220 protein-coding genes, 9 pseudogenes, 1 riboswitch and 4 other annotated features (1 of these 234 cut by a window edge) are annotated in these 230,686 nt (G+C 33.9%); of the genes and pseudogenes, 51 read left to right on the top strand and 178 right to left on the bottom strand.

Annotated elements, in window-relative coordinates; translation table 11 throughout:
• The 3 genes from AC3EMB_RS12005 to AC3EMB_RS11995 all read right to left on the bottom strand — a co-directional run.
• Positions 1-491, bottom strand: the 5' portion of a protein-coding gene (locus AC3EMB_RS12005; protein ID WP_000447147.1) for a sigma-70 family RNA polymerase sigma factor. 379 nt of this gene lie to the left of the window's left edge; 491 of the gene's 870 nt are visible here — the first part of the coding sequence; its start codon is at positions 489-491; its stop codon lies off the left edge, out of view.
• Positions 469-1,779 carry a phytoene desaturase family protein gene (locus AC3EMB_RS12000; protein WP_488517709.1) on the bottom strand — a complete coding sequence of 437 codons (1,311 nt, stop codon included), beginning with the start codon at positions 1,777-1,779 and terminating at the stop codon, positions 469-471. The genes AC3EMB_RS12005 and AC3EMB_RS12000 overlap by 23 nt, the downstream gene beginning before the upstream one ends.
• A 93-nt stretch (positions 1,780-1,872) precedes the next feature.
• The gene (locus AC3EMB_RS11995; protein WP_423098987.1) at positions 1,873-2,178 is read right to left on the bottom strand and encodes a luciferase domain-containing protein; all 306 of its coding nucleotides are present in this window, start codon (positions 2,176-2,178) and stop codon (positions 1,873-1,875) included.
• A gap of 229 nt (positions 2,179-2,407) precedes the next feature.
• On the opposite strand from AC3EMB_RS11995, the gene AC3EMB_RS11990 reads away from it, so the two are divergent.
• On the top strand, positions 2,408-3,040 hold the full coding sequence (locus tag AC3EMB_RS11990; protein ID WP_000126322.1) for a cupin domain-containing protein: 633 nt from the start codon (positions 2,408-2,410) through the stop codon (positions 3,038-3,040).
• Between the two features lie 565 nt (positions 3,041-3,605).
• Here AC3EMB_RS11990 and AC3EMB_RS11985 read toward each other — a convergent pair.
• On the bottom strand, positions 3,606-4,922 hold the full coding sequence (locus AC3EMB_RS11985; RefSeq protein WP_488517708.1) for an exosporium glycoprotein BclB-related protein: 1,317 nt from the start codon (positions 4,920-4,922) through the stop codon (positions 3,606-3,608).
• Between the two features lie 468 nt (positions 4,923-5,390).
• Here AC3EMB_RS11985 and AC3EMB_RS11980 point away from each other — a divergent pair, with 468 nt between their 5' ends.
• Complete coding sequence (locus AC3EMB_RS11980; RefSeq protein WP_001121647.1) at positions 5,391-5,681, top strand: DUF4183 domain-containing protein; 291 nt, start codon at positions 5,391-5,393, stop codon at positions 5,679-5,681.
• Positions 5,682-5,745: 64 nt separating this feature from the next.
• Here AC3EMB_RS11980 and AC3EMB_RS11975 read toward each other — a convergent pair whose 3' ends face one another.
• On the bottom strand, positions 5,746-6,477 hold the full coding sequence (locus AC3EMB_RS11975) for a DUF4183 domain-containing protein (protein ID WP_488517707.1): 732 nt from the start codon (positions 6,475-6,477) through the stop codon (positions 5,746-5,748).
• 211 nt (positions 6,478-6,688) lie between these two features.
• On the opposite strand from AC3EMB_RS11975, the gene AC3EMB_RS11970 reads away from it, so the two are divergent.
• Complete coding sequence (locus AC3EMB_RS11970) at positions 6,689-7,234, top strand: BclA C-terminal domain-containing protein (protein WP_033667963.1); 546 nt, start codon at positions 6,689-6,691, stop codon at positions 7,232-7,234.
• 338 nt (positions 7,235-7,572) lie between these two features.
• On the opposite strand, the gene AC3EMB_RS11965 is transcribed toward AC3EMB_RS11970, so the two are convergent.
• Positions 7,573-8,187: a helix-turn-helix domain-containing protein gene (locus AC3EMB_RS11965; protein WP_118414491.1), complete on the bottom strand. Its 615-nt coding sequence runs from the start codon at positions 8,185-8,187 to the stop codon at positions 7,573-7,575.
• 57 nt (positions 8,188-8,244) lie between these two features.
• On the opposite strand from AC3EMB_RS11965, the gene AC3EMB_RS11960 reads away from it, so the two are divergent.
• From AC3EMB_RS11960 to AC3EMB_RS11945, 4 genes are all read left to right on the top strand, one after another.
• Positions 8,245-8,829, top strand: a complete 585-nt coding sequence (locus AC3EMB_RS11960; protein ID WP_001121281.1) for a LysE family translocator — start codon at positions 8,245-8,247, stop codon at positions 8,827-8,829.
• A 179-nt stretch (positions 8,830-9,008) separates the two neighbouring features.
• On the top strand, positions 9,009-9,791 hold the full coding sequence (locus tag AC3EMB_RS11955) for a glycosyltransferase family 2 protein (RefSeq protein ID WP_000598288.1): 783 nt from the start codon (positions 9,009-9,011) through the stop codon (positions 9,789-9,791).
• 386 nt (positions 9,792-10,177) lie between these two features.
• Complete coding sequence (locus AC3EMB_RS11950; protein ID WP_001281135.1) at positions 10,178-10,438, top strand: hypothetical protein; 261 nt, start codon at positions 10,178-10,180, stop codon at positions 10,436-10,438.
• A gap of 429 nt (positions 10,439-10,867) precedes the next feature.
• Positions 10,868-11,965 (top strand): collagen-like domain-containing protein, encoded by a 1,098-nt coding sequence (locus AC3EMB_RS11945; RefSeq protein ID WP_488517778.1) that lies wholly within the window; start codon positions 10,868-10,870, stop codon positions 11,963-11,965.
• Between the two features lie 85 nt (positions 11,966-12,050).
• On the opposite strand, the gene AC3EMB_RS11940 is transcribed toward AC3EMB_RS11945, so the two are convergent.
• The 5 genes from AC3EMB_RS11940 to AC3EMB_RS11920 all read right to left on the bottom strand — a co-directional run bounded on the left by AC3EMB_RS11940 (position 12,051) and on the right by AC3EMB_RS11920 (position 18,281).
• The gene (locus AC3EMB_RS11940) at positions 12,051-13,847 is read right to left on the bottom strand and encodes an ABC transporter ATP-binding protein (protein ID WP_098128087.1); all 1,797 of its coding nucleotides are present in this window, start codon (positions 13,845-13,847) and stop codon (positions 12,051-12,053) included.
• The gene (locus AC3EMB_RS11935; protein WP_488517706.1) at positions 13,840-15,594 is read right to left on the bottom strand and encodes an ABC transporter ATP-binding protein; all 1,755 of its coding nucleotides are present in this window, start codon (positions 15,592-15,594) and stop codon (positions 13,840-13,842) included. The genes AC3EMB_RS11940 and AC3EMB_RS11935 overlap by 8 nt, the downstream gene beginning before the upstream one ends.
• Positions 15,595-15,815: 221 nt before the next feature.
• Positions 15,816-16,412: a DUF1349 domain-containing protein gene (locus AC3EMB_RS11930; protein ID WP_001027675.1), complete on the bottom strand. Its 597-nt coding sequence runs from the start codon at positions 16,410-16,412 to the stop codon at positions 15,816-15,818.
• A 33-nt stretch (positions 16,413-16,445) separates the two neighbouring features.
• Positions 16,446-17,333, bottom strand: a complete 888-nt coding sequence (locus tag AC3EMB_RS11925) for a GNAT family N-acetyltransferase (RefSeq protein ID WP_098678989.1) — start codon at positions 17,331-17,333, stop codon at positions 16,446-16,448.
• A gap of 258 nt (positions 17,334-17,591) precedes the next feature.
• On the bottom strand, positions 17,592-18,281 hold the full coding sequence (locus AC3EMB_RS11920) for an MOSC domain-containing protein (RefSeq protein ID WP_098286010.1): 690 nt from the start codon (positions 18,279-18,281) through the stop codon (positions 17,592-17,594).
• 156 nt (positions 18,282-18,437) lie between these two features.
• Between AC3EMB_RS11920 and AC3EMB_RS11915 the strand changes: the two genes are divergently transcribed.
• The gene (locus AC3EMB_RS11915; protein ID WP_488517705.1) at positions 18,438-19,340 is read left to right on the top strand and encodes a LysR family transcriptional regulator; all 903 of its coding nucleotides are present in this window, start codon (positions 18,438-18,440) and stop codon (positions 19,338-19,340) included.
• 96 nt (positions 19,341-19,436) lie between these two features.
• Here AC3EMB_RS11915 and AC3EMB_RS11910 read toward each other — a convergent pair whose 3' ends face one another.
• Positions 19,437-19,700: a hypothetical protein gene (locus AC3EMB_RS11910; RefSeq protein WP_141544852.1), complete on the bottom strand. Its 264-nt coding sequence runs from the start codon at positions 19,698-19,700 to the stop codon at positions 19,437-19,439.
• Positions 19,701-19,751: 51 nt separating this feature from the next.
• On the bottom strand, positions 19,752-20,876 hold the full coding sequence (locus tag AC3EMB_RS11905; RefSeq protein WP_000285230.1) for a C45 family autoproteolytic acyltransferase/hydrolase: 1,125 nt from the start codon (positions 20,874-20,876) through the stop codon (positions 19,752-19,754).
• Positions 20,877-21,162: 286 nt separating this feature from the next.
• On the opposite strand from AC3EMB_RS11905, the gene AC3EMB_RS11900 reads away from it, so the two are divergent.
• Entirely contained in the window at positions 21,163-21,600 is a 438-nt protein-coding gene (locus tag AC3EMB_RS11900; protein ID WP_488517704.1) for a hypothetical protein, read from the top strand.
• Between the two features lie 78 nt (positions 21,601-21,678).
• On the opposite strand, the gene AC3EMB_RS11895 is transcribed toward AC3EMB_RS11900, so the two are convergent.
• Positions 21,679-22,722: an aspartate-semialdehyde dehydrogenase gene (locus AC3EMB_RS11895; protein ID WP_488517703.1), complete on the bottom strand. Its 1,044-nt coding sequence runs from the start codon at positions 22,720-22,722 to the stop codon at positions 21,679-21,681.
• Positions 22,723-22,851: 129 nt separating this feature from the next.
• Here AC3EMB_RS11895 and AC3EMB_RS11890 point away from each other — a divergent pair, with 129 nt between their 5' ends.
• Complete coding sequence (locus AC3EMB_RS11890; protein WP_069355584.1) at positions 22,852-23,718, top strand: LysR family transcriptional regulator; 867 nt, start codon at positions 22,852-22,854, stop codon at positions 23,716-23,718.
• Positions 23,719-23,788: 70 nt separating this feature from the next.
• Here AC3EMB_RS11890 and AC3EMB_RS11885 read toward each other — a convergent pair whose 3' ends face one another.
• The 3 genes from AC3EMB_RS11885 to AC3EMB_RS11875 all read right to left on the bottom strand — a co-directional run bounded on the left by AC3EMB_RS11885 (position 23,789) and on the right by AC3EMB_RS11875 (position 26,207).
• Positions 23,789-24,394 (bottom strand): PRK06770 family protein, encoded by a 606-nt coding sequence (locus AC3EMB_RS11885; RefSeq protein WP_078401666.1) that lies wholly within the window; start codon positions 24,392-24,394, stop codon positions 23,789-23,791.
• A gap of 257 nt (positions 24,395-24,651) precedes the next feature.
• On the bottom strand, positions 24,652-25,311 hold the full coding sequence (locus tag AC3EMB_RS11880) for a nucleoside/nucleotide kinase family protein (RefSeq protein WP_142238912.1): 660 nt from the start codon (positions 25,309-25,311) through the stop codon (positions 24,652-24,654).
• On the bottom strand, positions 25,311-26,207 hold the full coding sequence (locus AC3EMB_RS11875; RefSeq protein ID WP_069355583.1) for a CPBP family intramembrane glutamic endopeptidase: 897 nt from the start codon (positions 26,205-26,207) through the stop codon (positions 25,311-25,313). Before AC3EMB_RS11875 ends, AC3EMB_RS11880 begins: the two co-directional genes overlap by 1 nt.
• A gap of 383 nt (positions 26,208-26,590) precedes the next feature.
• Here AC3EMB_RS11875 and cspD point away from each other — a divergent pair, with 383 nt between their 5' ends.
• Entirely contained in the window at positions 26,591-26,794 is a 204-nt protein-coding gene (gene cspD, locus AC3EMB_RS11870) for a cold-shock protein CspD (RefSeq protein WP_000176366.1), read from the top strand.
• Positions 26,795-26,880: 86 nt separating this feature from the next.
• The gene (locus AC3EMB_RS11865; RefSeq protein ID WP_000286203.1) at positions 26,881-27,066 is read left to right on the top strand and encodes a cold-shock protein; all 186 of its coding nucleotides are present in this window, start codon (positions 26,881-26,883) and stop codon (positions 27,064-27,066) included.
• A gap of 43 nt (positions 27,067-27,109) precedes the next feature.
• Here AC3EMB_RS11865 and AC3EMB_RS11860 read toward each other — a convergent pair whose 3' ends face one another.
• A complete protein-coding gene (locus AC3EMB_RS11860; protein ID WP_098678992.1) occupies positions 27,110-27,661 on the bottom strand; it encodes a GNAT family N-acetyltransferase in 552 nt (183 codons plus the stop codon).
• A gap of 310 nt (positions 27,662-27,971) precedes the next feature.
• On the opposite strand from AC3EMB_RS11860, the gene AC3EMB_RS11855 reads away from it, so the two are divergent.
• Entirely contained in the window at positions 27,972-28,520 is a 549-nt protein-coding gene (locus AC3EMB_RS11855) for a hypothetical protein (RefSeq protein ID WP_000275232.1), read from the top strand.
• A 55-nt stretch (positions 28,521-28,575) separates the two neighbouring features.
• On the opposite strand, the gene AC3EMB_RS11850 is transcribed toward AC3EMB_RS11855, so the two are convergent.
• From AC3EMB_RS11850 to AC3EMB_RS11835, 4 genes are all read right to left on the bottom strand, one after another.
• Complete coding sequence (locus AC3EMB_RS11850; protein WP_098679772.1) at positions 28,576-29,967, bottom strand: protoporphyrinogen oxidase; 1,392 nt, start codon at positions 29,965-29,967, stop codon at positions 28,576-28,578.
• Positions 29,968-30,144: 177 nt separating this feature from the next.
• Positions 30,145-30,294, bottom strand: coding sequence for an aspartyl-phosphate phosphatase Spo0E family protein (locus AC3EMB_RS11845; RefSeq protein WP_000417698.1), 150 nt, complete (start codon positions 30,292-30,294; stop codon positions 30,145-30,147).
• Between the two features lie 170 nt (positions 30,295-30,464).
• Positions 30,465-31,409: a hypothetical protein gene (locus tag AC3EMB_RS11840; RefSeq protein WP_071730188.1), complete on the bottom strand. Its 945-nt coding sequence runs from the start codon at positions 31,407-31,409 to the stop codon at positions 30,465-30,467.
• A gap of 33 nt (positions 31,410-31,442) precedes the next feature.
• Complete coding sequence (locus AC3EMB_RS11835) at positions 31,443-32,003, bottom strand: helix-turn-helix domain-containing protein (protein WP_098127490.1); 561 nt, start codon at positions 32,001-32,003, stop codon at positions 31,443-31,445.
• Between the two features lie 170 nt (positions 32,004-32,173).
• Here AC3EMB_RS11835 and AC3EMB_RS11830 point away from each other — a divergent pair, with 170 nt between their 5' ends.
• The gene (locus AC3EMB_RS11830) at positions 32,174-33,061 is read left to right on the top strand and encodes a DMT family transporter (protein WP_098679774.1); all 888 of its coding nucleotides are present in this window, start codon (positions 32,174-32,176) and stop codon (positions 33,059-33,061) included.
• A gap of 25 nt (positions 33,062-33,086) precedes the next feature.
• Here the strand turns inward: AC3EMB_RS11830 and AC3EMB_RS11825 are convergent, their stop codons facing one another.
• From AC3EMB_RS11825 to catA, 4 genes are all read right to left on the bottom strand, one after another.
• On the bottom strand, positions 33,087-33,596 hold the full coding sequence (locus AC3EMB_RS11825; RefSeq protein WP_063547205.1) for a GNAT family N-acetyltransferase: 510 nt from the start codon (positions 33,594-33,596) through the stop codon (positions 33,087-33,089).
• Positions 33,597-33,750: 154 nt separating this feature from the next.
• Positions 33,751-34,689: a GNAT family N-acetyltransferase gene (locus AC3EMB_RS11820; protein ID WP_098679775.1), complete on the bottom strand. Its 939-nt coding sequence runs from the start codon at positions 34,687-34,689 to the stop codon at positions 33,751-33,753.
• A gap of 37 nt (positions 34,690-34,726) precedes the next feature.
• Positions 34,727-35,251, bottom strand: a complete 525-nt coding sequence (locus tag AC3EMB_RS11815) for a GNAT family N-acetyltransferase (RefSeq protein WP_071730214.1) — start codon at positions 35,249-35,251, stop codon at positions 34,727-34,729.
• Positions 35,252-35,590: 339 nt separating this feature from the next.
• On the bottom strand, positions 35,591-36,241 hold the full coding sequence (catA, locus tag AC3EMB_RS11810) for a type A chloramphenicol O-acetyltransferase (protein WP_000668543.1): 651 nt from the start codon (positions 36,239-36,241) through the stop codon (positions 35,591-35,593).
• Between the two features lie 200 nt (positions 36,242-36,441).
• On the opposite strand from catA, the gene AC3EMB_RS11805 reads away from it, so the two are divergent.
• Positions 36,442-36,624: a DUF4021 domain-containing protein gene (locus AC3EMB_RS11805; RefSeq protein ID WP_001060657.1), complete on the top strand. Its 183-nt coding sequence runs from the start codon at positions 36,442-36,444 to the stop codon at positions 36,622-36,624.
• Between the two features lie 47 nt (positions 36,625-36,671).
• Here the strand turns inward: AC3EMB_RS11805 and AC3EMB_RS11800 are convergent, their stop codons facing one another.
• A complete protein-coding gene (locus tag AC3EMB_RS11800; protein WP_488517702.1) occupies positions 36,672-38,903 on the bottom strand; it encodes an MMPL family transporter in 2,232 nt (743 codons plus the stop codon).
• A 121-nt stretch (positions 38,904-39,024) separates the two neighbouring features.
• Here AC3EMB_RS11800 and AC3EMB_RS11795 point away from each other — a divergent pair, with 121 nt between their 5' ends.
• Positions 39,025-39,648 (top strand): TetR/AcrR family transcriptional regulator, encoded by a 624-nt coding sequence (locus AC3EMB_RS11795; RefSeq protein WP_071730177.1) that lies wholly within the window; start codon positions 39,025-39,027, stop codon positions 39,646-39,648.
• Between the two features lie 124 nt (positions 39,649-39,772).
• Here the strand turns inward: AC3EMB_RS11795 and AC3EMB_RS11790 are convergent, their stop codons facing one another.
• The 6 genes from AC3EMB_RS11790 to AC3EMB_RS11765 form a co-directional block, all read right to left on the bottom strand.
• The gene (locus AC3EMB_RS11790) at positions 39,773-40,426 is read right to left on the bottom strand and encodes an MBL fold metallo-hydrolase (RefSeq protein ID WP_053564539.1); all 654 of its coding nucleotides are present in this window, start codon (positions 40,424-40,426) and stop codon (positions 39,773-39,775) included.
• Between the two features lie 117 nt (positions 40,427-40,543).
• Positions 40,544-40,951 (bottom strand): GNAT family N-acetyltransferase, encoded by a 408-nt coding sequence (locus AC3EMB_RS11785; protein ID WP_071730175.1) that lies wholly within the window; start codon positions 40,949-40,951, stop codon positions 40,544-40,546.
• A 610-nt stretch (positions 40,952-41,561) separates the two neighbouring features.
• Positions 41,562-42,032, bottom strand: a complete 471-nt coding sequence (locus AC3EMB_RS11780) for a DMT family transporter (protein WP_061667012.1) — start codon at positions 42,030-42,032, stop codon at positions 41,562-41,564.
• Positions 42,033-42,048: 16 nt separating this feature from the next.
• Positions 42,049-42,744, bottom strand: a complete 696-nt coding sequence (locus AC3EMB_RS11775) for a Crp/Fnr family transcriptional regulator (RefSeq protein WP_488517701.1) — start codon at positions 42,742-42,744, stop codon at positions 42,049-42,051.
• 19 nt (positions 42,745-42,763) lie between these two features.
• Entirely contained in the window at positions 42,764-43,189 is a 426-nt protein-coding gene (locus AC3EMB_RS11770) for a DMT family transporter (protein ID WP_000676258.1), read from the bottom strand.
• Between the two features lie 170 nt (positions 43,190-43,359).
• The gene (locus AC3EMB_RS11765) at positions 43,360-43,845 is read right to left on the bottom strand and encodes a DUF2798 domain-containing protein (protein WP_454484653.1); all 486 of its coding nucleotides are present in this window, start codon (positions 43,843-43,845) and stop codon (positions 43,360-43,362) included.
• A 212-nt stretch (positions 43,846-44,057) separates the two neighbouring features.
• On the opposite strand from AC3EMB_RS11765, the gene AC3EMB_RS11760 reads away from it, so the two are divergent.
• Positions 44,058-44,660 carry a DUF2441 domain-containing protein gene (locus AC3EMB_RS11760; protein WP_088022123.1) on the top strand — a complete coding sequence of 201 codons (603 nt, stop codon included), beginning with the start codon at positions 44,058-44,060 and terminating at the stop codon, positions 44,658-44,660.
• 21 nt (positions 44,661-44,681) lie between these two features.
• Positions 44,682-45,635 carry a nucleoside hydrolase gene (locus tag AC3EMB_RS11755; protein WP_141544927.1) on the top strand — a complete coding sequence of 318 codons (954 nt, stop codon included), beginning with the start codon at positions 44,682-44,684 and terminating at the stop codon, positions 45,633-45,635.
• 164 nt (positions 45,636-45,799) lie between these two features.
• Here the strand turns inward: AC3EMB_RS11755 and AC3EMB_RS11750 are convergent, their stop codons facing one another.
• Positions 45,800-46,666, bottom strand: a complete 867-nt coding sequence (locus AC3EMB_RS11750) for an MBL fold metallo-hydrolase (protein ID WP_071730165.1) — start codon at positions 46,664-46,666, stop codon at positions 45,800-45,802.
• Positions 46,667-46,821: 155 nt separating this feature from the next.
• Here AC3EMB_RS11750 and AC3EMB_RS11745 point away from each other — a divergent pair, with 155 nt between their 5' ends.
• Positions 46,822-47,559 carry a ZIP family metal transporter gene (locus AC3EMB_RS11745; protein ID WP_000440632.1) on the top strand — a complete coding sequence of 246 codons (738 nt, stop codon included), beginning with the start codon at positions 46,822-46,824 and terminating at the stop codon, positions 47,557-47,559.
• 136 nt (positions 47,560-47,695) lie between these two features.
• The gene (locus AC3EMB_RS11740) at positions 47,696-49,396 is read left to right on the top strand and encodes a pyruvate oxidase (protein ID WP_488517700.1); all 1,701 of its coding nucleotides are present in this window, start codon (positions 47,696-47,698) and stop codon (positions 49,394-49,396) included.
• 45 nt (positions 49,397-49,441) lie between these two features.
• On the opposite strand, the gene AC3EMB_RS11735 is transcribed toward AC3EMB_RS11740, so the two are convergent.
• The 12 genes and pseudogenes from AC3EMB_RS11735 to AC3EMB_RS11680 form a co-directional block, all read right to left on the bottom strand.
• Positions 49,442-50,446 carry an ABC transporter permease subunit gene (locus AC3EMB_RS11735; protein WP_075717859.1) on the bottom strand — a complete coding sequence of 335 codons (1,005 nt, stop codon included), beginning with the start codon at positions 50,444-50,446 and terminating at the stop codon, positions 49,442-49,444.
• 1 nt (position 50,447) lies between these two features.
• Positions 50,448-51,314 carry an ABC transporter permease subunit gene (locus tag AC3EMB_RS11730; RefSeq protein ID WP_141241069.1) on the bottom strand — a complete coding sequence of 289 codons (867 nt, stop codon included), beginning with the start codon at positions 51,312-51,314 and terminating at the stop codon, positions 50,448-50,450.
• A 54-nt stretch (positions 51,315-51,368) separates the two neighbouring features.
• A pseudogene (locus AC3EMB_RS11725) lies at positions 51,369-51,792 on the bottom strand (hypothetical protein); the annotation flags it as partial.
• A 282-nt stretch (positions 51,793-52,074) separates the two neighbouring features.
• Complete coding sequence (locus tag AC3EMB_RS11720; protein ID WP_078400266.1) at positions 52,075-53,430, bottom strand: RNA-guided endonuclease TnpB family protein; 1,356 nt, start codon at positions 53,428-53,430, stop codon at positions 52,075-52,077.
• A 43-nt stretch (positions 53,431-53,473) separates the two neighbouring features.
• Positions 53,474-53,562, bottom strand: a pseudogene (locus AC3EMB_RS11715) (MFS transporter); the annotation flags it as partial.
• Positions 53,563-53,799: 237 nt separating this feature from the next.
• Complete coding sequence (locus AC3EMB_RS11710) at positions 53,800-54,831, bottom strand: alpha/beta fold hydrolase (protein WP_423098945.1); 1,032 nt, start codon at positions 54,829-54,831, stop codon at positions 53,800-53,802.
• Positions 54,832-55,103: 272 nt separating this feature from the next.
• Positions 55,104-56,984 carry an FtsX-like permease family protein gene (locus tag AC3EMB_RS11705; protein WP_488517699.1) on the bottom strand — a complete coding sequence of 627 codons (1,881 nt, stop codon included), beginning with the start codon at positions 56,982-56,984 and terminating at the stop codon, positions 55,104-55,106.
• A gap of 11 nt (positions 56,985-56,995) precedes the next feature.
• Complete coding sequence (locus AC3EMB_RS11700; protein WP_000106426.1) at positions 56,996-57,763, bottom strand: ABC transporter ATP-binding protein; 768 nt, start codon at positions 57,761-57,763, stop codon at positions 56,996-56,998.
• Positions 57,764-58,012: 249 nt separating this feature from the next.
• Positions 58,013-59,935, bottom strand: coding sequence for a threonine--tRNA ligase (gene thrS / locus AC3EMB_RS11695; protein ID WP_423098942.1), 1,923 nt, complete (start codon positions 59,933-59,935; stop codon positions 58,013-58,015).
• Between the two features lie 44 nt (positions 59,936-59,979).
• Positions 59,980-60,201 (bottom strand) — a binding site (T-box leader).
• Between the two features lie 36 nt (positions 60,202-60,237).
• Positions 60,238-60,461, bottom strand: a binding site (T-box leader).
• A 121-nt stretch (positions 60,462-60,582) separates the two neighbouring features.
• Positions 60,583-61,290 carry a 23S rRNA pseudouridine(2604) synthase RluF gene (gene rluF / locus AC3EMB_RS11690; protein WP_001222162.1) on the bottom strand — a complete coding sequence of 236 codons (708 nt, stop codon included), beginning with the start codon at positions 61,288-61,290 and terminating at the stop codon, positions 60,583-60,585.
• Positions 61,291-61,476: 186 nt separating this feature from the next.
• The gene (locus tag AC3EMB_RS11685; protein WP_197241497.1) at positions 61,477-62,097 is read right to left on the bottom strand and encodes a YdbC family protein; all 621 of its coding nucleotides are present in this window, start codon (positions 62,095-62,097) and stop codon (positions 61,477-61,479) included.
• A gap of 377 nt (positions 62,098-62,474) precedes the next feature.
• On the bottom strand, positions 62,475-62,819 hold the full coding sequence (locus AC3EMB_RS11680; RefSeq protein WP_488517698.1) for a hypothetical protein: 345 nt from the start codon (positions 62,817-62,819) through the stop codon (positions 62,475-62,477).
• A 132-nt stretch (positions 62,820-62,951) separates the two neighbouring features.
• Here AC3EMB_RS11680 and AC3EMB_RS11675 point away from each other — a divergent pair, with 132 nt between their 5' ends.
• From AC3EMB_RS11675 to AC3EMB_RS11665, 3 genes are all read left to right on the top strand, one after another.
• Positions 62,952-63,527 (top strand): hypothetical protein, encoded by a 576-nt coding sequence (locus AC3EMB_RS11675; RefSeq protein ID WP_071730147.1) that lies wholly within the window; start codon positions 62,952-62,954, stop codon positions 63,525-63,527.
• A 208-nt stretch (positions 63,528-63,735) separates the two neighbouring features.
• A riboswitch (glycine riboswitch) is annotated at positions 63,736-63,856 on the top strand.
• Between the two features lie 106 nt (positions 63,857-63,962).
• Positions 63,963-65,330, top strand: coding sequence for an alanine/glycine:cation symporter family protein (locus tag AC3EMB_RS11670; RefSeq protein ID WP_071730145.1), 1,368 nt, complete (start codon positions 63,963-63,965; stop codon positions 65,328-65,330).
• Positions 65,331-65,562: 232 nt separating this feature from the next.
• The gene (locus tag AC3EMB_RS11665) at positions 65,563-66,756 is read left to right on the top strand and encodes a S8 family peptidase (RefSeq protein ID WP_488517697.1); all 1,194 of its coding nucleotides are present in this window, start codon (positions 65,563-65,565) and stop codon (positions 66,754-66,756) included.
• 91 nt (positions 66,757-66,847) lie between these two features.
• Here AC3EMB_RS11665 and AC3EMB_RS11660 read toward each other — a convergent pair whose 3' ends face one another.
• Positions 66,848-67,372 (bottom strand): DinB family protein, encoded by a 525-nt coding sequence (locus AC3EMB_RS11660; RefSeq protein WP_078400260.1) that lies wholly within the window; start codon positions 67,370-67,372, stop codon positions 66,848-66,850.
• Positions 67,373-67,386: 14 nt separating this feature from the next.
• A complete protein-coding gene (locus AC3EMB_RS11655; RefSeq protein ID WP_488517696.1) occupies positions 67,387-68,154 on the bottom strand; it encodes a DUF3891 family protein in 768 nt (255 codons plus the stop codon).
• A 204-nt stretch (positions 68,155-68,358) separates the two neighbouring features.
• Between AC3EMB_RS11655 and AC3EMB_RS11650 the strand changes: the two genes are divergently transcribed.
• Positions 68,359-68,631 (top strand): HU family DNA-binding protein, encoded by a 273-nt coding sequence (locus AC3EMB_RS11650; protein WP_001043905.1) that lies wholly within the window; start codon positions 68,359-68,361, stop codon positions 68,629-68,631.
• Between the two features lie 38 nt (positions 68,632-68,669).
• Here the strand turns inward: AC3EMB_RS11650 and AC3EMB_RS11645 are convergent, their stop codons facing one another.
• The 10 genes from AC3EMB_RS11645 to AC3EMB_RS11600 all read right to left on the bottom strand — a co-directional run bounded on the left by AC3EMB_RS11645 (position 68,670) and on the right by AC3EMB_RS11600 (position 85,285).
• A complete protein-coding gene (locus tag AC3EMB_RS11645) occupies positions 68,670-69,212 on the bottom strand; it encodes a hypothetical protein (RefSeq protein WP_053564558.1) in 543 nt (180 codons plus the stop codon).
• 25 nt (positions 69,213-69,237) lie between these two features.
• Positions 69,238-69,987: a 4'-phosphopantetheinyl transferase Sfp gene (gene sfp, locus AC3EMB_RS11640; RefSeq protein ID WP_063547185.1), complete on the bottom strand. Its 750-nt coding sequence runs from the start codon at positions 69,985-69,987 to the stop codon at positions 69,238-69,240.
• Positions 69,988-70,044: 57 nt separating this feature from the next.
• Complete coding sequence (locus AC3EMB_RS11635; RefSeq protein WP_071730141.1) at positions 70,045-71,475, bottom strand: MDR family MFS transporter; 1,431 nt, start codon at positions 71,473-71,475, stop codon at positions 70,045-70,047.
• The gene (locus AC3EMB_RS11630; RefSeq protein WP_000184057.1) at positions 71,475-71,699 is read right to left on the bottom strand and encodes an MbtH family protein; all 225 of its coding nucleotides are present in this window, start codon (positions 71,697-71,699) and stop codon (positions 71,475-71,477) included. Before AC3EMB_RS11630 ends, AC3EMB_RS11635 begins: the two co-directional genes overlap by 1 nt.
• Complete coding sequence (locus AC3EMB_RS11625; RefSeq protein ID WP_488517695.1) at positions 71,696-78,853, bottom strand: amino acid adenylation domain-containing protein; 7,158 nt, start codon at positions 78,851-78,853, stop codon at positions 71,696-71,698. The genes AC3EMB_RS11630 and AC3EMB_RS11625 overlap by 4 nt, the downstream gene beginning before the upstream one ends.
• Before the next feature lie 33 nt (positions 78,854-78,886).
• Entirely contained in the window at positions 78,887-79,780 is an 894-nt protein-coding gene (locus AC3EMB_RS11620) for an isochorismatase family protein (RefSeq protein ID WP_016512869.1), read from the bottom strand.
• A 24-nt stretch (positions 79,781-79,804) separates the two neighbouring features.
• Positions 79,805-81,421: a (2,3-dihydroxybenzoyl)adenylate synthase gene (locus AC3EMB_RS11615; RefSeq protein WP_053564561.1), complete on the bottom strand. Its 1,617-nt coding sequence runs from the start codon at positions 81,419-81,421 to the stop codon at positions 79,805-79,807.
• A 12-nt stretch (positions 81,422-81,433) separates the two neighbouring features.
• A complete protein-coding gene (dhbC, locus tag AC3EMB_RS11610; RefSeq protein ID WP_001002071.1) occupies positions 81,434-82,633 on the bottom strand; it encodes an isochorismate synthase DhbC in 1,200 nt (399 codons plus the stop codon).
• 25 nt (positions 82,634-82,658) lie between these two features.
• Positions 82,659-83,444 (bottom strand): 2,3-dihydro-2,3-dihydroxybenzoate dehydrogenase, encoded by a 786-nt coding sequence (gene dhbA / locus AC3EMB_RS11605; protein WP_423098927.1) that lies wholly within the window; start codon positions 83,442-83,444, stop codon positions 82,659-82,661.
• Positions 83,445-84,082: 638 nt separating this feature from the next.
• Positions 84,083-85,285, bottom strand: coding sequence for an L-lactate MFS transporter (locus AC3EMB_RS11600; protein ID WP_157418121.1), 1,203 nt, complete (start codon positions 85,283-85,285; stop codon positions 84,083-84,085).
• Positions 85,286-85,640: 355 nt separating this feature from the next.
• Here AC3EMB_RS11600 and AC3EMB_RS11595 point away from each other — a divergent pair, with 355 nt between their 5' ends.
• Positions 85,641-85,826, top strand: a complete 186-nt coding sequence (locus AC3EMB_RS11595) for a YkvS family protein (RefSeq protein WP_000646793.1) — start codon at positions 85,641-85,643, stop codon at positions 85,824-85,826.
• A gap of 58 nt (positions 85,827-85,884) precedes the next feature.
• On the opposite strand, the gene AC3EMB_RS11590 is transcribed toward AC3EMB_RS11595, so the two are convergent.
• Entirely contained in the window at positions 85,885-86,184 is a 300-nt protein-coding gene (locus AC3EMB_RS11590) for an ArsR/SmtB family transcription factor (protein WP_000214794.1), read from the bottom strand.
• A 331-nt stretch (positions 86,185-86,515) separates the two neighbouring features.
• Between AC3EMB_RS11590 and AC3EMB_RS11585 the strand changes: the two genes are divergently transcribed.
• Positions 86,516-86,689, top strand: a complete 174-nt coding sequence (locus AC3EMB_RS11585) for a hypothetical protein (protein ID WP_016081721.1) — start codon at positions 86,516-86,518, stop codon at positions 86,687-86,689.
• A 107-nt stretch (positions 86,690-86,796) separates the two neighbouring features.
• On the opposite strand, the gene AC3EMB_RS11580 is transcribed toward AC3EMB_RS11585, so the two are convergent.
• The 4 genes from AC3EMB_RS11580 to AC3EMB_RS11565 all read right to left on the bottom strand — a co-directional run bounded on the left by AC3EMB_RS11580 (position 86,797) and on the right by AC3EMB_RS11565 (position 91,737).
• Complete coding sequence (locus AC3EMB_RS11580) at positions 86,797-89,886, bottom strand: AAA family ATPase (protein ID WP_488517694.1); 3,090 nt, start codon at positions 89,884-89,886, stop codon at positions 86,797-86,799.
• Positions 89,883-91,040 carry an exonuclease SbcCD subunit D gene (locus tag AC3EMB_RS11575; protein ID WP_089170944.1) on the bottom strand — a complete coding sequence of 386 codons (1,158 nt, stop codon included), beginning with the start codon at positions 91,038-91,040 and terminating at the stop codon, positions 89,883-89,885. The genes AC3EMB_RS11580 and AC3EMB_RS11575 overlap by 4 nt, the downstream gene beginning before the upstream one ends.
• Positions 91,041-91,055: 15 nt before the next feature.
• Complete coding sequence (locus AC3EMB_RS11570) at positions 91,056-91,295, bottom strand: DUF2584 family protein (RefSeq protein WP_000667344.1); 240 nt, start codon at positions 91,293-91,295, stop codon at positions 91,056-91,058.
• 184 nt (positions 91,296-91,479) lie between these two features.
• Positions 91,480-91,737: a hypothetical protein gene (locus tag AC3EMB_RS11565; protein ID WP_001119409.1), complete on the bottom strand. Its 258-nt coding sequence runs from the start codon at positions 91,735-91,737 to the stop codon at positions 91,480-91,482.
• 330 nt (positions 91,738-92,067) lie between these two features.
• Between AC3EMB_RS11565 and AC3EMB_RS11560 the strand changes: the two genes are divergently transcribed.
• Together AC3EMB_RS11560 and AC3EMB_RS11555 are read left to right on the top strand one after the other, a co-directional pair.
• Positions 92,068-93,123, top strand: a complete 1,056-nt coding sequence (locus AC3EMB_RS11560) for an enoyl-CoA hydratase/isomerase family protein (RefSeq protein ID WP_074047299.1) — start codon at positions 92,068-92,070, stop codon at positions 93,121-93,123.
• Between the two features lie 253 nt (positions 93,124-93,376).
• A complete protein-coding gene (locus AC3EMB_RS11555) occupies positions 93,377-94,009 on the top strand; it encodes a LysE family translocator (protein WP_000572360.1) in 633 nt (210 codons plus the stop codon).
• Between the two features lie 76 nt (positions 94,010-94,085).
• Here the strand turns inward: AC3EMB_RS11555 and AC3EMB_RS11550 are convergent, their stop codons facing one another.
• The 8 genes from AC3EMB_RS11550 to AC3EMB_RS11515 form a co-directional block, all read right to left on the bottom strand.
• Positions 94,086-95,546 (bottom strand): CoA-acylating methylmalonate-semialdehyde dehydrogenase, encoded by a 1,461-nt coding sequence (locus AC3EMB_RS11550; RefSeq protein WP_000633339.1) that lies wholly within the window; start codon positions 95,544-95,546, stop codon positions 94,086-94,088.
• A 36-nt stretch (positions 95,547-95,582) separates the two neighbouring features.
• Entirely contained in the window at positions 95,583-96,473 is an 891-nt protein-coding gene (locus AC3EMB_RS11545; protein WP_098126133.1) for an NAD(P)-dependent oxidoreductase, read from the bottom strand.
• Between the two features lie 16 nt (positions 96,474-96,489).
• Positions 96,490-98,199 carry an acyl-CoA dehydrogenase family protein gene (locus AC3EMB_RS11540; protein ID WP_098126134.1) on the bottom strand — a complete coding sequence of 570 codons (1,710 nt, stop codon included), beginning with the start codon at positions 98,197-98,199 and terminating at the stop codon, positions 96,490-96,492.
• A gap of 152 nt (positions 98,200-98,351) precedes the next feature.
• Positions 98,352-99,260, bottom strand: a complete 909-nt coding sequence (prpB, locus tag AC3EMB_RS11535) for a methylisocitrate lyase (RefSeq protein WP_000312640.1) — start codon at positions 99,258-99,260, stop codon at positions 98,352-98,354.
• 18 nt (positions 99,261-99,278) lie between these two features.
• Positions 99,279-100,715: a 2-methylcitrate dehydratase gene (gene prpD, locus AC3EMB_RS11530; RefSeq protein WP_098126135.1), complete on the bottom strand. Its 1,437-nt coding sequence runs from the start codon at positions 100,713-100,715 to the stop codon at positions 99,279-99,281.
• Between the two features lie 98 nt (positions 100,716-100,813).
• On the bottom strand, positions 100,814-101,935 hold the full coding sequence (gene mmgD, locus AC3EMB_RS11525; protein ID WP_001987369.1) for a citrate synthase: 1,122 nt from the start codon (positions 101,933-101,935) through the stop codon (positions 100,814-100,816).
• Between the two features lie 395 nt (positions 101,936-102,330).
• Entirely contained in the window at positions 102,331-102,621 is a 291-nt protein-coding gene (locus tag AC3EMB_RS11520; protein ID WP_001222842.1) for a HesB/YadR/YfhF family protein, read from the bottom strand.
• A 15-nt stretch (positions 102,622-102,636) separates the two neighbouring features.
• Positions 102,637-103,782, bottom strand: coding sequence for an MFS transporter (locus AC3EMB_RS11515; protein ID WP_095691566.1), 1,146 nt, complete (start codon positions 103,780-103,782; stop codon positions 102,637-102,639).
• 235 nt (positions 103,783-104,017) lie between these two features.
• Here AC3EMB_RS11515 and AC3EMB_RS11510 point away from each other — a divergent pair, with 235 nt between their 5' ends.
• Positions 104,018-104,302 (top strand): hypothetical protein, encoded by a 285-nt coding sequence (locus tag AC3EMB_RS11510; protein WP_063547175.1) that lies wholly within the window; start codon positions 104,018-104,020, stop codon positions 104,300-104,302.
• 380 nt (positions 104,303-104,682) lie between these two features.
• Here the strand turns inward: AC3EMB_RS11510 and AC3EMB_RS11505 are convergent, their stop codons facing one another.
• A complete protein-coding gene (locus AC3EMB_RS11505; RefSeq protein WP_089170938.1) occupies positions 104,683-107,181 on the bottom strand; it encodes a transglycosylase domain-containing protein in 2,499 nt (832 codons plus the stop codon).
• Positions 107,182-107,647: 466 nt separating this feature from the next.
• On the opposite strand from AC3EMB_RS11505, the gene AC3EMB_RS11500 reads away from it, so the two are divergent.
• Positions 107,648-107,857: a KTSC domain-containing protein gene (locus tag AC3EMB_RS11500; protein WP_000977079.1), complete on the top strand. Its 210-nt coding sequence runs from the start codon at positions 107,648-107,650 to the stop codon at positions 107,855-107,857.
• A gap of 64 nt (positions 107,858-107,921) precedes the next feature.
• Here AC3EMB_RS11500 and AC3EMB_RS11495 read toward each other — a convergent pair whose 3' ends face one another.
• The 5 genes from AC3EMB_RS11495 to AC3EMB_RS11475 all read right to left on the bottom strand — a co-directional run bounded on the left by AC3EMB_RS11495 (position 107,922) and on the right by AC3EMB_RS11475 (position 110,680).
• Entirely contained in the window at positions 107,922-108,134 is a 213-nt protein-coding gene (locus tag AC3EMB_RS11495) for a YqaE/Pmp3 family membrane protein (protein WP_000990219.1), read from the bottom strand.
• A 198-nt stretch (positions 108,135-108,332) separates the two neighbouring features.
• Positions 108,333-109,007, bottom strand: coding sequence for a DUF6944 family repetitive protein (locus AC3EMB_RS11490; protein WP_069355549.1), 675 nt, complete (start codon positions 109,005-109,007; stop codon positions 108,333-108,335).
• Between the two features lie 243 nt (positions 109,008-109,250).
• A complete protein-coding gene (locus AC3EMB_RS11485; protein ID WP_095690964.1) occupies positions 109,251-109,958 on the bottom strand; it encodes an SDR family oxidoreductase in 708 nt (235 codons plus the stop codon).
• Positions 109,959-110,099: 141 nt separating this feature from the next.
• Positions 110,100-110,300: a hypothetical protein gene (locus AC3EMB_RS11480; protein ID WP_095690965.1), complete on the bottom strand. Its 201-nt coding sequence runs from the start codon at positions 110,298-110,300 to the stop codon at positions 110,100-110,102.
• A 44-nt stretch (positions 110,301-110,344) separates the two neighbouring features.
• Positions 110,345-110,680, bottom strand: a complete 336-nt coding sequence (locus tag AC3EMB_RS11475; RefSeq protein WP_000651909.1) for a hypothetical protein — start codon at positions 110,678-110,680, stop codon at positions 110,345-110,347.
• 207 nt (positions 110,681-110,887) lie between these two features.
• Here AC3EMB_RS11475 and gerPF point away from each other — a divergent pair, with 207 nt between their 5' ends.
• Positions 110,888-111,103: a spore germination protein GerPF gene (gene gerPF / locus AC3EMB_RS11470; RefSeq protein ID WP_001141569.1), complete on the top strand. Its 216-nt coding sequence runs from the start codon at positions 110,888-110,890 to the stop codon at positions 111,101-111,103.
• A 208-nt stretch (positions 111,104-111,311) separates the two neighbouring features.
• Here the strand turns inward: gerPF and AC3EMB_RS11465 are convergent, their stop codons facing one another.
• From AC3EMB_RS11465 to AC3EMB_RS11440, 6 genes are all read right to left on the bottom strand, one after another.
• Positions 111,312-111,647, bottom strand: coding sequence for a YolD-like family protein (locus tag AC3EMB_RS11465; protein ID WP_069355547.1), 336 nt, complete (start codon positions 111,645-111,647; stop codon positions 111,312-111,314).
• A gap of 321 nt (positions 111,648-111,968) precedes the next feature.
• Positions 111,969-112,376 carry a hypothetical protein gene (locus AC3EMB_RS11460; protein ID WP_069355546.1) on the bottom strand — a complete coding sequence of 136 codons (408 nt, stop codon included), beginning with the start codon at positions 112,374-112,376 and terminating at the stop codon, positions 111,969-111,971.
• Positions 112,377-112,624: 248 nt separating this feature from the next.
• A complete protein-coding gene (locus AC3EMB_RS11455; RefSeq protein WP_000864277.1) occupies positions 112,625-112,843 on the bottom strand; it encodes a hypothetical protein in 219 nt (72 codons plus the stop codon).
• A 417-nt stretch (positions 112,844-113,260) separates the two neighbouring features.
• Positions 113,261-114,112 (bottom strand): peptidylprolyl isomerase PrsA, encoded by an 852-nt coding sequence (locus tag AC3EMB_RS11450; protein WP_000727352.1) that lies wholly within the window; start codon positions 114,110-114,112, stop codon positions 113,261-113,263.
• Positions 114,113-114,314: 202 nt separating this feature from the next.
• Positions 114,315-115,313, bottom strand: coding sequence for a glycoside hydrolase family 25 protein (locus AC3EMB_RS11445; RefSeq protein WP_095690968.1), 999 nt, complete (start codon positions 115,311-115,313; stop codon positions 114,315-114,317).
• A 500-nt stretch (positions 115,314-115,813) separates the two neighbouring features.
• A complete protein-coding gene (locus tag AC3EMB_RS11440) occupies positions 115,814-116,404 on the bottom strand; it encodes a hypothetical protein (RefSeq protein ID WP_000392281.1) in 591 nt (196 codons plus the stop codon).
• A gap of 265 nt (positions 116,405-116,669) precedes the next feature.
• On the opposite strand from AC3EMB_RS11440, the gene AC3EMB_RS11435 reads away from it, so the two are divergent.
• On the top strand, positions 116,670-116,864 hold the full coding sequence (locus AC3EMB_RS11435; RefSeq protein WP_089170935.1) for a hypothetical protein: 195 nt from the start codon (positions 116,670-116,672) through the stop codon (positions 116,862-116,864).
• A 693-nt stretch (positions 116,865-117,557) separates the two neighbouring features.
• Here the strand turns inward: AC3EMB_RS11435 and AC3EMB_RS11430 are convergent.
• The 5 genes and pseudogenes from AC3EMB_RS11430 to AC3EMB_RS11410 form a co-directional block, all read right to left on the bottom strand.
• Complete coding sequence (locus AC3EMB_RS11430) at positions 117,558-118,133, bottom strand: complement C1q domain-containing protein (protein ID WP_053564576.1); 576 nt, start codon at positions 118,131-118,133, stop codon at positions 117,558-117,560.
• 153 nt (positions 118,134-118,286) lie between these two features.
• The gene (locus AC3EMB_RS11425; protein ID WP_488517693.1) at positions 118,287-118,823 is read right to left on the bottom strand and encodes a C1q-like domain-containing protein; all 537 of its coding nucleotides are present in this window, start codon (positions 118,821-118,823) and stop codon (positions 118,287-118,289) included.
• A 137-nt stretch (positions 118,824-118,960) separates the two neighbouring features.
• On the bottom strand, positions 118,961-119,212 hold the full coding sequence (locus AC3EMB_RS11420; RefSeq protein ID WP_000500098.1) for a DUF3947 family protein: 252 nt from the start codon (positions 119,210-119,212) through the stop codon (positions 118,961-118,963).
• 144 nt (positions 119,213-119,356) lie between these two features.
• Positions 119,357-119,632, bottom strand: coding sequence for a hypothetical protein (locus AC3EMB_RS11415; RefSeq protein ID WP_000355695.1), 276 nt, complete (start codon positions 119,630-119,632; stop codon positions 119,357-119,359).
• Positions 119,633-119,952: 320 nt separating this feature from the next.
• A pseudogene (locus AC3EMB_RS11410) lies at positions 119,953-120,063 on the bottom strand (2TM domain-containing protein); the annotation flags it as partial.
• A gap of 203 nt (positions 120,064-120,266) precedes the next feature.
• Here AC3EMB_RS11410 and AC3EMB_RS11405 point away from each other — a divergent pair.
• From AC3EMB_RS11405 to AC3EMB_RS11395, 3 genes are all read left to right on the top strand, one after another.
• Positions 120,267-120,797: a GNAT family N-acetyltransferase gene (locus AC3EMB_RS11405; RefSeq protein ID WP_000627261.1), complete on the top strand. Its 531-nt coding sequence runs from the start codon at positions 120,267-120,269 to the stop codon at positions 120,795-120,797.
• Between the two features lie 265 nt (positions 120,798-121,062).
• On the top strand, positions 121,063-121,377 hold the full coding sequence (locus AC3EMB_RS11400; RefSeq protein WP_000658787.1) for a thioredoxin family protein: 315 nt from the start codon (positions 121,063-121,065) through the stop codon (positions 121,375-121,377).
• Between the two features lie 352 nt (positions 121,378-121,729).
• On the top strand, positions 121,730-122,611 hold the full coding sequence (locus AC3EMB_RS11395) for a cation diffusion facilitator family transporter (protein ID WP_000380385.1): 882 nt from the start codon (positions 121,730-121,732) through the stop codon (positions 122,609-122,611).
• On the opposite strand, the gene AC3EMB_RS11390 is transcribed toward AC3EMB_RS11395, so the two are convergent.
• The 5 genes from AC3EMB_RS11390 to AC3EMB_RS11370 form a co-directional block, all read right to left on the bottom strand.
• Positions 122,601-123,236, bottom strand: coding sequence for a phosphatase PAP2 family protein (locus AC3EMB_RS11390; RefSeq protein WP_488517692.1), 636 nt, complete (start codon positions 123,234-123,236; stop codon positions 122,601-122,603). The two genes, AC3EMB_RS11395 and AC3EMB_RS11390, sit on opposite strands and share 11 nt — an antisense overlap.
• A gap of 77 nt (positions 123,237-123,313) precedes the next feature.
• Positions 123,314-124,069: a sporulation protein gene (locus AC3EMB_RS11385; RefSeq protein WP_000486625.1), complete on the bottom strand. Its 756-nt coding sequence runs from the start codon at positions 124,067-124,069 to the stop codon at positions 123,314-123,316.
• Positions 124,051-124,872: a serine/threonine protein kinase gene (locus tag AC3EMB_RS11380; protein WP_366986365.1), complete on the bottom strand. Its 822-nt coding sequence runs from the start codon at positions 124,870-124,872 to the stop codon at positions 124,051-124,053. Before AC3EMB_RS11380 ends, AC3EMB_RS11385 begins: the two co-directional genes overlap by 19 nt.
• On the bottom strand, positions 124,872-125,054 hold the full coding sequence (locus AC3EMB_RS11375) for a hypothetical protein (protein ID WP_000473371.1): 183 nt from the start codon (positions 125,052-125,054) through the stop codon (positions 124,872-124,874). Before AC3EMB_RS11375 ends, AC3EMB_RS11380 begins: the two co-directional genes overlap by 1 nt.
• Positions 125,055-125,164: 110 nt before the next feature.
• Positions 125,165-125,344 carry a YozD family protein gene (locus AC3EMB_RS11370; RefSeq protein ID WP_000658451.1) on the bottom strand — a complete coding sequence of 60 codons (180 nt, stop codon included), beginning with the start codon at positions 125,342-125,344 and terminating at the stop codon, positions 125,165-125,167.
• A 149-nt stretch (positions 125,345-125,493) separates the two neighbouring features.
• On the opposite strand from AC3EMB_RS11370, the gene AC3EMB_RS11365 reads away from it, so the two are divergent.
• A complete protein-coding gene (locus AC3EMB_RS11365; RefSeq protein ID WP_000431486.1) occupies positions 125,494-125,649 on the top strand; it encodes a DUF3930 family protein in 156 nt (51 codons plus the stop codon).
• 4 nt (positions 125,650-125,653) lie between these two features.
• On the opposite strand, the gene AC3EMB_RS11360 is transcribed toward AC3EMB_RS11365, so the two are convergent.
• The 10 genes from AC3EMB_RS11360 to AC3EMB_RS11315 all read right to left on the bottom strand — a co-directional run bounded on the left by AC3EMB_RS11360 (position 125,654) and on the right by AC3EMB_RS11315 (position 135,136).
• Positions 125,654-126,316 (bottom strand): hypothetical protein, encoded by a 663-nt coding sequence (locus tag AC3EMB_RS11360; RefSeq protein ID WP_000101498.1) that lies wholly within the window; start codon positions 126,314-126,316, stop codon positions 125,654-125,656.
• Positions 126,317-126,565: 249 nt separating this feature from the next.
• Complete coding sequence (locus AC3EMB_RS11355) at positions 126,566-126,781, bottom strand: YozE family protein (RefSeq protein ID WP_000750717.1); 216 nt, start codon at positions 126,779-126,781, stop codon at positions 126,566-126,568.
• A gap of 72 nt (positions 126,782-126,853) precedes the next feature.
• The gene (locus AC3EMB_RS11350; protein ID WP_000995766.1) at positions 126,854-127,126 is read right to left on the bottom strand and encodes a YokU family protein; all 273 of its coding nucleotides are present in this window, start codon (positions 127,124-127,126) and stop codon (positions 126,854-126,856) included.
• The gene (gene kamA, locus AC3EMB_RS11345) at positions 127,123-128,544 is read right to left on the bottom strand and encodes a lysine 2,3-aminomutase (protein ID WP_000902145.1); all 1,422 of its coding nucleotides are present in this window, start codon (positions 128,542-128,544) and stop codon (positions 127,123-127,125) included. Before kamA ends, AC3EMB_RS11350 begins: the two co-directional genes overlap by 4 nt.
• 210 nt (positions 128,545-128,754) lie before the next feature.
• Positions 128,755-130,140 (bottom strand): arginine utilization transcriptional regulator RocR, encoded by a 1,386-nt coding sequence (gene rocR / locus AC3EMB_RS11340; RefSeq protein ID WP_488517691.1) that lies wholly within the window; start codon positions 130,138-130,140, stop codon positions 128,755-128,757.
• A 163-nt stretch (positions 130,141-130,303) separates the two neighbouring features.
• Complete coding sequence (ablB, locus tag AC3EMB_RS11335) at positions 130,304-131,203, bottom strand: putative beta-lysine N-acetyltransferase (protein ID WP_488517690.1); 900 nt, start codon at positions 131,201-131,203, stop codon at positions 130,304-130,306.
• Positions 131,200-132,468, bottom strand: a complete 1,269-nt coding sequence (locus AC3EMB_RS11330) for a peptidase (protein ID WP_000436691.1) — start codon at positions 132,466-132,468, stop codon at positions 131,200-131,202. The genes ablB and AC3EMB_RS11330 overlap by 4 nt, the downstream gene beginning before the upstream one ends.
• A gap of 15 nt (positions 132,469-132,483) precedes the next feature.
• Positions 132,484-133,146, bottom strand: coding sequence for a CoA transferase subunit B (locus AC3EMB_RS11325; RefSeq protein ID WP_098126301.1), 663 nt, complete (start codon positions 133,144-133,146; stop codon positions 132,484-132,486).
• A complete protein-coding gene (atoD, locus tag AC3EMB_RS11320; RefSeq protein WP_000208107.1) occupies positions 133,131-133,829 on the bottom strand; it encodes an acetate CoA-transferase subunit alpha in 699 nt (232 codons plus the stop codon). The genes AC3EMB_RS11325 and atoD overlap by 16 nt, the downstream gene beginning before the upstream one ends.
• A complete protein-coding gene (locus AC3EMB_RS11315) occupies positions 133,826-135,136 on the bottom strand; it encodes an aspartate aminotransferase family protein (protein ID WP_001205877.1) in 1,311 nt (436 codons plus the stop codon). The genes atoD and AC3EMB_RS11315 overlap by 4 nt, the downstream gene beginning before the upstream one ends.
• 930 nt (positions 135,137-136,066) lie before the next feature.
• On the opposite strand from AC3EMB_RS11315, the gene AC3EMB_RS11310 reads away from it, so the two are divergent.
• A complete protein-coding gene (locus AC3EMB_RS11310) occupies positions 136,067-136,816 on the top strand; it encodes a DUF4397 domain-containing protein (protein WP_000083276.1) in 750 nt (249 codons plus the stop codon).
• Between the two features lie 33 nt (positions 136,817-136,849).
• Here the strand turns inward: AC3EMB_RS11310 and AC3EMB_RS11305 are convergent, their stop codons facing one another.
• Complete coding sequence (locus AC3EMB_RS11305) at positions 136,850-137,983, bottom strand: BA2291 family sporulation histidine kinase (RefSeq protein WP_000425086.1); 1,134 nt, start codon at positions 137,981-137,983, stop codon at positions 136,850-136,852.
• Positions 137,984-138,219: 236 nt separating this feature from the next.
• On the opposite strand from AC3EMB_RS11305, the gene AC3EMB_RS11300 reads away from it, so the two are divergent.
• A complete protein-coding gene (locus tag AC3EMB_RS11300) occupies positions 138,220-138,612 on the top strand; it encodes a YueI family protein (RefSeq protein ID WP_000247562.1) in 393 nt (130 codons plus the stop codon).
• A 102-nt stretch (positions 138,613-138,714) separates the two neighbouring features.
• Here the strand turns inward: AC3EMB_RS11300 and AC3EMB_RS11295 are convergent, their stop codons facing one another.
• Both AC3EMB_RS11295 and AC3EMB_RS11290 read right to left on the bottom strand, forming a co-directional pair.
• Positions 138,715-140,139, bottom strand: a complete 1,425-nt coding sequence (locus AC3EMB_RS11295) for an aldehyde dehydrogenase family protein (protein WP_000716480.1) — start codon at positions 140,137-140,139, stop codon at positions 138,715-138,717.
• Positions 140,140-140,271: 132 nt separating this feature from the next.
• On the bottom strand, positions 140,272-141,627 hold the full coding sequence (locus AC3EMB_RS11290; protein WP_095690973.1) for a hemolysin family protein: 1,356 nt from the start codon (positions 141,625-141,627) through the stop codon (positions 140,272-140,274).
• 354 nt (positions 141,628-141,981) lie between these two features.
• Between AC3EMB_RS11290 and racA the strand changes: the two genes are divergently transcribed.
• Complete coding sequence (racA, locus tag AC3EMB_RS11285) at positions 141,982-142,524, top strand: chromosome-anchoring protein RacA (RefSeq protein WP_000456013.1); 543 nt, start codon at positions 141,982-141,984, stop codon at positions 142,522-142,524.
• 96 nt (positions 142,525-142,620) lie between these two features.
• Here the strand turns inward: racA and AC3EMB_RS11280 are convergent, their stop codons facing one another.
• The 12 genes from AC3EMB_RS11280 to AC3EMB_RS11225 form a co-directional block, all read right to left on the bottom strand.
• Complete coding sequence (locus AC3EMB_RS11280; protein WP_000487795.1) at positions 142,621-143,217, bottom strand: hypothetical protein; 597 nt, start codon at positions 143,215-143,217, stop codon at positions 142,621-142,623.
• 277 nt (positions 143,218-143,494) lie between these two features.
• Positions 143,495-145,345, bottom strand: a complete 1,851-nt coding sequence (locus AC3EMB_RS11275; protein WP_001178725.1) for a hypothetical protein — start codon at positions 145,343-145,345, stop codon at positions 143,495-143,497.
• Complete coding sequence (locus tag AC3EMB_RS11270) at positions 145,335-147,152, bottom strand: AAA family ATPase (RefSeq protein ID WP_488517689.1); 1,818 nt, start codon at positions 147,150-147,152, stop codon at positions 145,335-145,337. Before AC3EMB_RS11270 ends, AC3EMB_RS11275 begins: the two co-directional genes overlap by 11 nt.
• 105 nt (positions 147,153-147,257) lie before the next feature.
• Positions 147,258-147,518 (bottom strand): hypothetical protein, encoded by a 261-nt coding sequence (locus AC3EMB_RS11265; protein WP_000391447.1) that lies wholly within the window; start codon positions 147,516-147,518, stop codon positions 147,258-147,260.
• A 77-nt stretch (positions 147,519-147,595) separates the two neighbouring features.
• Positions 147,596-149,023: a basic amino acid/polyamine antiporter gene (locus tag AC3EMB_RS11260; protein ID WP_000129441.1), complete on the bottom strand. Its 1,428-nt coding sequence runs from the start codon at positions 149,021-149,023 to the stop codon at positions 147,596-147,598.
• A gap of 213 nt (positions 149,024-149,236) precedes the next feature.
• Positions 149,237-150,748, bottom strand: a complete 1,512-nt coding sequence (locus tag AC3EMB_RS11255) for an ABC transporter permease/substrate-binding protein (RefSeq protein WP_488517688.1) — start codon at positions 150,746-150,748, stop codon at positions 149,237-149,239.
• A 3-nt stretch (positions 150,749-150,751) separates the two neighbouring features.
• On the bottom strand, positions 150,752-151,699 hold the full coding sequence (locus AC3EMB_RS11250) for an ABC transporter ATP-binding protein (protein ID WP_000614076.1): 948 nt from the start codon (positions 151,697-151,699) through the stop codon (positions 150,752-150,754).
• A gap of 100 nt (positions 151,700-151,799) precedes the next feature.
• Positions 151,800-152,357 carry a YdcF family protein gene (locus AC3EMB_RS11245; protein ID WP_001045718.1) on the bottom strand — a complete coding sequence of 186 codons (558 nt, stop codon included), beginning with the start codon at positions 152,355-152,357 and terminating at the stop codon, positions 151,800-151,802.
• A 64-nt stretch (positions 152,358-152,421) separates the two neighbouring features.
• Complete coding sequence (locus AC3EMB_RS11240; RefSeq protein ID WP_098127836.1) at positions 152,422-153,651, bottom strand: MFS transporter; 1,230 nt, start codon at positions 153,649-153,651, stop codon at positions 152,422-152,424.
• A gap of 1 nt (position 153,652) precedes the next feature.
• Positions 153,653-154,189, bottom strand: coding sequence for an NADPH-dependent FMN reductase (locus AC3EMB_RS11235; protein WP_000780355.1), 537 nt, complete (start codon positions 154,187-154,189; stop codon positions 153,653-153,655).
• 144 nt (positions 154,190-154,333) lie between these two features.
• Positions 154,334-155,488 (bottom strand): CgeB family protein, encoded by a 1,155-nt coding sequence (locus AC3EMB_RS11230; protein WP_098976038.1) that lies wholly within the window; start codon positions 155,486-155,488, stop codon positions 154,334-154,336.
• A 34-nt stretch (positions 155,489-155,522) separates the two neighbouring features.
• Positions 155,523-156,743, bottom strand: coding sequence for a glycosyltransferase (locus tag AC3EMB_RS11225; protein WP_488517687.1), 1,221 nt, complete (start codon positions 156,741-156,743; stop codon positions 155,523-155,525).
• A gap of 139 nt (positions 156,744-156,882) precedes the next feature.
• Between AC3EMB_RS11225 and AC3EMB_RS11220 the strand changes: the two are divergent.
• Positions 156,883-157,647, top strand: a pseudogene (locus tag AC3EMB_RS11220) (DUF2711 domain-containing protein).
• Positions 157,648-157,715: 68 nt separating this feature from the next.
• Here AC3EMB_RS11220 and gnd read toward each other — a convergent pair.
• Genes gnd through gntK form a run of 3 tightly spaced genes read right to left on the bottom strand, consistent with a single transcriptional unit; the run spans position 157,716 to position 161,533 of the window.
• The gene (gnd, locus tag AC3EMB_RS11215; protein WP_000765981.1) at positions 157,716-158,612 is read right to left on the bottom strand and encodes a phosphogluconate dehydrogenase (NAD(+)-dependent, decarboxylating); all 897 of its coding nucleotides are present in this window, start codon (positions 158,610-158,612) and stop codon (positions 157,716-157,718) included.
• Positions 158,613-158,630: 18 nt separating this feature from the next.
• The gene (locus AC3EMB_RS11210) at positions 158,631-159,980 is read right to left on the bottom strand and encodes a GntP family permease (protein ID WP_256424312.1); all 1,350 of its coding nucleotides are present in this window, start codon (positions 159,978-159,980) and stop codon (positions 158,631-158,633) included.
• Positions 159,981-159,994: 14 nt separating this feature from the next.
• Positions 159,995-161,533 (bottom strand): gluconokinase, encoded by a 1,539-nt coding sequence (gene gntK, locus AC3EMB_RS11205; RefSeq protein ID WP_000449997.1) that lies wholly within the window; start codon positions 161,531-161,533, stop codon positions 159,995-159,997.
• Between the two features lie 560 nt (positions 161,534-162,093).
• Between gntK and AC3EMB_RS11200 the strand changes: the two genes are divergently transcribed.
• Together AC3EMB_RS11200 and AC3EMB_RS11195 are read left to right on the top strand one after the other, a co-directional pair.
• Positions 162,094-162,996: an ABC transporter permease subunit gene (locus tag AC3EMB_RS11200; RefSeq protein WP_089170919.1), complete on the top strand. Its 903-nt coding sequence runs from the start codon at positions 162,094-162,096 to the stop codon at positions 162,994-162,996.
• The gene (locus tag AC3EMB_RS11195; RefSeq protein ID WP_366988092.1) at positions 162,993-164,012 is read left to right on the top strand and encodes an ABC transporter permease; all 1,020 of its coding nucleotides are present in this window, start codon (positions 162,993-162,995) and stop codon (positions 164,010-164,012) included. Before AC3EMB_RS11200 ends, AC3EMB_RS11195 begins: the two co-directional genes overlap by 4 nt.
• A gap of 150 nt (positions 164,013-164,162) precedes the next feature.
• Here AC3EMB_RS11195 and adhP read toward each other — a convergent pair whose 3' ends face one another.
• From adhP to AC3EMB_RS11165, 6 genes are all read right to left on the bottom strand, one after another.
• Positions 164,163-165,200 (bottom strand): alcohol dehydrogenase AdhP, encoded by a 1,038-nt coding sequence (gene adhP / locus AC3EMB_RS11190; protein ID WP_423117700.1) that lies wholly within the window; start codon positions 165,198-165,200, stop codon positions 164,163-164,165.
• A 293-nt stretch (positions 165,201-165,493) separates the two neighbouring features.
• Entirely contained in the window at positions 165,494-166,357 is an 864-nt protein-coding gene (locus tag AC3EMB_RS11185) for a PhzF family phenazine biosynthesis protein (protein ID WP_197241478.1), read from the bottom strand.
• A 162-nt stretch (positions 166,358-166,519) separates the two neighbouring features.
• Entirely contained in the window at positions 166,520-167,374 is an 855-nt protein-coding gene (locus AC3EMB_RS11180) for a MurR/RpiR family transcriptional regulator (protein WP_001119652.1), read from the bottom strand.
• 162 nt (positions 167,375-167,536) lie between these two features.
• Positions 167,537-168,178 (bottom strand): two-component system response regulator CasR, encoded by a 642-nt coding sequence (casR, locus tag AC3EMB_RS11175; RefSeq protein ID WP_053564599.1) that lies wholly within the window; start codon positions 168,176-168,178, stop codon positions 167,537-167,539.
• A 14-nt stretch (positions 168,179-168,192) separates the two neighbouring features.
• Positions 168,193-169,311: a two-component system sensor histidine kinase CasK gene (casK, locus tag AC3EMB_RS11170; protein ID WP_069355527.1), complete on the bottom strand. Its 1,119-nt coding sequence runs from the start codon at positions 169,309-169,311 to the stop codon at positions 168,193-168,195.
• A gap of 158 nt (positions 169,312-169,469) precedes the next feature.
• Positions 169,470-170,363: a mechanosensitive ion channel family protein gene (locus AC3EMB_RS11165; RefSeq protein ID WP_069355526.1), complete on the bottom strand. Its 894-nt coding sequence runs from the start codon at positions 170,361-170,363 to the stop codon at positions 169,470-169,472.
• Positions 170,364-170,593: 230 nt separating this feature from the next.
• On the opposite strand from AC3EMB_RS11165, the pseudogene AC3EMB_RS11160 reads away from it, so the two are divergent.
• Positions 170,594-171,043: pseudogene (locus AC3EMB_RS11160) on the top strand (NUDIX hydrolase).
• Between the two features lie 34 nt (positions 171,044-171,077).
• On the opposite strand, the gene AC3EMB_RS11155 reads toward AC3EMB_RS11160, so the two are convergent.
• The 10 genes from AC3EMB_RS11155 to asnB all read right to left on the bottom strand — a co-directional run bounded on the left by AC3EMB_RS11155 (position 171,078) and on the right by asnB (position 179,727).
• Complete coding sequence (locus AC3EMB_RS11155; protein ID WP_000816771.1) at positions 171,078-171,626, bottom strand: cysteine hydrolase family protein; 549 nt, start codon at positions 171,624-171,626, stop codon at positions 171,078-171,080.
• A 242-nt stretch (positions 171,627-171,868) separates the two neighbouring features.
• Complete coding sequence (locus tag AC3EMB_RS11150; RefSeq protein ID WP_015406474.1) at positions 171,869-172,075, bottom strand: hypothetical protein; 207 nt, start codon at positions 172,073-172,075, stop codon at positions 171,869-171,871.
• A gap of 126 nt (positions 172,076-172,201) precedes the next feature.
• Entirely contained in the window at positions 172,202-172,690 is a 489-nt protein-coding gene (locus AC3EMB_RS11145; RefSeq protein ID WP_000713495.1) for a putative periplasmic lipoprotein, read from the bottom strand.
• A 262-nt stretch (positions 172,691-172,952) separates the two neighbouring features.
• Entirely contained in the window at positions 172,953-173,600 is a 648-nt protein-coding gene (locus AC3EMB_RS11140) for a nitroreductase family protein (protein ID WP_001105280.1), read from the bottom strand.
• Positions 173,601-173,698: 98 nt separating this feature from the next.
• Positions 173,699-174,574, bottom strand: coding sequence for a D-amino-acid transaminase (dat, locus tag AC3EMB_RS11135; RefSeq protein ID WP_488517686.1), 876 nt, complete (start codon positions 174,572-174,574; stop codon positions 173,699-173,701).
• A 126-nt stretch (positions 174,575-174,700) separates the two neighbouring features.
• The gene (locus tag AC3EMB_RS11130) at positions 174,701-175,663 is read right to left on the bottom strand and encodes an ABC transporter substrate-binding protein (RefSeq protein WP_053564604.1); all 963 of its coding nucleotides are present in this window, start codon (positions 175,661-175,663) and stop codon (positions 174,701-174,703) included.
• 239 nt (positions 175,664-175,902) lie between these two features.
• A complete protein-coding gene (locus AC3EMB_RS11125; RefSeq protein WP_000779888.1) occupies positions 175,903-176,889 on the bottom strand; it encodes an N-acetylmuramoyl-L-alanine amidase in 987 nt (328 codons plus the stop codon).
• Between the two features lie 102 nt (positions 176,890-176,991).
• The gene (locus AC3EMB_RS11120; RefSeq protein ID WP_053564605.1) at positions 176,992-177,321 is read right to left on the bottom strand and encodes a hypothetical protein; all 330 of its coding nucleotides are present in this window, start codon (positions 177,319-177,321) and stop codon (positions 176,992-176,994) included.
• Between the two features lie 51 nt (positions 177,322-177,372).
• Positions 177,373-177,732, bottom strand: a complete 360-nt coding sequence (locus AC3EMB_RS11115; RefSeq protein ID WP_069355524.1) for a GNAT family N-acetyltransferase — start codon at positions 177,730-177,732, stop codon at positions 177,373-177,375.
• 93 nt (positions 177,733-177,825) lie between these two features.
• Positions 177,826-179,727, bottom strand: coding sequence for an asparagine synthase (glutamine-hydrolyzing) (gene asnB / locus AC3EMB_RS11110; RefSeq protein ID WP_000333826.1), 1,902 nt, complete (start codon positions 179,725-179,727; stop codon positions 177,826-177,828).
• 217 nt (positions 179,728-179,944) lie between these two features.
• Here asnB and AC3EMB_RS11105 point away from each other — a divergent pair, with 217 nt between their 5' ends.
• The gene (locus AC3EMB_RS11105) at positions 179,945-180,409 is read left to right on the top strand and encodes an Hsp20/alpha crystallin family protein (RefSeq protein WP_001288084.1); all 465 of its coding nucleotides are present in this window, start codon (positions 179,945-179,947) and stop codon (positions 180,407-180,409) included.
• A 34-nt stretch (positions 180,410-180,443) separates the two neighbouring features.
• Here AC3EMB_RS11105 and AC3EMB_RS11100 read toward each other — a convergent pair whose 3' ends face one another.
• The gene (locus AC3EMB_RS11100; protein WP_000833332.1) at positions 180,444-181,031 is read right to left on the bottom strand and encodes an SCO family protein; all 588 of its coding nucleotides are present in this window, start codon (positions 181,029-181,031) and stop codon (positions 180,444-180,446) included.
• Between the two features lie 335 nt (positions 181,032-181,366).
• Here AC3EMB_RS11100 and AC3EMB_RS11095 point away from each other — a divergent pair, with 335 nt between their 5' ends.
• On the top strand, positions 181,367-182,341 hold the full coding sequence (locus tag AC3EMB_RS11095; RefSeq protein WP_001129640.1) for an MBL fold metallo-hydrolase: 975 nt from the start codon (positions 181,367-181,369) through the stop codon (positions 182,339-182,341).
• A 330-nt stretch (positions 182,342-182,671) separates the two neighbouring features.
• Here the strand turns inward: AC3EMB_RS11095 and AC3EMB_RS11090 are convergent, their stop codons facing one another.
• The 4 genes from AC3EMB_RS11090 to AC3EMB_RS11075 all read right to left on the bottom strand — a co-directional run bounded on the left by AC3EMB_RS11090 (position 182,672) and on the right by AC3EMB_RS11075 (position 185,216).
• Complete coding sequence (locus tag AC3EMB_RS11090) at positions 182,672-183,514, bottom strand: DegV family protein (protein WP_029948540.1); 843 nt, start codon at positions 183,512-183,514, stop codon at positions 182,672-182,674.
• A 152-nt stretch (positions 183,515-183,666) separates the two neighbouring features.
• A complete protein-coding gene (locus AC3EMB_RS11085; protein ID WP_000629012.1) occupies positions 183,667-183,918 on the bottom strand; it encodes a DUF2535 family protein in 252 nt (83 codons plus the stop codon).
• Between the two features lie 329 nt (positions 183,919-184,247).
• Positions 184,248-184,988: a twin-arginine translocase subunit TatC gene (tatC, locus tag AC3EMB_RS11080; protein WP_000390119.1), complete on the bottom strand. Its 741-nt coding sequence runs from the start codon at positions 184,986-184,988 to the stop codon at positions 184,248-184,250.
• 42 nt (positions 184,989-185,030) lie between these two features.
• Entirely contained in the window at positions 185,031-185,216 is a 186-nt protein-coding gene (locus tag AC3EMB_RS11075) for a twin-arginine translocase TatA/TatE family subunit (RefSeq protein WP_000492442.1), read from the bottom strand.
• 213 nt (positions 185,217-185,429) lie between these two features.
• Here AC3EMB_RS11075 and trhA point away from each other — a divergent pair, with 213 nt between their 5' ends.
• Positions 185,430-186,086: a PAQR family membrane homeostasis protein TrhA gene (gene trhA, locus AC3EMB_RS11070; RefSeq protein ID WP_000136890.1), complete on the top strand. Its 657-nt coding sequence runs from the start codon at positions 185,430-185,432 to the stop codon at positions 186,084-186,086.
• Positions 186,087-186,127: 41 nt separating this feature from the next.
• Here the strand turns inward: trhA and AC3EMB_RS11065 are convergent, their stop codons facing one another.
• From AC3EMB_RS11065 to AC3EMB_RS11045, 5 genes are all read right to left on the bottom strand, one after another.
• Complete coding sequence (locus AC3EMB_RS11065; RefSeq protein WP_000616582.1) at positions 186,128-186,847, bottom strand: lysophospholipid acyltransferase family protein; 720 nt, start codon at positions 186,845-186,847, stop codon at positions 186,128-186,130.
• A 110-nt stretch (positions 186,848-186,957) separates the two neighbouring features.
• Positions 186,958-187,593 (bottom strand): FMN-dependent NADH-azoreductase, encoded by a 636-nt coding sequence (locus AC3EMB_RS11060; protein WP_000170028.1) that lies wholly within the window; start codon positions 187,591-187,593, stop codon positions 186,958-186,960.
• Positions 187,594-187,832: 239 nt separating this feature from the next.
• Positions 187,833-189,818: a penicillin-binding protein 3 gene (pbpC, locus tag AC3EMB_RS11055; RefSeq protein WP_488517685.1), complete on the bottom strand. Its 1,986-nt coding sequence runs from the start codon at positions 189,816-189,818 to the stop codon at positions 187,833-187,835.
• A 158-nt stretch (positions 189,819-189,976) separates the two neighbouring features.
• Positions 189,977-190,462, bottom strand: a complete 486-nt coding sequence (locus AC3EMB_RS11050; protein WP_098256945.1) for a dihydrofolate reductase — start codon at positions 190,460-190,462, stop codon at positions 189,977-189,979.
• A 19-nt stretch (positions 190,463-190,481) separates the two neighbouring features.
• Positions 190,482-191,438 carry a thymidylate synthase gene (locus AC3EMB_RS11045; protein ID WP_000679600.1) on the bottom strand — a complete coding sequence of 319 codons (957 nt, stop codon included), beginning with the start codon at positions 191,436-191,438 and terminating at the stop codon, positions 190,482-190,484.
• A 198-nt stretch (positions 191,439-191,636) separates the two neighbouring features.
• Here AC3EMB_RS11045 and AC3EMB_RS11040 point away from each other — a divergent pair, with 198 nt between their 5' ends.
• Positions 191,637-193,094 carry a serine hydrolase gene (locus AC3EMB_RS11040; protein ID WP_488517684.1) on the top strand — a complete coding sequence of 486 codons (1,458 nt, stop codon included), beginning with the start codon at positions 191,637-191,639 and terminating at the stop codon, positions 193,092-193,094.
• Positions 193,095-193,144: 50 nt separating this feature from the next.
• Here AC3EMB_RS11040 and AC3EMB_RS11035 read toward each other — a convergent pair whose 3' ends face one another.
• The 6 genes and pseudogenes from AC3EMB_RS11035 to AC3EMB_RS11010 all read right to left on the bottom strand — a co-directional run bounded on the left by AC3EMB_RS11035 (position 193,145) and on the right by AC3EMB_RS11010 (position 197,963).
• A complete protein-coding gene (locus tag AC3EMB_RS11035) occupies positions 193,145-194,077 on the bottom strand; it encodes an aminoglycoside phosphotransferase family protein (protein ID WP_069355520.1) in 933 nt (310 codons plus the stop codon).
• Positions 194,078-194,088: 11 nt separating this feature from the next.
• A pseudogene (locus tag AC3EMB_RS11030) lies at positions 194,089-194,412 on the bottom strand (VOC family protein).
• A 28-nt stretch (positions 194,413-194,440) separates the two neighbouring features.
• Complete coding sequence (locus AC3EMB_RS11025) at positions 194,441-195,082, bottom strand: HAD family hydrolase (protein ID WP_141241074.1); 642 nt, start codon at positions 195,080-195,082, stop codon at positions 194,441-194,443.
• 108 nt (positions 195,083-195,190) lie between these two features.
• The gene (locus AC3EMB_RS11020) at positions 195,191-195,778 is read right to left on the bottom strand and encodes a YpjP family protein (RefSeq protein ID WP_098612100.1); all 588 of its coding nucleotides are present in this window, start codon (positions 195,776-195,778) and stop codon (positions 195,191-195,193) included.
• 267 nt (positions 195,779-196,045) lie between these two features.
• The gene (locus AC3EMB_RS11015) at positions 196,046-197,260 is read right to left on the bottom strand and encodes an ABC transporter permease (protein WP_098127198.1); all 1,215 of its coding nucleotides are present in this window, start codon (positions 197,258-197,260) and stop codon (positions 196,046-196,048) included.
• Positions 197,253-197,963, bottom strand: a complete 711-nt coding sequence (locus AC3EMB_RS11010; protein ID WP_095690998.1) for an ABC transporter ATP-binding protein — start codon at positions 197,961-197,963, stop codon at positions 197,253-197,255. Before AC3EMB_RS11010 ends, AC3EMB_RS11015 begins: the two co-directional genes overlap by 8 nt.
• Before the next feature lie 153 nt (positions 197,964-198,116).
• Here AC3EMB_RS11010 and AC3EMB_RS11005 point away from each other — a divergent pair, with 153 nt between their 5' ends.
• Both AC3EMB_RS11005 and AC3EMB_RS11000 read left to right on the top strand, forming a co-directional pair.
• Positions 198,117-198,548, top strand: a complete 432-nt coding sequence (locus AC3EMB_RS11005) for a GNAT family N-acetyltransferase (protein WP_000009776.1) — start codon at positions 198,117-198,119, stop codon at positions 198,546-198,548.
• Positions 198,549-198,576: 28 nt separating this feature from the next.
• Entirely contained in the window at positions 198,577-199,104 is a 528-nt protein-coding gene (locus AC3EMB_RS11000) for an HAD-IIIA family hydrolase (RefSeq protein WP_000181782.1), read from the top strand.
• Positions 199,105-199,345: 241 nt separating this feature from the next.
• Here AC3EMB_RS11000 and AC3EMB_RS10995 read toward each other — a convergent pair whose 3' ends face one another.
• From AC3EMB_RS10995 to AC3EMB_RS10960, 8 genes are all read right to left on the bottom strand, one after another.
• On the bottom strand, positions 199,346-199,564 hold the full coding sequence (locus AC3EMB_RS10995; protein WP_000152534.1) for a helix-turn-helix domain-containing protein: 219 nt from the start codon (positions 199,562-199,564) through the stop codon (positions 199,346-199,348).
• 10 nt (positions 199,565-199,574) lie between these two features.
• A complete protein-coding gene (locus tag AC3EMB_RS10990) occupies positions 199,575-200,060 on the bottom strand; it encodes a DUF2975 domain-containing protein (protein ID WP_001050152.1) in 486 nt (161 codons plus the stop codon).
• 167 nt (positions 200,061-200,227) lie between these two features.
• The gene (locus AC3EMB_RS10985) at positions 200,228-200,668 is read right to left on the bottom strand and encodes a GNAT family N-acetyltransferase (protein WP_001223866.1); all 441 of its coding nucleotides are present in this window, start codon (positions 200,666-200,668) and stop codon (positions 200,228-200,230) included.
• Positions 200,665-201,138, bottom strand: coding sequence for an SAM-dependent methyltransferase (locus tag AC3EMB_RS10980; protein ID WP_488517683.1), 474 nt, complete (start codon positions 201,136-201,138; stop codon positions 200,665-200,667). Before AC3EMB_RS10980 ends, AC3EMB_RS10985 begins: the two co-directional genes overlap by 4 nt.
• A 95-nt stretch (positions 201,139-201,233) precedes the next feature.
• Entirely contained in the window at positions 201,234-201,926 is a 693-nt protein-coding gene (locus AC3EMB_RS10975) for an aspartate/glutamate racemase family protein (RefSeq protein WP_089170901.1), read from the bottom strand.
• A 181-nt stretch (positions 201,927-202,107) separates the two neighbouring features.
• Positions 202,108-203,310 (bottom strand): iron-containing alcohol dehydrogenase, encoded by a 1,203-nt coding sequence (locus AC3EMB_RS10970; protein WP_488517682.1) that lies wholly within the window; start codon positions 203,308-203,310, stop codon positions 202,108-202,110.
• Positions 203,311-203,388: 78 nt separating this feature from the next.
• Positions 203,389-204,828 carry a GntP family permease gene (locus AC3EMB_RS10965; protein WP_000424326.1) on the bottom strand — a complete coding sequence of 480 codons (1,440 nt, stop codon included), beginning with the start codon at positions 204,826-204,828 and terminating at the stop codon, positions 203,389-203,391.
• Between the two features lie 208 nt (positions 204,829-205,036).
• The gene (locus tag AC3EMB_RS10960; RefSeq protein WP_069355516.1) at positions 205,037-205,699 is read right to left on the bottom strand and encodes an HAD family hydrolase; all 663 of its coding nucleotides are present in this window, start codon (positions 205,697-205,699) and stop codon (positions 205,037-205,039) included.
• A 190-nt stretch (positions 205,700-205,889) separates the two neighbouring features.
• Between AC3EMB_RS10960 and AC3EMB_RS10955 the strand changes: the two genes are divergently transcribed.
• Together AC3EMB_RS10955 and AC3EMB_RS10950 are read left to right on the top strand one after the other, a co-directional pair.
• Positions 205,890-206,687 carry a lipid II flippase Amj family protein gene (locus AC3EMB_RS10955; protein WP_488517681.1) on the top strand — a complete coding sequence of 266 codons (798 nt, stop codon included), beginning with the start codon at positions 205,890-205,892 and terminating at the stop codon, positions 206,685-206,687.
• A 35-nt stretch (positions 206,688-206,722) separates the two neighbouring features.
• A complete protein-coding gene (locus AC3EMB_RS10950) occupies positions 206,723-207,298 on the top strand; it encodes a nucleotidyltransferase family protein (RefSeq protein ID WP_488517680.1) in 576 nt (191 codons plus the stop codon).
• Positions 207,299-207,334: 36 nt separating this feature from the next.
• On the opposite strand, the pseudogene AC3EMB_RS10945 reads toward AC3EMB_RS10950, so the two are convergent.
• The 17 genes and pseudogenes from AC3EMB_RS10945 to AC3EMB_RS10865 all read right to left on the bottom strand — a co-directional run bounded on the left by AC3EMB_RS10945 (position 207,335) and on the right by AC3EMB_RS10865 (position 230,644).
• Positions 207,335-208,211: pseudogene (locus tag AC3EMB_RS10945) on the bottom strand (alpha/beta fold hydrolase).
• A gap of 76 nt (positions 208,212-208,287) precedes the next feature.
• Positions 208,288-209,628, bottom strand: a complete 1,341-nt coding sequence (locus AC3EMB_RS10940) for a sodium-dependent transporter (RefSeq protein ID WP_366986787.1) — start codon at positions 209,626-209,628, stop codon at positions 208,288-208,290.
• 116 nt (positions 209,629-209,744) lie between these two features.
• Positions 209,745-209,993 (bottom strand) — a binding site (T-box leader).
• A 109-nt stretch (positions 209,994-210,102) separates the two neighbouring features.
• Positions 210,103-210,244: pseudogene (locus AC3EMB_RS10935) on the bottom strand (recombinase family protein); the annotation flags it as partial.
• A gap of 673 nt (positions 210,245-210,917) precedes the next feature.
• Entirely contained in the window at positions 210,918-211,274 is a 357-nt protein-coding gene (locus tag AC3EMB_RS10930) for a hypothetical protein (RefSeq protein ID WP_088023256.1), read from the bottom strand.
• Between the two features lie 18 nt (positions 211,275-211,292).
• A pseudogene (locus AC3EMB_RS10925) lies at positions 211,293-212,411 on the bottom strand (pre-toxin TG domain-containing protein); the annotation flags it as partial.
• Positions 212,412-212,934: 523 nt separating this feature from the next.
• Entirely contained in the window at positions 212,935-213,264 is a 330-nt protein-coding gene (locus AC3EMB_RS10920; protein WP_002171737.1) for a hypothetical protein, read from the bottom strand.
• Positions 213,265-213,278: 14 nt separating this feature from the next.
• A complete protein-coding gene (locus tag AC3EMB_RS10915; protein ID WP_366986786.1) occupies positions 213,279-214,724 on the bottom strand; it encodes a WXG100 family type VII secretion target in 1,446 nt (481 codons plus the stop codon).
• Positions 214,725-214,780: 56 nt separating this feature from the next.
• Positions 214,781-215,218 carry an SseB family protein gene (locus AC3EMB_RS10910; RefSeq protein WP_053564628.1) on the bottom strand — a complete coding sequence of 146 codons (438 nt, stop codon included), beginning with the start codon at positions 215,216-215,218 and terminating at the stop codon, positions 214,781-214,783.
• A gap of 69 nt (positions 215,219-215,287) precedes the next feature.
• Positions 215,288-218,215, bottom strand: a complete 2,928-nt coding sequence (locus AC3EMB_RS10905; protein WP_488517679.1) for a hypothetical protein — start codon at positions 218,213-218,215, stop codon at positions 215,288-215,290.
• A 22-nt stretch (positions 218,216-218,237) separates the two neighbouring features.
• Positions 218,238-220,910, bottom strand: coding sequence for a tetratricopeptide repeat protein (locus tag AC3EMB_RS10900; protein WP_423098848.1), 2,673 nt, complete (start codon positions 220,908-220,910; stop codon positions 218,238-218,240).
• A gap of 82 nt (positions 220,911-220,992) precedes the next feature.
• Entirely contained in the window at positions 220,993-221,265 is a 273-nt protein-coding gene (locus AC3EMB_RS10895) for a WXG100 family type VII secretion target (protein WP_053564631.1), read from the bottom strand.
• 127 nt (positions 221,266-221,392) lie between these two features.
• On the bottom strand, positions 221,393-225,400 hold the full coding sequence (essC, locus tag AC3EMB_RS10890) for a type VII secretion protein EssC (protein ID WP_140155656.1): 4,008 nt from the start codon (positions 225,398-225,400) through the stop codon (positions 221,393-221,395).
• Positions 225,401-225,431: 31 nt separating this feature from the next.
• Positions 225,432-225,794, bottom strand: coding sequence for a ubiquitin family protein (locus tag AC3EMB_RS10885; protein WP_000391139.1), 363 nt, complete (start codon positions 225,792-225,794; stop codon positions 225,432-225,434).
• Positions 225,795-225,824: 30 nt separating this feature from the next.
• On the bottom strand, positions 225,825-226,598 hold the full coding sequence (locus tag AC3EMB_RS10880) for a hypothetical protein (RefSeq protein ID WP_098835433.1): 774 nt from the start codon (positions 226,596-226,598) through the stop codon (positions 225,825-225,827).
• 11 nt (positions 226,599-226,609) lie between these two features.
• A complete protein-coding gene (locus tag AC3EMB_RS10875) occupies positions 226,610-227,374 on the bottom strand; it encodes a vWA domain-containing protein (protein ID WP_000966848.1) in 765 nt (254 codons plus the stop codon).
• Between the two features lie 202 nt (positions 227,375-227,576).
• Complete coding sequence (gene aspS, locus AC3EMB_RS10870; protein WP_000377342.1) at positions 227,577-228,875, bottom strand: aspartate--tRNA(Asn) ligase; 1,299 nt, start codon at positions 228,873-228,875, stop codon at positions 227,577-227,579.
• Positions 228,876-228,980: 105 nt separating this feature from the next.
• Positions 228,981-229,195, bottom strand: a binding site (T-box leader).
• A 66-nt stretch (positions 229,196-229,261) separates the two neighbouring features.
• Positions 229,262-230,644, bottom strand: a complete 1,383-nt coding sequence (locus AC3EMB_RS10865; protein WP_488517678.1) for a UDP-N-acetylmuramoyl-tripeptide--D-alanyl-D-alanine ligase — start codon at positions 230,642-230,644, stop codon at positions 229,262-229,264.
• Positions 230,645-230,686: the final 42 nt, after the last annotated feature.

Here is a 230,686-nt window from a genome sequence, read left to right as displayed (position 1 = left end):
GATTGCTTCGGTTTCTCCAACATGCTTTTTCGTGCACGTTGAAAGATTTTTCTACAGTTCACACTACTCTTATCAACAATTGAAGCTATTTCTTCGTATTCATAACTGAAAACCTCTCTTAATATGAAAACAATCCTTTCTACCTCAGATAGTTGTTGTAAAAGTAATAAATATGCGGTGGAAAGGGATTCTTTCATTATAAATGACTTTGATGGCTCATCACTCTCGTCTACAAGTGGCTCTGGTAACCACATCCCTACATACACGTTACGTTTATGCGCTGCCGATCGTAATTTATCAATTGAACGATTTGTCGCCATCTTACATAAATATGCTTTCATATTTTCTATAGATTGAGGATCTTCTATATTATTTAGCGAGATAAATACATCCTGAACGATATCCTCAGCATCCATAACACTCCCAAGGATTCTGTATGCTAACGAAAATAATAATGGTTGATACGCTTCATATAACTGCTCCGTTTCCATGATGAACTGCCTCACTTTCATATTGCTTTAAAATGTGTAACGCTGCTCGTTTCCCACTTGCTACCGCAGCATCAGCTAATATTTCATCATGCCCTGCCCAATCTCCTGCAACATAAACACCTGGCATTTCAGGTATATTAGGACCCGGATTTTCAACACGGTCAATATGAGGAAAATCATGTACTACTGTTATTTTCGGTAAATATTGCTGTGCAACAACTTCTCTTTTCCAATTTGGATGTAACAACTCCATCGTACTTTCCAACTGTTCTTTATCTTCATGAATGTGATTCATCTCTAGCACAGGATTATGGTACTTAATTAGACTCACTGCAATTGATCCATCTTCACTTAATTTAGCTGCTCTCGATTGATTTGTGAAAAATATAGGTCGATCTAATCCTAATACAAATTGATGTGTAGGATTGGGTAATTGTCTCAAGCCAATATCTAATGCAGCAACAGTAACCGGTACCGATTGTTCATTCCATCTATGCAAACTTGTTCCTTCTGCACCTTTTATTATTTTACAAGCCTCTTTTGGCGGAGTCGTCACGATGACTGTACCTACTTCAAAAAACTCATCATCAACACAATGTATTCTTTGTTTATCTTCGTAATGCTCTATTTCCAAAACATGCTTTTTAGCCAAAAATTTCACTCCGACATCATTCGCTAAATCTCTTAATTTTGTTATTATCGTCTCCCAACCACCATCTACATAAAGCACTCCTTCTTTTATAGAAAGCTGTATTTGCTTTAGTACAGATGATGCTAATTGTATTGTAGGAGCAAACGTATATGTTGTTGTCCGACATAACGCATAAAATATATTGCGAACCATTGGATCTTTTATTTCATTTTCTGCCCATGTAGTTAGACTCATTTTCGGAACTTCTCCTATATCTAAATTTCCTAAACGAATCATAAGACGTGAGAATTGTACTTTTGCAGACCACGAAAGTAGTGGTGTTGATAAAATTGAGCGAAAATCTGTTGGGATGGTGAATATATCCCCTTTCCATATTCCATGTGCTTTTGTAGATGGTATTCCACCTGGAAGATTCAAACCGAGCTCATTAAAAGTTATAAACGCTGCCCCGCCTCTATATAAAGCATGTGCACCAAGATTCATGCAGATTCCATTTTTATTTATAGTCATCCCTCGGCCACCGAGTTGACTGGATTTTTCTAATACAATCACTTTCTTTCCAGCTTTCGCTAAATATATAGATGCTGTTAATCCAGCAAGCCCACCGCCAACAATTGCTACATCAAATGTATTCATAATAAAATCCCTCCTTATCGTTCTACATACAAGACGAACGATTAAGGAGGGATGTGACATGAAAATAAATTTTTATTACCCTACTTTATTTCATTACTTTTTAATTCGGTCATATTGCATACGAAATAACTCAATTGCAAATGGAATATCCTCTTCACTCTTTATATAATAACTGATCCATCCTGATTCAGGTAATACGTGATGTGGTTTTACCAATCCTTGCTTCACTAATTCATCTCGCTTTAACTTCGGAAATGGTAAATCAGCTAATTTATCACCATGAAGATGGCCAAGTTCTTTCTTATCATAATTTATTTCAATACCACCAAATCGATGCGGTTTTTCAGAAACACCCGCCCAGCTGAGTACTTCATTTCTAATCATTTCACTAAATGACATGAACATTCACTCCTTATAAATGATTGATGTACTTTTAAATTAACATTTTCATTACTTTTTTCCATCAATCCAAAGTATGAATGGGAATACGAATATAGTTTAATCTTTATACTTTATTCTTTATGGAATAAGTGAATTTATTAAGCTACCGACAACAGCACAAAACAAAGACTAGACACATATCCTAATTTTGTAACCTAACTTACCTATAGAAAGGCGGGTAATACAATTGACTGCCAACATCGACTATACCTCCCCCTCAACCAATTTTACTTATGATGTAAATAAAAGTAATTTTTTTCGGAAAGATGCCCAAAATTATATAAATGTACTTGGTATTAAACAATTAAACACTTTAGAAAATACTTCTTTATTAGATATTTATTTAAGTACAGGAAATGTTGTAGAACCACATATTCATCAAAATGCAGCTGAACTTGTTTATTGTATTTCAGGGTCTGCTGTTGTTTCTTTACTTAATCCATTTACGAATCAAATATTAAACTTACCGATAAAACCGGGGCAAGTTGCCAACATTCCACAAGCGTGGTGGCATTATGAAATTGCTACAGCTGATAATACTCATTTATTAGCTATTTTCAATGCCCCAGCGCCAGAAGTTATTTTCGGTTCTGATATTTTAAGATTAACTCCGGCTCATATGATGGCCCATACTTACTGCCTCAATGAACAACAATGGAAACAAGCGGTTTCTCCTATTCAATCAACTACTGTTATTGGCCCTCCGGCAAACTGCAATCAAAACCGTGGAATGAAAAATTACCCAACCCAGCCCCTCCCTCAACAACATAATCCGTATCCCCAAGATTCTTATTACTTTCCTCTTTACTGGGGCTATTAATTTGTAAATTTTTAAAAGAATCATCATTTATCTCCTAGGAAAATACCGAGGAGATTTTTTTATTGTATATTCTCTTCCTATTAATAATAGTAACAATTGATAGTGTACATACATATAATATTTATATATTAAATTGGAGGTGATAGTACTATGAGTAATTATAACTATCGAAAAAACTACTCTTATAATAAAAATAGTAGCTCTTCAGCATCCTCTCAATCTTCCAATTCTCAATCTTCCAATTCCCAATCGCAAAGAGACTTAGCCGAGCAAGGCTATGTAAAGAAAAAAGGATGTAACTGCAATAAAAATAAATAGTTTATTTTATGGATGAATTCTTTTTTTAAAGAATTCATCTTTTTTTCTGATCGAAAATTTTTAAAGTTACATAACTTATTCCTTAAATGAGAAAGGGTAAATTATACTTTTTTATACGAACTTAACAAAGAGTAATTGTTCAATTGATTTATTACTTATTTTCCAAAAAAATATAGTCCTTCCTAAATTTATTAGGAAGGACTATATACAAACCCCTGTTTAATTTCCTACTAAATATTGTAACAAATTAAACGATATTAATACCTGCACTTACAAATCCAGCAACTGCAGCTATTGGACTTGCTGCTGTTAATGAAACATACAGTAGTATTTTATCTCCAGCCGCTACTGGAATAGCTTCAGCAATGATTCCTGATGCTGTAGAACCAATCGCTATTGCGGCAAATGCTGGTGTTAATAAAAGAGGTGCGCCTTGTACTGTAAACGTATTACTTGCTGCAGGTGCAGTTAATATTTGTATTTGCACTTGAACAGGTGATAATGGAGCTAAAGCAGCTGTTGCACTAAAGAAACCAGCTAATGACGTAATAACCCCTGCGCGTGGTGCTACAAATGCATAATCACCTACACCTAATGCTAATGTGATACTAGTTCCACCTGTTAATGCTACACCAGGCTGACTAAATCCAAATCCAAGAAGAGTTCCTGTATTAGCTACTAACGCGTTAACTAACGCAGATGGTGTTGTACCTGAAGCAAATGGAATAATAGCTCCGCCACCAGTTGCACCTGTTGCTCCTGTTAAACCTGTTGCACCAGTTAAACCTGTTGCCCCCGTTGGACCTGTTGCTCCTGTTGGACCTGTTGGACCTGTTGCTCCTGTTGCTCCTGTTGCTCCTGTTAGGCCTGTTGCTCCTGTTACTCCTGATGGACCTGTTGCTCCTGTTGATCCTGTTGGGCCTGTTGCTCCCGTTGGACCTGTTAATCCTGTTGCTCCTGTTGCTCCTGTTACTCCTGCTCCTGTTGCTCCTGTTGCTCCCGTTGCTCCTGTTGCTCCTGTTGCTCCTGTTGCTCCTGTTGCTCCTGTTGCTCCTGTTGCTCCTGTTGCTCCGCCTCCTGGACCTGTTGGACCTGTTGGACCTGTTGGGCCGCCTCCTGGAGTAGCACCAATTAATTGAGTTAATAAGTTTAATAAAAGTTGTAAACTTGCAGGGTCAATAATTAAAGAGAAGAAGAATGGTGCAAGAGCACTGTAGAATTGTTGTAATAAAGAAAGTAATTGACTTAGATTTGGGTTAGGAGATTGTAGTAAATTAATAATACTTTGAATTAATTGTTTTAAGAAATTCCCTTCTGGAGAAGGTGCTAATTCATTTAGTAAGTTCAATAGTTGAGTAAACAAATTGAGTAAAGCTAATCTGTTTGCATCACTTGGATTTGCAAAAAACGCTGCAATAGCCGAAATTAAAGAGTTTAGTAAAGTAATTAATCTACCTAATTGCTCACTAGTAATCGGAACTGTTTGTGGATTGTTACAACACTCTGGAGTGAAAACAATCGGATTATTGCAGTGGTTATGACCGAAACAATTATTACTTGTCATTTATGTCCTCCTTACTTGTTTTATATTTGAGTTTTTCCTATTATAAAAATCATAAAGTTGTAAAAGAGTATGTGTTATATATTGACTTAAAATAGGAAACATGAAATATAATTAAACTTGCAAACGCTATTTAATTATGTTCATGACTCACATATTAATTATATGTTTTTAATAATTGACTGCTTAGATTAAATACCTAAACTTAAGAGTTTATTTTATTTTTCCACGTTTATCTCTTAGGTTCAAAGACACATTTTAATTTGAATACAAAAACCGAATTTACGATTTACATATATTCCGCAAGTAACAACATCATTTTTTCATATACATAAAGAACACTTCTTTACTAAAATTGGGCTCCCCTTTTAAAGGGGAAGCCGTTTCTATTATAAAAAACTCTCATACAATATAGTGGACAAGTTATTTTATACTTCGTTCTAATAAAATATTGTAAGGAGTGAAAATTAATTGCCTATCATTCAACCATTTATGGCATCTAGAAGATTTACATCTACACTAGGAGCCGGCACAGGTACAGGTGCGGCTTTTGCAATTGCTGCCACAGCTTGTTTAAACGATGCGGGTACTACTGCAACCGCTTTTCCGACTTTCACGTATTACAACTTATATGTGAACGGTATTCTTCAACCAAGCGTGAACTCCAGTGTTACTACTGGTCCTACTGGTGCTATTACAATTCCTGGTGGGGATGCATTAGACGGCGGAATTCCAATTACAATTGAATTTATCGTCACTTAATGTTACCGAATGTAATTCAGAACAAAAAAGACAGATTCCTTTTCACATTAAGAATCTGTCTTTTTTAATTAATAATAATAAATTGTAAAATAATTGAAGAACCTTGCGATGGTGGTTGGTTATCCAATAAAGTTAGTTTACCAGTACTAACTTCATAGAATGGTTGTGGTTGCAAAATTCCATTGATAAACAAATTTACATATGAAACCTCAGTAGGTGATAGTATATTCGTTGTACCATATTGAGCTATGCCATCTGCATCTGTATATATAAGTTTCTCTCCATCTGAAAAAGTGTAATATAGCAAATTAGTTGTTGTTATAGGGCCAATCCCCCCAGTAGGACCTGTTACTCCCGTTGCTCCTGTTACTCCCGTTGCTCCCGTTGCTCCTGTTGCTCCCGTTACTCCCGTTATTCCTGTTATTCCTGTTGCTCCCGTTACACCCGTTGCTCCTGTTACTCCCGTTGCTCCTGTTACTCCCGTTGCTCCTGTTGCTCCTGTTGTTCCTGTTGCTCCCGTTGTTCCTGTTGCTCCCGTTACTCCCGTTGTTCCTGTTACTCCCGTTGTTCCTGTTACTCCCGTTGCTCCCGTTACTCCCGTTATTCCTGTTATTCCTGTTGCTCCCGTTGCTCCTGTTATTCCTGTTGCCCCCGTTGCCCCCGTTGCTCCCGTTGCTCCTGTTGCTCCTGTTGCTCCTGTTGGAATATATATTGGTGGAAGAGCTGAAAATGTAGGTCCAATATTCTCAGGTTCTATCTTACCTTTATTTATTGATAATTTGTCATTCCGCTTCAATTTAATTCCTCATTCCACATATTTTTAATTAACTTACATAAGTATGAGTCTATTATTAAGAAATGCTTTCATAACTATTCTTTTTTCTTTCCAAATGATTCATACAGTTATTAAACATTTTACCGTTGCTATAACCCCTATTAATATAATAAAATGATAGTTCCATTCCAAAAACACGAAACTTATTGCATTCTAATTTAAAAATGAGGTAATTTATACTCAAGATAAAAATGAAAAAAGAATAGAAAAACTAGTATCAACGACTCTTGAAATTATTCTTCCATACAGACTTACTGAACCTACCAGAAATACTGGGTCAATAGTTACAACAAACTCTATGTTCGCTAATAATACATTAGGTGATCCCATCACTGTGATATTAGGCGGAACTAATATTCCTCTTTCTAATAACCAAAGCCTCGGTAATTTTACAGTTAACGCCTCAAACGATATATTTACAATTCCTGTAACCAGAAGATATCATTTAACCTATCAAGTTAATACGACAACTGCTCTACTCGCTGGAACAAAACTACTATTAAACGCTTCTACTCCACTTCCTGGTTCTATTTTTTCTCCCGCTATATCAACTTCAAATTATAACAATAATTTAATTGCCGATACTACAATTTCACTTCAATTATTCGGCGTATTATACATCGTTAATTTGGTTGGAGGCGGTTCAACAGGTGCCTCTCTAACAATTATACGAATCGATTTAAAAATGATTCATTCTTTTTCTAATAAACATTATTAAATACTAAGTCTGTCATGATAAGAACCTCCCAATTATTTCATAAAAGTGGTGGCGCATTAAAGAACAAATTGCACTATATTCATAGTAGAAACTATCTATACTAAATTTTCCGTATATATATTATCAATTTACACTGACTTCCACCGATGTTACATTAAATATGAAGACAGTTTCTTTTTTACGAACCATCTCAATACGTATTTGAGAAACGTACTCCAATCCTATACGCGAGAGCAATACTATGTTGACACTCAGATGAGTGTCTTTTTTTGTGAGTAATAAAAAATAAAAACCATCTCTTAAAGATGGTTTTATCTTTTGTTACTATAAATGTAAACTTATGCAGTTGGATAATAAATTGTCATGCTTAATCGAGTCAAAGATTCCCCTAAATTATAATAAGAGTGTGATCTATCGGCCTTAAAACGAATTGAATCTCCACTATTTAATGTATATTGACAGTTATTCACTTCTACTGTCAATTCACCTTCAAATACCGTAATAAATTCTTCTGCGCCTTCTTTATGCCCTTCTGAACTTAATTTCCCTTCTGTTTCTATTTCTACTGTATACATTTCAAAATGTCTATCATCTTGAAAAGGAAAAGAAGGATACACTTTATATTTTCCATTGTCTTCAGACAATGCTTGAATATCTTTTCTTAAGATCACTTTCGTATCAGGCTGAGGATTGTTGATTAAAGAGGTAAAAGAAACTTTCAAGCCATTTGCAATTTTCCATATTGTTGTTAGTGTCGGGCTTGATTCTCCTCTTTCAATTTGTCCAATCATCGTTTTACTCACACCTGTTAATTGGGAAACTTTTTCCAAACTTATTTTTTCTTTTTCTCTTATAGTTTTTAAATTTTTCGCTAGTATAAGTTGAATTTCTTCCATAAAAAACACTCCCACACTATATACAATATAACGACCGTTATGTATAATAAAAAGCACACGTTATATTGTTCTTTTCGGTCATTATAACATACAAAAATAATTAGGGGGGTTCAAATGCCTATATTTTCTTTTTTGTTATTTGTATTTATAAGTAGCTTCACACCTGGTCCTAACAATTTCTTAGCTATGACATACGCAAATCAACATGGATTAAAGAGAAGCATAAACTTTTGCTTCGGAGTAGCTTTTGGTTTTTTCATCCTCACTTCTTTATGTAGTTTCTTTAATGTTGTACTACTTAATATCTTACCCATAATCGAATTCCCTTTAAAAATTTTAGGTGTAGCGTATATGTTATATTTAGCTATTAAAATACTTACTAGTAAAAGCAGTACGAATCCCGTTGAAAAAGATAATAAAAACTTATTCACTGTGGGGATTTCTCTTCAATTCGTTAATCCTAAAGGGATATTATTCGGACTGACTGTAGTATCGACTTTCATACTCCCCTACTACAATTCATATTCAAGTTTTCTGCTTTTCTCATTATTTCTAGGTATAGTCGGTTTACTAAGTACATTTAGTTGGAGTTTATTTGGTTCAATATTCCAAAAAATATTAGTAAAACATAACCAATTATTCAACATCATTATGGCTGTTTTATTAGTTTTCAGTGCCGTTTCAATCGTTATACACTAATTCGATGCTCATTTTAGATTTTGTACTTTTTAATACCACTCTTTATCAATTAGACTACTTTATATACTAATCCATCCACATACCCTATGTGGTTTAAAACTTTTAAGAGGAAACCTTCTAACAATAGGTTTCCTTCCATATCATATTAAATAAGAAGCAGGTTAAATACGGAGGTGATTTTGATTAAGACTACTTTAATTTCTCATTTTTACAATGAAGAATATTTACTTCCATGGTGGTTAATGCACCATACAAAGCTATTTGATCATGGCATTCTTATTAATCGTGGATCCACTGATCGTTCAGTTGAAATCTGTAAAACATTCGCTCCTAATTGGGAAATACGAAACTCAAAATCACTCGAATTTGATGCTTATTTAGTTGATCAAGAAGTTATGGAAATTGAAAGAGAAATTACAGGATGGAAAATGGTATTGAATACGACAGAATTCCTGTGCTGTTATAATAAAGAACAATTTTTCAAATCACTTAGCACTATGGGTGGCAATATGTTTTCAATAAGAATGATTATGATGATTGACAAACCGACTCATGGCTACACTAACCCAAGATATAGCTCTCCGCTTGTTAAACAACGTTATCACGGCATAATAATTCAACCTAATCCAAACCAACTATATCTTAACGGTAGATTAATTCACAATAATTCGCACGGGAACTATAGAGTCGGGAGACATGGTTCGCATTATCCTTATAGCATTTACATGGAACCTGCTTTTATTTTTAAATTTTTTTATAGTCCATGGAACGATGCAATGAAAAAACGAAAATTACAAATTGGGCCGACTCTTTCTCAACATAGTGTACAGCGTGGACTAGGTTCTCATCACTTAACAACAATTGAAAAATTAGAAACAAAATACAAATTCTATGCAACTTTAACTACGGACCTCCGGTTATTCCCAGAATACCAAATTATATTTCCTGACCTTTATCCTTAATGTCATGAATATTTAGTTTCCACATCCATCCGTTTTTTATTAACATATCAACTCCAACTAAATATTTTTCTCTAGTAGAAATCTGAGCTAGGACTCTTGCTGCGCGCAGATTCCTCTTATTTAATGTCGTATCACCAGCCTATAATCTTTCATACCATTTCATTGAGTACCTGATGTTGGATTAGAAATAAAAAATGGCAATTCATTTGGAAAATTTTCAATTTCAGATTATATACCTTCTAAAACAAAGTATTCAAACAATAGAACCTAAACTAATGTCTTAAGTTATGGCTTTATTTTTTTCTTATTATTCACTTTAAAATCTTTTTATAATAATATTGAAAAATACAGTATAATATAAATTACTGTTCTTTGGGAGGGTTATAATGTCTGATAAGTATAAAATTTTCATTCTTATTGTTACCGCATCTTTTTCTTTCTTTTCCTTAATAAAAGATTTCCGCAACACTTCAAAAAGTTTCTTTTGGGGTAGTTTTGTAATTCTTACAAGCTTCATAATACTTTTAACACTCGCTTTAGATTTAACTCAAATACTCCTATATTCAGCGCAAATTGCGCTTGAAATTATTACAATACCACATAAACTCTTTCTACCATCTGTCACTGAAGCCGCTATTATTTACTAATAAAGTATTTTAATTTTCTTATGCATGCCAAAATATATTTTGGTAAATTTGACACACATTTATATCAAACAAGCATATTTTATTGTATGGTGACTATCTAATAATACAAATTTTAAATTTTTATAAGATCCTTTTATTTTTAATTAAAAATTTACAACATTCTAAAACAGTATGCACATAATATCCTCAATTCCCTTTTTCAACATGAAACTTGTCTCAGAGCGCCTTTAAAAGCGCTCTTTATCTTTAATAAAGGTTTTATTAAAATTTAGGTTAAAAATTAATACCCTATAGTCATAATAGCTATTTACTGTTTCCAAAATAAGTTGCATTAATAATATAGAAATGAAATACCTATAAAAATTATTACTTTACTATTTCTTTAAACATGCTAGTGAGGTGATTTCGATAGATTATCAAAACAAAGATATGTTCATTAACTTTTCACTTTTAGATATTAACCGTATTATTCTCCCACATTCTCCTACTGGACCTACTGGACCTACTGGTTCTAACGGTTCCACTGGACCTACTGGACCTACTGGTTCTAACGGTTCCACTGGACCTACCGGGGCTACTGGCTCTACCGGTTCCACTGGACCTACCGGGGCTACTGGGGCTACTGGGGCTACTGGCTCCACTGGACCTACTGGCTCTACCGGTTCCACTGGACCTACCGGGGCTACTGGCTCCACTGGACCTACTGGCTCTAACGGTTCCACTGGACCTACCGGGGCTACTGGCTCCACTGGACCTACTGGCTCTACCGGGCCTACTGGACCTACTGGTTCTAACGGTTCTAACGGTTCCACTGGACATACTGGTTCTACTGGCTCTACCGGTTCCACTGGGGCTACTGGGGCTACTGGTTCCACTGGACTTACTGGCTCCACTGGACCTACCGGGGCTACTGGCTCCATTGGTTTCACCGGTTTCACTGGTTCCACTGGTTCCACCGGGCCTACTGGCTCCACTGGTTCCACTGGGCCTACTGGGGCTACCGGTTCTACTGGCTCCACTGGTTCCACCGGGCCTACTGGGGCTACTGGACATACTGGCTCTACCGGTTCCACTGGGGCTACTGGGCCTACCGGGGCGGCTAGTGTAGGATTAACAAACTATCTATATGTTTTTGATACTACTAACCAATCAATCGCAGTGGGAAGTAGTGTTACTTTTAACACAAATGGACCTATAACAGGAACTGCTCTTAGTCACATCACAGGTACTGGAAATATTATAATTAATACACTAGGAACATATGTAGCAGAGTTTCAATTACAAGCTTCTCGCGAAAACCAATTCTCCCTCGAACTAAATGGTACACCAATTCCAGGTGGGCGTTTTGGTACGGGGTCACCACATACAATCAATCAAGGTACTGCTGCTTTTACCGTAACAATTGTTCCTTCAACCTTGACTTTAATAAATAACACCTCTTCAGCAGGTACTATCACTCTCTCAAATAGTGATGGTGGCTCTTTAACAAATGTATCTGCAAGTATAAGTATTTTTCAGGTCGGATAATTAATTGGGTTAGAAAAGTGATTCATAAAATTTACAAATATAAAAAATGAGGCTTCTCTTTTCTAGAGAAACCTCATTTTTTATATTAAATTTTAAACTGACTCGTATACAAATCAAAATAAAACCCTTTATCTTCCATGAGAGATTCATGATTCCCTCTTTCTAAAATATTTCCATCTTTTATAACAAGAATTTGATCTGCTTTTTCAATTGTTTTAAGTCGATGAGCGATCACAAAACTTGTGCGACCTCTCATTAAATTATTTAGTCCTGCTTGTATTTGTAATTCTGTTCTTGTATCAATATTTGATGTCGCTTCATCGAGAATTAATATATCTGCATCTGCTAAAATTGCTCGTGCAATCGCAAGAAGTTGTTTTTGTCCTTGACTTAAATTCGATCCTTCTGAAGCAATTTCTGTTTCATATTGATTTGGCAAATGCTTAATAAAAGAATGTGCAGATGCTGCCTTAGCTGCAGTGATAACTTCTTCATCACTAGCATCTAAGCGTCCATAACGGATATTATCCATAATCGAACCAGCAAATAAATACGTATCCTGTAAAACTACTCCTATTTTACTTCGTAAAGAATTAATATCATAATCTTTTATATCTTTTCCATCAATATGAATTTGTCCTTGCTGTATATCGTAAAAGCGAGTTAACAAATTAATGATTGTTGTTTTCCCTGATCCAGTCGGACCAACTAAAGCAATTGTCTCTCCTGGCTGCGCTTTAAGACTCACTTCTTTTAAAATCGTTTTATTTTCTGCGTAGCCAAATGAAACATTCTCAAGTGCAACATGCCCTTGTAAATTTTGTACAACGAATGCGTCTTTTTTATTTTGAATTTCTGGTACCTCATCCATAATTTCAAAAACACGTTCTCCACCAGCAACTGCCGCTTGAATTGTATTCATTAAAGTCGCAAATTGACTTAGCGGTCTTGAGAATTGACGAGAATAATTAATAAAAGCCGCAATAACTCCTACTGTTGTCATTCCGTTTAAGACCATAACTGATCCAGTCCCAATGACAAGGCCCATACCTAAATTATTAATAAAGTTCATACTTGGAAAAATAAAAGCTGAAAATGTATCAGCCTTCGTAGCTGAAACTCTTAGCTGTTCATTAATTTTATTGAAATTTTGTACAGTTTCTTTTTCTTTTCCGTACAACGTTGTAACATCCGCACCTGTAATTGCTTCCTCAATAAATCCATTTAATTCACCTAAATCTTTTTGACGCTTCGCAAAGTTTTTACCACTATATGCAACTAGTTTTTTTGTAACGTAAAACATAATAGGTACTGTAATTAAAGTTACAATTGCTAAAATCCAATTTAAGGCGAACATTGCAATCGTTACACCTATAAAAGTTAATGCTGATGAAATAATTTGTACAACGCTTTGTGTCAAAGCTTGATTCAAATTATCTATATCATTTGTCACACGGCTCATTAAATCACCTTGAGAACGCACATCAAAGAACCGTAAAGAAAGCGTTTGGATTTTCTCAAAAATATCTTGTCGTATTTTTTGAATTGTTTTTAATGCAACGTTAATCATGACAAACGTTTGTAACCATGTTAAAAGTACAGTTACACCATAAATCGCGATAAGTAACATACACATTCTTGCTGTACCACTTAAATCTTTCGGTACAATATATTGATCTATAATAACTCCCATAAAATAGGGACCTAATAATCCAAGTAATGTAGTAACAACGACTAGAAATATAACAAACATAAGAGCAGCTTTTTGATAGCCCATATAGTTCCATACCCGCATTACAGTTCCTTGAGCATTTTTAGCTTTTCCCATCTTTGGGGTGTTTCGTCCACCTTTATTAGCAAATTGCCCTTGAAAATTACGCATGTTCTTCCCCACCTTCTTTATCTAAATTACCACCTTGGGAAAGATAAATTTCCTGATAAACCTCACTTTGTTCTAACAATTGTTCATGTGTACCATTGCCAACTAATTCACCATTATCTAATACAAGTATTTTATCCGCATCCATTATGGAAGAAATTTTAGACGCAATTAATAAAGTTGTTGTGCCTTTATATTTTGTTTTTAAAGCTATTTGAATAGTAGCCTCTGATTTTGCATCAACTGCTGATGTAGAATCATCTAATATGAGAATCGGTGGCTTTCTCACAAGTGCCCTTGCAATTGATACACGTTGTTTTTGTCCACCTGATAGATTTGTCGCGCCTTGTGTTAAATTATATTGATAAGATTCTTCCAGCTTATTGATAAACTCAGTCGCACAAGCTGATGCAGCTGCTACTTCCAGCTCGTCATGTGTTGCATCTTCTTTACCATAACGTAAATTTTCTTCTATACTGCCTGAGAACAACAACGCCTTCTGAGGTACAAACCCTATTGAAGCACGGAGTTTTTGCAAATCATATTTTTTAACATCTATTCCATCTATACATATTTCACCATGATCCACATCATATAGACGTGGTAACAGTTTCGCTAAGGTAGATTTACCACTTCCAGTTGATCCAATAATCCCTACTTTTTCACCTTTTTGTATGATAAACGAAATATCTTTTAAAACGTATTCATTATTTTTCGTATAGCTATAACTAACATTTTTAAATTCGATATTTCCTTCAATTTTCTCAGGTTCGATCGCATTCGCTTCGCTTATAATATCAACCTCGGTATTTAACACTTGCTGTACACGATCCGCAGATGGAAAAGCTCGCGCAATTTGAATAAATACCATGCTAATCGACATAAGCGACATTAAAATGATATTCAAGTAATTAATAAATGCCAAAATCGCTCCTACTTGAAGCGTTCCATCAAATACTTTTTCTCCACCAATCCATAATGTTGCGACAATCCCGCCACTTACAACTAGCATAATGATTGGCATCATTAAAGAAATAAGTTGCACAGCTCGAATATTTATCTTCGTTAAATTTGTATTTACATTTCCAAATTGAGCGATTTCGTATTTTTGTCTTACATACGCTTTTATAACACGCACACCAGATAAATTTTCTTGTAGCTTTGTATTCACTTTGTCTAATGCCTCTTGCACCTTTTTAAATGTACCACTTGCTTTACTTGCAATTAAAATAATCGCAAGTAATAAAATCGGAACAACTACAAGTAATATTGGAAATAACTCTCGCGCTGTTACAAAAACAATAATTATACTTCCGATAAATAACAGTGGACCACGAACGAGAACACGTAATGTCATCGTCATTGCCGATTGAATGGAAGTGATATCATTTGTCACGATCGTTAATAATTTACCTGTTCCAAATGAGTCCCGATTATTACTAGAAAATGTTTCTATTTTCGCAAACACATCTTTTCGTATGTCTGTAGCGAAATTAACAGCTGCTTTTGTAGAATACATCATACACCCAAGCCCTCCAACTAAACCGAGTGCTGCTGCTCCTATCATAAGAAGCCCCATTTTTATTACATAATTTAAATCCCGATTTGCAATCCCAACATCAATGATATGTTGCATAATAGTCGGTTGAATTAAGTCCATCGCAACCTCAAGTACCATAAATAGCGGCCCAATAATAGCGAAGAACATGTATGGTTTTAAATACTGTAATAACTTACGAAATGATTTCATACATAATCTCCTTTTCCCATGAAATTACCACTGAATAATTCATATCCCTCCTTATTTAAGCGATATATTTTGTAATTTCTTTATTACTTCTATTATATTATGTAAATTAATATTTAACATTATTAAATGATAAGTATTAATGACTTTCTAGTCAATAAATGTGCTTTATATTATATAAATACAAAAACCGCATTCTTAATGAAAAGAATACGGTTTTTCATCTATATTTCTTCAATTGTAAAATGTAAAAACTCAGTCTCAAATCCCTTATTTTTAGAAGGACTACACGTGTAAAAACCTATTTTAACAGGCTCCTTCCCTATATCCTCCATTAAATGAGCGATTCTTATTTGTTCCCATTGATGGCCCTTTTTCACATATATTGTATAATCACCGCTTTTTCGAATAATTCGAAAACGAAGTTGTTGCTTAGCTGCTTCAGTTGGATAATCTTGCGTTGACCAGTCAGAATATCCATTATTCGTTACGACAGCACCTAAGTGAGATGGCCCTTCAGGGATATATTCTAAAGATGTTTTTAGCCAACAGTTCTCCGAAATCATAACAAAAAGACCTGCTTGATCGAATTTTGAATTTGGATTCATACGTAACTGAACTTCAGCTTGAAAGTCTGTCATCATCTCATTATAAAATACATGACCATTCATTACTTCAAAACCATAATGTGTTTTAAGCCAAAAATCAGTTTCTGCTTTCGAACGGACAATAAACGCATGATTATCATTAATTTTATAGTATTCAGGTACATTCATTATAGTGAGTTGCTCAATATGTTCTGGTATATACGATATATTCATAGCTCCTCCATAATAAAGCATTTATATAGACATTTAAAACTCCGCTAATACTGGGAATTTATAACCTTTAAAATCTAACTCTTTATCACTTCGAACCATTAAATACTTGCTAGACTGTACTTCTGTAAACTGTACATCCTCAACCCCTAATTGATCCGGAGAAAAATAAAATTCGATTTCCGTAAACCTTTCATTGATTTCTCCACATAATTCATCTAAAACCGGAAGTACTGGCGCAAATACTCCAAATAATTTCAACTTTTCATTTTCTACTTCATAAACGATTAGAGCATCTAGTTTCTCTGAATAATACAATTTCTCATTCCATTCCGAATCATACATATTCAAATAAAATGAAGGATGGAAGTTTAAAGTTGAAAAACTATTTGAAAGTCTTTGGCTACTATCAATAGTTTCATGTATTAACTGTCTATTCTCTATATTATAGTAATCTAACTTTTTAAGTAGTGAATCGTTATTATTATTATTTTTATCATATGGTATAGTCATCAAATATTCCTGCACAACTTTAAATCCAAATGCTGTATATAGTTCAGGGTTTTCCGTAAACAATAATGCACATTCACATTTCTTATCGATTTCTTCTATCATTTTACCCATTAATTGTGTCATTAACCCTTGTCTACGGAAATTAGGGTGTGTCATTACTGATTGAATACCCGCCGCATTTATTTTTTCACCATTAATTAATAATGGGAGTGAAAATGCCGCAACATTTGCAATCACTTTATCTTCTTGTAAAAACGATAAAGCTTTATATGTATCATCCCAATATCCTTTATCCGAAAAATCATTCAATGTTTGAGTTTTAATTCCAAACACTTCTTCAAATAAAGGAAATAACTGCTCTCTTTTCGGTTCTTCTATTAGAAGACTTGCCAATTTTTCAACATTCCCCATGTTGTACCTCCAAATGTTAAATTCCATTAAATTAGATATACTTATATGACCTACTCTTAAAAATAGAGGTCTTACCAATCAATATACTATCATAAAACATAAAAAAAAAGTCTAATTAATTTTATGTTTTGACTATTTGAAAATAAGTCGAATAAAACAATATTAAGATTTCTGGATATTAATTAGTTTATTATATAAAAATAGCGCTTTCTAATTAGCTTTTACTAATAGAAATACACTATTTATAATAAAATATTTTTATTCTTTTATCCCTTCAAGTCTTTCCTTCGTATTAATTTCTTCTCCACTTATACGCTTTTTAAAAGACTTTCTCCAACTACTTGAAAGTGCATTTACTTCTAATATTCTTTTTACCCCTTCAATATTTTGTTTTTCCTTATGCATGATACGATTAGCAAACGCTATTGAAACACCTTTCGGATCAGACTGTAGACTTTTTAATGTATCGACTGATGATACCCATCCTTCTTTTAATACACGAAAATAAAATCCTGTATATCCTGTTTCTTGAAAATATAGTGGTAACTTTGGAATATTATATTTTTTTGCTAATTTAAAACAAGGTTGCCTTGGTTGTGTTACCTGTACGATTGCCTCTCCGAGCTCAAATGTATCACCAATACAAACATCCTCTTCGCGCATACCACTAACTGTTATATTTTCTCCGAAAGCCCCATATACAAGATCTTGATTCAATTCTTTTTCCCAGTATGGATAGTGATCACCAGTATAAACACAAACTGCTTTATCTACTCCTCCATGATGAACTAAGTCCGCCTGTCCATCTCCATTAAATTTTACAAAGGATAAATATACCGGTTCCTTTACTTGTTTCTTATTTATGCCTGTATGAATTACTTTTCCGCCGTATATAACCTCTTTTGGTAATCCTATATTTAAAGATAATAATTGATATTCATTAGCCATTCTATTTCCTCCTTTACAGGTGTTACATGTATTTTCTCTCGATTAATTTTTACAACCCTCTCTGTTACATAAAGATGATTATAAAACCTCTAAAATCATTGTTCAATTCAATTATTTATATAATAATGATAGGTATAACCTATCATTATACTTGAGGTGATTCCAATCGAATTACGACAACTTGAATACTTTTTAGCTGTTTCAAAAGAATTACATTTCACAAAAGCAGCTGAAAAATTAAATATTTCACAGCCTTCACTAAGTCAACAAATACGTGCATTAGAGCATGAAGTAGGAATGCCACTTTTCGATCGAATTGGTAAAAAAATATCTTTAACTGAAGCAGGGAAGGTTTTATTATCACATAGTAAAACCATTTTTCATGAAGTCGAACAAGCTCGTTCAGCTATTCAAGACCTAAACGGATTACAGCAAGGTTCCTTAACAATAGGGGCTTTGTTAACCGTCGTAAATTATTTACTACCACCAGCTATTTTAAATTTTAATAATTTATATCCCAATATAGAGCTTTCTGTATTAGGGCTTCGTACAGGAGATATTCGTGAAAAATTATTACAAAACGAACTAGATATTGGAATTACATTTCTCCCGGTGCAAGATAAAGAGATTATCTCCATCCCTCTATACACAAGCGATCTTACATTAGTCGTGCCCACTGGTCATCGATTAGCTGAACGTAACCATGTATCTATTGCTGAATTACAGAACTACCCTTTAATTCTTTTGCCTAAAAATTTCTTTTTAACCGAACTAATTACATCTCATTGTCAAAAATTCAACTTTAAACCAAGGCCAATTTTAGAAATTAGTACGATGGAATCTTTAATCCAAATGGTTTCCAAAGGAATGGGAATTACAGTGTTACCCAAACCATATATAGACTTTTTACAAAATAAAAACATTCAAGCTATTAAAATAGAAAACCCTACTCCAATAATTGAAATAGGGCTAATTTATAGAAAAGATAAATATATGTGTGCTGCAACTCGAGAATTTATTGAGCAACTAAAAATCACAGTACGTTCTTTCCAAAACTAAACAAAAGAGATTATCCTATGAAACCGTTTCACAACAATTTAGTAGAATAATCTCTTTTCAAAACAAAGTAAACATTATATTTAACTCTTATAAACTTTAATGTACCTTTTTAGATATTGGAATATATTTAGTAAAATATGCACCAACTAGCAATAATACAATTGAAAATAACCAAGTAAAAGCACCGCCAAAATGAAACCAATATGCAAACATATTTAAGATTGCAAGTGAAAAGAAGCAAATAGAAGTTAACGAACTTTTCAATCCTTTTATCCCAGATTTTTTTCTCTTTTGATAAGCAATATACATCGCAATGACAAGAAAAAAGATAAGAACATATGGTAACATAACTTTTAGTATTGATAATCCCTCCAGTATAAATGCACTCTTTACATCACCATCTTATCCCATTTATCTTTTAGGTATCAATTCATTCTTATCTTCCTTCCAAAAGTCAGTATAAGTTTTATTTTTAAAGTTCACGTTCACCTCAGAAAACGGCATACTTCCTCCAACTTTCAATGAATACCAGTCGTTTAAAAGTGGTGATCCGAAACAAATCTTCATTGTACGATCATGTAAATCGAATAATACAGAATGTAAAGTTCCAAACCATTCTTCATAGTTATGCACAGTAAGTCCAGCAGGATATTCTTCTTCTACTAACTTTTTTAAAGACTCTATGCTTACTTGTTCACATCTATTTAAATGCTCATGTAAAAGGTGATATCTCTTTGTTGATTGTTCTAATTTCCTATTATTTAATTTCTGAATTGATGAACTAACTGCATGGTTTGTTGATACAATAAAAGCTTGTTTTTCACCATCAATCGTTATTGTGGATTTATGACCGTCAAATATTTCAATATATGCTGCATTTAAAGGATCAGCTATTATTAAATTAATATTACTAGCAATTGGGATTTCTTCTATTAGTAACTTAGCTTCCTGCACATTTTTACATTTCTCCAACAACAATCGAATTACCGCAAAACATTGTAAACCACTCACCATTGGCTTTCTTAAACCTGCAATATTTCCTACTGGTTGACCACATGCTGAAAATGTAACAGCTAATCCATGCTCGTTTATCCCTTCCGTTCGGCCAAAATATTGAGTAGAAAAGCCACTATGTGCATACGCACCTTCAACATGAGTTGAACAAAAACGCATATCATCTATTACTGGTGACAAATCATAATTCCTTAATACATATGTGTGCTCTAAATCGGTCTTTTTAGGTAATACTGCACAATGACTACAACCTGCTTTCAATAGTGTTTGATAGTAATACATCATATTTTTTGAAGGAATTTTTAACACTTCACAAAACCCCTCAATTTCTTCATTTATGCCTGGACAATGTTTGTTTAGTATATTTCTCGATTCTGTCCAATGGTTATTAGATATTACATTTTCTTCGTGTATAAATTGCGGGATGAGATACGGATTTTGTTTCACGAATTCCCCTTGTTGCTTTCCAATCTCATAATAACTTCCTTTTAATGATGAAAAATACCCCTTTACTTGATACATCAAACTCCCCCTCACATTGGATATATCCATATCGTACCAAATGGATTTCATTCATCCTTGATGTTTTTTACTATCTTTCTTTAACACCATCCCATTTTAATATCTCCACTAATAATTATTTACTAGACAATTAAAGTTTTGTTAATATTGCTGTAATAGCTTTATTTCAAAATACAGTAGTTTGGATATCAAATGAGCAAAATACTTTGTTAAACCCACTTATAAGCAATCATCTAATTCATGAAATCAAAAAACTTATTTATCAAAATAAAAGGAGAATTTATGTATGAGTAGTTGCAAACCAATTGATAAATTAACTATTGAGGACCTAAAACAAAACCCCATTTGGGAATGGGCAATAGATGAAGATGAAGAGGAAAACGAAGAACATGACGAAACATGGGTAAAACCAGCGGCAACTACTAATTTTACAGAAGAATTAAACGGTTCAATCGTACTAGGCGAATTATTCTTACATAATGGTGAAAAATTCCCTATGATGTGTGAAATTGATATTGAAGGTGACGAGGCCGTAATTCGTTCTGTTGTTTATTATAAGGAAGCAAAAAATGAATATATTGCTATAGAAGATATTGTGAAAACGGTCGAAATGCCGTTATCGATTATTATTAATCTTACAATTCATGCAGAATCCAAAACCTTACGCTTCACTGCACATAAAGTAGATATTTATAAAAATTCAATAACGACTAATTTTAATTAAAGTCGGCCGAAATAAAGAAATCAATTATGAAATACAAACTGGGGAATCATTAACGATTCCCCAGTTTTTTAAACTATATTAAAGTATCCCCTTTTCCACTAAAGTCTCTGCGATTTGAACTGAATTCCAAGCCGCACCTTTTAATAGGTTATCGGAAACAATCCAGAGGTGGAATCCGTTTGGCGTATCAGGATCTTTACGTATTCTTCCGACAAATGTATCTATTTTCCCTTCTGCATATAATGGCATTGGATACAGCTGTTCACTAGGGTTATCCTGCAAAATAACACCTGGTGCATCCATTAGTATTCCCTTGATTTCCGCAACGCTTGCTTCTTTTTCCAGTTCTATATAAAACGATTCTGAATGCCCCGATACAACTGGAACACGTACACAAGTAGCTGCCATTTTTAGGTTTTCATCTTCTAATATTTTCTTCGTTTCTTGAATCATTTTGACTTCTTCAAAAGTAAAATCATTGTCTGTAAATATATCTACTTGAGGCAGTACATTAAATGCTATTGGATAATGTTTTTTATCTTTTTTCACCGGTAATATATCACTCTTCACTTCTTCACCTGCAAGTATAGACTTAGCCTGCTCTCGTAATTCATGAATCGCATGAATGCCAGAACCCGATACAGCTTGATATGTTGAAACGATAATTCTTTCTAAACCAAATGATTTTCGAATCGGCTGAAGTGCTGTTACCATCTGTAATGCTGAACAATTTGGAACTGCAATGATACCTTTATGCTGTTTTAAAGTGTGCGCATTCACTTCCGGAACAACGAGCGGTACATCTTGTGCCATTCGGTACTCACTTGTGTTATCAATTACAATCGCACCACTAGAAACTGCATGAGTTACAAATTGTCTAGATACTTCTCCCCCAGCGCTAAAAAAGGCAATATCTACACCTTCAAAGCTAGTTGTTTTTGCCTCTTGTATAATTATCTCTCGTCCTTTGAATCTTACTTTCTTACCAGCGGATCGTTTTGACGAAAGCAATGTAACTTCAACTATATTAAACTTCATTTCATTCTCTAACAGTTCAATAATTTTTTGCCCTACCGCACCTGTAGCCCCAACAACAGCTACATGATAGCCCTTTTTGATCATCTGTTCTCCTCCAATATCACCTGAATGAATATTTCTACAATTTCATTTTATACAGAATTTAATCATTTGGAAAATTAAAATACATGATATAATCATTCACAAATCATGATAATAAAAGAGGGATCGCTTATGGAAATGAGACATGTTAAAACATTTTGCGCCATTGTGAAGTATGGTAATTTTTCTAAAGCTGCGCACGCGCTAGGTTATGCGCAATCTACTGTTACAGCACATATGAAAGCTTTAGAGAACGATTTACATATTCCTCTTTTCGATCGGTTAGGGAAAAAAGTGCTACTTACAAAAGCAGGTCATCAATTTCATCCTTATGCATTAGAATTACTTTCAATATATGAAAAAGCGCAAGAAATCCCCCAAAATACAGATTATTTAGAAGGTACATTAAGTATTACATCTAATGAATCATTAGCGGTATACCGATTACCACAATTATTACGTACTTACAAACAGAAAAATCCGAAAGTAAATATCGTACTTGAAACAAACACAAATGAACAAGCATTACAAAAATTACGTGAAGGAGAAACAGACGTTGTCTTCATAATTGGAGAAAGTATAGAACATAATGATTTTATTACGCGTACTTTTAGTAATGAAACATTTGGATGGATTTTACCAGCTTATTCCGCTGCACATACAAATCCATTCCAGTTATTACAGGAAACTCAGTTCATTTTTACAGAACAAAGTTGCGGCTATAGGACAATGGTAGATCGTTTTTTACGTCAAAGCGGAAATATTCCAGCTAAAACATTTGAAACTTCCAATGTTGAAGTCATTAAACAATCCGTCATGTGTGAGTTAGGCATTTCAATTCTTCCTTATATCGTTGTACAGGAAAGTTGTCAAAAAGAACAACTATGTTTTCAGCCTATCGAAACTCCATCCGTTATTCAAAGTCATGTAATCTATCATAAATCCAGATGGATTTCCCCGGTGTTACAGTCGTTTCTTTCCTTACTTGAACAAGATTAAGATATTAAGAAGTACATATAAAAAGAGTAATTGCCTAATAAGCAATTACTCTCTTACATTAATTAGTATATTATTTATTAGTCTGTCCGCCACCTGCAATTAATTTACTACCTGAATATGTACCTTTGTTCATAAACACTTGATTAATTAATTCTTTTTGCTCAGCTTCCGACATTACTCCTTTTCCTTCTCCTAAATTCCCACTTTGTAATTTCCAAATCTTATTGTGATCCCCATCAACCTTTTCATATTTTCCTTGTTTCCATCGTTCTAAAATTTCTACATATGTACTTCCCTGTACAAGATCATTACTCTTTACAATATCAATTAAGCTTTCAATCCGCTCTTGTGTAATAAAAATATAGCCCCACTTTTGATCAGCTTTCGCTTTTTGATGTGCCATTTCATGTAATGCTGTCTGTATGTTCTCATCTGTCCATTTAAAATTTTTATTAAAACCACTATTTGGCAATGAATAATTGCCATTCTCTAAAAGCCTTGCATCTTCTGCTTTTACGTTACTATCAGCTAATACTTCTACTGCTGGAGCAGCTGGTGATGCCTTTTTCGCAGCTGGTTTACTATTATTTAAATAATGCAGCATACCATATGTTAAACCTACTCCGATTACCGCCATACCAGCTAGAATACCGATTATTTTAAATAGTGTTTTCATCGCGCTTGTTTCCTCCCAAATATCTCTGTTCTGACTACCTAATTATTTTTTATATAAAAACTGTTACTTCATTTAAAATATCGCATCCCATCCCCTATCATATTATTTATATATACTTTCTCATATTGTATTTCTTTTTCTTTAAAATTGAAAGATTATTCTGTTAAATATTGAAAGTATTCTACAAATTTTTCCTTTATATTTATAAAGAAGCAAAAAAACAACGAGCGCGTTCTACAACACTCGTTGTTTTTACTTTATGCACGATTTTCTTTTAACCACTTCGTAATAGCATCTAACCTCGAAACATCAAAACGTCTTTCTTCACAAACATTTAAACTGTTTAAATTATTTACAATTTCTATTTCATTCGATTTTACACTTCTCGCCTCAATTAATTTACAATACCCATCTGTAACAGTATTTAAATTTTCATAATAACGCTGAAAAGATTTTGATATATGTAAATGTTTTTCAAAGTTTCTCCTTCTTTTCGTTTCATCATATACTTTCCGCTTTCTAAGTTCTTCATCGTTCGTATATAAATAAAAATATTGATCCGGAAAACCAATTTCCCTATTTACCATCTTTTCTTTATAAAAATTTTCTATTAAAGATAATGGCTGATTAAATATATCAAAATGAAAACACCAATTATAACTAAGTGGTTGATATATATCCCCATCGAGTATTACTAATTCATATTGCTCTGACTTCTGAACAGCTATATTCCAGCGCTCAACTTGTTTTTCAAAATACCATGTTCTATGTTCATTTTTTGGCCTTTCAAATAAAGAATTCACTTCAGGTATTATATAAGCACCATAATTCTTTTCTAATTCACGGCACGTGGTACTTTTACCAACAGCGCTTGCTCCCTCAAATGCTATTATCCCCATAGTTTCTCCCTCTTTCATTAACTAAAATTTCGTTGTTTCGCTTTTCTTCCCCATAACTTTCTCCATAAAACAATTGAAGCGATAGTGAGCATGATTGTTGTAATGATACTACCTTCAATTCCAAACGTGCCTCCATGAAGGAATACGGGGCCATTTGTTGCAGGTTTAAATAACGGCGTTGAATATATGGTCATCCCGCTAACTGCAAAACCGTAGACGTTATATTGTGCCCAATTCCAAATGGAATGCCATGCGCAAATCCCCCACAGACTACTGTCTTTTAAAACGTAAAAAGCTGCAAATACACCAACTAATATTATATTCGATATTGAAAGAATTGTAATACCTGGATTAAGTAAATGAAGAAAACCAAATAAGAAAGACGTCACAACAATCCCAACCCATATACGACTTCTAACAGAAAGAACCGGGAATAACCAACCTCGTACAATAATTTCTTCTGTTGCCCCTTGTATTAAAAATGCGACTAAAGAACCTACAATACCCAATATAGCGGTTACTGTAATTTTTTGTATTTGTAATGTTACAACTCCTGCTAATAGGAGTAAAATTACTGGTATTGAAATGAAAACAAATCCTATTAATGCACCTCTCAAATATTTTCTTATCCATTGATTCCCCCAAAAACCAATGGATGAAAATGATCTTTTCTCTACAAATCTAATCCATAAAAACACAAAAAATATTGCGCCGCCAAACGTTAATATCATCTCAATGTCGCTATAAATCGCCTTCATAAAAGTTGTTTCTGCTTTCGGTAAAATCAGCATAAACAACATAAATAATTCACCTAAAGTTAAAAATATAATCGCGAGTATGACAGCAAAAACAGGATGAACTTTTCTTCTTCCTTCTTTTGCTGCTTCAATTATTTTAAATTGTTTATTTTGCAATATTCTATCCTCCTAATTATGGTACTCATCAGCAATATTAAAATAATATTTAGCCTTTTATTTAAACTTATTTTTTCATATAAATGATTTTTGTTTGGAATAAATTCAAATTAGGAATAATATATAAATAAAAGAGGTGCCTTTGTGCCTTTACTATTATCACCCAGATTAGTCAGTGGTATTACCAGCACTTGCTATTTCCCACCATTTGTTGTAAGATAGTAATTAAGGTCAATTTAACACTATATTTTCTTTGCATATTATCAAGTATCAATCAGGGACATTTTGTACTCCTTATGGGTTTTTGATAATATGTGAACTTTTATTTTCATTCAAATAAGGCCGATCATATTGTAATTTTTCTACTTTTAGGAGGCATTACCATGACATTAACAGGTAAAGTAAAATGGTTTAACAGCGAAAAAGGTTTCGGTTTCATCGAAGTTGCAGACGGTAACGACGTATTCGTTCACTTCTCAGCTATCACTGGCGACGGCTTCAAGTCTCTAGACGAAGGTCAAGAAGTTAGCTTCGAAGTTGAAGAAGGTAACCGCGGACCTCAAGCTAAAAACGTTGTAAAGCTATAATTCAAACAATAAAAAGGTTGTTACCAGCAAGGTTAACAACCTTTTTAATATATAACTAAAATTTTTTACATAAAAGGAGTGGTTACATGTATCGCAATCGAAAGAACGATGTAGCAGAAGTACCACCAGAACAAACCCCTGTTTGGGAATGTGAATCAGAGGATTGTTTAGGATGGATGAGAAAGAACTTTTCATTTGAAGAAGAGCCTAAATGCCCTTTATGTAAAAGTAGCATGAAAAGCGGAGAACGTTTATTACCTAAATTAGGTTAATTTATAATAAAAAAAACCTCTTTTAATTAAGAGGTTTTTTTTATTATAAATTTATGTCCCCAATATCAGTTCGCACTATAGAATACAATAATGCATCGTGTTGCTTATTTCCTTGATGAATATATCCGCGCAATAGACCTTCCTTTTGAAAGCCGATTTTAGATAACATTCTACAAGAAGTAACATTTTCAGGATATGTAATAGCTCCAATTCTAAACAAACCCAAATCTTTAAACCCATAATCAATAATTTCTCGAGCCGCTTCTGACGCATAACCATTTCCCCAATAACGAGGATGCAGGTCATATCCAATCTCAGATCGTTTACTCCATAATTGTAAATTGTTTAGTCCAATTGTTCCTATTAAAACGTTCGTTTCTTTTAACACAATTCCCCATCGTATTGCCTTTTTCTCAAAGTAATTTTTCGAAAAAGATTCGATCATACGTGAAGCTTGTCCAAACTCCGTAAAAGAATTCATACCGTAATAACACGTTACTTCATCCAATGAAAAGATTTCATATATTTTTTGACAATAAGATTGTTCTATTTCAACTAAACGTAAGCGTTCTGTTTCTAATATAGGAAATGCCATAGGATCACTCCTTTCTCTCTACTCATTCATTATATCAGAAAAAATATTTATAATTACTAAAGTCCTTATTGTTCCATAAATCAAACATTTCTAATGACGCATTCCCTCTTTATTCTATATACACGAATTGGATACCTTCTGATTACTACTCAAACATTACGCTATAATTTCCATAAATCGAATTTCAAATTATCAAGAACTGTAAAAAAATTGTTTCTTCATTTTCTCCTTCCAAACAACCACCCTACCCCATACATTTATGGTAAAATATAGTTAATACATTATTTTATTGTGGAGGTGTAAATTTCCTATGTATATATTCATCGGCTTATCCCTCTTACTCATATTACTTATTTTTTTATTCGCAAAAAAATTCACACCAAACTCTTTCATGATGACTAACTTTAAAGGCAATAGCTTTAAGACATTTTCAATCGGTATTTTAATCGCTGCTATACTCTCACTTTCATATGGAACTTATCATGCAGTAACATATCAACCTAGTTATTTAGATATTAAATTAAAAAATCAAAACTACACTGTTTTCGGTAATGTAGGCGAATTCGGTTATTTCTCCGAAGAATTATTAAAAAAAGATACAGAAGTTCAACTATATTTCGTCTCTTGGAAAAAAATGCAGTTAAAAAATCCGGTAATACTTATAGAATATCCTTCAGGAAAACAAGAAACATGGAAGCCAAATATCGTATTAATACCGATAAGTAAATTACAAGAAAAACATGATATAAAAGATATTTATCAACTATCACCGTATTCATTTAAAGAATCTGGAGAAATAACATTAACAATAAAAGAAAACAATGTAAAAAACAATAAAATTTCCATTCAAATAAAATAAATAAAAACTGTTCCTTCATTTTGCTGAAGGAACAGTTTTTATTTATTCTACAGTATTATTTATTTAATGTAGCCATTATTTCATTGGCAATATTCTTTCCATTTCCAATACACGCACCAATTCCAACACCGTAATATGAGGCACCAGCTAAATATACATTTGGATAAAAATTTGTCATTTTTTCTTGCAATGCTTGAACCGCTTGATTATGTTCTAAATGATATTTCGGCATTAAATCTTTCCAATTTGTAACTTCAACTACTTCTGGTTCACCTTTAATTCCGAGACTCTTTTCAATATCATATAAAGCTACTCGTACTAATTCTTCTTCATTGTAATCCTTGATTGTTTCATATACCGGATTGGTACTCTTATAAAACATTCTAACTAATAATTTTTGTTTACCCGATGTATGTTTCCACTTTCGACTTGTCCATGTACAAGCATCACAATGTAAATCACTGTTTTCCGTTACAATAAACCCCGTACCGTCAGCTGGTAGTTGTTCATCTAGTATGTCAAATCCTAAATAAATACTAATAAGAGATGAGTTTTTAAATGTATTAAACTGCTCATTTAACTCATTAGACTGTAATAAAGTTTGCGCTATATCATGTGGAGCTGCTAAAACAACATAATCTGCTTGTACTGTTTCATGATTTGCAAAAGAAATCTCATATCGATCTTCTTGTTTACTTACAGCCGTCGTTATAGCACCTTTTTTTACGACAGTTTCAGTCAGCACTTCTTCTAAGCGATTAATTATCGTAGATAGTCCACCCTTAAATGATACGAATTTTTTATTTCCTGCTGATTGAAATTGTTTTTTATTCTCTTCAAAACCTTTAATAATACTTCCATACTTATTTTTATAATCCAGTAAATACGGTAATGTAGATGCCATTGTAAGCTCATTCAATTTACCAGAATATACGCCTGAAAGCACAGGAGCAATTTGTCTTTCCACTAACTCTTTCCCTAAAAAGCTTTCTAAAAATAGAGCAAGTGATGTATCTTTCGTAAACTCTTTATTTTTCGTTATGAAATCTTTTAAAGCTACGATTTTCCCCTTCGTTGAGACTAGCGTACTGCTAAACAACGACCGGGCACTCATCGGTATCCCGAATATAGTATCAGAAGGAATTGGATGTAACATGTTTTCAGAATATATGTAAGAAATACCCGTTTCATTATATACCATTTCATTTTCTAAATTTAAATCTTTTACAAGTGGCATAACATGTTCATTACGAGCAACGATTGAATCCGCCCCTGACTCCATAATGAAATCCTTTTCTTCCACACTATGGATTTTACCACCTAAATACTCTTCTTTCTCAATAAGAATTAAATTTAAATCGATATTATAATCCTTTTTTAATTTTTCTAAATAAAACATAGTAGAAAGTCCCGTTATACCTCCACCGATAACAACAACTGTTTTCATATGTGCTGCGCTCCTAACCGATACAATTAATAATTCCTTTTTATTATAACCAAAAGTCCTTATATTCGACTAGCAAGTTGCGCATTCTGTAAGAAATTAGACAATATATTTTAATATATTTTCAAATTACCTAATAAAAAAGAACTATAACATTTACAAACCCCGTCATAGTTCTCTTTATTTTAAAAACATAAAGTAATTGATTAATTTGTCTAGTTCTTGACTCAATGCCAATACTTTTTCATGTTGAATTCCATAATCCGATACTAAATATAAAAGTTCTTCTTTTTTTATTTCAATTACTTTTTCCAATTTCGCTAGTTCCATGTCGTTTTACATCTCTCCAAAAATAAAATGTATGTATTTCAGTATAGCCTACTTACATAATTAGTAAAAGTAAAATACGCATGTAAAATCTTACATATTTGAAAAAATAATATACTACTAACAAAAAAAGAAACTAGATTAAGCTTCCTTTTACAGATTATTGACGTTCATTAAGAATGAATAACATACCGGAATTTTTCTAATGTTATATCTTTATAATTTGGAGCTCTCTTTATATGATTAAAATAACTATATGAGAATTTAAATACATGACCAAAATCCCAATCGAATTCACTATAGTCTTTTATCCAAAATATATTTTCAGTTGGTAAAATATTTGCACGTTTAGATTGAATTAAAGGTAATCGATCTATGGGTGAGTGTAAAGTTATTTCCGTATTCAGCTTGAGCTTTTGGCTAGCTCTTAGTACGTATACTAGTTTTAAAAGCGGACGTATCCCTCGTTGAAATAGATCTATATGTCCTAAATCGTACATTATATTAATTGCGTGGGAGTATGTAAGCAAATGCCCAATTAAATCATGATGTGATTCTGCTCGATAAATACTATTAAATTTCGATAACTCATTTAAAACGAATCGAGATACTTGTGTTGGATTACTCAATTCACTTTGTATCTCATCTTCAAAACTTAATTGTTTTACTTCTTTCATCGTATAACCAATCCACGATCTACCTGGAATTGTTTTTCGAAATGATAAAATAAGAGTAGTAATCCCTTCAATTGCTTGATTATCTCCCCATTTTTGTAGCTCTTTCATAGCTAATAAGCTTAATGACGCATAAATGACGTTATGCCCGACCCAATGAAGTTCATCAATCGTTTGTTCTAAAGATTTTATAATCATATTCTCCGCAATTTGAAAATCTATTTCTTTTTTATCATCAATCATCTCACCAATTTTTTTCTTGCTTAGCATCATCCTTGTTTGCGAATGTATATTACGAGCTGTTTCTTCATCAATATGATTATCTTTCATAAAAAAATAACTAGCAATTGCAGCTGCTCCAAAATGTGCATGCCAAATATCATTTGTTTCTTTTTTACATTGAGAAATAATTGAAAGACCGCCTTTTAAAATACTTTTTCCCATTTTCTTACTCCCCTAATAAAAATCACTATATTTTCATCCTAAAGATGGTGTCAGGACAAATAAAATGTGATTCGATTCATCACTTTTATTCAAAAATCGATGCTTCACATTCGGTGGAATACGTACAACATCGCCTTCTTCTAAAAAATATTCTTTTCCCTCCAATTCCACATACACTTCCCCTTTCATAATTACAGCAATCTCTTCCTTATCTTCATGGGAATAATGGCTTTCTGTTGTGTTTGCTCGTTTATTTAAATCCATCATTAACATTTCAATACGTGCTTTCATAAAATCAGGTGTTAATACATCATATACAATGTGATCATTGTTTTCCCGATATACTTTTTTTCGATCTTTTTTCTTAGAAATGAGCGAATCTGTATCAATATCGTTAATAAAAAGTGTAAACAGCGGTACATTTAATGCTTTTGCAATTAATTCCAAAACATTTAAAGAAGGATTAGCATGTCCTCTTTCAATTTGGCTAATTAACGACGTACTAATCCCTGCATAATCAGCGAATTCACGAATTGTCATATTATTTTTCTTACGATAACTTAATACTGTTTGCCCAAGCCTATCATGTACCATAGTAAAACTTCCTTTCGTCCATCATAATGCATGTTTCGTTGTCTTTGTGCTGACATACTAAACAAAGGTAAATAACCCTTCCCTATTATCTCCGGGACTTATATACTTACCTTTGTACATTATATCGTATTAAGTTTATTATAATAAACATTCTATCGGAGGGACAAACTTTGAAATCACCTATTCTTTCATATTGCATCTTATTTTTTGGTGTATTCGCCTTATCAACTTCAGCTATTTTTGTAAAATTGGCAGATGCTCCTGCGACAATCATTGCTTTTTACCGATTATTCTTTGCCACACTAATTCTGTTACCGTTATTACTATTTAATAAAAATAGTCGAAATGAGCTAAAAACTTTAACGAAAAAACAATGGGCACTTGGATTCGTATCTGGGCTATTTTTAGCTGCACATTATGTACTATGGTTTGAATCATTACAATATACTTCTGTAGCAAGCTCTACAGTTATCGTAACGTTACAACCTTTGTTCTCAATGATTGGTGGTTATTTTTTATTTAAGGAGAGGTTTACGAAAGGAGCAGTTATTGGTTGCCTCATCGCTATTTCAGGTAGTATCATCATTGGCTGGCAAGATTTCCAAATTAGTGGAGAAGCTTTATATGGAGATATTTTAGCACTTATCGCTGCCGGTATCATTACTGCTTATTTTTTCATTAGCCAACACGTTCGTAAAGATTTGTCACTTATACCATATTCGGTAATTAGTTATGGAAGTAGTGCTGGCTTTCTTGGCATATTTGCTTTCACGCAACAAGGATCTTTCATCCATTACTCTACACAAACTTGGTTGTGCTTTATTGGATTAGCTTTCATTGCTACAATTTTAGGACAAACCATTTTTAATTGGTTATTAAAATGGATAAGTGCTACTGTAATTTCAATGAGTATTTTAGGTGAAACAATTGGCACTTGTATACTAGCGTACTTTATATTACATGAGACCATTTCTTTACAACAAGGACTAGGAATTACCGTTATTTTTATTGGTTTAGTATTATTTTTAATACAGCCAAATTCTAATAAAAAAGCATGACAGTATACTGTCATGCTTTTAACTACTAATTATGTACAATTAAACCATCCGGTCTAAAACGACTCATCATAATTTCATTAATAAACTTTCCGTGAGCTTTCAAATTCCCTATCTTTACTCCCTCTTCTACAAATCCAAATTTTTCATATAAAGCTTTTGCTTTTGGATTCGTTTCTAACACACCTAGTTCTACTCTCTCTAACATTAACCAATTATCAGCCAAATCAAGCATCTTCGTAAGAAGTGCTTTCCCAATTCCTTTATTATGATATTCACTATCAACCCCAATGAATAAATCGCCTGAATGAGATCTTCGTCCCGGACTTTGTGTTAAACCTACAAACCCAACAATTTCTCCATCATATTCTGCAACAAATTCAAATTGATTTGGTGCTAAATTTCGAATTCGATTTTCCATAGCTTCTACACGCATGCTAGGTAAGAAAACCATATACGGTAAAACGTCATCCTGTATACATATACGATGAATTGCTCTAGCATCTTGTATTTCTACTGCTCTAACGTTGATCCCCATCTTTCTCTCCTCCATATAAATAACAATATATTTGTGTGTATTCTAGAAACGTTCATGAATGACCTTCTCGTCCGTATTTCTTTATGTCATTTTTACATAATTATTTCGATATAATACTTAATTTCCAAAAAGATTAACAACTATATCTATATGGTTAACTTTTCACTTTATTATATAAATTAAACAAATTTTCAATTGGAATACCATTTAGTTTCATGCCGACTATATCACAATTTTCTATTTCAATATTTTTCAGATTACTATTACTTATGGTGCTACCTTCCAAATCACATTTATCGAATAAAATAGGTTCCTTCTCATCTCCGAGACTTGTATTTTTAAATTGCACTCCACCTAAAGTCACCAAATTAAATTTACTACCAGAAAGATTTAAATCTGCATATGATGACCATCTAAAATTTATATTTCTAAACTTTGATTGACTTACATTACAATTACTCATATTCGTATTCATTATATTGCTACCAACAAATGAACTGTTTTTTAAATTCACTTGATAATACTCTGTATTTGCTAAATTACAGTTTTCGTATTGACTATTTTTCATATCTTTATTTGTAACTACACTCTCTTTATTTGAGCTTGTTTTTATTCTTTTCACGTAACAATACTCATCTTCCGATTCAAAAATCATTTGGTAGCCCATCTTTTTATAAAAGTGATGATTATTAATTTGTCTACTAGATGTTTCGAGATCCCAAATCTTTATGTTTGGATATTCCTTTTCTATTAATTTCATAACATGTGATCCAATTCCTTTTCCTTGATAAACAGGATCTACAAAAATACGATCAATTCGACCATACGACTTACCAGAAATCGTAACTATTATCCCTCCAATTATTTCTTTATCCATTACAACTTTGAAAGAATTCAATTCTTCAATGGAATATTCCATCATTTCAACTGAAGAATATCCTGGCGGTTGAATGTTATAATCAATGACATCATCTTGGCCGTATAGCCATTGTTTTGCTTCTGCATCGAATGTTCTTTTCATTATTTCTGTTAATTTCTCAGCATCTAAAATTGTAGCTTTTTCTATAGATATCATTGTTGTTTTCCCCTTCATTATTACAAACCAATAATTTTTGTGAATGCCATAATTATCAATTCACTTTTGTTTTTAATGCTTTTCCCATTATTACATATGGAACATCATTTTTACTTGGATGAAATGGCTCCAATACATTTATCCAATCTAATCTTTCATATAACGAACGTGCTTTTTCATTGTTTATTTGTGTTGTTAAAACACTCGTTCTATTTGAAACCCCTTCTAGTAATTTATTATGTAATTTCGTTCCAAGACCTTTATTTTGATATTGTGGGTGAACTGCTAACTCTACAAATTCAAAACAATCTTGCAACCATTCGTCTACTTGCTCTAGATGTAACGCTTCTCTCATTAATTGATTATAGTACTGTCCCTCCATTGAGCGATAACCATAAGTAAAACCAACTACTTCATTTTCATCATTTATTGCTACTATACCTTTAAAACCTGTATATTCTATATGCCTATTCATTCGCTTGATCATTTCATTGAAATTTGTTTTCTCAAATAATTTACAATACAAATTTGCCATATTCCCAATTAGGATCTCCTCTTTTTCAATGCTTACAAATTTCACTTTACTCCCCCCTATTAAAACATTTATATCCTTTTTAAAAAATAAGAAAATTAACACTAATCACTCTATTTACTATTAAACTACAAATCACCCTATATTTTCCACAGTTACTTAGTATTAATGAATAATAAAAAGAGACCATGTAATATAAACATGTTCTCTTCTTTTATTCATTTTCAATTTTATCCCGCTATTTGCCTGGCAGTAAGACCCCCACCTCAAAATTCAGCGAAAGCAAAGAAGTTAGGTGGGGGATCAATTGCCCGTAAAATCCCGATTGGTGAGGGCTGAACCCCCCCACTGATTAAAGTTTCACTTTATATAATTAAAAATTAGATATTACTTAAGCCACTCGTTGCAAGTATTACTTAACTGCTGTAAATCTTCTATAAATTTACTCGCATCATATCCATCACAAACCGAATGATGTACTTGCAATGAAACTGGTAGCATAACCTTGTTTCCTTCGTTAAAATATTTCCCACAAGTTATAATTGGCAATAGAAAATTTTCATCATTATTAATATTAAGATTAAATCCAGTAAAACTAGTCCAAGGTATGCTAGAAATCGGAAATACATTAGGCGGAATATTTTCTTTCGTGAAAAGACCATGAACACTAGCATAGTATCTCATATCGTCTTCATACTTTTTATAGAAAGTGCGGAAATCACTTGAATAATCCGTCCATATACTTGAAAAAGACTTATCATCTTTATGAAAGATTGTATAACTCGGTATCATTTCCTCCCAATAGCCTAAAACTCCTTCATCGTTAAAACATGTTCGAAATTTTTTATGATTATTTACTACTCTAGAAATTAAATATATAAAAACGGGATAAAATTTTATTCCCTTTTGATATACTTCCTCTAATAACATCGTGATATCAACATTCACAGTCATACTAAATGTACATTTCAACTTTAAATAATGCTCAAAATACCGCTCTCTATTCCAATCTTCTCTATCAATTACATGAAACTTCATTCTAATAGCCTCCTAAAATTTTCTTTTTATTTTAGAAGGCTAATTCCCTTGCTCTCACCATACTTTGTCACTCCTAACAGTTTACAATTCACCCTAATTATTCATTTAATTATATAACATATGTAAGAATCAATTCACATATTTCTGGAAATCCATCCACATACTATAGATAAATCAAATGAAATTTGGAGGATACATACATGAATAACAAAAATATGAATAAAAAAGAAAATGTTACTGAAAACACTACATCTATTCAAAATAATAATACTGCAAATCTTACTATCGAAGAACAAGCAATGAACGGCTTATACGGAATGCCCGAAACAACAATTGAAGATGCTGATCACGCTGCAGCTGATGATTTGACTTCAAAAAATTAATTAACTACATTTAAAAAAGCCAAGGAAAATATCCTTGGCTTTTTTAACTATGCATCCACCTTTTGTATTTCTTCACTCTTTCTTGAAAGTTTACCTGGCCAAAAAGCAAATCGGCCTAAAACTACTGTAATCGCGGGTACAAGTAACGGTCTTACGATAAACGTATCTAGTAATACGCCAATTGCAGTTACAATACCAAATTGAACTAATACTTGAATTGGAAGTGTACCTAACACTGCAAAAGTTCCTGCTAAAATTAAACCAGCCGATGTAATAACACTACCTGTTTGTATTACACCATTTTTTACTGCATTCAAGTGATTTTGTGTCTTTCTGTTTTTCCATATTTCTGAAACCATAAAGATATTATAATCTTCACCTAAAGCAACTAAAAATACGAATGCGTACAACGGTATCGCACCTTGAATGGCCGGCGCACCCATACCGTAATGAAGTAATATCCATCCTGCTCCTAACGCTGAGAAGAATGATAAAACGACAGTTACAATTAAATAAATCATCGCAACAACCGATCGTAAGTAGACAAGTAATAGTAAAGCGATAATGCTAATCATTACTGGAATAATTACTGATTCATCACGTTCCGTAATTTGCTTTGTATCATATAATGAAGCTGTTTCCCCACCAATCCATAATTGATCTTTAGCATTACTAATCCCAGCATCTTTTAATACTTTTTCTATACTACTTTTCAATTTAGGAATTTGATCTAACGCTTCAATTGAGTATGGATTTTCCGCTAAAGAAACTTCATACATTTGTATTTGCTTATTTTCTTTTCCCTCTTTTGGCTCTTTCACTGTATTTACGAAAGAAAATTTCTCTAGTTCTTGTTTAATAGGAAGCTCTTTGCCTTTCGTATCAACAACAACTTTTATTGGTGCTAGTTCACCAGCTGAGAAATGATCACTAATTAACGTAAACCCTTCACGAGAAGGCATATCCTTTGGAAACGACTCTAATAAGTCATATGTGTATTGAATACGTGGTACGAATGAAGCCAATCCGCCTAATACAAATACAGTTAGCATAATTATTGTCCACGGTCTTCGTACTACAATATCTCCAAGTTTTTTACTAAAGGAGCCTTTTGATTTTTCAACTTTTACAGCCCTCTTTTTCTTTCTTGCAAACTCCTCATTCATTGAAGTTGTTCTCGGTATAAACGGGAAAAATGCAATCCTACCGAATATTAATAATAGTGCTGGTAAAATCGTTAAAGCAGCGATTCCCATTATAAATACAGCAACACTAAATGGTACTGCAAATCGATGAAAGGCTCCATAATGAGCAAGTAGTAATGTTCCTAATCCAAGTACAACAGTTAATGCACTCATTATAATTGCACCGCCAGAAGCTTTAATCGCAAGTTGTAATGCTTTATATTTACTTTCTTCTTCTAACAAGTACTCTCTATATCTCGAAATTAAAAATAGACAATAGTCCGTTCCAGCGCCAAACAATAATACTGTCATAATTGATATCGCTTGGGCATCTACTTTAATCCATCCGTGATCAGCTAAAAAACCGAGTGTAGGACTAATAATACCGTATGCAAAGCCAACAACAAGTATAGGTAAAATCGCTAAAATTGGTGAACGATAAAGTAAAATTAACAAAACTAACACTAGTAGTACAGTAGCCACTAACAATTTCACATCTGCTTGACTAAATAAACTAACTGCATCCGTTTGAATACCTACAGGTCCTGATAATCGAACATGTAAACCAGATTCACTTATTTTTTGTTTAAATGGATCTTCATCCACCTTACTATTCACTATTTTTCTAAACTCTTCAAGATTTCCTTTTAATATATCTGTACCAGCAGATTTATTAAAAAATACCGGTGTAACAAATGATGTACCATCTTTTGATGCACTTTTTGATAATACTTGCTCTGGGATTGTATCAAATGGTGGTAACGTTGATTGTTCTTTTAAAGGACTAGCTTTTAACTCCTTATAAACATCTTGTATGAGTTTATAATCCTGTGACTGTAATCCACCATCTCTATACCATACTACTAACAACGGATTCCCTGCATTATTCGGAAACTCTTTTTTCATAAGCGCTTCCGCTTGCAGTGACATAGCTGTTTCAGGTAAATTTTTCGGATTCGGTTCTTTCGTACTGTTTACTTGTGGTAACGTAAATGAAAGTAATAATGTAATAAGAATCCACACCGATAAAGTGATCCACTGCGTATTTCTCCCTGCTACAAGCCTCCCTAACATATGTAACGGGTGCTTTTTCATAAAAACCCACCTTCCTTTTTTCCTCCATTATTAATTATATATACTGGTCGGTTAATTAATCAAGAATGATTGAAAATTATGTTATAATTATCTCAATCATAAATGTCAGGAGCGAATGTATTTGGAACAAAAACAACGTCCTCTCGGAAGGCCGCGTCAAAATAAAAATACAAAATCTACAAAAGAAACCATTTTAGAAGTAGCAACCCGCTTATTTCTTACACAAAATTATCAAGTCGTTTCTATGGATGAGGTCGCAAAAGTTTGTGGTGTTACGAAAGCAACTGTCTACTATTACTATTCAACAAAAGCCGATTTATTTACCGCTACTATGATCGAAATGATGGTACGTATACGTGAGAATATGTCTCAAATACTCTCTACAAACAAAACGTTAGAAGAAAGATTATTAGACTTCGCTAAAGTTTACTTACACGCAACGATGGATATTGATATGAAAAATTTTATGAGAGATGCAAAACTGTCGTTATCTGAAGAACAATTGAAAGAATTAAAAAATGCTGAAGATAATATGTATGAAGTACTAGAAAAAGCACTCGATAATGCGATGCACATCGGAGAAATCCCGAAAGGGAACGCTAAATTTGCGGCTCATGCTTTCGTATCTTTATTATCAATTGGGAATTTTAAAGATGAAAATCACAATCCTATTCTTGCAAATATAGATGAATTATCACAAGAAATCGTTTCTTTTTATTGGAACGGATTAGGTCATTCATATTAAACTGATTTTCTTTAATAAAAGAGCATGTTTGAATTTTTTCAAACATGCTCTTTTATAATTTATTTATATACTAATAATCAGATTATACTTCAATGCTGTTTAACAAAAAATTTCACTTTAACTTTTACAAATTTTGAAGTTGAACATTTATATTCCCCTTACTAAATCCCCCATGGTAACAAACTACAGATTCAATATGTAAATTTAAATACTTCTTCAAAGACTGCTGTGCTTCCTTAATATTTATAGTTGTTGGGGCGTGAATTCCTCCTAACATCCCATTCACACTATACATAGAGTCTCCTGCAATAAGAATTTTACTTTGTTTCAAATATAAACTAATATGACCCGGAGTATGCCCTGGAGTATGAAGAATTAGTATTCCACCGCAATACGGAAGTTCTTGCCCGTCAATCACAGTATCACTCACTTTTCCTTTTGGTCGGTTCTCTATATTTCCGTCCTTCAATAAAGGTAAATCCCCCTCGATATATGGCTTATCTAGTTCGTGCGCATAAACTTTAATATTACTTCGACAGCGCTGCAACAACTCCGGAAGACTACCTATATGATCAATATCCTGATGCGTCAAAATCACGACTTTTAACTTATCAAATGATACCCCAACCTTTTCCATCTCTACTTGTATATCTTCAATTTGTCCTGGGAAACCCGTATCTATTAATACTGCCATTTCATCATCCCATAAAAGAATTGGATGAATAACAAATTCTTGAAATTCAAGTTGTAACATTTCTATCCCTTTAGCGATCTCCATACAGCCATTCTCCTTTATATTAAAGTTTGAAAATATGTACGAGTAAACTGAAAATATAAAGTGAAACTTTAATCAGTGGGGGTTTTACTGCCCGGCAAATAGCGTGATAAAGCTCCTCTATCTTATAATATGTTTTGTCATACCAATAGAGAATGCCTCAAACCCTATAGATTCATAGTAAGATTGCAATTTTTCTACACACATAAGTTGTGGAATAACCTTGTTTTGTTCACAGTGCTGGATTAATCGTTCCACTATTTCTTTCCCAATACCAATGGACTGATATTTTGGCAATACACATACACCACAAATAACGCCTGTTATTACTCCATCGGATATAACACGCCCCATCCCAATTAATTGTTCCTCTTTAAATGCATATATTGCATACCAACTATGTTTACACATTTGTTCCAATTCATTAACTGTTAATTTAAGAGAATTCCATCCTAAAGATTCGTATAAGAATAATAATCCATTAAAATCTGTAGGATGTTCACTTGTGTAGCGTATACTATTTTCCATGTAAATACTCCCTATTCTCTGGCTTGTTTATATTTCATAAAATTCCCATTACACAAATCTGATCGATGTAAAAATAACTAGAACAAACTTCAATAAGAAAGATAGAATTCCTTCTCAACATAAAATAAAAAGAAGTTATCTCACTTAAGATAACTTCTTTTATATAAGACTCTCATTATATTATCAACCAAAAAATATACAACTGCATACGATTAGCACAAATAAAACTAATAAACCATTTGAGAAATAACCCATTGAAAACTACCCCTTTATTAAATTATGTAAAAGATTTTATCATAAAATGATTTACAACTTAATAACTGAAAAAGACATTGTATTCATTAGTTATATATGTTAAGTAATATTTTATTTTCGGGTATATTCTGCTTAACTTAAACCACTTCCCATTCCCTTATACTTAAGTTCTGATAACTTCAGAACAATACATAAAGAAGACCTCAACTTATTGACGTCTTCTTTTCAACTACACTAATAGCTAATTCACGTTTTTTTTCGAATATATATAGACCCTTCACTAACAGAGACATATATGAAATGTATTCCCACTACATAAACATCTATAATCTGATTATCAACATCCTTATAACCTTTAAATCTCATCCTCGGTTATTCGAATAGCTCTCTTGTTTGAAAAGATATTTTTAAAAATTCCTACTCCCACAATTAATAAACCTATACCAACTAATTTATTTATTTGTAATGGAATGCTCTCCATTCCAAATAATCCAAATGTATCAATACATAACGCAACGACCAATTGAGTAATAAGACTAATTAGCACCGTATATGCTGGACCTAAACTCTTTATTGCACCCATTATACAAATAATTAACCCGATGCCAAACAGTCCACTTACATAAAACAAATAATTTGCAGTATACACTTTAATGCTAATACTGTTTTCTGTAATGATATAAAATAGAATAGAACTAATGAGACCTATTCCAAGGACACATGTAGTCGTTAACCACTGTCCTACATTTTCATTTACTTTTGCATTAAAAACAGATTGTAAGCTAATTAATATTCCTGCTAATATAGCTAAACTAAATCCAATCAAAATCTTCCTCTCCCTTTCATTGCTCATATATATTATCTTTAGCGACTTCCTTCATTCTAGAAAAATCTTTAATGACAATAACTCCATTACTTTTTTCAATTAATTTTTCATTATAAAATCTTTGTAATACCCGAATTACGTGCCTATAACTTACCCCTATAAAGTCTGCAATACTCGTTACCGAAGTCGTATCCAAATCCCCTTTGTACATATTTCCGTTACTATCTGTTGAAATTGAAAGTAAATAACTAGCTACACGTACTTCTACAGGATAAAGTAAATTAAGAGCAGTAAAACGAGTCGATATTTTTAACGTGTTCGCAATGTTTTCAAGTAAGAATTTCATAAATATAGGATCATGTAATAACTTGTTTCTAATAACCTTATTAGAAATGGAAATCGCTACAACATCTGAACAAGATTCAACGACATTATGTGCTTTGCTATTTTGAATTAATTCAATATCACCAACAATTGCGAGTGGATTGATAAAGCGAAGGATTAGTTTCTTCCCTTCAGGTGTAATCGTATAAACTTTTACTTTACCTTTAACAACAAAATATAAACGATTCATTTCGTCATCTATATTGCAAATAAGCTCGCCTTTTTCAAAATGATTTAATTGAAAATATGCTGTATCTATTTCTGAAAAAACCTCGAGCGTTTTATTGATTTTCAAATAATGCGTAATTAAACTTGATCTATTCTCCATATTCATTTCCTCCTTTCATTTACATATTAAATACAACAATACCTATAATCATTACTATTGTTCCCACAATATGATATCTCTCCATCTGTATCTTTTTTATATGAAACAGTCCTTTCATTTCAATAACTGTTGCCGTTAACAATTGAGCAACCATTAGTGTGCCAGCTGTCAATGTAACTCCTAGTGAATATATCGCCATAGTTTCTGCACAAATAATGAATCCACCAAATGCACCCGCTACTAAATATATTTTTTTTACACTCTTTAAATCCGTTACTTTCTCTTCTTTCTTTAACAAAAATACAGTTGTTGCAATAATGAATCCAATTAAATGGGTTATAATACTCGTCGACCATATACCGATATGTGAACTAAGTTTCGCATTAAAGGTTCCTTGAAGTGTTATAAATATCCCCGCAAAAACAGCAAATAGAATACCTTTCAAAAAATCATCTCCTCATCCTTTATTTCTGACTTAATTAAAAACCATCATCCTATAATGGCAAAAGGACAAATGTCACATCACTATGAAAATAACTTGGAATGAAAAAAACACACCTCAAAAATGCGAGATATGTTTTTCAATATTTATATATAATGTTTTATAAATAAAAATTACGCTACATTAAAAGATTTCTTTTTCATAACAAACTTTGCAAATAAGAAACGTACAAGCGGTCCCATAATAATTAATTGTAATGGATATGCCATTATGAAATTTTTAATAAAAATCGAAAAATAAATTGAAACAAATGAATCTCCTTGTAGTCCACCATGTAAATGCATCATAGCCATACCGAAAAATGACATAAAGAACACCATTCCGATTACCATAGTTGTCGCCATTGCAACGATAATATTTATTTTCTTAGATTTATCAAATGGCAACATGAATACAATTTTTTTCGCACAAGGTCCAACTATACTTATTTCAATTAATAGCGCAATAATAAAGCCAATTAATAGTTCTAATGCAATCTCTTTAATATAAATTGGTCCTCCTGTTTCATTTATTAGTAAATTGTAAAACGTCATTACGATAACCATTCCAAGGCACATCATCATGCCAAATTGGAGGTTTTCTTTTCTTGTTGTTGGCAAATTTCATCATCCTCTCTCTTTGAGTCTTTGTCATTATATCGACATTGGAACCCCCTTCGTAAGTGAACATTTTGTGAACAAATTTAAAACGTTTTCATGTATTTTCTTTACTTTCAACTCAAATTCTCACTTTTACTTATAAAGGTTTTATATATTTCAATGTTGAATTACTAAATTTAACATTGCATTACATTATTACTAGGAGGATAACCATGAATGAAACAGAATTTTACGCATATCACATCGTAACAAGGAAAAGAATGCATATCGGACAAATGATTCCTTTTAAAAAAAATCAACACAATACTCTATATAACTTCTTTTTTGAAAGAGAACAATTAAATGTTAGTGGTGAAGATGGCATACAAATTTTAAATAATCACTATAAAAATGACGAATTACATATAAATAATGAAAATGCTAAAGTAGTTATGAATTATATGAATCAAACAATTAGAGCAGTTAGAGAAACAATTGTAGAAATGGTTAGACTACAAGAATTCCCTGAATACCCTTCCAGGTTATCTTGTTTATATGCTGCTAAAAGCTATGAGGATGCTTTGAAATGGAAAGCGCTATTTGATTCTTACAATCGAGAAGTTTTACAGATTGTTAAACTACGAGTAATCGGAAGTTCTTTTGAAGGTGACGGGAATCTTTTACCGAAAGAAGATGGTATTCCTTTTTCTCAAAAAATCGAACAAGCTAGAAAGTATTGGAAAGGAAATATTAGAAATGAGCTTCCTGAGCTACTGATTAATGGAGAAATTGAAGTGGTGGAAATTATTGATGACTTTTCCTCAATTCATATTTAATTTCTAACTAAATCATATAGGATGGAGATTACAATGAAAAAAAAAGTATACTTCAATCATGATGGCGGCGTAGATGATTTAATTTCATTATTTTTATTACTTCAAATGGAAAACGTTGAACTTACCGGTGTATCTGTTATCCCAGCAGACTGCTATTTAGAACCTGCAATGTCTGCAAGTCGTAAAATTATTGATCGCTTCAGCAAAGATAATATTGCAGTAGCCGCTTCAAACTCTCGCGGGCAAAACCCGTTTCCGAAAGACTGGCGGATGCATGCATTTTATGTAGATGCTTTACCAATTTTAAATGAGTCTGGAAAAGTTGTAGCACCCATGGCAGCAAAGCCTGCACATCACCATTTAATAGAAACACTTCTACAAACGGAAGGAAAAACAACTTTATTATTTACCGGGCCCCTAACTGACCTTGCTCGTGCGTTATATGAAGCTCCCATAATTGAAGATAAAATTGAATGTCTCGTTTGGATGGGTGGTACATTTCTTACAGCAGGCAATGTACATGAACCAGAGCATGATGGAACAGCTGAGTGGAATTCGTTTTGGGACCCTGAAGCAGTGGCTCGTGTATGGGATGCAAAAATTAAAATCGACTTAGTGACACTAGAAAGTACAAACCAAGTTCCGTTAACTATAAACATACGTGAACAATGGGCAAAAGAACGAAAGTATATTGGTATGGATTTCCTTGGTCAATGCTATGCAATGGTCCCCCCTCTCGTTCACTTCTCAACGAACTCTACTTATTATTTATGGGATGTACTAACTACCGCGCTTGTCGGAAACACTAGCCTTGCAAAAACTGAAACGATTAATAGTATCGTTCATACATATGGACCTAGCCAGGGGCGTACAGAGGAAACTGCTGATGGACGACCTGTAAATGTCGTTTATGATGTAAAACGTGATGTATTCTTTGAATATATTACTGAATTAGCAAAGAAAGCTTCTACTTGAACCACTATCTATACGAAAAATAAATAGAATAAAATCACTTCAGACGATGAACCCCTATATTTAGAATTTAGTTGAAACTACATATTTAACTATTGAAAAGAGTATTGAATTAAATTTCAATACTCTTTTTGTGCAATTTAATTATATTGGATTAATGTAGTGTCTTATTGATTATTCATTTCATAACCATTGACAAAATAAGTTATTGTTTCTAACTCATCTTCATTTAATTCTCTATCTAGTTCTTGTTTATACGCTGCCTTTATCTTCTCTTCATCACCTATATGAGCTTCTGTATAAGTTCCTACTGTTTTTAACATACGAATCTCTTGTAAAAACTCCTCTCGATTTATCGCTTCACCATGAGAGAGAATATATGTCTCAGCATCAAATTTCTCTAATTCATCTATCAATTTAAACGTTCTTTTCGTCGTATAGTTCCACTTCGAAGAAAAAATATCTGCATATATACAGTCTCCTAAAAATAATATCTTTTCTTCTTTCACGTAAATAACAACTGAATCATGTGCATGATCTCCGCCCACATGTTTTAACACGCATGTCACTTCACCAAGATCTAATTCAATTTGATTCTGGAACGTTAAGGTCGGAGGAATAATGTTAATATTTCTCGCTTTTTCTTCAAACTCTTTTTTTATGCAATCCGCACAAAATGCAATTTCAGTACCCTCTTTTACGCGTGCGTCCAAAGCTTCATCTGTCCATTCATAAGAAACAAGTGTACGCATCTCTTTTTTCGTTTCAGAATGTGCAATTGACAATGCATCTTGTAGTACAGGCAATCCAAAAATATGATCCCAATGCCAATGGGTTAGTGCTACGAAATCTGGATTCGATACATTTTGTTCTTTTAACATTTCTAAAAATAATTGTGCATGCTCCTCTGAATTCCCTGCATCGATCATTAAAGTTTTTTCTTGTCCAACAACCATTCCTAATATAGGTCTATCTGTTTCAGAAACAGGTGTCATATACCAAAATGAGTTTCCTATTTTTTTAATTTGTTGCATAACCAATTCCCCTTTTCATTTTCTCACTTAAATTTAATATATAAATTATAACGAATCACTACTTTTTTCTCTATAATCAAACACAATTACTTGGACTAATCTAACTTTCCTTTTCGTAAGCTAAAAATAAGGGAATAGAATCGGAGTGTGATACTATGGAACGTTTATGGATTCCAATGATTGTAACATTTTTTTCGTTCGGTGGATTACTTTTAGGAGGTGCTGTTGGAGTAGCAACACGCCAACTTATTGAAGAAAAGATGCATCGTTTATACGCATTATGTGGTGGTATTTTACTTGGGCTTTTATCCCTTGAAATTATTCCTGAAACATTTTCAAGCTACGAAATGGTTGGGCCTATACTTGGTATAGCTATCGGTATTTTAGTTATGAGCTTATTAGATAACTATTGTCACCATCCAATGATACATAAAAAAGATCAACAAGCATGGCAAACCTTCCTTTTTCTCTCTTTCGCTATATTTATTCATAATATACCGAGTGGATTTGCGTTAGGTACAGCTTTTATAAATCATAATGACTCTGCCATTCCCTTTTTAATAGCAATTGTCGTTCACCATATTCCAGAAGGATTAGCTTTAATTATTCCATTTCTTTTTACAAAACATAAATATATTTCCTTTTTATTAACGACTTTATTACTTTCTCTTATTCTCGGTACTGGCACAGTTTTTGGCATTTTGATGGAAGGAAAAGCTCTTCACCTGCAAGGACTCATTATGGGAAGTGCTATTGGTTCACTTGGATATGTCACAATTCATGAAATGCTTTGGAAAGCTAAGAAACAGCTCTCTTTCCTTACATTTCTAATGTGGGCAACTAGTGGTTTTTTACTAATAACAGTGTTCACTTTATTCGCTGGTCATCATTAAAGTTGCTAAAGTGAAACTTTTGTTCCTCCCACACTGATTCTTAGATTACAAATAACCAGATAAATTTTCTTATTTGTATATTTTTCCTTTTTATCCAAAACATAATGTTATCTACCTATTATAAGGAGGAACAATTATGTTTGGGAAAACAGCCGGTGAAGCATTAGTTGATTTATTAATTGAATGGGGAGTAGAACACATATACGGTATGCCTGGAGATTCCATCAATTCTATCATTGAAGCTTTAAGAAAAAAACAAGATAAAATTAAATTCATTCAAGTTCGCCATGAAGAAGCTGGTGCATTAGCAGCGGCTGCCTATGCAAAATTAACAGGAAAACTTGGCGTTTGTATGGCAATTGCAGGACCTGGTGCTATTCATTTATTAAATGGTTTATATGATGCGAAACTCGATAAAGCCCCTGTTCTAGCAATTTCAGGTCAAGTAGAAACCGATTTACTTGGAACGGACTTTTTCCAAGAAGTAAATTTAGAAAGAATGTTTGATGATGTTGCGGTTTATAACCAGCGTATTATGTCAGCAGAGCAACTACCTGCCGTAGTGAATCAAGCAATTCGAATGGCTTATACGAAAAAAGGTGTATCCGTTCTTACAATTCCAGATGATGTCCCGAAATTCGAAGTGAAAAATGGTGCTCGTATTACAAATACTTCTTTTACTTTACCTGAGTTGTTTCCACAAAAAGAAGATTTAGATGGAGCGAAACTCGCAATAAATGAAGCGAAAAAGCCTGTGATTTTAGCTGGAAAAGGAACAAAACATGCGAGAGAATCTTTACTTGCATTGGCAGAACATATTGGTGCTCCAATCGTACTTACATTACCTGCTAAAGGAATTATTCCTGATGAGCATCCTCTTTGTATCGGTGGATTAGGATTAATCGGAACGAAACCTTCTTATGAAGCAATGAAACATGCAGATACTTTAATTATGGTTGGTACTTCTTATCCGTTCACTGGTTTCTTACCTGAAAAAGCAAAAACAATTCATATCGATACAGATCCTGCCCAAATCGGAAAACGTTATGCGACAGATATTGGTTTAGCTGGTGATGCTGATAAAACATTACGATGGTTAATTGAAAATGTTGAAAAACACACAGACCATTCTTTCTTAGAACATCATCAAGAAATGATGAAAAAGTGGGAAGAAAAATTACACGATCAAGAAGAAGACTCTTCTATTCCAATTAAACCACAACGCGTTATGCATGCTCTGCAGCAAGTAGCACATGATGACGCAATTCTATCAGTCGATGTCGGAAATGTAACAGTATGGACCGCAAGGCACTTCCGTATGACGAACCAGCAATTTGTTATTTCTAGCTGGCTCGCAACACTTGGTTGCGGTTTACCTGGTGCTCTTGCTGGAAAAATTGCATTCCCGGATAAACAAGTATTTGCAGTTTGTGGTGATGCCGGATTTGGAATGACGATGAATGACTTCGTAACAGCTGTAAAATATAAATTACCAATCGTTGTCGTCGTATTAAACAATAATAAAATTGCGATGATTAAATTCGAGCAAGAAGTTATGGGTAACATCGAATTCGAAACAGATTTAACGAACCCTGATTTTGCAAAATATGCAGAGGCGTGTGGAGGTATTGGATACCGTGTTGAGAATTTAGATGAACTCCTTCCCGCTTTCGAAAATGCAGTAAAACAAAATAAACCGTGTATTATTGATGTAGTTGTAGATGCTAACGAAGCACCAATGCCAGCAAAAATCACATTTGGTCAAGCCGCTGGTTATACGAAGCATATGATAAAAGAATTATTTGAAGAAGGTAAGATTGATTTACCTCCACTTTAAGCGAAAAAAGATAGCTGAAAACGATTTGTCTTCAGCTATCTTTCTTTACTTTTGTATCTCCCTATAAAAAGAAAAGTCATTCATAGTTGGTTGTACTTGTTTCTCTACTTGCACTTCTCTCCCTTCCCGCTTTGACCTTCTCACATTTCCTAGCTTAATCGCATCTTGCATGCTATTACTAATAAGGTTTCCAGCTAAGATTGTCATACTATAAAAAGCAATCGGTATAAGTACAATCCATGTATGAGTAGTTAAGTGCCGGAAGTTTTGACCAATTAATCCTGTCCATTCTTTTGTTACACTATCTGGATCCATTCCACTGAAGGTTATTGTTCCACCAAAAAATAATTGCAACAAACCAAGGTGTAAAAGAAGTAATAAAGTACTCACAAATTGTTGTGCTACTAATAAAAGAAATGATGGTAACATATGAGGCCATATATGGCGCTTCAACCTCTGCCATTTACTCCCGCCAAGCACAGTGGCTGCCAACATAAATTCTTCTTTCTTAATACGTTTAACTTCTTGCGCTACATACAACATAACTGTTGGTACAGCAAGACATGTAAGAACTATAATTTGAAATGTCACCCGCAAATACAACGGCACAACTTCCGCTCCACTATCAAACGTTAAAACTTCATTTAACATAAAATAAGAAATCATAACCATTGGTACAATACTAAAAGGATCAAAAAAGGATGAGATAACCGGAAAAGATCGCTTACCATACATACCAAGAAGTAAACCAATCCCTCCTCCAACTATAACTCGTAAAGTTGCTATAATTATACTCGCTCCAACTGTCCATTTCGCGCCTTCTATTATTAATTGGACAAGGTCACGGCCTTTCGTATCACTTCCGAACCAAAATTTACTTGATGGCGAAAATGGAGCAGCCTCTAGTTCTCCTTTTTCGTTATACATCATCGTAAGTTCACGAATATTCCCATCGAAAAATAACGTATATCCAATACTAATAATCATTAGTACACTCAGAAAAGTAACACCTATCCAAAATCTCACATCTCTTTTTACAACTTGCCACATGTTACACACGCTCCCTTATAACATTTTGTAAAAGCGTATGTAATATACGAAATAGTATAAAAAGCGGAACGTATAATATAACTAGACTCACTGTAAATATTTCTAATTTAGAATTTTCTTTTACAAATACAAACATTCCATATGTATTAAAAATCCATTCGATAATATATAAATTGGATAGCATAAATAAAATATTTGTTTTCGCATAGTAAATTGTCGTCAATAAAACATTCCTTGAAACATGATGTGTTAAAATATGCTGCAAACTTAGTCCTTTACTCTTCGCAAATATACTATAATCTTTCTCCATTTCTTCTTTAAAACGTAATAACAATAGTTTAATAAATAATAACGTTGTTGGTATTGTAAGACATATAATCGGTAACAATCGTACTCTCTCTTCTCCTAATCCAGCAAGTTTTATTGGCATAAAACCTGTTTTTTGAAAAACAATTACGACAAGAAGTTGTGATAATAAAATAAGTAATATATCCGGTATACTCTCTAGCGTAAGAAAAACTCCATTCCACATTTTTTGCTTCATATGAGAACGCTGCAATACCCAAACAACAAGTACATACGCTATAAGCAAAGATAGTAAAAAAGCTGATAGAAATACAATCATAGTTTCACTATAATGAATCCATATTTGTGGAAATAATTTCCTTGAGTCTCGAAATCCAAATGTAATTTCCCATGGTCGGAGTAACTTTCCTCCAATAAACACAATCGTGTTCCAAAAACCGATTAAATCAATTTGCAATCCCTTAAATAATCGAGGGAGCGCACCTAAACAGATTATACATAGAATTGCAGCTAATAATTGTAAACAAGTAATCCCACACCATTTAGCAATTCGCATCAACATAACGATTTCCCCTTACAATCCAATAGAATATTCAGAAACAAAAAGACAGATATATTACATCTCTTCAGCTAAACCTTGCACCTGCTTCTTTCCACTAGGTAAAACAGCTTGATATAAACACGTAACGAAAAATAATAAACCAAATAAAATAATATATAACGTATCTGCACTAATCCATTTCGGGAACAACATCGCTATCGCACCGAGAGATAATAGCTGAAACCCTGTCGTTAATGGACTAAGTAAACTTTGAACGCGCCCCATGAATGACTCTTCTACAATTTCATACATCCAACCCATTGTTGCAATTCCTACACCAAACAAAGCATATAAACTATTTACCATTTGATTCATGCCCGCTGCTGCACCGTATTGGTCGGATTCAACTACTCCCTGTATCATCGACTGTTCTGATGGAGAGAAAAATTGTATACATTTCCCAAAATAATAATATAAAGATAAGTATAATCATCCCGTAGTCAACTACCCCCACTGAAACGTTTCAGTGGAGGCTTGAGTTAGAACGCTAGGTCTTTTCGTCTATCGCTAGACAGTTGACGCTCTAGCATTCATGCCACCTTATGGTAACACCCCAAGTATGTTTTTGGTTGGTACTTGAAACGAACTATCGTTTCCCCACTTGCACCACCCTTTCGAAAAAGAGCAGTTCCTCCTTGTGGAAGAAGCCACCACTCAGATGAATCCGGCGTGTGCTACAAGCCCCGACAAGTCGAGTACACATGGATGGTTGACGCACCCACTAAGCTATGCGCGAAGCAACAGCCTTACGTTTTTGCACTTCTAATAGAATCGGCGTTTTCACTTTGAGATTGTCATCCAATTCTACAACTTTTGATTTTTGCAATGTATTCAGAGCACCGTTAATATCAGCATGGATACATGTTCCTGCTTTACTTTGGTACAGACCACGAGTGATTCGTTTGCCACTAAAGCGATAATGCATCCTATCATCCTTAGACCAAACTGGAACCGGATCTTTATCAAGAAAACTAGCTTTTGAAGTATAGCTTTCTTCTTGTTTTAAAAATCGGATGCCTTCTTTTACACATTTATTCTCAATTGCTGCAAGCAGTTTATGCAATGGGATTTGAACAAATGTTTGATTATTCTTTTTTCCCATATCAGATTTTTGTTTCCAACCAGCGTTATACCCTACGACAACCGTATCTATGCCAAATGCTTTCACTTTTTTGAACAACAGACCTACCGTTTGTGAAATGTAACCATTTATTTGTCTTTCTCGTTTATGCCAAAGTGCAGCCATTTTGTTCGTTACAACGCGTTTTGAAAGTCCATTTTCAATATTTTTCTGCTGGAGATTACGTATCATTTTGTTGAAGTATTGGTTTATGGATTTTAATTTTTTTCCATCAATTAAGAAAGCATCACCTGTATTTGTCACGTAACTTACTAATCTATCTACACCTAAATCGCAACTTAAAGCGTTACTCGTAGTCGTGGGTTGTTTCTTCATTTGAGAAACGTACATTTCATATGTGTAATGCACCTCAAAGAACCGACCTTTTTGCTTCGGTACAATCTCAATGTAGGAGATTTTTTTATGTCTTAAGTTTTTTGGCATACATATTTTAATGGAACCGAATTTTTTTCTGAATGCAACATTCATCGGAATCATCCAATACCCGTTATCATCCACTTTTGGAACTTGATAGATTTCAATAATTCGTTTGTCCGTTGAACGAGAATAATTCGGAAACTTAGGACGACCTGTGAATGTTTCAGGTTTTTTCTTCCACTGTTCCATTGCTTTAAAAAAGCTTTTTACGTCTGCATATAAGGCTCTACGAATCGCTTGGACAGAGTTTGATTGAATGCCCCAGTAGTTCATATCGGCTTGCATGGCATTGTCCACTTCTTTTACAGTAGCCATCTTGTTATGATTCAAGTAACTTTGTTTAATCGTGTACAATCCAACATTTCGCAACGCTTTTGAACTATGTGACATGCGTTGCAGTAAGCGGAATTCTTTTGCAGTCAGGCAAGCTCGTCCGATATTCTGTTTCTGCGTGAATCGTTGCATGGTTTCTCTTTTCTTTTGTTTACGTAATACTTTCACTGCTTTCTTTCTAGTCATTGTTTTCACCACCTTTCTCAGAGTGTTCAGCCTATTGACTGACAGCAATCATAGAACCGAGTCGCTCTAAAATATTTGCTAGAAAAAACGTGTGTACACTTTGTTGCGAAATAACTGTAGCATTTCTTTCATACTTAATATCCTTTCTCTCGACAAAATTTTATTATTCTAGTCATTTCCCGGAAGTTATATTATATTTTTCGACTATTATCCAATCTTTTCCTTCTACATAGAGAACATTATAAAAAGACTCTTGTCATTTATACAAGAGTCTTTTTATTTAACTTCGCTTTACGTAATGATATGTAGCTAAGATTTTTTTACGTCTCGCTAACTTTTTTAATTCTATAAATTTCGGATCCACTTTATTTATTTTAAAAATGTATCACACATCCACTTATAAAATTTTTCTTTCTCTTCAAATTGTGGATAATGACCTGATTTCTCAAAAGTAATAAATTCTTTTTGATCTGCTTCAATCGTATCAAAATATGTTTTTGCCGCATGATATGAAGTGTTATAGTCATATTTCCCCATAAGAAAATAAAGCGGTAATTTCATTTTAGTCACCTTAGTAGGCAATGGATTCTTTAAATCCTTTTCTAATAAGACAGTTTGAGAATGTGATAATCCAACGTTATAACGAATTACATCTAACAAGTTATATTCATTACTAAGTAACATCCCGATATTATCACCATCTGGATTTTCAATAAGTCTTGATGTTCCACCATATTTCGCAACATAATTTCTCGGAGTATATGTATCACCATTTTTAATTTTTTCAGTCAACCCATTTAAATAGGAAACCTCATCTGTATTCCCAGCATTTTGTGCCTGTTCAATTACATAGTTTAAACTATCCATTTCACTTTCTACTGTATCACTCATCTGCCCTATGCCAACATATGCTTCATATTTTTCAGGAGCATTATTGGCAGCTTGCATTCCGATATATGTACCATAAGAATGACCAACCAATATTACTTTTTCTTTACCAAGACGTTTTGAAACATAATCTGTCATAGCTAATAAATCTTCTACAAGAAGATCTGATGTAAGATTCGAATAGTCTTCAAAGAAATGATACGACTTCCCGCTCGCTCTTTGATCGTAATTAACAACTGTGAATTCCTCTTCCAATAAGTTTTGGTATTTTTGAGCATATGGTATTTCTGAAGTACCTGGTCCACCATGTACAAAAATAATAACCGGATTGTTCTTATCTTTGCCACGTATCATAATTTCATGACCACTTCCATTGATCTCTACTTGCTCTAATGTACTTATACTGTTTTTCCCCTTTATTTGCGCAGTCCATGTAGGAAATACTAATGATACGATTACTAATAGTGTAATGGTAGCACCAATAAGTTTTATTAATTTTTTTATCTTCTTCATAAGTAGTCTCCTTTCTTTTAAATTTATAAAAATATCAATTTAATTCTGCACAACTACCTCAAAATAATAGGAATAAATAACAATTACACTCTTCAATTTCACCTTGATCTTTTGCACATTCTTAATATCCCATACACTTCTTAACTTTCCGCTATATAAACTCTTAATATTTTCTTAATTTTCAATACACGATTCATAGAAAGACTCGATCACAATGTATTACAAATATAGAAAAAAGCCCTTGTTTTCTAAACAAGGACTCTTTTCATAAACTATTTAGCTACCTCTTCTTTCGGCATTACCATACCTTTATAAAGTTGAACAGTTATCCAGTAATAAATGAAATAAATGACTAAGAAAATTCCTATTGGCACCCATACTTTTACAAACGGGTCAACTAATATAAAGCTGAATAAGTTAAGCCCAACTAAAACGTGGGAAATTCCAATAATTGCTGGGAAGATAAATAAATATGAAATTTCTTTATATATACTTTTCGTTAACATACTACGTCTTACGCCGATTTTTCGTAACATTTCATAACGTCGTACGTCACGAGAAGCACCTGTTAATATTTTGAACATAAGGGAACTTGCCATCATTGCTAAAAAGGCAATTCCGAGGAAAAATCCCATAAACATTGTTCCGCTCATAAAGCTGTTCATAAACTGATAAATTGTCATTTTCGTAAATAAGTCTACCTTTTCACCTGTTGCTTTTTCAATTTGTGCTTTTTGTCTCTTGTCTATTTCGATCAATAACGGTTTATATTTTTTCATATCATCTACTTTTGCTAATGTTACAGTGTGTTCTGTTCCTTGAATTCCTTTATAATGCTCTTCGTCTGCAATTCTTACTGGTTTTCCGCTAAATTGATTATGCGTAATTTGTATCTCTCTTACAACTGCGTCTTCCCAATCCTTTGGCAAACGAGGGAATTTTGCTAATTCAGGAGCCTCTAAAGCTGAATATACAGGTTCAGTTAAAGGTTCAGTCACACGTTTACGAACAGGCTCTTTTAACGTTTTTGTATCAAAATGGTCTGAAACAAGTGGTGGTTTCGCAGTTAAGTCGTTACGTAAATAATAAACCGCTTCTCCATCTACTTTATATTTGTACTTGCTTTCTTCAACCATTTCCATTTCTTTTAAGGCAGCTTTGTCTTGATCATTCGGATCATGAATTACAACATCATATACACGAGAAAAGTCTGTCATAATACCTACATTTTTTTGGAACGCCATACCTGCCGTCATCGCACCTGCGCCTAATGCAATTAACATCGCTACCGTACCTAATACTCTTGATAAACTATTTACGCGAAAGCGTAGCTGTGCATATGTAAAACTATTTAAGCCTGTTTCATTTCGTTTTTTATTCCCTTTAATTTTCATCACAAAAAATGGGAGCAATGAACTAAAAATAAAATATGTTCCAAGTGTTGTAACGATTGTCGCTATTATAAAACCGACTTCAGCAAACATTTTTATATTTACCATAAAGTAGTATCCTGTACTTACTAGCAATATACCGAGTACTGTCATTATAATAATACGAGTTTTACTTTTCTTCACTTCATCTAGTGTTTCATCTTCACGAATTAACTCTAGTTCAGTTTTACGTAACAATCGGACACTGTTCATTAAGCCAGTAATGAAAAATAGTATTAAAAAGAAAATAGCTGTAACTAAAATTGCTGGTGTGTATACAGATGCATAACTACCTTTTGCTGAAATTTCCATTCCATTCATTAAAAAGTTTCCTGCTACACTTGCAAGTAACATCCCTACTAAAATACCGATAATAATACTGACAATACCCATACCGAATGTTTCAATAAATAATAACTGTGCTACTTTTTTCTTTTTTGCACCAAGCATCATGTACATACCGAGTTCTTTTCTTCTTAACGTGAGTAAGAAAGAGTTGGCATATATAATATAAAATACAGTAATGAAAGATAATAGTATTGCACCTACCCAAAAGACGAGTCTAATACTACTAATTAGGCTATTATCTTTCGTAAATTCACTATTCATCGCCATTGTTTGGAACATGTAGAAAATACTAATACTAATAACGAGGCCAATAAGTAAAACCATATAATCTTTTAACATCTTTTTCATACTATGACGTGATAATTTAAATAACATAGTTTCGCCCCCTACTTAGACTCAGCAGCTGAGCCCATATGAGCGAGCACACCTAAAATGTCTTGATAGAAATTCTCTCGAGTGCCTTGACGATTTAATTCTTTATAAAGAAGACCATCTTGAATAAATAAAATACGCTCACAATAACTTGCACTAAATGCATCGTGTGTAACCATTAAAATACTTACATTATGATTTTCATGTAAATCTTGCATCGCTTCTAATAAACTTTTTGCATTTTTACTATCAAGCGCGCCTGTCGGTTCATCTGCTAATACAATTGCTGGATTATGTACTAAAGCTCTTGCCGCCGCTGTTCTTTGCTTTTGTCCTCCAGAAACAGCCGTCGGATATTTTGTTAAAATTTCAGTGATGCCTAATTTCTTCGCAACGTCATTTACCTTTCCAGTAATCTCACTTGATGGTACGCCTTGCAAAGAAAGTGGTAAAGCGATATTTTCATAAATTGATAAATTTTCTAGTAAGTTAAAATCTTGAAAGATAAAACCTAATTTTTGAGAGCGAAAATCAGATAACGCATTGCCCTTCATAGAAGTAATATTTGTACCAGCTATCGTCACACTACCACCTGTCGCTTGGTCAAGTGTACTTATCACATTAAGTAAAGTCGTTTTTCCAGAACCAGAAGGTCCCATGATCCCGACAAATTCTCCTTCTTTAATACTTAACGATACACCCCTTAATGCTTTTGACTGATTCTCATTTCTTTTCCCATACGTTTTTTCTACACTTTCTACAGTAACTACATTTGTTGACATCTCTTTCACTCCATCCCTTTTGTATAAAATCAATTTCTCACATATTTCTTATTATTTTGTCATGTAAATTCTTAAGAATTTTTTAATTATTCACCCAATAAGAGTTACACCCTTAACATGAACCTATTTCCTACTTCATATTCTCATTTTTCTACAACTCGTTCCCTCGATTTCGCTTACATTTACCTTACATTTTTGTAAGATAAAAAAGAAAACACACTAATTTCTAATAGTGTGTTTTCTTTACAATCAATATTTTCTATTCTTTATTTCTTCTTCAATACTTGCCACAAATAAATCTAGCGCAACAACTTCTGACTTCTCTTCTCCATATTTACGTACATTTACAGCTCCGTTTTCCATTTCCTTATCCCCAATAACAAGAACATACGGTACTTTTTGTATTTGTGCTTCTCTTATTTTATATCCTAATTTTTCATCTCGTGCATCTTGTTCAACACGAACTCCAGCTTGTGCTAATTTAAGTGCAATCTCATTGGCATATTGTTCATGTACTGCATTTGAAACTGGAATTACTTTCACTTGAACTGGTGCCACCCATGCCGGGAACGCCCCTCCAAAGTGCTCAATTAATATTGCTAAAAAGCGATCTAATGACCCTAAAACTGCCCTGTGAATAACAACTGGTCTTTTCTTTTCATTATTTTCATCTATATAATTTAAATCAAATTTCTCTGGCATTTGGAAATCAAGCTGGATTGTTCCGCACTGGTGACTTCTATTTAAAGCATCTTTAATATGAAAATCAATTTTCGGCCCGTAAAATGCACCGTCACCTTCATTTAGTCTATATTTATAATTTAGCGATTGTAATACATTTTCTAATGCTGCTTCTGCTTGCTCCCATAATTTATCATCACCCATTGAATCTTCTGGACGAGTAGAAAGTTCTACTTCATATTCGAATCCAAAAGTTTTATATACGTAATCAATCTGCGCCATTACTGATTTAATTTCATTTTCAATTTGTTTTGGAGTTACAAATAAATGTGCATCATCTTGGCAGAAAGTACGTACTCTTAATAATCCGTTTAACGCACCACTAAACTCATGGCGATGTACTTGACCAAATTCACACATACGAATCGGTAATTCACGATAAGAATGCAATTTATTTTTAAACATAAGCATGTGCCCTGGACAGTTCATCGGTTTTAATGCAAAACTTTTATTATCTACTTCAGAGAAATACATATTATCTTTATAATGTCCCCAGTGCCCTGATTTCTCCCATACTTCTTGGTTCATCATGAACGGAGTGCGTACTTCTTGATAATTGTACTCTTTTTGAATTCCTCTTAAAAATGCTTCCAATTCGTTACGAATCATTTGTCCTTTCGGTAAATAAAACGGCATTCCCGGAGCCTCTTCAGAAAACATAAATAACTCAAGCTCATTGCCTAACTTACGATGATTTCTTTTTGCTGCTTCTTCAACGAAATGTAAATACTCTTCTAATTCTTTTTGAGAAGAGTATGCAACACCATATATGCGCTGAAGCACTTGGTTATTACTATCACCTCGCCAATATGCACCGGAAACGTGAGTTAATTGAAATGCTTTCAAATAACCTGTTGATGGTAAATGTGGCCCTCTACATAAATCTACAAATTCACCTTGTTTATATAGTGTTACACTTTCCCCACTAGGAATTGCTTCTAAAAGTTCTAATTTCAAGCAATCGTTCATTTCTTGAAACAGTTTTGCTGCTTCTTCTCGAGAAACCTCAACTCGTTCTATCTTTATATTTTCATTTATAATCTTTTTCATTTCTTTTTCGATTTTTCGTAAATCTTCTATGTTTACACTACTTGGAAGATCCATATCATAATAAAATCCATTTTCAATAACAGGCCCTACCCCAAGATTTATATCACCATACATTCTTTTTACAGCTTGCGCTAAAATATGTGCCGCAGAGTGTCTTGCAATTTCTACACCTTCATTTGAATCTATAGTAATGATTTCTACTTCCGCATTTTCTTCAATATTTCGGCGTAAATCATATAATCCATCATTCACTTTCCCCCCGACTGCTTTCTTTTTCAAACTACTACTAATAGATCCCGCAATTTCTTCTAAAGTAATTCCTTTTCCAAATTCTTTCACGCTACCATCTGGAAATTTAATTTCAATCATTTGTTCTTTCATTTTTCATCTCTCCATTTCATAATAAAAAGCACACTCATCCCTAAAATAGGGACGAGCGTGCTTATACCCGTGGTTCCACCCAGATTCCCATCACAAAATGCAATGGCTTCTTTTACGGTAACGTCGTTTATACGGCACTAGATACTTAATTTCCCTAGGGCAGCTCTAAGGTGGTAAGTTATTTTTCTGCGTTAGGAAGTTCTCAGCTTTCCTTCCTTCTCTGTATAACCGGGTAAAATAACTCGTGTCCTTTTCTTCGCTTATTATGAAATTGAATGCAAAAAAGCATATTCATCCCTAAATATAGGGACGAATATGCTTATATCCGTGGTTCCACCCAGATTCCCATCACAAAAAACATAATGGCTTCTTTTGCGATAACGTCGCATACACGGCACTAGATACTTAATTTCCCTAGGGCAGCTCTAAGGTGGTAAGTTATTTTTCTGCGTTAGGAAGTTCTCAGCTTTCCTTCCTTCTCTGTATAACCGGGTAAAATAACTCGTGTCCTTTTCTTTGCTTTTTGTAAAACATCCATTTATTGTTATTTAATATATCTTATTCATTTTATTTTTGCAAGTGTTTAAAAAATTTATTTATTTAATTAAAAAAGTGAAACCAAATTTTTTTGGTTTCACTTCACAATTTTACCAATCTTGTGGTTCGTAATTTAAGTCTGCAAATAGACGTCTTTTCTCTTTCTTCGTTAAATCTCTCCACTGTCCAACTGGTAAATTATTCAATTCGATATTCATAATTCTCGTACGTTTTAACGTGTATACTTGATAACCTAAAGCTTCACACATACGGCGAATTTGACGATTTAGCCCCTGAGTTAAAATAATTTGGAACTCATATTTTGATAACTGTGTAACCTCACAAGGAAGCGTTTTTGTTCCTAAAATTTTAACACCCGCTGCCATTTTCTCTAAGAAATCAGGTGTAATTGGCTTATCTACTGAAACGATATATTCTTTCTCATGTTTGTTTTCAGCACGTAAAATTTCATTAACAATATCACCATCATTCGTTAATAAAATTAAACCGTCTGAGTCTTTATCAAGACGTCCAATGTGACTAATTCGTAAAGGATGGTTCACTAAATCGATAATATTACCTTTTACAGCTTTTTCACTCGTACATGTAATACCTACTGGTTTATTTAAAGCGATATATACGTGATCTCGAGCAATTCGAAGCTGCTCTCCATTTACTCGTACATCATCACCTGGGTTCACTTGGTCACCAATTTTTGCAACCTTACCGTTAATAATTACTCTTCTCTCATTAATTAGTTTATCCGCTCCACGTCGAGACGCTTTTCCAGCTTCACTAATAAATTTATTGATACGCAAATTAGGCACATCCTTTTCTAAAAAAAATTTCAAGCTCACACTGCTTCTACCGTACAATACAAAAGGGTAAGCCTCCTATTATAACTTAAATATATTAACATGAAAGGGTATATAACGTCTTCTATTAATTACTTGTTTATAAGAAAATATCTTTATTATACATTCATTTATGCACTTTTTCATCGTTTAATATACAAGCCATTCTTCCTTACATACAGCTTGTTTTCCTTGTATCTTTTCTATATCTTCATGAATATTAGCTAATTTATATAAATCTGGGAAAATCTCTTCCACATAATGTTGGTGCGCTATTTCATCTTTCCAATACGTTAACACTATGTAACGATTTTCATTTTCCAAAGACTTCCCAACTACTCCACCTAGCATTCCTTTTGCTTTTTCCATTCCTTTATTCCAAATTGTTTCTTGCTTATGTAAAAAATGCTTTTCCTTTTCCAACTTTACATCACATATAGCAACTCTTACGAATGCTCCCTCTATTACAACGTCTTTCAAATGCATATCAGTTATATCATACAACGTTTGAAATAATTCAATTTCACATGAAAGAAACGTATCCTCTTGATTACTATTTAAATAAATTGTATCGTGAGCACCATTCATAAATGATTGATATACACTTCTATCTTCCCATAAAGTAAATACACATGCCTCATCTTCATTCCATCCACCAAATTGTCCATGAAAACCATCTAGGTGCTGTATATCACGCCATTTTTCTTGCGCACTGGAAAACAATTCTTTTTTCTCTTCTTCCACCTTACAGTAGATTGTTTTTAGTAACATTTTAAATTCCCCCTTATGATTCGATCCATTTACTTACTCGAAGTTTGATGCCCCTCCGTAAATGCTGTAAGTTGATTACCGAAATACTTAGCTTGTAAAAAGACATCTAGAATATAAAAATTCAAATTTCTTGCTTCGCTTTCTTATTCCACTTTCAGTTTACATAACATAATTATACCTTACTGATTATCTATATCATTCAATAAAACATCCTATTTTTTATACTTGGTAAACTTTCCACTCATTTTCATAAGAAATACTATTTTATTCTATACGCATAATAAATTTAATTCAAACAATTCAGAATTAAAAACTAAAAAAGATAGGAAGTAAACAATCCTACAATATCATCTACTCCCTATCTTTTTTATCATCAATTATTTTTCAAATATAGAATACATAATTTCTCCTGGATAATGTAATACAGTTACCTTCCGCTCCCCTTTTTTAAAACTAACAGTATGCCCGTTTTCCCCTAAGTTCTCCCATCCACTCGCCTTTGTAATTGGCATTACACTTATATATTGATAGTCCTCTTCCTTATCATCGTTAATATGAATTGCTGACATTGGTACTGGAAAACCTTTAATTTTAGATTCTTTATTCATAAATATGAATACAATTACACCAACTATTAACATAGCCATTGAAATATTTGAAACTAGTTTTCTTCTATTCATTTTCACTAAAAACCCTCTTTTCTCACATATAACTTTCATCATTTTACTAACTTTAATTATTTATGTATAGAAAAGATATAATTTAAATCATTTCCAACCTATTTTCTCTACTCTAAACAACATTATTGTTATATATTATAATTATAAGTTTTTAAATTTTGGAGGCGTTACATATTGCAGAAATTATTTTTTACTAAATGGACAGTTATTATTTCTATTTTCATCATTTTCGGTACAATTTTCTACGTTACTAATGTTAAAAATAACAACGAAAAAGCACCTGTAGAAACAGCGGATACAAAAACTTTCAAAACGAAATTACAACCTAAAATTAATGAATTGACTACTACTTATAATGACATCATCGAAAAAGATTGGTTGCCTGCCTGGGAAGAGATTAACACGAATGGAGATTCAGTAGATCGAAATAAACTATTAGTTACAATGAATGCTGTTTCCAAGCAGTATGAAACAATTATGAACGAAATAGACACACTTAAAATTGAAGAAAACATAGCAGATATAGATATACAAAAACAACTCCTTCAATTCACAACTCAGTTTAAATCCGCATCAAATTTCATGAAAAATGCAGCAAATTTGATTATAGACGGAACAAATAACTCTATTCCAACCAATGAAACTATTGAAAAAACAAAACAAGCTTTAGGACTTGCGGATCAACATATTGTCATCGCTTTATCTACTTTAAATGAAGTTGAAGATAAATTAGGACTTACAAAAAAATAAAACTATTTACTATTTTAAAATAAAAAATGATTGCAATTCACAATTTGTATGTCTATAATGTTTTTATTGATTTACAATCAATGTGTTTGTAAATTTTATAATTCGGATGAACCATTCAGGAGAAGGTCTATTGATCTACCGACGGGGCAAAAAGTTGTTATACCAACTTTGAAACTCTCAGGTCTTGGTTACAAGTAGAACTGCATGGGGACGAATCTCTGGAGAGACTCCCTCTCGCTTTTATAGAGCGCGGAGGAAAACGAGCACCGAAGGAGCAAATCCGCTACTTTAGCGGATAATCTCTCAGGTAAAAGGACAGAGACAAGCGAAAGAAAAAGCCGATTGTATCGGTTTATTTTTCTATCCCTTGTTTCTCCAGAGACCATTTCATTTACTTGAAGTGGTTTTTATTTTTTCTAAAAAAGGAGAATAAAGATGGAGACAGTAAGTAAAGTATTAGAACAACTAAATCAATACGTGTGGGGATTACCAACTTTGTTGCTACTCGTTGGAACTGGTGTCATTCTCACAGTGCGTTTAAAAGGTTTACAGTTTAGTAAACTATTATACGCTCACAAACTAGCGTTTAAAAAATCAGAAGATACCTCTTCTTCTGGAGATATTAGTCACTTCCAAGCACTTATGACAGCTATGGCCGCAACGATTGGTATGGGAAATATCGCCGGTGTTGCAACAGCTGTTACTATAGGTGGACCTGGTGCAATATTTTGGATGTGGATTACCGCATTGTTCGGTATGGCAACAAAGTATGCTGAAGCAATACTTGCAGTGAAATACCGTGTTAGTAATGAAAATGGTGAATATTCAGGTGGGCCAATGTATTATTTAGAACGTGGTTTGGGTAAGAAATGGCTAGCAGTATTATTCGCTATATTCGGTACAACTGCTTCTTTCGGTATTGGTAATATGGTGCAATCTAATTCAGTTGCAGAGGCAATGCGAATTAATTTCTCTTTCCCTCCTGCTTTAACTGGTATACTAATGGCATTTTTAATCGCAATTGTTATTTTAGGCGGTGTAAAAAAAATCGGGAAAGTGACGGGATATGTCGTTCCTATTAAAGCTTTCTTTTATATAATTGCTGGTCTTATAATTATTTTCTATCACTACGACCAAATTCCTGAAGCATTTTCACTTATTTTTTCTGGTGCATTTAATGGTACAGCAGCTGCTGGTGGTTTTATTGGGGCAACAGTTGCATCAGCTATTCAAATCGGAATGGCGCGTGGTGTATTTGCGAATGAAGCTGGTTTAGGGAGTGCACCAATTGCGGCGGCGGCTGCAAAAACTGATTCACCTGCAAAGCAAGCTTTAGTTTCAATGACTGGTACTTTTCTAGATACGTTTATTGTATGTACAATTACAGGACTAGTATTAATTACTACAGGTGCTTGGAAATCTGGTAAAACTGGTGTTGAAGCTACAACACTTGCATTCCAATCTGTATTTGGTACTGCTGGTAGTATGATTCTCGGTATCGCAATTATTTTATTTGCCTACTCTACTATTTTAGGCTGGTCGTATTATGGAGAAAAATGTGTAGCTTATTTATTCGGAGAAAGTGCTGTTAAATATTATAAAGCAATCTTTATTTTCATGATTGCAATTGGTGCTAATTTAAAGCTAGGAATCGTATGGACATTTGCTGATATTGCAAATGGACTTATGGCCATTCCAAACTTAATTGGTCTAATTGGATTAAGTAGTATTGTTGTTGCTGAAACGAATCGCTTTTTACAAGCAGAGAAATTGAAAGAAAATAATAAAAAACAGGCAAGTTAATCTATGAAAAAAGGAATGACTCATACATGATGAGCATTCCTTTTTTCATCCCCTCTTTTACTTAATTACTATCATTAAAAATATATTTATATCAATGTTTACTCCTTTTTATTCCTCCAAAAGTTTTTCACATAAATGTCATAAATCGTATGGTCTAACTATATAGTTGAAAAGGAATGCGACATTAAAGTGTCGCTGAAAAACTCATCCAAGAAAAGGGAGGAAAAATCTTTTGAAAAACAAAATCATTGTTTTCCTATCTGTTTTATCATTTATTATTGGTGGTTTCTTCTTTAACACAAATACTTCAAGCGCTGAAACATCATCTACTGATTACGTTCCTAACCAATTAATCGTTAAGTTCAAGCAAAATGCATCTTTAAGTAATGTGCAATCTTTTCATATATCTGTCGGAGCTAATGTCTTATCTAAAGATGATAAGTTAGGTTTTGAAGTCGTACAATTTTCAAAAGGTACTGTAAAAGAAAAAATAAAGAGTTATAAAAATAATCCAGATGTGGAATATGCAGAACCGAATTATTACGTTCACGCCTTTTGGACTCCAAACGACCCATATTTTAAAAATCAATATGGATTACAAAAGATTCAAGCTCCACAAGCTTGGGATAGCCAACGAAGTGATCCTGGTGTAAAAGTAGCTATTATTGATACAGGAGTTCAAGGTTCACATCCTGATTTGGCTTCGAAAGTAATTTACGGGCATGATTATGTTGATAACGACAACACATCTGATGATGGTAATGGTCATGGTACACATTGCGCTGGAATTACTGGAGCACTTACGAATAACAGTGTCGGAATTGCTGGTGTTGCCCCACAAACTTCAATTTATGCTGTCCGCGTATTAGATAATCAAGGAAGTGGTACTCTTGATGCTGTAGCGCAAGGTATTCGAGAAGCTGCTGATTCGGGTGCAAAAGTAATTAGTTTAAGTTTAGGAGCTCCAAATGGTGGTACTGCATTACAACAAGCCGTTCAATATGCATGGAATAAAGGCTCTGTTATAGTTGCAGCTGCTGGAAATGCTGGAAATACAAAAGCTAATTACCCTGCTTATTACAGCGAAGTAATTGCAGTTGCTTCTACAGATCAATCAGATAGAAAATCTTCATTCTCTACTTATGGTAGCTGGGTAGATGTTGCAGCACCAGGTTCAAATATATATTCAACATATAAAGGAAGCACGTATCAATCATTAAGTGGTACATCTATGGCAACACCTCATGTTGCAGGAGTCGCTGCTCTTTTAGCAAATCAAGGATATAGTAATACACAAATTCGCCAAATTATTGAGTCAACTTCTGATAAAATTAGTGGTACAGGTACGTACTGGAAAAACGGTAGAGTCAATGCATATAAGGCTGTACAATACGCTAAGCAATTACAAGAAAATAAAGCTTCTTAAGAAAACTTTAATCAGTCGATCTACCATGAATGCGGAATAAAATAGGAGGAGAGACTTCTATAATTAAAGCCTCTCCTTCTTACAAACTATATTACTCTCCCTGCTTTTTAACCATATGTAAATACAGTACAAAATCCATCATTGTCGACGAATGACCAAGTTGACGGATCATCGCTGTTATATTTCCTCTATGATATGTACCATGATTTACGACATGTTGCACTAATTCTAAAATCGAAGTTTCTAATTTCCCTACATATGGATTCTCAATAACAAATACAGCATTCACATCTTGTATTGTAATTAAAAAGTCTTTATATTGATTTGCCATGTTTTCAAACATTTTTTCTAATTCATGTAACGATTTAGTTTCAATTTGTTTTCGTAAATCTTCTCGGTCTTGTATTGCTTCATTCATACTTTTACCATGCAATATGTGTAACCACACTTGATCTGTAATATAAATATGCACAAAAGTATCCTTAATGGATGGGAATACACTCTGTATCTGTTCATTAAAAATTGTCTCATAGTTTGATAACTCTTTTAATCGATCGAATAATCTAGTATTAGCCCAAGCATGGTAATCAAACTGCTTTAATATATAATCTTTCAATTTATATTACCTCCCTATTGTATGAAACGTATAATTTGTTTCTTCGTTTCCGATTCTCTATCAACCTTTGCAATCCCTTTTTCTTTCATTTCATGTTTATTTATCGTTTTATATTTTACATACGTATGAAATTCCGTTTGAAATGGAAATGGTGTAATCCGAATTGTTTCCTCGTCCACCCATTCAACTTGAATAAGTTTCTCATCCTTACTATTAAACATTTCTGTTCCTTCAAAACCATCTTTAAATAAATCAATTTCATCTTTCTTTTTTACACCAGGCTTATTCATACATACGTATAAAGAAAGTTCATCACAAAACTTTAATAATCTATAATGTTTATCAAACATCGCAAACTGTTCCTTTGTTAACGTTTTCAAAATTCTTTTTTGTCGTTCTAATTCATGTTTATAAAATGACATCATCTCTTCATCTTCCTCGTTTAGTGGAAATGATAAAAAATGTTTACTGCAAAGCAATGCCCCGTATGGATTATAATTTTCAATTTCATTCAAACCAATCGTATAAAAAACAAAACGTAATGGGCTTGGACAATCCATAAATGTATATGGAATATTTTTAGCATCATTTAAAATTGGTACTTTATCTAGCTCTATCCATCCTCTGTCATGCTCATATATTGCATCAACTGTTTCTTTTAAATATGTTTTACCTTCAAAAAAGTCTTCTTTTATATGCTTTGCAATCTCTCCAGCTAAAAAACCATGATCATGTTGACGAATTAATATACTTTCCTTCTCATTTTTTTCACGAAAAATCATTCATATACTCCCCCTCATCCTCATATTAAAGCTTTTTATATGCATCGATTCTTAATTAATCCCTAAATAATAGAAGGGATTCAGTCTCTTGCAACGAAATTAACATAATTATATAGTATTCTTTCTAATCATAGTGATAGCTTTATCTTTACTATCTATTATACTAAAACATTCATTCCAAAAATTTTTTTATGAGGTGAAAACATGAACAAAACAGAATTAATTAAAAACGTAGCACAATCAGCTGATATTTCTCAAAAGGACGCTTCTGCAGCTGTACAATCCGTATTTGACACAATTGCTAATGCATTACAATCTGGCGATAAAGTTCAATTAATCGGATTTGGAACTTTTGAAGTGCGCGAAAGATCTGCTCGTACAGGACGTAATCCGCAAACTGGCGAAGAAATTCAAATCGCAGCTGGTAAAGTTCCTGCATTTAAAGCAGGTAAAGAATTAAAAGAAGCTGTTAAATAAACAAGAAACCAGCCATTTTATAGGCTGGTTTCTCGTTTTTATTTAAGCAATTGCTTTATATTCTCTGCATGATATACTTCACAAATATAAAATACACATTTGCAGTTACTTACAATTTGATACTTTCTAGTTGGATACACATTCGCTGTAACAGAACATCCATCAAACAATTCAATAATATTTCCAGATGGCTGATATCCTTCATATAATACGTTTCTTCTTACTTCCATCTTTTCTATAAGCTTTTCAACAGGAATATTTCCACTCTCTAATTCACTCTTTATTGCGTCCGGTAAAAACGAAGTGTCTGCAAAAATTAGATTTTCAGATAACACCTTTCCTTTATAACTAACATTAGATACACGGTAAAGAAATGTTCCATCTTTATCAAAGAAATTCTTTGCTTCTTTCGGAATGTTCTGTCTACCAAGCGCCTCTTGTTCAAGAACATCAAACTGAACTGTATCATTTAAAAGCTTTTCTAAAGCATGAATGGATGATGTATCTCCAGAAAATAAAATATTTTTAATTGCTTGTACGTTATAAGTGAATTCATTCTTTCTATTTTCCGCTACTAACATGAGGAACACCTCTTCTATAATTTTTTTATTTAAGATTTAAAAGTGCTGCCGCGTCTAATTGCGTAATTTCAGTCACTTCCTTACTGAATATTGCAACAGAGGCCCTATAATCTAAACTAGGCCTTACATCTTCCATCATTGTATTACTTGCTAACTCTTGTCTATCCTTAAAAACCAACAAGTTTGGAGGATCATTTGGAGCTGATACTGTAATATGTACTGGCGGAATCATTAGTCCTTCACCTGTCGCTTTCAGCACCGCTTCTTTTCGAGTCCAATATGTTAAAAAACCTTCTATTTTCTGTTCATTTGGTAGTTTCATAACTTGCGCTATTTCAATGTCTGTTAATACACCTTCTGCCATTTTCATAACATCTACATTTGGATTCATTTGTTCTACATCTATGCCAACAGGTGCAGATTTTGTAAATGCAACGACAACCCACTCACCTGAATGTGAAACGGATAATTGCGGCATACCTTCTGGTAATTGTGGTCTACCATGTTGCAATTTACATACTGAGCACATTCGATCAATTGGTACTTGGACTGGTGACATAGAAAGTATCTTACCGAGAACTAATCTACTAATTACGCAACCTATTATAAAACGAGCTCGATCTGCCGAATGATGATACGAATTTGCTTTCTCTCGCTCTATATCATTTAGTAAATTGTAATGCCATGATTGTAAATCTGAAATTCTTGCCCACCATATTTGACAATCATTCTCATTCAAAGTTGGAACAGAATCTACAACTTTACTTTCTATCATGTAAACTCTCCTTTATTCAACGAATATCAATTTTCATAAAAAAGCATACGTATATTGTTATTCATTGACGAGTGCTTTCTCTTTTTTTGATACAGATAATGTTTTTTCTTTCTTATTTGACATTACCTCTTTATCGGAAATACGTAAAGAAAATAGTAGTGCTATGAGCAAAAATATTGCTGATCCAATTAATGCTGCTTGATATGGTAAAAAATTGGATTGAACGTTATTACTTCCAAAACCAGCTAGTATACTAGCTAAAACAGCTACTCCTATCGCTGAACCTAATCGATTTTGCACATTAAATATAGTAGTCGCTCTCCCCATGGAAGGCGGCGTGATATTGTTAAAGGCAGAAAATTGCACCGCACCGACAGATTGACCTAAGAAAATACCGATACCAAACAATAATGCCCGAATTTGCCACGGATTCGTATCGTGATTTACAAAACTTAATAAAACAAAGATAATCGCCGTACAAATTAATCCTATAGAAATTACCTTTCGAGCTCCTAATTTCTTATATGACCATGGCACAATTTGTGAAGAAATCATTAATCCAATCGCCTCTGGAAATGTCGTAAGTCCTGATTCCAGCGCGGAAACTCCTATCACATTTTGATACATAAGTGGAAAAACAAATAACATTCCTAGTAAACCAGCTGATGAAAATAATGATATAAGGCTCATCTTTCTAAAGACTGGTTCTTTTAATAAGCGTAAATCTAACATCGGCTGCTTTACTTTCAGTTCTACGATTATAAACAATGTAATGAATACAACCCCAGCTATCCCAGTACTCATAATTTCTGGAGAAATCCACCCTTTTGATGGTCCCTGGCTGAGTGCATATATGAGCATCGCAAATCCTGGTGCTGATAAAATAAAGCCGAGAGAATCAAAGCGACCAGCTGATTTTTCAACATGCTCTGCTAAAAATAGAAGTCCAAAGAGCAATGCAACGATTCCAAACGGTAGATTAATATAAAATGCCCAACGCCAAGACATTTGATCTACAAAGAAACCACCGATGATAGGACCAATTGCTGGTGCTACAGCAATTGGAAGTATAATGAACCGAGAAATCTTCGGTCTTTCCTCTGGTGAAAATGTTCGAAATAACATTGCCATTCCAACCGGTGTTAAAAGCCCTCCACCAGCACCTTGAATAATACGGAAAATATTCAATGAAGTAATATCGTTAGCCATTCCGCATAAAGCAGAGGCAATTGTAAATACGAAAAGAGCAATTAAAAACACTCTTTTCGTACCAAATCGATCTCCTAACCAACCAGAAATCGGAAGGAAAACAGCTAAACTAACTAAATACCCAACATTAACCGTCCCCATTGCAGATGGAGTTACTTGTAGTTCTTTACTTATCGTTTGTAGTGCTACATTTACAATCGTTGCGTCCATCGCAGCCATAAACATCGCAGTTATATAAACGATACTTACGACTACTTTTGGATTTAGTTTTGCTTTCATTATCGTTTTCCTGCTAATGTTTTTTCACGAACTTGATTACTTTTTGGATTCAAATCTTTCCAGTTATATTCAACATATTCTAAGCAGCTCTGCCTACTAGCTTCTTCATATACGACATTCCAGCCAATAGGTACATCGAGAAAAGCAGGCCAGAGAGAATACTGGCCCTCCTCATTTATTAATACTTTATATGTGTAATTATCATTTTCAAATGGATTCGTCATACTCTACTTACCCCTTTCTTATTCTGCAAATATTTCGCTAATACTTGTCCAATTTCCGTAAGCGGACCTGGCTGACATAGATCTTTATGTCTACAATCAATATCGTGCTGCACAATTTGCCCGTCTAAATAATTTAGCCACGTATTTGGAGAAATAGGATCAAACCAGTCTGGTATAACAGTAGATCTAAAGAATAAGATATCTCCATTATAAACTTTCGGTACATATTTCCCTAACAACCCTACTGAATTTACATATGTTTCTTTCAAGTTCAATATGGTCTCTTCTTCAAGACTTGCTAATGCACTTCCATCTTTACGAAGGATTTCAACTGCACTTTCCATTGTAAGTGGTTTACCATCCATGTTATCTGGGTCATATCCGCCTAAAGCAAGTAATGCGATTAACGCTTCCTCTTCAGTAGGCGCTTCCGTATTTGGTAAGAAGTGTCCAGGATAAGAATCAAGCATAACGAGTAATTCTACTTCTTCCCCTTCATTTTGTAATTGCGCCGCCATTGCATGCACAACATTTCCTCCAAGCGACCAACCTAATAAACGATATGGTCCATGAGGCTGTACTTCACGAACGTGTTTCAAGTAATCCGCCGCCATCTCCTCTAAACTTTTTGGAAGTTCTTCATTTTTAACGATACCACGTGCTTGTACACCATAGATTGGATAATCTGTCCCTAAAGATTTCATAAGTCCTGCATAGCACCAACTTAATCCACCTGCTGGATGTACACAAAATAGTGGTAATTGATCCCCGCTTGTTCGTAATGGAAGCAACACATCAAGTGCACTTTGACCATTCCCCATCTCAAGTCTTTCAGCTAACCCTGCAACAGTCGGTGCTGCAAATAAAGTACCAATGTTTAGTTCCACTCCAAGCGCCTCTTTAATGCGGCTCATAAGCTGTACTGCAAGGAGTGAATGGCCACCAAGATCAAAGAATCCGTCATCAATTCCAATTTGAGGTACACTTAGCACTTCTGTAAACAAGTCACATAACATTTCTTCTTGCGGTGTTCTTGGACCACGACTAGAAGATGATGCGATAAATTCTGGAGCTGGCAATGCCTTTCTATCTAATTTACCGTTTGGAGTTAAAGGTAACTCATTTACTACTACAAAAGCGTATGGAACCATATAATCTGGTAAACTACCACCAGCAAACTGACGCATTTCATTCGTATCAATCGCTTCATTATTTGATGCAACGATATAAGAAACTAACCGTTTATCCCCTGGTTGATCTTCCCGTACAATAACGGCTACTTGCTCAACTTTAGGGTGCTTCATTATGACTGCTTCTATTTCTCCTAATTCAATTCGAAATCCACGAATTTTTATTTGATGATCTGCACGTCCTATATAATCTAGCGTCCCATCTTTACGCCAGCGAGCTAAGTCTCCTGTACGATACATTCTTGTACCTGGCTTGCCAAATGGATCTGCGATAAAGCGTTCAGCCGTTAATCCTGCTCTTCCTAAATATCCACGTGCAAGCCCTGCACCTGCAACATACATTTCTCCAACTACTCCAGGTGGCACTGGTTGTAAATAGTTGTCTAACACATACACTTTAAGGTCAGGTATACTGCACCCAATTAAACTATTTGCTCGTAAAGAGACGATAGTTTCATCTAATTCAATATAACTAACATGTACTGTCGTCTCCGTAATACCGTACATATTAATAAGCTTTGGTGCGTTATGAGGATGTCGACTATACCAATCTTCTAAGCGACTTAGCTCAAGTGCTTCTCCTCCAAAAACAACATATCGTAAAGATAATTTTTGGCCAATCTCTTCATTTTCACGATCTGCTTGCATTAATTGATAGAACGCTGATGGAGTTTGGTTTAAAACCGTAACCTTTTCTTTAACAAGAAGCTGTAAAAATTCTTTCGGTGAGCGACTTACAGTATGTGGCACTACAACTAAACGCCCTCCGTATAATAAAGGTCCCCAAATTTCCCAAACCGAGAAATCAAAAGCGTATGAATGGAACATCGTCCAAACATCGTTTCCGTCAAACTGGAACCAATGATCAGTTGCTCCTAAAAGTCTTACTACATTTTGATGAGGTATCATAACGCCTTTCGGTCTACCCGTTGAGCCTGACGTATAAATAACGTAAGCAATATGTGATGGAGATAATGGCTTAATTCGTTCCACTTCATCAATATTGTCATCACTATATTTCTCAACTTCTGCTATTACTTTCACATCATCAACTAAAACTTTTAGTGCCTCATCACATTCAATTTCCACTTCTGAATTCGTTAAAACACATGATGGTTTCGCATCGTGTAGCATAAATGAAATGCGGTCTGCTGGGTAATCTGGATCTAACGGAAGGTATCCAGCACCAGCTTTAAGAACAGCTAATAAGCTTACAACCATGTTTAATGATCTTGGCATCGCTAAAGCAACGAGTTGATCAGGACCAATCCCTTTTGCTATTAGGAATCGAGCTATTTTATTTGCTTTTCTATTTAACTCTTCATAAGTTAATTTCTTATTTTCAAAGACAACAGCTATAGAATTTGGATTTATATGAGCCTGCTTTTCAAACAATTGTGGCAATGTCATTTCTGGTGCAATTTGAAAACCACCATTCCACTTTTCTAACACTGTATTTTTCTCTGCTACAGTTAATATTTCTAATCTGCCAATTGATTGATCCGGATTTGTAGCTGCATCATCTAATAACAAAATGAATCGTTCTATTAGTTTTTGAACCGTTTCACGTTTATATAAATCGGTACTAAACTCTAGTAATCCATGTAAACCGTTCGGAGTACCATCAACCTCGTTACTCTCACTAATTTCAAATGTTAAATCAAATTTTGCAGAACCAACGCTTTGAATTTCAAGGCTCGCTTCTAAATCTGGTGCATGAAACGTTGCTTCTGGTGTATTTTGAAAAGCTAACATAACTTGAAACAACGGGTGGCTGTTTCGAGTACGTACTGGATTTAACACTTCAACAAGCCTTTCAAATGGAACATCTTGATTTTCATAAGCTGCAAGATTTACCTGCTTCACTCTATTTAATAATTCTTTAAAACTTGGATCTCCTGACGTATTTGTACGTAACACTAATGTATTTACAAATAAACCAACGATATCTGAAAGTACATCATCATTTCTTCCAGCAATCGGACTTCCAATTGGTATATCAGTGCCTGCACCTAATCTTGTAAATAGTGCACTAAGCCCTGCTTGCAATACCATAAACAAACTAACTCCATTTTTACGTGCAAGCTCTACTAACCTACTATGCATACCTTCATCTATATGAAAATGAATTGTTTCCCCGCGGTAACTCGTCTCAATTGGACGCTGGAAATCTGTAGGTAACTCCATTTGGTCTGGTAAACCTTTAAGTTCTTCTTTCCAAAAATCTAATTGTGTTGAAATAAGACTCTCTGGTGTCGTTTCATCACCTAGCAATTGCTGTTGCCAAAGTGCATAATCTGCGTATTGAACTGGTAGTGTCTCCAGCTGAACTCTGTCACCTTGACATCGTGCTTTATACGCCGCTGTAAAATCTCTCGTTAACGGCTGTAATGACCAGCCATCACCTACAATATGATGTAATAAAATTAATAATACATGTTCGTTTTCACTCACTGTAAAAAGTTGCAAACGAACTGCCGGCTCAATATCGAGGTTAAAACTATATCTTACCGCCTCTGAAAGTACACTTTCTAATTCATCTTTACATGTATTAGTTATAACCATTTCTAGATTTAAGTTTTCCATATCTAAAATTTTCTGATAGGAACTACCTAATACGTTAGGGAAAATTGTTCTAAGTGTTTCATGTTTCTCAACTACATCATAAAAAGCACCTTGTAATGCTTCCCGATTCAATATTCCATTCATACGAATGACTAGCGGAATATTATAAGTAGGACTTGGACCTTCTAAACAATTTAAGAACCATAACCTGCGCTGTGCAAATGAAAGTGGAACTTCATTTGGCCTACTTGCTTTCTGAATAGCTGGTCTTGCACTTTTTGCATGGTTTAATTGTTTCGCCAGTTCGGCAACAGTTGGTGATTCAAATAGTTTCCCGATTCCTAATTCCACACTTAACGTTTCACGAATTCTTGCCATTAAACGAGATGCGAGAAGTGAATGTCCACCCATTTCAAAGAAATTATCATCAATGCTAATTCGAGAAACACCAAGTACTTCTGCAAATAAATCACATAATATTTCTTCTTTCGGATTTCTAGCAACTCTCTCATTGTTCATTCCATTAAAATCAGGAGCAGGTAATTTCTTTCTGTCAACCTTACCATTTGGCGTTAATGGTAATTCTTCTAGCACAACAAATGCCGATGGTATCATATAATTCGCTAAACTTTCTGAAACATAAGAACGAATTTCTGAAAGATTAATCGGTTCCTTTTCTTCTGCAACGATATACGCAATGATGCGTTTATCATTTGGACGATCTTCTCGTACCATTACTACCGCTTGTTGAATATTTTCATGTCGTTGTAATACCGTTTCAATTTCAGCTAATTCAATTCGGAATCCACGAATTTTAATTTGATGATCTGCGCGACTAATGTACTCTAACGCACCATCACTACGCCATTTCACAAGATCTCCTGTACGGTACATGCGCTTCCCTGATTCTCCATAAGGATTTGCAACAAACCGTTCAGCTGTTAACTCAGGTTTTCCTAAATATCCGCTTGCAAGTCCCTCCCCAGCAATATATAATTCCCCAATAACTCCAGGTGGAACTGGTTGTAACCCTGCATCCAATATATATACTTCTGTATTGCAAATTGGCTTTCCAATAGGAGGTATACCCTTTTCACCTTCATCAATGTTCATGAAAGTAGACCAAATCGTCGTTTCAGTTGGTCCATATAAATTAGTTATTGAGCAACCTAATTCTTTTAATTTATTTGCTAAATGCGCTGGAAGAGCTTCACCACCAACAAGTATATTTAGTCCTTGTAGCTTCTCTGGATAATCAGTTACTAACGCCTGCCAAAGCGTCGGTGTAGCCTGCATAATTGTCACTCTTTCTTCTTGTAAAAGTGTCGTTAATGCTGATGGCTCTTGTATGTCTTCTTTTTGCGCAATTGTTAAACTTGCACCACTAATAAGAGGTAAATAAATTTCTAGAGCAGAAATATCAAACGCAAACGTTGTAACTGCTAATAAATGATCATTTTCATTTAATGAAAACTTTTGTTGCATAGCCATTAAAAAGTTACTTAAACCTCTCATAGGAACAATTACACCTTTTGGGTTTCCTGTTGAGCCTGAAGTATATATTGTATAGGCTGAGTTTAAAAGTGATGCATCATTCTTACATGCAATATTCATACGAGAATATGTATGTAACGCTAGTTTCGTTTCTTCGTCATCTAATACAATTTTTTTCATATCATTTTCTATAACTAACTTAGATGAAACAGATGAATGTGTTATGATACAAACTGGTTTTGCATCTTTTACTATATAATTAACTCTATCTGCTGGGTATTCTGGATCTATTGGTAAATACGCTGCACCAGCCTTTAAGACTGCTAGCATACTAACTACCATTTCTATTGATCTAGGGAATACTAAAGCTACAAACTGATTTGGTCGTATTCCTTCTTCTACTAAATAATGTGCTAGTTCATTCGCTCGTTCATTTAGCTCTTTATACGTAAGGATTACATCGTCACAAGTAATCGCTAGTTTATTTGGATTTTTTTGCACTTGTTTTTCAAATGATATAGGTAAACTGATTAACTCATCGTCTTCCTTCGTTTCATTCCATTCCAATAAAACTTTATGATTTTCTTCAGGTAGAGTAATGTTTATTTTTCCAATCGACTCGTTTTTCTCATAATTATTTATTACTAATTCAAATAGATTCATAAATCTTTCTTTATGCAATGCTAGCTCTGCGCCATTATATACTTCGGGATTCGCATCAAAATGAATCATTAGCTCATTTTGATCAAAACGTTTATATACATTTATCGATAAATCATCTACAGGTCCTGCTGATAAGTTATGCGTAATACCACGATTTCCAGCAAAATTAAGCCCGTAATCAAAAGGCATAACATTCACTAACGGTCCAAACAACCTTTGATTTTCACCTAGTAACTTTAAATCTCTTCTTAATTCCTCATGACGGTATTTATAATGGCGACGTACATCTCGGATTTCTTTAGAAACTTGCTGCAATAATTCCGCAAGAGTTATATTTGGAGTTACTGTAATACGAAGTGGAACTAAATTCATTACCATACTTGGTGTATGAATAGATACAGAACCTAAACGTCCCATCATCGGTAAACCTAAAACAATATCATTTTCACCTGTTAATTTATGCATATAAATACTTGTTACAGCGACAATGAATTCCGGCCAACTTGTTAACGAAATATTGATATCTTCTAGTAAAGTTTTCGTGCTAGAACTAGATAAAAAAGCTGTTTCTCGTGAAAATCCATTTGATGTTCTCGGTGCTCGTTCTGCCAAACTTACAACTTCTGGGGCATCTGCAAACTTTTCTAACCAAAAAGTACGATTTTCCTGAAATTGTTTAGACTCACGATACTCAATATCTTCTTGCACAACTTTTGCAAGAGAACCAAATGGCTTTTCATTCTTGTTTGTTTCTTCTATAAGTGATGTATACTCATTCGCTACCTTTTGGCTAAGAAGTGAAAATCCATAGCCATCCATCACAATATGATGGATGCGCTGATACCAAAAGAAACGATTATTTTCAACTTGAATAAGTGCTTCAGTAAATAAAGTATCTTTTTTCAAATCGACTGGCATAGATAAATCATTTTTCATCCATACTTTAGCAGCTTCTTCAGGGTTTTCTTCTTTCCGAACGTCAATAAAATGCATATGGAACTGTGATTCTTCAATAACTTGCCATGGGCCAATTTCATCCTCTTCGAAGCGAACGTGAAGTGCTTCTGCTTCCATTACAACTTTACGTACAGCTAATTCAAAAATGTCTTGATGAATATTCCCGTTTATTTCTACATATTCCCCAGTATTATATATCGGATTAAGCGGATCTAATTGTTGCGCAAACCACATACCAGACTGCGCAGATGATAACGAATGACGAATCTTTTGACTGTTAGGCATTCTTTACTACCCCTTTATTATGTAGTCTATTTGTTACAGCACCTGTGCTGTTTGTGAAGATAGTAAGCTGTACCAACCTGCAACAGTTGGACGTTCTGCTAAATCTGCAAACGTGATTTCTTTCCCTTCACGACGCCACTTCTCTACTAAACTCATAATTCTGACCGAATCAAGCCCTCTATTTAATAAGTCCTCATCAATATCAATACTCTCTACTGACTCACGAAGTAGTTGTGCAACTAGTTCATGTACTTGCTGTATAGTGATTCCTTCACTCTCATCACCTTTTACACTTTGTAAATCTTTTAACAGTAGGTTTGTTGATGTCGTTACTGCGCATCTATTAGATGCATACTCCAATGCTTGTTTATGATGCTCTAGTGAAAAATCAGCAACTGCATCTGCTACAAAGAACGGCTCTATACCATCCATAAATGCTTCACAAGCTGTTAAAAGGCATCCAATATGCGCATAAATACCGCAAATAATGAGTTGATCTCTTCCTTGTTCATTTAAAATTTCTAATAGATTTGTCTTTTTAAATGCACTATATCTCCATTTTGTTAGGAATATATCATCCTCATCAGGAGTAAGTTCATCAACAATTTTCTTTTTATCTGGTCCAGCAGGAATACCGTCACCCCAAAAGTCTTGTAATAAACCTCTTTGTTCTAACGTTTGTCCACCAGGTTGCGCTGTATAAACAACTGGTATACCAAGTTGTTTACATTTTTCTCTTATCATTTTAATATTTGAAATAAGTTCTACTTTTGGTGATTCTTTATCGCTATATGCATCAAGAAAATATTCTTGCATGTCATGAATTAAAAGTACTGCACGTTTCGGGTCTGGTGTCCAATTCACTTTATTTTTTGGTAGTTCTGATTCAATTGGCATTTTATATACTGAAATAGATGGGATAGCCATCTAATCACTTCCTTCCGGTTTTTATTATTGTTTTACTGTAATAAGTTTTTCAGCAATGACTTTACGTAGTTCTTTTTTGCTGACTTTTCCGACTCCTGTTTGCGGGAATGATTCAATAAATTCAATTCGATCTGGAATTTTATAAGCCGCTATACCACGTTCTCTTAAAAACATTTTTAATTCACTTACTGCCGGAACTTGTTCGCGAGCTATAACAAAAGCACAGGTGCGTTCACCTAAATAATCGTCAGGCATAGATACAATTGCTACGTCATGGACCGCATCGTGTGCTAATAAATGATTTTCAACTTCTTCCGCAGCAACTTTCTCACCACCACGGTTAATTTGATCTTTATCTCTTCCTTCTACAATGATGTATCCTTGTTCATTTACTTTTACAAGATCACCTGTGCGATAAAACCCATCCTTTGTAAATGATCGTGCATTATGCTCTTCAGCTTTATAGTAACCACGAATTGTATATGGACCTCTTGTTAATAAACTACCTACTTCGCCAGGTTGTACATCGTTGTCATTTTCATCAACAACTCGTACTTCATCGAGTGCAGACATTGGTCTACCTTGTGTATGAATAATAATTTCTTCCGGATCGTCTAATCTTGTATAGTTCACTAATCCTTCCGCCATACCGAATACTTGCTGTAACGTACATCCAAATGTAGGGCGTATACGTCTTGCAACCTCAGCGCTAAACTTAGCACCACCTACTTGAATAACCTCTAGGCTCGATAAATCGGTATTACGAGAAGATGCAGCATCAAGCCAAATCATTGCTAATGGCGGAACGAGCGCTGTAATTGTAACTTTTTCTTTTTCAATAAGAGCAAATGCCTCATCTGGACTACCACCAGTTGCCAATACCACTTTTCCACCCGCATAGAAAGTTCCAAATGTCCCTGGAGAACTCATTGGGTAATTGTGTGCTACCGGAAGAACTGCCATATAGACGCTTTCTGCATTCAAATTACAAATTTCAGCGCTTACACGTAAACTATAAATATAGTCATCATGTGTTCTAGGAATTAATTTAGAAAGACCTGTTGTCCCTCCTGATAATTGGAGAAATGCAACATCACTTGGCTGAACTTCTGGTAATGAGACGGGATCCATATACAGATCATTTATGTTCACAAACTCTTCTTCTTCCCCCACTACAATTACACGTTGTAAAGTTGGCACTTTCTCTTTCACTTCTCTTGCTAGTTTTCGATAATCAAAACCGAGAGCCTTATCTGAAATAACGTAAGCGCTCGCCTCGCCAAACTCACAAAAATAACTAATTTCACTGCTTCGATGTGAAGGTAGTGCGAAGACAGGAAGCGCTCCAATTCGAAATAGTGCAAAACATATTTCGAAAAACTCGATAATGTTAGGTAACTGGATTACAACTCTGTCCTCTTTCTTTATTCCTAAATTCAGTAAACCTGCTGCTAAACGATCTGCATTTTTATCAAGTTCACTATATGTTATATGCTTCTTACCACTTACAACCGCGATTCGATCTCCATATTTCTCAGCCCGCTCTCTTAATACTCCTCCAAATGTTTCACCAAGCCAACATCCTTCTTCTCGATAATGATCGGCAAATTCTTTTGGCCATTCTGTATAACCTACTAGCATTCTTTCTTCCCCCTATTTTTCATTAAGTGAACTATCTCTTAACCCTAAAGCTTTTAGCATTGTTTGGAACTTAGCTGATGTTTCTGCTAACTCATCTTCTGGTTTTGACTCAGCAACAACTCCAGCTCCTGCATATAAACGCAGTGTATTTTCTTGTACTTCAGCACAACGAATTGTAACAATCCATTCTCCATCTCCATTTAAATCGCTCCATCCTAGCATTCCTGTAAAGAACTCGCGGTCAAATGGCTCAATATGCTGTATAGCCTCTCTTGCTTTTTCCATCGGAGTTCCGCAAACTGCTGGCGTAGGATGAAGGGCAATTGCTAATTGTAAAGAAGAAGTATTTGGATCCTTCAGTTCACCTTTCACTTCTGTAGACAAATGCCACATCGCTTCACTATGAATAACTGATGGCTTTTCTGGAACATGTAATGTATGACAATACGGACGAAGTGCAGCGGCAACCGCTTCAACTACTACCGCATGTTCATGTAAATCTTTTGGAGAAGAAAGTAATTCCTCTGCCCTTCTTTTATCTTCTACTGGGTCCTCACTACGTGGCCTTGAACCAGCTAACGGATTAGAAATAACTTGCATACCATTACGTGAAACAAGCAATTCAGGACTTGCTCCAATTAGCGTCTTACTGTTCTCTTTTTCATCTTTCGGTAAATTCACAGCAAATGTATAACCATGCTTATTATGTTCTGCTAATTCTCGCAGAAGTTTTTGCTTATCAATCTTTTCGGAAGATTTAACATCTAACGATCTAGATAGAACGATTTTCTTTAAATCACCGTCCTGTATTTTTTTAATTCCTTGCTTCACACCATTCATATAAACTTCAGGGTCTGGTACTGGCGTCATTTCAAATGTTACGTTCTCATTTGTTTCAAGCTGATTTGTTGTATCCAATTGTAAACGCTCAGAAATTCTACTATATTCTGGTACGATAAGTTGGACTTCTTTTCTACGATCAAATGGCAAAGCACCCACAACGATAGGATTTGGATTTCCAGCTTGTTTCGCATTACTTAATGTCGCTTGCACAAGCTCTGGGAAATTTTCAATTTCACGATGCTTTACTGTAGTAAACTCTCCTTCTGCTAATATAGTTCGAGTTGGTGAAGCAAAAAAGAATGAAGATTCAGTCTTATAATCTTCTAAAAGTTTTTCTGACAATTCCTTTACAGCTATATGTTCATTCATAATATAATAACCTCCTGAATTTTTATTAAACTCCTAACGTAGCACCGCCATCGACACATAAATTGTGCATTGTAATATGACTTGCTCTATCTGAGGCTAAAAATAACACTGCTTCAGCAACTTCTGAAGGTTGTGCAATTTTTTGTAATGGAATTCCGAGTCTATATGTATTTTGAGAACCAGCAATTATATTTTTAGCTCCATTCTCATCAGCCCATAGTAATCTTTGCATCTCAGTTTCAGTAGAACCTGGAGAAACTAAGTTGCAGCGTATATTGTATGCCGCAAGCTCTAGTCCTAAACATTTCATAAACATCGTCGTTGCAGCCTTTGACGCAGCATACGCAGCCATCTCCATTCTCGGCGTATTTGCCGCATTTGAACCGACTGTAACAATTGCCCCTGATTTTCTTAACATCATATTTTTACTTACCGCTCGGGACATATTGAAAACCCCTGTAGTATTTACAGAGAATGTTTTATTCCAATCTTCATCACTTAACGAATGAATTGGTCCCATACGCAAAATCCCTGCAACGTTTACTAAAATATCTATTGGCGCTATTTCATTTGCAATATGATTTACCATATCTTCAACAGCAGCGCTATTACTCACATCTAAACTAAACGTTTTCATACGTGTTTTATTTAATTCATTTTGATTTAAGAGTACATTTAACCCCTCTTCATTTTGATCAACCGCAATAACTGTGGCTCCTCTTTCTAAAAACATTTTGGCAACAACACTGCCTATGCCTTGTGCTGCACCTGTTACTAAAACTGTTTGCCCATCAAATTCCCCTAAGTTCATTTTCTCTATCCTTTCACATAAACATTAATTTCATTAAGCAACATCAACGATATTGATTTTCATTATCAGTTATGTTGTAAAAAATAATACACTTACTAAACTAATTGGTCAAGTGCGCATTACTTTAAAATCCATTTTATTGATAATGTTTTTCATTTACTATCTTACACCGAAATGATAATGTTTCTCAATAAACTTGTCAATCTTTTTTTATTTTTCAGATAAAGCATTTTAATGCTTCTTAATAAAATCATACCTAAACGCATTAAATGTACTTATATTATAAATAAAATTCAAACTCCTCTTTTTAAAATTGAAGAAGATAAACTAGAGATACGTTCATTTACAATGCTTTATGAAAAACTCAAGTATATATTTTCTCAATATTTTTCTGAAAATATATCTTACAAATACTAATGAATGTCTTCTTTATCATTTAAGATTTAATATATATTTCGAATACGATGTATCAATTCATTATATTCCAATATATTCCAAATGGGTATCCCAATCACTTTTACATCTATAAAAATCCCAAAAGTAATTTAACCTTGTTAAAATAACTCATAAAAAAAGCATCCTAATTAATAGAATAGGATGCTTTTTCGTAATCATAGTGTTATAGAAGATTTGTATACTTATGCTACGCTGCGATACTCTTCTTCTTGTTCTTTTTTCTGTTTAGGTGCTTGAATTAAAATTGCGATAATGAATGACACGACACATAATACACCGATCACCATGAACGTTGGTTTGAATCCACCTAGAAGTGCACCGATAAAGGAACCTGCAAGCGCCCCAAATCCAAATCCTTGATACACAATTCCGTAGTTCTTACTATGGTTTTTCATACCGAAGAAATCACCAACAATAGCTGGGAAAATAGTGATATTTCCACCAAAGCAAAACGCTACACTTGCTACACATACGAAGTAAATACCATAATTTAAATCTACAAAACTTAGAACTAAGACTGAACTCGCCATAACAACAAAAGTAACAGTAACGATTTTTAAACGCCCAATTTTATCCGATAACGGTCCTAAAATGATACGACCTAATGTATTGAAGATTGCAACCATAGCCACCGCATTAGCTGCTGTTGCTGCGCTAAGCCCTACAAGTTGAACACCAATGTCTTTTACCATACCAATTAAGTATAAGCCACTCATACATGATGTAAATAACATGATAAATAATAAGTATACTTGTTTTGTGCCTAACATTTCTTTCGTTGTGTATTCCTTAGTTTTTGTTTCATGAACTGCTCCTTGATCTGCAGCTTGATGGATTAAACAAGCACCAATTACAATCATAGTTGTAACAATTAAACCCCAGTATATAAATGCTTGCGATACACCAACTGATTCAATCAACTGTGCGTTAACGTATTTAAAGATTAAGCTACCTGAACCATATGCAGAGACAGAAATACCAGCAATTAAACCTTTACGCTCTGGAAACCACTTTATTAAATTTGATAGTGAAGTGATATATGCTGTACCATCTGCATAACCTACAACAACTCCTGCTAGTACATAAAGTAATATTAATGAGGACGCTTGTGAGCTAAGTATTAACCCTAGTCCTAATGCTAATCCAGCTATCATAATAAGTTTACGAAGTCCCCATTTTTCTTGCAATTTACTCGCAAATAAAGTTGAAAATGCTAAAGAAAGACTAGTAATTGAAAAAGTTATCGCAACAGCGTTAAGGCTCCAACCGTATTTACTAACTAAAGGCTGATTGAATAAACTCCATGTATATATCGTCCCAAGCCCCATTTGTACTATGACTGTGCCAAGGACAACAAACCATGGATTAACAGTTGATTTTTTCATATCTTTCCGCCTCCTCTTTCTATTTCAATGCTATTCGCTAAATTTACTTTTTTTATGTTCATTTTGGTCACCTCTTTTGATTTGACACCTTCATTGTATAAGATGTTTCTGTTTATGTAAGCACTTACAAGATAGAGCGTCAAAAACATGGAATCAGTTACAAAAAACGAAGGATGAAATACAAAAAACTACTGATTAAATACAATAGAAAAATTTTTTATACTTCGATTCACCTTATTTTTTATAAAATCACAAATTTTTTTCCAATAAATAAAACTAAATATTCACTAATATATCTATCCGTGGTTTAATATATATAATAAAAAAATATTTCTGTCTTTAATGAGGAGGTACTATGAAAGCAAACGTAGGGGATACTATACTTTTTCAACGAAACAATTTAAAGATTACAGGATCTGTACTAAAACTTTATACTGAATCGGTCTTAGTTGAAATTACAAATGTAAGCGGTGGTACTTTTGAATTTGATCGAACAATTGTAAATCATAAAAACTATAAAGTTTTAAATACAAATACATAAAACAACACAAAATAGCCCCTGCTAAACAGCAGGGGCTATTTTATATAAAAATATTTCACTAGTTTATATACCCTAAAACATTAACAATCTTACTCGCTTTTAAATTGTTAATATGATAATAAATTTCTAAACCTCTTCTCTCTGCTCGTAACACTTTACCCTTCATTTTTGATAAATGTTGTGAAACAGTAGATTGCGGGATGTTCAGTAACTCTGTTAATTGTGTTACATTACAAGTTTTTCTTGTACTTAATTCATTTACAATTTGCAGTCGGATTGGATGCGCCATAATTTTTAAAATATCTACATCTTCTTCTGAAACTAAAGTTTTTTTCATTTCACTTGTATATGTTGTCATAAGACATTCCCCTTTTATATGAATTCCATTTTTATAAGATCTATTTCCAAAATTTTTAAAACCCTCGATTAAAACTTTCATATAGAAATAAAAGGATTTTAAATTTTTGAAAACAGAACTTACATTCACTTTATTTATTTGGTACATATACATAATACAATGTTAATATGTGCTCTATGTGAAGTTCGCATAAATTTGTGATGAAGATTTATTTAGCCACTCGCATCCTACTCATCTAATTATCCACTACATAAAATCATCAGTTATTTTAACATATTTTAGGCGTTTGTATATACTATTTATAAAACAACTTTTATAAAGGGGGATTCATATGCCTACAGCGTTACAAGAAGAAGTCGAAGAAGCACGGGAAACATATGTCAGTCGTATCATCTTAGTTGGAGGATCCGCTTTATTTTTAGTAGGCGGGGTTATATCGGCAATTTCAGCTTTTAAAGCTTATAATCGGTTGGAGAATACGCCGCCTTCTACAGATAATTCATAGATATTTTATAAAATAAAACGTCGCCTCCAATATGAAGAGACGACGTTTTATGATTCATACATATGACACTAAAAGTATCGATAGATTCCCTACTCCATTTTCTAAGCTTACTTCACCACAAACCTAGTCTGACTACACCCATCCTTCTGCTTCGTTACTTCTAATACAGCCGGCATTGCGTTTTTCAACTCTTGTACGTGTGAAATGACACCGATAAATCGTCCTGATTTTTGTAAGTCAATTAAGGCGTCTACAGCTTTTGTTAATGACTCCTCATCTAATGAGCCGAATCCTTCATCAATAAACATCGTTTCGATGGAAATACCACCTTCATACGCTTGAATGACGTCTGCCATTCCAAGAGCTAAGCAAAGTGATGCATTAAATTTCTCTCCGCCGGATAATGTTTTTACATCGCGCGTTTGGCCAGTGTATGCATCGTACACATCTAAGCCTAATCCACTTTGACGGTTTCTTTTTTCAACTCGTTCACTTCGTTTTAAATAAAATTGTCCATTTGATAATTTACGTAGTCGTTCGTTTGCGATTTGAACGATTTGTTCTAAATACTCAATTAAGATGTAACGTTCAAATGATATACGACTTTCGTTATCACCTTTCATTACTTCATATAAATCAACAAGTTCTTGGAAGGCTTTTTCTTCCTCGTGAATTTGTTCGTCAATACGTTTAATGTTTTCATGTAAATCAGAAATATATGTTACCGCATTTTGCGCACGTTGACGTTTTTCTTTAATTATATCGAGATTAATTTCTAGTTCTTTTATGTGTTCACCTAAAGATGTAATATCCATATACTCTTTATCTTTTAATTCTGAGCTTAGCTCTTCAATTTGTTTTGCAAGCACTTCAAGAGATGAATAATAACCTTGAATTTCTTTCTGTAACATCTCCATCTTGGCATCGCTTAATTTGGCTTCTTTATACGTGAATTGATCTGTAAATCCGCTTTGTTCTAGCTCTTTCATAAAGCGTGCGAAAGTCTCTTCTTTCTTCAATTTTGCACTTTCAAATTGATTAGAAGCACCTTTCTGTTCTGCTTGAATACGTATATTTTCATTTTGCCAATGTTGATACGCTTCCTGCACTTTCTTCCATTCGTCCTCCATTAACCTAAGTTCGTGCATAGCTTGGTCAAACTGTGCTTTCCAAGCTTGTACTGTTTGCAAGTTTTCTGGAATATTTCGTTTATCATGTTCATATGACGTACGTAGTTGCATGCACTCCATTTCTGTACGGTGCTGCATTGTTTCTACTTCCCGTTTTTGTTTCTGAAGTTCTTCTATTTTTTCTTCTACGCTTTTCATGTTCGCAGCAATCTGCTTACGAGTTTCTTCACTTGCTTTTAACGTATTAACGTCTGCAGCTAATTGTTTTCCTTTTTGAACAAGTGCACTATATGTTTCAACTAATTTTTCGGAGTTATACCCACGCTTCACAACTTCTTCTATCACTTGTTCATATTGTAGTCGATAAAAATTCCATTTCTCCTCTACTTGCACATGTAATTTTTCAGCAATGTTCTTCTTATCTCTTAAATCGTTTAACTCTTTTTCATCGATCGCATTACTTTGCTCTGTAGCTTTTTGCGGATGATTCGTACTACCACATACCGGACAAGATGCACCGTCATGTAAATGAAGAGCTAATATACCAGCTTGTTCACTTAACCAGCGGCGCTCCATGTTTTCATATGCACGAACTGCCACTTGCATTTTATTATTTGCCGCTTCTTTTTCTTGCTCGAATTTTTGTTTTTCTTGCCAAACATCATATGCTTGCTTTAAAACTTTTGCATCTTCTCGCATATTCGTTAGTTCTTCTACTTTAGCTACATATTGCTCAAGTGCTTGTTCTAATTGCTGCAATTCATCAGACATTTTCTGTTTTTGGTTTGTATGCTCTTCTAGTTGTTGATCTAACTTTTGCATACTTTCTTTTAATTTCCCTATTTGAATTTCGGCATTTTGTAAATTCAGCTTTCTCTCAGCTAATGATTCAATAATCGCTTGTAACTCTTCTAATCTTTGAACAAGTTTTTTAGCCTCTTCTCGCTCAGCTTCTTTATTCTTTACTACTTCATACTTCTCCTGAGCAAGTTCAAAGCTGTTCATTATCTGTTCTTGTTTGACGATTATCTGTTTTAACAAACTTTCAGCTTTCTGCTCATTTTGCATCGCTTCTTCATACCATTGTTCAAATGGTAATAAGCGCTTTGCTTGTTCCGCACGTTTAAAGGATTTTTCTTTCCTTTCAATTGCTGCACGGTTCTCTTGTAAAGTGTTATATTTCTCATTCTTTTGTTGTAAATCTATAAATTTCTCATTTACAGATTTTGCTGCATGAAAACGTGTTTCTGCATCCTTTAATTGCTTCGTTTGAGCATCTTGTTCTACTTGTAATTGCTCAACCTCTGCCTTATACACTGTTGTTTCTTGTTCTAACGCTTCTACTACTTGATGCGTATTTACATGTTCTTGTGCCGCTAATGTCTCTAATAATGCTCCATCACGGATTGGTAATTTAAAAACATTACGGAAATAGAGCTCTCTCTCTTTTTGTTTTTCTTGTAAAACATCTTTCCATTGTTTTCTCTTTTGATCAAGTAACTCACGCATTAATTTATAACGATCCGTTTTAAAAATACGACGTAAAATCTCTTCTTTGTTTTCCGTCTCAGATGTTAATAGTTTTCGGAATTCACCTTGTGGTAACATAACAATTTGACTAAATTGATGTTTACTTAACCCAATTAAATCTTCCACTTTTTTGTTTACGTCTGTTACATGAAAACGATCGACGGCTGGAACGTTTTCTCCATCAATAACTTCATATAATTCTACTGCATGTCCTGTAATGGTCTTATTCCCTTGTTTTTTATGTCCAAGTTGTCTTTTTATTTCATAGCGTTTCCCTTTTAATTGAAAGGTTAGTTCTACACTTGTATAAACATCATCATCAGCAAATTGACTTCGAAGCATGCTCGTATCACTACGTTCTTCTCCACTAGCCTCACCATATAACACATAACAAATCGCATCAAAAATCGTTGTTTTTCCAGCTCCCGTATTCCCAGAAATAGCGAAAATACGATGTTCTCCAAGATCTTCAAAATCGATTACTTCTTTCTGTTTATATGGCCCGAATGCTGTCATAATAAGCTGAATCGGTCTCATCCTCGTTCACCTTCCCGTTCTTGCACTGTTTGTAATACATCTATAAATAGGCGTTCTTTCTCTTCTGATAAATCTAACCCTTTCATTTCTTTATAGAAAGCCTTTAAAAGAGATAAATCATCCATTTTATGTCTTGAAACCGTTACTTCATTTGTATCTGTGAGTTCTCGCCTTTGCATCGCTCTTTCAACGTGCATTGCATTTGGATATACAGATCGTATTTTCTCCATTGGCTGTAAGACAGGGTTTTCATCTAATAATTTTACAAATACGTAATCTTCACTTACTGGGTGCTGTAATAATTCATCTATTTTCGCTTCTACTGTTCGCATTTTACGACGTGGTGAAAGTAACCTTTTTTCAATTGCTACTTCACCAGTTTCATTCAGTTCTACAATGTAATAACCTTTTTTATGTTTCTCTTCAGAAATTGAATAGGCAAGTGGTGAACCTGAATATCGAATGGTCTCATTACGTACGAAATGCGCTTGATGTAAATGTCCAAGCGCTGTGTAATGAAACTTATCAAAATAATGACTATTTACATATTCAGCACCACCAATTGAAAGTGGTCGTTCTGCATCACTTGTATTCTCCTCCGCTTCTCCTGAAGAAGTTACAAATGCATGTCCAACAAATACATGTCTAGCTTCTTTATCCATTGTTTCAGAGAGCTCATTCATAAAAATGCGCATCGCATCATCATGAGAACGTACGTCTTCATTTTTCAACACGTGTCTAACTATGCTTGGGTCTGCATACGGTATTAGATGGAAGTGAACCTCTCCATATTCATCATTTAGTACAACAGGTTCATACGGGAATTGAAATTGGCCTGCAATATGTAATCCCTGTTTTTTCATTAAACTACTCCCAAAATGGATACGATCCGGACTATCATGATTACCAGCTACTGCAATAACTGGTGTTTGTAAATCAATAACTATTTTTTGCAGCACATCATTTAATAAGTCTACTGCTTCTGTAGGTGGAATTGCTCGGTCATATAAATCCCCTGCAATAATTACAGCATCTGGTTTTTCTTCTTCAACAGCCTGTACAAACTGATCTAATACAATCTTTTGGTCTTCAGTCATATACACGCCATGAACAAGCTTACCTAAATGCCAATCCGCTGTATGAAATAACTTCATATTTTTCTACTCCTTTTAATTTACTGATTTTAGTGAAACGAGTTGATAGTTTATTGTAGTTTTTCCGTTCTCCCACTCTAGCTTCAATATCGTTGCACTTCCAATTCTTTCTTCATTTGATTTATATAAAGGCAATATTTCTTGAATTGTAAATAAGTGATAACCATCCAATATTAATTGAAATATATTTTCTTCAATATGTAATCTTACTTCTTTTTCATTTGAAATAATTTTTGTGTGCATCTCAAATTTCATGATAGATACAACCCCTTTTTATAATCTCTACATTTTAATAGTATAGTGGCTATGCAAGATTGACAAGTACATACACAGCAAAGTACACACTTTTCTATTGTTATATGTTTTATGTATTTTATATAAAGTACGGTATGTGAAATTTTATATTTTCTCCAAAATAAAAATGCCTATTGTGACATCTTTATTTTTGTATAAAGTCTTTCATTACATAATATAAAACGGTAATTAAAACGATTGCGACGAAAAATGAGAACACTGCGACAATGTACCCATCTTTATTTAATAAAATACAGAATGAAATAGATATTATAAAAATCGGAAATACGAGACGTACTTTATCCTTCACTTCTTCTGTCGTATCTGTATGATGAAAATACTGCGTTATCCCTATCATTAAAGAAGACAAAATAATAACCGACAATAGTAAAGGTCCTGGCATTCCGATTTCTCCTTTCTCTATTTCTAATTCAGTGCAAAATTTCTTATTACAATTGTACGATTCATTTTTTCTTCAAACACTCTTTTTAGAATTGATAATGAACAATTCACACCTATATAATAGCGCTTTTATCATTATAACTTCAAATAATTACACTTACAGTAATGTTGTAATATTCCCCCTCAGTCTCTGAAATCCTGCAAAGATAACTCGTCAAAATATGCGGTGACCAAATTAATATTTACCGTCAACTTTTGACAAAATTTATAAAGGACATTTCAGTACATATCAAGAATTAAGAATAAGAAGATATGTAAGGGAGGATGCATTATGACTGAACACGTTTTATTTTCTGTTAGCGAAAACGGCGTTGCAACAATTACTTTAAACCGTCCAAAAGCACTTAATTCTTTATCTTATGACATGTTACAACCTATCGGACAAAAACTTAAAGAGTGGGAACACGATGAGCGTATTGCACTTATCGTGTTAAAAGGAGCTGGCACAAAAGGTTTTTGTGCAGGTGGCGACATTAAAACTCTTTATGAAGCGCGTTCCAATGAAGTGGCATTGCAACATGCAGAACGTTTTTTTGAAGAAGAGTATGAAATTGATACATATATTTATCAATATACAAAACCGATTATTGCTTGTTTAGATGGAATTGTAATGGGCGGTGGTGTCGGTCTTACAAATGGTGCGAAGTATCGCATTGTAACTGAACGTACGAAATGGGCAATGCCAGAGATGAATATCGGCTTCTTCCCAGACGTCGGAGCTGCATATTTCTTAAATAAAGCACCTGGATATACAGGACGCTTCGTTGCTTTAACAGCATCTATTTTAAAAGCTTCTGACGTATTATTTATTAATGCTGCTGATTACTTTATGACATCTGATTCATTACCAGAGTTTCTTACTGAACTTGAAAGTGTAAATTGGCATAAAGAAGATGATGTACATACTAATTTAAAAGAAGTTATTCGTACATTCGCAACTGCTCCAAACTTAGAAAGCGAGCTGACTCCTTCATTAGAAGTAATTAATTCACATTTTGCTTACGATACAATTGAAGAAATCATCCATTCATTGGAGAAAGATGAAAGCTCCTTTGCTCTAAAAACGAAAGAAACACTGTTATCAAAATCACCTATTTCACTAAAAGTAACATTAAAACAGTTTATTGATGGACAAGATAAATCCGTTGAAGAATGTTTCGCTACGGACCTTATACTTGCTAAAAACTTCATGAGACATGAAGATTTCTTCGAAGGAGTACGCTCCGTTGTCGTTGATAAAGATCAAAATCCGAATTATAAATATAAACAGTTAAGTGACGTTTCAGAAGAAGATGTGAATCGTTTCTTTAATTTACTTAATGCATAAAATGAAACTGTAATGAGTGGGTGTTTTGTTCATCCCCCACCTAACTTCTTTGCTTCAGCTAAATCTTGTGCGGTGGAAATCTTACTACTCGCAAATAGCGGGATAAAATCGAGGCTATATAGTAGTGAAATTACAGCTACTATATAGCCTTTTTTTATTTAATAATTTTTAATAAAATTTAATTTTATTAAATCCATTTTTGTGCTACACTGATTTTAATCAAATATTCCAAAAATAAAAAGGAGGGGCGGCTATGATAGAAAATTATCTTCTTTTCATCATTATGTCTATTTGCCTTATCATTTTACCTGGTCCAGATACAGCAATGGCTACGAAAAACACATTGGTTGCTGGTAAAGTCGGTGGAGTGAAAACAGTGTTTGGTACATGTATTGCACTATTAATTCATACTTTAGCTGCTGTAATTGGTCTTTCTGCACTTATTGTAAAGTCAGCTCTTTTATTTTCTATTTTCAAGTACGTTGGGGCTCTCTATTTAATATATATCGGTATTAAAGCCCTTTTAGCAGTAAGAAACAAAGAAAACTTAGATACAAATGATCTATCTTTGAATAATGAAAACGAACATACTTCTTGCTTTCGCCAAGGATTTCTTACAAATTTATTAAATCCTAAAGTTGCAGTCTTCTTTTTAACTTTTTTACCGCAATTTTTAAATCCAAATCATAATACATTTATTCAACTTCTTGTAATGGGCCTTACTTACCTCGTTTTAACAGTCATTTGGTTTGCATTTTATATATTTTTAATTGATAAAATTAGTGCTTTTATGAAAAAACCAAAGACGCAACGTTATATTCAAGGGCTAACAGGAGTCGTCCTAATTGGATTTGGTATTAAACTAGCTTTTGAAAAAAATAATTAACAAGATGAAAACCACCACCACTATTAATAGTGGTGGTGGTTTTCATTTAATAGCTGATTTAGCTGTTTACTCTATATTAAAACCAGCGCTCAGTTACAACTTTTTTACGTGTATAGAATTGAACGCCATCTGTACCATTTGTACCTAAATCACCAAAGAATGAAGCTTTATTTCCTGCAAATGCGAAGAATGCCATTGGTGCTGGAACGTTTACATTTACACCGATCATACCAGCATCGATGTTATCACGGAATGTTTGTGCATGTTTACCATTTGACGTATAAATAACCGCACCGTTTGCAAATTTAGATTGATTTGTTAGTTTAATACCTTCTTCTAAATCTTTAACACGTACAATGCTTAATACTGGAGCAAAAATTTCATCTTGCCAAATTTTCATTTCTTGATTCACGCCATCAAAGATTGTCGCACCTACAAAGTAACCTTCTCCAACTTCTTCATTAATTTTACGGCCATCTACTAATAAAGTTGCCCCATCTGCTACACCGCTATTAATATAGCCTAAAACGCGCTCTTTATGAGATTCACGGATTAATGGTCCAACATAGTTATCTTCGTTAAAGCCATCGCCTACTTTTAATTTTTTCGTTTCTGCTACTAATACATCAATGAATTCATCAGCAATTTCATCCACTACTGCTACTACTGAGCATGCCATACAGCGCTCTCCACTACTTGCAAATGCAGATCCAATTACACCTTGTACTGTTTTCTCAAGATTGCAATCTGGCATTACAATTGCATGGTTTTTCGCACCTGCTAACGCTTGTACACGTTTTCCGTGTTTCGTACCTGTTTCATATACGTAACGAGCTACCGGCTCAGAGCCAACGAACGAAACAGCTTGAATATCTTTATTTTCTAAAATGCTATTTACAACATCTTTTCCGCCTTGTACTAAATTTAATACGCCTTTTGGGAAACCTGCTTCATAGAATAATTCTACAAGTCGCTCCGCTAAAAGTGGCGTTCTTTCCGATGTTTTTAATACGAATGTATTACCGCAAGCAATTGCAAGTGGGAACATCCATAATGGAATCATCATTGGGAAGTTGAACGGTGTAATACCAGCAACAACTCCGATTGGGTAGCGCCAAATTGATCCATCAATTCCGCTAGCAATATTCGGAAGCGCTTGTCCCATCATTAAATTAGGTGCCGATGTTGCAAGTTCTACCGCTTCAATACCACGCTGTACTTCACCTGTTGCATCCGTTAGCGTCTTACCATTTTCTAGCGTAATGATTTTTGCAAGCTCATCTTTGTTTTCTTGTAATAGCTGTAAATATTTATATAAATTTCTTGAACGATTCGGAACTGGTACTTTAGACCATGTTTCGAATGCTGCTTTTGCCGCTTCAACAGCTTTTTCAACATCCTCTTTTGGAGATAGTGGAACGTAAGCGATAATTTTTCCAGTCGCTGGATTTGGAACTGCTTCTACTTCCGTACCTGTCGATTCAACCCACTCACCGTTAATGTGATTTTTCACTCTTTTAATTTCAGTTGTAATCATTGTATTCTCTCCTTTTTTATGATGTTTATAAGTCTATTATTTGTGATTAGAAATTAATTGTTCACTAACTTTCTTATATAAAGCAGCCATATCGTTTTCACCATACCCAGCTTCACTTGCTTCTTCATATACGTTTAATAGCATTTCGCTTACTGGTAAGTGAAGTTCACTTTCTTTCGCTAAATCTACTGCAAACCCCAAATCTTTCTTTAGTAAATTCACAGTAAAACCTGGCTCATAGTTTTCTGATGCAATGAAACTTTTATAATTGCGCTCATAAATTCTACTCTGACCATAACTTACATTTAAAATATCAAACATTTTATCTAAATCCATATTGTTCTTTTTCGCTAATGTTAAGGCTTCACTCACACCAGCTGTATAAAAACCAATTAATAGGTTATTAATTAATTTAACTGTTGTACCACTATCAATTTGCTCACTAACATGGAAAATGTTCGCACCTAGTACAGTCATGATAGATTCCGCTTTCTCATATACCTCTTTTGATCCACCAACCATAAACGTTAATGTACGGTTTTCAGCTCCAATTACACCGCCGCTCACAGGTGCTGCTAAAAAGTCTACTTTCTTTTCCTTTGCAGCTTCCTCTAACTGTTTGTTTAACTGTGGAGATACAGTACTTGTATCTATTAAAACTATATTCGAGTGACTATTTTCAAATAATCCTTCTTCTCCAAAATATACTGCTTCAACAGCCCGAGGTGAAGGTAAACTTGTAAAAATTACATCGCATGTTTCTGCTAGTTTTAAGATTGATAAGCCAATAATTCCTCCTTCTTTTTCAAAGGAAGCTTCAGCATCTTTATTTAAATCCACACCATATACTGTGTAATTTGATTTAACTAAATTTTTAGACATCGGAAGACCCATGTTACCTAAACCGATAAAACCAATCTTTTTCATATCGCTTTCCTCCTATTTACACAATATACTTTCCGCGATTTATAATAGCTTTCGCAATTTCTCTCTTCTTCGTAAATACGTTCGTGTATAAAGGTACTGATAATTGACGAATTCCAGCTAAAATTACGTGTCTATCTTGTTCTTCTGTAACAGCCGCTGAAAGTATAGAAATCGCCGCTTCTTCTACTTTACGATATCCTTCTTCACAAATAACGTCAGTTATCATTTGTTTCGTACGTTCTTTCCCTTCACCATTTTTACTAATTGCTTTACTCGTACGTAAAAATGCTGATTCCATGACGTACACATCCGTTAACATATTTGATAATACACGTGAATATTCTTGCTCTTGATCAATTTTTAAACCTGGAGTTTTAGAGAGCGTTTTCAAAGATTGTTTCAACAATTTTTTCGCTAATAAAATGTAACGATGGTTTCTTTCGACATTTTCTACATCAATCTCTACTTCAGTATCTTCAATTTGTTCCACTTGCTTCATTAACATTTTAGCAACTGTTAATCTATTAATTTCATTCGTCCCTTCAAAAATACGACTAATTCTAGCATCACGATATAAACGTTCTACTTCGTATTCTTGCATATAACCGTAACCACCATGAATTTGTACAGCTTCATCTACGATGTGACCAAGTGTTTCAGAAGCATTTACTTTATTTAGTGCACATTCAATTGCAAATTGGGACATTTTCTTCATAAGATCTTCATCGCTCTCATGAATTGCTTCATCGATTACACCTGCTGTACGATAAGCTGCACTTTCTGCTCCATATGTAGCAATGATCATATTTGCAATTTTCTCTTGAATCATCGTAAAGTCTACTAATTCCGTTTGGAACTGTTTTCGCTCTTTTCCATATTGAACCGACAAACCAATTGCTTGTTTTGCTGTTCCAATATTTCCAAAAGCAAGTTTAAGTCTAGCAAAGTTAAGAATATTAAGGGCTACGTGATGCCCTTTCCCAACTTCCCCTAAAACATTTTCAGCAGGGATGACAACATCTTCTAAAATAAGAGTCGCTGTTGAAGAACCTTTAATTCCCATTTTCTTTTCTTCTAATCCAATAGATACACCTTCACATGTTCTTTCGACAATAAACGCTGTCATTCCTTTATTTGTCTTCGCAAAAACAACGTATACATCTGCCATATGAGCATTTGTAATCCATTGCTTCTCACCATTTAACTTCCAAGCTGTTCCCTCTTCATTCAATACGGCGCTTGTTTTTGCACTTAATGCATCCGAACCAGCATTTGGCTCAGTTAAAGCATAAGCACCAATCCATTCTCCCGATGCGATTTTCGGTAAATATTTTTCTTTCTGTTCTTTCGTTCCATAATATATGTAAGGCAATGTACCGACACCAGCGTGTATATTAAAAGAAACGCTAAACGCACCAGCGTAACCCATTTTCTCTGCTACAAGACCTGAGACAGCCTTTCCTAACTCGAACCCGCCATAATCTTCTGGTACCTCAATGCCTAATAATCCAAGTTCCCCAGCTTTCTCAAATAATTGACGAGAAACTTTATAGTTATGTTGTTCAATATTCTCCATTTGTGGAACAATTTCTTGTTTAACGAATTGTTCTGTCGTTTTTGCGATTAAATCTTCATCACCTGAAAAATCTTCTGGTGTAAAGTAAGTATGATTTATATCTTTATTGAGTGAAAAAAATTCATCCCATGGTAACTTCGTTTTCTCCATATGTATCCCCCTATCATTCGGCTTTCATAGCTTTTTGCTTATGCTCGTCTACGATGAGTGGAATATCTTTTTTGAAAATAGAAGGCGATGATTTTTCACATCAAGCATTTTATTTTGCCAAAGATGTATTTTCATCGCCTTCGCTGCTTTATCTATTGATCTTCTGATAATACTGTTTTTGCAATACCAGTATCTAACTCTTCAAAGTCATGATATGAAATTGTTTCGTATAATTCACTTCTCGTTTGCATATTAGAAAGTGCATCTTTTTGAGAACCTGTTTCTTTAATTAAAGTAAACACATTTTCATACGCTTTCGCTGCAACGCGAAGTGAAGTTACAGGATAAATAACCATTTGGAAGCCCATATTTGCAAATTCCTCTGCACTATAATATGGAGTTTTTCCAAATTCAGTCATATTCGCAAGTAAAGGTGCATTTACCTTACTATTAAATAGACGGAATTCTTCCTCTGATTGAAGCGCTTCAGGGAAAATTGCATCTGCACCTGCTTTTACATATGCATTTGCTCTTTCAATTGCTTCATCTAATCCTTCAACGCCGCGAGCATCAGTACGTGCTACAATGTATAAGCTCGGTGCAACTTCTTTAATCGCTTTAATTTTTTGAACCAATTCTTCTGTAGTAACAAGTTTCTTACCATTTAAATGTCCACATTTTTTTGGTAATTGCTGATCTTCAATTTGGACAGCTGCTACTTTCGCTTCCACCATTTCTACAGCTGTTCTCGCTACATTTAGTACACCACCAAATCCTGTATCAATGTCAACAAGAACAGGTAAGTCTGTAGCTCTTACTAAATCTCTTGCTCTCTCAGCCACTTCAGTAGACGTCACGATACCTAAATCTGGTAAGCCTTTACTTGCAGTATAAGCAGCTCCTGATAAATAAAGAGCTGAAAAACCTGTATTTTTTGCAACTAAAGCCGCCATTGCATCATGAGCACCTGGAATTTGCAAAATTTCATTTGCTTCTACTAAAGCTCGGAATCGATTCGCAAGCTCCTCTTGTGTTGACTGCTTTTTCACAACCCAAGCCATTCTAAATTCCCCCTATTATTAAATTAAGAATAGATCTACAAATTCATTTACATTCATATTTTCTAGCTTTTCTTCATTTAAACAAACTTCATGAATTTGTTCTTGTTGCTTACTAGAATAATGACCTGCCATATTTGCAGTGAATTTTTGAACAACTTTTGGAATTGCTTCGTCTCTACGGAAACGGTGACCAAGTGGATATTCACATTCCACATTTTCTGTTACTGTGCCATCTTTAAAGTGAACTTGAACAGCGTTGGCGATTGAGCGCTTGTTCGGGTCAAGGTAATCTAAACTGTACTGTTTGTTTTCAACAACAACCATCTTATTACGTAATTCGTCTACACGTGGATCGTTTGCTACTGCATCTTCATAATCATCTGCAACGATATCTCCTTTTAATAAACCAATTGCCGTAATGTATTGTAAGCAATGATCACGATCAGCTGGGTTATTTAATGGACCTTCTTTATCAATAATACGAATTGCTGATTCATGAGTTGTAATTGTAATGCGGTCAATTTCATCCAATCTCTCTTTAATTTCCGGATGCAACTTCACTGCACATTCTGCAGCTGTTTGTGCATGGAATTCTGCTGGATATGACACTTTAAATAATACATTTTCCATTACATATGACTCTAGTGGTCTTGCTAATTTTAATTCTTGTTTATTGAATAATACATCTTGGAATCCCCATCCTGGCGCAGATAATGCTGTTGGATAACCCATTTCACCTTTTAGAGCAGTCATTGCAAGATGAACACCGCGGCTCGTTGCGTCACCTGCAGCCCATGATTTACGTGAGCCCGTATTTGGAGCATGACGATATGTACGAAGACTAGAATTATCAATCCACGCATGTGATAATGCATTAAAGATTTCTTCACGTGTTCCGCCAAGCATTTTCGCAACTACTGCAGTTGTTGCTACTTTTACATATAATACATGGTCAAGACCAACTCTGTTTAAGCTGTTTTCTAAAGCCAGCACGCCTTGAATTTCATGTGCTTTAATCATCATTTCTAATACTTCACGTACTTTTAAAGCTTCTTTTCCTTCTGAAATACGAACACGGCTAATATAATCTGCGACCGCTAAAATTCCGCCTAGGTTATCAGATGGATGTCCCCACTCTGCTGCAAGCCAAGTATCGTTATAGTCTAACCAACGGATCATACATCCGATATTAAATGCACCTTTTACTGGATCTAGTACATAAGACGTACCTGGTACACGTGTACCATTTGGCACGACTGTTCCTGGCACAACTGGTCCTAGTAATTTCGTACATTCTGGATATTGTAATGCTAAAATTCCACATCCAAGTGTATCAAGTAATACGTAACGAGCTGTACTGAATGCTTCTGCACTAGTAACCTCTTTATTTAATACATAATCCGTAATCGCTTCTAATAATGCATCTTTTTGCTTAATTTCATTTGTTTTAATCATGCTATCCTTCCCTTTCTGTCGAAAATTCGTTATTATTAATGATGGGTGTCGGTCAAACACCCATCTGGCGGGCGGTGCTAACAACTCCCCAGTTGTTCTTATTTACTAAGTACATGTCGCTCGCCAATATAATTTACACGCGGACGGAACAAACGATTATTTGCATGTTGCTCAATAACGTGCGCACATAATCCCACTGTTCTAGAGCTAAAGAAGATAGGTGTGTAAAGTTGAATTGGAATACCTAGCATCCAATATACTGGAGCTGCATAATAATCAAGATTTGGATAAATTCCTTTTTCCTTTTCCATAATCTTTTCTCCAGCTTCACACATTTCATATAGTGTATAATCACCTTTTACATCACATAACTGTTTTAAAGCTTCCTTCATCATAAGTGCTCTTGGATCCATCTTCTTCATATAAACACGGTGTCCAAAGCCCATAATTTTTTCTTTGTTATATAGTTTCTTCTGTAATAACTCTTCAAATTTCTCAACATTACCAGCTTCTAAAAGCATGTACATAACCGCTTCATTTGCACCGCCATGTAAACTTCCTTTTAAAGATGCAACTGCACCTGTTAAAGCACCGTATAAATCTGATTGTGTTGATGCAATAACGCGAGCTGTAAATGTAGAGTTTGGCATTTCATGCTCACTATATAAAACAAGGGAACGATCAAAGATCTTTTCCTCAAGTTCAGTTGGTTTTTTACCAGTTAACATATAGAAGAAATTCGCACTATAAGATAATTCTTTAAGAGGTTCAATTGGCTCCTCATTATTTAAAATATGATAGCTATTCGCTACAATGTTTGGCACTTTACTTAACAGCTTGTACCCTCGGCTTTTATTCACTTCTAACGAGCGGTTTTCGATATCATTATCGTAACCAGCTAACGCTGACACACCTGTACGTAATCCATCCATGGGATGCGTCTCTTTAGGCAATGCCTTTAGTACGTTGAATACACCTTCTGGTACTGCATATTCTTCTTTTAATTTCTTTTCAAGTGTTGCTTTTTCATCTTCATTCGGTAGGTGTTCCTCCAATAAAAGGTGCACAATGTCTAAATACTCTTTTGTTTTTGAGAGTTCGATTAAGTCATACCCTTGAATTACAATTTCACCTTTTACTGTGTCAAGAAACGAGATTTTCGTCTCCGCTGCCACTATACCATCTAATCCCGGGGAAAATTTTTCTTCAGCTTTCATCATTATTTCCTCCAATCCTAATAGATCTTCGTGCACATAACTGTAAGCCTTTACAATATTGTGAAACTACATTTCTATTTCAATGTATCAGAGTTTTTAGAAGATTTCAATTTATTTTATAATGATAAGTTTCCTACACTTTTCTTACTGTAACAATACAATTTTTTGAAAATAATTCTTATATTTTATAAAGAAAGAATAGACTTCTTTGCGTATTTTCAAAAACAAGATATAAAGATTTTTCATATAACACCGCCAAATATACAATTATTCTAATTTTATTTGAGAAATAAAAAAAACGAGCTGTACATAAATACAGCTCGTTACTATATGATATTTATTTCACTATCTCTTAAATATAATTTTTATATAAAACTTATTCATTTTTAATAAAGTTATTATTTTACATAATTAAATTGAATTTCTTCCATTTCCTCATGATAACTTACAAATAAATCATAGTTTTGAAAATACCAAAGATCATCAGAATCTACAAAAAATATAATACCTTCCTTCTCAACTGACACTATTTCCCCATCTGGTTTCTCAGCAACAACCCCTAAAGAATATCCGGGCTGAATTGAACTATCCCCTCCGTACCTTACAGTAAAACGTACAGATTCACCGTGCTTTATACGTAATTCTTCCTGGAACCATTGCAGAGCTTTACGATCAATTGAAATTCTCATCTTTATTCCTCCAGTTTACGCAAACTCTTTTTTTCCTAATCGTTGTTTTACAAAGAAGACGAAAATAATTAAAGCTATCAATGCTGAAATTGCACTCCCTGAAAATAAAATACGATAACCAAACATTTGTGAAACAACTCCAAGTAAAATAGCACCTAACCCGATTCCTAAATCAAACGCTGTAAAAAATGAAGCATTTGCAACTCCTCTTTTACTCGGGTCGACAATTGTAAGCATTGCCGCTTGCAAAGCTGGCTGCGCTGAACCAAATCCAATACCGTATAATGTTGCTGCGATAATTACACCTATCAAACCATTTGAAATAGTTAAAACAACTATAGCTAAAATAGTAATACATAATGCTGGAAGTATGATGAATACTTCTCCATACTTATCTAATAGTTTCCCTGAAATTGGTCTTACAATTGTTAATGCAATTGCATATACAAGAAAGAAAGTTCCCGGGTTTACATGAATTGATGATGCAAATAACGGTAAAAAGGTTGTTATTCCTCCATATGCAAACGATAAAAAGAATACTACAATCGTGATTGTTAATACGGATTTCTCAAATAGCTGAATTTTCCCTTTTTCTTTTTGTGGCGTAAATGGCATCTTCGTTATTAATGATAATACGACTGCCATAAAAGATAACAACGTCGCTAATAAAAATAGACCATCAAATGAATAATTTTGCACAACCCATAATCCAATCATAGGTCCGATCGCCATTGCAATTGTCATCGCCATCCCGTACCAACCCATACCTTCACCGCGGCGTGAATCTGGAATAATATCCGTTATTGCTGTTCCAACAGCTGTTGTAGAAACAGCCCATGTTACTCCGTGAATAACACGTAAAACAGCTAAAAGAATAATAGTCGATGCTATATTATAGGAGTACATCGTTAAGCCAAAAAAGATGAGTCCAAAAATAATAAATGATCTTCTACCATATTGATCTAACATTCCTCCAATAATCGGTCGTATTACAACAGCAGCTATTGTAAACATTCCCATCATGAGTCCAACTTGCGATTCATTGCCACCTATCTCTTTAATAAAGAGCGGGAGCGTTGGAACAAGTAAATAAAATCCTGTAAATAAAAATAACATTGCGAAAGTCATTTGAATAAATGATTTCGTCCATAATCGTTCCATAAAAATACCTCCATACACTCGTAAAATATTACGATTAACACCCTCATTGTACATTTTTTTTATCTCTTTTCCCTCCGTAAATAGACGTATCTTTTCATATTAAATAGTCCACCATCAGCTTACATTAGTCTTAAGACTTTGTACGCATGTTTTAAACGAAAGTCCTATATATGTACCTTTATACGTGTGAAAAGAATATACTAATTTATTATCACAACTTAGGAGTGATTATTTTATGTGGGTATTATCATCAAGAGTAACTGTCGCGGTTCCTTCTATACCCGAAATACATGCCCCCGCCGTTCATACAGCAAGTTCCGATGTCGGCATTGAACTTCCAGCAATTTGGCAACAATACCAATCACCAGGTCAAGCTACCCCTTCATTTTGGCATCATGGTGCCCATCCAAGTAGCACTACCTTTTATCACCCTAGCTACGCTCCACCACCTCAGGCTCAAGTCTTTTATCATTTCCCATCAATTTATTTTCAAAATTTTTATGGCACGTTTAACATTTAATAGCCATCACTGTATTCCCCCTACATTGCAATAAAGATTAACTTCACTCCAGTTTCAACATAAAAAGTCGAATTTCCTAAATAAGAAATTCGACTTTTTAAATTATTTTCCCAACTAAAGAAAGATATTTATTAAAGATTTGAATATAATTTTTACTTATTTAATACTTTATATGATTCATCACAGTTAGTCACTTTGCGGGATAACCAACACATACCATCTTTTGCAAATAGACTTTCCTCTCTTTACGTTAATTCACTCTTTTTCTTCTATCCAGCCCTTAACATTACATTTTCTGTAGCAAAATGAAAAAAGCACTTAAGATTGTAAATTCCTACAAATCTTAAGTGCTCTTTTGAAAACTTTTCTATAAATTTTTCTTATTGTCCATTATTGGCAGGAACCTCTCCTGCATTTCCACCATTATTTGGTTGTACTGTTGCAGGTGGGGTTGGAGTTCCTTGACCTCCATTATTATTCGCTGGAGGTGTCGTTCCTTGGCCTCCTCCGTTATTTGCTGGAGGTGTCGTTCCTTGACCATTTCCGTTATTCGCTGGAGGTGTCGTTCCTTGACCTCCTCCGTTATTTGCTGGAGGTGTCGTTCCTTGGCCTCCTCCGTTATTCGCTGGAGGTGTCGTTCCTTGACCATTTCCGTTATTTTGTTCATTTTGTTTCTTTTCTTCTTCTTGTTTCTTTTGCTCTTCTAGTTTCTTTTGTTCTTCTTGCTTCTTAAGTTCCTCTTGTTTCTTTTGCTCTTCTTGTTTTTTCAGTTCTTCTTGTTTCTTTAATTCTTCTTGCTTTTTCTCTTCTTCAGTTTTTTGCTGTTGATCTTGTTTTGGTTGCTCCGTTGTATCCGGTACGCTAGTATTTGGCGATGAATCACGTTTTTCACCTTTTATACGTAGCTCACTACCTTCTTGAATAACGCTACTTGGCATTTTAAAGCGTGATTTATCTGTAGCCATTTCACTCATCATTTCTTTAAAGATCAACTGTGCAATTTTCGTATTTTTACTACTAATATACTCGTCTTTACCATCTTTCATATACCCCGTCCATACTGCCATCGTATATTGCGGTGTATATCCAGCAAACCAACTATCACGAGTTGCACTTTCTGGAATTTTATATTGAGCTAATTGTTTTGATGAGTAGTTTGTCGTACCCGTTTTACCAGCTACATCTAAAGATGCTATATTTGCAGATGTACCAGTACCCGATGTAACTACAGAACGAAGCATATCTGTAATCATATATGCGGTAGAGTCTGTCATAACTTGTTTTGGTTTTTGTCCAAAACTTTGTGACTTACCATCTGGATAAACGACTTTCTTAACAAAATGCGGTTTCGTATATTTACCATCATTACCAAATGCCGCATAAGCGCCCGCTATTTCAGTTGGTGATACTTCATTTGTACCAATCGCTGTTGATTCAGTCGGTGCCGTATTAAATGTAATGCCTAATTTCTCAGAGAAGTCTTTTGATTTATTAATTCCAACTTCTTTCGCAGTCTTAATTGCTGGGATATTTCGTGACTTTTCTAATGCTACACGCATTGTAATAGGGCCCATATGACTTCTATCTGAATTTCGTACTTCTTGTCCCGTTGAATACTTAAATGGAGAGTCATCAATTTGATGGTACGTAGCCCATTTTAAATATTCAATTGCAGGAGCGTAGTCGAAAATCGGCTTCATCGTTGAACCAGCTGCACGATCTAATTCAATTGCCATATTATGCCCTTTAAATACAGCTTTATTTTCTCCACGGCCACTACCTATAGCACGAACTTCTCCTGTTTTCGTATCCATAAATGTAAATGCACCTTGGAATTTATCGTTCGGATAATCAATGATATTATTATTTAAAATATTATCAGCAAGTTTCTGTGCTTTCGGATCTAACGTTGTATAAATTTCTAAACCATCAGAACCAATATTAGCATCTGGCAATTCTTTTTCTACTTCTTTCACAACTGCATCCATAAATGCAGGGTATGGCATTGTTTGTAGTTGAGTTGCAGGCTTGAGTCCCTTTTCTACGTCAACTTTTGATGCTTCTTCCATTTCCTGTTTTGTTATATATCCATGTCGATTCATTAAGTTTAGAACAACATTTCTTCTTTCTGTTGCTTTTTGAACATTTTCTTTTTTCGTTGGATCATAGTTATTCGGTGCTTTCGGTAAACCTGCCAGCATCGCAACTTCTGGTAATGTTAAGTCCTTCAATTCTTTACCATAGTAGTTTTGTGCTGCTGTTGCGATCCCATATGAACGGTTTCCTAAGTTAATTTTATTTAAGTACATCTCTAATATTTCATGTTTTGAATACTGTTGTTCTAGCTTATAAGCTAAATATATTTCTTGCGCCTTACGCTTTGGTGTTTTGTCCATTGATAAGAAGTAGTTTTTAATAACTTGCTGTGTTATCGTACTTCCACCTTGAGAACCGTAATCTCCCTTAAGACTTACTAGAACAGCACGCGCAGTGCCTTTAAAATCTACTCCGCTATGCTCATAAAAACGTGAATCTTCTGTTGCTAAAAATGCATTTTCTACTAATTTAGGTATTTGCTCATACGTAACATTCGTCCTTTTTTCTTTTCCATATTCATATACCAAATCCCCGTTTTTATCATAAATTTTTGAGGATAACGGATTAACAAGTTTTGCTTTCTCAAGTTTTGGTGCATCCTTAATCATTACGAAAAAGGTAGCAACCCCCGCCACTAAACCAACAATACCAAGTAATAAACAAGTAATTAAAAACTTGCGAAAGAATGATGTTTTACCTTTTGGTTTTTGTGTTTTAGAAGCTGGTTGTTTTTTCTTTTTAACTTGTCGTCGTTCCTCTCGAGAACGATAATTTTCTGACATGTTACTTTCTCCTGCCTTTCAATTCTCCCGTTGATTTACTTAAAAATATTGAGGTCACTTTCTAAAATGCATTTGATTAAGAAAGTATATTGACCTGGAGCATTCAATATTTTCCCAATTCACAGATTATAAATTTTAGAATACTTCTTATACAAACTATTTTCACTTCTATTTTTCCTAATAACGCTGCCCCTTTAAGCATAGAATGTAAAAAGTGAATTTTTAATACCTCGTATAAATAATATACCTTTTTTTCAAATGGTCAATATTTTCTTATTTATAAATCAAAGGTGAAATAAAAATAGCACAACGATATGTACTTCGTGTGAACTTCCTTATAATTACGTATAACAAACATTTAATATGTTGCATATAAGTATAATACCTCTTAAATTATAAGGATTTCAACATCACAACCTCAACATATACAAGAAATTATTAAAAATGAAAAGTGAGGAGTTGCGTAATGATGAAGCTATCTCCCGTGATTTCAAAAAATATAGTTGCTGTTGGCTATAATCCTTTTTCTATGATTTTGCGAATCCAATTAAAGAACGGTATGTACGATTTCTTTAATGTACCAGAAAGTATTTATATTGGCCTATTACATGCACAATCTAAAAGTTATTATCATAAAACTTATATTAAAAATTCTTTCCGCCACACAAAAATTTAAACTTAACACCCACTAAAAAAAGGAGGTTAATCCTCCTTTCTTTTAAAAACATTTCACAGATGAATTATCTTCGATTCCTCTTATTAATTTCATCATATGCTTGAATTTGTTTTTTCAAACGCCGATCAGCTTTTTTATCATGCACTACAAGAATTGCATGTATAACTCCTGGAACCCAAAATATTAATGTTAATATGAAATTTATTATTGCCTGAATTGGTTTTCCACAAAATAGTACAGCAACAGGTGGAAGAAAAATTGCTAATAAATACATCATCCCTTGAAAACTCCTTATTTTGTATTTTATATATCCCTTTTCAAAACATACGTAAAGAAACCTTATGATGTTGTTGTTACATAAATTTTCATTAAGTATATATAACATCTCTTACTTTATATATTCTATCTATAGGCAAAAAAACCTACTACTATTTTAATCTTAACGTACCTATAAAATTCATGTATCTCCTTCTATTTATATAAGTATTTCAACCTTTTCATTGTTTTCTAGCCTATTTTCTTCCTCTATTGCAGTTACTCCAATTGCAGAAATTAACGTTCCTATCGCTTGTATCCAAATACCAATGAGTGCAATTATTCTCTCATCCTTCTTATCAAAAATACTATCTTCATTTTCTCTCTCATCTTTCAATACATTTGAAACACCTTGATACGCTTGTAATCCAGCACCTAAACTTTGCATGGAGTTACCTAATATAATTATTTTCTGTAGCACATTTATATCCATCAAAGCTGCTTCTACTCCGAAAAAAGCACCGATCGATTGTAAACTGTTCCCTGTAATAATAAGATAATCATTTTCTTTCGATTGTTCATTTATATTAAAATATGTTCCTATTACATTTGATATATTCCCTAATGCTAATAGCTCAATTCCTATTTGATCAAGTAATTTACTTTGATTCTCTAAGCCTATATTTTGATTTTCTCTTTTTTCTTCCCCATCATCATAATTGCTCGCAATGATTTGTAATATATACCCGAGGGCTTGTAATGAGCTTCCTACAATAACAAGATCCGATTCAACTTTCTCTTCTCCAATAAATCCTCTTGTCGTTCCAATTGCAGCTGTAAGGTTCCCTCCTACTTGAAACCATGCCCCTGTAACTTTTAAACCGCTTGGATTCATTTTTATCACCTATTTAAATATTTTCTAAACCCTTCAAAATAAAGTAAAACTTTAATCAATGGGGTGTTCTTCATCCCCCGCCTAAATTCTTTACTTTCGCTGAATTTTGAGGTGGGGGTCTTACTGATTGGCAAATAGCGGAATAAATAAATTCCACCCTTAATCTTTTATTTTATTTTTCAAATGTAATTTTGTGAATGATATAATGTGCTACTAATATAAAAAGCACCTTAAAGGTGCTTTTTATATGCATGCTGGGCATGTCAATGAATCTCCATTTTCATCTATTGTTATATTCAATATATATTGAGTTGCTTTATGTGACCAAGTTTCAGGTGTAGGTGATTCATTTATATATTGTGGCGCACATGACTTCAGCATTGGAGTACTAATACTCCCTCCAGGATCTAAAGCAACTACAGCCATGCCATGAGGTAATTCCAGTGCCATAGATTTAGTGATACCTTCAATTGCAAATTTCGAGGCACAATATGGCGCAAGCTCAGCTTCACCTTCTCTCCCCCAACTAGAACTCATATTAATGATAATTCCTTCTTTCCTAGCTACCATTGCGGGAACAAACGCTCTTATTACATTCACTACACCATTCACGTTTACATTCATTACATTTTCGAATTCTTGAGCCGTAATTTTCCAAAGTTGTGCATTTTGATTTACAATCGATGCATTATTTATTATCATATCGGGAGCCGTATGTCTATTAAGTATATAATTTGCCCAGTTGTTAACTTGCTGAGAATCTGAAACATCAATTACTTGAAAATCATGTATTTTACTGTACTGTTTTTTTAGTTCCTCAATTTTATCTTTTGAACGTCCACAACCATATATGTTCCACCCTAATTCATGAAATCGATCAACCATCGCACGTCCTAACCCTTGTGTCACACCTGTAATAATTACAGATTTACCAATTTCTTTTCTCTGCATTTCTCTCATCCTCCTTCCCTATATTTTACTCTCTTCATTTTTATTCAGCCATTTACTATAGTATCAACTCAACTCATACTTTAGTAATGGTTTTGATATTGCATACATAAATAAAAAAGTAACCATCATGGTTACTTTTTGCTATATATCTAAAAATTCATTGTTTATTTCATTATCGTTTTTACATTTCAACTTCTCTTTTCCACATTTCTCACACTGGTAAATATAAACTACACCTAATGTACCTTTTTTTAAATCCTCATTATCCTGCATCTTAATAAAAATATATTTATGTTTACAATGCGATTCACCCAAATAATTTTCAAACCACTTTTTCAACACAACACATTCCACCTTTATGATAGAACCTTTATTTAGCTGCCTTATTACATACTTTTATTTAAATATTCAATCTCATATTGCAATTTTTTAAATTGCTCAAAATGCATGGTAATAGATTGGCTACTACCATAATCAACATTTTGTTTCACTAATATAACACCCGTATCATGAAAAAGCGCTTCAAGTTCTTTCCTAATAGACACTTTCGCAATATGAGCTGTTTTAATTGCAGATAAAATTGCAATTTCATTAAACTTTAATTTTATTTCATTTGGACAAAATGCGTCTTCAACTAATATAACTTCATTACTATAAATTAGTGCAACAAGATTACTTGATTTGGCATCTGTTAAATCAACTTTTTTCATAATATCTTTCATTACATTTTGCCTCCTTAATTTTCGTATATATCAATTATACAAATTTTTTTAAAAAATTACTCAACTTTATTATATTAATTTTAACACACTTTTATTGAAATCCATGCTCCAAACGTTTTACTATTCCACAATTTTTATTATATGAACCATCTGGACTATAACTCCATATAGTAATGTTAACAACTTATTATAAAGCAGGTGAAAATTATGCCATCAGTTGTAGGGAATTTAGTTGTACAAAATAGTAATGGTTCATTTAACTTAGGTGATTTCTACAACGTTTCTCCAAAAGAAAATACGAAAGCTTATAATGGTTCTGGCGCATCAAACGTTGGTTTTGTTGTTAATACTTTTAGCGGTGTTAGCGCGACCAATACATTTGATTCTGATCTTGCAGATCAAAACCAAGTGGGTACAGCCTAATCTTATGTTCAACTTTTTGTATAGAAAATTTTAATTTGTCTATACTATAATCAGGCTGTTTGACAGCTCTTGTTGATTTTGGAGTACCCTATCTTTTTCTCCCTTTCCCTGGGGCTCAGCAGCTAGCACGAAGCTAGCTGCTTTTTCTTGTATTATTTGTCTCATAAATCAGAAATAAAAGAAGCTGCCATTTAATATTCAGCTTCTTTTACGTTATTTCAATAATATCCATAGCGTTAAATACGTAAGTTTTATAAAAGGCGTCTGTACAAATTACAATTTGTTTTACCGGATTGATATGTACAACAGTCATGTAGCTTGTTAGTATGTAACCATCTTCAAAATATGTTACCAATATTTCTTTCTCAGACAGTAATGACGTTAATAATTTATCAGAAATTCTCTCTTTTGCTTCGTTTGTTAAAAGCGGTTTTTGTACTTTTAATTTCTCTCCAATAATCTTTCTCATATTTAAAAGTTGTTCGGATATTACTGTAAACGGAACCCACTCTCTTTCTTCTTTTTGTATCTTTACATCGTTCATTTTTTATCTCCTTGATCATTTATACATTTATTTAGCCATACTATCCCTTAGTTATTTTTAATACGCACTAAACTCGGATTTACTTCTAAACTATAATTAGGTTACCTCTCAAAAGAACATTCGTTCTTATTATACACGAACTTACGTTCTTTTGAGAAGAGCCATACTTATTATTTTTTAACAAAAAACATAATTTTATTTATCTCCATACTTTTTCCTTTATCAAATAAGCTTCTCATTTCTTATGTAAAATGCATATAACAACTAAAAGGCGACTTCACACAAAGTGAAATCGCCTTTTCTTAAAAAATATTTCAATGTTTATTTTTCTATCCTAACTAATGTTCTTTCTGGAATACATAATTCATCTATATTAAAATGATTTATTTTTAATTTCAATTCCCCTACTCGTTCCTTATCTTCATCACCAACCCAACAACTGAATAATTCGATATAGTCTCCATCTTCCAAATAACCTTCCATAATCTTGCATAAAGTTAAAAGTTTTTCTTTCGCTTCTTTTTTTTCCTTTACGTTTTGCCACTCGACAAGTTCAATTCCCCAACTAGTTGAAACCTCATATATGTAATTTGTTTGGAATTGATACTCTTGTACCATTTCAAGCATACTTTCATCTGCAAAACATGATCCAAAAACAATTATATCATTAGAATCGGGCTCCGTTAACGGAATTTCTACATTACAGCCTATGTAACTTGCTAAACTCATTTTATACTCCTCCAATATTCGTATAAAAAATACTTCATAGTATATTTATTTACTCAAATATAAAATCCCTGCCTAAACAAAAAAGTTTTAAATTTTTTCGTTTATTAACCATCTATAACTGAACACATATACTATGATGAACGAACTCACAAAGCATAAGAAAAGAGAGCATTTACAACACTCTCTTTTCTTACATACTCTATGAAACTTTACAAAACTGAATCAGTGATTTTTATTATTATATTTCATTACATATACTTAGGTTGTACTATTATATGTAACTCTCTCTCTGTATCCGCTTTTTTCGGATGACGAAAATAATTAAGTTCGTACTTTAACACTTTATACTCAACAATTCCGATTTTAATCCCTTTCGTTTCTTTTAATATAGCTAATAAATCACTTACATTTTCATCATATGACTCAAAAATTTTCGCGCCGCCCTCTCCTTGAAAGATTACTTTCATATATTCTCCCCACCTTAATTTATTGATGTGGTAAATGACGCGTTTAATACGATTCATTATTTATCCTAAAATTTTCACACCAAAAAGAACATCCTTTCCATTCGAATGCTCAGCTTTTTACTAATTATCCATATTAAATATTTATTCAAAAACATTATATGTATTATTTTTTAAATTATGTTCGATATCCATTATTAAAGAATAAATATATGTAACAAACTTGCATAATGAAAACCGTATAATATCCACTTTCGTTGAAATAGTTATAGCACCTTTAATTATATTCCATTATTTTCCATTGTAATTCTTAATATTTAAATGTAATATTGTATTGTCTTACTATCTATTTATAACTCACACACTAATTAGAAAAGGGAACTCTATATGAGTTCCCTTTTCTAATTATGATTACAATCATTATTTCTTTTCTAGAAATTTAAATGTATCTTTAAATTCTTTATTATTCACTTTAATATCAGCATCTTTCAATAAATCATTGACTACTTGTTGTTTCCATTTACCTGTCGTATCTTGTAGTCTTTGTTGTTCTAAATCTTTACGAATTTTTTCCTTTACTTCATCAAATGGCTTCAATTCTTTTTTATCCGTCACTTTAATAATATGGTAACCGTAAGTTGTTTTAACTGGATCACTTACTTGGCCTGCATCTAATTTATACGCAGCTTCCTCAAATTCTTTCACTGTTTGTCCAGGAGCAAAACCAGATATTTCCCCGCCCTGTTCCTTTGAACCAGTATCTTCTGAATACTGTTTTGCTAAGGCAGCAAAATCTTCACCATTATTTACTTTCTCCTTTACTTCTTTAGCTGTCTTTTCATCTTTCACTAAAATGTGACTTACTTTCATTTCTGGTTTATAGTTATCTTTCACATCTTTTTCTGTGACTGTTGCTTTAATCGCTTTCTCAAATGCAATTTCTGGCTTCATTTTTTCTTTTAATTCATCTTCATTTTTCAATCCAAGTTGTTCTAAAGTTGATTTAAAGTTCTCACCCATTTTATCTTTTGCTTCTTCTACTTTCTTTTTTGCTTCCTCATCCGAAACTTTATATTTATCTAACAATGCCTTACTTAACATCATTTGATATAAAGTACTTTCTCCATATTGTTGTCTTAATTCTTTACTTAATTCTTTCTCTGTAACATTTCCTACTTTTGATGTTACTACGTTGTCTGAAGAACCACATGCAGATAATGCTAGCATCACGCATGAAATAATTGTTCCAATAAATATTTTTTTCTTTTTCAATTCAAATACCTCACTTTTATCATTATGCAAATTAACTATACACAGGCATTGTGAAAACAGTGTGTTTTCTGCATGTAATTCATTTCATATGAGTTGACTATGTATCATGCATTTCCATTTTTAAACATAAAGAGTCTTCTTACTATTATGTATAGTAAGAAGACTCTTTACATACACCTCAAAAACAATACGGCTGCTATAGTTACTTAATACCTACATGTTCTTCAGGTATCCAACTATTCTGCCCGATATCTACCGCATTTCCCACTCTACCCCACACTCGAAAAGATGTCGATCCATCTATATTTCCTTTATAATTCATACATTCAGGCTCTTCATAATAATTTACTCTGTAGCCGACAGGATATTTCGAAGTTGCATAAAACCATTTCACCTTAAAATGTTTTAAATATGCCCACTGCTTATCGTTCCCTAAACAAATCATATCTTGCTCACCGCCTCCCCAATAGCCTGTTAAGATTAAATATGGAATTTTCTGAGTGAGTGCACCTGTAAATTGAGGATTCATGGGGTTCTCATATAAATTTATTCCGTATCCATCAGGATATTTCGAAACTGCAATACCAATGCCATTCGGTTGCTGTTTATACACTATGTTAGATTGATTTGCTTTGTTCGAATCTATAAACCAAGAAAGTGACTTATTTCCTACTAATCGATTCAGATCACATTTCCCAATCCCAGGAACATTCCCTGAATCCGTATATTGCCAAATATCACATGGATATGCTGGCTTATTCCCTCCATAACGAGGGATCCATACGAAATCAGCTTCAATATTACGTGCTCCAAATGATAAATACATGTGATGCCCTACATATAATCCTACTTTTTCCGCACCTAAACGGCGTAATTCATCAATAAATGCCTGTGTCCCGCCTTGCATATCTGCCATCGTTTGAACTTCTACGTCCGCCACCCAAAACTTAGCTGATTTATCACCACGATTCCAAAAATCTTGTGCCTCTTTCTTTGCATCAGCAATAGATATAAAACGGCAAAAAGCATAATTACCGAATGGGATACTATACTTTTTCATTTCACTAACATAATTTTGATACATAAAATCCACCGTATTAGAGCCATCTTGAACTCTAGCAATCACTAAATCTAGCTGAGATGCTGCAATATCCCAATTGATAGTTCCATTCCATTTTGAAATATCTACAATATAACCCATACATTCCAGCTCCTTTTTAATGTCTTATTCATAGCTTGTTTTATTGTAAGCCTTATCTCTCTAAAACTAGCTATCTATAATATAAATAAAAAGAATCGTTACTGTTTTAAAAAATATATTCTCTTTCAGAAATATTTCTATTAACTTTAACATATATACCATATAAAACATTCTCATATTTGAAATATACCCTACTATTCATTTGTTATGTAATCTCGTCCTATCAATCCAGGTATCAATTATTTTTACGGATATTAGAAAACATCCCCCTACATTATTAAATTAAAACTTCCAATATCAATTCCCTTTCAGCTAATATAAATCATTCCTCATTTTCTATATATTCTTAAGTCAAAATTACTATCTTTCCATGAAATTTGAGATTCAGAAATTTTTTTAATTTATTGAAGATTATTCCTACTAACCTACAATTGTCCAATCTGCACACTATTGGTGCATAAAAAAGACATTTTCTATTCATGAAAATGTCTTTTTACAGTTTAATAAAACAACTTTGGTGCTAAATCTGTATTTTGTAATTGTGAGTTTTCACTGCTCATAACACAACTTGTGGAAAATAGAATTGGGATACCACAAACCTCATCATTCATTACATCACGAAATACATTGGCAGCAACACCTGTAAACGTTTGACATAAGTTAGAAATATCGTCATTGAAAAACTGAATGACTTCCGCAGCGAAAACCGGAAAGACAACATTCGGTCCGCCAGGGAACTGAGGCTGTACCACAACTTGTTCAAAATAAGGATTATTTTCTAGTGCTACTTGAAATAAATGAGCTATTTCAAATGCATCTAGTGGACAAGGAAATGGATTTACAATTTCATTCTCATTATTCGTTACAATAACTGTCACACTTACATTCCCAAATTGTACAAAAGATTTTAAAAGCGTTGCTAATGCTCTCGCTTTTTCATTACTTAACGCATGCACTAAAATAATATAATTACCACCAACAGGAATAAGCGGCCCAACTGTAACAGTTGGATCAGCACCTATTGAATTTTTTAATTCATTAAAATATGTGATCCATGGTGGCGAAAGCTGAGCTTGTACATTTTCTTCCACTATTTTATACTACCTCCTTATACAATTCTTACTAACATAATATGTAGCAAATTAAAAAATGCATTAGTTATATTAACCATTTGCGTATTTATTGATTATATTAATTAAACATTTTATTTCGTATTTTCAATTTCCCCTTTACATCTTTAAGCACTTTTACTACTATGAAATTCTTTATTATAAGCAAATCCACTGAAATTTCATATTATACTAATACGACTCTATATCCTTTAACTTATAATACTCAATATTAGGAGCTGATTTCATGGAAAAAAAACCTATCTTGTTCAAAATCCCACCAAATTCAAAGCTAAAAGTTACATTTTTCGGTCCTTGTAACGAAGTAATTACAAATGTGTCTATAATTAATCAACTATGCACCCCTAGATGTCAAACTATCACGCAATATCCAGACTTTAAGAAATATGTAACTGAAGTACGATCGCTATCCCGTTGTTAGTCCGCATAATGTACGATTTTCACAACTTTGTTACCTAAAATAACTGAGAAAGAAAATAACTGCATTCCTAAACTAAAATTACTCATTTTATGATATTCCATTGATAATTCATTGATTTTTTACACGTTTTTATTAAAAGAACATATATTATCGTATGGAGATTATCCACTCATAAAACCTATCTTTCTTTAGAGCGTACTTTTTATGTATGCTCTTTTTTTATGTAACCGTCCCCCTTCTAAATTGACCAACAATATATTAAAATTCTTTATATACACAAGGAGGTCAAATATGTTCAAGCTGCATCCAATACTACTCATCTTAGGATTGATTTTGTTTTTATATAGTGTACTCGCCTTTATGTTATTCTTTTCAGTGTATTAGCATTGCCTACACAAATCTATGTTCAATATGTAATTTCTATATAGTAAAAAAAACGTAATGATACGATTTTTTATGTATTCCGTCTTTCTTGTTCTATAAGAAAACTAGTAAACTTACTAACAATGAGTTTTCAGAAGCATGTTACTTATTTACATATTATTTTGTTCATTACCTGAAGAAGGGTGAAGCCTCTAAAAATTAAACTATACTTTACCTATTTACTTATATATTTTAGAAAAACAATAATAATCCCCCACCATTTGGTAAGGGGATTAACTAAACCTACTAAAAAATATTTAATGATCTGTTTTATTTAATTGGAGAAGGAAATCTTGCTGCTTCAAAGTGAACCGTATTTAAACCATTAACATTTTGTATAATTACGCCCGCAATACTACTTTCTGCAAAAACTTCAACTAAATCTCCTGCTTCTAATTGAAGAATAGTAGTTACGGAAACATCATTATTAAAAAATACTCCTGTTCCAAAGAAATCATTATCTATCGCTATTGCTGGATTTCCATTTACACGAATTTCTACTCTAGCTCTGTAATTCACATTAAAATCATTTGGAGAAAATGTTATATTTCCTAATACATTATATACCCCTCTAGTTTTCGGAGTGAAAATGGATGTTACTGGATTATATTCATTCGCTAGATCGAATTGTTCATTTTGAAATAATACTTTAACAGGGGTATTTGCTAGAACAGGTTGATTAACTGTATTCACAGCTCTAAATGCTGATGCCCTTACAAGCTCCTCTTTCTTATCATCACAACACTTCACCTTTACATACTTCCTATCACATTTACTACTTTTCCTATAACAATCATGACTTTCCTTTTTGTAATCTTTACAATACTTACAGTAATAATAAGACATAGTTAGTCCCCCTTTACACTTATTTTTACATAGTATGCTATATAGATTAGAATAGCTTGGACGACCTGTTACTATTTTTAATAGAGTAAAAAACCCTCACCATTTCGGTGAGGGTTTACCTTTAAGCTTCTGTAAACTCATTGTTTCATGACTTTATTTAACTGGAGAAGGAAATCTTGCTGCTTCAAAATGTGCACCATCTTCTAAAGGACTTAAAACTCCATCTATACTACTTTGTGCATAAATCTCAACTTCATCCCCTGCATTCAATTGAACAATCGTCGAAACACTTACTACATTTCCAAAACTTATTGGACCAAAAAAGTCATTATCTATAGCTATCGCTGCGTTTCCATTCACACGAATTTCTACACGCGCTCTATAATTTAAAGTTGGATCGTTTGGAAAGAAACCAATCGTTCCAATAATAGAATATACTCCTTTAGTCTTCGGCATAAAAATAGATGTTGCTGGATTATACTCATTCGCTAAATCAAATTGTTCATTTTGAAATAACACTTTCACAAAAGTATTAGCAGGAACATTTTGATTTACTGTATTTCTAGCTCTAAATGCGGATGCTCTAACAAGATTGTCCTTGTTATCATGGCACTTACAAGTGTTCTTACAACAATCATGATACTTCTTTTTATACTCCTTACAATACTTACAGTAGTAATAACAAGACATACTAATTCCCCTTTCAAACTTATTACTACATATTATGTAAGATTGATTTATAAGGTTTGGACTAGCTATTTTTATTATTCATAAGGGCGCTATTAACCTGCACCCTTATTTATATACACCACTTCATTCCTTACTAGTTATAAGTTGTATACAGTCCCATATGGAATAGTCAGAAAAGAACTTCCGTACGGTGTAACTTGATGTACTGGGTAAAAATACTCTACGGATGAATAATACGGTTGTACACCTTGCTGCTGCATTTGCAATTGTTGTTGCATTTGCAATGCTTGTTGAATAGCTTGGACTGTACTTTGTGCTCCACTATACGTTATAGATGTACCATACGCTGGTCGCATACCAGTTTCAGAATTAAAATATGAATAAAACATGATTTTCAGCTCCCTTCCCGTATAAGTTATTACAAATTATATTATGATTCTTTATTTCAGTGGGTACTATAAAGCTAGTCCGCTCGCTTATATTCAAATGACAAAATAAAAAAGTAGCTGCTAGACTACTTTGACTCCTTCTTATTACCAAATGAAATGATATACATATTCTCCTGTTACACGCTCATTAATTCCCGCAACCCTAACGAACCTAAGTAAATCCGCTCCTTGAAGGAAATATACCGAAATCGTAACCGGTACTTGTGACCACATGAATTGATAAAGCTCATTCACTCTCTGATTCGTCGTAACGATTAAATCATTTACAGGTCCATGATTCCATGCAGAGGTTTGAACTGAAGTGAAAGAAAGGTCTTTCCCATTAACCACTATTCTTGATACGCTTTGAGTTATGTCCACAATAATCCCCTCCAACATTACAAAAATTGGACCTTTTTTAGTTCATATTATTATAAATATTCTTGACTGTAATAAATGTTTAAGGCAAATCCCTAATAAAGTGAAACTTTAATCAGCCCTCACCAATCGGACTTTTACGGGCAGCCCGACTCCACCTAACTTCTTTGCTTCCGCTGAATTTTGAGGTGAGGATCTTACTGCTCGTTAATGCGGGATAAATTTTTTTATTCATATCCCTTAATTCCCATTACAACCATATAATTTCTAACCTTATTCAATTTTTGTAATTAAAATAAAAAATAGCTAATTCACTACTTAAAAAGTAAAAAAAGCATCAGATTGACTAGTATGTAGATGGTTAAATGAATGTAAAATGTTTTTAAATTATCTACTCTTTTTTTAGTTTGGAAGTAACTCTCATCTCGTCCCATCTTTATACACCACTTTCTTAATCACACTGAACGCAATATTCAATTGATGAGTTTGTCATTTCGTTACCTCCAATTAACGCCTTTGTTCAATGTAGTAATTTTCTTGTATAATAAAAGTTAATTAATCTAGAAGGGACTGAATTATGCGCAGATATCAATATTTTTAATCTACCTATCATTACAACATAACGGAGGTAAAAGTATTGATTACAGAACTACACTCACAGAGATTATATTTAAGGAAAATGAAAGCATCTGATTCACTAAGTATGTTTAAAATATGGTCTGATCCTGATGTCACTAAATTCATGAATATAAGTAATTTCACTGATGAGAACCAGGCAAAAGATATGATTCAATTCCTTAACGAACTCGCTCAAAATAATAAAGCTATACGTTTTACTATTATTGAAAAAGAATCTAATCACATTATCGGTTCATGTGGCTATAATTCCTTAGATTTTGAAAACTCAAAGACTGAGATTGGCTATGATATTTCAAAAACATTTTGGGGTAAAGGATATGCACCTGAAGCAATATCCTCTTTATTAGATTATGCTTTTACACATCTAAAACTAAATCGTGTTGAAGCAAAAGTTGAACCTGCAAATGTAAATTCCATAAAAGTATTAGAAAAATTAAACTTTACTTTTGAAGGTACTCTGAGAAAGAGCGAAAAATCAGCTGGAAAGCTTATCGATTTAAATATCTATTCGAAATTAATAAGCGATTAATTTTAGTCCCTCTGCCCATACTCAATCAAAGTGCGGGCTTCTTTAATTTCTGTATAAAATTCAAAAGTTTGACACAATCCTGGAAAAAGCTTATAAAGAAAAGTGAGGTTTCGTTATTTTCACACTTAGTAGCGCAGTCATGTTACATACAATTTTATAAGTGTGAACGAACTACAAAACTAAAAAACAAATAATAAGTTTGCAACATGTTTGCAAATACGAATTTTGCATATAAATTCGTGTGATATTGAAAGGAGTTTTACTTATGAAAGAAATTAAAACAGAACAAGAATTCAAAGACATCATCGCAAGCGAGGAGCCTGTAGTTGTTAAGTTCTTTACTACATGGTGCCCAGATTGCGTACGTATGGACAACTTTATCGGAGATGTAATGGAAGAGTTCAATAAATTTGAATGGTATTCTATTAATAAAGATGAGTTTCCAAGTATCGCTGAAGAGTATCAAGTAATGGGTATTCCAAGTTTACTTGTATACCAAAATGGTGAGAAGTTAGGCCACTTACATAGTGCTAACGCAAAAACTGAAGAGCAAGTTACTGAGTTTTTAGAAGCATACTAAAATAAAAGCCCTCTGGAAAATATTTTTCAGAGGGCTTTCATCTATTTTCACACTTATCTTTTGACGTTTTTCATCGTTTAATGAATTACACCTTGTCATTATAAGAATAATACATAGTAAGAAAAGTATTCGTTTCTTCATCCATCTACCCTCCTATCTCTTTAGTAAATAAACTCCAATTCGGTTTACACCCTGACTTTGTACTTTTCAACATATTTTTCCTTCACGAAACTTTGTTATCCCCTTCTTAAAAAGCTATAAAACGTCAACAATGTTTGTATAGACCCACACGACTTTCGTTTGATACTCTATTTATAGAAAGAATTCCTTTAAAGAAAGGTGAGTGATTAAAATGGATACTCTTTCTCATAAAGAAGCTGATAAAGGTGCTATTGTCAGCATTATGGCCTACATATTTTTATCCTCTATGAAAATCATCATCAGTTATATTACCCTCTCTAGTGCATTACGTGCTGACGGTTTAAATAACTTAACGGATATCGGTGCTTCTTTAGCGATATTAATTGGTCTAAAAATATCTCGTAAACCTCGTGACCCAGATCATCCGTATGGGCATTCGCGGGCCGAACAAATCGCATCACTTGTTGCGTCCTTCATTATGGCAACAGTCGGATTAGAAGTTGTTATTAGTGCCATTCAATCTTTCTTAAATCCGAAACAAGCAGCACCTAATGTACTCGCTGCATGGGTTGCTTTATTTTCTGCTGTCGTTATGTACTGCGTGTATTTGTATACGAAAAAAATTGCAGCACGAACAAAAAGTAAATCATTAGAAGCCGCTGCAAAGGATAATTTATCAGATGCACTCGTAAGTATTGGTACTGTAGTAGGTATTGTCGGTTCTCAGTTCCAAATGCCTATTTTAGACCCTATTGCCGCTTTAATTGTTGGTCTTATTATTTGTAAAACTGCATGGGAGATTTTCGTAGAATCTTCTCATATGCTAACAGATGGAATTGATCCTGATAAAATGGAGGAATACGCTGATGCTATTGAGCATATTGGCGGTGTGGAAAACATTGTAGATATTCGAGCACGTATGTACGGGAATCAAACGTATGTTGATATTACAATTGAAGTAGATGCTCGTATGGATGTTGGAGAAAGTCACTGTATTACTGACAATATCGAGGCTATGCTTCGCAAAAAGTTCGGAATTTACCATGCACACATTCATGTTGAGCCAATGAAAAAAGAACCTATTATGACATAGGTTCTTTTTTTATGAACGTTTTATGAAATATAACACATAAAACGAGCCAGCTACCGCCAGCTGCCCATCCTGCTAATACGTCAGATGGATAGTGCACGCCAAGATATATTCGGCTAACTGAAATAGATAATACAACAAAGCTTGCTATAAGAATAATTAATAATTTTTTATGCAATGAAATACGATCTTCAGTAATTGTGACGTATGCAATAAATCCTAAAAAAGCAGTAGCATTCATCGTATGACCGCTCGGAAAACTATATCCAGTTGCAGTAACAAGCTGGGTGACATCAGGTCTTGCTCGTTCGTACCATAGTTTAAGCATACTGTTTAAATAACGAGATCCGTAGTAATTAATTGTTAGAAGTAACGCACTAAGCAACTTTTTTCTAACGAGAAAATACATTACAAGAATAATGAGTAATGGAAAATATATTCTTTTTGAACCGATAAAAGACACCCAAGTAAAATAGGTCGTCAAATAATCGTTTCGAAAGCTTTGAATAAAATGTGCGACTATATTGTCAAACTTCTCAATACAAGCGGTATGATACGAAAGTGATAATACGACAAAACAAATGAGTAACGTAAAACTTAGCAAGTATAAATGTCGATATCGTTTCACATACATAACCTCACTATGCAAAAAAATGGAGCGGTTGTTTTAGTTTTCCTCTCCATTTCTTTTTTATGCATAGTTTATTAAAAAATATAATTATTAATTTTTTGCTTCATCTCAGGGATATCTTCTCTTGTTACGGTAAAACGAATCACCTTCTCATCAAGATCAAGCGCCTCAGCGAATAATCCAGCTAAACCACGGGATTTTCTATCTACTTCCATAATAATTTCTAGTCGGTCGTATGCACGTGGCAAGATTAATAATTCTAATTCATCTAATTTCCCATAATGCTCTCCAGAAACCGGAATAAACTCAAATTCTTGTGCGAATGGAACTTGCTTACGTAATCGATGCGGTAATTCTTCACATTCTATATGACGTGCTTTAAACCCTAATTCATTTACACTATCTAAAACACTACTTAATAATGCATTGGGTAACACTTGAACGTAGTCGCGGTCACTTGGGTCTATACTACGTTTAATATCAAGACCTGTATGAATCCAAACCGTTTTCATACCAAGTGTAAGTGGTGCTTCAATTGGCATTGGAAAAGAAAATGGAATTTCAACTTTTTCATTCGGTTCTACAGAAAAAGGTTCTGTTAAGCGTACTCGCTCTAAATCATATGTTGCTGTTACTTTTTTATCATCCACTTCTCGTACATACGACGTCGATAATGTTAAGTAAATGCTTTCAATTTGTTGGCTAACTGAACCTCCAGTTATATGAACCTTTCCAACTATTTCTTCCCCAACAATATACTCATCTTTTTCAAGAACAGTATCTACCTTTGCACTTCCAATACCAACGCTTGCTAAAAACTTTTGAAACATGGAGTCTCCATCCTCTCTAAAGCAGAAGCTACATCTTGTTTTAAATCTTGTACATTCTCATAGTACGGCGTTTTTATTTGTAACATTCTCATAAGAATTTCGCGATTATAATTTTCCAAAGTTAATTCTTCGTACCATGGTTTTTCCTGTTTTTCATTAGATTCATATCCTGCATATAATAAAAATAATGAGAAATGACCGAGCGCATAAAAGTCGCTACGAAAGTGAACTTCTCGCATCAAAGCTTGTTCACCTTCGTAAGTTGTAGCTCGCTCATCATCCTCACCTTTCCATTTAGCCAATCCAAAATCAATAATACTAATTTGATTTTCTTTCATTAGTATGTTTGGAATGCGTAAATCTCGATGAATAATGCCTTCACTATGAAACACCGATACAATTTCTAATATTTCATATAAAATCTCAAAAACTTCACGTTCTGTATATACATACCCATCTATGAAAATATAATCTTCAAAATTTTCACCAGGCATGTACTCCATCACAAAGAAGCTCTTTTTCTCCCATATGAAATGATCATATAGACTAGGAATTGCATGATGATTTAATGTTTGTAAAATCATTTTCTCTTGTTCAAATGATTTTCTACCAGACTCATATCTTTGTTTACTTTGTCTTAATTGTTTTAAGACTTTATATCTATTTATTTGTAAATCATTAACGACATATGTAACCCCATAACTGCCCATTCCAATTACTGATTCAATTTTATAACGTTCTGCAACAATTGTATTTTTTCGCAGTGGTCTATCAAATAAAGCTAGTACACGACGCCATTTCATCAGCTACTTGAAAAGAAGCTACGGCTTTTACGTTTTCTTTTATAATGTTGATGTCCATAACCAGATGAACGTCGTTTATAATCGCTACTTGAATAAGAGCGCCCTCTACGACGATAATCACTACTTGAATACGAACGATATTTTTTCTTTCCTAATAAAGAATCAATAATTTTTTTGAACATTCCTTCACCTCTTGAGTAAAATTTCCTTTTCATTATACCAATAATTATTGACTATATTTGTGACAGGTTTGTAAAGAGTAAAAAACGACGAGTTATGCCCGTCGTTACTTTCATTCATCCTCTTCATCAAAAACTTCATCAATCATACATTTCTCTAATAAATACTCAAATGTAATATCTGCGAGATCTTCAATTTCTTCTCGTTTTGGGACGTACCCTCTTTCAATTAGTTGCTCATAAAAAAACTCCGCAATCTCTTCCGTATCAATCACGACTTCAATTTCCTTCATGAGCATCACTCCTTTATTTCTGTTTTATGAAAAAATCTCAAAATTATGTATATGAGATTAGAAAAATAGATTTTATTTTTTTATAGGTCATAAGCTTTGGACGAGATGCATACGATTGTAGTACAAGCTATTCAAAGGGGGAAATAATAATGGAAAATCAATATGAAGTAGGACAAACAAAAGAAGAGTTCATGCATGAAGATCAATGGGCAGACTCTCTTATAAAGTGGCTTTTTATTTTTTTAATAGTTGTAGGCATACCTTATACTGCATATGTTGTTGTTCAATTTATTCTCTCTTTCTAGTTAACTATTTTTTCTCTGTCAATTTAACTAAATAATTATGAACAACATCCATTACAATTTTATATTCTTCATCTTTAAATGTATCGAACAATAATTGATAATCGTTATAAATATCAAGTAACCCATCAATGATTTCTTGACGATTCGTCTTAACACTCACTTTTTTCGAGTTGTTAATTGACTTTAACTTACCTAAATCTAATTTATTCATACCTGCTTTATCTTGTTTCAGTTTCTTCAAAATTGCATTTGCCGTTTGAGCATTCGCAAGTAACGTTAAATCTGACTCATCCGCTTCTAACCATTCACCATCCGTAATCCGTGACAATTCATAAATTGTATCTTCCCATGCGTCATTCTTATATCTCCATACTTCTGTACGAAAACCAACAATACGGAAAACATCTTTATCATATCCAGTTACTTGCACAAGATCACCAAACGTGAAATTATAATTTAATTCAATCCACTCCGTATCGCCCTTTTTCATATCTTGCTCTGTAACGTGCTGCAGCGTTTGCTCTACATAAAATCCATCGTGATTATTGACTTCGTATACATAAACTCCATCTAAAACCTTCATATTTGTGATTTTCCCAACGGTTCCATATAGCGTAATCACGACTATGTCCCCTACGTTGTATTTAGGTTGTTTTTTTCTTGCCATCTCTATCTCTCCTTTTTTTGACGTCGTGATTTTGATATCAGTATATGCAACCTACATAAAAACGCTTATCACAGAAGCTTATATTCATAAATTTTTTCAATAAAAATTATAACCTTATAAAATTTACGTTACACTCAAAAAAAAGCTAGTAACTAGACTAGCTTTAAATCAACAAATTTCGTATAAAAAAACATACAGAATACTTCACTTTACACAAAGTAATGTATTCTGTATGTTTTCAAATAGTTTTTATCTATCTTGTATGTATAAATCCCAGGCTTCATCAAATATAGACATACTTTCTAGCATTCCGCTCAACTCTAAGTATGAACTAATTTCATCATAGTCTTCAGATTGCTTCGGAAAACTTAAATCATCATACATCGCCTCTGCTAAATCTGAAATTTCATTTCTAAATAAAGCTGCACGATGCTTCATCATATAATGGTAAAATGTTTTTTTCAAAAATATTCCCTACCTTTCTAACTTGGGTACATTATACAAGGCAAAAAAGAAAAAAACCAGCATAAAAGCTGGTTAAAAGTCGAAATAATTTCTTTTTAATAGACGCGGTCTTCCCATTAATTCTTCATACGTTAGTTGTTTTGGTAAATCTTTCGTGTAAATTAAAAATAATTGATCTTCAATTTCTTTTACTGTATGGTCTGATTGATAGTCCATCCCGCACGAGGAACAAGAAATACATGGTGTCTTTTGGATTTCAATGGCTTTCGTACCATCTGGTAATTCCCAATATACAGTATTCAAGCTTTCTTTCGCTTCTGTACTGTCACACCACATACAATTCATACTGCATCACCCTCAGTTTTTTTGTCGTTTTCTTCTAATTTAGCCATTTGTGCTTGATATTTTTTATCTTTTAATTGATCACGCTTATCACGTTTATCTTTTAAAGATGCATGCGTATCATTATCTTCATAGTCTTTACGACGGTTCATACGCTGTAAGTCGTCTGGAACGAGGTTAAATTTCTTATCGCTCATAAGACCTGCGATACCAACATCTGAACGTTTTTCTTCGTAGTTCGGATAAATCTCTTTAAAGTATCCTTCCGCTCTTCCTGGAATATAGCTCTCTGGCTCTGGATACGTCGTAATAACACCTTCAAAGTTACGAAGTACAACTTTATCTGCACTTTGTGAGATTAAATAGTTTGGTTGAAGTGCAATTTTACCGCCTCCACCTGGCGCATCAACAACGAATGTCGGAACAGCATAACCAGATGTGTGTCCACGTAAACCTTCAATAATTTCAAGACCTTTAGATACTGGTGCACGGAAGTGACCGATACCTTCAGATAAATCACATTGATAAATGTAATATGGACGTACACGGATTTTTACTAAGTCATGCATAAGTTTTTTCATAATTGGGACGCTGTCGTTAATACCAGCTAAAATTACTGCTTGGTTTCCGACTGGAACACCAGCATTCGCTAACATTTCACATGCCTTTTTCGATTCTTCAGTAATTTCAATAGATGTATTGAAATGTGTATTTAACCATACTGGATGGTATTTTTTAATAATGTTACATAAATTTTCTGTAATACGTTGTGGGAATACTACTGGTGCTCTCGTTCCGATACGAATAATCTCAACATGCGGAATCTCTCGTAAATTTTTTAATACATATTCTAAAATTTTATCGTTAATTAGAAGTCCATCACCACCGGAGATTAATACATCTCGTACTTGTGGTGTTTCACTAATATAAGCAATCGCATCATCTAATTGTTTCTTCGGTACACCCATTCCAATTTGTCCACTAAAACGACGGCGTGTACAGTAACGACAATACATAGAACATTGATTTGTTACTAAGAATAGTACACGGTCCGGATAACGATGTGTTAGCCCTGGAACTGGTGAATCTTCATCTTCGTGAAGTGGATCTTCTAAATCATATTTTGTTTTATATAACTCTTCCGAAATCGGTACTGATTGCATCCGAATCGGACAGCGTGGATCATCAGGATTCATTAGCCAAGCATAGTACGGTGTAATGTTTAACGGGATCGTTTTCGTTGAAATTTTAACGCCCTCTTCTTCTTCAGGTGTTAAGTTAATTACTTTTCTTAAGTCATCTAACGTTTTGATCGTATTCGTTAATTGCCAAACCCAATCATTCCATTGCTCTTCAGTAACATCTTTCCATAATTCGATATCCTTCCAGTGACGATTTGGTTTGTATACATCATGTAACATTGCTATTCCCCCTTTTTATACGCTCATCCTTTATATAAGCAATAGTTATGCCAACTTTACATTGTTGATAAGTAAATGTGCGGAGAACCCTATTACATAAGCGAAAAAATATTTTTAAGCGTTGTATGAAATCAATACTTAACATCATATTCATTACTTTTTATATATGTAAACGCTCTTTTATTCGTGCAAACACACAAAAACCGCCGATTATTCGGCGGTTTTGTCGTACTTGCTCAGTTTATATTGAAGCGTTTGACGAGGGATACCTAACATTTTTGCGGCTTGTAATATATTCCCTTCCGTTTCAATCAACGCTTGATCTATTAATTCTTTTTCTGTTTGATAAAGTGCTTCTCTAAGTGGCATTATACCCTTCTTCTTCGAAAAATTCTCTTTCCGAAATGTACGTGGTAAACAATTGGCTGTTAATGTATTCCCTTCTGCAATAATAACAGCATGTTCAATCGTATGTTTTAACTCTCGGACATTTCCAGGCCACTGATAAGCTTGCAGTCTATCTTTCGCTTCCTCATCAATTTGAAGTACACCTTTTTTATAACTTTTATTATATTCTTTCAAAAAATAAGATGCTAATAATAGTACATCCTCAGTTCTTTCACGAAGCGGTGGGATATATAATGAAAATACGTTTAAGCGATAATATAAATCAGTGCGAATTTTATTCTCTCGTAAACATATTTCTGGAGGCTGGTTCATTGCGGTAATAACACGAACATCTACTTTTCTCGTCTTATTATCACCAATTCTTCTAATGACTCCATCTTCTAACACTCGTAACATTTTTGCCTGCAAATCAAGAGGCATTGAATTCAGTTCATCTAAAAATAATGTACCACCATCAACAAGTTCAAATAGCCCAGCTCTTTCAATCGCTCCTGTATAGCTTCCTTTTGTCGTTCCAAACAATAAACTTTCTAATAGCGACTCTGGTAAAGCTGCACAGTTTTGTGCAATAAATGGCTTGTTTTTTCTTTTAGAAGCTTCATGAATTGCTTGCACGAACAGTTCTTTTCCTGTTCCTGTTTCACCATATATTAAAACATTTGCGTCTGTTGGTGCTACTTTTTGTGCTAACTCTTTCGTCTGTTTAAACCGCGTATCATTTGTCACTATCGTCTCAAATGCAGCATGCTTTTTAATCACTTTTTTTCTAGATGATCGCTTTATTTTCGACTGTAAGTCAACAATTGTGTCAGTAAGTTTTTGAATTGTAGAGTAATCCTTTGCAATTTCAACAGCCCCAGCAATATTCCCATCTATAAAAATAGGTAACGTCGTATTTACTGTACAAACATCTTCACCATTTAAATTTTGATAATGCTGTGCTTGATGTACGATAGGTTTTTTTGTATCTAGTACTTTCATCAATGTACTCGTTTCCCTTGATAAAGACGGGAACGCTTCTAACAGATGTTTCCCTAACACTTTTTCAATCTTCGATCCATCGTGTTTTGCAGCTACAGAATTATAAAATATTGTAATTCCATTCTCATCTACAGCGTGTATAGCCTCATCAATACTGCCCAAAATCGCTTCAATGACTTCTTGTGTCGAAACTGCTAGCAATGTCATCCCCCCTCTTGCCGAAAATCCAGCAATTACATGCCGAATTTTCGGCACACCTATGTGCGATTGTAAGCATGACGATTCCGTTCTATAATTTTGACCAATTTTATATTTTCATTAGATAACTCGAAACTCTAATTAGTACAGCTTTTCGAACACCCAGCTCCACCTAACTGTTTTGCTTTACAGCCGAATTTTGAGGCGGAAGTTTTACTGCTTTCGAATAGCTAGAAAGATCTTTCACCCATATATTCATATCTTCCAACTTTTCGAAAATGTAGCAATTATTCGCCAGTCTTCCTGTATACGTATAACCTAATTGATGAAAGGCAGCATTCATTCCGAAAGAAAGCGATCGAGCAATTGTATAGGAGCAGAAAATAGATCTTTCTCGAAGCTCTTCCTCTAATTTAATTAGTAAACTTTTCATAAATCCATGTTTACGATATTCAGGTAAAGTAGCACAATTCGTTAATTCTGCATTCCCTTCTTTTATATTCATTTCTGCAGATGCTGTACTAATAATTTTCCCCTCATATTCATATACGTAGTAAATTGTATCGTCTTCTTTCATCGTCTGTAATACATAACTCGCTTCATTTAAAGGTGTCGGATACACTTCAAATACTTTTCCGAATACAGTTGCTAATTCTTCTGCATCTTCTTCAGTCGCTTTTCTCAGCAAAAATTTCTCTGGAACTACTTTTTCTTTTATTTCTTTTCCTTTTACACCGCTTAATATAGTATCTTCCTCAGTCCAATGCATACTATTTCGTCTTTCATCATTATTATATTTCACAAAAAAGTATGCATCGTGTCCTTGAAAATAATGAGGTATCGTTGCTTCCAACAAAAAACCGAAAGAGAGCCATGTTGAAACATGCTCTCCCTTTCCTTTAATAATACATTTAGTGAAAGAATGTTCCTCTGCTAGTTCGTCAATTGTCTGTATAATACTTTCAACATTTCCTGTATAGTGATCTACCCGAATACGCTTATTAAAATAATCTAAAACGCCTTCTACTGTATAACAATTCGTCTGTTCTCTAAAAGATTCATAGTATTTCATTTTTTCACCTCACACCAATCTAGTAATGTACATGCAATAATTTTTGCGGCAGCTATCATTTTATCAACTTCTATATATTCGTTTGGATAGTGTGCTACTTTCGTCTCTCCTGGACCAAATACTATTGTTGGTACGTTTGCAATTTGTGTAAATAAACCTCCATCAGTCCCCCACGGAGATGCTTCAATAATTGGTTCGTTCCCTTCGATTTCAACAAAGTTGTGATGAAGTGTTGTAATGAGTTCATGATTCTCTTCTAATTCACCAGGAACCCATCTCGCTCCAAACCACTCTACTTCTACTGGATTTTCAACAAACCAATTGTCCACATCATTTAATTCAACAATCCAATTCTCAAACTCTTCTTTTGCCGCCTCTATAGTCTCATTCGGCGCAACACCGCATCTTCCTTCTAAAATTAATTCATCTGGAACAGAACTTGGCCAACTCCCTCCTTCAATTTTCCCAATATTAATTGGAATTGGAATCGGAATCCCTTTAAATAACGGATCTGTAATTCGACTATTTCTTTTCTCCTCTAGCTTTCTTACATGTTCTATAACAAACATACTTTTTTCAATTGCACTAACCCCTTCATAACGCGTTCCACCGTGTGCAGCTTTCCCTTTTACACGTAAACGAAACCACATGGAACCTTGTTGTTTCGGGAAAAACTTCATATTAGTAGGCTCTGGAATAATGACACCATCTGCCTTATATCCTCGTAATATAGTTGCTAATGTCCCTGCTCCGCCACTTTCCTCTTCTATTACACTTTGAAAATAGATGTCTCCTTTTAATTCAATGCTAGATTCAATAATCGCTTCCATCGCAAGCATGAGTGCGACATTTCCACCTTTCATATCCGTCGTTCCACGGCCATATATACGATTTCCTATCTTCTCACCGCTATAAGGATGATGTTCCCACTGATTCACATCCCCTTCTGGAACTACATCAATATGCCCATTTAATATCATAGATTTCCCGTCGCCACTTCCTTTTAAAGTTGCTACAATATTTGGGCTATCTGAAAAACTTGTACGGGGTGATACAAAATAAGGATGATCTTTCATTTTAGAAAAAGAAGGCTCCCATATATCGAGGTCTAAACCTAATTCACGTAATTTTTCAATCACAATCGCCTGCGCACCGCTTTCATCACCAGATACGCTCTTTTCTTGAATTAATCGTTTTAAAAATTTCACACTTTCCTCTTCATGGCTCTCAATATAATCACAAACTTGCTTTTTTAATTGCTCCATATATTACATCTCCCTTCATTCAATTACTAGTAAGTTAGAACTAATTTGAAAATCAGCTTCTGTATGTCGTTTTATATCTTCTACTGTGTATGGGCTCATTAATTCTTGTAATATAAGTCCACTCGAAGTTACCTCCATGACCGCCATATCAGTAATAATTAAATCTACACATTTCTTTGAAGTTAATGGCAATGTACACTCTGAAATAATTTTTGCATTTCCGTACTTATCAACATGATTCATCACAACAACGACCCGCTTCGCTTTTTGTGCTAAATCCATTGCTCCACCAATACCTGGAACACGTTTTCCAGGTACAATCCAGTTTGCTAAATCACCGTTTTCACTTACTTGTAATGAACCAAGAATCGTTATGTCTAGCAAACCTTTTCGAATCATACCAAACGCTGTACAACTATCGAAATAACTCGCTCCTGTTATAAGAGAAGTTGGTAAACCTGCCGCGTTACACAAATTTTCGTCTTCATTCCCTTTACTTGGCGTTGGTCCCATACCGACGATTCCATTTTCCGCATGAAACATAACATTTATATCGTTAGGCAAATGATTTGGTACAAGCGATGGTATGCCAATACCTAAATTTACAATCATGCCATTTTGTATTTCTTTCGCCGCTCGCCTAGCAATCTTATCCCTCACTTCTACGCCCATACCCATTTCCAGTTCACTCCTTCCGACGGTACAATATAATTTACGAAAACACCTGGAACGACAATTTCCTCTGGATCTAAACTTCCAAGCGGGACTATTTCTTCTGCTTCTACAATTGTTATATCCCCAGCCATCGCTACGTGAGGATTCATATTTCGTGCACTTTTGTCAAATACAAGGTTACCAAACGGATCTGCCTTTTTCGCATATACAATTGAAACTTCAGCAGTTAATGCTGTTTCAACTAAGTAGGTCTTACCATTCATTTCAACTGTTCGTTTTCCCTCTTCCACAATCGTATCAACACCAACATCAACTAAAACACCACCAAGACCAACGCCACCAGCGCGAATGCGCTCTGCTAATGTTCCCTGCGGAGAAAACTCAATTTGTAATCTTCCCTCGTTTAGTTGCCTTCCTGCATTTGGGTTGGAGCCAATATGAGAAGTAATTAGTGATTTAACTCTTTCATTTGTAACAAGACGACCGATACCTACATCAGGGAATCCAGTGTCATTTCCAATCAAATTTAAATTTGTAACGCCTTTTTCTAAAATTGCCTGTATTAAAGATGGAGGGGATCCAATCCCTCCAAATCCCCCAAACATTAATGTCATATCATCATGGAACAAAGAAATTACTTCCTCAATTTCTTTTAATTTACCGAATGTATTTGTAATAGTTGTCATGCGATACTATGCCCTCCTTTTTGCATCATCTCTTCCACACTTTTAGAGAAAATTGAAAGTAATTCATCTAACTCGGAATATGTAGTTGTCATTGGCGGTGCTACAAGCAGTGCACTATCTTCTTTTCCTGCTTGCCCTGAAACTGCTTGGTATAAAAGTAGACCATTTTTAGCTGCAACTGAAATAAGCTCCGACGCTTTTGTAAACGGTTGCAATTCTACTCCGATTAGCAACCCTTTTCCGCGCACATCAGCAATGATTGTCGATTGTTGCTGAACTTTCTGTAAGCCTTTTATTAAATACTCTCCCTTTTCTGCTGTTTTTTCAGGGAGATTATGTTTCTCCATATATTCAATAACAGCTAAAGCCGTTGCTGCAGACAATGGATTGGCACTTAACGTATGACCGCTCATTACTGAACGTGACCCACGTAATATTGGTTCCATAACACGATCACTTACAACTGTCGCTGCCATCGGTGTATATCCCGCTCCTAACCCTTTACCAAGTGTCATGATATCCGGTTCTACACCCCAATGCTCCATTGCAAACCATGCTCCAGTACGACCAAGCCCAGTCATCACTTCATCCGCAATAAATAAAATATCGTAATGGTCGCAAATATCTTTAATGACTTTATAATAGTCTTTCGGCGGAACAACCGCGCCTCCAGCTGCTCCGATAATCGGCTCAGCAATAAAAGCAGCAATATGCTCTGCACCAATTCTTTCAATTGATCTTTCTAGTTCAGTCGCACATGCCAGCTGACAAGTTGGATATACCTTTTGAACAGGGCATCTGAAACAATATGGAGCTGGTATAGTCGGATAATCTTCCAAAATAGATACGAAACGTTGTCTACGTAGTGGGTGACCAGACATCGATAACGCACCCATCGTAATACCGTGATAACTCATCCATCTTGATAATATTTTATGTTTCCCTTGAATACCTCGCTCTTGAAAATGCTGAATTGCAATTTTCATAGCTGTTTCATTTGCTTCCGTACCACTATTTACAAAGAAACTCCAGTTCAAATCTCCTACACTTAAATCACTTAACTTCTTTGCTAATTTTTCAGCTGGTTCACTCGTAAACTGTGATCTATAAACAAAAGCAATCTCCTCAGCTTGCTTTTTAATAACGTCTGCAATCTCCTTTACGCCATGCCCAATACCTGCCGTAATTGCTCCTGACGAACCATCAAAATATTTATTACCATTTTGATCATACAAATAAACACCTTTTCCATGTGAAATCATTGGATACGGCTGACCAACAAGTGGTTTAATTAAGTAATCGCGCATAGCGCTCCCCCATTTCTCCAATTTGTATATATATATGAAGAAAATTGACGTTTCTTTCATAAAAAAGAATCCTCTGCAAAAGCAGTGAATTTATCAAAAAACTATTATAAAATATACAAATGAGTGCTTAAAAATATTTATAAAACAGAAAATTCAGAACTCGAAGTGAAGACCAATCCTTTTCTATACGCCCAAATAACCCTCCCTTTTATATGAAATGACTACATCACCAAATGTTTTTATAGCATAATGCCAGCTGCCCTTAAATGCCGACATTCTGTACACTTCGACGGAACTCCCGTTAAACTCCTTCCTAATATCCTACTTTAAATTGCATATTTTAAAACAAATTTCGACACCCCACCTTACTAACCAATTCAGATTCATATTTAATATGTAAACTTTTCATTTTTAAACTATAAAAAAAGAACCGATTAACCACACTAATCAGTTCGTCATGACGCTCTCTTATGGGTTAATACTGTCAATTGCTAAAATAAATAGAAAAATCATGTTTACAAATTCATACTACAGCCTATAAGACAAAACCTTTTCATAACTTCATTCACAATTACTATCGGGATATCCCTATCCCGAAGTGGCACCCCTTTCCTCAGATTCAAACTACCTTTCCTTTATAATTTATGTAGGACAATTATCACTTTGTATGTGTATTTGCCTATAATTAAAAAAAACTCTAGTTTTCTAGCGATTGCTGGACATGTATTCAATATGTTAATTGAAATGCAGTTTCAATTTGGCATTTATTTTACTTTCGTGCAGTCATATGTACTGCTTTACTCTGCCAAATACTCGTAAGCACCAGCACCTCTTTATGAAAACATATTTTCCCTTTATAAAATTATTTTTTTCGCATAACCGCTTTCTTGCTTCGCATATAGTTTTAATGATGACAAAGGAGGAATGTTCATGTCTCAATCTGAAATTGAAAAATATGGACAAGAAGTTACGCAATACGAACAGCTCGCACGTTACTATCAGTTTCGTAATCCTAAAAAATATATAGAATTATATATGAAATATTGCGATGCACTTTCAAAACTTGTACAGGCGCATGAGAAAAGGGATTCACAAGAAGCTGCTTTACCGTCACATATAAGAATTTTTCATGCCGATCCAAATATATCAGCGGTTGATATTTTAGTAAACGGACAAAAGGTTATTAAAAGTATTTCATTTAAGCAATTCAGCCCTTATTTATCATTAGTGCAAGGTAAATACCGTATAGATATTGTCCCTGTCGGAAATGAAACTCCAATCTTTTCAGCATTGGTACCAATAATGGGAAATCATACTTATACTCTTGCTGCAATAAATAGTGATAATCACCTACAATTACAACCTATACTTGATAATACACATTTACCAGCTGGTCAAGCTAAAATACGCTTTGCACATTTCTCTCCAGATACCCCTGTTGTAAATGTAGATTTAAAAGATGGAGATCATTTATTTGAAAATGTACTCTTTAAACAAATAACAGATTTTTTACAAGTTAGCCCTGGTACAGCAGATATTGAAATTTCACTCGCAGATAATAAAAACGTTTTATTGACTATTCCGAAATTCAATGTTGAACCAAATGTTATTTATACAATTTCAATAGTAGGTTATTCAACTAAAGATCCTAAATTAGAAGCCGTTATACTTACAAATTAAAACAGTCTACACCATTCATTTGGTGTAGACTGTTTATTTTTGAAATGCAATTTGAAATTCTGTCCAATCGTTATCTGATCGACACATAATGGATCCATTATGTTTTTCCACAATTTGTTTACATACAAATAATCCAATACCAGTTCCTAACTTTTTAGTAGTTACAAATGGTTCAAAAATCGTTTCTACATTTTCAGCTGGAATCATTGGTCCATTATTTTTTATCACAATTCGAATAGCTTGATCTTCTTCAAATACATCAATGATAATTTTTCGTTCTTCTTTCATTGATTCAAGAGCATCAATTGAATTCATTAATATGTTTAAAAATACTTGTCTCACTTCACTTCGATAACCAACAAGCGGAATTGGATACGGTAAATTCTTTTCAATCAAAACATTCGCATTGACCAAACTCGGATATAAGAATTGTATAATGTCTTGAAACAAGTCATTAAGCCAAAACCGTTCCGATTCATTCCACATTTCTTTTTTCGATACGAGTAAAAATTGCGAAATGCGAAAATTTAATTGATCTAATTCATGCGAAATAATATCTAAATACGATAAACTCGGATGATCTGCCTTTAATAATTTGACAAACCCCATAATGGAAGTAAGCGGATTACGAAATTCATGTACAAAACTAGCTGACATTTGTCCTAAAATCGTCAGCCTTTCTTTATGTGTTTCGTTAATATATTGCTGTTTTTCCTCTAAATTCTTCGATATAATTTCCGAGTATTTTAAAACAGTATAATAAATTAATTTGTCAAAACAAGTATGTATTTTTGCCATAATTGGTTTCAATTCACGAGCGCTAACATCTAATTCACACATCGCTTCGAAAAGTTCATTTCTTCCCACGTTTGCGTTATAAACAAAATCTCCAATATTCGCATCTGCTCCAGCACGTTCAATAGCAATTTTCTCGCATAACGGTTGAAGATAATTTATATCTTTATCTTCCATAGTAAGTTCGATAATTAACTCTAGTAAATCCTCTCCATTTTGAACTACTTCTAGTTTAAATGGATCTTTTTCGGAAATTATCATTTTGTTTTTCCAGTTCTCTACGAATTGGTGCCTATTGTTTTTCAAGTGTGAACAAAATATTTCTTTAATATCCTTATCGATTGGAAAAACCTCCATTCCCTCCATTTCCATACGACGAATACCCTTTATATTTTGAATATTAACACAAAAAATACGATTCGTTAATAGATTTTTGTCACATTTTGTTAATTTCTGTTGATAAAATTATTTTTTCTTTCTTATTTAACTAATTGTATGCAAATTCCCTTTTTCCTTCACATATTTTCATTATTTCCGTAGTCAAAACGACTTTTTTTTGCATCATTTTTAATTCTTGCGTACAATAGAAAATGAAAGGTGTGAAAAATATGGTAAATAAAAATGTGGAAGATTATCTCCAAGAAGGCATTTACGGCCAAAAGCAAAACAAACCAGAAGAACGTAATATGTATTTAACTACATTACGTGAGCGTGTAGAAATCGCTTTAACGATCGGTCAAGTAATGCAAAGTAATGTATACTCTGAAGTGGCAGGTAGCATGCGCTCTTCTCAATCATTACAACTCCTCCTAAATGGTAGCATTGCTTACCCACATTTATCAAAATACATTAAATTAGCAAACGAAAAAAATGTTCCTTTTACAATTGTTCAAAATAAAGATACAGAAACACCAATCGGTTTAGTATTAACACATGCTACTGCTGTAGATAAAGAACAAATTTATGTAGAAGATACTATTTTCAAACAAGAAATGAAGTAAAAGTTACACTTAATTAAATAGTTACTAAAAGCGTAAAAAAACGAGTATGGAATCGTAAACATTCCCTACTCGTTTTTTAGCGCAAATTTTAAGTTTTCTATTTTATTTTTTAATACATACTAATTTCATTTCTGTCATTTCTTCTATTGCATATTTAATTCCTTCGCGCCCCGTGCCACTTTCTTTCACACCACCATAAGGCATATGATCTACTCTGAACGTTGGAATATCATTAATCATGACACCACCAACCTCTAGCTCATCAATTGCACGCATTGCTTTAAATAAATTATTTGTAAATACTCCTGCCTGTAAGCCGTAACGCGAATTATTTACTTGCTCAATCGCTTCATCAAATTCTTTAAATGTATTTACTGTCATGAGTGGACCAAATACTTCTTGGCACTGCACAGATACATGATCTGGAACATTTGTTAATACAGTCGGTTCAAAAATTCTTGCATCCCGCTTCTTACCACCGCATAAAACAGTTGCTCCTTCCTTGATTGCTTCTTGAACCCACATATCAATTCGCTCTACATCTTTTTTTGAAATTAAAGCTGATACATCCGTTTCCTCAAGCAGTGGATCACCAACAACAACTGATTCCATCGCTTTCTTTAGCTTCGAGAGAAATTCATGCATTTTCGTTTCATGTACAAAAACACGTTGTACGGAAATACAAACTTGCCCATTATTAACAAATGCTCCCCATTTTACACGTTCAATTATTTCATCTGTTAACTCTACATCTTCATCAATAATAACAGCAGCATTTGAGCCTAGTTCTAACGTAACTCGTTTTAGCCCAGCCTTTTGTTTTATTCCGATTCCAACTTTTGGACTTCCGGTAAAAGTAATAGAAGCAACGTAATCATTTTTGACGATTGCCTCACCAACCGTGGCGCCAGGGCCAGAAATGATATTTAAAGCTCCATTTGGCAATCCTGCCTCTTCAAATAACTCAACTAATGCATAAGATGATAATGGCGTTTGATCAGCTGGCTTTAATACAACTGTATTTCCAGCAGCAATTGCTGGTCCAACTTTATGCGCTACTAAATTTAACGGGAAATTAAATGGTGTAATAGCCCCTATAACCCCAATCGGCTTTCGGATTGTATATGCAATACGCCCATCCGCACCAGGTGCGGCGTCTAATGGCAATGTCTCACCATATATACGCTTCGCTTCTTCAGCTGCAAATTTGTACGTTTGAACAGTACGATCTACTTCTCCCCTTGCAGCACGTATTGGTTTTGCAGCTTCTTTTGCAATAATCTCTGCAAATTCTTCTCTTCTTTCATCCATTTTTTGTGCAACTTTCTCTAAAATAGTCGCACGATCATATGCAGATAATTTATTCATTTTTATCATTGCATTTTTTGCAGCAGTAACAGCCTCTTTTACATCTTCTTCCGTTCCTTGTGCAATTTCCGCTAATGTTTCTTCAGAATATGGTGCGTATAATGGTTTATACGTGTTTACAGATTTCCAATTTCCGTTTATATATAAATGCTTTTTCATACTTCTTCTCCTTCCAAATATATGTATACAACAATACTTCACCTAGTGAAAGGTTCAACTTATGTCATTGTATCATAGCCCTTATCCCTCAAAAAACATTATGCTCAAAAAAACTCTGCTATATAGCAGAGTTTACGAGCTAATTTGCTCTTGTAACGAAATTTGTTTTTCATCTTCTAAAATAACAATCGATTCTACTATCTTTGTAACTTCTAATCTTTTTATATAATGTCCATCTAATTCTTTCACACAAAACTTATAATTTTCAATTTCAATGGAATCCTCTTCAGCAATCTCTATATTTTTCGTTAAAATCCAACCACCGATTGTATCAACACCATCATCATCAATCCCTAAACCAAATAACGTATTCACTTCACTAACAAGTACTTTTCCCTCTAGTATTGTCTTCGTTTCACTAACCTTTTGAATTTCTGGCTGCTCATCCGTATCAAACTCATCCTGAATATCTCCAACAATTTCTTCCAAAATATCTTCAACAGTAACAAGTCCAGATGTCCCACCATATTCATCTATCAATATAGCAATATGTGTTCTTTCTTTTTGCATTTTTAAAAACAAATCATGAATTGGAATAGAATCGATAACTAAAATAATTGGTCTCATATATTGCTCTACTGTCTTCTTATTAACAGCTTTATGTTGTACAAACTCAGTAAAAATATCTTTAAAATTCACAAAACCTATTACGTGGTCTTTGTCGCCATCAACAACTGGATACCTTGTATATTTTTCGCGAGACATTTTTTGCAAAGCTTCTTCAGCGGGCATTTCTTTACTTATAATATTCATTTCAGTTCGAGGTACCATTATTTCTTTTGCAATCCGATCATCAAATTCAAAAATTTTATTTACATATTTATATTCAGATTGATTAATCTCACCATTTTTATAACTTTCTGAAACTAACAACCGTAATTCTTCTTCTGAATGAACCTCATCATGCCCCTTCGGCGGTTTCAGCCCTAGCAGCTTCGTAATGATTCGAGCTGAACCATTTAATAGCCAAATGAATGGGAATGCAATACGATAAAAGAAAATTAACGGCTTAGAAACAAGCAAACTCACTTGTTCAGATTTTTGAATTGCAAATGTTTTTGGGGCCAATTCCCCTATTACAACATGTAAAAAAGTAATTAACAAAAATACTAAAGTTACAGCAAAAATGTCTGCTAGTTGAGTAGAGATATTCCAATTTGCAAAAAGCTTATCAAACATTTGCTTTAACGCAGGTTTACCAAACCACCCAATTCCTAAAGCTGTAACAGTAATTCCTAACTGACAAGCAGATAAATATTCGTCTAAGTTTGTAATGACTGTTTTGACCGATGTTGCACGATTATTTCCTTCTGCAATTAAATAGTCAATTCGTGAACTTCTCACTTTAACAATTGCAAATTCTGCTGCAACGAAAAATGCCGTTAAGGCAATTAAAACAATCACTATACTTATACTATATATGTCCAAATACTTTTCCTTACTTACATTGTAAGCAAGGAAGCCACCTCCTACTTAATTTTATTCAAGTGAAGTAAGCATTCTAATACTCTAACAAAATTCTACATTAGCAACCACCTTTTTATATATTATATGCATACATAAAAAAGATATTTATCATTATGATAATCTAATTCATTTACACTAGTCAAATTATTCTAAATGTTACGATAAAACATTTTTATTTAAACTAACTATTCTTCTCAACTCAATTTCGTGAAAAAACACTTTCTTTGCCGATTCCACACTTCTTTTGTCGCACTAGAAGGGAACTTACTTCATAGCTCGAAATCATTCAACAGGATATATATAGGAGGGATTATTTTGGAATATAAAACACCATTTATCGCAAAAAAATTAGGTGTTAGCCCAAAGGCTGTTGTCCGGATCGCGCAACAATTAAATCTTACGATAGAAAAAAACAAATATGGCCACTTTATTTTTACACAAGATGATGTCGATCAAATGTTAGAACACCATCTATTTCAAATAGAGCAGTCTCAAAATCCTCAACCTACTCAAAAGACTTCCTCAAATGAGGTTGAAGAATTAAAAACTCAAGTCAATACAATTGTTCAAAACATATCATCGAATGATTTTGAACAATTAGCTGATCAATTAAACACTATTACGAGAAGACTCGATCGAATGGAAGAACAAATGCAAGATAAGGCAAATGATGTCGTCACGTACCAACTTTTACAACACCGTCGTGAAATGGAGGAAATGTTAGAACGAATTCAAAAGTTAGAAGCTGCCCTAACGAAAGAAGAACCCATTTATATTACTCCTGATTCAAAACCAACATACGAACGAGAAAAGAAACCGAAGCGCCGCAAAATGATTTTTAGTATATTTGGATTATAATTTTTAGACCCTTATTAAAATAATAAGGGTCTTTTTTAATGAAGAGTTATATCTTATAAAAATATTATTCTCTTTATTATACATATTCACTTCGTTTTATTTCGTTAACATAATATTTTTACTGTATTCTGCAATTAATGCCTGTGCATGAGCATTCCCTTGAATCACATCACGAAATTCTTTTAAAGAATACAAATGCGTAACCCCTTTTCGAGCATGAATTCTTACTGGTACACCTTGTAAAGTATCATGAAACTGAAATGGATTATCTATCGGTTCAATTGGAAAACCGAGTGTAAGTAAATACATATACATTCTTTTTGTTACTGCTGCAATGTACCATTCAGCTTTTGTTTCTAACGCATGTATAAATAAAATAGCTGTTAACCTTTTAAAATGTCCTCTCCCACGAGACGTTTTCGAAATACTTAACTTGCCTATTTCATACACATTCTTCAAATCTTTTACTAAATCATTTTTAGAAAACGGATAGAAAAACTCAGAATTTGATTGTTCAGGTACCGTATACTTAATACATTCTACTGTACCAATAGGATGTTCATCTTCTATTAATAAAAATCGTGATGGATTTAAATTACGTTCTACGAACATTAAGTTTCTTTCTTCACAAAAATCTCCCCATAGTTGCTCGAACCCAAAATGTTCTTCCTTTGTTTGAACACGCTGGAACATATTTAACCGCCTTTCCCATCGTCGCTCTGTTTTTTGATAACGCTTTCACTATCTATCATATAAGAACAAATCTTCGTATGCAACTAAAAATATTTATTACTTATTATATTCTGCAAAATGAATTAGATTCCAATTTAATCGACTTTTATCCCGCGCTCACATTCCTTTTAATAACACATTTGTATCATTTTTCAAATCTAACTTACAATATGTTTCTTTCCATACAGCATATAATTCTTCTTAATCTAAAAAAATCCTTTATGAAAAAGGATTTCTTTTACTTCTCAATGCTTTTTAACCACTTTTCAAAAATTTGTACCATCCCGTGTTTTCCAGCTAATTTCTCTTCCCCTTGTTTCGTCTTATATGGATATAACTGCAAGAAAACACCACATCCAGACTCAATTTTTTTACTATGCATATGGCTTCCTGGATATACACAAATGACTTCATAAATTGACCTTCGATAATAGACTCGCTTTCCATCCTGTTCTTCTACATACTTTATAGACCAATACTTATACATTTGCTCAGTTGCTTTCGTATTTCCGACGTGCTGAAAAATATTGTACATTGGACTATACTTCACTTCAATAATAATAGAAGATTTATATACGTATTTCCCATCTTCTTTTACATAACAGTCTAAGCGAATATCTGGCTTCTTCGTATCCTCACCATTGTAAAAATTACTCCCTTTACTTAATGCAATAAGAGGATGTGTTTCAATTAAGTCATTAAATGCGACATGCACCTTTAAATCATCTCGTTGTAAAACTACTGTCGTTCCATCTTGTAATCCATCTACATAAAAATGTTCTTGTATTTGTTCACGAATGGAATTTCTAGCCTCAAAACCAATTTGCTCTAAAATTGAAATAACGATAAAAAAAGCGTAATATTCATACACTAAAAACGTTGGCTTATAAACAAATAATAACGATGGAGATTGATCCGTATATTGCGGGAGTACTTCTAAATGATGTAGTAATTGTTGATGTGGTATCGGTAAATCATGTAAGTTCATATTACTTGTTTCAGTAACTTCCCTCCAAAACGAGGAGTGCATTAACATTTGAAAATATTGTACATTTTCATGCACAATGTGCGCCAATATTTTATATTCTTGTATTTTCATTGAGCTCTTTCGTAAATCGGCTTCTTTTAGTAAATGTATATTTTTATATTTTTGCTTCTCTCTATCGGTTACTGATCCATTACGCTCAATTGTTTGTATAATTGTTTTTACGGCTTGAAACTCTTCTGATTTTTTCTTTTTTTCTCTTTCTAATATTTCAATTGTTTGACGTAAAAAACTTTTAGCTTCAATTAAATAATGATAAAATTGCATCGATTTATATTTAAGAAATGCATTTTCCTTACTATTTTTTTGTTCCATAAACTTACGATTATAATGTTTTGCATAAGGTTTTCTTTCTGCCACTATGGTTCCTTTTCTTGTTGGCTTTCTCTCTTTTCCTTCCCATTTATATGCATTTATAAATTTTGAGCTTGATTCTATTTTCTTAAAGATTTGCTTTATCATCTTCATTTTTTGGGGTAACTTTCTAAGCAACACTAAATAAGAAGAATCCTCAATATCGCTAAGTGCAGAGAAAGTCTTTTTATAATAACCTCTATCCAAAATCAACTCATTTAAAATTGACTTCACATAGTCTTGAATCATTTCAAATTGATCATCAAAAAAGTTTTTCGGTACGATTTGAAAAGCACCATAATACGTTGTATCTTCTATACGAACTTCAAAATGGTATAAACCACAGCGCCATGGATAAAAGAATTCTGTTTTCCCATGTTCATATATTAATACTCTTTGTTTTTTTTCATTTATTTCATATTGAGCCTCTTTTATATTTTTCTGTCCCTCATATACTTTATTCCATATAAAAGTAATATTCATTGGGATTTCATAATTGTACTGCAATCTAATCGGTTTTAATTCTTGTACTTTATAAATGCATTGAACTAATGCTGTAGTAGATGTACAAAGACGATTTAATAAAATATAATCTCCTTTCCCCTCATTTCCAATGATTAACTTTAATACAAAAGGGAGCGTTTCATTCGTATCAACGATTTTTGTTTCGTAACGCCCTTCATTTTGCATATCCATACAGCTCCAGTTCCCTACGTTTTTCTCGTATATATGCTAAAGAGTGTTCAAATGTAGATACTCTGTTTGCAAGTGCAGATTGCAAAAGAGGTACTAAGGTCGCTCCCCTTTTTGCTTCTTCAGAAAGTAAAGAACCAACCATCATTTCGGTCCCTCTGATTTTCGTCAATACACGCTGCTTTATTTGTAAATCAAACCCTTCTTCTCTACTGATCATATAGGTATGGTTATTTTGGAACGGTATATTTTGCAAATAAGTCGCAATTGCGTTTGCACATCGGAAAGAAATTCCCTTAGACGCATCATGTGATGACAATACGACATGCAACTTATCTAATAGCTCTAATTCTTCTTCAGAAAACACTTCAATCATCGTTTTATTTCTCATCCAATTTATCCGAAATTCTCCCGCTGTTACTTTCAAAGGTGGGTGTAATACGACTTTCCCCAGTTCCATGCCCATCTCACAAAACGGAATTTTTTGTAACGTTATTAAGTTCGTTCGGTCTAATAATCGATCGGAGAGCTCTTTCGTTGTTTCATCAAAATTCACAGTACCTACAAATATAATATTTTCTCCAATTTCAATTGTTGATGGAATTGAATTCTCAATGTCCTGAACACCCTCATACAAGTTTAAAATACGATTTTTTGTTTCAAGTTGAAGAACAGATAAAAATGGAGTAAACCAATGCTCAATATGTGACATGTTCATTTCATCAAAAACGATAATATACAGTTGATTGGGATTTTCTTTCGCCTTCATTAACGTCCTAACTAACTTCGTTTCACTTTCAATAAAAGTACCATTTGGATGAAGGTAACCAAGTAAATCATGTGGTTCTTGATACGATGGTGAAATTGGAATCCAAACCAATTCTTCCCCATACTGTAATCCTAATGCTTCTGCATAAGTTTGCACAAAACGTGATTTCCCAACGCCCGGTATACCACCAAGAATCGTTAACATATTTGTTTTCACACTTATATGGAAATTATAAATATCCGTTGCATCCAAATATAGCCCTTTATTATGCACCATACTTTGTACATACTGTAAAAAGGACGATTCACGCTCATCCCATTCCCATTCATCTTTTTGCACTTTTATATCCTCTACTTCAACTAGCTTACCTTCTTCATGCATTCGTTTTTTTAATTGCTCATACACATGATCACTTACAAAATATAATTGATCTTCTACCGCTATTTCTACATACTTCGTCCAGTCACTGCAGTTTATATATTTACATTCACGTTTCTGTTCAAAATATGCGATTGAGCTAATTGATGACTTTAAGGATATGTTTCCATACAGTCTTCCATCGTGCCACAATAATTCGGGAGGCTCAAAGTCCTTCGGAAATTTAGGCATAAGAAATGATAAATAACCGTTGCTAAGTTTTCGTTCTAAAGATTCTCTTTTTTTATTATTTGTAACTTTAGGTGCCGGAATCATTTTATAGCTGCTTGCTATTTCTTTCGGTTCTTCTGTACATATTAACTCCACGTATACATTTCCTCTTTCATAATAAAGACGAAACATCACTAATTGCTTTTCTAATTTCCTCTTCTTTAATTCCAAAAAGATTTTTTCATTCTTTTTATTACTACATAATCCTTCAAATACATAGGGTTCATTTGCAAATTGTTCCTGTAAAGTGAATGGTATTGGCGATAAGCATTGTACAAAGAAATTCTCTCCACTCTTCTCTTTTTCAGCTTTTGTAAATTTCCCTAAAAATCTCATATAGTACATTCGTTTTATAAAACTTGGCTGAAGAGCTTTATGTAATTTCACCTTAGTCACCTTCTTTTTTCATACTATTCTTAGTGTATGAAAGAAACGAAAAACTAGAAATAAAAAACCTGACGTTATCCGCCAGGTTCAAAATTAAAACGTATATTAATGAGAAGGAAATGCTTTTTTCTCTTGTAAAATTGCATTATGAGCAATTTTCATTTTAGCAAGTACGTAACGTAATCGATCTTCAGCATTTTCATCTTTACTTTTTTGCAATTCCGCCAAATTTTCAACAGAACTTGCTAAATTCTCAATGACTCCTCTCAGCTCAGGATGATGATTAAAAAAAGATTCTTGCACTAATACTTTCCTTAACTCACTAGCTAAATCAATTATTCTAGACAACTGTTCTTTTTCTTCCATTCTCATCCCTCCTGAATATCTTATGTAGTAAATATTCTCTAAACAAAGAAAAAAGCCCTTTAACTGAAAAGGACTTTTTACATTTTTATATTTCCAGTTAATAACATATACAGTGATGTGATAGCCGCAATAATAATTGCCCACATCACATATTTCTCTGCACCTGCAAAGCAACGGTTCCCTTGTTCTTTTCTTGCAAACGTGTAAACAATAATTCCAATTCCATACACAATTGAAACTAGTAGTAAATTCTTTAAACCAGCTGCATAAAGAAGCCATACAGAGTAAATAGAAGCAATTAAAGCTAACGCTCCATTTTTTAATTTAGCGTCTTTTAGCTCGTTTGTAATGACTAATTTAAATTGGAATAACGCTGATAATAAATATGGTAATAAAATTGATGTTGATGCAATGAAATACATAATTTGATATGTTGATTCTGAAAACAGAACGATGATAAATATAATTTGGGCAACACCATTTGAAATCCATAATGCCATGTGCGGTGTTTGCTTTTTATTTGTTTTCGTAAAGACTTTCGGAAATACGCCATCTTTTCCGGCTACATGAGAAATTTCAGAAACAAGTAAAAACCAGCCAATTAATGTACCGACAAGTGAAGCAACTAACCCAATGTTAATCGCAACTGCACCCCATGGACCAACAACATGCTCTAATACATGTCCCATTGACGGAGTTTCTAGCACAGAAAGTTCGCTTCTTGTCATCGCTCCCATTGACAGAACAGAAATTAAAATATATATGGACATTACTAAAATAAGTCCCATTACTGTTGCCTTACCAACATCTCGGCTATTCTTCGCTCTTCCGGATAATACAACCGCTCCTTCAACTCCAATGAAAACCCAAAGTGTTACAAGCATTGTATTTTTCACTTGACCAAGTATAGCGGAAAGTGAGAAGGTTCCTTCTCCCCAAAAATCATGTGTAAATGTGTCCCAGCGAAAGGCTGTTACCATTACAACAATAAATAAAACGATTGGAACTAACTTCCCTATTGTTGCGATAACATTCATAATAGAAGCTTCACGGATTCCAAATAAAATTAGAAAATGAAGTGTCCATAATAAAAGTGATGCCCCAACGATAGATGCAACATTATTTCCTCCTTTGAAAATTGGAAAGAAATAACCTAATGTACTAAACAGTAACATAATTGTTGCGACATTACCTAAGATTCCTGCTAGCCAATATCCCCAAGCACTATTAAATCCAATATATTCACCGAAACCAGCACGTGCATAACTATAAATTCCACCTTCAAGTTCCGGTTTTTGTCTTGCTAACGTTTGATATACGAGCGCAAGTGGAATCATTCCCATCGCTGTAATACACCAGCCAATTATTATTGCACCACTGTTTGCTCCTACTGCTAAATCATGCGGTAAACTAAAAACACCGCCACCAACCATTGTTCCAACTACTAATGCGATTAACGGAAAAAACCCTAACTTCTTTTCTATTTGTACCACCCCATCTGTCATTCTAGGTGTTATGTTCGTTCAACTATTAAAGTCACCTTTTTCTCTAATAGACGTTTCTCTTATATTTTTTCAGGAAAACATTACTTATTCTAAAAGAAAATGAACAAAAATGGAATACTTTTTTGAAAAAATGTATAAGTATGCACAAAAAAACCGCTCATTTTGTAATGAACGGTCATTTCAAACATATAAATTTGTATATTTCTTGTAAATTTAACGAAGTAAATTCTCTTTTTCTAAAAATTGTTTTGCGACTTCTTCACTACTTTTACCATTTACGTTAACTTCATAATTCATTTTTCGCATTTCTTCATCTGTAATCTTTCCAGATAATTTATTTAATACCTTTTCAAGTTCAGGATATTTCTGTAACGTTTCTTTTCTTAATAATGGCGCTCCTTGATAAGGTGGGAATAACCCTTTATCATCTTTTAGCACTTTCAGTCCATATTGCTCCAATTCACTATCTGTTGAATATGCATCAATTACGTTAACATCTCCAGATTGAATTGCGCTATAACGCAGCTTCGGCTCCATCGTTTTAACATTCGAGAACTTATAGTTATATAATTTTTGCATTCCTTTATAACCATCTTCACGATCAGCAAATTCCAATGTAAACCCTACTTTGGCTTCCTGCGCAACATTCCCTAAATCAGAAATTGTATTTATATTCTTTTGATCTGTTATTTTTTTCGGCATGGCTAGTGCATATGTATTGTTATACTCCATTGGCTTCAACATAACCATATTATATTTCTTTTCCATCCCAATGCGAGCCTGATCATATACTTCATCACGATTTGTGCTCTTTGGTTCTTCTTTCACGAAAGTAGATAAAGCTGTTCCTGAAAATTCTGGGTATATATCTACTTCCCCGGATTTCAACGCTTCAAATACAAATGCTGTTTTTCCAAGACCTGGTTTTAATTGTACGTGTAAATCGGTATCTTGTTCAATAAGTTGCTTATACATTTGAATTAAAATTTCAGGTTCTGATCCAAGTTTGCCCGCAATAACAATATCTTTCTTTTCTGTACTCCAAAGAAATGGAGAAGCAATCATTACTACAACTATACATATCGTCAATATAACACGATTAGAAGAGCGTTTCGGTCGTTCAAGTATGCGAAGTACTATATCAAAGAATAAAGCGAGTAACGCGGCTGGTACGGCCCCTAAAATGATAAGTGCATGATCATTTCGATCTATGCCTAATAATATAAGCTTACCGAGCCCACCAGCACCAATGAGAGCTGCTAATGTAGCCGTTCCAACAATTAATACCATCGCTGTACGAATACCGGCCATAATGATAGGCAATGCAAGAGGAAGCTCTACCTTCCACAGCCTTCTCCAACTATTCATCCCCATAGCTCTCGCGGCTTCTATTAGTGATTCATCTAATTCCCTTATTCCTGTATATGTATTTCGTAAAATAGGTAATAGTGCATACACAACTAATGCAATAATCGCTGGAAGTTTTCCGATTCCTACTAACGGAATTAATAGTCCGAGTAATGCAAGTGATGGCACTGTCTGCATTACTGCAGAAGTTCCTATTATAAATTCAGCCATTCGTTCTTTTCTTGTTAATAAAATGCCAAGTGGCACCGCTATAATTACTGCAAAAAATAATGAAATAAGCGATATTTGTAAATGCTCACTTAATGCAGTTAGTAATTCTATTTTTCGTTCTTGGAACGTTTGTATAAAATTAGTCACTGTTTAGCCTCTTTCCTTCATTTGTTCAACAATGTAATTGACGATATGACGACTTGTTAACGCTCCAATATATTGACCGTTTTCTTCAACTGGAACGATCTCCTCATCACGCACACGAACTAACGCTTCTTGTAAAGAAGAATGTAATGATAGTGCCTGCCCTTCTAATTGCACACTTTGATCAAGCGGCAATACATCTGCTACACTTTTCTCCTCATACCAAGTTCGTCCACGATTTCCAATGAACTCCTCTACAAATTCATTTTTCGGATTATGTATAATTCCTTCTGGTGTATCTAGTTGAACAACTTTTCCTTCTTTCATAATACAAATGCGATCTCCAAGTGATAATGCTTCTTGCATATCATGTGTTACGAACACGATTGTTTTTTGAATCTTTTTTTGCAACTGTACAATATCCTTCTGAAGCTGTTCCCTACTTAATGGATCTAACGCACTAAATGGTTCATCCATAAGAACGATTTTCGGGTTTGCGGCTAATGCTCGCACGACACCGACACGTTGTTTTTGTCCTCCTGACAATTCATCAGGCATACGATCTCGATATATATCCGGATCTAATCCAACCATATGTAACAAGTCATCGACGCGTGCTTTTATTTCCTTTTTGCTCCATTGCCTCATTTCTGGAACAACTGCAATATTTTCAGCGATTGTCATATGAGGAAACAAAGCGATTTGCTGCAACACGTATCCTATATCCCAACGTAATTCGTTTATATTATATTGTTGAATATCTTTTCCATCGATTAAAATCGATCCTTCAGTCGTTTCGATTAAACGATTAATCATCTTCATTGTCGTTGTTTTCCCGCAACCACTCGGACCAATGAGAACGAAAAATTCTCCCTTTTTAATTTCTAAATGCAATGAATCCACTGCTTTCGTGCCATCTTCATACGATTTTGACACATGATTAAATTGAATCACAAACACAACTCCTTTACTGTTGTTTCCTTTATTTTGATGGAAGATGGCATTCATTTCAAATGATACGCTTTTAAATTAAAAAAGAGCTCGCATTTGAGCTCTAACGGTCGAACAATATTGTTTTCATAATAGCAGCATATTCGCGAACATACATTTTTCTCTTAGAACGAATTGGTGTTTCAGCAGCTAGCGCCTCCATCTTCATACCTAAACGCTTTGCAATTATTTTCGTTCGATATAAATGATATGTATTACTTACAACTACCGCATGTTTCACATTATATAAATCCATACTAAATTTTAAGTTTTCATACGTATTTGTAGATTGATCTTCTATTAAAATACGACTCTCATCTATACCGTGTACCATTAAATAATTTCTCATGCTATGAGCTTCCGGTATATCTTCATCTTCTCCTTGACCACCTGAAACAATTACTTTCGCTTCAGGATGGGAAAATAAATACTCCAACGCTACATCCAAACGATTTTGAAGAGATAAAGACGGTCTATCCCCAAATAACTTTGCACCCAGTATAAGAACGTACGGAGAGTGATAGCTCAACTTTTCACGAGCAACTTTGTTCATTCGAAACGTCATATAAATGATGTATAGTGGCGGTAATAATAAAATCATAAGAAAGATCCATTTGTTCATAAATAAGTATTCACTCCCTTTCTTGTTATTATATAGAAAAAGAAAGGGAGGCAGAAGTGTTTTTTCAAACGATTGATTTATTAGAAACATGCGCCGCTACTTTACGTTGTGATAGTACATAATAAATAGCGATTCCTAATGAGAAGATCAATATGCAGCTTAATACGTAAAACGGCAGCATGACTCCGACTTTAGATACACCCGCTGTAAACAACATTAATAATAAAATTCGTATTCCAGTACCAATTAGGCGAAATAAGCTGTCTACACGTCCCATTACTTCATTTGGAATTTCCTCCATCATCAATACATTTCTCGCCACTCTTGTACCCGCATTTCCAACTGCATGAAAAATTGCAAGTCCATATAAGAAAATTACGGAAGGTTCAATACTCATTGCGGTAATTGAAATTACATAAATGAACATCGTCATAACGATTGAAACTTCTGTTTTGACATATTTCATTATGAGTGGAATACAGATTCCTGCAACAACCGCTCCGACACCGTACATCGTGCCCTCTATTGCGTATACAGAGGCATTTGCTTTGAGTATATCCGAAATATACACGGGTATTAAATAATTTGCCATCATGACACCTATAAACGGCATATAAGTAGCCAGTAAGAACCAAAAGAGCTTAGGACGTTTTTTCATAAAGTGAATTCCTTCAAACAATTGCTTCTTAAATGTTATTTTTCTTTTCACTTCTTTTTTCTTTACGTACGGTATACATAAGAAAAGAAAAAATGCTCCAGCAAAAGTTAACATGTCTACTAACAAAATCCACTTCAAAGATACAATTTCAATTAAGAAGCTCGCGACCGCTCCAGAAATAACTTGTGTTAACTGTCCTTGTATTTCCATCGTTCCACTTAAACTTTTATAATGTTCCGCTTGAAATATCTCTTGGTTGAACGCAAATATTGTAGGATAAAATAATAAATAGTAGAATGATCCGGCTATATAAATAAGAATATAGTGAATAGAATGATAAGGTTGCCCCGCAAATCCCCATATAACCATTATTCCAATTACGGCAATTCCGATTCCTTCGTTACATAGCAATAAAGATTTTCTTGAAAAACGATCAATACTTTGCCCAATGAATGGTGTTAATAAAAACATAATGAGGGTTGCAATGATAGAAACATAACCAAACGTTGTCTCTCCTCCACTCTCTTTAATTAACAGCCACGGAATCGTTATCATAACAATTCCGGAACCAATAGCAGATAGACTATTGGCCCCTAGAATGTAATACAAGCGAGAATCATGATAAAGTGAGGACATATCACTCCACTCCTAGTTGCTTTTTCACCTCTTTATATACGCTCATATATGCTTTTAATTCTTTAACTACATCATGAATTAATGGTTTGGCATCTTCCCCAAGTTCACCATCTTGCACATGTAATCCATCAAGCACAACTTGTTTTGGAATGGCATTTGCATAAACACCTCTAGCGACCGTTCGCATGCTGTTTAATGCATTTATTCCACCTTTACCTCCACCAGCAACCGCTAACAACGCAACTGGTTTATGAATAAATTCACTACTACTTAAGTAATCTAAAGAGTTTTTCAGCGCACCGCTCATCGCATTATGATATTCTGGTGTACATAATACAACCCCATCCGCAGCTTTCACTAACGTTTTCAATTTTTTTACTGCCTCTAAATCACGTTGTGACTCTTCTCCATTGTATAAAGGTAACTCCTCAATTGCTAAATCATATAATTCCCCTTCAAATTGATCCGCAATATATTTTGCCACCACGCGAGTCCTACCAAATTTTCTTGGTGTACCGTTAATAACGACTAGTTTCATGATTATTTCTCCCCTTTGTTTTCAAGTTCTACTTATATATTATCAGAAATTTCTATACAAAACACAATATAAAGAGTTAACTTGTTTCATAAAATAGTATGATAAACAAAAAAGAACTCATACTTTCGTATGAGTTTCGCACAATTACTTCGTTTCATCTCTCAGACTCAATGTACCTAAACTTTCATTTGCTTCAAAATGATTATATGCTTTTCCCGCTAATTTTTTCCGTTCTTCTGGTAATTCTATATATTTCATTACGTTTTCAATTATTTTTTCGTACGGAGTAAATACAATTCCCGGCCACTCTACCTCATCTTCTGGATTACTATTTTCAGAAATAATAAATTTCTTATTTGCGACTGCATAAGACACGCGAGGTGTTTCAAGAATTCCTGATAAGTAAAAATGAATATTTAATATAATTTTAGCTCTAGCAATCAATTCATTTCTAACAATTCCCCACGCATTATTTTTAAAAACTATATTTAAATTTGGGGCAATCGCTTTTAGATGATCAAAAATAGCTTGCCGCCTCGGATTAAGAGCACCTATAAACAGAATATCAATATCTTCAGTAATGTCATCTTCAAATGCATCTTTTTTTATTTCCAAAGTTGGAGCATAGTTCATTTTTACATGTTTTATTTCTTTTCCTACCCCTTTTTGTTTTAGCCATTCTATATTTTGTTTACTATAATCCCAAATCACTCTATCTTTTAATAATATTAAATAAAGGGGGTGTGCATATGGACTTCCTTCGTATAACTGTTCTAAATTATAAATAATTGCATCTTTCGGAAGAAGATTCGGGTTATATGCGTATGTATGTGCTCCAAAAACAACTGTATTCTTTACATTTTCTAGTATTGTTTCTGATATAATTACTGTATTTCCCTCCTGCTCCAACCGCCACTTTAAAGCTCGCGCAACATCTATGAAACTACCGTATGTCTTTGGGCATATAAAAAGACAATAATCATATTCTTTATTCAAATAAGCTTCCATTAATTTTAAATTATTTTTATATAAATCTACATCCGGATGTTTAAACACTAACTCATTTGCATGTTTTCTTGCTACTTTATATAATCCAGCATAATAAGCAGCGATGCATCTTCTTAATTCGATTCTTTCACGATGTTCATCTAATACATCCATGTTTAAAAGAAGATTTGCGATACAATACGCTTTTAAATGATCACGGTCATAATAATAGTCTAGTAGTGGCATCAATTCTTCATACGTATTTCCATGCACCGATTCTCCTAGTTCAATCGCCCATCGCATTAATTCCATGATTACTCCACTACTCCTTTAACCGAAAATGTATTTAATAAAATTTCGCATTATTCTCTACTACATTTGCTATATGAAATGGAATCTCTTCTTTAATCGATTCCAAATACTTTTGCGACACGGCCCCTAAATGTTTTTTATGAGGTATATAGAAAGCACTAATAGAAATTTCATAGTCAAATAAGTAATCATACACATGATAATCTACAAATAAAAGATCATCCTTTGGAAAAGGAATTTCCTTCCCTTGCAGAGCATACATCAAAGCAATATTGTTTTGAGATCGTAATCGATACAACCTTGCAAGTTGGTATAATGGTTCAGCCCGGGTTGGTCTATATTCCCACGCTTTTTGAAAATAAAAAACAGCTAATGCTAAATATTGCTCTTCTTGCCCTTTAACAGTTTCTTTTTCATCAGCATCTGTCACTTCATTTTGTTTATTTGCTGAACGATTTGCTAACTGCTCATAACAAAATCCTATTCGCAATAACGAATAAAATACCTCTTCAACCCACCCCCCTGCTTCCACTCGTTTTTTATACCATTTAATCGAATCTTCAAATTGACTTAAATGAAAATAAGTTTGGGCTAAATAAAATAAATATCTTATATGCAAATCTGGCGTTGTTTCTGGGTCATTTATTCCTTGTAACAACAACCTCTCATCTCTTTCAAATTTATCAGCTTTACTCCCGCCATCTCCGGGATCATTCACGACAAGAGTCTCTAACCGATCTACCCTCGTATTGTAATTCGCTCCAACTTTTGAACGATCTATATCCCAATACTCATGAGTAACACCGACAGATTTCCATGGTAAAGAAGCTTTCAAAAGACGTGTAAGCCAATATTTAATATGAACATCATATTGCGATGTAAGATAATGATCTTCCGTTAAGCTCGTTTTATCGAAATTCGGATCAACCTCTAAAATCATATCCGCATCTAATATTAATAAATAATCTGCTTCTGGATATGTTTTTTGCGCTAATGAAACAGCTAAACTTCTGTTATAACCAAAGTTTTTAAACGGCTCATGATGAACCGTCCCAGGTATCTCATTTTCCTTACACCAATTTTCAATAATTTCAGGCGTATTATCCGTCGATCCAGTATCACAAATAGAAACATAATCTACAATTGATTTTGTTGCATTTAAACATCTTTCCATAATTCTAGACTCATTTTTGACAATCATACAAAGACATAACTTTTTTTCTTCCTTTACAGACTTCACTTGCTCATTTCCCATTTAACCACCTCATATTTTATTAACACGCTCTTCTCATATGTAACAACATTTTTTAGCTATACTGATGACATAAGCACCCTTTTACTATTTATGAAAACTTCATTTTATTTATTCTTACTTTTATGTTGGGACATATTTCATGCTTCGCTTTATATTTGATACAATCAATACAAAAAAACATAATACGGGAATCCGTACATTTCAAAGTCTAAGAGGAGGTTATATTTTGTTGGATTACATTTGGCTAGATGACAAATCACCAATTTTAGAACAACTACCAAGTAATTTTAAATCTGCAGCTATATTGCTACATCCATTTGTCTAAATGCCTTTAGGATGGGAAAAGTCTGTGAGAAAAAGACCATATGAGCACATCTATCCTAGCGCTGAAGAAATCATTCACAATGGGAAATCCGTTTCTTGGAAGGAAATGATGTCTTGTAGTGGATTACATTCATACGCAGACCTAGCAATGGCCATGTTGACTTCCATTAGTGCCTTTTCAGAAGAATATAAAAGAGAGGATTTAGCTGAAAAGCTACATTCAAACTTAAAAAAAGATCTTTATTATCCAACAGAAGATTATACGTCTATATTTTTATTACACAAATTACTTAAACTCCTCGGTTCTAAAGGTGCAAAAAATCTATATTTCTCTGAACCAATTCTTGATACAAACGGATTATTACAGGTAAATAATACTACTCCATTAGATATTTGGGACATTAGCAATAATGAGTTAATTATTACTGGAGAAGACAATGAGTATGCGTTTATGAGTATATACGATTCCTTTACAACCTTATTATTAGCTAAAGAAGAAAATATAGAATATATTGTTCAATCAATGAATGTTGAAGCTGTCATTTGTGACAAAAAAACGATGATTGATTGGTATTTTTAAATTAGTAATTTCTTAAACTATAAAAAAGAAACTTGCGCTTATGCACAAGTTTCTTTTCAAAAACATCCTTATTTTTTTACAACTTCATGTCCACCGAACTGATTACGTAGTGCTGAAACTACTTTTCCATGGAATGTATCATCTTCCTGAGAACGATAGCGCATAAATAATGACATCGCGATTACTGGTGCCGCTGCTTGTAACTCAAGCGCAGTTTCAACAGTCCATTTCCCTTCTCCTGAAGAGTTCATTACACCTTTAATGCCATCAAGCTTAGGATCATCTGCAAATGCTTTTTCAGTTAAGTCCATTAACCAACCGCGGATTACTGATCCGTTCGCCCATACTTTTGCAACATCTTCATAATTGAAATCAAAGTCACTCTTATCTAGTACTTCAAATCCTTCAGCAATTGCTTGCATCATGCCGTATTCAATACCGTTATGAACCATTTTTAAGAAATGACCACTACCAACGCGGCCAGCATAAGAATAGCCATTTTCTACTGCTAAATCTTTAAATAAAGGTTCTAATTGGTCGTAAATTTCTTTTTCTCCACCAACCATTAAACAAGCACCGTATCTAGCTCCTTCTACACCGCCAGATGTACCGATATCTACATAATGTAATCCGAAGCTTTTTGCTTCTTCAGCACGGCGTAACGTATCTTTATAGAATGAATTTCCACCTTCAATAACGATATCACCTTCATCTAATAACGGATACACATCTTTTAACACTGACTCTACAACTTCTCCTGCAGGCACCATTACCCAGATCGTACGAGGAGCTTCTAATTCAGCGATCATTTCTTTTAATGTATGACGTGCAGTAATTCCTAGTTTTCCTGCCTTTTCTACAAGCTCTTTATTTACATCGTATACAACTACTTCATGCTTGTCTTCATGTAAGTGTTCAGCTAATGGGAATCCCATTTTTCCTAATCCAATTAATCCTAGTTTCATATTAATCAATCTCCTATTCTATACAAATATATTTAATATCGAAATTAGCCCAAGTGCTACTACAGATAATATAGTCTCCATTGCAGTCCATGTTAATAACGTTTCTTTCACAGTCATTCCGAAATACTCTTTAATCATCCAAAATCCTGAATCATTCACGTGTGATAAAATTAATGACCCTGCACCTGTTGCAAGTGCTAATAATTCAACATTTACACCTGGTGTACTTGCTGCAATCGGCGCAACAATACCAGCTGCTGTCATCATAGAAACAGTTGCCGATCCTGTCGCAACTCGGATAAGTGCAGCAATTCCCCATCCAAGTAATATTGGTGAAATATGTGATTCTTTCGCCATATCTGCAATTGTCGTTCCAATTCCAGAATCTAATAATACTTTATTAAATGCGCCACCTGCACCAATTACTAACAATATGTTTGCAATAGGTCCAAGGCAATCATTTGTAAATTGTAATACTTTATCTTTAGAAAATCCTTTTGCATAACCAAGGCTAAAGAAAGAGTAAATGGTTGCAATTAATAAAGCCACAATCGGATCTCCAATAAAGTGTAATACTTGTGCTAGTTGACTCGTTTTATTTAATGCTACTTCAGCAATGGATGCACCAAGCATAAGAAATACTGGAAGTAAAATAGTAAACAATGTATTTCCGAAGCTAGGAAGTTCTTTCTTCTTATCTCTTTCAATAAATTGCTCCGCTATATCTAATGGTACTTCCTTATGTATACGAGCACCAATCCATTTCCCGTAAAGTGGACCTGAAATAATTGCAGTTGGAAGTCCGACAATTAACGCATATAAAATTGTCTTCCCTACATCTGCTTTAAAAATACCCACTGCCGCCATTGCCGCTGGATGCGGTGGAACAAGTCCGTGTACGACTGACAGTCCTGCTACTAGCGGAATACCGATTGTAATAAGTGATACCCCAGTTTCTAACGCAATTGTAAATACTAACGGAATTAATAGGACAAATCCAACTTGGAAAAATACCGGAATCCCTACTAAAAATGCAACGAACATCATCGCCCAGTGAACTCGTTTCTTCCCAAAACGATTAATTAATGTGTTAGCGATACGTTCAGCACCGCCAGATTCGGCCATCATTTTTCCAAGCATCGTTCCTAGTGCTAAAACTATCGCTAAAAAGCCTAACGTATTACCAAGCCCTAGTTTAATAGAATCAATAATCCCTGGATCTTTTGGTGAAGTTCCAATTAAAGGCATTCCCATTGCTAAACCTACACCAATTGCTGTTAAAATTAATGCGACAAATGGATGCCATTTTACTACCGTAATAAGTAAAAGTAGTATGACAACTGCCGCTAGTACGATCCCAACTACCATTTCTCCCAATCCCCCTATTGTTTACGTTGGAAAGCAGCTATACAATCAAATTCTTCTTTCAAGCGATTGTAAAGTCGTTCATACATATAAAACATTTCTAAATATATAGCCGTATTTTCTTTATTCGGTACATGATGATGGACAATATCAATCCAATCCTTTACCTCTTCAAGAGAATCAATTTTTCCTACAGCATATAAAGCAACTGCCGCTGCCCCAAGCGCAGATGCTTCATGACTTTCAGGTACAAACAATTCTTTTCCCATCATATCGGACAACATTTGTCTCCAAAATGCAGATTTTGCAAACCCTCCTGAAACTCGTATTTCAGTAAGTGGCCCTGTACAATCCCTGATTGCGAGTGCTACTGAATATACACTCATACAAACACCTTCCATCACTGCACGTATAAAATGTTCTCGTTTATGTTGAAGATTGATTCCAAAGAATGTACCACGAGCGTTTGCATTCCAGTAAGGTGCGCGTTCTCCAGATAAGAAAGGTAAGAACAATAGCCCATCCGCTCCAGCTGGTACGCTTTCTGCATATTTAATTAATAAATCATAAGGATCAATGCCGAGCTTTCTTGCTACTTCTTGCTCTGGACTACCAAATTCATCACGTAACCATCTCAGTAATATTCCGCCGTTATTCGTTGGACCACCGATTACCCAGTGCTCATCTGTTAATGCGTAACAAAACGTTCTCCCTTTCTCATCTGTATTTATATTTGATGAGATTGTTCGAACCGCACCACTCGTTCCAATCGTAATTGCAGCCGCACCCGGTGATATCGCACCAACTCCTACATTTGCAAGAACCCCATCACTTGCTCCGATGACAATTGGTGTTTCTGCACTTATCCCCATCTTCTGTGCTAATTCTGGCTTCATACCTGATAAAATATATGTAGTGGGTACAGGGGTTGATAATTGTTCTGGTGACATATGTAACATAGTCAAAACATCTTCATCCCAGTTTAATGTTTCTAAATTAAATAACCCTGTAGCAGAAGCAATCGAATAATCAACTACGTAGCGTGAAAATAATTGGTAAATCACATACTCTTTAATGGAAATGAATTTATAGGCACTTGTATATAACTCTGGTTCCTCTTCTTTCATCCATAACAATTTAGAAAGTGGTGACATCGGATGAATCGGTGTACCTGTACGTCTATAAATTTCATGCCCATTCATTTGTTGTAATAATTTTTCTGATTGCTTCGTACTTCGATTATCTGCCCAAATGATAGAACGCGTTAATGGCGCACCATTTTCATCTACTGCAATTAATGCGTGCATAGCTGTACTAATACCGATTGAAGAAATATCTTCTGGTAATACATTACCTTTTTCAATGGCAACGCTTACACTTTTGTATACAGCGGCACATATTACATCAGGATCTTGCTCAGCCCATCCTACATTCGGTTGAATAATTGGGTAATCGATTGCATGTGATGCAATGACTTTTCCTTTTTCTGTGAACACAACCGTTTTTGTACTTGTGGTACCGATATCAATCCCGATTACTCTCCCCCTTGTTTCCATGCGAATCTTCCCTTCATTTCTAGCAAAATACGATTTAGTAAACCGTTTACATGAATTAGTATATAAAATATTTTTTCATTTATCAAGTTATAAAAAGAAAATTTTTTTCATATCAAAAAATAAATCCCCTCATTCCATTTCACTTATATACTAAATTTAGCTTTTCCATGCGGTAAAATTACGTTATATTCGTTACGCAATACACTCTTTCCTCTCATTCACAACACATACATAGTCCCTCCATACGTTCTAGTTATTTGCATGAAGAAAGAGTTGAAAAGCAATATTCATTTTTAGCGGTCACGTAACATCACCATCAAGCCAAGAAAAGTAACTAACCGCAGAATGAGAATTCTGTGCATTTTACTCTTATTTATTGTTTTAGGTTCACTAGTCTTTTATCTTGATAAACATAGAGCGCGGCCCCCTACTATCAATTTTTTATCTTGTAAATATATCTTGCATACTATAAAACCGAAATTATTTTTATTTTTCAGAAAAATAAAACAATAATATAGAATTTATTGTATAATGTTGTAAAAAGATGTCGGAGGGATTTAATGTTAAATAAAATATCTCAATTCACAATTAAGCTTTCATCAATTCTTTTATCACTCTTACTATTATTAAATTTACCTTATTTATTTATCACTCAACAAGGATTTACCTTTCAACCAATTTATTTTTTTAATCAGATCGTTATCATGTTAAAACAGGTCTTCTCCCCTGAATCATTAGTGATTATAGGATCCGACCCGAAGTTTGGCCATTTCAAAAAAACACCATTATTTCCAACTGTTTTAGAGCCTTACCTATATTCATTTACTATATTATTTTTAGCCTTTTTTCTTGCTCTCTTTTTATCATCTAGCACGGCATTTTTTTATTTTTTAGCAAAAGATTATATAAAAAAATGGATAAACCGAATTGTGTTCATATTAGAAGCTGTCCCTGATATGATGATGATGATTTGTTTACAAATATTTTTCATATGGGTACTTCAGAAATTTGGGGAATCTCCTGTCACTATTATTTCTTTTAATGAAAATCGAGCTTATTTACTCCCTATTTTATCATTAGCTGTCTTACCTACATTACAAATGTTTCGGATGATGGTGTTATACATAAAAGAAGAACAAGGAAAACATTACGTAGAGGTTGCATATGGAAAAGGCCTTTCATCAAGTTATATACTCTGCATTCATTTATTCAAAAATATATCTATCCACTTCTTTCACCATTTAAAAACGATTTTTGTTTTCTTACTTTCTAATTTATTCATTTTAGAATTTGTTTTTAATATGGAAGGCATTATTCAATTTCTATTTAATAAGGCGTTTGTTTCACCTCCCGCTGCATTTATCATACTTGTTATGATTATTTTACCGTTTTATGCCCTTTTCCACATAGTCTCATTCATGATGAATAGATGGAAAAAGCAATTGAAAGGAGTAACCTTATGAAATCTATTTGGAAATCAAAACGCTTTTTAATCGGCTTTACTTATCTATTCATACTTATTTCAGCTAGTTTTATTTATAGTTGGTTCTTTAAAGATAACATCCCAAAACCTCCTCAGTTACTTTACAATGACAATAACGAATTACTTGGAAAGGCCCCCTTTCCGCCTTCGTTAATTCCACCTTTTGGATCTGATCGTTTTGGAGAGTCTGTTTTCTTACAAATTGTAGAAGGAGCAAAATTCACTATTTTATTAGCCGTGGCAATTAGCTTCTTTCGAATTTTATGCGGAACATGTATAGGAATCCTCTTAAGTTTATTTGCTCCAAAACTCAAGAGATTTTTCCAGTCATGCTCAGAAGTTTTTTATTATATTCCAACTCTATTTATCGCATTCATACTCATCACGCCCGTTAATATTATAATCACATCAAATGCTGATGGGGTAGATCCAAATATTTCATTTACGTTTTATCAAGTACTCGTACTTATTTTCGTCGCTCTGCCTACACTTTCTTTATACATATCCTCAGAGGTTGATGAATTTATGAAACAAGATTACATCTTAAGTTCACAATTACTGGGGGCTAGTCGTTTTCATATTATTAAAAAACACTTACGAGTCTTATTACTTGACCGCTTATTTGTATTATTTATGGAACATATCGTCCAAACACTCATACTCGTTATCCATTTAGCGTTGCTTAACATTGTAATTGGCGGCATACAAATGCGTGAACTCTATGACGGAGTGCTCAAACCTGTTTCTCTATCTAATGATTGGGCAGGTCTTATTGGATTAAATCGTAATGAAATGAATCTTTCATGGTGGATTATTTTTTATACTCTCGCTTCATTCTTTATTACGATTCTACTTATTAAGCTTATGACCATCGGGATTCAAGATGCACTGAAAGCAAGAGATTCGCAAATTGTAGCAATTCAAAACGTTCCAGATCATAAAAAATTTGTTAAACATAAAGATTCCTTTTCGTTTGCAAATAAAGTAAACCTTTAATCATTTCTCATTAATCAAGTATTAATTGGCATCGATATTAGTAGAAAATAAAGAAGATGATCCCTATTAAATACAGGGATCATCTTCTTATGCTGTCTAACTTTTTTACATGTCCTTTGCTAGACTCATGCTTTTTATATTTAAAGTGAATTATTTGCAATCACAATTATGTTTTTTAAAATCAATTACCATACGCCCTTGAATTCTACCTTGTTCCATTTCTTCGAATACATTTTGTACTTTATCTAGCGAACAAGTTTGAACAACTGGCACTACTTTTCCTTCTGCCCCGAACATAAACGCCTCTTCCAAATCTTTACGAGTACCAACTAGTGAACCAACTACTTCAATTCCATCTAGTACAAGTCGCGGGATGTTTAAGTCCATTGTTTCTACTGGTAGCCCTACTGCAACTACTTTACCGCAAGCACGTACTGCATCAACTGCTGAGTTAAAGGCTACTTTAGAGACTGCTGTTACTACCGCAGCATAAGCGCCACCAAATTCCTCTTGCACAATTTTATCAGCAGGACCTTGAGAAATTGAGTTGATAGTCATATCAGCACCAACTTCTTTCGCTAAGGCTAATTTGTCGTCATTAATGTCTACTGCGATTACCTTTGCACCAAATACATTTTTAGCATATTGGATAGCTAAGTTACCTAATCCACCGCAGCCATAGATTACAATAGGTTGACCAGGTTTAATATCTGATACTTTAATAGCTTTATATGTAGTTACACCAGCACATGTAATTGATGATGCTTGAGCAGGATCTAATCCTTCTGGTACTTTTACCGCATAATCAGCTGTAACGATACATTGTTCAGCCATACCACCATCTACTGAATAACCTGCGTTTTTAACTTCACGGCAAAATGTTTCTCTACCAGTTACGCAATATTCACAACGTCCACAAGATTGGAACATCCATGCAATACTTACACGGTCACCTATCTTTAGCGAATTAACATCATCAGCTATTTTCGTAACAATACCTACACCCTCATGACCAAGAATACGGCCATCAGTGTTACCAAAATCATGATTCGCAACGTGTAAATCAGTGTGGCAAACTCCACAATACTCTACATCTACTAACGCTTCGCCTGAGCGTAACGGACGTAATTCTTTTTCAATCACTTCGATGTTTGCTTTGCTGTTTTTATTAACCACTACTGCTTTCATATGTGATCTCCCCTTTAGTGTTTTAGCGTTTTAATGAGTTTATCTCACAACTACTTTCCTCACTACTTTGGCTAGTTATTGTACCAAATTTAAGTGTTCAATCATCATTACACCTTCATCATAACATGACACTTCATAAACAGCTTGTGAAATTATGAACAATATTTGAATTATTACACAAATCGGTCTTTATTTTAAATTTTTAAAAATGAGAGTTTATCACTGACTATAAGTAAGTCATACATTTCTAAAAGAAAATAAAGTAACAAACTTCTCATCGATAAAAAAGCTCTTCACTCAATATTTTCTATATTTAAACACTTAGTTTCACAGTAATAGCCTTTACCGCCAACATAAACTTTTTCTATTTTATTTTTGCTATTGGTTGCTAATTTAACTAATATTTCAGAAGGCGAGTGTAAAGAATAACCTTGTTCAAATACATAGACTTCTTTTTGCAAATAGTGCTGTTCATAAAGGTAGCAAGCTAATGCACCGTTTGAAGTTCCAGTCGCTGCTTCTTCATTAATGTCGTATAGTGGAGCAAAATTTCTGCATATAATTCGATTGTCATTAAAAGTATATAGATGCATCCCAACAACATCATAATACTTGCTAATTTCTTTAATTTTTTCAAAATTAGGTTGTAGCGCATGTAATTGTGTTTCGCTTTTTATAGGAATTAAAATATCTTTTAAGCCCGTGGAGACAATTTGAATTGGGTAATTATTGTCTATATCTTTAATGTCAAAACAGTCGATGAACTCGTTTGGAGATACAACATCATAGAATATCGGTTTGTTTTGTTCCATGAATATGATGTCATCTTTTATAGTAATAGTAAGAACACCGCTGTTCGTTTCAATCGTATAGCGATTCCTGAAAAGTTTATTTAAATGCATCAGTATCGCGAAAGAGCCAATTGTGGCATGACCACATAAATCAACTTCTTCTTTTGGAGTAAAATACTCAAATTTATAATCAGCAATTTCAGATTCTGATATAAATGCGGTTTCCGCATAACCCAGTTGTTTCGCTATTGTCATTTTTTGAGTAGTGGTCAATGTATTTGTATTCTCAATAAATACCACTCCTGCTTTATTCCCGCCTTTATGATTCTTGCTAAATGCACTTGCAACATAAACGGATATTTTCATAAGACACCTTCCTCACTTATAGTAAATTATATATAGAAAGCACTATATATAAATACAATTAGATAAATTATCCATAAAATACGAGACAAACTATTTTTAGCATTTGAACTCTCCAAAAATAGTTTGTCTACAATCTGAAAGCTCTTCATTTGAAGAGCTTTTTTATATTCGCTTCATCGAAATCGTTTCACGTATACTTTGTAAATTTTTTAGTGTTTCTTCTTGTCGCTGCAACGACAACCCTACATACAAAGTATCTAATAAGCTTAACTGTGCTAATCGTGATGAACTTGCTTCTGTACGGAATTCAGTCTCACGTGTTGATGTATATAACGTTATATCAGCAAGCTGACTTAATGCTGATTTCTTATAGCTCGTAATCGCAATAATTTTGGCCCCTCTTGCTTTCGCTACTTCTAACGCTTCAAGTAATCCTTTATTGCTACCAGAATGAGAAATGCCAATAACAACTGAATTTTCCGAGAGTAAACCTGCTCCCATAATTTGAAAATGCGAATCAGTATGAGCGATACAAGAAATACCCGTTCTCATAAACTTATGATACGCATCCATCGCAATAATACCAGAGCCACCATTTCCATAAAACTCAATTCGACTTGCTTCTTGCAAAGCTCGTACAGCCTGCTCAAGTGCTGTTTCATTTAGCAAATGTAAAGTATCTTGCAGTCCTGTAATATGCGAATGGAAAACTTTTTTAGCAACAGTTACCATACTATCTTCTGCTGATACCTCTTCATGAATATTTTGCATCGGTGTATGTACAATTTCACGAGCTAATGTAATCTTTAAATCTTGAAAACCTTGCAAACCAAGGTGTTTACATAAGCGAAATATCGTCGCTTCGGAACTACTCGTAACTTCAGCTAATTCTGTAATAGATTTATGTACAACATCTTGTGGATGTTTCAAAATATGTTCGGCAATACTTCGCAATTTCGGTGATAAACCATTTAACGAAGCCTGAATCTTTCCAATCCCACTCCTTGTACCAGGCATAGCATATCCTCCTCTTCCATCGTAGCTTTATCCTGTAAAAACCGATTAGTTTAACTTTATTGTACCTAATTATTGAAAGAAGAAAAACCTATATTAGGGATTACTATAAATTTTAATTGCTCCTATGTATTCTGTCATACGATATAACAGAATTATTCATGCTTATGAATAATCCTCCCCATGTTTCACTGCGTATAATGCGGCTTGCGTACGATCATCCACTTCCAATTTAGCTAAAACGTTTGAAACGTGTGTTTTCACAGTTTGTTCTGTAATATGAAGTTCTGCTGCAATCTCCTTGTTGCTTCTTCCTTTCGCAATTTCGCGAAGTACCTCTTGCTCTCTTTTCGTTAACATTGAAAAAGGATTTTCTATTTCCTTCTTTACTGCGGTACGCCCCATTAATGCAGGTGTTACTTTCGGGTGAAAATTCGCATTTCCTTGATGTACTGCAATAATAGAAGCGACAAGTTGCTCAGGTTGTACTTCTTTTAATTGATAACCATCTGCTCCAGCTTCAAGTGCTGGTATAACATAATCTTGCTCTGAAAAACTACTTAATATAAGTACCTTTATCGTCTCATCGTATTGCTTTAGACATTTTGTTGCCTCAATTCCATCCATTTTCGGCATCGATACATCCATTAGTACGACATCCGGTCTTTCTTTTTGCACGAAATGTAATGCCTCTTCGCCATTTTCCGCTTCCCCAATAATTTCAAATTCTTCTCTCGTTTTCAAAAAGAATACAAGTCCTCTTCGAACGATATGATGATCCTCAACTAGTAGCAATTTAATCTTCAATCTTATTCTCCCCTTCAAATCGGCAATTGAATTTCTATTTTTGTACCCTTTCTCAGCTCTGTTATAATTTGAAACGACCCCTTCATTAACTGAATACGTTCCTTCATACTTTTCAGGCCAAGTGCTGACTCCCTTACTTGCTCTTGTATAAATCCTATTCCATTATCTTCTATGTAAAAATGTAACTGGTTATTTTCTATTTTCAAAAGAACATATACCTTTTCACACGAAGCATGCTTTTTACAATTATGTAGCGCCTCTTGGCTAATACGCCATAAAACTTCTTCTATTTCATCCCCAATTGAAACCATCCCATCAATTCGAACTTCCACTTGAACTCCTAATAACTTCCCGTAATTTTGAATTGCTTCTGCTAACCCTTTCTCTAATCCTTCAGGTCTTAATTGCCAAATTAATAGAGTCATCTCTTGTAATGCTTCTTGTGATAATTCTCCAATATAACTTAACATCTCTTGCAATTCTCTATCTTGCGTCATATTCAGAGTACCTTTCGCTGTTAGCATAATAGAAAATAACAATTGTTTTACTGAATCATGCAAATCACGTGCAAGTCGATTTCTTTCCGCTACCACTACATATTTACGTTCTTTCTCAACTAACTGAATACGTTGTATTGTCGTTCCAATTTGAAATGCAATTGATTCTAATAATGCTAACTCTTCCTCTGAAAAATGAGTCTTATGAGGCGCAGCCACATTTAGTAGACCAAATTTTTCTGATCCAGACCTAAGCGGAATTGTCGCATGATGTGTAACATCTTCTGTCTCTCCCCAATTACATTCAATTGCATCTTCTATTCGCTTACATTCAATAATATTAGTCGCTTTTTCTAATCTCCCATTCACAAAACGTTCTACACACCAACAGTTTCCTTCACACATCGGCTTCTTCTCTTGCCACGTAAGAGCCTCTGGTAAATTTTCGTCTACAAGCATGCTATGCTTTCCACTTTCATCAATAAAGAATATCCACCCTGTTTGTAAATTCATTACTTGTAACAATGTATGCAACACTTTTTCTAACATATCCTGTAAGTTTGTTGCTTCATTTAATAATTCAGCAATTTCTTTTAATGCTTCTAAACGATGCATCTCTTTTTCTTCAAAGTTCATTCTCATCACCAACTACAATTATAACATTAAGAAATTTCTAAATTCTATAAATAAAAAAAGAACCAAATCTCTTCAGCCCTTTCTTTATATCAATCATTTTATTATTGTTATTCTATCCAATGTTGGAATCAGAATTTTTGTTAACAAACGATTCTACTTTAGCTGTCCGATAAAGATTTTCCACCATGGATATGCTGTAAATTTTCAGTAGTAACAACCATATTCGCTGCTGGCATTTGCACTTGATTCTTATGAAACATAGACATTAATTCAAATCTTACTTGTCTAGAAGTTTCAAAATAATCTTCTGGCTTTATTAAACCTGTAATACAAAATTCATAGCCAACATATTTCAAGTTAGGATTTAAGTCTGTAACACCGACGTATTTAAATGGTTCAACAGCGTCATCCTCTACTCTATAAAGAGTTTGATCCAATTTTTCATTGCATATAACACATACTTCTTCTAACAATTCCTTCACTCTTGTTGGATCTTCCTGATAACTTACCGTGATGCGTTCAATTACACGCATCCATCCTTTATTAAAATTTTGTATCGTTCTAATCTCTCCGTGCGGGATGGTAAGTAGTTTTCCTGACCATTCACGTATTTGCATAAAACGAATACTAATCTCTTCAATAGTTCCTGAATTTGTTCCGTTAAAAGTTACAAAATCACCAACTCGAAACTCTTTGTCCGCTAATCTTGCAAAGCCTAATATTACATCTTTTAGCATCTGTTGTGCTGCAAAACCGATGACAACTCCAGCTATCCCTGCACCTGCAATAATACTTTTTATATCTACAAATTGGCTAATTAAATATATGATAAGACTGATGATAATAATATATCTAAAAATAGATCGAATTACACTTTGAATCGTCTGCTCTACCTCTTCATCAAAAAAGCTTGATTTCCTAAAAAACCAATCAATAATACGGTTTATTACAAACGAAATAATGATTAAAACTAAAGCAAATAGTAAAAATCTTAAAAGTAAAAACTCCCTTACATAATTAAAAAATTCTTCAGTATACGTTAATAAACTCATCCATCCACTTCCTTAACTAATAAAAATTCTATACAAAGCTGCTATATTTTTAAAATTCATTAGATATTCTTCTATAAATATACCCTTTTTCATAACCTAAAGGGAGCTAGCAATTGAATTTTTTTATGACTTCACTTTAAGACTACACAACCCACCCTAATAAAGGGAAATATTTACATGATATCGAATAGTTCATTTGAAAATATTATTACTCACGAGGGTTACAAGCAATGGGATATATTGAAGAACTAAGAGAAGTTGTTGGATCAAGACCGCTTAATTTAGCAGGCGTTGCGGTAGCTGTTTTCAATGAACAAGGACAAATACTACTACAACAAAGGTGAAATGGCATGTGGGGCGTTCCAGGAGGTTTTGTAGAACTTGGTGAATCTATAGAAGCAGCTGGAAGACGAGAAGTACTTGAAGAAACCGGAATCGAAATTGGTACACTTCAGCTAGCAACTGTGTTTTCAGGTAAAGAATGTTTTGTGAAATTACCGAACGGAGATGAATTTTACCCTATAACAATTGCTTACCTTTGCAAAGATATTACAGGTGGCTTGCTAAAAGCTGATGGAGTCGAATCATTACATGTACAATTTTTTAATTTAAATGAGCTACCACAAAATATTAGCCCATTCATAAAAAAATTAATTGAACAAAATGTCGTCTCAGTTTAAACGCAAAAAAGAGACCTTTTTAAAGGCCTCTTTTTCATTTCACTTCTGCATGTAAACAAGATTTAAAATGTCCAAGTGCAAATTCATGCCCTTGCGCATTAAAAGATGCAACTGCCTTTTCATAAACAACAATTTTAAATCCTTTATTATAAGCGTCTACTGCTGTGTGAAGAACACAAATATCAGTACAAACACCTACAAGATGAACTTCTTCTATTCCTCTTTCTCTTAACTTCATTTCTAAGTCGGTTCCTGCAAATGCACTATATCGTGTTTTATCCATGTAATATACATTTTCAGCATTTTTATATGTTTCGTATACATCTTGTAATTCCCCAAACAAATCTCTTCCACTTGTACCAGCTATATTATGGGGTGGGAATAATTTTGATTCTGGATGATATACATCATTTTTTTCATGTTTATCAATCGCAAAGACAACGTAATCTCCATTTTCAATATATTGCGTCGTTATATGTACAATTTCCTTCTCAATTTCTTGACCTGGTTTTCCGCAAGTTAAAGCACCTTTTTCCGCTACAAAATCATATGTATAATCAATATTAATAAGAGCTCGTTTCATAACTACTATCTCTCCTTCTTCTGTTTCACAGTAAACAATAGAAAATTTGTTATTACGACATCGTATGTACTATTCGACATTTCAAATGAAATACCTACATTTTTCTTGTAAAACTTACCTTAATTCGAGTTTATCATAAAGTGAAACTTTAATCATTGGAGAGTTTGTTCATCTCCAATGATTATTAGTTAAACCAATCGGACAGTTGATCTCCCACCTAATCTCCTCACATATACCGATTTTTAAGGCGAGGTCTTACTGCCCATTAATGCGGGATATAATAGATACACAATGGTAAAACAACTAGCTCCTATTACTAAGTCATGAATTTGGTAATTAAACGTAATTTGAATCACCTCTTGTATCGTAAACCAAATTACTGCCATCATTATACTAATCAAGACGATACGAATACACCGATTTACATCTTCAACCTCTTTCTCTGTCATAGTAGTAGCAAGTGATTTCTTCCTATTTAATCGTATTAGAAAACGAAACAAGTTATTTACTCTTGCACACTCTAGTCCAAATAAAAAAGCACACTACTTTTTTGAGTAATGTACTTTTTATTCTTATTAAGACGCAGGCTTTGTCTCAAATGTTGCTTGATTAAAACTAATAACCTTTCCTTTCGGGTCATTGTTTTCATACTGAACTGCAGTAATCGTATGACTACCTGTTTCAAGCGTCTTTTCTTTTAATTGTACTGTTGTCTGCGTTGTACTAGTTACTTGATGTCTATCTGTATACATTTGATCTACAAATATGAAGGTTTCTTTATCACTTTGAAAATTAGAAAGTTCTAATTCAACTTGCTGAATTAAAGTATCCTTTTTAATGAATACAGTCGGTATATTGCCATTTTCAGAAGTACCATCTGGAGTAATAACTTTTACTTTCCCTTCTCCAATTGACATTGCACCTTCAGGAAATACAACCATATTCTCATCACTTGCGTTTACAACTTGTTCTTCCTGTTTTGATTGCGCGTCCTCTTTTTCCTGTGGAGCACCGCAACCTACTAATAACAATACAGACAATCCAGTGATTATGAATTTTTTCAAAATTCATCCCCCCTGTCATTTGATTATAATTTATTATACAAAAATAACTTTTAAATTTTAAGACAACTTTTAAAACTTTTATGAACATATAGAAGCTTGCTCACGATTAATGTATCATACTTTCCTTAATAGAACATTAATTTTTTTTATGAAATAAATAGTAATTCCTTCTTATTTATCATTTTAGCCCAACAAATCGATATAATACCCGCTCAAAAATAAAAAGACATTGATATGTCCAATGTCTTTTCTATGTAGCACTTTAAAAAACAAATGTTGTGATTTCTTCTACTTCTTTTCTTGGAAGTTTTTTTGGCTTATCTTTCGGAAATCCTAGTGAAATAACCATATTTATTTGTTTTTCAGGCTCAATTTGTAAATATTGGCGCAGTTCATCTTGAGCTAGCAATACTGGCCCTGTCATTGGACAAGTACCAAGTCCCTTTGCATGTGCAGCTAACATTAAGTTTTGTGCCGCTAAACAGCTACTCTTAATCCCTTCTTCTTCCCAAACTGAATCTGGAACAAAAGCAATTGGATCAAATATCTTTTCACGGAACTTTGATTCATATGGTGTTGCCAAACATACGATTAATACTGGTGCCTCCGAGAAAGCTGTTGCATATGGTCCGAAAGAACGTGTAAGTAATTTCCCTGCTTTCTCTTCTCCATTTTCTGCTGCTTTTGCCGCAAGTTTATGTAATGCATCCCATGTCATTTGTTCAATTTCTTTGATCTTCTCTCGATTCATGATAACTAAGAATTCCCACGTTTGCGAATTCGTATCACTCGGTGCGTAACGCGCACAATCAATTATTTCTTTTATATCATTAGTAGATACTTCTTGATCTTTAAACTTTCTAACACTTCGTCTTCCGTGAATTACTTCTTTAAAATCTTCATAATTCATATATTAAATCCCCTTTTTACAGCGTTTTCAAAACTTGTCCTATGCTTGAATTATATCATGAAAAAAAGCCGGAAGAATACCAGCTTTTTTCTTCATGATTAATTTGTCACTTTAAACAAACGAATACTCTCTTCATATGCAGCTTGTAATTTTTTCGTAATTGGTCCTCTTTCACCAGCTCCAAACTGTTCATCACCAATTTGAACGACTGGGAATATTTCAAGTGGCGTCGCTGTAAAGAAGCACTCATCAGCTTCATATACTTCTTGTAATGAAAACTCTCGTTCTTCTACTTCGATATGTAACTCTGTCGCTAATGTAATCACGTAGTGACGTGTAATACCATGTAAAATAAAATGATCCGCTGGATGTGTAATTAACTTATTATTTTTCACGATAAAGAAATTGGAATGACACCCTTCAGTCACAATGCCATCCCGTACTAATATTGCTTCTTGATACCCTTGTTCATTTATTTTGTTTTTGACCATGATATTAGGAAGCAAATTTAAAGATTTTATATGGCAAAACTTCCACCTGATGTCCTCTTCTACTGTTACCTTAATCCCTGCCTCCATTGAAGCAACTGGTCTTGGGAACGAAACAAGATTTGCAAAATATGTCGGTTGTAAATCTGATTCATATACATGATTGCGCGGTTGTATACCTCTTGATATTTGTAAATATACATTCCCATCTTCTTGAAATTGATTTTTTTCAATCATTTGATATAACTCTTCTACTAATTCTTCCTTCGTAAATGGTGGAATTAGTTTTATTTCTGCCATAGAGTTAAAGAATCGTTCTAAATGTAAATCTAATAAATGAGGCTTGCCATCGTATAGTCTAAATACTTCATAAATACCATCACCAAATTGGAAACCGCGCTCTTCTAATGCGACCATCGGCTGTTCTTCCTTCGTATTAATCATTCTCCCATTAAACAAGATCCAATCTTTATGAGTAGCTTTCATTCTTCCCCACTCCTTTATCACATGATTGATTTTATTGTACAACTTATGCCACCCCGAAAGAAGGAATTTTCTGTATTTTCACAAACAAAAAATACATCACTTCGTAAAAGTGATGTATTTTATCATTTATTTAAGGAAATATTTTTCAATATCATCTAACATAAGGTTCGCAGCTTTAATACCGCCTGCTGTATTCCAGATTACCTCATCTACTTGGAATACTTTATTATTTTTAGAAGCCTGTAGTTGCTTAAAGAGTGGATCTTCTGTCCATTCCTTTGCTAACGAATTTCCTTCATTATTCTTATCTGCATCTTTATCAGACGTGAAATAGAATAAGTAGTCTCCGTCCATATTTGGAATTTGCTCTTTTGTAATTCCTTTTATCGCAAAATCATCTTTATCTTGTAATGGTGGTCGTTTAAACCCAATATCATTTAACACAACTCCCGAGAATGAGTTTTTTTGATAAATACGAACATCACCTGGCACGAAACGAATAATAGAAACTTTAGAATTCAATTTATCGCCTAACTTCTCTTTCATTCCTTCAATACGTTTTTTATAATCATCAAGAGCTTTTTGCCCTTCTTTTTCTCTATTTACAGCTTTTGTATAAAGCGTAAAGTTTTCTTTCCAATCACCGCGTAATGTTTCTGCATAAACAGTTGGTGCGATTTCTTTTAGCTGATCATATATTTTTTCGTGACGCATTTTATTTCCGATAATTAAATCTGGCTTAAGCTTCATTACAGCCTCTAAATTAATATCACGTTCAGTTCCTACAACTTCCGTATTTTTTAACTCTTTCGCTACATGAGGATACCATTCATCACCAGCACGTGGTTTTGTAGTCCCCACTGGAGTTACGCCCACAGCTAGAAGAGCCTCTGCACCTTCATTCGTTAAAACAACAACTTTTTTAGGTGTACCATTTACTGTCGTTTCGCCCATTGCATGCTTTACCGTATATGAATCTTTTGCTTTCGCTGATATATCATTTTCCTTTTTCTCTTCTTTACTACATCCTGCAATTACAACCATGAGTATCATAATGCAGAACATAATTAGTTTTTTAGTATGTATCATATGTCCTCCCTAGATGAAATCGATTATCATTAACAATTAAAGATTAATGTATCCTACATACATTGTCAATGTATATCAGAAAACTTTTTTAATATATACTATTTAGATTCTATCCGCTTTTCTAATGTTTCTTTTTAAAACATAGTGCATAAGTATGAAAATAAATGTTGTTATTAAAATGCGTACCCTTGTTATACATAACAAAGATACGCATCCATATTGCATTATCATTTTAATTGCTAATATTGTGTATACTTAATATACGATGGATCATTATATACCCACTGCTTTCCACCAAGGTTTAACCAACCATTTTCATTTATATATACTAAATAAGATTCTGGAGAATTTAATTGGCGGATAACTGCAGATGTAGTTGATGGACCACTTCTTAAATTTACATTCATCCCTTGTATATATGCAACCCCAATCGGACTTCCATCACTATTACTTGTCTTTACAAAATTAATGTAAGAAGGATCATTATACACCCATTGTCCATTCCCCAAATCTAACCATCCGTTACTTTCCTGATATACAACGTAAGATTCTGGAGAATTTAATTGACGAATAACTGAGGAAGAAGTTGATGGACCATTTCTTAAATTTACATTTTTCCCAAGGATATAAGCGATCCCCTTCGTTTGAGGTGTCGGTTGTGGGTTAGGAGGTTGTGGATTTGGAGCTACTCCAAAAATAGCCGCTATTCCATTCGCATACGCTTGACTTAGATCTTCAATAAATTGTGGATTTTTTAATAAATTTGCATCAAACGTTGTATCAATAAAGGCAGTCTCAGTTAAAATTGCATCCATTGTGGTTTCTCTTAATACCGCATAATTTTCTTTTTTTGCTCCTCGATCACGAAGACCGTATTTTGTTAATACAGGATTTACTGCTGTATGCATCTTTTGTTGCTTTGCATATGCAGTGCTGCTGTTGGATAACGCATTATAAATATAGCTTTCAAAACCTGTACCCCCGCCGCTATTAATATGAAATGAAATAAAATAATCCGCACCAAAAGCATTGGCAATATTAGCACGTTCCGATAAAGAAATAAACACATCACTATCACGTGTCATTTTAATTGTAATTGGGTAATTTACCGTTAAAATGTCTCGAACGCGTCTAGCAATTTGAAGTGTTAAGTTTTTTTCTACTAAACCATTACCAACAGCACCAGAATCATATCCACCGTGCCCTGCGTCTATAACAAGTTTCATTTTATTGCCCCGCCCCTTTCTTGTAATATGTTTGCATTGCTACTCGTCCTATTTTATGTGAAATGTACAAGTTCTGTTACAATTACAAATAAAAAAAACGCCTTATGTAAGGCGTTTTCTATCATCTTGCTTTAACCAATTTAAAATAAATATATACGATTGATAGTGAACATAACGTATGCAAAATAAAATAAATAAAAGTGTTATTCCAGCACCACTATAAAGTAAACCGAACTTTAAAAAAACATTCACAAGTGGTGGAAAGTTCATTAGATTTTGTAATGTACTAAGCATACAAAACATAATGAAAAAGACAGGGACGTATTGTAATTCATACGGCTTTTTTTGCTTACTCATTCTTTTCCGAATGAGTATATGACATAATTCTGCTACTATAAAGCACCCTCCAATTAATACAAGACCAGAAGTCATCGTCATACATCCACCTGCCTTATATTTATTTTATCGCATAAGTAATCATCGTTATATTTTCTTTACATACTCTCCATCTTCTGAAGTAAAACCAAAACTCTCTATGAAAGACTTCGCCTTTTCTGTTAATTCCTCTTGTAGCACTTTTATTTCTTTCACATTTCTTTGTTTCATCATTTCTTCAAATGTAAAATACGTATTTGCACCATAACCGTAACCTTGGTAATCAAAATGAATAATTAGCTGTGATAAAACAGCTCGTTCCTCTTGAACACTATAATCTATTACACCAATATATGTATCATCAACTTTCACACAGTACTGTACCTTTTTCTCACCTAAACTATGCGATTTAAACATTTCTTTAACAACGCTTTCATTTTCTACATTAACTTTCTCAAACGTAATCATATGTTGTCCATCCTTTTACTATTATTGTATCAATAATACTTCCTATTTATGAAAAAAACCTTAAGACCGTATGCGATCTTAAGGTTTTTTTAATTAAACTAAGCTATACGCACGTTTTGTTTCTTCATGGAACTTATTCGTATCGTATTTATGCTCAACATAAATTTGGTGCCATACCATAAACGCAAGGACAGTCCAAATTTTACGGCTATAATCGCCTTTATCTGCACAATGTGCTTCCAGTAAGTTTAATACATACTGTTTGTCGATTAAATGCTCTGTTTTACTCTCGTTTATAATATTGATAGCCCAATCATGCATTTCGTCTTTTAACCAGTGACGAATTGGTACTGGGAATCCAAGTTTTTTACGATCTAATACGTGATCTGGAACGATTCCGCGTGCTGCTTCACGTAAAATAGCTTTCGTAGTTCCGTTAGCAATCTTAAATTCAGTTGGAATTTTAGATGCAACATCGAATACTTCTTTATCTAAGAACGGTACACGAAGTTCTAATGAGTTTGCCATTGTCATTTTATCAGCTTTTAATAAAATGTCACCACGTAACCATGTGAACATGTCAATGTACTGCATTTTGCTTACATCATCATAATCTTTAATCTCGTTATACAATGGTTTCGTGATATCCATATAGTTAACACTTTCATTGTAATACTTCATTAATTCAACTTTCTCTTCTTCACGGAAGATTTTCGCGTTTCCATAGTAACGCTCTTCAATTGGCGTACATCCACGCTCTAGGAAGCTCTTACCTTTAAATCCTTCTTTAAGAGCACCACTTAATGCTTTTAGAACGCTCTTACCTGGGCTAGGAATGTAAGAGAACATTTTTAGTGAGTTTGGCTCACGATAAATGTTATAACCACCAAATAGCTCGTCTGCACCTTCACCTGAAAGAACAACTGTTACATGCTTACGTGCTTCTTTTGCAACGAAGTACAATGGTACAGCTGCTGGATCTGCTAAAGGATCATCCATATGCCAAATGATTTTTGGGAACTCATCCATAAACTCTTTCGCTGAAATGAATACGTTATGGTTTTTAACGCCTAATTTCTCAGCAGTTTCTTTGGCAACATCAACTTCACTGAAACCACGTTGTTCAAAACCAATAGAGAATGTTAAAAGATTTGGATTCATTTCTCTTGCGATAGAAGCGATAATAGATGAATCGATACCACCAGATAAGAATGAACCTACTGGTACATCACTGCGCATATGCACTTTTACTGAATCGTATAACACATCACGAATTGCTTGGATATGCTCCTCTTTCGTTGCGCTTGAAGCATTGAAATAAGGTTTCCAGTAGCGATGGATCTCCATCTCTTTACCGATTTCTTTTACGAAATAATGACCAGGCTCGATTTTATTAACATCAATTGTTAATGTTTCTGGCTCTGGACCATATTGGTACGTAAAATAATGTTGTAGTGACGTTGGATTAACTCCTTTATCTTCCATCACATGCATAATACTTTTCTTCTCAGATGCGAAGAATGTAGTATCACCTTGTTGTGCGACGTATAAAGGTTTAATACCGAAGTGGTCACGTGCACCGAAAAGTTTCTTCTCTTCACGATCCCAAATCATAAATGCAAACATACCACGAAGATAGTCTACACATTTTTCTTTCATATGTGCATACAATGCAATGATAACTTCTGTATCAGATTGTGTTGCAAACGTTGCACCTTTTTCAAGTAACATTTCACGTAATTCTACATAGTTGTAAATTTCACCATTAAAAATAATTACATATCGATCATTTTCATAAGTTAGCGGCTGATGTCCTGCCTCTAAGTCAATGATACTTAAACGGCGGAAGCCAAATTGTACATGTTCATCACGAAAATATCCTTCGTCATCTGGACCACGGTGGAAAATCATCGTGTTCATATTTTCAAATTGATGTTTTTCTGTTTCTGAAAACTCTCTAGGGTTTTCACATAAACATCCTACAAAACCACACATACTTCTTACCCTCTTTCGGTTTTCATTCTGTTTCTATACTACTATATCAACCCTATTTATACTAGCATAATCAACTGAATATGGCGACCAAAAACTATAAAAAAATCACTCCATTTCACATTTTTAACAATTTTTTATGAAAACATGAAAACTAGGCACTCACCTTTCTCCGCTTTTGTCATATGATATTGCAAATTGATTTCTAGGAGGGAATACCATGAGTGAAGAAAAAAAAGATTCTTCTCGCCCACCGGTTCGTAATTACTTAAAGCAAATTGATGATTTCTTCGAGCAAACACCTCTTCGCAATGTAATCGCTGATTTAAATCATTTTTTCCAAAAAGGAAACCGTTTATTAACATTCCCTGTAGATTTATATGAAGTTGGTGAAGAACTCGTTGTTACAGCTGAACTACCAGGTATACAAAAAGAGCAAATTCAAATTGAAATACAAAGTGAATACTTAAAAGTCTCTGTAAAAGAAGAGATACTCGAAGAAGAAGAAGAAGAAACATCCCATAACTATTATCGCCGGGAACGTTCCATTTCAGAAGCATCAAGATTGATTAAGTTGCCGTATTCAATTAATAAAAAAGCAGCAAAAGCTTCTTATCAAAACGGCGTATTAGAAATTCGGGCGCCGAAACTTCCCCAACAACATGACATTTTATCCATAGACTAATGCAAAAAAATAAGGGTGCTATGCACCCTTATTTTTAATCCACTAATCGCTTCATATCACGTATAATGTCTTCGTATGGCGTATTACTAATGCCACTATACTTTTTCATTACTTTTCCGTTTTGATCAATTAAATAAAATGATGTACCATGCATGACCTGACCATTCTCCGGCTTATCTACAAGTGATTGGAAATTATCTTTTGAAAACTTCGTGATATCTTCTAACGAATATCCCGTTAATAAATTCCAGTTACTAGTATCCTCTGTAAACTTTTGAATAAAAGCTTTCAGATTTTCTGGTTTATCAAGGTCTGGATCTACACTAAATGAAACAAACTGAACGTCTATCTTCTCTTCTTTTGCCATCTTTTGCAGCTTGGCCATATTTGCAGTCATTGGTGGACAAACTGTTTGACAATTTGTGAACATAAAATCTGCAACCCAAACTTTCCCTTTTAAATCTTTTGTACCAAATTGCTTTCCATCTTGATTTGTAAATTGGAAAGTTTCTAAATCCCAATTTAATGGTTTACGAAGCTTTGAACCTGATTCACTACATCCAGCAAGTACAAAGAGACAAAATACAACCATAAGACCAATTATTTTTTGATAACGCTTCATTTATAAACCTCTTTTCTCTATCCTAAATTTAAATAGGTTATGTTTATAATAACAAAAGTTAACACTACGAGAAAATTGTTTACTACATTTGTTCACGAAATCGTACGAATTTACGTATGTTACTTCTTTATTTCAAGCGAATTACTAGACAAAATATATTTTTTTACTATTATTTCTATAAATAGAATTGATAAAACTAATTTTATTGTTACTTTTGTAAATACCTCTCCCTATTTTTTAACAATTCCTTAAACATTAATCCATGTTTTACACTGTATTCCTTAACAACATTTCGGTACAATACAAATACAACGATTGTAAATGAGGTGATGTTCATGGCAAAGCGCTATGAAAATATGGATAATGTTAGTACAAAAAAATCAATTCGCTCTTTTTTACGCTGGCGTAAAGAACGAAAGCAAAACAAAAAAGATTTTTCTTTCTTAGTAGAACAATCACCCGTTAAACAAAGTGCATTTTTGCAAAGTAATGTAAAAAAAACGACTGTCACATGGATTGGGCATTCTACTTTTCTTATCCAAACGAATGGACTTAATATATTAACAGATCCAGTATGGGCCAATAAATTAAAGCTAGTTACAAGACTTACAGAACCTGGACTCTCTATAGAAGCACTGCCTAAAATTGATATTGTCCTTATTTCACATGGTCATTATGATCATTTAGATTTTTCAACTCTTCGTCAGTTGAATGATGATGTTCTATATCTTGTACCTATCGGATTAAAAAAATTATTTACTCGTAAGAAATTTAAACATGTAGAAGAGTATAAATGGTGGGAAAGTACGATAATTAACGAAGTTTCTTTTCACTTCGTACCTGCTCAGCACTGGACGAGAAGATTCTTATTTGATATGAATACGTCTCACTGGGGCGGATGGATTATTGATAATGAAACGACTATGGAAACCATATATTTTTGTGGCGACAGTGGCTATTTCCAAGGTTTCAAAGAAATCGGTGAACGCTTTTTAATTGATATTGCTCTTATGCCCATTGGCGCTTATGAACCAGAATGGTTTATGAAAGTATCTCATGTTTCACCTGAAGAAGCTGTGCAAGCTTATTTAGATTTAAACGCTACGCATTTTATACCGATGCATTACGGAGCTTTTGCACTCGCCGATGAAACACCTCGTGAAGCAATAACTAGACTTCGAAATAATTGGAATTTGCGCATGTTACCATGGGAACAACTGCATGTACTCTTTTTAGGCCAAACTTTTATTTATAGTAACGCAACAAATGATAAGCAAGTAAATGAAAAAATTGAAACTTTACATGTGTAACGTAACGACTGATTTTCTATATCCAACATATAATATAGAAAATCCTATAATGAAATTTTAATCAGTGGGAGTTTCTTTATCCCCACTGATTATTAACCTTCACCAATCGGGCTTTTACGGACAGCCCGCCACCTAACCTCTTTGCTCCAGCTAAATTTTGAGGTGGGAGTTTTACTGTCTGCAAATAGCAGGATAAAGGGTGTTATCTATGAATGAATATTTACAGACTCGCTATATCATTAGCGGTAGTGCCTGTATAGCTCTTCTTATTTCTTACTTTCTATTTACATAAAAAAGCTACTTGAAATATATTTTCAAGTAGCTTTTTTATTACTCTGCTAAATACATAAATCCGATTGCACCTGGACCTGTATGAGTACTAATTATAGGCGTTGTATAGAAAATTTCTGATTGAGCAAACCCACTCACTTTTTCAACCGCCGCTTTCATACTTTCAGCTAAAGGAATTGCTTTCGCATGCGGAATTGCAACAGCCTTTACAACTTTTCCAGCTGTATCTTGCTCAAATAACTTAGCTAATGTTTTTACAATTTGGCCTTGGCTACGAACTTTCGTTACAGGATTATAAACACCATCTTCAAGACTAGCAATTGGCTTTATATTAAGCAGCGAACCGATAAACGCCTTTCCTTTACCGATACGTCCACCCTTCACTAAGTTTTCTAATGTATCTACTACTACATATAAACGAGTATTCTTTCTTACTTCATCTACACGTTTTAAAATTTCTTCTAGTGAGCGTCCTTCATTTGCCATTTTTGCAGCTTCAATCACTTGATATGCTAAAGCATGTGTAATAAATTGAGAATCAACAACTGTTACTTTTGTATCGGTCATTGATGCAGCACTATTTGCAGTTGCTACAGTACCACTCATTCCACTTGTCATATGAATGGAAAGTACTTCACTTCCATCTTCACCTAACTTGTCGTACATTTCTACAAATGTACCCATTGCAGGTTGTGATGTTTTTGGTAGTTCCTCTGATTTAATCATTTCTTCAATAAATTCATCTGGTTGTAGATCAACGCGATCTAAATATGTTTGTCCATTTACAGAGATTGATAATGGTAGAACATGAATGTCATACTTCTCGATTACCTCTTGTGATAAATCTGCCGTTGAATCTGTTACAATTTTAATTTTTTGCATATTATATTCTTCCCTTTCCAATACGCTCTCCTTGTTATTATACTAGTATTCCCACTGCTTTCAACAATTTGGAACGAAATTTCATCAAATTAATTATATTTTTATATCTAAAATGAAAAAGACAGAGCTCCTAACCCTGTCTCTACTCTATATCATGCATTTTTTTCAAGAGTATTTGTTTTATATACATTTAAATAATCATTCCACTTCAAACAATTTTGTAAATATTCACGGAAAGAATATGAAAATCTTGGATGTTTTTGTTTTTGAATTTTTGCAATAAATAATTGAAGACGAGACTGAATTAGAAACGATAATGGATGCTGTGCCTGTAGGACAGGGATTTCGAATATTTTAATACAATCCCCTGTTGAATGAGTGAAATAAAAACTTTTCGTAATCACAATATCAATCCTCTTTTTCATTGGATTTTTGAACTTCCTCTACTTTGCGCTGTAAGACGTTGTTTAAAGTGGAGTAAAATCAGACTTATATGATTTCTGTAGTCCTTATGGCTAGAAGATTTATACTCTATTCATCTCCACCTAATCCATCTTCCCGTCCTAAATATCCCTGAGACGGGAACCTCATTACCCATCAATTGTTTAATACATTTAGTATAAGCTTATAAAAGCGCAAAGTTTGTCTAAATTTTGGAGATTCTATAATTTTTTTCTTCTATATATTGTATACGTTTATAGCTATAGTATAACAAATAAATAAAAAAGTGCCTTTATAACGAGGCACTTTTCGACTGCATTTCTTCTCTTTTCTTTTTTCTCTTACTAACAACCTTTGATAAAGCAATACTTACTTCATAAATACAAATAAGCGGCACCGCAACTAAACTATGAGATAAAAAGTCAGGCGGTGATATGCAAGATGCAATGATAATTAATGCTACGTAAGCATACCTTCTTATTTTTATTAAAAATTCCGCCGTAAGTATTCCAATACTAGTTAAAAACATTACAACGACTGGCAATTCAAAAATCACAGCAAATGGAACTGTTAAATTAAGTACAAAATGAAAATACTTTTCTGTCGTAAACATCGTATTAAACATTTCATTACCTATCGTAGTTAAAAAGTGAAATAGAAACGGCATTACAATAAAGTATCCAAAACATAAACCTGCGATAAATAATATAGACAATACCGGTATATACATTATTGTCATCTTTTGTTCATTTGGATGTAAACCCGGTTTTACAAATAACCAAATTTGTATAGCAGCAAAAGGAATTGTACAAACGATAGCAAATACTGTAGCAATCGAGAAAAAAATCCACAATACATCACTTGGACCGAGAACAGTTAATTTCATTGGTAAATCTTTTACAAGCCAAAAATAAATATCCTTTGTAAAAGTAAATCCAATAATTAAAAATAGTACAAAGGATAACACTGTATATATTACTCTTTTTCGAAGTTCAACAATATGTTCTACTACGCTCATTTCCCGATCTTCCATCTCGTTCACCACACTTTATTTATCCATTACAAGGAAAATACATTACAGTTTTTCTTTCTTTTCCTTTTCTTGAAATGCGTCATCTGTCAATTCTTTCGTTGATTTTTTAAACTCTTTTAACGTTTCCCCTAAAGCCTTCCCGATTTCCGGCAATTTTTTAGGTCCAAATAAAATGAGTACTGCTACTAAAATTAAAATTAACCCTGGAAAGCCAATATTTGAAAACATTTCCCCATCCCCTTTATTAGTAGTTTCCTTGTCCTACTATTACATAATTTTATTTTGTCAAAAAAGTTTGAAAACGTCAACAAATCCATTGCCTTTTGTCAAAAAAATTCAAAAATATAATCAATTATACAAATTTCATTTTCTATTGCTCTTGTGTATGATATGGTAAGGGAAATGACATATTATTTTATGATAGTAGAAAGGATTTGCATTATGACTGAAAAAATGACACGAATGACCCAATTTGTAAAAGAAGAAATTGCAAATGCAATTACACATGGTATCGGTGCCATTTTAAGCATCCCTGCCTTAATCATATTGATTATTCATGCTTCTAAGCACGGTACCGCATCAGCTGTAGTCGCATTTACTGTTTATGGTGTAAGCATGTTCTTACTGTACTTGTTTTCAACATTGCTACATAGCATTCATCATCCTAAAGTAGAAAAAATATTTACTATTTTAGATCATTCAGCCATTTACTTATTGATTGCTGGCACGTATACTCCTTTTCTACTTATTACACTTCGTGGCCCATTAGGATGGACGTTGCTTGCTATAATTTGGACACTTGCAATCGGAGGTATCGTCTTCAAAATCTTCTTTGTACGTCGCTTTATAAAGGCATCAACTTTATGTTACATCATTATGGGCTGGCTCATAATCGTTGCCATTAAACCACTTTATGAAAATCTAACTGGACATGGTTTTTCACTACTTTTAGCAGGTGGAATTTTATATTCTGTCGGAGCTATATTCTTCCTTTGGGAAAAGCTACCTTTTAACCATGCCATATGGCACCTGTTCGTTTTAGGTGGTAGTACGATGATGTTCTTCTGTGTACTCTTTTACGTCTTACCTACAGCATAATAAAAAAGGTTTCAGCTTACTATAAGCTGAAACCTTTTTTATTACTTATGTAATTGTGATGCGATAACTTCCTGTGTATGCTTCGTTAATTCTTTAATATCCATATTCGCATACTCTTCAGGTGTAATCGGCTTAGAAATTGTTACTGTTGCATGAGCTGACTTCATACGATTTCCATTCGCTTCAAACATCTTATATGTACCATCTAACGTTACAGGTAAAATTGCTACACCTGATTTTACTGCAAGATGGAAACTACCAGCCTTAAACTCTCCAACTTCGCCACCTTTACTTCTCGTTCCTTCTGGGAAAATTACGATAGAATGTCCATTCTTTAATAGTTCGATTCCATCTTTAATTGCTTTAAGAGATTGACGACGATCGCTACGATCCATAAATACACAATTCATAAGTTCCATCCAAGTTGGTACAACTGGGAACTTTTTAATCTCTGCCTTTGACACGAATCCAATTGGTTTATTTAAGTAACCTAGTAAAACAGGGATATCCATATTACTTTGGTGATTACTTACAACTAGTACCGGCTTGTCTTTCGGAACATTTTCAAGCCCTTTCACTTCTACTGTCCCTCCAGCTACACGTACCATTTTCTTACCAAACCAATTTGTCGTTTTATACACAGCATTATCTTTTTCTTTTGGCGCCATCGTATTTACTTGTCTTTTAAGACGCCACATTCTCGGTGTAATCGCAATTACAATTAAAATTAAATAAAAGATTTTAAAAAACGTTTGAATCATACAGAACCCCCACCTATTATCATTCCGACCTTCATTATACTAGACAAACGAAGGAAAAAGAAGAAAAAAAGTCCAAACAGCAAGTGTTTGGACTTTTTAAGCATTCTATATTAGAAACGTTTTGCTAATTCACGAGCATTAGCAATTGCCGCTTCTTTAATTTCTTGTGCTTTTTCAGGGTTTGCATTCATACCCTCAACTGCAATATAATCAGTATCATTTACACCGACAAATCCTAATACAGTTTTTAAATGATTGCGTCCGAAGTCTACAGCTGCGTATGCTCCTTCAGAATATACGCCACCTGTTGCTTGAATGTGAAGTGCTTTTTTACCTTCTAATAAGCCGACTGGACCATTTTCAGTATATTTGAATGTTTTACCTGCGATTGCTACGTTATCTAAGTATGCTTTTACTACTGGTGGATAGCTAAAGTTCCACATTGGAGTTACGAATACATAACGATCTGCATGCATAAATGTTTCTAAGTTTGTGTTCATTGCTGCTACTTTTTGTTGTTGAGCTTCCGTTAAAGTTTCAAAGCCTTCACCTGCTGCAAATTTACCCCAAGCAGCAAATACATCTGCATCGATTGCTGGTACAGTAGTATTGAATAGATCAATTGTTACAACTTCGTCTTGTGGATGCTCGTTTTTATAAGCCTCGATGAAAGCTTCCCCTACTGCCATTCCGAAAGAACCTTCTGCTGAATTTGGATTTGCTGTGATAAATAGTACTTTTGTCATTGTATTCTCTCCCTTTTTTCTCTTTATCTTCAATTCAAGATTTGTTTTTTAAAAGTTAATAACTTACCTTATGTAAGTATAATACAAAAAGTTTTATTCAATGTCAATAAAAAATAGCTACTTTTTTTTCGTAAGTTAATGATTTATTTTGTTTCTCTAAAATTTAGTATACAGATATTAAGACTTCTCATACAAAAAGGCTACCTCTATAAATTATAGAGATAGCCTTTTATTACATATTATTTTTGAAAAACATGTTTTACTTTTTCAGCTGGAATGTTACTTCCACCTCTACCTTTTACATCTTCAATCATCATTGTAATGACCATATCTGGCGAATTCAAATCAAATGCAGCGAACCAGCCTAGTTCTTTTCCTTCGGCTTCTTTAGATACTTTTAATTCCGCTGTACCTGTTTTTCCAGCAAGAGTCATTCCATCAATCTTAGCAATTTTCCCTGTACCATCCGGATCATTAATTACTTTCGTCATAGCAGTTTTTAATATATCCTGATTTCCTTTAGAAATTACATTTTCTTTCCAAGCTTTTGGTTGTTTATCTGTTTTAATAATATACGGTGATGGAATCGTTCCATCATTTACAATTGGCGCATACGTTAAAGCTAAATGAAGAGGAGTCATTAATACTTGTCCTTGTCCATATCCTGTATCTGCCATTTGAATATCATTTTTAATACCGTCATTTGCAATTTTAGAAGCAGGGAATCCATATTCAATTGGTAGTTTCTCATCGAATCCGAATTTTTTCGCTTCACTCATAAACTTGTCTTTTCCGATTTTCAAAGCTTCTTGTGCGAAGTAAATATTATCCGAGTATTTCATCGCCTTATCAAAATCAATCGGATTTGCATCTTTCACACGCGTTACATAATAATTACCCCAAGAAGAATCTTTTGTCCATTTTAATCCTTCAATTTTCAACTCTTCTTTTGGATCGATTGTTTTCGTTTCAAGACCAATTGCAGCTGTAATTGGTTTAAATACAGAACCTGGTACCGATAATTGTGTAAAGCGATTCGTCATCGGTTTTTTCGGATCATTATTCCAAGCTTCGCGTTGCGCTTTCGATGTTCCTCGTGCAATTAAATTAGGATCATATGCTGGACTACTTACTAGTGCAATTGTTTCTCCACTTTTCGGATTGATTGCTGCACTTGAACCAGCTTCGCCCTTCATTTCATTATACGTTTTTTCTTGAACAGCACTATCAATAGTTAAAGTTACATTTTCTCCATCAACAGCATCTGTTTTTACCAAGTTTTTAATTTCTTTTCCTTGCGCATCTTCTACAAAGACACGGCCACCTTTTTTACCGCGTAGCTTTTCCTCTAATACTTGCTCTAAACCAGCTTTACCAACTGGGTCATCAGCTTGATAGCCTTTCTTTTGTAGCGTTTTTAAATCTTCAGCATTTACCTTTCCAATATAGCCAGTCAGATGAGCTGCCGCTTCCCCTAACGGATATGTACGAACATTTACAGGTTTTGTTGAAACACCTGGTAAATCAATGTACGTATTTTGCGTTGCCCCTTCAGGCAAAATTCCAATTGGTACGAGATACCCTGGTTTTACCCATTTAGCAGCTAATTTTTGATCAATTTCTTCTACAGACATATTTAATAACTTCGCTACTGTTTCTTTCGTTTGCGGAGCAGTATCGCCTAACTTTTCAGGAATCAATCCGATTTCAGAAGCTTTCCCATTTGTTGCAAGACCTTTTCCATTACGATCGTATATTTCACCACGTTTTGGCTGTGTTGTCTGCATACGCACTTTACTATCTTTCGTCATGCCAGGGAAAATAAAATCAGGAGTCCAATCTATTTTCCAAGATTCTTTATCTCCATCTTTTTCTTTCACCATTTTTGCTTCATGGCCAAAAGTAATTTTACCACCAACTGTATCCATGCTTACTTTAAAAGGAACAGGGCCTTCATCTTTTTTATCTTCTTTTACTTCCCCTGTTTCTACCTTTAAGTCTTTCACTTCGATACCAGAATAAATTTTTTCATATTTCTCAGTAAATTCTTTCTTTGAAATATCTTTTTTTGCATTTTTTGATAGTTGATCATACATATCTGCAAATTTTTGTTTATTCCACGCTTTTACATATGTATCAAACGCTTCTTGTGGTTTTTCTTCTTTACCACATCCAACTAACATGAATGTTAAGCAAAGAAAAAGAATCCCCCATATCTTTCTCAATCGATTCTCCTCCTCTTTCTATATTAGTACTTTTGAAAATTTTAGCATTTTTACATGCTACCTATCATTATAGCACTATCGAATCTCATCTATAAACTTATATTGGTGAATATAAATAAAAAGATTGATGCGAATTCTCACATCAATCTTCTTTATTATTATTGTTTCTCATATACGTGGTAATAATACGTATACGGGTTTTTTTCATCTGTTAAACCTTTTTCTACAAAAATCTCTTTCCAATTTGTCATATCCATTTCTGGGAAGAATGTATCTCCTTCAAATGCATAATGAATTTTTGTTATATACAACTTGTCTACGTATGGTAAAAAGAGATCGTAAATTTGCGCTCCGCCAAAAATAAAAATCTCTTCTTCATTTTTACATAGTTCGAATACTTCTTCTACAGAATGAACAACTTCACATCCTTCAACGTGATATCCTTCATTACGAGTTACAATAATATTACGTCTTCCAGGCAGCGGTCTACCAATCGCTTCATAGTTCTTTCTTCCCATAATAAGCGGGTGACCCATCGTTGTTTTCTTCACGTATTGTAATTCACTCGGTAAACGCCAAGGTAAATTATTATCTTTACCAATTACTCTATTTTCGTCCATTGCGACCATAAATGAAACAATCATTTTTTCATCTCCTCTACAATTATACTGCAACCGGTGCTTTAATTGCTGGATGCGGATCGTATCCTTCAATCGTTAAATCTTCCATTTCAAAATCGAAAACAGATTTCACATCAGGATTTAATGTAAGTTTCGGGAACGGACGTGGTTCACGTGCCAATTGCTTTTCTACTTGTTCAAAATGATTTGTATAAATGTGTGCATCACCAATTGTATGAACAAATTCCCCTACTTCAAGACCACATTCGTGTGCAATTAAATGTGTTAGTAGTGAATAACTTGCGATGTTAAATGGTATTCCAAGGAATATGTCACCACTTCTTTGATATAGCTGACAAGAAAGCTTTCCGTCCGCTACATAAAACTGGAATAATGTATGACAAGGGGGTAATGCCATACTTGGTACGTCTTCAGGATTCCAAGCAGAAACGATTAAACGACGTGAGTCTGGTGTTTTTTTAATCATTTCAATTACATCTTTTAATTGATCAAGTGTCTCACCAGCTGTCGTTTTCCAAGCTCGCCACTGTTTACCGTAAACGTCTCCTAAATAACCATATTTATTTGAGAAATCATCATCTTCTAAAACGTTCTTTTTAAACAATTCCATCTGCTCATCGTACTGTACTTTAAATTCTTCATCTTGTTGTGAGCGAAGACCAAAATCCGTCATGTCAGGACCAGTATACTCATCACTTTCTACCCAGCTCTTAAACGCCCATTCATTCCAAATATTATTATTATGCTGCAATAAATAGCGAATATTTGTATCACCTTTCATAAACCAAAGTAGTTCACTTGCTACAAGGCGAAATGGTACTCTTTTTGTCGTTAATAAAGGAAATCCTTTACTCAAATCAAAACGCATTTGATATCCAAATACAGATACAGTTCCTGTCCCTGTACGATCTTCTTTCTTCGTACCATGTTCCATTACATGGCGGCATAAATTTAAGTATTCATTTTCAGCATGTTTCATATGTAGGAAAACCTTCTTTCAATCGTATATGCAATTTATCATAACATGAAAAATGGTAAATTTAATAATCCTAATTAATAAAATTTCTTCCGCTAATTCTTACAAAATTATTAACTTTCCAAATTTAAAAAGGTTTTCATTTTCTATTACCGAAAGTATAGTGCGGTAGAACAAAATTTATATTTGGAGGTTAGAAGTATGTCTAAAATTGAAACGCCTGTTATGACTTCTTTACAAACAACGGTTGAAAAAATGATGAAGGATTTAAATGTTCCTGGTACTGCTGTCACTGTTATAAAAGACGGTGAGGTTATTATTTCAGAAGGTTTTGGCTATCGTAATATAGAAACAAAAGAGGCTGTTACACCGAATACTCGATTCGCAATCGGTTCCTCAACGAAAGCATTTGGCACACTTTCATTAAGCTTGTTAGCACAGCAAAAAAAGTTTAATTGGGATACCCCTATCCAGTCTTATATACCTAACTTTACTTTATCTGAACTACTTGCTAGCTCACAAGTTACAGGACGGGATTTAGCTTCTCATCGTACTGGAGTGAGTCGTCATGAGGCTCTTTGGTACAGTTCTTCCTTATCTCGAAAAGATCTCGTTGAAAAAATTAAACATTTACCACTTGATGCACCGTTCCGGACTGCATTTCTATATAACAACTTAATGTATGCAACAATTAGCTACATTGTTGAAAACATTACAAATCAAACGTGGGAGCAATACACTACAGAACATATTTTAGAACCTTTAAATATGAGACATACAAACTTCTCTGTTAACGATTCACAAACTACAGATGATTACGCTTTACCTTACATTGAAAATGACGGTGAAATAAAAGCAGTTCCATTCCGTAACATCGATACAGTTGGCGCTGCTGGGTGTATTAATTCCACAATTGAAGATATGGCAAATTGGGTACTTCTCCACTTAAATGAAGGAAAATTTGGAGATCATGAATTAATCTCCTCTGAATTATTACAACAAATGTATACACCACACAATTCAATTCCAGACCAACCGGTTTTATCACTCCCTGAATCTCCATTAAATAGTTACGGTCTTGGTTGGTTTATTAGCGCTTATCGTGGTAAAAAAGTGATTCATCATGGCGGTAATATCGATGGATTTTCAGCGCTTGTTTCATTCATACCAACAGAAAACATAGGCCTTGTCATTTTAACGAATGCTGGAGGAACATTACTTCCTACTTATCTCGCTAATCAAATTTATGACGAACTACTTGAATTAGAATCCATTGATTGGCATAAACGTGCTGTAGAAGATACTAAAAAAATGAAGGAAATGATGAAAGAAGCAACTGAATCCCTCCCTGAACAAATTAAAGGGACTACACCTTCGCACAAGTTAGAGGATTATACTGGTACTTTTGAACATCCTGCATACGGAACATTACAAGTATATAAACGAGATGATTCGTTATATGTACAATTTATGGAAATGGATATTCAATTAGGGCATCATCATTACGACATCTTCTCCGCAAAAGTTGACTTATTCCAAATGAAAATGAGCTTATTATTCGCTTATGAAATGAATATAAGTGGTGAATTCCCATCCCTTCAGTTACATGTACCTGCTATGTTAAGTACACAGCCGCTTACATTTAAGAAAATTAAATAAGTATTTTGATGGTAAAAAATAAAGGTAGGTGCGAATCACACCTACCTTTTCTATTTCATATCAATCTTATCTGGTTGAAACCAACTTGGTTTTGATAACTCAAAGTTTTTATGATCTTCCAATACAATAGTAAGACGCTCTAACGTATCATCCAACATATGTGGTGCTGCTCTTAATGTCCAGACAACTGATGAGAAAACTGTCATGCCAACGTACACCGCATATAATTTCCAGAACTCCTCTGGTATTCTCCTATTAAAGTATCCTTCTATTTGTCCGATTGAATACGGAATACTAATGTCCCTTGCAAATAGTGCAATTTTCACGAAATCATGCAGTGGATCGCCCCAGTCATAACCATTAAAATCAACTACACCTACATATTTCCCATCCCGTACAATTATATTTTCTAAATGAAAATCATCGTGTTGAAATCGATTTGGGCGATCCTTTACATACATTTCATTTTCATCTATAAACTTAATAATCTTATCATCATTTTTTATTTTTATTCCGCATGTTTTGTATGCTTCTAAATATTTACTATGTTTTTTCATTGCTCTTTCATGCCATGGAAGTATATCATTAGGAGCTTCATATGTATGCATTTTTGCTAAATCTTTTCCTGCCTCTATGCCAATATCATATTGTTCTTTTGGTGAATACGTAGGCAATAGCTTCTTCGCATCTTCCCCTTCTAAATATGAAAAAATACTATAGCATACACCTTCTTCTTCCAATATACCTATTTCAATTGGCCTTTGTACCTGTACGTTACGTTTTACCATTTCATTTAAAATTTGAAACTCTATTTTCTTTCTTTCATACTCTTTTATATCTCCTGTCCGAAATAAATATTTTTCATTATTTGCATTCGTAATTACATATTTCTTATCTGGAGAGAAACCTTTAGAAATTTCTTCAATATTCGCTGCATCTTTTACAATTTGTATATTGTTTTGCCGTGCTGTAATTATCTTCATATCTATTCCCCTTATATTTCTGCATTTGGTGTATAGGCTACTTCTACAATAAATCCATTCGGATCGTAAAAATCAATCGTATAGTACCCTTCTGAATAATGATTCATTTCAATTAAACCACGTATTACCTTCACTTTCGTACTAGAAAGAAAATCTACTACTTCATCAACTACTTCTCTATGAATAGCTTGATAACAAATATGTCTAGGACCTAACGTCCTTACGATTTCCTCATCTACTTCTTTAAATTATATTTCACTTTCTCCCGTGCTATATGCTACTTCATTTAACTTTCTCCATCCAATTATCGGAAACAACTTATCATAATAAGAAATGGATTCCTCTAAATTTGCTACTCAAAATTCAATATGATGAATACACTCCTTGTACTACTTGCACAATTTCCATCGGCTTATGAACCATATAATCGGGTGCGTCTTTTTTCACTGTTTCAATAACATCATATCCCCAAGATACCCAAATTACATTCACCCCAGCCTTTTTACAAGCTGCTACATCTCGCTGTTCATCACCAATGTATAACATATCTTTCTCAGTTATTTTTTTCGATTTTAAAAATCTTTTTATCATCTTGTCTTTACCGAACAAATTTTTAGAACAATACACTTCTTGTATATTTTCTATATCATTCTTTTGTAAAAATGCTCGAATATGCTCTTCTGAATTAGATGATATAACCGCAATACCGTATCCTTTTTTATGTAGTTCATCTAATACATCCTTCATTCCATGGAATAAAACGAGATCTTTTATAGCAGGCTGATATAATTTATAAAACTCTAACGCTAATATCGGTAGTTTGTACAGTGGTACATCGAGTTGTTTACATCTCTCTGACATCGTTAATTTACGTAAATACTCAATTTCTTCTTCCCTTACCGTTTTATACCCGTGTTTTTCAGCAAGTTGATTATAAATTGGTACAAATATATTTTGTGAATCTACTAATGTGCCATCAAAGTCAAAAACAATATATTTTTGCATTCCCATACTCCCTTTGCTGCTTTTTTTCTAAACCTATCATATTCAACACCATAGTTGTCTTACCCTTCTATAAACATAAAAAAAGAACAAGATTTTCTCTTGTTCTTTTTAAGACAACCATTTTGGCGGTACATTCGTATTCCAATAAATATTCCCTAACTCATGATGTCCAGAGTATCCATCATCAAAACGATGATAGTGGAAATTAAAATAATAACCATCTTGCGGTGGATGATCTCTTCTTACATGGAAACGCAATAAGTCATTTCCTGTTTTCGTATCGTAGACGTGAAAAATCTTTTCATTATTTCCACCAGCTGGTCTTTGAGAAATCGCTAATGATTGCAATGACTCCTCTGGTACATCATTGGCAAGTTCAGCAATTGCCTCTTCAATCTTTGGTAATATTACATCTTTAAATTCATCTTCAATTACTGGGCCAATTTTAGTACCAAACTTTTGCATCGACTGTTTTTCTGCTTCTTGCATCGCATAAGTAATAAAAGTATCGGTGGTTAACCTGTCATTCGTTTCTTCATATGTATAGGACGTACTCTCCAAATTTTGTTGCCCAGCTGTGCTCGTAGGCTTGTCCGCAGCTTTGGCATTATCAAGCAATATGGAAGGAGGCGTCACTAAACCAAATGTAAATACGGTAATTAATGCGACTAAGGTTTTTCTAAACCAATTTGGCATTTATGTTCCCTCCCCTTTCACTCATTATTTTTTATATAACGGTGGTTTCTTCTATTATACAAAATGATTATAATTTTTGCACTTTACAATTTTGTTAACGTTCACATATTTTTCACTTGAATATGAAATTGTAAGATTTCATACAATATTAATACCACAATATTGAGGAGGCACTTGAATGACTTTAGATGTCATGTATTCCGCCGCAAGCATACTCGTTTTAGTATATTTTATTTATCAATGTGTTACAGACTAGAAAAAGAGCCGTCAATGGCTCTTTTTTAATGGTAAAAATACAATCCATACAATTAATAAAATAAAAATAATGCCACCAATCACAGCTGGCAATAAATAAAACTGGGCAAGTATAACTATTCCATACAAAAGTATTGCTGGTAGTAGTAAATAACGATTTGCCTTCCATCTTAACAAAAGTAAGTTCCCTTCATCACAATATAAATGAAGAAACATCTTATTCGTAAATTCATTCCAATAATCACGTGCATAGCGAGAAATTGCAACTACAGCAAATACGAGAACAATAGCTGCAATCCACCTAGGAGTCATAATTATACTTGCAGTACTGATACATACAATTTGAATATAAAATATTCGTGCAGTACTTGTACGGAAAAATTCTTTCAAAAAAGATTCGACAATACGAGAATCAGCTTTTTTTCCTAATAGTCTTTTAGAGTACGGAAACATCCACGGTTTTTTATTCGAACTACTCGGTTTAGCCGCATGACCACCAACTTGCATAATTCCGCTCGTCCAGCGCATGCTTTCCTCCTTTTCTTTCTTAATTTCTTTAAAAAAGAACTTTTTATAATTCATTTTCGCTTTTACTAATACACTACTTAAGAAAATTACTAAACCGATAAATAGAATTGAATAAAATGGATTTTTATAAATAAAAAATAAACTAATTCCCAAAAAGGACACGCTCATAGAAAATACTACATTTTTTACAATCCATAAAACCCATCGTTTCTCCGCATGTACATGAATAAATCTCGTTAACAACGACATCATAAATCGAAATATAGTAAAGAATACCCAAAATAATAGGACTTGTATCTCTGTTACTCCGATACTTTTCATCAACACCGGTAACATAATAACGACTAATATTATATTCGTTATCGCTATTCGAACAAATGTGTACATCATGCCATACTGGACTAATTTTTGCATATGTGTTGCATACGAAATTAAAAATAAACTATCCGCTTGCTCAAAAAATGAACGAACTCCTCTCGGATATGTTACTAGATAAAATGCGAGTAATCCTAATCCGAAATAAATCGTCTCTTCCGTTGATAATTCATTTATCCATAGTGACCTATAATAGATTCCCATAAATATAAGTGCTGGTATAATAATATATAATGCGACTGTCCAATCTGTTACCGAACGTATAGACTTCCACTTCCGCTGAAGCTCATGGCGTAATCTTTTATAAAATTGTTGTTTAATCATGTTGTTCACGCCTTACGATTACATCAAAGCAGTCTAGTAATGAGCTACCCGGCATTTCCGCTAACATTTGAATAGATTCTAAATGTCCATCTGCGACTAATGTACCTTGTGAAATGAGTAAAAATCTTTCACAAATTTTTTCAGCAGTATCCAATACGTGCGTACAAAGTAAAATTCCTGCTCCGCGCTCTTTTTCTTTATATAAATAACTTAAAAACTCTTTCGTAGCTACTGGATCTAAACCGATAAAGGGTTCATCAATGATATAAAAATCTGGCTCAGTTAAAAACGCCAATATTAGCATCGATTTTTGTTTCATACCTTTTGAAAACTTTGATAAATACTCATGTTTATGCTTATCCATTCGAAAAGTATGTAATAATTGTTCCGCTCGTTCTTCCCAGCTTCCCATTTCACTTCCACGAGCAGCCATTAATAATTCAATATGTTCCCAGAGCGTCAAGTAATCATAGTATGTTGGATGTTCTGGCACGTATGCATACGGATTTTTCTTTTTACCGAATGATATTTCACCGTCCATATTTACAAGTAATCCGAGCATCGTTTTTATCGTCGTACTCTTCCCAGCACCATTTGCTCCAATAAGAGCAACTAGTTCACCTTTTTCAATAGAAAAAGCTATATCATGAATTGTTTTTTCGCCTATTTCATATCCGGCTGAGCGGATATTTACTTCTAACATGCATTTCCCCTCTTTCCATTTCCAATACAATCAAGGAAAAGAATAACATATAACTATCTATATATCATTATAAAATATTTATTTTCATAGCAGGAAAAAACATTTTTTAACAGAATATTAAATGTTTGATTACATTTTATTGGAGTGGATAATATGTCTTTTCAAATTCGTGAAGCAACGATAGATGATATAGACGCACTTTGTTCTTTAACGAAAGAATTAAAAGGTTCCTCTATTTCCTATGAAGATATGAACAACCGATTACAATTCGTACAAATGAGTCCGTTTGATTTTTTATATGTTTACGAGGAAGAAGAAGCTATATTTGGATTACTTGGATTTCGTATACGTGAAAATTTAGAAGATGTAACACGTTATGGAGAGATTTCAATTATTAGCGTCGATTCTAACATACGACGGAAAGGCATTGGACAAGTGTTGATGGATTATGCAGAGCAATTAGCAAAGAAACATAATTGCATTGGCACATGGCTAGTTAGTGGAACAAAAAGAGTAGAAGCTCATCCTTTTTACAAAAAATTAGGATATGAAGTAAATGGCTACCGATTTGTAAAACATTTTTAAACTACTTATAATTGAAGGGACTATAACTATGACAAACATTAAAGCAATTTTCATTGATCGTGACGGTACAATTGGTGGTGACACTACAATACATTATCCAGGATCTTTTACATTATTTCCATTCACAAAAACATCCTTGCAAAAACTAAAAGCTAAAAATATAAAAATTTTCTCTTTCACAAATCAACCTGGTATCGCAGATGGAATAGCAACTGTAGCCGATTTTGTACAAGAATTAGAAGGCTTCGGTTTTGATGATATTTATGTATGTCCTCATAAACACGGTGATGGTTGTGAATGCCGTAAACCAAGTACAGGCATGCTGCTTAAAGCAGCAAAAAAACATGGGCTTGATTTAACACAATGTGCTGTAGTTGGTGATCGCTGGACTGATATTGTTGCAGGAGCAAAAGTAAATGCGACAACAATTCTAGTCCGAACAGGCGCTGGGTATGATGCTTTGCATACGTACCGAGACAAATGGGCACATATTGAACCAAACTACATTGCAGATAACTTTGAAGATGCAACAAACTGGGTTTTAAATCAACTATAATACAAATGAAGATTTTGATGCACTCAAAATAATTTAAAACATAGTTAAAATAGCCTTTTTGGCAAATAATTGTCTTCCACAAAACGGATTACCTCAAAAGGTAGCAAGTTCCCTTTTGATACGCAAACATTGCAATTCAAATTTTATTTTTTATTAGTAACAGCAATTAACGTAAAGAAGGAATAGCTTAGTGGCTATCCCTTCTTTATTGACTTCTATTATTTACATTTGTTATCTTTTTTTATTGAGTATTCTCATCGTTTTTATACTCCAAAATATCCCCTGGCTGACACTCCAAAGCTTTACATATCGCTTCTAATGTTGAAAAACGAACCGCTTTTGCTTTCCCATTTTTCAAAATAGAAAGATTCGCCATCGTAATTCCAACCTTCTCCGAAAGCTCCGTTACACTCATTTTTCGTTTTGCTAACATGACGTCAATATTAATAATGATTGTCATATCCGCCACCTCAGACCGTCAAATCATTTTCTGATTTTATGTTAATTGCCTCTTGTAGAAGTCGTTGGAGGATAGCAGCAAAAACAGCGATAACGAGAGAAGCAAAAACGATAATAAGTCCCACTAACCCAATAGGAGGGTCCATTTTTTTCGCTATAAAATGAAAAAGTGGTAAACCTAATACATACAAACCACTGATTGTAACTGCACAGCGCTTTATATTCTTTAACGCCTTTACAGATAATTCCGAGAACGCTGTGTTCTCATCAATGTACTGTAAAAGATTGAAAGCCTGATAAAGAGCAACGTAAAAAGGCACAGCTGCTCCATACATCACAATGAAAACAAGATATTTTATCAGAGTAATATTAGGATACAAATTCGCTGCGAAATTCGCCATTTCCGGCACTAAAAATATGCATAAAGCAAGTACTGCAATTCCAACAAGAAAAATAATTACTTTTAAGAACGTTGTTGAACTTCGTTTAAGATTCATTTACAATACCTCATTTATTTAATGATAACATAATTTTATCATATTATTTATCGTTTAACAATAAATAAATATCGTTTCCTTCATGTTTAATTTAGGCAAAAATAAAAAAGAATTTCTCATTACAAAGAAATTCTTTTTCTTGAAAATGTCTCTTTCAACTTAATTTTTTAAAACGTTAATTCGTAATGGAAATAACGATTATCTCTCAAATAACCATTTTCAGCATATAATCGTTGTGCTGATAAATTATCAATCTCTGTTTGCAATTTTACACCTTTTGCTCCATTCTCTAATGCGTATTCTTTAGCAGCTTCTAATAATTTTTTACCTGTTCCGGCTCCACGCTTCGCCGCTTGTACAAATAAATCATTTAAAATCCATAATTCTTTCATTGAAATGGAAGAAAATGATGGATATAGTTGTGTGAACCCAATATATTCGCCGTCTTCAACTGCTACGAAAATAACGGACTCTTTTTTCTCAATTCGATTTCGTAAAAATACTTTTGCACCTTCTAAATCAGAATCCTGCCTATAAAACATGCGATAGTTATTAAAAACTGATGCTAGTCCATCTAAATCTGCAATTGTTGCCTCATATATTCTCATTTTACTCCATTCCCCTTCCAATACTGTCTCATTATATCCGTTGCCCATTTAGGCTGGTGTATTTCTTCTTTCGGCATAAACTCTTTCATTATTGGTTTTATATCCAATATAGGAGTACCATTAATAGCATCTAATCCCTCAACAATAATTGATTTACCTTCTCTTTTGATCACCTTTACAATTGTTACACCTATGCGATTCGGGCGATTTTTTCCGCGCTGTGCAAAAATACCTACTTCAGGATAATCTTTATTATTTCTAGGATGTCTAGCAAAATACTGAATTTGCTCGTCAGTTACTTTATGAAAATAAAAAACAACTTCAATATGGGAAAAATCTTCAATCCCTTGTATACTTTCTTCTGCATACATTTCAGTTAAAGTTATATGGGATCTTACTTCTCCCCACTCATCATCTTTTATTTCCTTTCTTTCATTATGTACAAATGCGATTGGTTGAACTGAAAACATACGCATTCCCCCTTAAATGTAACCACTTACATTATAAAATATTTTCTGAATGTTTTCCAGATATATGAATTAAGTTTACATAATATAATTATAATCTATTTATCTAAAGCTACCTTGACTGCTTCAATTGCATGTATATGGGTCGTATCAAATATCGGGACTGATACGTTTTCTTGTTTTATTAATAAACCTATTTCCGTACAACCTAATATAATTCCTTGTGCTCCTTCTTGTACTAATTCTTCTATAACCCTTTTATAATACTCTCTAGATTGAAATACTATTTTTCCTAAACATAATTCTGTATATATTACTTCGTTTACTTTTTCTCTATTTGTTCCTGATGGTACTATTACTTTTATATCATGCTCTTCAATACGTGACTTATAGAAATCTTGCTCCATTGTATATTTAGTTCCAAGCAGACCAACCTTTTGAATGTCTTTTCTTTTAATTACTTTTGCAGTTGCATCGGCAATATGTAAGACTGGAATATCAATTTTCTCCTTTATTTTTCCAACTACCTTATGCATTGTATTTGTACAAATGATTATAAAGTCTGCTCCTCCCTTCTGTAATGAATACGCCGCATTCGCTAAAACTTCACCTGCTCCATTCCAATCTCCTCTAGACTGGAATCTTTCAATCTCTTCAAAGTCCACACTATTAATCAAACATTTTGCTGAATGTAGCCCTCCTAATCTCTTTTTTATTTCTTCATTAATAATTCGATAATATTCAGAAGTTGATTCCCAACTCATACCACCTATAAGACCTATCGTTTTCATACAAACACCTACCTAAACTATTTTTATAAAACTAATAACAATGTTTTATTATGTATATTATACATAATAAAACAAGACTTTAAGTTTGGAATATAAAGTCTTGTTTTAACGGAAAATACGGAAATAATAAAGAATAATTCTACTTTCATTTCCAAGGAAATTTTTATAGAATATTCTGAAATTAATAATCTGATTTTTTTATGAATTCTTTATACTTATAATTAAAACACTCTCGATACAGCTCTTTGATTTCATCATATGATGGAACACGTGGGTTATTAGCTGGGCTACCACTTTCAATTGCATCTGATGCCATTTTAGAAATAGCATTTTCAAATTCAATTTCATCGATTCCGTATTCTTTTAAATTTGGAATACGAAGATCAAAACAAAGTTTTTTTATTTCACCAAGCGTGTAGTCTGCTACTTCCTCATCAGAATTCGAATACAAATCCTTATTTAAACTACGTCCAATTTTTGCTAACCTTTTCATTGCACTTGTTTTTGTAAACTCTAACACTGTAGGTAATAGTATGGCATTTGATATTCCATGCGGTACATGAAATAATGCTCCCACTGGCCTTGACATTCCATGAACTAATGTAACTGATGCATTAGAAAATGCAATTCCAGCTTGTAAGGAAGCAATCATCATCGCTTCTCTTGCCTCCATATTACGTCCATCTTCATATGCTATACGTAAATATTTCATAATACTTTCAATAGCTGAAAGAGCTAGTACATCTGTAAGTGGTTGTGAAACTTTAGAAATATACGCTTCAATTGCATGACATAACGCATCTATTCCTGTTGCTGCCGTAATTTGTGGTGGTAATGAACTTGTCAAAACTGGATCTATAATTGCTACTTTCGGTATAAAACTAGGATGCTTCATCATCATTTTTACATCTGTTTTTTTATTCGTAATTACTGCTACACTTGTAACTTCCGATCCAGTACCAGAAGTTGTTGGAATTGCAATAAGTGGTAGTGGGTTGTTTTCTATTTCAATATCCTTTTGGACATAACCCTCAACTTCTCCACCATTTGTATATAAAACCGCTACTGCTTTCGCAGCATCAACACAACTTCCACCACCAATACCGATAATAAAATCACACTTTTCCTCTTTGCAAAGAGATAACGCTTCTAATACATGTATATTTGTAGGCTCAGCATCCACTTTATTATATGTACTAACAGTAATACCTTTCTTATTTAGTTGTTGCATACACTTTTCAACATATCCTAATTTCTCCATAATTGTATCAGTAACTATAAAAGCTCTTTTCCCTAACTTTTTTGATTGTTCTCCCAGTTTTTCAAGCGAATTCCTTCCATATAATACCGACTTTGGCATACGAAACTCAGAAACCTCTTGCAAGTACTCCACCCCTTCTTATCCTAATTAATATTTTATGATATAAATTATCGATTTGATGAATCTTTACGATTCGAATGTTTAATAGAGTCCTGTTAAAGTATAGAACGCGATAACTAAAAATACAGCAACCGTTTTCAAAATTGTAATAGCAAATATATCTTTATAGGACTGTTTATGTGTTAATCCTGTTACTGTAAGAATAGTAATAATAGCCCCGTTATGCGGTAGTGTATCCATTCCTCCTGATGCCATTGATACGATACGGTGCATAACTTCTAATGGAATATCAAATTGATTGGCCGCTGCAATAAATTTATCTCCCATTGCACTTAATACTATTCCCATACCTCCTGATGCAGAGCCTGTAATTCCAGCTAAAATATTCGTCGTTACTGCACCATTCACTAACGGATTTGTGAAAGTAGCAGAGATACCATCTCTCATAATTGCGAAGCCTGGAAGTGCTGCAATGACACCACCGAATCCAAACTCAGCTCCTGTATTCATCGTTGCAAGTAGTGCTCCACCAATACTTGTATTCAATCCAGCTTGGAAACCTGTTACTACTCGCTTCCAATATAATAATAACGTTGTTAAGATCCCTATAATAAGTGCCAATTCTACAGACCAGATTCCTACTACTGCACTTAATTCTACTTTTCCAAATGCTTTCATACCAATTGCAGAAAAATCAAAACCGCTTGGATACCACTTCGGTATCATAATAGTAAACACTTTATTCATTACACCTACTAAAATAAGTGGTATAAATGCAATAAGTTGTTGTGCTCTTGTGATTTCAATGTTATTAATTAATGGCATATTTTTTTGTTCTAATTGCAAAGATGCTGCCATTTCAGTATTTCCATCATTAAAACCAAAATATCCTTCACCTGCTGCTTTTGCCTTCTTACGTCTACTCTCTAAATATAGTAAACCTAATGTAAGAACAAAAATTGCTCCTACAATCCCAAGTATCGGTGCAGCATAAATATCCGTTTTAAAAAATGTTGTAGGTATTACATTTTGAATTTGTGGTGATCCAGGTAGCGCATCCATTGTAAACGTTACTGCTCCAAGAACAATCGTTCCAGGGATTAAACGTTTTGGAATATTAGCTTGTCGAAACAACTTAGCTGCGAACGGATAAACAGCAAACACTACTACATACACACTAACACCACTATACGTTAAAATAGCCCCCATTAATACAATCGCTAATATAGTACGTTTTTCACCAACTAACTCAATAATCGTTTTTGCGATAGAATCTGCAATTCCTGACATTTCCACTACTTTTCCAAATATTGCTCCTAATAAAAACACAGGAAAATATAACTTTATAAATCCAACCATTTTCTCCATAAAGATATTAGAAAAGAAAGGTAATACATAACTAGGTTCTGTCAAAAATACTGCAAATAATGCAAATATTGGTGCGAATAGAATAACAGAAAAGCCTCTGTATGCTACGAACATAAGTAAACTTAGTGCTAATAATATAATAACTAACTCCAATTTTACCCCTCCATTAAACAGAATATTCTAAATTTTATCGATAAACTTCTACTAATCTTTTAATTCTGACATCCCTCCTCTTATTCATACAATTTTTTCATGCTAAAAATGTCTAATTATAAATATTCGATTACATATGAAAAATCCCTTTAAACAGAAACGAATTCCTCATCATACGTTATAAAGGGATTGCTAGCATCTATATTTACTAATTTATTAAACTTTTTTCTGCACAAAAATGATACAGTTCTTCAACATCTTTCACTATGTAAGTCGCACTAACTTCAGTCAGTTCTTTCTCACAGCCATAGCCATATAAAACACCAATTGAAGCAATTCCATTCTGATTCGCACCTATTATATCGTGCTTTCTATCACCAATCATTATCATTTCTTCTTTATTTAGTTCTTCATTTGTTTGTAAAATATGAGCAATTATTTCTTCTTTTTTTATTCTCGTACCATCTAAATTACTTCCAATGATATCTTCGAAATAATTCGTTAATTGAAAATGCTCTATAACTTGTTTCGCAAATACAGTGGGCTTTGAAGTAGCTACGAATATGCGATTTCCTGAACTTTTTAATTGTTGCAAGAGCTTCAGAATCCCCTCGTATACATTATTTTCAAACAATCCACGCTGCTTTAAATACTCACGGAAGTAAAAAACTGCACGTTCAACCTCTCCTTCACTCATATTATATCTCTCTACGAATGATTGCTGAATAGGAGGACCTATAAATGAATCTAACTCACTTATATGTACTTCTTCAATTCCTACTTTTTTTAACGCATACAAAACCGAATTTACAATCCCTTCTTTCGGATCCGTTAAAGTTCCATCTAAATCAAATAGAAATGTTTTATACATGTTTCATTCCTCCACTTAATTTGCTGTATAAATAACTGCTAACATCTCTTCCACTTCTCCCTATTATACTATCATTATCTATTTTTTCGAAAAATCAATTTCCATATGTCACATACTTTCAGTTACAAAATACGATAGATATGATAAAGTAAAAAAGTTACAATTATTTTAATAGAAACTGGTGAAACAAATGTCAATTACGTTAATTTTTATAATGGCTTTCACAATTGTAATCCACGCAGTTGAAACAAGCTCTTATAGTATTCGATTAGCGGGGGTTCGTTTAAAGAAGATTGCTGTCGCATTATCCGTCGTAGGAATCGTATTACTCATTTCAAGAACGTCAAACTTACTACAAGCCTTTTTACTTGGCGGGATTGTGGACGAAGCAAAACTAGATCCTTCTATTGATTTAGAGCATATTATACGTCTTGTACTATTATCTGCTTCTATCGGTACATTGTTTGCGATTATACTGTATCCAACTTTGACAAAACTATTTGGATATGTCATTCAAAACTTTGAAACAGACGGTTCTTTCATTCGAATGATGAAAACGAATAACATTCAAAAATTAAAGTACACAAAAAAATATGTCCGCTTTCCAAAGTTAGAAATGATTCATAGACTGCGTATCGGCGGTATTCCAAAGCGTATAATGCTTATTAACATGTTCGCTACTGCAATTTATACAGCGGGAGTTCTTTCCGCACTATATGCTTCTTTTTTAATTCCAGCTTTCGCAACAAAAGCCACTACAGCTTCTGGTCTTATTAATGGTTTTGCTACTATTTTATTAACAGTGCTACTAGATCCACGTATTGCTCTTTTAACAGAGAGAGCTCTTCAATCAGAAGAAGGTGCTGAAGCAATGAGTAAAATGTATGCTTGGCTAATGATTTCTAGACTTTTTGGTACATTACTTGCTCAACTGTTATTCATACCAGGTGCTTACTGGATTACATGGATTATAAAGCTTATGAATTAAATTTACTCTCTAAAAAAAAGCAGGTGAGATAACAAATGACTATACAAACAGAACAAGATATCATTCGCTTAATAGAAAACGACGAATGGATGATGAATGTATTACAAATGGCAAAATCACTAGAGTTACCTGATTGGTGGGTTTGTGCCGGCTTTGTTCGTTCTAAAATTTGGGATACTTTACATGACTATGAAGCTAAAACGGCTATGCCTGATGTTGATGTAATTTATTATGATAGTCTACATCAAGATGAGATATACGAACAATCATTAGAAACGAAATTAATGAATATTGATGCTACTATCCCTTGGTCTGTAAAAAATCAAGCTCGTATGCATGTAGTGAATAATATGCCACCATATTCTTCTTCTGTTGATGCTATTTCTAAATTTCCTGAAACAGCAACAGCTTTAGGAGTTACACTTGATGAACTAAACAACGTCCTATTAACAGCCCCATGTGGTATTGAAGATGTCCTTTCCTTACAAGTGAGACCAACAGCTCATTTTCTTGAATCGAAAGAACGATTACATATGTACAAAAACAGAGTTATAAAAAAGAATTGGCAAAGTAAGTGGCCTAACATCACAATCACATATCCAGAAATATAGAAAGGGTGCCCCTCATTTATAGAAGCACCCTTTTCTTCATTTCAAAAAATATATGACTGTTTCTGCAAACCTATCTGCTTCCTCATAATGAGGTGAATGACCGCTCTCTTCAAATACGATATACTTGCCGTTTCGGGCATCTTTATTAAATGTTTTAATTTGTTCTTCACACGTTACTACATCATGTTTTCCTACAATTAATAACATTTGATTCTGTACTTCTTTTATTTTATATAATAATGACTTATGACATGAGCCCTCTAATTTTAATCTATTAAAATGAATTTGAGAGCGATTTGGAAATATTTCCCACTCTTCATCACTGTATAAACTCTCATCTGTCCTATCTTCCTTATTATTGTAAATCTCCATTCTTTTTTCTTCTAATTCATTGCTTAGTCTTATATAAGCTTCTAACAACTCTTTTGAACTAGCATTGCTAGATGAATAAGCAAGAGACTCTTCTGCTACTTCTTCTTTTCCATACTTTTTTAATAAATGCCCTATCTTTTGCAACAAAGCTCTACTTGTTAATGCAAAATCAAAAGTTGGTCCTTCAAATATTATTTTCTCTATTGAACTTGGATATATCGACGCATAAAGCAATGCTACATATCCACCGAAAGAATGTCCAATTATAGACCACTTCTCAATTTGTAATACTTTTTTTTAATTCCTCACAGTCTTCAATCAAATCATTTAATCCAAAAGCTTCGTCCTCAGTAATTTTTTCTGAACGACAAACACCTCTTTGATCTATCATAATTACATATAGAGAATCTTTTAAACGTTCCGCTTGATGAAATGAAAAATCATAACAACTCTCTCCTGGACCACCATGCAAGTATAAGACTGACTTATTTTTAGGATTTCCATGTGTTTCAACGTATAGCTTTTTCCCTCTAATATTCATATACTCTCCTGTTTCTATCAAATTCGCCATAAACATCACCATCTTCTTTTTTTACTGAATATTATAACATTTAATGTTAAATAATCCCTATTACATTTAAGAAGACGATAATTATTGCAAGTGGTGCTACAAATCGAAGTAAAAATGCCCAACAAGTAAATACTTTCTTTCCATAATTTCCACCTACAAAAAACTCTGCTTCTAGTACTTTCTTTTCCATCTTGAATGATACGAAAATACTAATAAATAGTGCTCCAAGTGGCATTAATATATTACTAGATAAGAAATCTACTGCATCAAAAATATTCTTTCCAAAAATCGTAATATCACTCCATACTCCAAATGATAACGCAGATGGTATGCCTACTAAGAAAATGCAGAAACCGATCATCCATGATAATTTCGTTCTTCTGTCTTGTTCACCATTTGCTAATGCTGAAACAACAGTCTCTAGTAAAGAAAATGCCGATGTTAATGTCGCAAATGTAAATAGTGCAAGGAATACTGTTAAGAAAAATCCACCAAATGGGATTTGACTAAATACAGATGGTAATACGATAAATAGTAATCCAGGTCCTTCTGTTGGCTCCATTCCTAATGAAAATACGGCTGGAAAAATAGCAAGACCCGCAAATAAAGAAACAAATAAATTCAATCCAACAATTGTTATTGCTGATTTTGGTAAACTTTCTTTTTTATTTAAATAGGAACTATACGTAACCATAATTGAAATCCCGATACTAATCGCAAAGAATGATTGCCCCATTGCGAACAAAATACTTTCCGAAGTAATCTTTGAGAAATCTGGTTGTAAGAAAAACTTCACACCTTTCATTGCGTCATCAAGTGTTAACGAACGAATAATAAGAGCGACAAATAAAACGAACAATGCTGGCAACATATATTTACTTGTTTTTTCAATTCCATTTTGTACACCTTTTGATACAACCCATATCGTAATGAACATAAAAGCGAAATGTCCCATAATAGCCCAAGCGGGATTCCCAATTGTTTCAGTAAATAACGCACCGTAATTTTGTCCTGGAGTAATCAGTTGTCCTGTTATTCCTCTGAATAAATAAATTAATACCCATCCACCTACAACACTATAAAACGAAAGTAGTATAAAACACGTTCCAACGCCAAGGCGTCCGATCCAGTGCCATCCTGTATTTGGTGCGATGCTTTTAAATGCTCCAACTGCTTGTTTCTGCGTACTGCGTCCAATCATAAATTCAGCTATAAGTAGCGGTAGTCCAATTAAAACAGTAAATAATATAAAGATTAAAAAGAACGCTCCTCCCCCACTCTTCCCAGCGATATAAGGAAACTTCCATATCGCACCAAGTCCAATTGCTGATCCGGCTGCTGCCATTATAAAACCTAATTTCGAAGTCCATTGCTCCGTCTGTTTCATCTCATTTTCCTCCTAATTAAATCTTTTTATATAAATAAATAAATTTTATAGACCTATCCAAATAAACCCTCCATTTCTTCTTCCATATAATAAAAAAATGGCCTAGCATCTCTATATAAAGAGACGCTAAGCCATTTACTTAACGCGGTACCACCCTTATTGATTCCATTATGAATCCACCTTAGTAGTAATCGTTTGATTACAAACCTAATATCGAAGGTTAACCGTTAAGATTTACTAAGAATGTGATTCCGTTCCACCTTACTGCTCCTAGGCGAGTTCAGGATGTCATTTGACTATGTCGCACCAACCCATAGCTCTCTGTACAAATACATGACCTTACTACTCCTATTCAACACATTTTAATATTTAGAATATATTTTCTTTTGAAATTAATATGAAGTATATCGGTTATATTTGTAACTGTCAAGGGATATATTATTTTTTTGTCAAAAAAGATTTCTCAAGACGTTAATATTGGTCTAATAGCTCTAACATGCCATTCACCAAAAAGTCATTTGGATCATGTGTAAATACTATTAGATTGTTCAATCGCCTTCACATCTACTTCATATTTCTTTAGTTCTCGTTGTATTAATACTTTCGCCATATCGGACAATAGCGCTTGTAGTCCATCACGTACTTGTCCTTCCGTTAAAACGTACTTTACGATGACTTCAAAAAATAATACACCCCTTTAGTTTTCCCTCTACTATCGTCGTACACTGTACATAGCCATTACAATCTATAAAACAACAATAAAAATTTAACACTTAATGCACTAATAAAATTATAATGCTCTTTTAAATTTCTACGCTAAAACGCAAAAAAGCACTTGTTGCCTTTAATTAACAATCAAGTGCTTTAAGTTCATATGTTTTTAAGTAGCGTAAATTTGTAAGTTTTGTAGTAACAGTATGACGCCTTTTGTACATCATGACAAATACTATATTAAAACTTACGAGTTTGTACGAGCTTGTTAGTTTAATATACATTCCATGTGTTTATATTTATCGCCCGGTAAAATGTCATCTCGCCTAAGCTCGTACTTTATTTTCTATTCTATCATTGCACATAACACTCTATGATGGTACAACCATCATGGAGTATCTATTTTCAAACACCATATATTTTTCTATCCACTTCAAAAATACATTCTTTTTCATCAATTTTTCTTATGTGCTTTTGTATTTATCGTTTTAGAACCATGAGCTTTATCACTCGCTTATGTTGCTTTACTAACACAAACTCTTAACATATATTTTTAAAATAATAATTATTAAGACCAATTAAACTTCGTCAGACAAAGCATCATCGTAATCCTGTAATTCTTCCATAATTTCTTTTAACCGGTCAATATTATTTATAAATTCGCCGTAAGAAATTTCTTGGTAATCGAAAATCCCTTCACCGTATTCATCACTATCAAATATTTTCACTTCCGCATCTAACTTCAACAAGTTATCAACTAATCCCTTTAAATTTTCCATATCATCAATATCATTTGCATCTGTTTCGGCAAAAAAATCTTTGTTTTCAATTTTATTTTTTATCTCTGTAATTCCTAAACCAGTGTACTTTCTTAATGGTACTACACATTTACTAAATGGACCATTAGAGCTTATTGTAATTGCCATTTTACTCATCTATTATTCTCCTTTCCATTAAAATTCTTCTAAATAATTTGGATTAACAGGTCTACCAGGTGCATTTTTACTATAGCTTCCGCCATGCCAACCCCTTAAATGTTCCCTGCTAGTTACAGGATAAATTAATTCTCCTCTATTACATATATGTGGGTAATTCATAGCATTGTAAGTATGATGTCCAATTATTGATTGCCCATTATATTGAGGTTTTTTTCCTCTTAAAATCTCTTGTATCTGTTCATTAGTCCAATCCCTTGTTGTAGGTTCTCCATCTAAAATCCTTTTCTTTTCTTGCTTCCAAAATTCATTAACCCCTGCAGCTCTTCTTTTTGAAAATCTTTTATCCCATTGATATCTTTTATATTCTTCTTTTGTTACTGTACGATTTTCAATCTTTTCTTTTATTTTTTTCTGCTGACCCCTACTTAAAGATTTGTATGGTGTAAGTTTTGGTGTTAAATCAAGTTCTGCTTTCAGTACCCTTTGGGCAATAATCTCTTCTCCTACTGCTACTTCTTTATTACCCAGAGCTTCACCCGTACCCTTAACACCCTTCTCTCCAACACTTTTCATATACTGATAAGCATCTTTCAGAGAATGCTGTCCCATCTCTCGGACCATTCCTACTCCAGGCATGACATAGGCTTTTCCCAAACCTGGGATCCATTTGTACTCCAGTAATGTTTTTACTGCGTGCTGGATCTTTTCATTCCCCTGCAAGAAGGTTGTTTTTACGGTTGTGGTACCTTTGTTCCATAGGTTTCCGATTTTGTTTGCAAGTCCTTTTGCTGTGGAGGCTACAAAGTTTACGCCTTCTTTTACTTTGTGGCTGGCTGTTTTTATACCATCAACAGCTACTTTTCCAGCTTTTCCAGCCACCATTGATATTCCTTCGCCTAGCCCTTTTCCTGCTTTTACAATTGTCTTTCCGAAGCTAGAAGCGACATACTTTATTCCTTTTCCAGCAAGGCTCGCAACTTTCCCGACGGGAATAAAGTTTAAAAGGGTCCACCCTGCGGCGATGAGTCTTTCTTTTGTTGATAATTCTTCGCCTGTGATAGGGTCTTTACCAGTAACCGCTCGAATTGCATCATTAATTCCGATGAATTCAGCTGCTCCTTCTAATCTATTTTCTTATACTATTTGCTGAAACAACATATGTACTTATTATTTATTATACTATCCTCTCTTCTATCTTAAAATGCAAAAAGCACTTGTTGCCTCTCATAGACAATCAAGTGCTTTAAGTTCATATGTTTTTAAGTAGCATAAATTTGTAAGTTTTATAGTAACAGTATGACACTTTTTATATGTCATGACAACTACTACGTTAAAACTAACGAGTTTGTACGAACTCGTTAGTTTAATATACATTCCATGTGTTTATATTCATAGCAATGTAAAATGTCATCTCGCCTAAGCTAGTACTTTGTTTTCTATTCTAGAATTGCACATAGTACTCCATGATGGTACAACCATCATGGAGTATGCACTTTTAAACCACTTATTCTTTTTCTTTCCACTACAAATATACTTTATCTTTATTCATCTACATATACGTTTATGCATGTTTATCTTCAACACCATAATTGCTATTATTTTCTTCACTATTCAATACATAAAGTTGATAATGTATATTTCAATACCCTAATCTATCTTAATCATCACCTAAAATTCTATCATCTAGCTTTTCTCTGTCTTCAGCAATTTGTTCATATGAACTAATAAGGTTACTTATATAATCAATTTGAACCTCTCGATTATCTTGAAACAAATGTACAGTAGCCCCCTTACTTATTAAAGCCTCCATTGTTTTTTTGAAATCTTTTAATTCATCTGTATCAAAATAATCACATTCTAGTACCACATTATTATCTTCTATATTTCTTTTAATATCTTGAATACTTGCTCCATTATTCTGTCTGATAATCGATACATACTTTAATTTATTTGAATCATCATCAATTTTGAGTCTCATCTTCACCATAAATTCTTACCTCCTTAAAAGTCTTTAATTGGTATTATAGGCTCACCTGGAATACTATTCCTCCACTTTCTTCCATGCCATCCGTAAAAATGCTCACGAAAAGTTGCTGGATAGATTATTTCTCCCTTATCAGCGAGATGCGGATATTTTGCAGCACTATAACTATGATGCCCTACAATTGGTTTACCATCAAATTTAGGAGTTTTACCAGCAAGAATATCTTTTAACTGTTCTTGAGACCACTCTCGAGTAAGCGGTTCATTATTTAATATTCTTTGTTGTTCTTGGTACCAAAATTCTTTAACTCCTTTATCCCGTCTTTTAGCAAATTTCTTATTCCAGATGTAGTCTGCATACTCTTGTTTTGTAATAGTTCTATTATCAATCTTATCTCTTAATGCTTTCATTTTCTTAGAACTCATTTGCTTTGTCGTAGTTGGATGCTGATTTAAATCTAATCCTTTTGTTCTCTCTGCTATAATATCTCTTGCTTCTTTTACATGAGGAACATCAGAGATTTTCTTACTACCTTCACCCGTACCCTTAACAACCTTACTCTCCATATACTGATAAGCCTCTTTCAGAGAATACTGTCCTCCTCCTGAGACATTTCCTACTCCAGCCATGGCGAAGCCTTTTCCCTCGCCTGGGATCCATTTGTACTCCAGTAATGTTTTTACTGCGTGCTGGATCTTTTCATTCCCCTGCAAGAAGGTTGTTTTTACGGTTGTGGTACCTTTGTTCCATAGGTTTCCGATTTTGTTTGCAAGTCCTTTTGCTGTGGAGGCTACAAAGTTTACACCTTCTGTTACTTTGTGGCTGGCTGTTTTTATGCCATCAACAGCTGCTTTTCCAACTTTTCCGGCTACCATTGTTACGCCTTCGCCTAGTCTTTTTCCTGCTTTTACAATCGTCTTCCCAAAGCTAGAAGCGACATACTTTATTCCTTTTCCAGCAAGACTTGCCACTTTTCCAACAGGAACAAAGTTTAGGAGTGTCCATCCTGCGGCGATGAGTCTTTCTTTTGATGATAATTCTTTCCCTGTAATAGGGTCTTTACCGGTAACTGCACGAATTGCATCATTTACTCCAATGAATTCAGCTGCTCCTTCTACTCCCTTTTCCCACCATGATTTTTCATGTTTCTTTTCTGTTTTATGGGTTTCTTTCAATTTTTCATTTTGTTTCTTTTGATATTCTTCATCTGCTTGACGAAACTTTTGAGCAATGCGCCGTAATTCTTTTTCTGTAACTTGTAAGTTACGTATGTAAGATTCCATGAGTCTCATTGATCTCATATATTCCCCATAAAAATGCTGACTCGTTGCTCCTTGCCATTGCATTTGAATACTAAACATAGATTGATTGAGATTTTGTTGTATATTCTGGCTGTGTGTTTGCATCTCTGATATGTTTTTGGCAATTTGTTCGAGTTGTTCAGGTTTGACTTTAATCTCCAAACCTTCTCCCACCTTCCTCTATTTTATACCAAAAAGAAATAGAACTGCATTAATTTTTACTTATTCTCTTTAGAGAAAACATCAAAAATACTGTTATCACAAATCGCTTCAATTTCTTCCTTTACAAATAATTTTTGAAATTTTGTTCCTGGGTTCAATATGACATTTGCCTCTAAATCTATTGTTTTTAATAATTCAACTGCATTCATAGAAACATATGGACATTCTTCTGGAATAACCATTTCTAGATGCTTTAAATCCGAATACAGTGGTAACATTAATCCTTCTTCCATTTCAAAATAATGAATTTGCAATTGTGTATTATTAGTAGAAATCAAATTTCCTTCTTCATCTACACTTGTATCCCCTTCGACAGAAGCAACAACGAATAAATTTGATTTCTGTAATATCTCATAAAAATAGCCTCTTTTCTCTTCGTTTTGTAACGCTTCCACTAACGCCTCATCTAACGGACTAATTTCTAGTAAACTCATTAACTTTCACTCCTATTTGGAATAATTTCGCCATCTTACTTGGAATAAGATGGCGAATTCATTATCTATTTATTTTTTTGTATCCATTGCTTTTATTTTGTCTAAGTTCTCCATTGCTTTTTGGCGCACTTCTCCAACAATCGTTGTTGCATATTGTGGTCGAGTTAAAAACTCAAAACATTTATATGCATTATTGTTTTCATTTTTGTCTAAATACCCTTTACCTGTTTGTAACATTTTTTCAGAGACAACTTTCATAAATTCTTTTGCAGGTGCCTGCTGATATCCTAAGTTCATGGCTTGATGAGTTAGCTCAACTACTGACGCTAAATCTTCAATAGTGTTTATACTAGTAGCCTTTTTATTAGCAGCATCAAATGTACTTAAATATTCAATGGCAACTTTTGCTTTATCTTTCACTCCAGTCATTTCAATCCCCGGTGTTTTATAAAGAATTTGATAGATTTCTAAAGCTGATAGGTAATTACTCTTTTCAATTTTTTCCCCTTCTTTTAATACGCGATTTGCGACATCCGAAAATCCTTTTTTATCATTAACCCCACGATAGGAAGCTTGTCCATAATAGTGTAAAGCTTCGTAAAGCTTTCCGTTCTGATTCGCTTTTGTATTTGCTACTTCTATTAGTTGGATTCCCTCCATCTTTTTCGACGCATTGTCAATAACACTCATACCAACGATTTTTTCAATTGTTTTATCGATATCTTTCAACTGTGCCAATAATGTATACGATGGAAGTACAGATTTCTCAGCCTTTTCTTGCCAATCTGGTGTTCCATTGATTTGCTCCCATTCAACTTCTGTTTTTTCCCATAGTTTATTTGCATAATTCACCATTTCTTCTCTTGAACGCTCTAATGGATGCTTTGTACGAATTGCATTAGCAATATTCAATACAGCTGTATAATATTCTCCTTTATTTGCAGCCTCAGTCGCTTTTCTTTCAAACATAAGTGGCATTAACATTTTATTTGCTTCATCTTGAACAGATTGTTCTATCCTTGCCGTACTTGCTAATAGGTTTGCTTTCTTTAAAGCATCTTCCACTGAAAATTTTGGGTCTTTCATCTGTCCCCTAAGCCCATCTACCGCTATACTAAATTGCTGATTTAATTTTTCTTTTTGTTGGTCTTTTGCGACATCAATCCATTGATTTGCTAATAGTAAAGCATTTTCATAGTTTAGACTTTCAGGGGTTAAATATGTTTCAATTTTCTCAATCGCTTGATTAATCGGATTTGGTTTTTCCGGTTTTTCCGGTTTTTCTGGTTTTTCTGGTTTCATTTGACCATCTGTATCATTGCTATTTGTTTCTTTATGATTTACTTCTTTCGTATTTTCTTTGTTGTTTTTATTAGCTTCAATTAATTGATCTTTTTGCTCTTTCTCACTAGCTATTTCTGACGCCCCAGTTTTATTCGTATTATCTTCTTTAACAACCACTTGTCCTCCATTACTGCTAGTTACAGTTTCTTTTTCTGGACTTACGTTTTCTTTTGTATCATTTTTAGATGTCACTACTGGTGCTTCGATGTTAATATTTTTTAATTCTTCTTGTAATAGTTTATAGAAAATCTTTTCTACACGTTGATTTGCAGCCTCTACTAATTTAGGATCCACGCTTTCAAGCACCGAAGTAACTAAGTAATATTTACTTAAAGATTGTTCTAGAGAAGCTATATCTGTTTGGTTATTTAACCAAACATTCTCCTCTTGTACAGCCTTATCGTATACTAACTTTGCAACTGATTGAATATACTCTTTCTTATTTTCTTTTAAATACTCTTGTAATTCTTGTTGGGTTGTAACTTTTTCCTTAAGTGTATTCATTTGGTTACGTAAATAAAATAATTCACTTTGATTCGAATAATTCTCCTTATTAGCTAAAATTTCTCCCAAATTGTCCAATGTTAATCTATGATCAGCAACTGTCTGTGCATTTGAAGATGCATTCAATTGAGATATCAGTGTTAACTCTTTATTTTCCTCCGAATATTTAGCCCTACTATTTAACGTGTCAGAATTTTGCCCTTTTCCATAATACTCATTAAAGAATACAGATGAATACCTCTCTCCATTCCCAGCATACCACTCAACTAAAATATCTCCCGTTATTGGTGATACTGTAATTTGATCGTGTGGCACTGGTGGTTTTGGTTTTTCTGGTTCTTTATCACCATCTGGTTTTGGTTTTTCTGGCTCTTTATCACCATCCGGTTTTGGTTTTTCTGGTTCCTTATCACCATCCGGTTTTGGTTTTTCTGGTTCTTTATTACCATCTGGTTTTGGTTTTTCCGGCTCTTTATCACCATCTGGTTTTGGTTTTTCCGGCTCTTTATCACCATCCGGTTTTGGTTTTTCTGGTTCTTTATCACCATCCGGTTTTGGTTTTTCTGGTTCTTTATCACCATCCGGTTTTGGTTTTTCTGGTTCTTTATCACCATCTGGTTTTGGTTTTTCCGGCTCTTTATCACCATCCGGTTTTGGTTTTTCTAGTTCCTTATCACCACCCGGTGTTTTCCCCGTATCCACCAAACTATCCGGTAAATTTTTACTCGGCTCCACCACAGGCCCCCCCATATTAGTTGGCAGTTCCGGCTTTTGTGGCGCTGGTGCATCTGATAATTTGATTTGTGGATCTTTCTTTTCCACCGACACATCATCTGGCTTATACGTCACTGGTGTAATCGGTGATTTATTATTTCCGATTAAGTCTGCTAAATTAATGTTTGGTTTTTCTCCAGGTTTGTCATCTTTTTTTGCAGGATCAGCAACTAAATTTGGGAACATAGACTGTAAATTACTTCCTGTAATACGGTCATCTTTTTTCTCTTCTGTATTACTTGCTAGTTTTACCGTTTCTCTTCCTGCTGTACTAAAGCCTTTGTCATAAACAAGATATCCTGACGTTCCAAATAAAGCCACCGACATTACTGATATAGCAACTTTTTTTCCTAGATTGTTGTTGTTTTCTTCCATGTTTCTTCCCCTTTTCACATCTTTATTGAATCCAGCCGTTTGTTTTCATCTCTGTTAATTTTTCTTGTGCTGCTCTTACTTCAGCTTCATTTTCATTTGCTTGTACTGTTTTTCTTAAGAAGCGGTTCGCTTCTTCATATTTTTTTTGTTTAATTTTGAACATCCCAAATGCAAAATTCACATGTGGATCTTCATCATTTTGCGAATATGCTTCTGCGAAAAATTTCTCGGCTTCATTTCCTTGTCCCACTTTATCGTATAAAATCCCTATATTCACAAGTGTATTTGTATCTCGGGTCCCACTGTTGACAACTCGATTATAAGCTTCTAACGCTTGTTGATACGCTGCATTACTTTTTCCACCATCTCGTGTTTCATAAAATTGACCAGCTTCATAATATACAATTCCTAATTGATTTAGTAACTCTATATTTTTCATATCTTTTTGGATTGCAGCTTGTAATACTTGCGATGCTTGTTGATAATTCACTTCTTTTTTTGCACTATCAATTAAATTTGTTTTATTCCAAAGTACATATAAATTCGAAATTTCAATTGCATATATAGCATTCTTTGAATCTTGCATAATGGCTTCTTTAAAGAAAGATTCTGCTTTATCTAATTGCACAGTTGCAGTTGCTAGTTGTCCTTTTAAATACGAAACAATTGCCTTATCTTCATTTGTTTTCGTACTCATTTTGACAATAACATCTTCTGCTTTTTCAAATTCTTTCATTTTCATATGACTTACAGCTAAATCTCGCATCGCATCTTTTTTATATGGTTCAATTCCTTTTGCATTATTCGCTAATGCTTGTTCGAAATTCGGAACTGCTTCTTGATATTTTCCTATACGGAAATTCGCTGAAGCTAATAGATATGCCGCTTCATTATTTTCTTTATCTATTTCTCTATCTTTTATTAATTTTGTAAGGTAGTCGATTGCAATTTTATTTTTCCCTTCAGCAACGTAAATCGTTGCTAGCTGAAGATGAGCTTCATCTTTTCCTTTCACTGCGATCGCATGACCAACAGCTTCTTCTGCTTTTATATATTTTTTATCATGATAGGCTTGGCGTGCTTGTCCCATAAATTTTTGGTATTTAGCATTTGTTGTATAAAAGTAAAATAGTGTTGAACCACCTATAACAACTACTACAATTGAGCCAATAATCAAAACCCGTTTTTTATGCTTGTTCCACCATATTGAGAAGGCGGACGGTTCTTTTTGTTCATGTGTTAATGTAAGAGGTTGATTCGATGCTTTTGCATTTAAAATTTCATCATCTATATCATATTCAACTTGTTTTTTTGTTTGTTTACGGCTCTGTAAAATGCTATTTGGAACTGTGATTGTAGCTGCTATTTCTGGCATTGGTGGCTCTTTTTCTTCTTTTATCTCTTTAATAATGCTTTCAATTTCCTTTTTTAACGCATGATCAATGTTTGGAAATTGTACGATTCGTGAATAGACGAAACAAGCATATTCTTTATTATTTTCTCGCTCCAATTCAGTAGCTAGTTCCACATAACTTTGCAGCACTTTTTTTTGATTTATTTCAGATTCTTGATTCTCTAGTAGTTGAATAATATATGCGAGTTCTTGTTTTAGAGCTGTTGATGGATTGAGTGAATTAAAAATTGTTTTATATTCATATAATGCCGCTTGTTTAAATCCTCTCTCTTCTAATAATCTTGCAATTTCCAAACATTTCGATACAAAAAGAGAGTGTTCTTCTTCTGACTGCCTTTTCGCATCAATTTTTACTATTTCTCTTGCACTATGAAATACATCGTACCATTGTGCAAAGCTTGGACATTCTGCGAAAGTGTTACTATTCCATGCTTGATTAAATAACTGTGCGATTTCCCCATTCCATTGATTATGCAATTCTTGCTGAAGTAACGTATATCTTTCACATTCCGTCTGCATTTCTTCCGTTTTAAAGTAACTTGCATCCGTCCATTTGTTATTTCGAATTTCCTCACTACACCAACTTAATACTTCACTTAATAAAATGGCGCCAGCAAAACGGTCGGCTTCTTTTTGCCATATCCCATTTTCCAAATACACTGGTGCATAACCCGCTGAACCTGCTGGCAATAATGAAGGTCTTTTACTTTTTGATCCATACATTTGCTCAACATCAACAAGTTCAATATAATGTTGGCCTTCAATTGGATTTTCACTTAAAAAAGGTATGAGTACATTACTGGATGATAGATCATTATGAGCAACCTCATTTTCCTCCATCATTTTAAGTGTTGTAAGAAATGCTTCTGCAATAAAGAAACATTGTTCTTTTGATAACACTCGTTGTTCTTGTAAAATATCAGCCCAAGTTGGACCTTCAATCCAAGGCATTACAATACTATTAGCAAGATCTTCTGATTTTTCGATAGCAGATGTATGTTCTTCTGTAGTAACGATATAGCGTGAGCATACTTTAAGACCAGCTAAGGAGGAAAGTGGCTTTAAAAATGCTAGTTGATGTTTTTCATCACGATAGCGCTCTTTAAAAACTTTTAACGCAATTCGTTCCACACCATTTTCATGTTGTAATTGATAAACTGTTCCTTGTCTTCCCTCTTGCCCATATGGCATTTCAATCCCAATAACTGCTGGATGTTTCTCAAAACGATAAACATCTTTATTAAAAATAATTTTTTCTCCTACTTCTGGTCGGAATCCCATTTTATCCCCTTACTCTCATATGACAATTTTTAAAGAAAAGACCAGGAACAATAGCTCCTGGTCTTTTGCAATTGTTCTATTATTAATATGCGTTATCTGTGTTACGGAATTTATCAGAAATACGTTTTAATTCTGATGAAATACCTTCTAAAATTGGAATGTATTGTTGCATCGCTTGTTTAGATTGAGCAAATTCGCCTCGGAACTTCGCTTGTGTTGCCCCAGCCCATTGTCCTTCTAAACTATTAATGTCGCCTTCAAGTCTATTAATTTGGTTTTGAGCTTCCCCAGCTGCGTTTGTAAAGTTACTAGCAATTCGCTCAAGTTCTTCTGGTGTAATTTTAATTTCTGCCATTGTATATATTTCCCCTTTCAATTCTTAAATGATACAACAATTAGATTATAAACTATATTCAAACAATTTTAAAAGGGGTAAATTACAAAAAAATTCTATTTTCTTGTAATTTAACCCTTTTTTAATATTATTTAACCTTTAATTCTGACCATTTCACAATAATTTTATTTGTCATTTTGTAAAGTAAATGTGGTGGTGTATATGCACATTTTATTTTCATTGGCTTTCTACGTATACAATATCCATCCCCACTTGATAATTCTCGATCCATCTCAGTATGTGGAAGCTTTATATTAAAGAAATAGACATCACTATTTTGAGTCGTACCTAATAAATAACCAAAACTTCTCTTTCTAATTTCTGTAAACCATTTTTCATGAGAATAGCTATTTACACTAGACGTTGTAGCGGCCACAACAAAATGAATTCCTTTATTTTTACAATTTTGAACTATTTGTTCCATTTTATTTTTCGAATCAAAGTCGTTAGATAATATCGCTAACATTTGATCAATATCATCAATTGCAATAATTATTTTCTTATATGGCATTTCCACTTCTTCTTTTGAATCTAAAGATGGCATAACTACTTTTCTATTATTTATTACTTCTAGCAGATCATCTAACATTTCTTTTAATTGTATACCATCTGTAAACCTCTTCTCTACATGAGGCAAATCTCCAAGAGCTAAAATACCTGTAGGTCTTTCACCAAAATCTACTAAGTATAATTCGACTTCATCCGGAGAATATTGATAAGCAGTAGAGAACAGAAGTGTTTGTAATAATGATGTTTTCCCACCTTCTATTCTTCCACCGATAAATATATGATTCATTTCGTCCAATGAAAAACTTTGTAAACGAATATCGTCTGTTTCAACTCCTGCAGAAATTTGAGCTGGTTTTAATCGCTCAACTAAATCTTCTACAAATATTTCTTTAGGAACCATTGGAATCTCTCTTGCTTTTTCACCATTCCATTCACTGCTCATTGTTTGAATAATCGTTTTTAACTGCTGTGAATATTCTAATTCACTTTCACCAATAAACGGCAATGCTGCTTGGAACAATTCAGGCGGTTGTCCTTTCATTAACCCACGACCAGCAGGAACTTCGATTAATGGGAAATTAGGTCTACCAACTAAACTATGATATTCAGTTCTATCTTGCAATTCAAATGTAATTGCCATCGGTATATTATTACGAACACGATCAAACATATCAATAGTTTGATTAAGCGAGAAATAGAAGTACACGCCGTATGTGCTTGATTCTCGTAATAACATTTCTAATATTTCATTCTCTTTTTCGAATTCATTTTTAAATCTTATATAACCATCTACCATTACAACAATAGCAGGAACTTTCTTTCCGACCATTCGATTATACATAGAAAATGACTTTGCACCGATGTTAGAAAAACTCTCTTTTCTTTCTGTAATTTCTTTCTTCAAAAAACCAAATAAACGTTTCATTTTTTCATATTCGTCCTCTTGTACAATCCCGCCTACATGAGGTAAATCTCTAAAATCTAAAAACATACGTCCAAAATCAATAATATAAAAATTCACTTCAGCTGGTGTATGAGATACTGCTAGGGACATAATGATCGTTTGTAACATCGTTGTTTTTCCTGTTCCTGGCATACCATATATATTTAAATGGCCTTCTTGTAAATCGAGCTTTAAAGGATACTGCGCTTGATTTCCGACATCATCAATTAATCCAACCGTAATTTGTAAATTTTCTTTCTCCTTATTCCATACATCAGCAGTCCAATTTTCCATTTCATAAAACTCTTTTAATAATAATTTTTCTGGTAAAGGTGCCAACCACGGCCCTGGCAATGCTTTAATATTTTCTTTCTCCGATACGTTCTGTATATAGTGAATAAACGCTTGTAATTGCTTTGGACTATTTGTCATTGGTTTTGGGCGCTTTTTCACTTTTATTCTTTCACCCGAAAGCTTAACTTCTGTAAAATCAACCACAGCAAGAACTTTCTCTTCATCTGGATTATAAGGTGCTCCACTCCATGCAGATTGGAACAATTCCAATATTTCATTACTTCCAACCTGTAAATAACCTCTTCCCGGTACATTAATTTTAGAGGCATCTGGAATTTTTAACATTTCACGACTATCGGCGTCATCTTGTACACGTAAACAAATTCGAAAACGTGAGTTACTCCAAATCTTATCATTTACAACCCCTGAAGGTTTTTGTGTAGCTAATAATAAGTGAACTCCTAATGTCCTTCCTATTGCAGCAACACTAATTAGTTCGTCCATAAATTCTGGTTGTTCCTTTTTCATTTGAGCAAACTCATCAATGACAATAAATAAATGTGGCAAAGGTTCTTTTTCACGCCAGCTTGTTTCATAATATTCATCTAAATGTTGAACATTTCCAGCCTGAATAAACAATTTTTGTCTTCTCTCTAATTCCGCCTTTAATGATATTCTTGCACGCTCAATTAAGTTCGGATCTTCTAAGTTTGTAATAGATGCGATAATATGTGGTAATCCTGCAAACGTGTTTGACATTCCGCCACCCTTATAATCGATAAGCATAAATGCCATCTCATGAGGATGATAGGTAGCCGCTAACGCTGCTATAATAGACTGGATCACTTCACTTTTCCCTGAACCTGTTGTACCAGCCATTAAACCATGCGGACCATGTCCTTTCTTCTCAATTTTATCGTGAATATTTAGAAACACAGGTTTACTTCCTTCTCTTACACCTATTGGAACCGGCAATGAAGTCGGATATCGATTTTTATTCCATCTCTCTAGCACCTGTAACTCTTCCATTTTTTTCACTTGGAACAAATCTAAAAAAGTTAATACTTTCGGTATGTTAGCCGCTGTAGAACTTTTCATTCGAATAGGAGCAATACTTCGCGCACCTGATTCGCATCGTTCAAATGAAAGTCGGTCTACTTTAAAACTAGCACGCGTTGTCCCGCTATTTTCAGCTGAGCTTGAAAATGTTTCTACTAACTCACCATTTTCTCCGTTTAAGCTAATAACAAGATCACATTCCATCGGCAATCGTTCTCTCTGTTCTGCAAATATAAATGTAGATGCTCCGACACTTTCCCCTTCTCTAAGTAACATTGGAAGTATAGGATCATCTTCTAAAAATTCTCTCGCGGATAAGAAAAAAACATACATTGGGATTAAAGGTATTTTCGCATCTACCTGTGCAGAGGAATTATAAATTCTACGCATATTAAGTGGTGTGAACAACGCTTCAGCTAATTTCTGCGCTTCTTGTTGATTCTCAGATAAAAAACGCATGCTTCTCTGCTCATCCCACACATGAGGAATCCACCTCATCCAATCCCATTCTTTCTTCTCCTTCTCATGATAGAAGGCTGCTATTTTCACTTCATTTGGAGCGTGATGTGTCATAATTTGCGTCGTTACAATTCGAGTGAAGTTCAATCGATCTTCTTTATTGCCAACCACACCAATTACATCATTTTTTTTCAATGATATTGAAATATGCCCATTAGGGATTGTATTAAAATCTCTTTTCACATTTTGTGCTTCTGTGATTAATGGATTTTCCTCATAACCTTGCTGTTCAGGCACTTTCAATTCAACATAAAATGGTCTCTCACCTGTTCCAATACGGATATCTAAAAAGTCTGGGCTTTCAGGTGTTCGCTCCCATAAATTACTTTCTCGATTTTCAATTCTTTGTACACTCTTTAGTGGACTTGGATTTTGTGTTATTAAATATTTCGCTTGTTCAACCTTTAACGTATCTAACTCCACTCGATGCTTTTGAATTTGCTCCAAATATCTTTGTTGTAACTGCTCCACCATTTGCCTATGTTCTTTCTTTTTACGGAAATGCCCCATCGTTGTAATTGCATACGATCCTAACATTGGGATACTCGAAACCATCATAAGTGGCATATAACTTGCATTCATCTTCATAAATTTCATCATCACAAAATACAATATCAATGTTAAAATTGTCATCATCGCTGGTAATAACATTGTTTCAATAGAAAATTTAGGTTCTTCTGGTATATTTGGCGGATCATGAATAATAACATCCCCTGTTGGTATATCTACTTTCACACGCGGAGAGCGTTGAAAATACGGTGATTTTTGCACAAAACATTTCTCCTTCCCCATCCAAAAACTATTACTCAATGATTTTCCATACATAATCTTCTTCACTAGAAGACATATCTTGTTTAACAGGTTCATTATAAACTTCTTCTGCTGGCATCATTTCAAAAGAAGGGATAATTGCTCCTTTTTTATGTAGCATTACATATTGTCCGTCCCACACATCATTATCGCGTAACGTTTCATCATTTCGAATAGAATGCCACTCTTCTTTATCTTTTGCCACTCTAATTTCATAGATCTCGCTTAATGCTTCATCTATTTTTTCATGATGTAAAATCGCTTCAATAATTTGCACCACTTTTACGTCATTTGGAATTGCAATATCAATTTCTTCATTTGACTGTTTTATGTATGTCACAATAATCTCTTCCACATTTATTCACCTTTTTCTCCATCATGTTTGTTACCAAGAAACATCTAAAAATGAAATATCATCGCTTGTCGGAGAGTTCTGTGCCCTCTCAATTTCTTTTAACACTTCCTCAAAATTATACTGCATAAGCGGCACAAGTCCGTCTGAGTGAATAACTATCCGATTAGCTTCTTGCCTAGATAATGCCTTTGAAAAAACCGCCAATTCCCCACCAATAATGCCTCGCTGTGTAGACCATCTTTTCTCTATATTTCTATTAAACTTCATTATATTCGAACAATTCTCCTTATCTTGAAACAATTGTACAAATGAATCACCATGTGTAACTATCGTTATTTGTACTTTATCTTGATTTGGAATGAGTTCTATTTTCCCGCCAATAAACATCGTTTCACTACCTTTTGTTCGCTTTTCTTCCAAAACATCAAGTAGTAACCACGGTGTTTCTTCTGGCAAGCGAAATGCACTCACTTCCTCTGAAGCTTCTTCTATCCAATTATTTAACTGTTCATTTAATAATGTAGCAATATCCAGTCCACTTTCTTGACATGTATCAAACAAGTTTACTAACTTCATACCAAGAAATTTCGCAGCGATTTCACCATGAAAAGACATTCCTACACCATCACATAATGCAAAGGTAATACTAGTCCCATTATCTTGAAATATAAGAAAATCTTGTCCACTCTCATTTAAGTCTTGCGTTTCTTTAGCTCTTACGTAACTATATCGATATGTAAAATTTTCACCTTTCTTCTCTTGTAATACTGTTTCTTTTTCTTGCGACAGGATATACTTCACTATTTTTCTCCCTCCTATCGAACCGGCGTTGCAGCAGACATTTGAAATCCAAGTGATACTAAATCTGCATTTGTACCTGGAAACATCATCACTGCACCATCCCCAATATGAAAACCATACTCAGTCATCATCTCACGATAACTTTGAGGGATAGGAGAGGAAAGTCGTTGCAACTTTGCACCATATTCATCCGTAATTTCTGTATGTGGCATAATCCCTTCCCACTTCTTTATACTAGTAATTTGTTCTTGCATAATTTCATCCGAAATAAAGATATTTTCAATTAGTACATTTCCATCAGGTACAGACATATTCATAATTCTTCGCACAATTAATTCTGGATCTTCGCCAGTTGAAGCACCATCTGTCATATGACAAACAACAGGAGCTGGCCCATCTTGTAAATTCGGTAATTCCTTTTGCAATAACTTCTCCACTACAGAGAAAGCCTTTGCTGTATCAGTTAAGCGATGCGTTTGAATTTTTTCTAGTGGACGTAGTCTTGCTACTTCATCTATTGTTTTCACCCCACCCAAAAGATCAAAAACTTGATCGCTATAAGCTAAAATAGATAACTTATATCTTGGAAGCAATCGACTACCTTTTGTCGAACGAAATACCATTTGGCGAATCGCTAAAGAAAGAGCATCTGTTACAATGTCAATTCTCCTTTTTTCTTCTCCCTCTACATCCATCATTTGATTCATTGATGCGCTTACATCAAGAAGATAGATTATATAAGCTGGTGTTTGTTGTGTTGCTTGAGTTTGATATAACATGTTTCATACCCTTCCATACATTATTATATGAACTTTTTTTATATTCACATTTCATTATAACTTATGAATTTTCTTTTTCTCAATTTATTATAAAATGTTCTCGATATAATTTACATATTTTCACACAAAAAGACATTTTTCTTCTCTTTAACTTATGTTTAAATATACAAAACCCTTCTATATTCATAGAAGGGTTTTGATATTATGGTATAAGACGAGTACAATCTCTCGGAAAAGCACTCGCCTCTCGTACATTTGTTAATTCTAATAGTTTATATACAATCCTTTCTAACCCAATTCCGAAACCTCCATGCGGGGGACAACCGTATCGGAATGTATTTAAATAAGATTGAAATTTCTCTGGGTGCAATCCTTTTTCTTTAAACGAAGCGAGTAACATTTCATAATTATGAATTCGCTGTGCCCCTGACGTTATTTCTAACCCTTTATATAATAAGTCGAATGAATCAGTAATAGCTGGATTCTCTTTATTTTGCATCGTATACATCGGTCTCGCTTCTTTCGGATAATGTGTAATGAAAACAAATTCACTATTATATGTTTCCTTTACATATTTCCCTAGTAACTTTTCACCTTCTGTATCTAAATCCCCTACAGGAGATTCTTTACGATACTTACTTTTCAAAATTTCTTGTGCTTCTAACAATGTAATTTTAGGTATTTCAGTAATAACAGGTACTTCTATTTGTAATAGTTGTAGTTCTATTTCACATTTTTTCGCTACTTGTTGAAATATATATCGTAAAACATCCGTTTCTAGTTGCATCACTTCATAAAAATCATGAATAAATCCAAGTTCTACGTCTAACGAGATATATTCATTCAAATGACGGGAAGAGTTATGATGTTCCGCTCTATATACAGGTGCAATTTCAAAAACTCGTTCTAGTCCACCCGCTACCATCATTTGTTTGTAGAACTGTGGTGATTGTGCTAAATAAGCTTCTTTTTGGAAGTATGGAAGCTTAAAAACATTTGCTCCTCCTTCTGCCCCTTGTGAAACAATTTTCGGAGTAAATATACGTGTGAAATCGTTCTCTATTAGAAATTCACTAAAGCTCTGAACGAGTGTAGATTTCACTTTAAAAATCGCTGCAGTTCGCTCATGCCTTAATGATATTACCCGCTCATTAAGTAGTTGATCTAAGCCAACTTGTAACTTCTTTTTATTTATTTCAAATGGAAGTGGCTCTGCACCGTTTATTACTTTCACTTCATGAGCAAGTACTTCAACACCCAATTCCGTTTTCGACGTCTCGACTATCTCACCGATTACATGGACAACACTTTCTACATCAACTTTATATCCGGCCAATTCATTTTCTAATACACATTGAATTACTCCTGTTCTGTCCCGTAATAATAAAAAACTAACATTTCCAAGGTGCCGAATTTTTTTTACCCATCCTTGAAGTAATACAACCTTTCCACTTTGCTTTGTACATTCTTTTGTGAGTGAACGCTTCATTATTGAATCCATTATTTTTCCCTCCAGTAATTTTATATTTATTTACGTTATTGTTGTCATCGTCATCATCCACGGTCACTCACCCCCTTTCAAAGAATACAAAAATCCGCCCCTATAAATAGGGACGGATTTTTTTTCCGCGGTACCACCCAAATTGTCATACTGACCATCTTAGCCCTGATAACGGTAGGTACCGTTTGCTTTTACTAACAATCACGTTCAAAGCAACGCTCACAGGTGTCTTTCCATCATGCGGTATCGCAACCTTCCCAGCAACCGGCTGCTCTCTGTAGACCTTTGCACCATGTACTTTTCCTGATCATCACTTTTTATATTTACAGAGTATTCTAACTCTTTTCCCTATAAAATGCAAGCACTTTTAAATATATTTTGATTTTTCACATCCAGTTTTGTACAATCTCCTCTAAAGCCATTCCACGTGAACCTTTCAGTAAAACAACATCTTTTTTCGTTATAACTTTCAATACTTCCTCTGCTATTTTGGCTTTATTATCAAATGACTTTATTTTTCCTGTATGATAGTTCTTTCTTGCTTCTTCCGCTACAATTTTGGCTAACTCTCCATACGTAAATACATATTGAATGCTCTCCTCATTTAACATTTTACCAATTTCTCTATGATATGTTTCAGCTTTCTTGCCTAACTCCAACATATCCCCAATCACTATAATTTTTTTCTTATAGGCATTTAATTTCTGCAACGTTTCAATTGCAGCCTTCATGGAGGAAGGACTGGCATTCCATGCATCGTTAATAATTGTAAAACCTGTTTTAGCGGTTAAAAACTGAAAGCGCATTTGTGTAATGTTTATTTGCTGCAATGCTTCTTGTATTTTTTCTATAGGGACTTTGTAAAATTGACCTACAGCGATTCCGACAATCGTATTAAAAATATTATGTTTTCCATGTAAGGGAACATCGTACTGTATTTTTGAATGATTTAATTTAAAATGAACACCATATTCATCTAATTGTACGTTCGTTGGAAACAAATCATTTGTATACTTTCCACCAAACGACTTACTTTCTATACCTAGCATATTAATATTTTGAGAAAGTAATGGCTCATCACCATTATATAAGAACAGTCCACCGTCATTTAATCCGTCTACAATTTCAAATTTAGCCTTCGCAATCTCTTCTCTTGATCCAAGCGTTTCTAAGTGTGACTGTCCAATCATTGTAATGATCGCTACATCTGGCTGTGCTATTTGTGCTAAGTTTCGAATTTGTCCCGTTTCGCTCATTCCCATTTCAAGTATTAACAACTCTGTATCCTGTTTCATTTCTAAAATCGTTAGTGGTAAACCAATTTGACTATTTAAATTTCCCTTCGTTTTATGCACACGATAAGTTGTACTTAATATCGTGCTTATTATATCTTTTACCATTGTCTTTCCATTACTACCAGTAATTCCGATAACTTTCACATTACTTGTCTTTCGGTAATATCGCGCTATTTTTTGCAGTGCAAGTAATGTGTCATCTACAAAAATAATCGGGATTCCTTTTGGAGGATCACCGTAAGACTTTTTCCATAAAGAAGCAGCCGCACCTTTTTCCATCGCTTCTTTTACATAATCGTGTCCATCTTTCACCCTAATAATCGGAACAAACAAATTCCCTTTCGTAATTTTTTTAGAGTCAATACAGACGCCTTGCATCTCTATATAATGAAATGATTCTTGTAATCCTTCACCATTTACTATCTCTTCCAATTTATTTAATTGTAGTTGAATCAAATTGTCACCCTTTTCCATTTTTTACATAAAACCCAATTCATTTACGCATATTAATAAAAA

This window comes from Bacillus sp. LQ16 (genome assembly GCF_057784645.1).
Note: the sequence above shows the minus strand (reverse complement) of the source record. Positions and strands in the feature narration are given on the sequence as shown.

What these genes read in the sequence shown, in the direction of transcription:
- AC3EMB_RS12000 (WP_488517709.1), bottom strand. Translation starts at nt 1,779, where the DNA reads ATGAATACATTTGATGTAGCAATTGTTGGCGGTGGGCTTGCTGGATTA.
- AC3EMB_RS11995 (WP_423098987.1), bottom strand. Translation starts at nt 2,178, where the DNA reads ATGTCATTTAGTGAAATGATTAGAAATGAAGTACTCAGCTGGGCGGGT.
- AC3EMB_RS11985 (WP_488517708.1), bottom strand. Translation starts at nt 4,922, where the DNA reads ATGACAAGTAATAATTGTTTCGGTCATAACCACTGCAATAATCCGATT.
- AC3EMB_RS11960 (WP_001121281.1), top strand. Translation starts at nt 8,245, where the DNA reads ATGCCTATATTTTCTTTTTTGTTATTTGTATTTATAAGTAGCTTCACA.
- AC3EMB_RS11950 (WP_001281135.1), top strand. Translation starts at nt 10,178, where the DNA reads ATGTCTGATAAGTATAAAATTTTCATTCTTATTGTTACCGCATCTTTT.
- AC3EMB_RS11945 (WP_488517778.1), top strand. Translation starts at nt 10,868, where the DNA reads ATGTTCATTAACTTTTCACTTTTAGATATTAACCGTATTATTCTCCCA.
- AC3EMB_RS11940 (WP_098128087.1), bottom strand. Translation starts at nt 13,847, where the DNA reads ATGCGTAATTTTCAAGGGCAATTTGCTAATAAAGGTGGACGAAACACC.
- AC3EMB_RS11935 (WP_488517706.1), bottom strand. Translation starts at nt 15,594, where the DNA reads ATGAAATCATTTCGTAAGTTATTACAGTATTTAAAACCATACATGTTC.
- AC3EMB_RS11930 (WP_001027675.1), bottom strand. Translation starts at nt 16,412, where the DNA reads ATGAATATATCGTATATACCAGAACATATTGAGCAACTCACTATAATG.
- AC3EMB_RS11925 (WP_098678989.1), bottom strand. Translation starts at nt 17,333, where the DNA reads ATGGGGAATGTTGAAAAATTGGCAAGTCTTCTAATAGAAGAACCGAAA.
- AC3EMB_RS11920 (WP_098286010.1), bottom strand. Translation starts at nt 18,281, where the DNA reads ATGGCTAATGAATATCAATTATTATCTTTAAATATAGGATTACCAAAA.
- AC3EMB_RS11905 (WP_000285230.1), bottom strand. Translation starts at nt 20,876, where the DNA reads ATGTATCAAGTAAAGGGGTATTTTTCATCATTAAAAGGAAGTTATTAT.
- AC3EMB_RS11900 (WP_488517704.1), top strand. Translation starts at nt 21,163, where the DNA reads ATGAGTAGTTGCAAACCAATTGATAAATTAACTATTGAGGACCTAAAA.
- AC3EMB_RS11895 (WP_488517703.1), bottom strand. Translation starts at nt 22,722, where the DNA reads ATGATCAAAAAGGGCTATCATGTAGCTGTTGTTGGGGCTACAGGTGCG.
- AC3EMB_RS11890 (WP_069355584.1), top strand. Translation starts at nt 22,852, where the DNA reads ATGGAAATGAGACATGTTAAAACATTTTGCGCCATTGTGAAGTATGGT.
- AC3EMB_RS11885 (WP_078401666.1), bottom strand. Translation starts at nt 24,394, where the DNA reads ATGAAAACACTATTTAAAATAATCGGTATTCTAGCTGGTATGGCGGTA.
- AC3EMB_RS11880 (WP_142238912.1), bottom strand. Translation starts at nt 25,311, where the DNA reads ATGAAAGAGGGAGAAACTATGGGGATAATAGCATTTGAGGGAGCAAGC.
- cspD (WP_000176366.1), top strand. Translation starts at nt 26,591, where the DNA reads ATGACATTAACAGGTAAAGTAAAATGGTTTAACAGCGAAAAAGGTTTC.
- AC3EMB_RS11865 (WP_000286203.1), top strand. Translation starts at nt 26,881, where the DNA reads ATGTATCGCAATCGAAAGAACGATGTAGCAGAAGTACCACCAGAACAA.
- AC3EMB_RS11860 (WP_098678992.1), bottom strand. Translation starts at nt 27,661, where the DNA reads ATGGCATTTCCTATATTAGAAACAGAACGCTTACGTTTAGTTGAAATA.
- AC3EMB_RS11855 (WP_000275232.1), top strand. Translation starts at nt 27,972, where the DNA reads ATGTATATATTCATCGGCTTATCCCTCTTACTCATATTACTTATTTTT.
- AC3EMB_RS11850 (WP_098679772.1), bottom strand. Translation starts at nt 29,967, where the DNA reads ATGAAAACAGTTGTTGTTATCGGTGGAGGTATAACGGGACTTTCTACT.
- AC3EMB_RS11845 (WP_000417698.1), bottom strand. Translation starts at nt 30,294, where the DNA reads ATGGAACTAGCGAAATTGGAAAAAGTAATTGAAATAAAAAAAGAAGAA.
- AC3EMB_RS11840 (WP_071730188.1), bottom strand. Translation starts at nt 31,409, where the DNA reads ATGGGAAAAAGTATTTTAAAAGGCGGTCTTTCAATTATTTCTCAATGT.
- AC3EMB_RS11835 (WP_098127490.1), bottom strand. Translation starts at nt 32,003, where the DNA reads ATGGTACATGATAGGCTTGGGCAAACAGTATTAAGTTATCGTAAGAAA.
- AC3EMB_RS11825 (WP_063547205.1), bottom strand. Translation starts at nt 33,596, where the DNA reads ATGGGGATCAACGTTAGAGCAGTAGAAATACAAGATGCTAGAGCAATT.
- AC3EMB_RS11820 (WP_098679775.1), bottom strand. Translation starts at nt 34,689, where the DNA reads ATGAAGGGGAAAACAACAATGATATCTATAGAAAAAGCTACAATTTTA.
- catA (WP_000668543.1), bottom strand. Translation starts at nt 36,241, where the DNA reads ATGAAGTTTCATGTAATTGATAGAGAAGATTGGAATAGAGAGCGGTAT.
- AC3EMB_RS11805 (WP_001060657.1), top strand. Translation starts at nt 36,442, where the DNA reads ATGAATAACAAAAATATGAATAAAAAAGAAAATGTTACTGAAAACACT.
- AC3EMB_RS11800 (WP_488517702.1), bottom strand. Translation starts at nt 38,903, where the DNA reads ATGAAAAAGCACCCGTTACATATGTTAGGGAGGCTTGTAGCAGGGAGA.
- AC3EMB_RS11790 (WP_053564539.1), bottom strand. Translation starts at nt 40,426, where the DNA reads ATGGAGATCGCTAAAGGGATAGAAATGTTACAACTTGAATTTCAAGAA.
- AC3EMB_RS11785 (WP_071730175.1), bottom strand. Translation starts at nt 40,951, where the DNA reads ATGGAAAATAGTATACGCTACACAAGTGAACATCCTACAGATTTTAAT.
- AC3EMB_RS11775 (WP_488517701.1), bottom strand. Translation starts at nt 42,744, where the DNA reads ATGGAGAATAGATCAAGTTTAATTACGCATTATTTGAAAATCAATAAA.
- AC3EMB_RS11760 (WP_088022123.1), top strand. Translation starts at nt 44,058, where the DNA reads ATGAATGAAACAGAATTTTACGCATATCACATCGTAACAAGGAAAAGA.
- AC3EMB_RS11755 (WP_141544927.1), top strand. Translation starts at nt 44,682, where the DNA reads ATGGAGATTACAATGAAAAAAAAAGTATACTTCAATCATGATGGCGGC.
- AC3EMB_RS11750 (WP_071730165.1), bottom strand. Translation starts at nt 46,666, where the DNA reads ATGCAACAAATTAAAAAAATAGGAAACTCATTTTGGTATATGACACCT.
- AC3EMB_RS11745 (WP_000440632.1), top strand. Translation starts at nt 46,822, where the DNA reads ATGGAACGTTTATGGATTCCAATGATTGTAACATTTTTTTCGTTCGGT.
- AC3EMB_RS11740 (WP_488517700.1), top strand. Translation starts at nt 47,696, where the DNA reads ATGTTTGGGAAAACAGCCGGTGAAGCATTAGTTGATTTATTAATTGAA.
- AC3EMB_RS11735 (WP_075717859.1), bottom strand. Translation starts at nt 50,446, where the DNA reads ATGTGGCAAGTTGTAAAAAGAGATGTGAGATTTTGGATAGGTGTTACT.
- AC3EMB_RS11730 (WP_141241069.1), bottom strand. Translation starts at nt 51,314, where the DNA reads ATGTTGATGCGAATTGCTAAATGGTGTGGGATTACTTGTTTACAATTA.
- AC3EMB_RS11720 (WP_078400266.1), bottom strand. Translation starts at nt 53,430, where the DNA reads ATGACTAGAAAGAAAGCAGTGAAAGTATTACGTAAACAAAAGAAAAGA.
- AC3EMB_RS11710 (WP_423098945.1), bottom strand. Translation starts at nt 54,831, where the DNA reads ATGAAGAAGATAAAAAAATTAATAAAACTTATTGGTGCTACCATTACA.
- AC3EMB_RS11705 (WP_488517699.1), bottom strand. Translation starts at nt 56,984, where the DNA reads ATGTTATTTAAATTATCACGTCATAGTATGAAAAAGATGTTAAAAGAT.
- AC3EMB_RS11700 (WP_000106426.1), bottom strand. Translation starts at nt 57,763, where the DNA reads ATGTCAACAAATGTAGTTACTGTAGAAAGTGTAGAAAAAACGTATGGG.
- thrS (WP_423098942.1), bottom strand. Translation starts at nt 59,935, where the DNA reads ATGAAAGAACAAATGATTGAAATTAAATTTCCAGATGGTAGCGTGAAA.
- AC3EMB_RS11685 (WP_197241497.1), bottom strand. Translation starts at nt 62,097, where the DNA reads ATGTTACTAAAAACAATCTACTGTAAGGTGGAAGAAGAGAAAAAAGAA.
- AC3EMB_RS11680 (WP_488517698.1), bottom strand. Translation starts at nt 62,819, where the DNA reads ATGATGAAAGTTATATGTGAGAAAAGAGGGTTTTTAGTGAAAATGAAT.
- AC3EMB_RS11670 (WP_071730145.1), top strand. Translation starts at nt 63,963, where the DNA reads ATGGAGACAGTAAGTAAAGTATTAGAACAACTAAATCAATACGTGTGG.
- AC3EMB_RS11655 (WP_488517696.1), bottom strand. Translation starts at nt 68,154, where the DNA reads ATGATTTTTCGTGAAAAAAATGAGAAGGAAAGTATATTAATTCGTCAA.
- AC3EMB_RS11650 (WP_001043905.1), top strand. Translation starts at nt 68,359, where the DNA reads ATGAACAAAACAGAATTAATTAAAAACGTAGCACAATCAGCTGATATT.
- AC3EMB_RS11645 (WP_053564558.1), bottom strand. Translation starts at nt 69,212, where the DNA reads ATGTTAGTAGCGGAAAATAGAAAGAATGAATTCACTTATAACGTACAA.
- sfp (WP_063547185.1), bottom strand. Translation starts at nt 69,987, where the DNA reads ATGATAGAAAGTAAAGTTGTAGATTCTGTTCCAACTTTGAATGAGAAT.
- AC3EMB_RS11635 (WP_071730141.1), bottom strand. Translation starts at nt 71,475, where the DNA reads ATGAAAGCAAAACTAAATCCAAAAGTAGTCGTAAGTATCGTTTATATA.
- AC3EMB_RS11630 (WP_000184057.1), bottom strand. Translation starts at nt 71,699, where the DNA reads ATGACGAATCCATTTGAAAATGATAATTACACATATAAAGTATTAATA.
- AC3EMB_RS11625 (WP_488517695.1), bottom strand. Translation starts at nt 78,853, where the DNA reads ATGCCTAACAGTCAAAAGATTCGTCATTCGTTATCATCTGCGCAGTCT.
- AC3EMB_RS11620 (WP_016512869.1), bottom strand. Translation starts at nt 79,780, where the DNA reads ATGGCTATCCCATCTATTTCAGTATATAAAATGCCAATTGAATCAGAA.
- AC3EMB_RS11615 (WP_053564561.1), bottom strand. Translation starts at nt 81,421, where the DNA reads ATGCTAGTAGGTTATACAGAATGGCCAAAAGAATTTGCCGATCATTAT.
- dhbC (WP_001002071.1), bottom strand. Translation starts at nt 82,633, where the DNA reads ATGAATGAACATATAGCTGTAAAGGAATTGTCAGAAAAACTTTTAGAA.
- dhbA (WP_423098927.1), bottom strand. Translation starts at nt 83,444, where the DNA reads ATGAACTTAGGGGAATTTGATGGGCAAACAGTTTTAGTAACAGGTGCA.
- AC3EMB_RS11600 (WP_157418121.1), bottom strand. Translation starts at nt 85,285, where the DNA reads ATGAAAAAATCAACTGTTAATCCATGGTTTGTTGTCCTTGGCACAGTC.
- AC3EMB_RS11595 (WP_000646793.1), top strand. Translation starts at nt 85,641, where the DNA reads ATGAAAGCAAACGTAGGGGATACTATACTTTTTCAACGAAACAATTTA.
- AC3EMB_RS11590 (WP_000214794.1), bottom strand. Translation starts at nt 86,184, where the DNA reads ATGACAACATATACAAGTGAAATGAAAAAAACTTTAGTTTCAGAAGAA.
- AC3EMB_RS11585 (WP_016081721.1), top strand. Translation starts at nt 86,516, where the DNA reads ATGCCTACAGCGTTACAAGAAGAAGTCGAAGAAGCACGGGAAACATAT.
- AC3EMB_RS11580 (WP_488517694.1), bottom strand. Translation starts at nt 89,886, where the DNA reads ATGAGACCGATTCAGCTTATTATGACAGCATTCGGGCCATATAAACAG.
- AC3EMB_RS11575 (WP_089170944.1), bottom strand. Translation starts at nt 91,040, where the DNA reads ATGAAGTTATTTCATACAGCGGATTGGCATTTAGGTAAGCTTGTTCAT.
- AC3EMB_RS11570 (WP_000667344.1), bottom strand. Translation starts at nt 91,295, where the DNA reads ATGAAATTTGAGATGCACACAAAAATTATTTCAAATGAAAAAGAAGTA.
- AC3EMB_RS11565 (WP_001119409.1), bottom strand. Translation starts at nt 91,737, where the DNA reads ATGCCAGGACCTTTACTATTGTCGGTTATTATTTTGTCTTCTTTAATG.
- AC3EMB_RS11560 (WP_074047299.1), top strand. Translation starts at nt 92,068, where the DNA reads ATGACTGAACACGTTTTATTTTCTGTTAGCGAAAACGGCGTTGCAACA.
- AC3EMB_RS11555 (WP_000572360.1), top strand. Translation starts at nt 93,377, where the DNA reads ATGATAGAAAATTATCTTCTTTTCATCATTATGTCTATTTGCCTTATC.
- AC3EMB_RS11550 (WP_000633339.1), bottom strand. Translation starts at nt 95,546, where the DNA reads ATGATTACAACTGAAATTAAAAGAGTGAAAAATCACATTAACGGTGAG.
- AC3EMB_RS11545 (WP_098126133.1), bottom strand. Translation starts at nt 96,473, where the DNA reads ATGAAAAAGATTGGTTTTATCGGTTTAGGTAACATGGGTCTTCCGATG.
- AC3EMB_RS11540 (WP_098126134.1), bottom strand. Translation starts at nt 98,199, where the DNA reads ATGGAGAAAACGAAGTTACCATGGGATGAATTTTTTTCACTCAATAAA.
- prpB (WP_000312640.1), bottom strand. Translation starts at nt 99,260, where the DNA reads ATGGCTTGGGTTGTGAAAAAGCAGTCAACACAAGAGGAGCTTGCGAAT.
- prpD (WP_098126135.1), bottom strand. Translation starts at nt 100,715, where the DNA reads ATGATTAAAACAAATGAAATTAAGCAAAAAGATGCATTATTAGAAGCG.
- mmgD (WP_001987369.1), bottom strand. Translation starts at nt 101,935, where the DNA reads ATGATGAAAGCTGAAGAAAAATTTTCCCCGGGATTAGATGGTATAGTG.
- AC3EMB_RS11520 (WP_001222842.1), bottom strand. Translation starts at nt 102,621, where the DNA reads ATGAGAATTTCAATTGATCGTAAAGCTCTGCAATGGTTCCAGGAAGAA.
- AC3EMB_RS11515 (WP_095691566.1), bottom strand. Translation starts at nt 103,782, where the DNA reads ATGGAACGATTATGGACGAAATCATTTATTCAAATGACTTTCGCAATG.
- AC3EMB_RS11510 (WP_063547175.1), top strand. Translation starts at nt 104,018, where the DNA reads ATGTGGGTATTATCATCAAGAGTAACTGTCGCGGTTCCTTCTATACCC.
- AC3EMB_RS11505 (WP_089170938.1), bottom strand. Translation starts at nt 107,181, where the DNA reads ATGTCAGAAAATTATCGTTCTCGAGAGGAACGACGACAAGTTAAAAAG.
- AC3EMB_RS11500 (WP_000977079.1), top strand. Translation starts at nt 107,648, where the DNA reads ATGATGAAGCTATCTCCCGTGATTTCAAAAAATATAGTTGCTGTTGGC.
- AC3EMB_RS11495 (WP_000990219.1), bottom strand. Translation starts at nt 108,134, where the DNA reads ATGATGTATTTATTAGCAATTTTTCTTCCACCTGTTGCTGTACTATTT.
- AC3EMB_RS11490 (WP_069355549.1), bottom strand. Translation starts at nt 109,007, where the DNA reads ATGAATCCAAGCGGTTTAAAAGTTACAGGGGCATGGTTTCAAGTAGGA.
- AC3EMB_RS11485 (WP_095690964.1), bottom strand. Translation starts at nt 109,958, where the DNA reads ATGCAGAGAAAAGAAATTGGTAAATCTGTAATTATTACAGGTGTGACA.
- AC3EMB_RS11475 (WP_000651909.1), bottom strand. Translation starts at nt 110,680, where the DNA reads ATGAAAGATATTATGAAAAAAGTTGATTTAACAGATGCCAAATCAAGT.
- gerPF (WP_001141569.1), top strand. Translation starts at nt 110,888, where the DNA reads ATGCCATCAGTTGTAGGGAATTTAGTTGTACAAAATAGTAATGGTTCA.
- AC3EMB_RS11465 (WP_069355547.1), bottom strand. Translation starts at nt 111,647, where the DNA reads ATGAACGATGTAAAGATACAAAAAGAAGAAAGAGAGTGGGTTCCGTTT.
- AC3EMB_RS11460 (WP_069355546.1), bottom strand. Translation starts at nt 112,376, where the DNA reads ATGAGTTTAGCAAGTTACATAGGCTGTAATGTAGAAATTCCGTTAACG.
- AC3EMB_RS11455 (WP_000864277.1), bottom strand. Translation starts at nt 112,843, where the DNA reads ATGAAAGTAATCTTTCAAGGAGAGGGCGGCGCGAAAATTTTTGAGTCA.
- AC3EMB_RS11445 (WP_095690968.1), bottom strand. Translation starts at nt 115,313, where the DNA reads ATGGGTTATATTGTAGATATTTCAAAATGGAATGGAACTATCAATTGG.
- AC3EMB_RS11435 (WP_089170935.1), top strand. Translation starts at nt 116,670, where the DNA reads ATGGAAAAAAAACCTATCTTGTTCAAAATCCCACCAAATTCAAAGCTA.
- AC3EMB_RS11430 (WP_053564576.1), bottom strand. Translation starts at nt 118,133, where the DNA reads ATGTCTTATTATTACTGTAAGTATTGTAAAGATTACAAAAAGGAAAGT.
- AC3EMB_RS11425 (WP_488517693.1), bottom strand. Translation starts at nt 118,823, where the DNA reads ATGTCTTGTTATTACTACTGTAAGTATTGTAAGGAGTATAAAAAGAAG.
- AC3EMB_RS11420 (WP_000500098.1), bottom strand. Translation starts at nt 119,212, where the DNA reads ATGTTTTATTCATATTTTAATTCTGAAACTGGTATGCGACCAGCGTAT.
- AC3EMB_RS11400 (WP_000658787.1), top strand. Translation starts at nt 121,063, where the DNA reads ATGAAAGAAATTAAAACAGAACAAGAATTCAAAGACATCATCGCAAGC.
- AC3EMB_RS11395 (WP_000380385.1), top strand. Translation starts at nt 121,730, where the DNA reads ATGGATACTCTTTCTCATAAAGAAGCTGATAAAGGTGCTATTGTCAGC.
- AC3EMB_RS11385 (WP_000486625.1), bottom strand. Translation starts at nt 124,069, where the DNA reads ATGTTTCAAAAGTTTTTAGCAAGCGTTGGTATTGGAAGTGCAAAGGTA.
- AC3EMB_RS11380 (WP_366986365.1), bottom strand. Translation starts at nt 124,872, where the DNA reads ATGAAATGGCGTCGTGTACTAGCTTTATTTGATAGACCACTGCGAAAA.
- AC3EMB_RS11375 (WP_000473371.1), bottom strand. Translation starts at nt 125,054, where the DNA reads ATGTTCAAAAAAATTATTGATTCTTTATTAGGAAAGAAAAAATATCGT.
- AC3EMB_RS11370 (WP_000658451.1), bottom strand. Translation starts at nt 125,344, where the DNA reads ATGAAGGAAATTGAAGTCGTGATTGATACGGAAGAGATTGCGGAGTTT.
- AC3EMB_RS11365 (WP_000431486.1), top strand. Translation starts at nt 125,494, where the DNA reads ATGGAAAATCAATATGAAGTAGGACAAACAAAAGAAGAGTTCATGCAT.
- AC3EMB_RS11360 (WP_000101498.1), bottom strand. Translation starts at nt 126,316, where the DNA reads ATGGCAAGAAAAAAACAACCTAAATACAACGTAGGGGACATAGTCGTG.
- AC3EMB_RS11350 (WP_000995766.1), bottom strand. Translation starts at nt 127,126, where the DNA reads ATGAATTGTATGTGGTGTGACAGTACAGAAGCGAAAGAAAGCTTGAAT.
- kamA (WP_000902145.1), bottom strand. Translation starts at nt 128,544, where the DNA reads ATGTTACATGATGTATACAAACCAAATCGTCACTGGAAGGATATCGAA.
- rocR (WP_488517691.1), bottom strand. Translation starts at nt 130,140, where the DNA reads ATGACATTGCTAGCAGTTTCGACACAAGAAGTCATTGAAGCGATTTTG.
- ablB (WP_488517690.1), bottom strand. Translation starts at nt 131,203, where the DNA reads ATGAAATACTATGAATCTTTTAGAGAACAGACGAATTGTTATACAGTA.
- AC3EMB_RS11330 (WP_000436691.1), bottom strand. Translation starts at nt 132,468, where the DNA reads ATGGAGCAATTAAAAAAGCAAGTTTGTGATTATATTGAGAGCCATGAA.
- AC3EMB_RS11325 (WP_098126301.1), bottom strand. Translation starts at nt 133,146, where the DNA reads ATGGGTATGGGCGTAGAAGTGAGGGATAAGATTGCTAGGCGAGCGGCG.
- atoD (WP_000208107.1), bottom strand. Translation starts at nt 133,829, where the DNA reads ATGACAACTATTACAAATACATTCGGTAAATTAAAAGAAATTGAGGAA.
- AC3EMB_RS11315 (WP_001205877.1), bottom strand. Translation starts at nt 135,136, where the DNA reads ATGCGCGATTACTTAATTAAACCACTTGTTGGTCAGCCGTATCCAATG.
- AC3EMB_RS11310 (WP_000083276.1), top strand. Translation starts at nt 136,067, where the DNA reads ATGTCTCAATCTGAAATTGAAAAATATGGACAAGAAGTTACGCAATAC.
- AC3EMB_RS11305 (WP_000425086.1), bottom strand. Translation starts at nt 137,983, where the DNA reads ATGGAAATGGAGGGAATGGAGGTTTTTCCAATCGATAAGGATATTAAA.
- AC3EMB_RS11300 (WP_000247562.1), top strand. Translation starts at nt 138,220, where the DNA reads ATGGTAAATAAAAATGTGGAAGATTATCTCCAAGAAGGCATTTACGGC.
- AC3EMB_RS11295 (WP_000716480.1), bottom strand. Translation starts at nt 140,139, where the DNA reads ATGAAAAAGCATTTATATATAAACGGAAATTGGAAATCTGTAAACACG.
- AC3EMB_RS11280 (WP_000487795.1), bottom strand. Translation starts at nt 143,217, where the DNA reads ATGTTCCAGCGTGTTCAAACAAAGGAAGAACATTTTGGGTTCGAGCAA.
- AC3EMB_RS11275 (WP_001178725.1), bottom strand. Translation starts at nt 145,345, where the DNA reads ATGCAAAATGAAGGGCGTTACGAAACAAAAATCGTTGATACGAATGAA.
- AC3EMB_RS11265 (WP_000391447.1), bottom strand. Translation starts at nt 147,518, where the DNA reads ATGGAAGAAAAAGAACAGTTGTCTAGAATAATTGATTTAGCTAGTGAG.
- AC3EMB_RS11260 (WP_000129441.1), bottom strand. Translation starts at nt 149,023, where the DNA reads ATGACAGATGGGGTGGTACAAATAGAAAAGAAGTTAGGGTTTTTTCCG.
- AC3EMB_RS11245 (WP_001045718.1), bottom strand. Translation starts at nt 152,357, where the DNA reads ATGAACAAATGGATCTTTCTTATGATTTTATTATTACCGCCACTATAC.
- AC3EMB_RS11240 (WP_098127836.1), bottom strand. Translation starts at nt 153,651, where the DNA reads ATGTCCTCACTTTATCATGATTCTCGCTTGTATTACATTCTAGGGGCC.
- AC3EMB_RS11235 (WP_000780355.1), bottom strand. Translation starts at nt 154,189, where the DNA reads ATGAAACTAGTCGTTATTAACGGTACACCAAGAAAATTTGGTAGGACT.
- AC3EMB_RS11230 (WP_098976038.1), bottom strand. Translation starts at nt 155,488, where the DNA reads ATGGAATTAATGCGATGGGCGATTGAACTAGGAGAATCGGTGCATGGA.
- AC3EMB_RS11225 (WP_488517687.1), bottom strand. Translation starts at nt 156,743, where the DNA reads ATGGGAAATGAGCAAGTGAAGTCTGTAAAGGAAGAAAAAAAGTTATGT.
- gnd (WP_000765981.1), bottom strand. Translation starts at nt 158,612, where the DNA reads ATGAAACTAGGATTAATTGGATTAGGAAAAATGGGATTCCCATTAGCT.
- AC3EMB_RS11210 (WP_256424312.1), bottom strand. Translation starts at nt 159,980, where the DNA reads ATGGTAGTTGGGATCGTACTAGCGGCAGTTGTCATACTACTTTTACTT.
- gntK (WP_000449997.1), bottom strand. Translation starts at nt 161,533, where the DNA reads ATGGAAACAAGGGGGAGAGTAATCGGGATTGATATCGGTACCACAAGT.
- AC3EMB_RS11200 (WP_089170919.1), top strand. Translation starts at nt 162,094, where the DNA reads ATGTTAAATAAAATATCTCAATTCACAATTAAGCTTTCATCAATTCTT.
- AC3EMB_RS11195 (WP_366988092.1), top strand. Translation starts at nt 162,993, where the DNA reads ATGAAATCTATTTGGAAATCAAAACGCTTTTTAATCGGCTTTACTTAT.
- adhP (WP_423117700.1), bottom strand. Translation starts at nt 165,200, where the DNA reads ATGAAAGCAGTAGTGGTTAATAAAAACAGCAAAGCAAACATCGAAGTG.
- AC3EMB_RS11185 (WP_197241478.1), bottom strand. Translation starts at nt 166,357, where the DNA reads ATGAAAATATCCGTTTATGTTGCAAGTGCATTTAGCAAGAATCATAAA.
- AC3EMB_RS11180 (WP_001119652.1), bottom strand. Translation starts at nt 167,374, where the DNA reads ATGCCTGGTACAAGGAGTGGGATTGGAAAGATTCAGGCTTCGTTAAAT.
- casK (WP_069355527.1), bottom strand. Translation starts at nt 169,311, where the DNA reads ATGAACTTTGAAGAAAAAGAGATGCATCGTTTAGAAGCATTAAAAGAA.
- AC3EMB_RS11165 (WP_069355526.1), bottom strand. Translation starts at nt 170,363, where the DNA reads ATGAGTTTATTAACGTATACTGAAGAATTTTTTAATTATGTAAGGGAG.
- AC3EMB_RS11155 (WP_000816771.1), bottom strand. Translation starts at nt 171,626, where the DNA reads ATGAAACGAGCTCTTATTAATATTGATTATACATATGATTTTGTAGCG.
- AC3EMB_RS11150 (WP_015406474.1), bottom strand. Translation starts at nt 172,075, where the DNA reads ATGACAGAGAAAGAGGTTGAAGATGTAAATCGGTGTATTCGTATCGTC.
- AC3EMB_RS11140 (WP_001105280.1), bottom strand. Translation starts at nt 173,600, where the DNA reads ATGAATTATGAAGATTTTAAAGAAGTAATTCACGGAAGACGAAGTGTT.
- dat (WP_488517686.1), bottom strand. Translation starts at nt 174,574, where the DNA reads ATGAAAGCTACTCATAAAGATTGGATCTTGTTTAATGGGAGAATGATT.
- AC3EMB_RS11130 (WP_053564604.1), bottom strand. Translation starts at nt 175,663, where the DNA reads ATGATACATACTAAAAAACTAATTATGTTCTGCATTATGATACTCATG.
- AC3EMB_RS11125 (WP_000779888.1), bottom strand. Translation starts at nt 176,889, where the DNA reads ATGAAACTTGTTATAGACGCAGGGCACGGTGGATATGATTCTGGTGCT.
- AC3EMB_RS11120 (WP_053564605.1), bottom strand. Translation starts at nt 177,321, where the DNA reads ATGACTTCTGGTCTTGTATTAATTGGAGGGTGCTTTATAGTAGCAGAA.
- AC3EMB_RS11115 (WP_069355524.1), bottom strand. Translation starts at nt 177,732, where the DNA reads ATGATTACGTTTGAGAAAGTTAATGTAGAAAATGAAAGCGTTGTTAAA.
- asnB (WP_000333826.1), bottom strand. Translation starts at nt 179,727, where the DNA reads ATGTGTGGTTTTGTAGGATGTTTATGTGAAAACCCTAGAGAGTTTTCA.
- AC3EMB_RS11105 (WP_001288084.1), top strand. Translation starts at nt 179,945, where the DNA reads ATGAGTGAAGAAAAAAAAGATTCTTCTCGCCCACCGGTTCGTAATTAC.
- AC3EMB_RS11100 (WP_000833332.1), bottom strand. Translation starts at nt 181,031, where the DNA reads ATGAAGCGTTATCAAAAAATAATTGGTCTTATGGTTGTATTTTGTCTC.
- AC3EMB_RS11095 (WP_001129640.1), top strand. Translation starts at nt 181,367, where the DNA reads ATGGCAAAGCGCTATGAAAATATGGATAATGTTAGTACAAAAAAATCA.
- AC3EMB_RS11090 (WP_029948540.1), bottom strand. Translation starts at nt 183,514, where the DNA reads ATGCAAAAAATTAAAATTGTAACAGATTCAACGGCAGATTTATCACAA.
- tatC (WP_000390119.1), bottom strand. Translation starts at nt 184,988, where the DNA reads ATGGAAGATCGGGAAATGAGCGTAGTAGAACATATTGTTGAACTTCGA.
- AC3EMB_RS11075 (WP_000492442.1), bottom strand. Translation starts at nt 185,216, where the DNA reads ATGTTTTCAAATATTGGCTTTCCAGGGTTAATTTTAATTTTAGTAGCA.
- trhA (WP_000136890.1), top strand. Translation starts at nt 185,430, where the DNA reads ATGACTGAAAAAATGACACGAATGACCCAATTTGTAAAAGAAGAAATT.
- AC3EMB_RS11065 (WP_000616582.1), bottom strand. Translation starts at nt 186,847, where the DNA reads ATGATTCAAACGTTTTTTAAAATCTTTTATTTAATTTTAATTGTAATT.
- AC3EMB_RS11060 (WP_000170028.1), bottom strand. Translation starts at nt 187,593, where the DNA reads ATGACAAAAGTACTATTTATCACAGCAAATCCAAATTCAGCAGAAGGT.
- AC3EMB_RS11050 (WP_098256945.1), bottom strand. Translation starts at nt 190,462, where the DNA reads ATGATTGTTTCATTTATGGTCGCAATGGACGAAAATAGAGTAATTGGT.
- AC3EMB_RS11045 (WP_000679600.1), bottom strand. Translation starts at nt 191,438, where the DNA reads ATGAAACATGCTGAAAATGAATACTTAAATTTATGCCGCCATGTAATG.
- AC3EMB_RS11040 (WP_488517684.1), top strand. Translation starts at nt 191,637, where the DNA reads ATGTCTAAAATTGAAACGCCTGTTATGACTTCTTTACAAACAACGGTT.
- AC3EMB_RS11035 (WP_069355520.1), bottom strand. Translation starts at nt 194,077, where the DNA reads ATGAAGATAATTACAGCACGGCAAAACAATATACAAATTGTAAAAGAT.
- AC3EMB_RS11025 (WP_141241074.1), bottom strand. Translation starts at nt 195,082, where the DNA reads ATGCAAAAATATATTGTTTTTGACTTTGATGGCACATTAGTAGATTCA.
- AC3EMB_RS11020 (WP_098612100.1), bottom strand. Translation starts at nt 195,778, where the DNA reads ATGCCAAATTGGTTTAGAAAAACCTTAGTCGCATTAATTACCGTATTT.
- AC3EMB_RS11015 (WP_098127198.1), bottom strand. Translation starts at nt 197,260, where the DNA reads ATGATTAAACAACAATTTTATAAAAGATTACGCCATGAGCTTCAGCGG.
- AC3EMB_RS11010 (WP_095690998.1), bottom strand. Translation starts at nt 197,963, where the DNA reads ATGTTAGAAGTAAATATCCGCTCAGCCGGATATGAAATAGGCGAAAAA.
- AC3EMB_RS11005 (WP_000009776.1), top strand. Translation starts at nt 198,117, where the DNA reads ATGTCTTTTCAAATTCGTGAAGCAACGATAGATGATATAGACGCACTT.
- AC3EMB_RS11000 (WP_000181782.1), top strand. Translation starts at nt 198,577, where the DNA reads ATGACAAACATTAAAGCAATTTTCATTGATCGTGACGGTACAATTGGT.
- AC3EMB_RS10995 (WP_000152534.1), bottom strand. Translation starts at nt 199,564, where the DNA reads ATGACAATCATTATTAATATTGACGTCATGTTAGCAAAACGAAAAATG.
- AC3EMB_RS10990 (WP_001050152.1), bottom strand. Translation starts at nt 200,060, where the DNA reads ATGAATCTTAAACGAAGTTCAACAACGTTCTTAAAAGTAATTATTTTT.
- AC3EMB_RS10985 (WP_001223866.1), bottom strand. Translation starts at nt 200,668, where the DNA reads ATGAGAATATATGAGGCAACAATTGCAGATTTAGATGGACTAGCATCA.
- AC3EMB_RS10980 (WP_488517683.1), bottom strand. Translation starts at nt 201,138, where the DNA reads ATGTTTTCAGTTCAACCAATCGCATTTGTACATAATGAAAGAAAGGAA.
- AC3EMB_RS10975 (WP_089170901.1), bottom strand. Translation starts at nt 201,926, where the DNA reads ATGAAAACGATAGGTCTTATAGGTGGTATGAGTTGGGAATCAACTTCT.
- AC3EMB_RS10960 (WP_069355516.1), bottom strand. Translation starts at nt 205,699, where the DNA reads ATGTATAAAACATTTCTATTTGATTTAGATGGAACTTTAACGGATCCG.
- AC3EMB_RS10955 (WP_488517681.1), top strand. Translation starts at nt 205,890, where the DNA reads ATGTCAATTACGTTAATTTTTATAATGGCTTTCACAATTGTAATCCAC.
- AC3EMB_RS10950 (WP_488517680.1), top strand. Translation starts at nt 206,723, where the DNA reads ATGACTATACAAACAGAACAAGATATCATTCGCTTAATAGAAAACGAC.
- AC3EMB_RS10940 (WP_366986787.1), bottom strand. Translation starts at nt 209,628, where the DNA reads ATGAAACAGACGGAGCAATGGACTTCGAAATTAGGTTTTATAATGGCA.
- AC3EMB_RS10930 (WP_088023256.1), bottom strand. Translation starts at nt 211,274, where the DNA reads ATGAGTAAAATGGCAATTACAATAAGCTCTAATGGTCCATTTAGTAAA.
- AC3EMB_RS10920 (WP_002171737.1), bottom strand. Translation starts at nt 213,264, where the DNA reads ATGGTGAAGATGAGACTCAAAATTGATGATGATTCAAATAAATTAAAG.
- AC3EMB_RS10910 (WP_053564628.1), bottom strand. Translation starts at nt 215,218, where the DNA reads ATGAGTTTACTAGAAATTAGTCCGTTAGATGAGGCGTTAGTGGAAGCG.
- AC3EMB_RS10905 (WP_488517679.1), bottom strand. Translation starts at nt 218,215, where the DNA reads ATGGAAGAAAACAACAACAATCTAGGAAAAAAAGTTGCTATATCAGTA.
- AC3EMB_RS10900 (WP_423098848.1), bottom strand. Translation starts at nt 220,910, where the DNA reads ATGGGATTCCGACCAGAAGTAGGAGAAAAAATTATTTTTAATAAAGAT.
- AC3EMB_RS10895 (WP_053564631.1), bottom strand. Translation starts at nt 221,265, where the DNA reads ATGGCAGAAATTAAAATTACACCAGAAGAACTTGAGCGAATTGCTAGT.
- AC3EMB_RS10875 (WP_000966848.1), bottom strand. Translation starts at nt 227,374, where the DNA reads ATGTTATATCAAACTCAAGCAACACAACAAACACCAGCTTATATAATC.
- aspS (WP_000377342.1), bottom strand. Translation starts at nt 228,875, where the DNA reads ATGGATTCAATAATGAAGCGTTCACTCACAAAAGAATGTACAAAGCAA.
- AC3EMB_RS10865 (WP_488517678.1), bottom strand. Translation starts at nt 230,644, where the DNA reads ATGGAAAAGGGTGACAATTTGATTCAACTACAATTAAATAAATTGGAA.